Origin of the sequence: Kribbella qitaiheensis, from assembly GCF_014217565.1 — a bacterium.
Classification (GTDB): Bacteria; Actinomycetota; Actinomycetes; order Propionibacteriales; family Kribbellaceae; genus Kribbella; species Kribbella qitaiheensis_A.
On sequence record NZ_CP043661.1, the window covers coordinates 2,053,634 to 2,284,319 of the forward strand.

At 65.3% G+C, this 230,686-nt stretch carries 209 protein-coding genes, 1 tRNA gene and 3 pseudogenes (2 of these 213 cut by a window edge); 96 read left to right on the plus strand and 117 right to left on the minus strand.

The annotated features are described in order from the left end of the window. Positions 1-741, plus strand: partial view of a GH1 family beta-glucosidase gene (locus F1D05_RS09310; protein ID WP_185446886.1) — the 3' portion only. The gene continues 684 nt to the left of window position 1, outside the view; 741 of the gene's 1,425 nt are visible here — the last part of the coding sequence; the start codon falls outside the window, past its left edge; it ends in the stop codon at positions 739-741. Positions 742-807: 66 nt separating this feature from the next. Here the strand turns inward: F1D05_RS09310 and F1D05_RS09315 are convergent, their stop codons facing one another. The 3 genes from F1D05_RS09315 to F1D05_RS09320 form a co-directional block, all read right to left on the minus strand. After that, positions 808-966, minus strand: coding sequence for a hypothetical protein (locus tag F1D05_RS09315; RefSeq protein WP_185449871.1), 159 nt, complete (start codon positions 964-966; stop codon positions 808-810). Between the two features lie 121 nt (positions 967-1,087). After that, a complete protein-coding gene (locus F1D05_RS39965; RefSeq protein ID WP_246486553.1) occupies positions 1,088-1,558 on the minus strand; it encodes an alpha/beta hydrolase in 471 nt (156 codons plus the stop codon). 16 nt (positions 1,559-1,574) lie between these two features. Next, entirely contained in the window at positions 1,575-2,543 is a 969-nt protein-coding gene (locus tag F1D05_RS09320; protein ID WP_246486554.1) for an alpha/beta fold hydrolase, read from the minus strand. A 101-nt stretch (positions 2,544-2,644) separates the two neighbouring features. On the opposite strand from F1D05_RS09320, the gene F1D05_RS09325 reads away from it, so the two are divergent. Further along, on the plus strand, positions 2,645-3,439 hold the full coding sequence (locus F1D05_RS09325; RefSeq protein WP_185446887.1) for an alpha/beta fold hydrolase: 795 nt from the start codon (positions 2,645-2,647) through the stop codon (positions 3,437-3,439). 131 nt (positions 3,440-3,570) lie between these two features. Here the strand turns inward: F1D05_RS09325 and F1D05_RS39970 are convergent, their stop codons facing one another. Next, complete coding sequence (locus tag F1D05_RS39970; RefSeq protein WP_185446888.1) at positions 3,571-6,963, minus strand: BTAD domain-containing putative transcriptional regulator; 3,393 nt, start codon at positions 6,961-6,963, stop codon at positions 3,571-3,573. Positions 6,964-7,026: 63 nt separating this feature from the next. On the opposite strand from F1D05_RS39970, the gene F1D05_RS09335 reads away from it, so the two are divergent. Then, entirely contained in the window at positions 7,027-8,061 is a 1,035-nt protein-coding gene (locus F1D05_RS09335) for a questin oxidase family protein (RefSeq protein WP_185446889.1), read from the plus strand. Positions 8,062-8,091: 30 nt separating this feature from the next. On the opposite strand, the gene F1D05_RS42890 is transcribed toward F1D05_RS09335, so the two are convergent. Both F1D05_RS42890 and F1D05_RS09340 read right to left on the minus strand, forming a co-directional pair. Then, positions 8,092-8,274 (minus strand): NPCBM/NEW2 domain-containing protein, encoded by a 183-nt coding sequence (locus F1D05_RS42890; RefSeq protein ID WP_428995024.1) that lies wholly within the window; start codon positions 8,272-8,274, stop codon positions 8,092-8,094. A gap of 166 nt (positions 8,275-8,440) precedes the next feature. Next, positions 8,441-10,258: a sialidase family protein gene (locus F1D05_RS09340; RefSeq protein WP_185446890.1), complete on the minus strand. Its 1,818-nt coding sequence runs from the start codon at positions 10,256-10,258 to the stop codon at positions 8,441-8,443. A gap of 193 nt (positions 10,259-10,451) precedes the next feature. On the opposite strand from F1D05_RS09340, the gene F1D05_RS09345 reads away from it, so the two are divergent. Both F1D05_RS09345 and F1D05_RS09350 read left to right on the plus strand, forming a co-directional pair. After that, a complete protein-coding gene (locus F1D05_RS09345; RefSeq protein ID WP_185446891.1) occupies positions 10,452-11,075 on the plus strand; it encodes a bifunctional 4-hydroxy-2-oxoglutarate aldolase/2-dehydro-3-deoxy-phosphogluconate aldolase in 624 nt (207 codons plus the stop codon). Between the two features lie 83 nt (positions 11,076-11,158). Further along, on the plus strand, positions 11,159-12,094 hold the full coding sequence (locus F1D05_RS09350) for a sugar kinase (RefSeq protein ID WP_185446892.1): 936 nt from the start codon (positions 11,159-11,161) through the stop codon (positions 12,092-12,094). A 39-nt stretch (positions 12,095-12,133) separates the two neighbouring features. On the opposite strand, the gene F1D05_RS09355 is transcribed toward F1D05_RS09350, so the two are convergent. Then, entirely contained in the window at positions 12,134-12,616 is a 483-nt protein-coding gene (locus tag F1D05_RS09355) for a hypothetical protein (RefSeq protein ID WP_185446893.1), read from the minus strand. 25 nt (positions 12,617-12,641) lie between these two features. On the opposite strand from F1D05_RS09355, the gene F1D05_RS09360 reads away from it, so the two are divergent. Continuing rightward, positions 12,642-12,914, plus strand: coding sequence for a hypothetical protein (locus F1D05_RS09360; protein ID WP_185446894.1), 273 nt, complete (start codon positions 12,642-12,644; stop codon positions 12,912-12,914). Positions 12,915-13,224: 310 nt separating this feature from the next. On the opposite strand, the gene F1D05_RS09365 is transcribed toward F1D05_RS09360, so the two are convergent. The 4 genes from F1D05_RS09365 to F1D05_RS09380 form a co-directional block, all read right to left on the minus strand. Further along, on the minus strand, positions 13,225-14,685 hold the full coding sequence (locus tag F1D05_RS09365; protein WP_185446896.1) for an ATP-binding protein: 1,461 nt from the start codon (positions 14,683-14,685) through the stop codon (positions 13,225-13,227). Then, positions 14,685-16,346 carry an FAD-dependent oxidoreductase gene (locus tag F1D05_RS09370; RefSeq protein ID WP_185446897.1) on the minus strand — a complete coding sequence of 554 codons (1,662 nt, stop codon included), beginning with the start codon at positions 16,344-16,346 and terminating at the stop codon, positions 14,685-14,687. The genes F1D05_RS09365 and F1D05_RS09370 overlap by 1 nt, the downstream gene beginning before the upstream one ends. Before the next feature lie 66 nt (positions 16,347-16,412). Then, positions 16,413-18,194, minus strand: a complete 1,782-nt coding sequence (locus F1D05_RS09375) for a chitinase (RefSeq protein ID WP_185446899.1) — start codon at positions 18,192-18,194, stop codon at positions 16,413-16,415. A gap of 224 nt (positions 18,195-18,418) precedes the next feature. Continuing rightward, on the minus strand, positions 18,419-18,856 hold the full coding sequence (locus tag F1D05_RS09380; protein ID WP_185446901.1) for a hypothetical protein: 438 nt from the start codon (positions 18,854-18,856) through the stop codon (positions 18,419-18,421). 229 nt (positions 18,857-19,085) lie between these two features. Here F1D05_RS09380 and F1D05_RS41905 point away from each other — a divergent pair, with 229 nt between their 5' ends. The 4 genes from F1D05_RS41905 to F1D05_RS09400 all read left to right on the plus strand — a co-directional run bounded on the left by F1D05_RS41905 (position 19,086) and on the right by F1D05_RS09400 (position 23,724). Continuing rightward, positions 19,086-20,498, plus strand: coding sequence for a helix-turn-helix domain-containing protein (locus F1D05_RS41905; protein ID WP_185446903.1), 1,413 nt, complete (start codon positions 19,086-19,088; stop codon positions 20,496-20,498). A gap of 1 nt (position 20,499) precedes the next feature. Next, positions 20,500-21,645, plus strand: coding sequence for a branched-chain amino acid aminotransferase (locus F1D05_RS09390; RefSeq protein WP_428995008.1), 1,146 nt, complete (start codon positions 20,500-20,502; stop codon positions 21,643-21,645). 550 nt (positions 21,646-22,195) lie between these two features. Continuing rightward, entirely contained in the window at positions 22,196-23,176 is a 981-nt protein-coding gene (gene ligD / locus F1D05_RS09395; RefSeq protein ID WP_185446905.1) for a non-homologous end-joining DNA ligase, read from the plus strand. 128 nt (positions 23,177-23,304) lie between these two features. Continuing rightward, positions 23,305-23,724, plus strand: coding sequence for an SMI1/KNR4 family protein (locus F1D05_RS09400; protein ID WP_185446907.1), 420 nt, complete (start codon positions 23,305-23,307; stop codon positions 23,722-23,724). Positions 23,725-23,826: 102 nt separating this feature from the next. On the opposite strand, the gene F1D05_RS09405 is transcribed toward F1D05_RS09400, so the two are convergent. Next, positions 23,827-24,894, minus strand: a complete 1,068-nt coding sequence (locus F1D05_RS09405; RefSeq protein WP_246486557.1) for a substrate-binding domain-containing protein — start codon at positions 24,892-24,894, stop codon at positions 23,827-23,829. Positions 24,895-24,986: 92 nt separating this feature from the next. Between F1D05_RS09405 and F1D05_RS09410 the strand changes: the two genes are divergently transcribed. From F1D05_RS09410 to F1D05_RS09450, 10 genes and pseudogenes are all read left to right on the plus strand, one after another. Continuing rightward, positions 24,987-25,361, plus strand: a complete 375-nt coding sequence (locus F1D05_RS09410; protein ID WP_185446909.1) for a MarR family winged helix-turn-helix transcriptional regulator — start codon at positions 24,987-24,989, stop codon at positions 25,359-25,361. Positions 25,362-25,481: 120 nt separating this feature from the next. Beyond that, positions 25,482-27,134 carry a purine-cytosine permease family protein gene (locus F1D05_RS09415; protein WP_185446910.1) on the plus strand — a complete coding sequence of 551 codons (1,653 nt, stop codon included), beginning with the start codon at positions 25,482-25,484 and terminating at the stop codon, positions 27,132-27,134. Further along, a complete protein-coding gene (locus tag F1D05_RS09420; RefSeq protein ID WP_185446912.1) occupies positions 27,131-27,433 on the plus strand; it encodes an urease subunit gamma in 303 nt (100 codons plus the stop codon). The genes F1D05_RS09415 and F1D05_RS09420 overlap by 4 nt, the downstream gene beginning before the upstream one ends. 76 nt (positions 27,434-27,509) lie before the next feature. Further along, positions 27,510-27,860, plus strand: a complete 351-nt coding sequence (ureB, locus tag F1D05_RS09425; protein WP_246486558.1) for an urease subunit beta — start codon at positions 27,510-27,512, stop codon at positions 27,858-27,860. Continuing rightward, positions 27,853-29,553, plus strand: coding sequence for an urease subunit alpha (locus F1D05_RS09430; protein ID WP_185446914.1), 1,701 nt, complete (start codon positions 27,853-27,855; stop codon positions 29,551-29,553). The genes ureB and F1D05_RS09430 overlap by 8 nt, the downstream gene beginning before the upstream one ends. Next, complete coding sequence (locus F1D05_RS09435; RefSeq protein WP_185446916.1) at positions 29,553-30,227, plus strand: urease accessory protein UreF; 675 nt, start codon at positions 29,553-29,555, stop codon at positions 30,225-30,227. Before F1D05_RS09430 ends, F1D05_RS09435 begins: the two co-directional genes overlap by 1 nt. Then, positions 30,220-30,933: an urease accessory protein UreG gene (ureG, locus tag F1D05_RS09440; RefSeq protein ID WP_185446918.1), complete on the plus strand. Its 714-nt coding sequence runs from the start codon at positions 30,220-30,222 to the stop codon at positions 30,931-30,933. Before F1D05_RS09435 ends, ureG begins: the two co-directional genes overlap by 8 nt. Positions 30,934-30,944: 11 nt before the next feature. After that, complete coding sequence (locus tag F1D05_RS09445; RefSeq protein WP_185446920.1) at positions 30,945-31,652, plus strand: urease accessory protein UreD; 708 nt, start codon at positions 30,945-30,947, stop codon at positions 31,650-31,652. Continuing rightward, positions 31,643-31,756: pseudogene (locus F1D05_RS39985) on the plus strand (nucleoside/nucleotide kinase family protein); the annotation flags it as partial. The gene F1D05_RS09445 and the pseudogene F1D05_RS39985, both read left to right, overlap by 10 nt. Positions 31,757-31,814: 58 nt before the next feature. Continuing rightward, positions 31,815-32,273 (plus strand): nucleoside/nucleotide kinase family protein, encoded by a 459-nt coding sequence (locus tag F1D05_RS09450; RefSeq protein WP_246486990.1) that lies wholly within the window; start codon positions 31,815-31,817, stop codon positions 32,271-32,273. A gap of 397 nt (positions 32,274-32,670) precedes the next feature. Here F1D05_RS09450 and F1D05_RS39990 read toward each other — a convergent pair whose 3' ends face one another. Further along, entirely contained in the window at positions 32,671-33,294 is a 624-nt protein-coding gene (locus F1D05_RS39990) for a cytochrome P450 (protein WP_246486559.1), read from the minus strand. Positions 33,295-33,502: 208 nt separating this feature from the next. Here F1D05_RS39990 and F1D05_RS09460 point away from each other — a divergent pair, with 208 nt between their 5' ends. Continuing rightward, entirely contained in the window at positions 33,503-33,700 is a 198-nt protein-coding gene (locus F1D05_RS09460; protein ID WP_185446922.1) for a hypothetical protein, read from the plus strand. Between the two features lie 280 nt (positions 33,701-33,980). Then, entirely contained in the window at positions 33,981-34,307 is a 327-nt protein-coding gene (locus F1D05_RS09465; RefSeq protein ID WP_185446923.1) for a putative quinol monooxygenase, read from the plus strand. A 148-nt stretch (positions 34,308-34,455) separates the two neighbouring features. Here F1D05_RS09465 and F1D05_RS38730 read toward each other — a convergent pair whose 3' ends face one another. Beyond that, the gene (locus F1D05_RS38730; RefSeq protein ID WP_246486560.1) at positions 34,456-34,863 is read right to left on the minus strand and encodes an excalibur calcium-binding domain-containing protein; all 408 of its coding nucleotides are present in this window, start codon (positions 34,861-34,863) and stop codon (positions 34,456-34,458) included. 168 nt (positions 34,864-35,031) lie between these two features. Further along, a complete protein-coding gene (locus tag F1D05_RS09475) occupies positions 35,032-35,826 on the minus strand; it encodes an NAD(P)-dependent oxidoreductase (protein ID WP_185446925.1) in 795 nt (264 codons plus the stop codon). Positions 35,827-35,884: 58 nt separating this feature from the next. Here F1D05_RS09475 and F1D05_RS42895 point away from each other — a divergent pair. Beyond that, positions 35,885-36,028 (plus strand): annotated as a pseudogene (locus F1D05_RS42895) (helix-turn-helix domain-containing protein); the annotation flags it as partial. On the opposite strand, the gene F1D05_RS39995 reads toward F1D05_RS42895, so the two are convergent. Continuing rightward, positions 36,011-36,232 carry a hypothetical protein gene (locus F1D05_RS39995; RefSeq protein ID WP_246486991.1) on the minus strand — a complete coding sequence of 74 codons (222 nt, stop codon included), beginning with the start codon at positions 36,230-36,232 and terminating at the stop codon, positions 36,011-36,013. The pseudogene F1D05_RS42895 and the gene F1D05_RS39995 overlap by 18 nt on opposite strands. Here F1D05_RS39995 and F1D05_RS38740 point away from each other — a divergent pair. Together F1D05_RS38740 and F1D05_RS38745 are read left to right on the plus strand one after the other, a co-directional pair. Further along, complete coding sequence (locus F1D05_RS38740; RefSeq protein WP_246486844.1) at positions 36,186-36,776, plus strand: LysR substrate-binding domain-containing protein; 591 nt, start codon at positions 36,186-36,188, stop codon at positions 36,774-36,776. The two genes, F1D05_RS39995 and F1D05_RS38740, sit on opposite strands and share 47 nt — an antisense overlap. Before the next feature lie 235 nt (positions 36,777-37,011). Further along, positions 37,012-38,100: an FUSC family protein gene (locus tag F1D05_RS38745; protein WP_206686136.1), complete on the plus strand. Its 1,089-nt coding sequence runs from the start codon at positions 37,012-37,014 to the stop codon at positions 38,098-38,100. A 4-nt stretch (positions 38,101-38,104) separates the two neighbouring features. Here the strand turns inward: F1D05_RS38745 and F1D05_RS09490 are convergent, their stop codons facing one another. Next, positions 38,105-38,281, minus strand: coding sequence for a hypothetical protein (locus tag F1D05_RS09490; protein ID WP_185446927.1), 177 nt, complete (start codon positions 38,279-38,281; stop codon positions 38,105-38,107). A 196-nt stretch (positions 38,282-38,477) separates the two neighbouring features. Between F1D05_RS09490 and F1D05_RS09495 the strand changes: the two genes are divergently transcribed. Together F1D05_RS09495 and F1D05_RS09500 are read left to right on the plus strand one after the other, a co-directional pair. Next, positions 38,478-39,080, plus strand: coding sequence for a helix-turn-helix domain-containing protein (locus F1D05_RS09495; protein WP_185446929.1), 603 nt, complete (start codon positions 38,478-38,480; stop codon positions 39,078-39,080). Between the two features lie 95 nt (positions 39,081-39,175). After that, on the plus strand, positions 39,176-39,325 hold the full coding sequence (locus F1D05_RS09500; protein ID WP_185446931.1) for a hypothetical protein: 150 nt from the start codon (positions 39,176-39,178) through the stop codon (positions 39,323-39,325). Positions 39,326-39,329: 4 nt separating this feature from the next. Here the strand turns inward: F1D05_RS09500 and F1D05_RS41910 are convergent, their stop codons facing one another. Further along, complete coding sequence (locus F1D05_RS41910) at positions 39,330-39,464, minus strand: hypothetical protein (protein WP_281388929.1); 135 nt, start codon at positions 39,462-39,464, stop codon at positions 39,330-39,332. A gap of 329 nt (positions 39,465-39,793) precedes the next feature. Here F1D05_RS41910 and F1D05_RS09505 point away from each other — a divergent pair, with 329 nt between their 5' ends. From F1D05_RS09505 to F1D05_RS09515, 3 genes are all read left to right on the plus strand, one after another. Continuing rightward, positions 39,794-40,270 (plus strand): iron chaperone, encoded by a 477-nt coding sequence (locus tag F1D05_RS09505; RefSeq protein WP_185446933.1) that lies wholly within the window; start codon positions 39,794-39,796, stop codon positions 40,268-40,270. A 261-nt stretch (positions 40,271-40,531) separates the two neighbouring features. Next, positions 40,532-43,447, plus strand: coding sequence for a hypothetical protein (locus tag F1D05_RS09510; RefSeq protein WP_185446935.1), 2,916 nt, complete (start codon positions 40,532-40,534; stop codon positions 43,445-43,447). 25 nt (positions 43,448-43,472) lie between these two features. Continuing rightward, positions 43,473-44,267, plus strand: coding sequence for an endonuclease/exonuclease/phosphatase family protein (locus tag F1D05_RS09515; protein WP_185446936.1), 795 nt, complete (start codon positions 43,473-43,475; stop codon positions 44,265-44,267). Between the two features lie 755 nt (positions 44,268-45,022). On the opposite strand, the gene F1D05_RS09520 is transcribed toward F1D05_RS09515, so the two are convergent. The 4 genes from F1D05_RS09520 to F1D05_RS09535 form a co-directional block, all read right to left on the minus strand. Further along, positions 45,023-45,099: transfer RNA gene (locus F1D05_RS09520), tRNA-Met, on the minus strand. A 136-nt stretch (positions 45,100-45,235) separates the two neighbouring features. Then, positions 45,236-46,531 (minus strand): tyrosine-type recombinase/integrase, encoded by a 1,296-nt coding sequence (locus tag F1D05_RS09525; protein ID WP_185446938.1) that lies wholly within the window; start codon positions 46,529-46,531, stop codon positions 45,236-45,238. A gap of 505 nt (positions 46,532-47,036) precedes the next feature. After that, complete coding sequence (locus F1D05_RS42900) at positions 47,037-47,258, minus strand: helix-turn-helix domain-containing protein (protein ID WP_185446940.1); 222 nt, start codon at positions 47,256-47,258, stop codon at positions 47,037-47,039. Positions 47,259-48,006: 748 nt separating this feature from the next. After that, entirely contained in the window at positions 48,007-48,387 is a 381-nt protein-coding gene (locus tag F1D05_RS09535; RefSeq protein ID WP_185446942.1) for a helix-turn-helix domain-containing protein, read from the minus strand. Between the two features lie 394 nt (positions 48,388-48,781). On the opposite strand from F1D05_RS09535, the gene F1D05_RS09540 reads away from it, so the two are divergent. From F1D05_RS09540 to F1D05_RS09615, 16 genes are all read left to right on the plus strand, one after another. Then, positions 48,782-49,165: a hypothetical protein gene (locus F1D05_RS09540; RefSeq protein WP_246486561.1), complete on the plus strand. Its 384-nt coding sequence runs from the start codon at positions 48,782-48,784 to the stop codon at positions 49,163-49,165. A 50-nt stretch (positions 49,166-49,215) separates the two neighbouring features. After that, on the plus strand, positions 49,216-50,529 hold the full coding sequence (locus tag F1D05_RS09545) for a hypothetical protein (protein ID WP_185446943.1): 1,314 nt from the start codon (positions 49,216-49,218) through the stop codon (positions 50,527-50,529). 80 nt (positions 50,530-50,609) lie between these two features. Beyond that, on the plus strand, positions 50,610-52,751 hold the full coding sequence (locus F1D05_RS09550; RefSeq protein ID WP_185446945.1) for a phage tail tip lysozyme: 2,142 nt from the start codon (positions 50,610-50,612) through the stop codon (positions 52,749-52,751). After that, entirely contained in the window at positions 52,748-53,659 is a 912-nt protein-coding gene (locus F1D05_RS09555; RefSeq protein ID WP_185446947.1) for a hypothetical protein, read from the plus strand. The genes F1D05_RS09550 and F1D05_RS09555 overlap by 4 nt, the downstream gene beginning before the upstream one ends. 62 nt (positions 53,660-53,721) lie before the next feature. After that, complete coding sequence (locus F1D05_RS09560; RefSeq protein ID WP_185446949.1) at positions 53,722-54,354, plus strand: hypothetical protein; 633 nt, start codon at positions 53,722-53,724, stop codon at positions 54,352-54,354. A gap of 75 nt (positions 54,355-54,429) precedes the next feature. Then, positions 54,430-54,894, plus strand: coding sequence for a hypothetical protein (locus tag F1D05_RS09565; RefSeq protein WP_185446951.1), 465 nt, complete (start codon positions 54,430-54,432; stop codon positions 54,892-54,894). Further along, entirely contained in the window at positions 54,891-55,955 is a 1,065-nt protein-coding gene (locus F1D05_RS09570; protein ID WP_185446953.1) for a hypothetical protein, read from the plus strand. Before F1D05_RS09565 ends, F1D05_RS09570 begins: the two co-directional genes overlap by 4 nt. A gap of 75 nt (positions 55,956-56,030) precedes the next feature. Then, positions 56,031-58,310: a relaxase MobL gene (mobL, locus tag F1D05_RS09575; protein ID WP_185446955.1), complete on the plus strand. Its 2,280-nt coding sequence runs from the start codon at positions 56,031-56,033 to the stop codon at positions 58,308-58,310. 136 nt (positions 58,311-58,446) lie between these two features. After that, a complete protein-coding gene (locus F1D05_RS09580) occupies positions 58,447-59,016 on the plus strand; it encodes a hypothetical protein (protein ID WP_185446957.1) in 570 nt (189 codons plus the stop codon). A gap of 89 nt (positions 59,017-59,105) precedes the next feature. Next, positions 59,106-60,899, plus strand: coding sequence for an AAA family ATPase (locus tag F1D05_RS09585; RefSeq protein WP_246486562.1), 1,794 nt, complete (start codon positions 59,106-59,108; stop codon positions 60,897-60,899). A 132-nt stretch (positions 60,900-61,031) separates the two neighbouring features. After that, positions 61,032-63,053, plus strand: coding sequence for a hypothetical protein (locus F1D05_RS09590; RefSeq protein ID WP_185446958.1), 2,022 nt, complete (start codon positions 61,032-61,034; stop codon positions 63,051-63,053). 270 nt (positions 63,054-63,323) lie between these two features. After that, entirely contained in the window at positions 63,324-67,172 is a 3,849-nt protein-coding gene (locus F1D05_RS09595) for a type IV secretory system conjugative DNA transfer family protein (protein WP_246486563.1), read from the plus strand. A gap of 128 nt (positions 67,173-67,300) precedes the next feature. Further along, the gene (locus F1D05_RS09600; protein ID WP_185446962.1) at positions 67,301-72,856 is read left to right on the plus strand and encodes a hypothetical protein; all 5,556 of its coding nucleotides are present in this window, start codon (positions 67,301-67,303) and stop codon (positions 72,854-72,856) included. Positions 72,857-72,861: 5 nt separating this feature from the next. After that, positions 72,862-74,571 (plus strand): hypothetical protein, encoded by a 1,710-nt coding sequence (locus F1D05_RS09605; RefSeq protein ID WP_185446964.1) that lies wholly within the window; start codon positions 72,862-72,864, stop codon positions 74,569-74,571. A gap of 99 nt (positions 74,572-74,670) precedes the next feature. Next, positions 74,671-75,018, plus strand: a complete 348-nt coding sequence (locus F1D05_RS09610; protein ID WP_185446965.1) for a hypothetical protein — start codon at positions 74,671-74,673, stop codon at positions 75,016-75,018. 121 nt (positions 75,019-75,139) lie between these two features. Further along, entirely contained in the window at positions 75,140-75,529 is a 390-nt protein-coding gene (locus F1D05_RS09615; protein WP_206686137.1) for an HU family DNA-binding protein, read from the plus strand. Positions 75,530-75,610: 81 nt separating this feature from the next. Here F1D05_RS09615 and F1D05_RS09620 read toward each other — a convergent pair whose 3' ends face one another. The 3 genes from F1D05_RS09620 to F1D05_RS09630 all read right to left on the minus strand — a co-directional run bounded on the left by F1D05_RS09620 (position 75,611) and on the right by F1D05_RS09630 (position 77,227). Then, positions 75,611-75,763: a hypothetical protein gene (locus tag F1D05_RS09620; RefSeq protein ID WP_185446967.1), complete on the minus strand. Its 153-nt coding sequence runs from the start codon at positions 75,761-75,763 to the stop codon at positions 75,611-75,613. A gap of 98 nt (positions 75,764-75,861) precedes the next feature. Beyond that, complete coding sequence (locus F1D05_RS09625) at positions 75,862-76,578, minus strand: hypothetical protein (protein WP_185446969.1); 717 nt, start codon at positions 76,576-76,578, stop codon at positions 75,862-75,864. Between the two features lie 421 nt (positions 76,579-76,999). Further along, complete coding sequence (locus tag F1D05_RS09630) at positions 77,000-77,227, minus strand: hypothetical protein (protein WP_185446971.1); 228 nt, start codon at positions 77,225-77,227, stop codon at positions 77,000-77,002. A gap of 45 nt (positions 77,228-77,272) precedes the next feature. Here F1D05_RS09630 and F1D05_RS09635 point away from each other — a divergent pair, with 45 nt between their 5' ends. Continuing rightward, positions 77,273-77,782 (plus strand): hypothetical protein, encoded by a 510-nt coding sequence (locus tag F1D05_RS09635; protein WP_185446973.1) that lies wholly within the window; start codon positions 77,273-77,275, stop codon positions 77,780-77,782. Here F1D05_RS09635 and F1D05_RS09640 read toward each other — a convergent pair. From F1D05_RS09640 to F1D05_RS09660, 5 genes are all read right to left on the minus strand, one after another. Next, positions 77,737-78,273, minus strand: a complete 537-nt coding sequence (locus F1D05_RS09640; RefSeq protein ID WP_185446974.1) for a hypothetical protein — start codon at positions 78,271-78,273, stop codon at positions 77,737-77,739. The genes F1D05_RS09635 and F1D05_RS09640 overlap by 46 nt on opposite strands. An 89-nt stretch (positions 78,274-78,362) precedes the next feature. Next, positions 78,363-78,575, minus strand: a complete 213-nt coding sequence (locus F1D05_RS09645; protein ID WP_185446976.1) for a hypothetical protein — start codon at positions 78,573-78,575, stop codon at positions 78,363-78,365. A 463-nt stretch (positions 78,576-79,038) separates the two neighbouring features. Beyond that, the gene (locus F1D05_RS09650) at positions 79,039-79,395 is read right to left on the minus strand and encodes an HNH endonuclease (protein WP_185446978.1); all 357 of its coding nucleotides are present in this window, start codon (positions 79,393-79,395) and stop codon (positions 79,039-79,041) included. Between the two features lie 5 nt (positions 79,396-79,400). After that, on the minus strand, positions 79,401-79,982 hold the full coding sequence (locus F1D05_RS09655) for a hypothetical protein (RefSeq protein ID WP_185446979.1): 582 nt from the start codon (positions 79,980-79,982) through the stop codon (positions 79,401-79,403). A 25-nt stretch (positions 79,983-80,007) separates the two neighbouring features. Continuing rightward, complete coding sequence (locus F1D05_RS09660; RefSeq protein ID WP_185446981.1) at positions 80,008-81,090, minus strand: AAA family ATPase; 1,083 nt, start codon at positions 81,088-81,090, stop codon at positions 80,008-80,010. Between the two features lie 764 nt (positions 81,091-81,854). Here F1D05_RS09660 and F1D05_RS09665 point away from each other — a divergent pair. Beyond that, entirely contained in the window at positions 81,855-83,231 is a 1,377-nt protein-coding gene (locus F1D05_RS09665; RefSeq protein ID WP_185446983.1) for a hypothetical protein, read from the plus strand. Positions 83,232-83,282: 51 nt separating this feature from the next. Here F1D05_RS09665 and F1D05_RS09670 read toward each other — a convergent pair whose 3' ends face one another. The 4 genes from F1D05_RS09670 to F1D05_RS38750 all read right to left on the minus strand — a co-directional run bounded on the left by F1D05_RS09670 (position 83,283) and on the right by F1D05_RS38750 (position 89,874). Then, on the minus strand, positions 83,283-83,960 hold the full coding sequence (locus tag F1D05_RS09670; protein ID WP_185446985.1) for a hypothetical protein: 678 nt from the start codon (positions 83,958-83,960) through the stop codon (positions 83,283-83,285). A gap of 113 nt (positions 83,961-84,073) precedes the next feature. Next, a complete protein-coding gene (locus F1D05_RS09675) occupies positions 84,074-86,983 on the minus strand; it encodes an AAA family ATPase (RefSeq protein ID WP_206686138.1) in 2,910 nt (969 codons plus the stop codon). A 253-nt stretch (positions 86,984-87,236) separates the two neighbouring features. After that, a complete protein-coding gene (locus F1D05_RS09680; RefSeq protein WP_185446987.1) occupies positions 87,237-89,189 on the minus strand; it encodes an AAA family ATPase in 1,953 nt (650 codons plus the stop codon). A 91-nt stretch (positions 89,190-89,280) separates the two neighbouring features. Continuing rightward, positions 89,281-89,874: a hypothetical protein gene (locus tag F1D05_RS38750; RefSeq protein ID WP_206686139.1), complete on the minus strand. Its 594-nt coding sequence runs from the start codon at positions 89,872-89,874 to the stop codon at positions 89,281-89,283. Between the two features lie 367 nt (positions 89,875-90,241). On the opposite strand from F1D05_RS38750, the gene F1D05_RS38755 reads away from it, so the two are divergent. Further along, entirely contained in the window at positions 90,242-91,006 is a 765-nt protein-coding gene (locus tag F1D05_RS38755) for a hypothetical protein (RefSeq protein ID WP_206686140.1), read from the plus strand. Positions 91,007-91,018: 12 nt separating this feature from the next. Here F1D05_RS38755 and F1D05_RS09690 read toward each other — a convergent pair whose 3' ends face one another. From F1D05_RS09690 to F1D05_RS09750, 13 genes are all read right to left on the minus strand, one after another. Further along, positions 91,019-92,251: an AAA family ATPase gene (locus F1D05_RS09690; RefSeq protein ID WP_185446989.1), complete on the minus strand. Its 1,233-nt coding sequence runs from the start codon at positions 92,249-92,251 to the stop codon at positions 91,019-91,021. A 35-nt stretch (positions 92,252-92,286) separates the two neighbouring features. Continuing rightward, positions 92,287-93,279, minus strand: a complete 993-nt coding sequence (locus F1D05_RS09695) for a hypothetical protein (protein ID WP_185446991.1) — start codon at positions 93,277-93,279, stop codon at positions 92,287-92,289. A gap of 103 nt (positions 93,280-93,382) precedes the next feature. Further along, complete coding sequence (locus tag F1D05_RS09700; RefSeq protein WP_185446993.1) at positions 93,383-94,318, minus strand: hypothetical protein; 936 nt, start codon at positions 94,316-94,318, stop codon at positions 93,383-93,385. A gap of 511 nt (positions 94,319-94,829) precedes the next feature. Further along, positions 94,830-95,051 (minus strand): hypothetical protein, encoded by a 222-nt coding sequence (locus F1D05_RS09705; RefSeq protein ID WP_185446995.1) that lies wholly within the window; start codon positions 95,049-95,051, stop codon positions 94,830-94,832. A 406-nt stretch (positions 95,052-95,457) separates the two neighbouring features. Next, a complete protein-coding gene (locus F1D05_RS09710; RefSeq protein ID WP_246486564.1) occupies positions 95,458-95,976 on the minus strand; it encodes a hypothetical protein in 519 nt (172 codons plus the stop codon). Between the two features lie 1,417 nt (positions 95,977-97,393). Further along, positions 97,394-97,951 carry a DUF7694 domain-containing protein gene (locus F1D05_RS09715; RefSeq protein WP_185446997.1) on the minus strand — a complete coding sequence of 186 codons (558 nt, stop codon included), beginning with the start codon at positions 97,949-97,951 and terminating at the stop codon, positions 97,394-97,396. A gap of 185 nt (positions 97,952-98,136) precedes the next feature. Next, a complete protein-coding gene (locus F1D05_RS09720; RefSeq protein WP_185446999.1) occupies positions 98,137-99,918 on the minus strand; it encodes a DEAD/DEAH box helicase in 1,782 nt (593 codons plus the stop codon). A 473-nt stretch (positions 99,919-100,391) separates the two neighbouring features. Then, positions 100,392-100,715, minus strand: coding sequence for a VRR-NUC domain-containing protein (locus F1D05_RS09725; RefSeq protein WP_185447001.1), 324 nt, complete (start codon positions 100,713-100,715; stop codon positions 100,392-100,394). Then, entirely contained in the window at positions 100,716-103,982 is a 3,267-nt protein-coding gene (locus F1D05_RS09730; RefSeq protein ID WP_185447003.1) for a hypothetical protein, read from the minus strand. It lies immediately after the preceding gene. Between the two features lie 23 nt (positions 103,983-104,005). Beyond that, entirely contained in the window at positions 104,006-105,991 is a 1,986-nt protein-coding gene (locus tag F1D05_RS09735) for a DNA primase family protein (protein WP_206686141.1), read from the minus strand. 1,176 nt (positions 105,992-107,167) lie between these two features. Then, positions 107,168-107,608, minus strand: a complete 441-nt coding sequence (locus tag F1D05_RS09740; protein ID WP_185447005.1) for a hypothetical protein — start codon at positions 107,606-107,608, stop codon at positions 107,168-107,170. Positions 107,609-107,699: 91 nt separating this feature from the next. Next, positions 107,700-108,500 (minus strand): CPBP family intramembrane glutamic endopeptidase, encoded by an 801-nt coding sequence (locus F1D05_RS09745; RefSeq protein WP_185447007.1) that lies wholly within the window; start codon positions 108,498-108,500, stop codon positions 107,700-107,702. Beyond that, complete coding sequence (locus F1D05_RS09750; RefSeq protein ID WP_246486566.1) at positions 108,497-110,344, minus strand: DHH family phosphoesterase; 1,848 nt, start codon at positions 110,342-110,344, stop codon at positions 108,497-108,499. The genes F1D05_RS09745 and F1D05_RS09750 overlap by 4 nt, the downstream gene beginning before the upstream one ends. Positions 110,345-110,495: 151 nt before the next feature. Between F1D05_RS09750 and F1D05_RS09755 the strand changes: the two genes are divergently transcribed. Next, positions 110,496-110,993: an Lsr2 dimerization domain-containing protein gene (locus F1D05_RS09755; protein WP_185447011.1), complete on the plus strand. Its 498-nt coding sequence runs from the start codon at positions 110,496-110,498 to the stop codon at positions 110,991-110,993. A 79-nt stretch (positions 110,994-111,072) separates the two neighbouring features. Here F1D05_RS09755 and F1D05_RS09760 read toward each other — a convergent pair whose 3' ends face one another. The 4 genes from F1D05_RS09760 to F1D05_RS09775 all read right to left on the minus strand — a co-directional run bounded on the left by F1D05_RS09760 (position 111,073) and on the right by F1D05_RS09775 (position 113,085). Then, positions 111,073-111,633, minus strand: coding sequence for a hypothetical protein (locus F1D05_RS09760; RefSeq protein ID WP_185447013.1), 561 nt, complete (start codon positions 111,631-111,633; stop codon positions 111,073-111,075). Between the two features lie 56 nt (positions 111,634-111,689). Further along, positions 111,690-112,166 carry a macro domain-containing protein gene (locus F1D05_RS09765; protein WP_185447014.1) on the minus strand — a complete coding sequence of 159 codons (477 nt, stop codon included), beginning with the start codon at positions 112,164-112,166 and terminating at the stop codon, positions 111,690-111,692. 128 nt (positions 112,167-112,294) lie between these two features. Beyond that, entirely contained in the window at positions 112,295-112,771 is a 477-nt protein-coding gene (locus tag F1D05_RS09770; protein ID WP_185447016.1) for a hypothetical protein, read from the minus strand. 131 nt (positions 112,772-112,902) lie between these two features. Beyond that, positions 112,903-113,085, minus strand: coding sequence for a hypothetical protein (locus tag F1D05_RS09775; protein WP_185447019.1), 183 nt, complete (start codon positions 113,083-113,085; stop codon positions 112,903-112,905). Positions 113,086-114,873: 1,788 nt separating this feature from the next. Here F1D05_RS09775 and F1D05_RS09780 point away from each other — a divergent pair. From F1D05_RS09780 to F1D05_RS42905, 4 genes are read left to right on the plus strand one after another with little or no spacing between them, the layout of a single operon-like run. Next, positions 114,874-115,335 carry a hypothetical protein gene (locus F1D05_RS09780; RefSeq protein ID WP_185447020.1) on the plus strand — a complete coding sequence of 154 codons (462 nt, stop codon included), beginning with the start codon at positions 114,874-114,876 and terminating at the stop codon, positions 115,333-115,335. Between the two features lie 55 nt (positions 115,336-115,390). Then, complete coding sequence (locus tag F1D05_RS09785; RefSeq protein ID WP_185447021.1) at positions 115,391-116,686, plus strand: hypothetical protein; 1,296 nt, start codon at positions 115,391-115,393, stop codon at positions 116,684-116,686. Beyond that, positions 116,683-117,414, plus strand: coding sequence for an N-6 DNA methylase (locus F1D05_RS09790; RefSeq protein WP_185447023.1), 732 nt, complete (start codon positions 116,683-116,685; stop codon positions 117,412-117,414). Before F1D05_RS09785 ends, F1D05_RS09790 begins: the two co-directional genes overlap by 4 nt. Positions 117,415-117,427: 13 nt before the next feature. Then, positions 117,428-117,733, plus strand: a complete 306-nt coding sequence (locus tag F1D05_RS42905) for a site-2 protease family protein (protein ID WP_185447025.1) — start codon at positions 117,428-117,430, stop codon at positions 117,731-117,733. On the opposite strand, the gene F1D05_RS09800 is transcribed toward F1D05_RS42905, so the two are convergent. From F1D05_RS09800 to F1D05_RS09850, 11 genes are all read right to left on the minus strand, one after another. Further along, positions 117,676-117,873: a hypothetical protein gene (locus tag F1D05_RS09800; protein ID WP_185449872.1), complete on the minus strand. Its 198-nt coding sequence runs from the start codon at positions 117,871-117,873 to the stop codon at positions 117,676-117,678. The two genes, F1D05_RS42905 and F1D05_RS09800, sit on opposite strands and share 58 nt — an antisense overlap. A 162-nt stretch (positions 117,874-118,035) precedes the next feature. Continuing rightward, positions 118,036-118,686, minus strand: a complete 651-nt coding sequence (locus tag F1D05_RS09805) for an L-threonylcarbamoyladenylate synthase (RefSeq protein WP_185447027.1) — start codon at positions 118,684-118,686, stop codon at positions 118,036-118,038. A 4-nt stretch (positions 118,687-118,690) separates the two neighbouring features. Next, positions 118,691-119,455 (minus strand): phytanoyl-CoA dioxygenase family protein, encoded by a 765-nt coding sequence (locus F1D05_RS09810; RefSeq protein ID WP_185447029.1) that lies wholly within the window; start codon positions 119,453-119,455, stop codon positions 118,691-118,693. Then, a complete protein-coding gene (locus F1D05_RS09815; RefSeq protein ID WP_185447031.1) occupies positions 119,439-120,275 on the minus strand; it encodes a creatininase family protein in 837 nt (278 codons plus the stop codon). The genes F1D05_RS09810 and F1D05_RS09815 overlap by 17 nt, the downstream gene beginning before the upstream one ends. Then, positions 120,272-121,069 (minus strand): class I SAM-dependent methyltransferase, encoded by a 798-nt coding sequence (locus F1D05_RS09820; protein ID WP_185447033.1) that lies wholly within the window; start codon positions 121,067-121,069, stop codon positions 120,272-120,274. The genes F1D05_RS09815 and F1D05_RS09820 overlap by 4 nt, the downstream gene beginning before the upstream one ends. Continuing rightward, entirely contained in the window at positions 121,066-121,731 is a 666-nt protein-coding gene (locus F1D05_RS09825) for an HAD family hydrolase (RefSeq protein WP_185447035.1), read from the minus strand. Before F1D05_RS09825 ends, F1D05_RS09820 begins: the two co-directional genes overlap by 4 nt. Then, the gene (locus F1D05_RS09830) at positions 121,731-122,174 is read right to left on the minus strand and encodes a hypothetical protein (protein ID WP_185447037.1); all 444 of its coding nucleotides are present in this window, start codon (positions 122,172-122,174) and stop codon (positions 121,731-121,733) included. The genes F1D05_RS09825 and F1D05_RS09830 overlap by 1 nt, the downstream gene beginning before the upstream one ends. Beyond that, positions 122,156-123,145 (minus strand): enolase C-terminal domain-like protein, encoded by a 990-nt coding sequence (locus F1D05_RS09835; RefSeq protein WP_185447039.1) that lies wholly within the window; start codon positions 123,143-123,145, stop codon positions 122,156-122,158. The genes F1D05_RS09830 and F1D05_RS09835 overlap by 19 nt, the downstream gene beginning before the upstream one ends. A gap of 78 nt (positions 123,146-123,223) precedes the next feature. Beyond that, entirely contained in the window at positions 123,224-125,275 is a 2,052-nt protein-coding gene (locus F1D05_RS09840; protein WP_185447041.1) for a hypothetical protein, read from the minus strand. Next, complete coding sequence (locus F1D05_RS09845) at positions 125,272-126,318, minus strand: hypothetical protein (protein WP_206686143.1); 1,047 nt, start codon at positions 126,316-126,318, stop codon at positions 125,272-125,274. Before F1D05_RS09845 ends, F1D05_RS09840 begins: the two co-directional genes overlap by 4 nt. A gap of 195 nt (positions 126,319-126,513) precedes the next feature. Continuing rightward, entirely contained in the window at positions 126,514-127,212 is a 699-nt protein-coding gene (locus tag F1D05_RS09850; protein WP_185447044.1) for a haloacid dehalogenase-like hydrolase, read from the minus strand. A gap of 250 nt (positions 127,213-127,462) precedes the next feature. On the opposite strand from F1D05_RS09850, the gene F1D05_RS09855 reads away from it, so the two are divergent. Continuing rightward, positions 127,463-128,086, plus strand: coding sequence for an XRE family transcriptional regulator (locus F1D05_RS09855; protein ID WP_246486567.1), 624 nt, complete (start codon positions 127,463-127,465; stop codon positions 128,084-128,086). Next, on the plus strand, positions 128,073-128,540 hold the full coding sequence (locus tag F1D05_RS09860) for an NUDIX hydrolase (protein WP_185447048.1): 468 nt from the start codon (positions 128,073-128,075) through the stop codon (positions 128,538-128,540). The genes F1D05_RS09855 and F1D05_RS09860 overlap by 14 nt, the downstream gene beginning before the upstream one ends. 17 nt (positions 128,541-128,557) lie before the next feature. On the opposite strand, the gene F1D05_RS09865 is transcribed toward F1D05_RS09860, so the two are convergent. Continuing rightward, entirely contained in the window at positions 128,558-129,124 is a 567-nt protein-coding gene (locus tag F1D05_RS09865; protein ID WP_246486568.1) for an HD domain-containing protein, read from the minus strand. 46 nt (positions 129,125-129,170) lie between these two features. Between F1D05_RS09865 and F1D05_RS09870 the strand changes: the two genes are divergently transcribed. Further along, positions 129,171-129,329 (plus strand): hypothetical protein, encoded by a 159-nt coding sequence (locus tag F1D05_RS09870; protein WP_185449873.1) that lies wholly within the window; start codon positions 129,171-129,173, stop codon positions 129,327-129,329. 174 nt (positions 129,330-129,503) lie between these two features. Then, positions 129,504-129,716 carry a DUF3024 domain-containing protein gene (locus F1D05_RS40000; RefSeq protein WP_246486569.1) on the plus strand — a complete coding sequence of 71 codons (213 nt, stop codon included), beginning with the start codon at positions 129,504-129,506 and terminating at the stop codon, positions 129,714-129,716. A gap of 338 nt (positions 129,717-130,054) precedes the next feature. On the opposite strand, the gene F1D05_RS09880 is transcribed toward F1D05_RS40000, so the two are convergent. Further along, positions 130,055-130,510: an NADAR family protein gene (locus F1D05_RS09880; RefSeq protein WP_185447052.1), complete on the minus strand. Its 456-nt coding sequence runs from the start codon at positions 130,508-130,510 to the stop codon at positions 130,055-130,057. Positions 130,511-130,778: 268 nt separating this feature from the next. Between F1D05_RS09880 and F1D05_RS09885 the strand changes: the two genes are divergently transcribed. Further along, a protein-coding gene (locus F1D05_RS09885; protein ID WP_185449079.1) for an IS3 family transposase occupies positions 130,779-132,061 on the plus strand; the annotation gives its coding sequence in 2 pieces (ribosomal slippage) (positions 130,779-131,127 and positions 131,127-132,061; 1,284 coding nt in all). Positions 132,062-132,114: 53 nt separating this feature from the next. Here F1D05_RS09885 and F1D05_RS09890 read toward each other — a convergent pair. The 12 genes from F1D05_RS09890 to F1D05_RS09945 all read right to left on the minus strand — a co-directional run bounded on the left by F1D05_RS09890 (position 132,115) and on the right by F1D05_RS09945 (position 144,928). Next, entirely contained in the window at positions 132,115-132,792 is a 678-nt protein-coding gene (locus F1D05_RS09890; protein ID WP_185447054.1) for an HD domain-containing protein, read from the minus strand. A 233-nt stretch (positions 132,793-133,025) separates the two neighbouring features. Next, a complete protein-coding gene (locus F1D05_RS09895) occupies positions 133,026-134,069 on the minus strand; it encodes a hypothetical protein (protein ID WP_185447056.1) in 1,044 nt (347 codons plus the stop codon). Positions 134,070-134,153: 84 nt separating this feature from the next. Beyond that, positions 134,154-134,477, minus strand: coding sequence for a hypothetical protein (locus F1D05_RS09900; RefSeq protein WP_185447058.1), 324 nt, complete (start codon positions 134,475-134,477; stop codon positions 134,154-134,156). Positions 134,478-134,754: 277 nt separating this feature from the next. Further along, entirely contained in the window at positions 134,755-135,099 is a 345-nt protein-coding gene (locus F1D05_RS09905; protein WP_185447060.1) for a hypothetical protein, read from the minus strand. A gap of 15 nt (positions 135,100-135,114) precedes the next feature. Beyond that, positions 135,115-136,383, minus strand: a complete 1,269-nt coding sequence (locus F1D05_RS09910) for a hypothetical protein (RefSeq protein ID WP_185447062.1) — start codon at positions 136,381-136,383, stop codon at positions 135,115-135,117. A gap of 453 nt (positions 136,384-136,836) precedes the next feature. After that, positions 136,837-137,271: a hypothetical protein gene (locus F1D05_RS09915; RefSeq protein WP_185447064.1), complete on the minus strand. Its 435-nt coding sequence runs from the start codon at positions 137,269-137,271 to the stop codon at positions 136,837-136,839. A 108-nt stretch (positions 137,272-137,379) separates the two neighbouring features. Then, positions 137,380-137,793, minus strand: a complete 414-nt coding sequence (locus F1D05_RS09920; protein ID WP_185447066.1) for a hypothetical protein — start codon at positions 137,791-137,793, stop codon at positions 137,380-137,382. Between the two features lie 40 nt (positions 137,794-137,833). Beyond that, positions 137,834-138,238 carry a hypothetical protein gene (locus tag F1D05_RS09925; protein ID WP_185447067.1) on the minus strand — a complete coding sequence of 135 codons (405 nt, stop codon included), beginning with the start codon at positions 138,236-138,238 and terminating at the stop codon, positions 137,834-137,836. Next, a complete protein-coding gene (locus F1D05_RS09930; RefSeq protein ID WP_185447068.1) occupies positions 138,238-139,665 on the minus strand; it encodes a restriction endonuclease fold toxin-2 domain-containing protein in 1,428 nt (475 codons plus the stop codon). Before F1D05_RS09930 ends, F1D05_RS09925 begins: the two co-directional genes overlap by 1 nt. Before the next feature lie 133 nt (positions 139,666-139,798). Continuing rightward, positions 139,799-142,492 carry an ATP-binding protein gene (locus tag F1D05_RS09935; protein ID WP_185447069.1) on the minus strand — a complete coding sequence of 898 codons (2,694 nt, stop codon included), beginning with the start codon at positions 142,490-142,492 and terminating at the stop codon, positions 139,799-139,801. Then, positions 142,489-144,312, minus strand: coding sequence for a hypothetical protein (locus tag F1D05_RS09940; RefSeq protein WP_185447070.1), 1,824 nt, complete (start codon positions 144,310-144,312; stop codon positions 142,489-142,491). Before F1D05_RS09940 ends, F1D05_RS09935 begins: the two co-directional genes overlap by 4 nt. Next, entirely contained in the window at positions 144,305-144,928 is a 624-nt protein-coding gene (locus F1D05_RS09945) for a hypothetical protein (RefSeq protein WP_185447071.1), read from the minus strand. Before F1D05_RS09945 ends, F1D05_RS09940 begins: the two co-directional genes overlap by 8 nt. A 724-nt stretch (positions 144,929-145,652) precedes the next feature. Here F1D05_RS09945 and F1D05_RS09950 point away from each other — a divergent pair. Next, positions 145,653-146,898, plus strand: a pseudogene (locus F1D05_RS09950) (IS256 family transposase). 594 nt (positions 146,899-147,492) lie between these two features. Here the strand turns inward: F1D05_RS09950 and F1D05_RS09955 are convergent. The 13 genes from F1D05_RS09955 to F1D05_RS10015 form a co-directional block, all read right to left on the minus strand. Continuing rightward, the gene (locus F1D05_RS09955) at positions 147,493-147,867 is read right to left on the minus strand and encodes a hypothetical protein (protein ID WP_185447072.1); all 375 of its coding nucleotides are present in this window, start codon (positions 147,865-147,867) and stop codon (positions 147,493-147,495) included. An 11-nt stretch (positions 147,868-147,878) separates the two neighbouring features. After that, a complete protein-coding gene (locus tag F1D05_RS09960) occupies positions 147,879-148,235 on the minus strand; it encodes a hypothetical protein (RefSeq protein WP_185447073.1) in 357 nt (118 codons plus the stop codon). Further along, a complete protein-coding gene (locus tag F1D05_RS09965; protein ID WP_185447074.1) occupies positions 148,228-148,518 on the minus strand; it encodes a hypothetical protein in 291 nt (96 codons plus the stop codon). The genes F1D05_RS09960 and F1D05_RS09965 overlap by 8 nt, the downstream gene beginning before the upstream one ends. Then, positions 148,515-148,880, minus strand: coding sequence for a hypothetical protein (locus F1D05_RS09970; RefSeq protein ID WP_185447076.1), 366 nt, complete (start codon positions 148,878-148,880; stop codon positions 148,515-148,517). Before F1D05_RS09970 ends, F1D05_RS09965 begins: the two co-directional genes overlap by 4 nt. Positions 148,881-149,072: 192 nt before the next feature. Further along, entirely contained in the window at positions 149,073-149,486 is a 414-nt protein-coding gene (locus tag F1D05_RS09975) for a hypothetical protein (protein WP_185447078.1), read from the minus strand. Between the two features lie 195 nt (positions 149,487-149,681). Next, on the minus strand, positions 149,682-150,161 hold the full coding sequence (locus F1D05_RS09980; RefSeq protein ID WP_185447080.1) for a single-stranded DNA-binding protein: 480 nt from the start codon (positions 150,159-150,161) through the stop codon (positions 149,682-149,684). A gap of 370 nt (positions 150,162-150,531) precedes the next feature. Further along, on the minus strand, positions 150,532-150,762 hold the full coding sequence (locus F1D05_RS09985; RefSeq protein WP_185447082.1) for a hypothetical protein: 231 nt from the start codon (positions 150,760-150,762) through the stop codon (positions 150,532-150,534). A 109-nt stretch (positions 150,763-150,871) separates the two neighbouring features. Beyond that, complete coding sequence (locus tag F1D05_RS09990) at positions 150,872-151,390, minus strand: hypothetical protein (RefSeq protein ID WP_185447083.1); 519 nt, start codon at positions 151,388-151,390, stop codon at positions 150,872-150,874. 198 nt (positions 151,391-151,588) lie between these two features. Beyond that, complete coding sequence (locus F1D05_RS09995; RefSeq protein WP_185447085.1) at positions 151,589-151,900, minus strand: hypothetical protein; 312 nt, start codon at positions 151,898-151,900, stop codon at positions 151,589-151,591. Positions 151,901-152,028: 128 nt separating this feature from the next. Next, on the minus strand, positions 152,029-152,583 hold the full coding sequence (locus F1D05_RS10000; protein WP_185447087.1) for a hypothetical protein: 555 nt from the start codon (positions 152,581-152,583) through the stop codon (positions 152,029-152,031). A 491-nt stretch (positions 152,584-153,074) separates the two neighbouring features. Continuing rightward, a complete protein-coding gene (locus F1D05_RS10005; protein ID WP_185447089.1) occupies positions 153,075-153,356 on the minus strand; it encodes a hypothetical protein in 282 nt (93 codons plus the stop codon). A gap of 168 nt (positions 153,357-153,524) precedes the next feature. Beyond that, a complete protein-coding gene (locus F1D05_RS10010; RefSeq protein ID WP_185447091.1) occupies positions 153,525-153,911 on the minus strand; it encodes a hypothetical protein in 387 nt (128 codons plus the stop codon). A 47-nt stretch (positions 153,912-153,958) separates the two neighbouring features. After that, positions 153,959-154,240 carry a hypothetical protein gene (locus F1D05_RS10015; RefSeq protein ID WP_185447093.1) on the minus strand — a complete coding sequence of 94 codons (282 nt, stop codon included), beginning with the start codon at positions 154,238-154,240 and terminating at the stop codon, positions 153,959-153,961. Between the two features lie 202 nt (positions 154,241-154,442). On the opposite strand from F1D05_RS10015, the gene F1D05_RS10020 reads away from it, so the two are divergent. The 6 genes from F1D05_RS10020 (at position 154,443) to F1D05_RS38760 (ending at position 166,048) form a co-directional block, all read left to right on the plus strand. Continuing rightward, complete coding sequence (locus F1D05_RS10020) at positions 154,443-154,781, plus strand: hypothetical protein (protein ID WP_185447095.1); 339 nt, start codon at positions 154,443-154,445, stop codon at positions 154,779-154,781. A gap of 2 nt (positions 154,782-154,783) precedes the next feature. Beyond that, positions 154,784-155,950, plus strand: a complete 1,167-nt coding sequence (locus F1D05_RS10025) for a hypothetical protein (RefSeq protein WP_185447097.1) — start codon at positions 154,784-154,786, stop codon at positions 155,948-155,950. Between the two features lie 198 nt (positions 155,951-156,148). After that, positions 156,149-158,587, plus strand: a complete 2,439-nt coding sequence (locus F1D05_RS10030) for a DNA topoisomerase (RefSeq protein WP_185447099.1) — start codon at positions 156,149-156,151, stop codon at positions 158,585-158,587. A gap of 31 nt (positions 158,588-158,618) precedes the next feature. Continuing rightward, a complete protein-coding gene (locus F1D05_RS10035) occupies positions 158,619-159,503 on the plus strand; it encodes a hypothetical protein (protein ID WP_185447100.1) in 885 nt (294 codons plus the stop codon). Between the two features lie 86 nt (positions 159,504-159,589). Further along, entirely contained in the window at positions 159,590-160,438 is an 849-nt protein-coding gene (locus F1D05_RS10040; protein ID WP_246486570.1) for a hypothetical protein, read from the plus strand. Positions 160,439-160,480: 42 nt separating this feature from the next. Beyond that, a complete protein-coding gene (locus F1D05_RS38760) occupies positions 160,481-166,048 on the plus strand; it encodes a hypothetical protein (protein ID WP_206686144.1) in 5,568 nt (1,855 codons plus the stop codon). A gap of 116 nt (positions 166,049-166,164) precedes the next feature. On the opposite strand, the gene F1D05_RS10050 is transcribed toward F1D05_RS38760, so the two are convergent. Both F1D05_RS10050 and F1D05_RS10055 read right to left on the minus strand, forming a co-directional pair. After that, complete coding sequence (locus tag F1D05_RS10050; RefSeq protein ID WP_428995009.1) at positions 166,165-168,828, minus strand: Helicase associated domain protein; 2,664 nt, start codon at positions 168,826-168,828, stop codon at positions 166,165-166,167. Between the two features lie 368 nt (positions 168,829-169,196). Continuing rightward, the gene (locus F1D05_RS10055; protein WP_185447106.1) at positions 169,197-169,601 is read right to left on the minus strand and encodes a hypothetical protein; all 405 of its coding nucleotides are present in this window, start codon (positions 169,599-169,601) and stop codon (positions 169,197-169,199) included. 150 nt (positions 169,602-169,751) lie between these two features. Between F1D05_RS10055 and F1D05_RS10060 the strand changes: the two genes are divergently transcribed. The 3 genes from F1D05_RS10060 to F1D05_RS10070 all read left to right on the plus strand — a co-directional run bounded on the left by F1D05_RS10060 (position 169,752) and on the right by F1D05_RS10070 (position 176,129). Continuing rightward, a complete protein-coding gene (locus F1D05_RS10060; RefSeq protein ID WP_185447108.1) occupies positions 169,752-169,976 on the plus strand; it encodes a hypothetical protein in 225 nt (74 codons plus the stop codon). A 534-nt stretch (positions 169,977-170,510) separates the two neighbouring features. Further along, positions 170,511-175,328: a DEAD/DEAH box helicase gene (locus F1D05_RS10065; protein ID WP_185447110.1), complete on the plus strand. Its 4,818-nt coding sequence runs from the start codon at positions 170,511-170,513 to the stop codon at positions 175,326-175,328. Positions 175,329-175,592: 264 nt separating this feature from the next. Then, positions 175,593-176,129 (plus strand): hypothetical protein, encoded by a 537-nt coding sequence (locus tag F1D05_RS10070; protein ID WP_185447112.1) that lies wholly within the window; start codon positions 175,593-175,595, stop codon positions 176,127-176,129. Between the two features lie 184 nt (positions 176,130-176,313). Here the strand turns inward: F1D05_RS10070 and F1D05_RS38765 are convergent, their stop codons facing one another. From F1D05_RS38765 to F1D05_RS10085, 4 genes are read right to left on the minus strand one after another with little or no spacing between them, the layout of a single operon-like run. After that, on the minus strand, positions 176,314-177,264 hold the full coding sequence (locus F1D05_RS38765; RefSeq protein ID WP_206686146.1) for an RNAseH domain-containing protein: 951 nt from the start codon (positions 177,262-177,264) through the stop codon (positions 176,314-176,316). Beyond that, positions 177,224-178,882, minus strand: coding sequence for a pPIWI_RE module domain-containing protein (locus F1D05_RS38770; RefSeq protein WP_206686147.1), 1,659 nt, complete (start codon positions 178,880-178,882; stop codon positions 177,224-177,226). The genes F1D05_RS38765 and F1D05_RS38770 overlap by 41 nt, the downstream gene beginning before the upstream one ends. Next, on the minus strand, positions 178,872-182,150 hold the full coding sequence (locus F1D05_RS10080; RefSeq protein ID WP_185447114.1) for a hypothetical protein: 3,279 nt from the start codon (positions 182,148-182,150) through the stop codon (positions 178,872-178,874). Before F1D05_RS10080 ends, F1D05_RS38770 begins: the two co-directional genes overlap by 11 nt. After that, a complete protein-coding gene (locus tag F1D05_RS10085) occupies positions 182,147-183,289 on the minus strand; it encodes a hypothetical protein (RefSeq protein ID WP_206686148.1) in 1,143 nt (380 codons plus the stop codon). The genes F1D05_RS10080 and F1D05_RS10085 overlap by 4 nt, the downstream gene beginning before the upstream one ends. Before the next feature lie 202 nt (positions 183,290-183,491). Here F1D05_RS10085 and F1D05_RS10090 point away from each other — a divergent pair, with 202 nt between their 5' ends. Then, positions 183,492-183,779, plus strand: a complete 288-nt coding sequence (locus tag F1D05_RS10090; protein ID WP_185447116.1) for a hypothetical protein — start codon at positions 183,492-183,494, stop codon at positions 183,777-183,779. Between the two features lie 281 nt (positions 183,780-184,060). Here F1D05_RS10090 and F1D05_RS10095 read toward each other — a convergent pair whose 3' ends face one another. Continuing rightward, a complete protein-coding gene (locus F1D05_RS10095) occupies positions 184,061-184,528 on the minus strand; it encodes a hypothetical protein (RefSeq protein ID WP_185447118.1) in 468 nt (155 codons plus the stop codon). A 94-nt stretch (positions 184,529-184,622) separates the two neighbouring features. Between F1D05_RS10095 and F1D05_RS10100 the strand changes: the two genes are divergently transcribed. Next, entirely contained in the window at positions 184,623-185,132 is a 510-nt protein-coding gene (locus tag F1D05_RS10100) for a hypothetical protein (RefSeq protein ID WP_185447119.1), read from the plus strand. Next, positions 185,129-186,388, plus strand: coding sequence for a hypothetical protein (locus F1D05_RS10105; protein WP_185447121.1), 1,260 nt, complete (start codon positions 185,129-185,131; stop codon positions 186,386-186,388). Before F1D05_RS10100 ends, F1D05_RS10105 begins: the two co-directional genes overlap by 4 nt. Positions 186,389-186,530: 142 nt before the next feature. Here F1D05_RS10105 and F1D05_RS10110 read toward each other — a convergent pair whose 3' ends face one another. Then, positions 186,531-188,330, minus strand: a complete 1,800-nt coding sequence (locus tag F1D05_RS10110) for an NB-ARC domain-containing protein (protein WP_185447123.1) — start codon at positions 188,328-188,330, stop codon at positions 186,531-186,533. A 579-nt stretch (positions 188,331-188,909) separates the two neighbouring features. Then, the gene (locus F1D05_RS10115; protein WP_185447125.1) at positions 188,910-189,359 is read right to left on the minus strand and encodes a hypothetical protein; all 450 of its coding nucleotides are present in this window, start codon (positions 189,357-189,359) and stop codon (positions 188,910-188,912) included. A 108-nt stretch (positions 189,360-189,467) separates the two neighbouring features. Here F1D05_RS10115 and F1D05_RS10120 point away from each other — a divergent pair, with 108 nt between their 5' ends. Then, positions 189,468-191,537, plus strand: coding sequence for a tetratricopeptide repeat protein (locus F1D05_RS10120; protein WP_185447127.1), 2,070 nt, complete (start codon positions 189,468-189,470; stop codon positions 191,535-191,537). Here the strand turns inward: F1D05_RS10120 and F1D05_RS10125 are convergent. Continuing rightward, a complete protein-coding gene (locus F1D05_RS10125; protein ID WP_185447128.1) occupies positions 191,524-193,044 on the minus strand; it encodes a hypothetical protein in 1,521 nt (506 codons plus the stop codon). The genes F1D05_RS10120 and F1D05_RS10125 overlap by 14 nt on opposite strands. A gap of 2,735 nt (positions 193,045-195,779) precedes the next feature. Between F1D05_RS10125 and F1D05_RS10130 the strand changes: the two genes are divergently transcribed. Continuing rightward, a complete protein-coding gene (locus tag F1D05_RS10130; RefSeq protein WP_185447130.1) occupies positions 195,780-196,469 on the plus strand; it encodes a GAF and ANTAR domain-containing protein in 690 nt (229 codons plus the stop codon). 152 nt (positions 196,470-196,621) lie between these two features. Here F1D05_RS10130 and F1D05_RS41920 read toward each other — a convergent pair whose 3' ends face one another. From F1D05_RS41920 to F1D05_RS10165, 7 genes are all read right to left on the minus strand, one after another. Beyond that, a complete protein-coding gene (locus F1D05_RS41920; protein ID WP_281388972.1) occupies positions 196,622-197,332 on the minus strand; it encodes a transposase in 711 nt (236 codons plus the stop codon). Beyond that, complete coding sequence (locus tag F1D05_RS10140) at positions 197,236-197,631, minus strand: IS110 family transposase (RefSeq protein ID WP_185447134.1); 396 nt, start codon at positions 197,629-197,631, stop codon at positions 197,236-197,238. The genes F1D05_RS41920 and F1D05_RS10140 overlap by 97 nt, the downstream gene beginning before the upstream one ends. Before the next feature lie 387 nt (positions 197,632-198,018). Next, positions 198,019-198,480: an NAD(+)--rifampin ADP-ribosyltransferase gene (locus tag F1D05_RS10145; protein ID WP_185447136.1), complete on the minus strand. Its 462-nt coding sequence runs from the start codon at positions 198,478-198,480 to the stop codon at positions 198,019-198,021. Positions 198,481-198,815: 335 nt separating this feature from the next. Then, complete coding sequence (locus F1D05_RS10150; protein WP_185447138.1) at positions 198,816-199,196, minus strand: hypothetical protein; 381 nt, start codon at positions 199,194-199,196, stop codon at positions 198,816-198,818. A gap of 231 nt (positions 199,197-199,427) precedes the next feature. After that, positions 199,428-200,165: an Abi family protein gene (locus tag F1D05_RS10155; RefSeq protein WP_185447140.1), complete on the minus strand. Its 738-nt coding sequence runs from the start codon at positions 200,163-200,165 to the stop codon at positions 199,428-199,430. 165 nt (positions 200,166-200,330) lie between these two features. Next, positions 200,331-201,047: a tyrosine-type recombinase/integrase gene (locus tag F1D05_RS10160; protein WP_343066630.1), complete on the minus strand. Its 717-nt coding sequence runs from the start codon at positions 201,045-201,047 to the stop codon at positions 200,331-200,333. Between the two features lie 227 nt (positions 201,048-201,274). After that, positions 201,275-201,463: a hypothetical protein gene (locus tag F1D05_RS10165; RefSeq protein WP_185447144.1), complete on the minus strand. Its 189-nt coding sequence runs from the start codon at positions 201,461-201,463 to the stop codon at positions 201,275-201,277. 298 nt (positions 201,464-201,761) lie between these two features. Between F1D05_RS10165 and F1D05_RS10170 the strand changes: the two genes are divergently transcribed. The 5 genes from F1D05_RS10170 to F1D05_RS10185 all read left to right on the plus strand — a co-directional run bounded on the left by F1D05_RS10170 (position 201,762) and on the right by F1D05_RS10185 (position 205,447). Continuing rightward, a complete protein-coding gene (locus F1D05_RS10170; RefSeq protein ID WP_185447146.1) occupies positions 201,762-201,965 on the plus strand; it encodes a hypothetical protein in 204 nt (67 codons plus the stop codon). A gap of 14 nt (positions 201,966-201,979) precedes the next feature. Then, positions 201,980-202,165, plus strand: a complete 186-nt coding sequence (locus F1D05_RS10175; RefSeq protein ID WP_185447148.1) for a hypothetical protein — start codon at positions 201,980-201,982, stop codon at positions 202,163-202,165. A gap of 539 nt (positions 202,166-202,704) precedes the next feature. Further along, positions 202,705-203,745, plus strand: coding sequence for an MFS transporter (locus F1D05_RS10180; protein ID WP_246486571.1), 1,041 nt, complete (start codon positions 202,705-202,707; stop codon positions 203,743-203,745). Next, positions 203,729-203,953, plus strand: coding sequence for a hypothetical protein (locus F1D05_RS40005; protein ID WP_246486572.1), 225 nt, complete (start codon positions 203,729-203,731; stop codon positions 203,951-203,953). Before F1D05_RS10180 ends, F1D05_RS40005 begins: the two co-directional genes overlap by 17 nt. Before the next feature lie 285 nt (positions 203,954-204,238). Further along, on the plus strand, positions 204,239-205,447 hold the full coding sequence (locus F1D05_RS10185; RefSeq protein ID WP_185447150.1) for a GGDEF domain-containing protein: 1,209 nt from the start codon (positions 204,239-204,241) through the stop codon (positions 205,445-205,447). Between the two features lie 132 nt (positions 205,448-205,579). Here the strand turns inward: F1D05_RS10185 and F1D05_RS10190 are convergent, their stop codons facing one another. Further along, the gene (locus F1D05_RS10190) at positions 205,580-205,744 is read right to left on the minus strand and encodes a hypothetical protein (RefSeq protein WP_185447151.1); all 165 of its coding nucleotides are present in this window, start codon (positions 205,742-205,744) and stop codon (positions 205,580-205,582) included. A gap of 277 nt (positions 205,745-206,021) precedes the next feature. After that, a complete protein-coding gene (locus tag F1D05_RS10195) occupies positions 206,022-207,338 on the minus strand; it encodes an IS110 family transposase (RefSeq protein ID WP_206686149.1) in 1,317 nt (438 codons plus the stop codon). Between the two features lie 325 nt (positions 207,339-207,663). Here F1D05_RS10195 and F1D05_RS10200 point away from each other — a divergent pair, with 325 nt between their 5' ends. From F1D05_RS10200 to F1D05_RS10225, 6 genes are all read left to right on the plus strand, one after another. Then, complete coding sequence (locus F1D05_RS10200; protein WP_185447152.1) at positions 207,664-208,878, plus strand: helix-turn-helix domain-containing protein; 1,215 nt, start codon at positions 207,664-207,666, stop codon at positions 208,876-208,878. An 88-nt stretch (positions 208,879-208,966) separates the two neighbouring features. Further along, positions 208,967-209,434, plus strand: a complete 468-nt coding sequence (locus tag F1D05_RS10205) for a hypothetical protein (protein WP_185447153.1) — start codon at positions 208,967-208,969, stop codon at positions 209,432-209,434. Then, complete coding sequence (locus F1D05_RS10210) at positions 209,431-209,931, plus strand: hypothetical protein (RefSeq protein ID WP_185447154.1); 501 nt, start codon at positions 209,431-209,433, stop codon at positions 209,929-209,931. Before F1D05_RS10205 ends, F1D05_RS10210 begins: the two co-directional genes overlap by 4 nt. A gap of 163 nt (positions 209,932-210,094) precedes the next feature. Beyond that, entirely contained in the window at positions 210,095-210,994 is a 900-nt protein-coding gene (locus F1D05_RS10215; protein WP_185447155.1) for a hypothetical protein, read from the plus strand. A 39-nt stretch (positions 210,995-211,033) separates the two neighbouring features. Further along, complete coding sequence (locus F1D05_RS10220; protein ID WP_206686150.1) at positions 211,034-211,612, plus strand: RNA polymerase sigma factor; 579 nt, start codon at positions 211,034-211,036, stop codon at positions 211,610-211,612. Next, the gene (locus F1D05_RS10225) at positions 211,609-212,664 is read left to right on the plus strand and encodes a hypothetical protein (RefSeq protein ID WP_185447156.1); all 1,056 of its coding nucleotides are present in this window, start codon (positions 211,609-211,611) and stop codon (positions 212,662-212,664) included. Before F1D05_RS10220 ends, F1D05_RS10225 begins: the two co-directional genes overlap by 4 nt. Before the next feature lie 123 nt (positions 212,665-212,787). Here F1D05_RS10225 and F1D05_RS10230 read toward each other — a convergent pair whose 3' ends face one another. Next, positions 212,788-213,474: a peptidase inhibitor family I36 protein gene (locus tag F1D05_RS10230; protein WP_185447157.1), complete on the minus strand. Its 687-nt coding sequence runs from the start codon at positions 213,472-213,474 to the stop codon at positions 212,788-212,790. A gap of 136 nt (positions 213,475-213,610) precedes the next feature. Beyond that, entirely contained in the window at positions 213,611-215,125 is a 1,515-nt protein-coding gene (locus tag F1D05_RS10235; protein ID WP_185447158.1) for an SAM-dependent methyltransferase, read from the minus strand. A gap of 688 nt (positions 215,126-215,813) precedes the next feature. Here F1D05_RS10235 and F1D05_RS10240 point away from each other — a divergent pair. Then, complete coding sequence (locus tag F1D05_RS10240) at positions 215,814-216,710, plus strand: helix-turn-helix domain-containing protein (protein WP_185447159.1); 897 nt, start codon at positions 215,814-215,816, stop codon at positions 216,708-216,710. 217 nt (positions 216,711-216,927) lie between these two features. Here the strand turns inward: F1D05_RS10240 and F1D05_RS10245 are convergent, their stop codons facing one another. The 3 genes from F1D05_RS10245 to F1D05_RS10255 form a co-directional block, all read right to left on the minus strand. After that, complete coding sequence (locus tag F1D05_RS10245) at positions 216,928-217,227, minus strand: DUF397 domain-containing protein (protein ID WP_185447160.1); 300 nt, start codon at positions 217,225-217,227, stop codon at positions 216,928-216,930. 367 nt (positions 217,228-217,594) lie between these two features. Further along, positions 217,595-217,861 carry a hypothetical protein gene (locus tag F1D05_RS10250; protein ID WP_185447161.1) on the minus strand — a complete coding sequence of 89 codons (267 nt, stop codon included), beginning with the start codon at positions 217,859-217,861 and terminating at the stop codon, positions 217,595-217,597. Between the two features lie 306 nt (positions 217,862-218,167). Further along, positions 218,168-218,368: a hypothetical protein gene (locus tag F1D05_RS10255; protein ID WP_185447163.1), complete on the minus strand. Its 201-nt coding sequence runs from the start codon at positions 218,366-218,368 to the stop codon at positions 218,168-218,170. A 247-nt stretch (positions 218,369-218,615) separates the two neighbouring features. Here F1D05_RS10255 and F1D05_RS10260 point away from each other — a divergent pair, with 247 nt between their 5' ends. From F1D05_RS10260 to F1D05_RS10270, 3 genes are read left to right on the plus strand one after another with little or no spacing between them, the layout of a single operon-like run. Then, on the plus strand, positions 218,616-219,884 hold the full coding sequence (locus tag F1D05_RS10260; RefSeq protein WP_185447165.1) for a Tat pathway signal protein: 1,269 nt from the start codon (positions 218,616-218,618) through the stop codon (positions 219,882-219,884). Between the two features lie 43 nt (positions 219,885-219,927). Further along, on the plus strand, positions 219,928-220,473 hold the full coding sequence (locus F1D05_RS10265) for a GNAT family N-acetyltransferase (RefSeq protein WP_185447166.1): 546 nt from the start codon (positions 219,928-219,930) through the stop codon (positions 220,471-220,473). Between the two features lie 16 nt (positions 220,474-220,489). After that, entirely contained in the window at positions 220,490-221,374 is an 885-nt protein-coding gene (locus F1D05_RS10270) for a phosphotransferase family protein (protein ID WP_185447168.1), read from the plus strand. A 29-nt stretch (positions 221,375-221,403) separates the two neighbouring features. On the opposite strand, the gene F1D05_RS40010 is transcribed toward F1D05_RS10270, so the two are convergent. Then, positions 221,404-221,823, minus strand: a complete 420-nt coding sequence (locus F1D05_RS40010; protein ID WP_428995010.1) for an NUDIX hydrolase — start codon at positions 221,821-221,823, stop codon at positions 221,404-221,406. Between F1D05_RS40010 and F1D05_RS42910 the strand changes: the two genes are divergently transcribed. Continuing rightward, a complete protein-coding gene (locus tag F1D05_RS42910; protein ID WP_185447172.1) occupies positions 221,749-222,075 on the plus strand; it encodes a transposase in 327 nt (108 codons plus the stop codon). The genes F1D05_RS40010 and F1D05_RS42910 overlap by 75 nt on opposite strands. Positions 222,076-222,629: 554 nt before the next feature. On the opposite strand, the gene F1D05_RS10285 is transcribed toward F1D05_RS42910, so the two are convergent. Next, the gene (locus tag F1D05_RS10285) at positions 222,630-223,046 is read right to left on the minus strand and encodes a beta-lactamase family protein (protein ID WP_246486574.1); all 417 of its coding nucleotides are present in this window, start codon (positions 223,044-223,046) and stop codon (positions 222,630-222,632) included. A gap of 143 nt (positions 223,047-223,189) precedes the next feature. Between F1D05_RS10285 and F1D05_RS10290 the strand changes: the two genes are divergently transcribed. Together F1D05_RS10290 and F1D05_RS10295 are read left to right on the plus strand one after the other, a co-directional pair. Beyond that, positions 223,190-224,320 (plus strand): tyrosine-type recombinase/integrase, encoded by a 1,131-nt coding sequence (locus F1D05_RS10290; RefSeq protein ID WP_185447174.1) that lies wholly within the window; start codon positions 223,190-223,192, stop codon positions 224,318-224,320. Continuing rightward, a complete protein-coding gene (locus tag F1D05_RS10295; protein WP_206686152.1) occupies positions 224,317-226,449 on the plus strand; it encodes a tyrosine-type recombinase/integrase in 2,133 nt (710 codons plus the stop codon). Before F1D05_RS10290 ends, F1D05_RS10295 begins: the two co-directional genes overlap by 4 nt. Before the next feature lie 168 nt (positions 226,450-226,617). Here the strand turns inward: F1D05_RS10295 and F1D05_RS10300 are convergent, their stop codons facing one another. Beyond that, entirely contained in the window at positions 226,618-227,319 is a 702-nt protein-coding gene (locus tag F1D05_RS10300; protein WP_185447176.1) for an SIR2 family NAD-dependent protein deacylase, read from the minus strand. Between the two features lie 383 nt (positions 227,320-227,702). On the opposite strand from F1D05_RS10300, the gene F1D05_RS10305 reads away from it, so the two are divergent. The 4 genes from F1D05_RS10305 (at position 227,703) to F1D05_RS10315 (ending at position 230,513) form a co-directional block, all read left to right on the plus strand. Then, positions 227,703-228,116, plus strand: coding sequence for an ArsR/SmtB family transcription factor (locus F1D05_RS10305; protein ID WP_185447178.1), 414 nt, complete (start codon positions 227,703-227,705; stop codon positions 228,114-228,116). A 113-nt stretch (positions 228,117-228,229) separates the two neighbouring features. Continuing rightward, the gene (locus F1D05_RS10310; RefSeq protein ID WP_246486575.1) at positions 228,230-229,216 is read left to right on the plus strand and encodes a cation diffusion facilitator family transporter; all 987 of its coding nucleotides are present in this window, start codon (positions 228,230-228,232) and stop codon (positions 229,214-229,216) included. A 74-nt stretch (positions 229,217-229,290) separates the two neighbouring features. Then, entirely contained in the window at positions 229,291-229,770 is a 480-nt protein-coding gene (locus tag F1D05_RS42915) for a DUF6153 family protein (RefSeq protein ID WP_428995011.1), read from the plus strand. A gap of 98 nt (positions 229,771-229,868) precedes the next feature. Then, the gene (locus F1D05_RS10315; RefSeq protein ID WP_185447182.1) at positions 229,869-230,513 is read left to right on the plus strand and encodes a DUF305 domain-containing protein; all 645 of its coding nucleotides are present in this window, start codon (positions 229,869-229,871) and stop codon (positions 230,511-230,513) included. Positions 230,514-230,516: 3 nt separating this feature from the next. Here F1D05_RS10315 and F1D05_RS10320 read toward each other — a convergent pair whose 3' ends face one another. Further along, positions 230,517-230,686, minus strand: partial view of a YkvA family protein gene (locus F1D05_RS10320; protein ID WP_185447184.1) — the end only. 214 nt of this gene lie beyond the right edge of the window; only the last 170 of its 384 coding nucleotides appear in the window; its start codon lies off the right edge, out of view; its stop codon occupies positions 230,517-230,519.

Consider the following 230,686-nt stretch of genomic DNA (forward strand, 5'->3'; position numbering starts at 1 on the left):
GAGGCCGCGACCCGGCCGATCGACATCGGCATCACGCTGAACGCTGCCACGGCGTACCCGGCCAGTGACGCCGAACCCGACCTCGAGGCCGCTCGGCGTGCTGACGGGATGGGCGCGCGGATCTACCTCGATCCGCTGGCGAACGGGCACTACCCGGCCGATGTGATCGCGGACCTGGCTCGGGAGGGAATCGAGATCCCGGTCAAGGACGGCGACCTCGCGACGATCTCGGCGCCGATCGACGTCCTCGGGATCAACTATTACTTCAGCCAGAAGTTCACCGGGTACGACGAGGACGGCCGCACGGTCGGCGACGACGGGCTACCGATCAGCCGCACCCTGCCGATGAACCGGCCGCGGACCGCGATGGACTGGGAGATCGTGCCCGAGGGCTTCACCGACCTCCTGGTCCGGATCAGCCGCGACTACCCCGGCCTGCCGATGGTCATCACGGAGAACGGCGCTGCCTTCGACGACGTGGCTGATGACAACGGCTACGTCGCCGATGAGGGCCGTACGGCGTACTTCGCGACGCACCTCGCCGCGGTGGCCTCGGCCATCCAGCAAGGCGCCGACATCCGCGGCTACCTGGCCTGGTCGCTACTGGACAACTTCGAATGGGCCTACGGCTACGACAAGCGCTTCGGCATCGTCCGAGTCGACTACAACACCCAAGCCCGTACCCCGAAGCAAAGCGCCCTGTACTTACGCGAAGTAGCCCACCAACACCGCACCCGCTAACTCACGAACGACGCCCCACGCGGCCCCTACGTCGCAGCTCCCACCCACCAGGGTTCGCGCGCTCTCTTACGCCGCCGGGCGTTCCCAGCGGCAGTTGGTGTTCGGGGTGTCGCGGGTGGGGGCTGGGGGCAGGTCGCAGGGGCCGAAGCGGTGGGCATGCTTCGGGCGGGGGTTGTGCTCGATGTGACGGACCCAGAGGGGTTTCGTCTTGTCTGTGCGGGACATTTGTTCCTCTCGGAACCGCCGCCCTGCCGCCCGGAGTCTCCGGGGCTGGGCGGCTAGGTTCGCAGCATCATGGCGTCTCCTCTCGTTGAGATCAGCCTTGCAGGGTATTGGCGGAGCTTGATCAGGCCAAGTAGGTATTGACCTCGGCGACGATCTCCGGGACCCGCGCGTCGTAGACGCCATGCGCCCGGCGGTCGACTACGCGAAGCGTCGAGCGAGGGAGTTTGCGGTGCAGCGCCTCGGCCCATCGCAACGGGATGCTGTCGCGCGCGGCCTGGACGATGAGCATCGGAGTGTTGTTGCCGATGGCAAGCTCCGGTTCAGCGGTGTGGTCGGTCCAATACGCACAAGGCAGGATCGTGACGGCGAAGAGCGGTTGGGTAGCGCGATCCCGGACAGCGTCACGCCAGTACTGCGAAGGGCCGGCGGGCCAGCCGCGATCGTTGCAAGTGAAGGCGAACGACGCCGCCGCAAAGTGCTCGATCAAAGGCGAAGGCACGTAGTACAGCGAAAGGAAGCCAAGGAGCTCCGCCGAAGGATGCACCGCCTTACCCGCAGCCGCGTCAACCAGCGTGCGCACGTTGCGAGCCATCAGATCCCGGTCGCTCTCATCCCCCAGCGCCGACGAAAGCACCCAAGGCAACGCGGAGCCGTCGATGCGATAGTCCCCAACCCGGATCGTCTTTGGAACGCAACCGGGTGACCACAGCGCGCACCTGCAGCCCGGTACGACCCAGGTGGTACTGCGAGTCGCGCCAGGCGGCCCAAGCGGCCCACTCGTCGAACGCGGCCTCGGCCCCCTCCCCCGTCGCGAGATGGTGATACTCCGAGCCCTCCACATCCGTCACGCTGTCGATCACGAGCCGATCAACCCGTACGCCGAACAGCTGGCTGTAGACGACTCCGAGATCGGCGCCCCACGACACCCCGTAGTACGAAAGCCGTTGCTCATCGAGCGCCACCCGGATCGCGTCCATGTCCCTCGCGACCTGGCCGATGCTCGCATACCGCAGTACGCCGGGATTGCGCGTCCGGCAGTCGGCCGCGAACCGCGCGCCCAGACGGGCAGCCGCACCAAAAGCCACGCGCGTCACAGGCGATCGGAAGAGATCGGAGAGGCGCACCGGCCCACAGTCGACCGGAGCACTTCGCCCCATGAACCGCGGGTCGAAACCGATCAGGTCGTACTGCGAGGCGACGTCGCCCAGCAGCGGCCGGAGTTCGAGCGGATAGGCGATGCCGGGTCCACCCGGACCGCCCGGATTGGACAGCAGGATCCCCCGCCGCTTCGCCGGATCGGCCTTGATCCGCGAGATCGCGATCTCCACCGTCCGCCCGTCCGGACGCAGGTGGTCCAGCGGGACACGGACCGTAGTACAGGTGGCTCCCGCTTCGTCGAGAGCCTTGCCTTGCTCATCATCGGTACCGGCCTGGCACGCCCGCCAGGTGAGGTCGCGGACAAGCGGAGCGCTGGAGGCAGAACCAGCTTCCGGGCGAGCCGCGGCGTACGTAGTTCCGGAAATGGTTGCTGAGGCCAACAGTGCAAGGAGAAGGGTGCCCAAGGTCAGTCGTCGCATGGTTCGAACGTAGGCTGATGGCGGCTATGGATCCCGGGCTCCTGGACCCGGTTCTGGGGTAGCTTTCACGCTACCGAACACAACACGAGGGGGACTCGACCATGGGTGAGTACGTGCAGCTGGGCGCTGTGAAGACCTGGTACGACGAGCAAGGGGAAGGCGAGCCGCTCGTCCTCATGCACGGTGGACTGGTGGACGCACGGTTCTTCGCTGCGAACGCCCCGGCGCTCGCAGAGAAGTTCCACGTTTACACACCGGAGCGGCGCGGTCACGGACACACACCGGACGTCGAGGGGCCGATCAACTACCAGTTGATGGCCGATGACACGATCGCGTTCCTGGAGACCGTGGTGGGTCAGCCGGCCGACCTGGTCGGGCACAGTGACGGCGCGTTCACGGCGATGCTGGTCGCGATGCAGCGGCCCGAGCTGGTGAAGCGGCTGGTGCTGATCAGCGGCGGCTTCAACAAGTCCGGTCAGGCCGGACCGGAGATGGAGTGGGACGTCGACCAGATCGCCCAGTTCCTCGGCCCGGCGTACGGCGAGGTCTCCCCCGACGGTGAGGAGCACTTCAAGGTGGTCGCCACCAAGATCGGCGAGATGGCCGCGAAGGAGCCGAACCTCGAGGCGTCCCAGCTCGCCGCCGTCACCGCGCGGACACTGGTGATGTTCTCCGACGACGACCTGGTGACACTGAGGCACTCGGTGCAGATGTACGACGCGATCCCGACCGCCGAGTTCGCCGTCGTACCGGGAACTTCGCACTTCCTCACCCAGGAAAAGCCCGACCTGGTGAACCGGATCGTCCTCGACTTCCTCACCAAGGACCCCGTCCCCACCATCGCCGGCATCCGCCGCCAATCCCAGTTCGACCTCCCGCCGGCAACGGACGACTGAGGCTTCGCCTGCCTCGTTTTCAAGTACCCCGGCAACTGGGTCGAGTTCGCCTGCGCCTGGACTGGCGACGACGACAACCCCGGCACCTGAGTTCGTGCCGGAGTCGGGTGAGCGCGGTCAGGGATCCGTGGTCAGGAGGTGTGGCCGCGGGTGTACTCGGTGGTGAAGGCGGACTGGCCGAGTCGGTCGACGAGGCGGCGGGTAATGCGGTCGACGTCAGCGCTTTCGCCCGGTGGAAGCGGCGCTCCGACAGACTCCCGTAGGTAAGCCGCCCGCCCCAGCAACCAAGCTGCTCGTAGAGCACCGTGAGCGGCCTGGTGGCCCGGGTCCAATCTCGGCCCGAGTGATGGGACGTCGGGAGCACCATGGGCCGTGATGGAGTGGGCGCCGGCTAGGCCTTCGTGGGCGAGGGCCAGGGCGCGGGGGTCGCCGACTGCCTCGGCTGCTGCCAGGCCTTCGGTGTGGAGGGCCAGGGCGGCGGTCGCGTCGTTGCGTTGTTCGGCGATGAAGCCTAGTTCGGCGAGGACCAGGGGGACGCCGGGTTGAGAGTCGAGTTGGCGGAGCCAGTCGAGCCAGCGGCGGAAGTGCTGTTCGGCGGCGGCGAGGTTGCCCTGGCGGCGGCCACTCAGACCGAGGCCGAGCTCGGCGAACTCTTCGGCCGGCTTGTTGCCCTGCTCGGCTGCCAGCTTCATCGCCTTCGCGTGAAACTCATCGGCCGCCAGGAAATCTCCTTGCAGCAAGGCGATCCGCCCGAGCCCGGACAACCGCAGCGAGGCCTCACCCCACAGGCCGAGTTCCTCAGCCATCCGTACGCCGTCGCGATGCAGCTCGGTCGCGCGTTCGTAGTCACCAGTGATCTCCGCGAGCTCGGCCAGGCTGTTCGTCGCCTTGATCTGCCCCCACCGGTCCCCGAGCCGGCGGAAGATCGACTCACTCCGGGCCGCATCCCGCCGCGCCTCGGCCAACTCCCCACGAGCCCGTCCCAGCGTCCCGCGCACGCTCAACGCCGCCGCGATCCCCCACTCGTCACCGACCAGCTCGTACTCCGCCAGTGCCTTGTCCACGATCTCGCCAGTCGCCGCCACCGTTCCCCCACGATGCGCGAACCCCAAGAACCAATGCGCCCTGATCCGGCTGTCCGCCCCCAGCAACGTCCGAGCCGCCGCCCCACGCGGCGCATCATCCCCCAACAACCTGATCCCCGCCTGCCAACCAACCACCCGTTGCCGAAGGCCCTCATCCGCAAGCCCCAACTCAGCGCCAGCCGGCGCTACCGTTCGCGCAAGCTCACTCGCCCTCACCCCTCCGGCGCCCGCCCCCGCCCTCACCCCTCCGGCGCCCGCCCCCGCCCTCACCCCTCCGGCGCCCGCCCCCGCCCTCACCGCGCCGGCGCCCGCCGCCTCGCGGCTTGCCGTGATGCTGAGCGCGGCGGCGAAAGCGCGTTCCGCTTCGCCTATCCGGCCACGGAGGAACCAGTACCAGGCCAGCGCATCCACCAGGTGAAGCGCCGACTGTGCATCGCCGAGCGCGACCGCCGTGTCCAGTACTGCACGTAGGTTGGGCGTCTCCACGTCCAGTCGAGCGAGCCAGTCGCGCTGGTCGTGCCCGTACAACTTCGGCTCAGCCTCCACCGCGAGGGACAGATACCAGCTGATCGCCCGACGCTGGATCTCGTCCGCCTCGCCCGCCTCCAGCAACCGCTCCCCGGCGTACAACTTGATTGACTCGAGCAACCGATAGCGCGGCCCGTCCACCACGCTGACCAGCGAGCGATCGACCAGTCGGCCGACCAGCTCAGCTTCGGCACCAACCGCCGCGGCGGCGTCCAGCGTGCAACTGTCCGCGAGCACCGACAGACGGCGGAGGGCGATCTGCTCCGGCGCGGTCAGTAGCTCCCAGCTCCAGTCGACCGTCGCACGCAGCGTCTGATGCCGAGGTGGACCGGCACGTCGGCCGGACTGCAGCACCTTGAACCGATCGTCGAGTCGCGCCGACAACTCCGCCACCCCGAGTGATCGGACCCGCGTCGCCGCGAGTTCAAGAGCCAACGGCAATCCGTCGAGCCGGTCGCAGATGGCTGTGACGGCTGCGCATTCCTCGACCACACCGCCTGCCGCCGACGCACGCAGTACGAACAACTCGGCGGCAGCGTCAGCGTCGAGCGGAGGAATCACCATCAGCCGCTCGCCGTTCACCGCCAGTGGCTCCTGACTCGTCGTCAGCAAGCGCAGACCAGGGGCCTTGCGCAACAACTCACCGGCCAACTCGGCGACGCGATCGACCAGATGCTCGCAGTTGTCGAGCACCAACAGCACGGATTGATTGCTCAGGGCATCAACTACTTGTCGATCCCGAATCCCCATCGCGGTAGCGATCGCCTCAACCACCCCCGCCACCGCCCCACCCGGCCCGTCAGCCCCGCGCGACCGACCCGGTCCGCCCAGCGCGCTCGACCGACCCGATCCGCCGACTCCACCTGAGCCGTCCCGATCGCCCGGCACGACCGAGCTGTGAGTTCCCTCCAGCGCTGCCAGCTCCACCAGCCAGGTGCCGTCCGCGAACTCACCGGCGACCTGCCGCGCAGCCTCGACAGCAAGCCGGGACTTCCCCACTCCACCCGGCCCGGTCAGAGTCACCAACCGCTGAGTCCTCAGCAGCGCGACCAGCTCCGGCAACACCTGCTCGCGGCCGATCAGCGAGGTCACCACCGCAGGCAGATTCGACCTACGCCTGGTCGGCCGGATATCCAACCGAGGGTCCTGCCGCAGGATCGCCCGCTGCAGCTCCATCAACTCGGCAGATGGTTCCAGCCCGAGCTCCTCCTTGAGCCGTTCCCGCAGTTGCCGGTAGCTGTCGAGCGCCTCGCTGTGTCGTCCCGTTCGATAAAGCGCCTTCAGGTACGCCGCTCGCAACCGTTGCCGCAAAGGGTTCCGCACCACCTGGTCACCGAGCTCCCCGATCAACTCCGCGTGCTCGCCCAGCTCGAGCCGGATCTCAGCAAGCGACTCCACCGCCCCGAGCCGCTCCTCCTCCAACCGATCCACCGCCGCCCGCACGAACGGCTCGCCCGCGAAATCGGCGTACGGCGTACCGCGCCACAATCCAAGCGCCTCCGTCAGCCCTCGCGCCCGCGCGCGCAAATCATCTTCTCCACCGACACGGTCGCCGCCCAGCGCGCGCTGGAGATCGGCGCCGGAGGATTCCACCAACGACCGGAACCGCGCGACGTCGGTCACCGCATCCAGCCGATACCCAGGCGGCTGCGAAACCACCAGTTCCCGGCCACCCAACTCGGCGGCTTCAAGCGCCCGCCGGAGCTGAGACACCCGCAACTGCAACGCATTGGCAGGATCCCTCGGCAGCCGATCCGGCCAGAGATCGCCGATCAACCGCGCCGCAGGAACCACTCGCCCTTCGTGGACAAGCAACTCGGCCAACAGCGCGCGCACCTTCAGCTCGGGGATCCGCACCGGACCCCCGTCCTCCGTCCAGACCGCCACCGGCCCCAGTACGCCGAACCGCATGCGCCGAGAGTAGGCCAAGGAGGCTACAGGGGATCTACAGGCTCCTACGGCACACTGCGGCGCATGGATGACGGGATTCTGGACGAGGCGTACGAGCGGTTCGCGCGAACCGGGCCGGAGTGGGGCGAGAACACCCTCACCAATCACGGGCCGATGGCGGTCGAGGTCCTCGTCCGGCGTGGGCTCGCGGCCGGGGTCCACGACTGGGTCGACGCCTACCTGGGCAAGCTGAGCGAACTGCCGTCCGTGAGCGATCGCATCACCGACGTAACCTGGCAGGACGCACTCGGTGACGGCCGCCGCATCGGCGACTGGTCGGCATACTTCGTCGAACAGATGCAAGAGCACCCCTGGTGCGAGGTGCTGGTCACCTGGTGGCCGCGTCTGTTGCCAGGCATCGTGGCCGGCGCGACACATGGAGTCATCCGCGTCAGCCACGCGGTACGGACGCTCCTCAGCGGCGACGAAAGTCCAGCCGCGGTGACAGAGTTGGCGCACGGCCTGGCGTTCTGGGCGGCCCGCATGCGCAGTGTTCCAGGTGCAACGGAAGCCGACGGGACACTGGACATGAACGCCGCCCTGGATTCGATCCCACGCATCACTTCCCAGCAAGGCACAGTCGCCGTCCGCTTCGGTCAGCTCACCAAGATGCCGGCCTGGCCCGCTTCCCTTCGAGCCCTCAAAGCACCCAGCGGTCCGGCCGACGTACAGACGCAGTTGGCCGACCTCGTCGCCGGCGCCGCAGCGCGCTACCTCGCCCACGGACACGGAAGCCCTGTGCTGCTGGTGCACACCGCGACGGCACCCAACGCAGTACTGCACACACTCCCCGCGCTGCCCCAATCACTGTGGGCGCCGAGCCTGTCGGCGGTCTGGGCTGCCAGCGCTGCGATCACCGCGGCCTATGCCCCCGCGCAGGGATTGCCACGGGGTGAACTACCTACAGGTATCCACGCAGACGAGTTGATGAGTTACGCGCTGAAGCATTCCGACGAGCACGTGATCAAGTTTGCGGATACCGCACTTGACGCATTTGCGCAGAGTGGCAAGTCCGAGGTGCTGGCCGCTGCCCAACGGGTCGGGGATCTGATCAAATAGAAGTAAGTGGTGGTCGGTGTTCCCGCGAAGTCACCGACCACCACCCTTCGCCTGGACGTCAGCACGTGACTGTCGGGCCGCCCAGTCGGCGCGGCCGTTGTAGCCGCCGTCACCGACCACCTGGAAGGTCGGCGTGCCGCCCTCCGGACCGGCATTCCGTACCGTGTCGTCGATACCGACCGTCCCGGTGAACCTGCTGCAGGCCTTGCCCAGGTAGTCCGTTTCCCGAAGGTACGCCGTACCGGAGTCTTGGCGTGGAGCCGATGCTCGGTCGCGTCTTCGACCTCGCCGAGGCCGGTCCGGGCGATGCCGCGACAGTCCCCGAATCGGGTGAACTGACCTGGCGGCTCGTCGTCTCCGCCAGGTCAGTCTGATCGTGCTACCCGAGCGGCAGATCCAGCACCACATTGGGGACGGCGGTGCTGTTGGTAGTGCGGATGGACCCGATCTCGGCGCCGGTCAACGCCCGCTTGTAGATACGGACCTCATCCAGCGACCCGTCAAAATGATGCGCCCCATCGAGCCGCTGACCGACGTACATCTTGAACGGCCGCCCCGGGCTGACAGATCCGACCGGCGCCGCGACACTCGCCACAGCTGCGCCGTCAACCCAGATCGACAGCGTTCCGACCTTGCGTTGCAAAGCGACGTGATGCCACCCGTTGTCGTTGTACGCCTTCGTAGTAGCGACCACAGCGGTATTGCCGCCAGTCGTGATCAGTCCCCGAATCCTGCTGTCCCCCGGTTCGGCTCGCAGCCAGAACTGCGAGAACTCGTTGATCCCATATCCCCAGAAGATCGCCTGATTCGCAGTACTGGTTCCGTACTTGATCCAAGCCATAGCCGTGAAGTCCCCCGCCCCGACCGCCAGCGACTCGGCGAACGGAAGCTGGATCGCGTCATCGACCCCGTCCAGATCCCGCGCCTGCCCGAACTTGCCGGTCACGGCCGTGGTCCCACCCCGGAGATAGCTGTTGTTTCCAAGGCCGGAGACGTCCGGAGTGGTCGGCCCGCTCGCGCCATCCGGCAGACCGATATCGGTCTCGGTGAACCGCGCGAAACGGATCTGATCGCGCGCATCGACCGACCCGCCTTCATACAGCAGCCCGATCTCCCCGGTATCGAGCACAGTCAGGTCCGAGTACCCGGACCAGTCGCTGGTGATCCTGGTGCCATCGGCAACGGATTGCCAGGTCTTGCCTTCATCGAAGCTGGACCGGATCGTCATGTACCGGCGACGCTCAGGATCCGCCGGCGAGGCGAACAGAATGCGGTTGTACTTAGCGCCTTGATCGGTAGCCCGCAACCGCACCAGCGACCCCTGGACGGTCGGAGTCGTCAGCCCGGAAATACTCGCGTACGGCGCGGCGTAGGTCTCACCCCCATCGTTGCTAACAGCAAAGGCTCGACTGTTCCCAGCGCTGCCATTGTTGTTTCGCGCACCCGCATAGATGCCGCCGTCAACCTTCTCGACGACGCTGATCTCCTGCGGCACAATGCCGTCGTTGCGCAGATCAGTCGCACCCTTTTGCCAGGTCTCGCCATGGTCATCGCTGAAGACGAGTTGCCCCGCGACCTTGCCGCCGACGTCGTAGTTCGTCCCGGCGACGAGGCGACCTTGATGCGTGCCGCGGGTCAGCTGGATCCCATGCACGGGTCCGGTCGCGTACCAACCCCAGGCCGGGTCGTCGATCTGGGCGGCGATGTTCCTCGCAGTACTGAAGGTCACCCCGTCGTCATCACTGAATTGCACGTACGGCGTACGCGGGCGATCCGTCCCGTTGCCGGGATCCATCGTCGTCAAAAGCACGATCCGGCCGGTCTCGAGATCGACGATCGGAGTCGGATTGCCGCGCGTGGACACGGCATCCGGATCACCGTCGACGCCGGACAACACGGTCTTCTGCGGCGACCAGGTCCGTCCGTCGTCAACGGACCGGCGTACGACGAGGTCGATCTCTTGGGAGTCGGCACACCACGTACGGCGTGCTTCGGCGAAGGCGAGCAGGGTGCCGGCCTTGGTTCGCACGATCGCTGGGATCCGGTAGCAGCCGTAGCCGGCGAATCCTTTGTCGAAGAGAACCGTCTGGGTTGCGGCGGCCTGCGCCGGTCGGGTCTGCTGGGGCGCGACTGTCAGCCCGGCGGACAGCAGACAGAGGAGAAGGGTGGGGATCAGGAAACGACGGAAGCTGGGCATGGGACGGGAGACCTGCCTTCCGGTGAACGGAAAGTAAACAACGGAGCTGGTTGCTCAGTTCGTAACTTATCCACCGTCACTCCCCTTGAAACCTAGGACATCAGACGTCCTATGTGTTGATCGATCAAACCCGTCGCAGCCCTGCTGCAGAGGTTAGTCGACTACCGTGAACTAAGTCGAAGGAGAAGCTGTCGTGGACCTGCTAGCCGAACTCAGCCAGCGAAAGGTACTGGCGATCATCCGCGCCGACGGACCCGACCGGGCGCTGGAATGCATCCGCACCCTCGTCGGAGCCGGGATCACCGCGCTCGAGGTGTCGCTCACGACACCAGGCGGGGCCGAAGCGATCGCGAAGGCCCGCTCGGAGTTCGACCCGTCGATCCTGATCGGCGCCGGAACCGTCATCACCGCAGCCCAGGCCGACGAGATCGCGGCAGCCGGAGCAGGCTTCACCGTCACCCCCGCAATCACCCGCGGCGCCCACCGAAGCATCGAGCTAGGCCTACCACTCCTCTGCGGCGCACTGACCCCGACCGAGGTCATCACAGCCCTCGACGCCGGCGCGCTCGCCGTGAAGATCTTCCCCGCGAAACTCCACGGCCCCAGCTACCTCCGCGAACTCCGCGGCCCGTTGCCCACCGCTCCCTTGATCGCCGTCGGCGGCATCGATGCGGCCTCGGCTCCGCAGTACCTGGCAGCAGGCGCCTTCGCTGTCGGCATCGGCTCTCCCCTCCTCGGTGACGCCGGCACCGGCGGCTCCCAATCCGACCTGGCCGCCCGAGCCGCCACCTTCCTCACCGCGGTCGCCAATGCCTGACCTCACCAGGAACACCAAAGGCCGGCAGACCGTCCACCCCGGGAGCATCGCGGTCCGGCGGACCGTCCATACCAGGAGTTCTGATGGCTGACGTTCTCACGCTTGGCGAGGCAATGGTCTCGATTCGCTCCAAGGCCGCCTTGCGGATGGGCGGGGAGGCGCACCCGTCCGTGGCGGGCTCCGAGAGCAATGTGGCGATCGGGCTGGCGCGGCTTGGACACCAGGCTGCCTGGTTAGGTGCTGTTGGCAACGATGAGCCGGGTCGGCTGATCCAGCGGACCCTGCGCGCTGAAGGAGTCGACACCAGCTATCTGCGCTTGTCCGACGAGTCGTTCACCGGATTCATCGCTTTCGACCAGCCGGCGCACGACATCACCCGCGTCAGCTACCACCGCCGCGGCTCAGCCGGCTCCACCCTCACCGCCTCGGAGTCCGTCACCGCTCTCGAGGACTCCAAACCGCGACTGATCCACGTCACCGGCATCACGCCGGCCTTGTCGGAAACAGCCCGCGCCGCAGCACTGGCCGTAGTACAGGCCGCTGCTTCCGCCGGGGTTGGAGTCTCACTGGACGTCAACTATCGCGGCCGCCTCTGGTCCCGCGCCGAAGCCGCGATCGCGCTGCGCGAACTGCTCCCCCACGCGACCACGATCTTCGCCTCCGAAGACGAACTCGACATCCTCACCGACGACCCAGACCCCGTACAGGCGTTGCTTGCGGCAGGCGCCACCGAGGTCGTGGTGACAGCCGGCGGCGACGGCGCCTGGGCCCACACCACCGAAGGCACAACGCACCAAAAAGCTCTCCCAGTCACCGTGGTCGACAGCATCGGCGCCGGCGACGCCTTCGTCTCCGGCTACCTCTCCGCCACCCTCGACGACCTCCCGATCCCCGCCCGCCTCGAACGCGCCACCGCCAGCGGCGCCTTCTGCGTAGGCGCCTTCGGCGACTGGGAATCCCTCCCCACCCGAGACGACCTAACCCTCCTAACCCACCGCCACGGCACCGCCCTCCGCTAACCCCGCTCCGCCCTCGTCCGAGCGCTTCGGTGGCCCCACTCACTCCCGGCGCAGCGCTCCAGGAACCCCACTCCGGCCCAGGCCCCACCTTCTGCGCGCCAGCTCCCCTCTCGCCACCGCCCACTCTCGGCCGCTCTGACAGTTTCCCGCCTCCTCCGCGAGAGCGCGATCGGCGAGCAACGCGACCCCGACGAGTTCTACCGACCGATCGAGCAGACCTACGACGACCTGCTCGCGTACGCCGGAAAACAACGCGACAGCTGACCTCCAGCCCTGCAGGATCACCCCATGGACGTCTTCGTGAAACGACGCGGGGTTGCGACAACCGGTTCGATCGCCGAAGCCCTCGATATCTTCCGCTCGGAACTGCGCTTCTACCGCGAGATCGCACCGACCATCGGCGTACGGGTCCCCGCCTACTACCGCGCCGAGGAAACAGACGAAGGCACCCTGCTGGAGCTGGAAGACCTGTCGTCCTGGACCCTCGGCGCGGATCCCGACTCGGTGGCCTTGCTCCTGCACGACCGACCTTGTTCTCCCAGCGCGAGTGGCCACCGGCGAGGTAGCCCTCCTCGACTGGGAAGACGTCTCAGCCGCCCCCGGCATTCTGGATCTCGGCTGGTTCCTGCTGTCATCCGTCGACCCGAACGACTGGCACAGCACCATCGCGACGTACGGCCACAGCACCGGCCTCACCGCAGTACTACCGTCCCTCATTGTCCAGGGCCTACTCACCCTCGCCGACTACTCCCCCGAGACACCCGAGGCAGAAACCTGGGCCCGGCGCCTCGACACCGCGACTGAATGGCTGAACGACTGAACGTCCTACGGCTCGCCATCCAGCTTTGACCGTCTCCGCTGTCTGAACTGCACGAACAGCCCCGCGCAGACCAAAAAGATCATCGCGAACAGCATGACAACGGTCAACGGTTCACTCTGCAGAGCTGCTGCCAGAACCCCCAGTCCGACCACGCCAGCGAGTCCCACCGAGTACCACGAGCCGATCGAATCACGTCCGAAGCACACCAGGTTCACGACACCGGCCAGACAGAAGGGACCTATCAACCACCACGAGTTGAGCACAGCAGTCCTCAGCCTTATATCTCGGGTCTACCTCGATACCGGGGTCGTCAGATCAGGTCGGCCTGGGCTTCGATCTCGTTCTCGGGGTCGATCGGGAGGATGATCTTGAACCAGGTTTCGCCGGCCCTGGAGTCGACCCGGAGGTCGCCGTGGTGTTTCTTCACCACGATCCGCCAGGAGATGTCGAGGCCGAGGCCGGTGCCTTCGCCGATGGGCTTGGTGGTGAAGAAGGGCTCGAAGATGCGGTTCCGGATCTCCGCCGGGATACCGGGGCCGGTGTCGCCGATCATGACGACGGCATAGGCGCCGTCGCGCTTGGTCCGGAGCGTCAGCGTGCCTTCGCCGTTCATCGCGCCGACCGCGTTGTCGATGATGTTGGTCCAGACCTGGTTCAGCTCCGCCGCGTACGCCGGGATGTGCGGCAGGTCCGGATCGAAGTCCTTGACCACGTTCAGGCCTTGCAGCTTGCCCGACATCATCACCAAGGTGGACTTCAGCAACTCGCGCAGATCCACCACCTGGTAGGGCGCACGGTCGATCTGCGAGTACTGCTTCGCGGCCCCGACCAGCGTCGAGATCCGGGTCACCGAGTCGTCGATCTCGTTCATCAGCGACTCGGTGTCGATCGTGTACATCAACCAGCGAACAGCGCCTTCGAGATACTCCTCGCCGACCGCCGCCAAGACCTCTTCCATCCAAGGGACATCCAGCCCGACCGCTGCCAGCACCGGGGCAACATCCCACGAAGCGTTGACACCGTGATCGTCCAGCCAGTCGGTCAGGGTGTCCTCGGCGTCGCTGAGCTCCAACGGCGACAGCTCCGGCGCCTTCGCCACCTTCTCGACCGCGGCTTCCTGGATCGCCACGATGCCGTGCAGCTTGGTCGCGTCAAGGGTGCCGTCGGCAAGCATCGCGAGCTTGGACCGCATCCCAGCCACCCGTTGCCGCAGCGTCGCGGCAGCCCGAACCGCTGCAGCGGCAGGGTTGTTCAGCTCGTGCGTCAGCCCGGCGGACAAGGAGCCCAGGGCAAGCAATCGCTCCCGCTCCCCCATCGTCTCGTTGGTCCGCCGCATGCCCTGGACGAATCCGTCGATCAGATGCACCGCCATCGGGAACCAGCGGTTCATCATCGTCGCCATCGTCTCGGCGGTGATGACGTAGAACGTGGACGGCGACAGCACCCGCATCGTCGCGGTGTAGCTCTTGCGCTCGTCGGCGCCCAGGAAAGCGGTCACGGCGCCGGCGTACACACCGCGTTGCGTACTGCGGTTGATCTCCACCTCTTCGCCGTGGGACAGCTTGCACATCCGGATCCCACCGGTCAGCAAGAGGTAGCAGCAACTCGCTTCATCGCCCTCATTGAAGACGATGCCGTCCTCGACGGCCTCCACATGCCCTTCCCGCGACAGCCAGCCGAGTTGCTCGTCGGTCAGGCTCTCGAACAGGAACAGCGTGCGAAGCTCGTCGATGCTGAGCCGCAACGGTTCGTCCGTATCAGTTACTGCCATCAGAGCATCTCCAGATATCTGTGCACCAGCGTCACTGCCATCGCACCGTCGCCGACCGCCGAGGCGACCCGCTTCACCGACTCGGCCCGGACGTCGCCCGCCGCGAAGACGCCGGGCATGCTCGTCTCCAGGTGATACGGCTCCCGCTCAAGCGCCCAGCCCGGTGGCCGCCCGTGCAGGTCGGGCCCGGTCAGGACGAAGCCGCGGTCGTCGCGCAGCAGGTCACCCGGCAGCCAGTCCGTCCGCGGCGCCGCGCCGATGAACACGAACATCCACTCCGTGTCCACCTCCCGGCTCTCCCCGGTCGCACTGTTCTGCAGGATCACCCGCTCCAGGTGCTCCGACCCCTTGCAGGACACCACCTGGGTGCAGGTGTGCACCTCGATGTTGTCGATGTCGCCGATCTGGCCGATCAGGTAGGAGGACATGGTCGCCTCGAGCGAAGGTCCTCGTACCAGCATATGCACGCGTTTGGCATGTTTCGAGAAATAGACCGCCGCCTGCCCGGCGGAGTTGGCTCCGCCGATGATGTAGATCTCCTGGCCGGCACAGGCCGGGCCCTCGGTGGTCGCCGAGCCGTAGTAGATGCCGCGACCGCACAGATCCTCGACGCCGGGGGCCTCCAGCGACCGGTAGGCGACGCCGGTCGCCAGGATCACCGAGTGCGCGGAGATCTCGCTGCCGTCGGAGAACACCAGCCGCCGGGCCGATCCGGTCGATTCGAGCTCGACCACCTGACGAGTGGTGAGAAGCTCCGCTCCGAAGCGGACCGCTTGGCGCCGGGCACGATCGGTCAGCTGAGCACCGGACACCCCGTCCGGGAAGCCCAGGTAGTTCTCGATCCGGCTCGACTGACCCGCCTGACCACCGGTCGCCATCTGCTCGACCAGCACGGTCCGGAGTCCCTCGCTGGCGCCATACACAGCCGCGCCCAGTCCGGCCGGGCCGCCACCGACGACCACCAGGTCGTAGAAGTCCTTGGCCGGCGCGGTGGAAAGACCGACCTTGTCGGCCAGTTCGGCCTCCGAAGGCGCCACCAGCACCTCGCCGTCCGGCGTGATGATGACCGGCAACGTCGCGCCGTCCACCCCGGCTGCTTCGAGCAGCCGCTTGCTCTCCTCGTCGTCGACGCCGAACCAGCGGAACGGCACGGCGTTGCGGGCCAGGAAATCGCGGGCCGCGAACGACGGTGCCGACCAGCGGTGACCGATCACCCGGGTCTCGTCGGTGGACGGCTCCGGGGTCGCCTTCCACAGGTCGAGCATCGAGTCGACCACCGGGTAGAGCTTCTCCTCCGGCGGGTTCCACGGCTTGAGCAGGTAGTGGTCGAGGTCGACGACGTTGATCGCCTGGATGGCCGCATCGGTGTCCGCGTACGCCGTCAGCAGCACCCGGCGGGCCAGCGGGAACAGGTCCATCGCGGCCTCGAGGAAGTCGATTCCGGACATCCCGGGCATCCGGTAGTCGGCCAGCAGCAGGGCGACCGGCTCACCTCGCAGCTTGAGTTCGCGCAAGGCGTCGAGCGCTTGGCCGGGCGCTTCGGCCCGGACGATCCGGTGCTCCTCGCCGTACCGGCGGCGAAGGTCGCGGGCGATCGACCGGGAAACGCCCGGATCGTCGTCCACGGTCAGGATCACCGGGCGGGATGTCGACGCTGTCATGCCCCTTTCATACCAGCGGATCGACAACTTCTGGGAACGGTTCCGCCAAGGGCGTCATCCCGGCCGTTACGGAAGGGCCGCGAGGTACGGCGCGTGGCTGTTCTGGAACTCCCAGTTGTAGTACCTGTCCCAGTTGATCGACCACGTCATCAACCCGCGGAACGCGGGCGTAGTACCGCCGCGCAGCGTGTAGCCGCCACAGTTCTGGCCCTTGACGAGACAGTCCAGCGCCTGATGAACGGCTGCGGGGGCGGTGTAGCCGTTCCCTGCGCTGGAGGCGGCCGGTACGCCGAAGGCGATCTGGTCCTGCCGGAGTCCCGGGAAGGTCTGCCCGGTGGTCCCGACCGGGAAGCCGGCCTTGATCATGTCGGTCATCGCGATGTGGAAGTCGGCACCGCCCATCGTGTGGTACTGGTTGTCGAGCCCCATCACGGGACCCGAGTTGTAGTCCTGGACGTGCAGCACCGTGAGCGAGTCGCGCAGCGCGTGGATCACCGGCAGGTAGGACCCGCGCCGGTTGTCGCCACCGTTCCCGCCGTCGCCGTAGAACTGGTAGCCGATCTGGACGAAGAAGGTCTCCGGCGCCATCGTGAGTACGAACTTCGCGCCGTACCGGGCTTTCAGCGTCTTCAGCGCGGAGATCAGGTTCACGATCACCGGCGTGGTCGGGTTGCGGAAGTCGTTGTCACCGGGGTTCAGGAACAGTGAGTGGCCCTCGAAGTCGATGTCGAGTCCGTCCAGCCCGTACCGGTCGATGATCGCGCTGACCGAACTCACGAAGGTGTCGCGCGCCGCGGCTGTGGTGAGCTGGACCTGGCCGTTGGCGCCGCCGATCGAGATCAGCACCTTCGTCCCGGCCGCCTGCTTGGCCCGGATCGCCGCGATGAAGTCCGCGTCGCTCTCCACGTTCGGGCACTCGCTCGCCGGGCAGCGGTTGAACCGGATGTCGCCCGAGGTCACCGAGGTCGGCTCTCCGAAGGACAGGTTGACGATGTTCCACACGGACGGGATGTCGGCCATCCGGACGTACCCCGACCCGTTGGCGAAGCTGGCGTGCAGGTAGCCGATCAACGCATGCTTCGCCAGACCCGTACTAGTACAGCCACTGGTCGTCCCCGTGGTGGCCGATGACTTGGCGGACTCCCCGTTGCTGTTGTAAGCGGCAACGGAGTAGCTGTGGCTGGTACAGGTCGCTAGGCCGTCCACAGTCGCCGTAGTACCAGTGACCGTCTTGACGACGTTGGTTCCTTCGTACACCCGGTAGCCCGTGGCTGTGCCACTGGAAGCTCCCCAGGAGAGCGAGAGCGAGCTGTTCGTAGTACCGGTGATCGAGGGTGTGCCGGGGACACCAGGTGCTCCACCGGTCGGCGGTGTGCCGCCGGGACCGTCGAGGCTCACGTCATCAGCCTGGTACGCCGGTTGGCCGTACCAGCCATGCAGGTAGATCTGTGCCGACGTCTGGCTTGCCCCAGTGGTGAACGCGACCGTCAACTGCGTGTAGCCCGAGGCCGAAGGCGTCCACGTAGAAGCGCCACCGGTGACGCCCAGGTAGACGTACGACCCACGCACCCAAGCCGAGAGCGTGTACGCCGTATTGGCCTGTACTGCGACGGTCTGGCTGCACTGGGCGACGTCGCTTCCCGACACCCCGCCGCTCAGCGCGTTGCTGCCGGAATGAGTCGGACTGGTGATCACCGAACCGCCCGAGCACGTCCAGCCGCTCAGCGACCCGGTCTCGAACCCGGGGTTGGTCAGCAGGTTCGCGGCCTGAGCACTGCTCGCGCCGGTCACCAACCCCGTGAGGACGACAAGCAAAGCGACAACCGCGGCAAGACACCGAGAACGCATGGCCGGACCTCCGGGACGGGTGGGGGTGCATTTAGTAGAGAGGTTCCGAAACTCTCGGTCAATGGATCACCCCGGCGGCTTTCCGCCGCTGTCCGATACCCGACGTTCGCTGACAGTCTTCCGCCCAGTGGCGGCACCGCCACCCAATCCGTCCGTGCTCGGAAGATCTTCCGAGCACACTAAATCGCATCAACAAGCGCCTGACAGCGTTGTTTCGCGCCTGGTCAGGGATCACAGCCGAGGCACGGCCAGCCGCGTCCGCACCGCCCACACAGACCGTCCACCCCGGCGGCCGGAAGCCACAGCGTGCCGGGCGCCTTGGCGGTCAGGACCGACACGGGAGCCAATGGCCGACCGCCGGCAGCGGGAGTCAGTTCGAGGCGTCGCGAGCCGGGCTGTTGCGGGGTGGTCTGGGGTTGCGCTGTGGGGAGCCAGTGGATCTGGGTACGGCCGTTGTGTCCGTGCACGGCCAGCAGCGCGTCGACGCCACCGTCCCAGGCGGACGTGGCCGGCCACCGGCCACGCCAGCGCACGGTCACTGCGCCGTCGGACCACTCGACTCCCTCTGCCAGCGTTCCCGTGCCACGCACGCCGGTCACATCGGTGTGCCGGACGAGCTGGAAGAGCCGCGGCTTCTGCTGCATCGTGTTCTGTCGCTTCACTCTTGAATCCTCACCGGCGCGAGCCGCGCCCACCAGGTGTGATCTGTGGGCTGTCCAAGCAGCCCACAGCCCACTGCCAGGGGCTGAAACACCTGCGCTACAAGGGAGGCCGGTGCTGTGCACTGTTTTGTCGGTAGGCCCTTGTAACGTCCCCGGTGCGCACCGCAACCACCAGGCGCGACCAGTGAGCCGGCCAGTCCGGCCCACAGCTCGAACGGGGGAGGATCCTGTGGCTGAGGCAGCGTTCGGCGTACAGTTGAGGCAGTCCCGGCAAGCAGCCGCTCTGAGTTTGCGGCAACTCGCGACCCGGGTGGGATACGACCACAGCTACCTGTCCCAGGTGGAGCGCGGACAGCGGCCGGGGTCTGCTCACCTCGCCCGGCTGTGCGACCGCGAACTGAACACCGGCAGCACCCTCACGGCTGCCCACCAGCAGACAAACCCACTCCCCCAGACCCAACTGGCCGGGCAGTCCCAGCCTCTGCCCCAGGCCCAGCTGATCGCGCAGCACCAGCCGGTCCCCCAGGTCCAGCGGGCGGCGGTCGCGGTGGGTGTGGATCTGCTGGAGGCGGTCCGGCACGGACTGGTCGAATCCTTCGGGCAGTCGCACGCAGAGGAGGAGTGGAACGCGGTCGCGGCCGACCTCGCCGCGGCCTTCGGCACGACCCCACCCAGCGATCTACTCCCCGAGCTGGCTGCTCAGCTGCAACTGCTGCCCGCGGATGCCTCGGCGACGCACGCAGTACCGGCGGCCGAGCTAGGTGTCCTGGTAGCACTCACCCTGACAGGACTGGGGCAGAGTCGAGCTGCCGGGAGATGGTGGTCGACCAGCCGGACATCTGCTGACAGATCCAGCCAGCAGCTGGTCATGAGCCTGGTGCGGGGGTCGCAGGCCATCAGCGGGTTGACCGAGCGCAAGCCGCTCGGCGAGCTGCTGGCGCTGGCTGACGAAGCCGTCGCCCTCGCCCGTGCTGGGAGCTTCAGCCTGCCGGATTGGTCGGTTGACAGCGGGAGGACTGGGGTTCACACCGGCGCGAGCGGTAACGGGGAGGGACGGGTGCTCGGTGGGCGGGTGCTTGGTGGGCGGGTGCTTGGTGGGCGGGGCGGGTGTCTGGCTCGGGGGCACGCGGGGCGGGCGTTGGTGCTTGCGCGGCAGAGCCTGGCGGCAGCCGCTTGGAGCGCTGTGCAGGATCTCCTTGCTGTGACCGACGAGTTGCCTGCTGAGGGAGACGGTGGGGTCTTCGAATGGTCGGCGTGGAAGGTGCATGGGGTTGAAGGGCGGGTTTGTGCGGAGCTGCGATATCCGGCGGCTGGTTATGTGGTGCTGGAGCGGGCGCTGGAGCTGTGCCCGACGGAACGGCTGACCGAGCGGGCGGAGCTAGAGCTGTGTCTGGCTCACTGTCTGATGGTGGACGGTGAGGTAGCGACCGGGTTGGCTCTGGCGATGCGCGTGCTGGTGGAGCTGCCCGACCAGTGGCATACGCAGTACTTGTACGACGCGGGCGGTCGCGTGCTGTCCGCAGTACCGGGCAAGGATCTCGGGAGACCTGCAGTGCGGGACTACCGCGAACTGCTGGGCCGCAGGCCGTATCTGACTCGCACTGTGGGCAGCGGGTCGAGTTCTGCCTGGGCGCAGGGGTAGCGTGCCGAGAGTGACGAGTCAGAACGGGACAACAGCGGTGGCAGACGCATGGGACTTCAAGGTCGAGCTGGCGAGCGCCCCAGCGACAGCAGAGGCGCGTACGGCGGTGCTCACGAAGCCCGGCTTCGGGCAGTCGTTCACCGACCACATGGTGCTCGCCTCCTGGAGCCTCGATCGCGGCTGGCATGACCAGAGGGTGACGGCGTACGCGCCGCTCAGGGTCAGCCCGGCCGCCGCGGTGCTGCACTATGCGCAGGAGATCTTCGAAGGACTCAAGGCGTACAGGCACGAGGACGGCTCGGTCTGGGCGTTCCGGCCCGAGGTCAACGCTGCGCGGTTCACCCGGAGCGCGCAGCGGCTTGCCCTGCCGCAGGTGCCGGAAGAGGCCTTCATCGCCGCGCTGCGTGCCCTGGTGACTGTCGACGAGGTGTGGGTGCCACCGGCCGGTAGTGGCGAGACAAGCCTCTATCTACGGCCGTACATGATCGCCACCGAGGCCGCACTGAGCGTCCGGCCGGCTCATGAGGTGCTGTTCGGCGTCATCGCCTCCCCTGCCGGTCCGTATTTCGACACTGGCCCCAAGCCGGTCTCCATCTGGTTGTCGACCAGCTCTATCCGTGCGACTCCGGGCGGTACGGGTGCAGCCAAGTGCGGCGGCAACTACGCCGCGAGCCTGGCGGCGCTCGGCGAAGCGACCGCGAACGGCTGCGACCAGGTGATCTACCTCGACGCGGTCGAGCGCCGCTGGATCGAGGAGAGCGGCAGCATGAACGTCTTCTTCGTGTACGCCGACGGCCGGATCGCCACGCCGGAGCTGTCCGGCTCGATCCTCGCGGGCGTCACCCGGGACTCGGTGCTGGAGCTCGCGGCGGACCTCGGGCACAAGGTCGAGGAGCGCCGCATCTCCGCGGACGAGTGGCGCGACGGACTCCGCAGCGGCGAGATCACGGAGGCGTTCGCCTCTGGTACGGCGGCAGTGATCACCCCGATCGGCCGACTGGCCTGGTCCGACGGCAACCTCACCATCGGCGATCACGCGGCGAACCACGGCGTCGGCCCCGTCACCGCCTCAATCCGCGCCGCCTTGCTGGATCTCCAATACGGCCGCACCGCAGACCCCCGCAACTGGCTGACCCGCCTCGCCTGACGAGTGCCGCGCCGACCAGGCCGGTGCGCCACTCGGAGCCCGGTTGGCGCGTCGACCCCGGCAAGCCGGCGTGCTCGGGTAGCCCACCTGGCTCGCCTACCTAGTGAGCTCGGTCGACCGCGGCCCGGCTCTACTGAGCGGGTCTGCTGGTCGCCGTACTTCCCCCACTCACCAACCTGCGGATTCGATCACTCGCGCCTGTGAATTGAGCGTGATCGACCGACTCGCGGAGAGTTGGTGAGTGCTGGCGGTACGCCCCCGACCGACGCGCGCCGGCCGGACCCGCAGGCCATCAGTACTGGCTTCTTCCGGCCCCGTCTTTGCCGTCGCACGCCCAGCGTCTCGCCGATCGCTCTCCACTCCGACCCCCACTGATGGCCTGGCGGTCCGCCCCGCTCACCCCTACCGATGGATTGGCGGTCCGGGCGGACGTCCAACACTCACCAACTCGCGCGATCGGCCGGTACGGACGCCTAGCTGAGCGGTACTGGGTGACCGGTTGGTGAGTTGGTGAGTGCCGGATGTCCGTGGGGCCGCATAGATTGGCCGCATGGCAGAGTCCAAGGCGGCCAAAGCGAAGACGCCGGCGATCGAGCTCGAGGTCGGCGAGCGCACGGTGCGGATCTCGAATCCGGACCGGGTCTACTTCCCGGCGCGCGGTGAGACCAAGCTCGATCTCGTCAACTACTACCTCTCGGTCGGCGACGGGATCGTGCGAGCTCTGCGCGAACGACCCTGCATGCTGCATCGGTTCCCATCCGGCGTGTCCGGCGACAAGGTGCACCAGAAGCGCCTGCCGAACGGCGCTCCGCCGTGGATGGAGACCGTGCGCGTGCACTTCCCGCGGTACAACCGCACCGCGGACGAGCTGTGCGTCACCGAGGTCGCGCATGTCGCGTGGGCCGTGCAGATGTCGACGGTCGAGTTCCACCCGTGGAACTCCCGGCGCGCCGACACCGAGAAGCCCGACGAGTGGCGCATCGACCTGGACCCGATGCCGGACTGCCCGTTCGATCGCGTACGCCGGGTGGCGCAGGTCGCGCGGGAGGTGCTCGACGATCTCGGCGCGACGGGCTACCCGAAGACCTCGGGCGGCTCGGGCATCCACATCTATGTACGCGTCGAACCGGAGTACGGATTCTCCGACGTACGCCGCGCGGCGCTGGCTTTCGCGCGCGAGGTGGAGCGGCGCGCGCCCGACGACGTGACAACGACCTGGTGGCGCAAGGACCGCGACCCGTCGAAGGTGTTCGTCGACTTCAATCAGAACGCGAGAGACCACACGATCGCGAGCGCGTACTCCGTGCGCGGAAACCCCGAAGGCACCGTCTCCACGCCAATCCATTGGGACGAGATCGAGACCGTAGACCCAAAGGCGTTCACCATCGCCACAGTGCCCGCCCGCTTCGCCGAACTCGGCGACCTGCACGCCACGATCGACGATTCGGCGTATTCGCTCAACACCCTGATCGAGTGGGCCGAACGAGACGAACGCGAAGGCGCCGAAGAACCCCCACCACCCGAGGAATAGCCGGCCGCACGTGTGCATAACGGGGTGCCCGGATGGACTCGGATGGGCCGAGAACTTCCCGGTACGCCGGCGGCTCGTCCTGCAACTGATGGGCGACCGTCGGGCGTGGACCAGGAAAGGGGGCTTGGGTGACGCACCATGACTGGCGCGACTTCTATCTCGTACAGGATGAACTGAGGCTTGCGACCGATGGCGACGTGGACGCGCTCGAAGCGAGCTTGAACGTCCAACTGCCCAACGGGTATCGCGAACTCGTGACGACGCTGGGCGCCGGTAGGGTCAGCAGGATTCTCCGGGTGTTCCCACCGGCTGCCCTCCAGGACGAGCAGCAGCTCTACCGGGAGGTGACTGAAGAGGCGTGGTTCTTCGAAGAACCTGACGAAACCCTCGAGCGGGAGTACGCCCTGGAGTCGATCGCGATCGCCGACTCCATCGATGGGGACGACCACGCCCTCGGACCACCCGCACGCCGTGACCGTAGGACGAACCGCTGGCCGCCCCGACGCCTACATCTCCCCCGGGGCCTTCACCTACTACCACGCGCATAACGGCGACGAGATCCTGATTCGCCCCGACGGCTATGTGGCCTGAGCCTTTGTGCACGGTGTCAGCAGCCGACGCGCGGGAAACGCTCACGCGGTGCACGAAGATCAGGCGGTGCGGGAGATCTGGTCCTGGATCGCGAACTCCAGTCCGTGCGCCTGGGCCAGGTAGACGTCCTGAGTGACGAGGTTTCCGTCCAGCCGGACCAGGCCGCGGGGGCTGTCGTAGAAGGCGTTCGGGGGAAGGCCTCCGAGCGCGTCGATGCCGATCGACCCGGTGAGCTCGCCGAGCCGGGCGAGGAACCGGATGGCTTCGTAGCAGGACTCTCCGATGGCGTTGAGCGCCGGCGCCCACGGACCGAAGCGCGCGTGGTACTCGCGGGCGAACTCGCCGCTTTCGATCGTCCCGAGCCCATCGAAGTACGCAGCCGCCGCGTACAGGCCGTCGTTCGCGCCGGGACCCGCACCAAGCAAGGTGTTCTCCTCGATCGCCGGACTCAGCCGCAGAAGCCGATCGCTCAGCCCGGCACGGGCGAACTGCCGATTGAAATGCACCGCGTCCTGCCCCATCAACAGCATGATCACACCATCGACCTCACCCCTTTCGAGGCTCGCCAGTACCGGTCGGAAGTCGGTGGTTCCGAGGGCAACGAAATCAGCTCGTACTACGGAAGAACCCGTTCCCTGTAAAGCTTTTCTCGTTGTCGATGCCGTGACGCGTGGATACACGTAGTCATTGCCGACCACGGCCCAGCGCCGTACGCCGTGTTGTTCGCGGATCCAATGAGTTGCCGGGAGCAACTGGTTGACGGGGCGCTCGCCGAGCATGAAGACGCCAGGGGTATCGTCATCGCCTTCATGCATCGCCGCGAACGCATAGACGACCCGACCACCGATACGCCGGGTCAAGGCGACCCGTACGGCGGAGATGTGCCAGCCCGCGACGGCGTCCACCTGACCAGAATCCACCAGCCGGCCGACCTCCTCGGCGACCACCGCGGGGGGGCGGCCGGCATCGACGTGGACGAGCTCGATCCGGCGTCCGGCGATCCCCCGGCCTGCGTTGAGCTGCTCGACTGCGAGCTCACCACAGGCCAGGCAGGACGGGCCGTAGATCCCGGTCGGCCCCTGCTGGGGCACCACGAAGGCGATCGAGACCACCTCTGATCCGGGCATGTCGACCAGTGTGATCCAGCCGGACGCCATTCTCCGAGCATTGAGCTATATTCACCGCACTGTGAGACGCCAGTGAGCCACGGGAGGACCTGATGACGAGCAGCTTGCTGCTGCAGCTCAAACAGGCCGAGCGCCGGATCGAACTCGGTCTGCTCCCGCTGCTGGACGAGTTCGAGCTCACCATCGAGCAGTGGCGGGTGATGTCGGCGCTGTACGAGGAGCCCGGCCAGCCGATGACCACGCTCGCCGAGAACGCGGTGCTTCCGCCGGCCAGCCTGACCCGCCACGTCGACAAGCTGGTCGAGCGCGGGCTGGTGCTGCGCCGGATCCACCGCGACGACCGGCGCCGGGTCGTCGCCGCACTCTCCCCCGTCGGGCTGACGGTGGCCGAGCGGATCCGAATCGCCGAGCGGTGGCTCGAGCCGGACCTGCTGGCATTACTTCCGAATGGAAATACACGACCGTAGCGGTTCGGCAACACGCAGGAAACACAGCACTCCTAGGTTCCTTCCATTCGGGTGCATCGCGCCGGCAGCGTCGCCGTCCGCAGGTGCATCCACCGCCCGAAGATGCCGCAGGAGTTCGCCATGACCGCAGAACCCGCGTTGGACGTCCCGACCCCCACCAGTTCTGAACCCAGCACCGCCACCCGCGAGACGCTGGAGGACTACACCCTCCGGTTCGCGCCACGCAGCTACCGCAAGTGGTCCACCGGCGTCGTCGCCGTCTCGGCCCTGGGCGGCATCGCCTATCTGGCCGACTTCGCCATCGGCGCGAACATCGGCATCTCGTACGGCACCACGAACGCGCTCTGGGGGATCGCGATCTTCGCCGTCGTCATCTTCGCGACCGGCCTGCCGCTGGCGTACTACGCGGCGCGCTACAACGTCGATCTCGACCTGATCACCCGCGGCAGCGGCTTCGGGTACTACGGGTCGGTGGTGACGAACGTGATCTTCGCGTCGTTCACCTTCATCTTCTTCGCGCTCGAGGGCTCGATCATGGCCCAAGGCCTGAAATTAGGTCTGCACATCCCCCTCGCCCTTGGGTACGCCGTCTCGACCATGGTGATCTTTCCGCTGGTGATCTATGGCATGAGGGTGCTGTCCACACTGCAGGTCTGGACGACCCCGCTGTGGCTGCTGCTGATGGTGCTGCCCTTCGTGTACCTCGTCGTCTCCCACCCCGACTCGGTCTCGTCGTTCTTCGACTACCAGGGCGAGGACGGCAAGGGTGCGACCGATGTCGGCTCGATGCTGCTCGCGGCCGGGGTCTGCCTGTCGCTGATCGCGCAGATCGCCGAGCAGATCGACTACCTGCGGTTCATGCCGCCGAAGACGCCCGAGAACTCCCGTCGCTGGTGGACGGCGATGCTGCTGGCCGGGCCGGGATGGGTGATCTTCGGCGCGATCAAGCAGGTGATCGGGCTGTTCCTCGCGGTCTACATCATCGCCAGCGTCACCGACGGCGCTTCGGTCGCGAACGAACCGGTGCACCAGTTCCTGGAGATCTACCGCGGCTTCTTGCCGGGCTGGCTCGCCATGACGCTGGCCGTAGTACTGGTCGTGATCAGTCAGGTGAAGATCAACGTGACGAACGCGTACTCCGGGTCGCTCGCGTGGACGAACTCCTATACGCGGTTGACCAGGCACTACCCGGGCCGGCTGGTCTTCCTCGGGCTGAACCTGGTGATCGCGCTGGTACTGATGGAAGCCAACATGTTCGACTTCCTCAACACCATCCTCGGCTTCTACGCGAACTGCGGGATGGCCTGGATCGTGGTCGTTGCCTCCGACATCGTCTTCAACAAGTACCTGCTGAAGCTGTCGCCCAAGCAGCCCGAGTTCCGGCGCGGCATGTTGTACGCCGTGAACCCGGTCGGGTTCATCTCGATGGCGGTCGCGGCCGGGGTGTCGATCCTGGTGTTCTTCGGCGGACTCGGTTCGGGGATCAAGCCGTACTCGCCACTGGTGGCGATCGTGCTCGCGCTGGTACTGCCGCCGCTGCTGGCGATCGCTACCAAAGGGAAGTACTACCTCCGGCGTACGGGCGATGGGATCGACCTGCCGATGTACGACGAGTACGGGAACCCGTCGGGCGAAGTACTGACCTGCCATGTCTGTCGGCAGGATTACGAGCGGCCGGACATGGTGGCGTGCGAGACGCACGACGCCGAGGTCTGCTCTCTCTGCCTCAGCACCGACAAGGTGGCCGACCACGTCCTCCCGGCGAACACGTGAACTTCACCCCGGCGGAGGTCGAGAAGCTCCTCCTCTCCATGGCCGGCCTGGTCGCCCGCGACCGGCTGGCCCGTGGAGTGCTTCTCAACCACCCCGAAGCGGTCGCCCTTCTCAGTGCGTGGGTCATCGAACGAGCTCGCGAAGGAGCCCTCGTCTCCAACCTGATGACGGAAGGCCGCACTGTACTCACCCGCGACCAGGTAATGCCCGGCGTCGCCGAACTCCTCACCGACGTCCAGGTGGAGGCGACCTTCCCGGACGGCCGAAAACTCGTCACTATCCACAGCCCCATAATCTGATCCGGAGCGACATGCCAATCGAGATTAGACTTAGCAATGAAGGTCAGAGGGCGCCGGACAGCCTCACGACGCCACGGTGCCGACTGGGGTGGCCACGATGACGGCGGCCGGGTCGACCGACGGACCTGGGGCGGTCCGGGTAGCACCCGGCAGGATCGTGCTCAACGCCGACCGGACTGATGCCGAGCGGCTGACGCTCGTCGTACTCAACACCGGCGACCGGCCGGTGCAGATCGGTTCGCACCTGCACCTGCCCGATGCGAACTCCGCGCTGGAGTTCGACCGGACGGCAGCGCAGGGCTTCCGCCTGGACATCCCCTCCGGCACCTCGCAGCGGTTCGAGCCGGGGGCTTCGCGGGAAGTCGCCGCGGTTGCGTTACGCGGGATGAAGAAGGTGCCTGGGATCCAGGTGAAGCAGCGTGGTTGAGATTTCGCGGGCCGCGTATGCCGCGCTCTACGGGCCGACTGTTGGGGATCAGGTGCGGTTGGCGGATACCGACCTGTGGGTGGAGGTCGAGCAGGACCTCACCGTGGGTGGCGAGGAGGTGGTGTTCGGGGGCGGGAAGTCGATCCGGGAGTCGATGGCGCAGGGTACGACGACTCGCGGTGAAGGTGCTCCGGACACCGTCATCACCAACGTGCTGGTGCTCGATTGGTGGGGCATCGTCCGTGCCGACGTCGGGATCCGGGACGGGCGGATCGTCGCGCTCGGACGGGCCGGGAATCCTGATATCGCCGACGGCGTACATCCCGATCTCAGGATCGGACCGTCGACGGACATCATCGCGGGCGAGGGGCGGATCCTCACGGCCGGCGCGATCGACTCCCACGTTCACCTGCTCTCGCCGTCCCAACTGCACGAGGCCCTCGCTACCGGCACGACCACGATCGTCGGCGGCGGAACCGGGCCGAGTGAAGGTTCGAAGGCGACCACGGTCACGCCTGGCGCGTGGCATCTGGAGCGGATGCATCGCAGCCTGGATGCTTTCCCGCTCAACGTGCTGCTGCTCGGCAAGGGCAACACGGTGAGCGCCGAGGCTCTGGCCGAGCAGGCCCTCGCGGGTGCCGCCGGCTTCAAGGTTCACGAGGATTGGGGATCCACTCCCGCCGCGATCGACACCGCATTGAAGGCCGCGGACGACTGGGGCCTGCAGGTCGCGCTGCATGCCGACAGCTTGAACGAAGCCGGCTTCGTCGAGTCGACACTTGCCGCGATCGCGGGCAGGTCGATCCACGCCTTCCACGTCGAAGGGGCCGGCGGCGGTCACGCACCCGACATCCTCAAGATCGCGGCCGAGCCGTACGTCATCCCTGGTTCGACCAACCCGACTCTGCCGCACACCGTGAACACCGTGGCCGAGCACCTCGACATGCTGATGGTCTGTCATCACCTCAGCCCGGACGTACCCGAGGACCTGGCGTTCGCCGAGTCCCGGATCCGCGCGACCACGATCGCGGCCGAGGACATCCTGCACGACCTGGGTGCGTTGTCGATCACGTCGTCCGACGCGCAGGCGATGGGCCGGATCGGCGAGGTGATCACTCGTACGTGGCAGGTCGCGCATGTGATGAAGGCCCGTCGCGGTCAACTCGGAACCGGGCCGGCCGACAACGAACGCGCCCGGCGGTACGTCGCGAAGTACACGATCAATCCGGCGGTTGCCCATGGCATCGATCATGTGGTGGGTTCGGTCGAGGCGGGGAAGCTCGCCGATCTGGTGTTGTGGGATCCACGGTTCTTCGGCGTCCGGCCCGCACTGGTGATCAAGGGCGGCGGCATCGCCTGGGCCGCGTTGGGCGATCCGAACGCGTCCATCCCGACCCCGCAGCCTGCGTTGATGCGACCGGCCTTCGGTGACGCGATCGGCGCCGACCTCTCGTTCTCCTTCGTCTCGCCCGCCGCGCTCGACGACGGCTTGGCGGAACGGCTTCAACTAAGGCGGAAACTCGCCGCGGTACGGCCGACGCGCGAGGTGGGCAAGGCGCAGATGAAGAACAACGACGCCCTGCCGAGCATCGACATCGACCCAGAGACATTCGCCATCAAGGTCGACGGCGACCTGATCGAACCCGCACCGGCCGATGTCCTCCCGTTGGCCCAGCTCTACAACTTGTTCTGATGGGCTCCCCCGAGCTGGTCGCCATGATGCTGGCCGATGGCCGGTTGCCGACGGGCGGCCATACCCAATCCGCCGGCCTTGAGCCCGCAGTACGGGCTGGGCTTGGTACTGAAGGAAGCCGACTATCCGAGGTTGCCGACTATGCGCGCGATCGGCTTCGTACCGTCACACGGGTCGAGGCGGCGGTCGGTGTCGTCGCGCGAGCTGCCGCCCTCAATGGGGAGCAGCTCACGACTGTGGAGGCTGCCTGGGCAGCGCGAACTCCAAGCCATGTATTAAGGGCTGCATCGCGCCGTCAAGGTCGCGCCTATCTACGGCTCGCGTCACGCGTCTGGCCCGAGGTACTCAAGCATCTGCAGCCCGACATCGAGATCGCCAGACCGGTCGTGATCGGAGTCGTTGCCGCCGTCAACGATCTGTCCGCGGAGCAGACGGCACGCTTGATCGGATACGACGATGCGCAGGCGGTAGTGGCCGCGTCGCTCAAGCTGCTGCCGGTCGATCCGGCTGAGGCCGCGAGCTGGCTGGCGGCGCTGCACCAACCCATCGAAGAGTTGATCCGGGCCGTCGCCGAGCTGACCGACCCCGACGACATCCCGGCGTACGGCGCTCCGCTGATCGACGTCTTCGCCCAAGCCCATGCGGCCGAGAGAATGAGGTTATTTCATGCCTAAACCCACCACCCGATCCTTCCGCCTCGGAGTGGCGGGTCCGGTCGGCACCGGTAAGAGCTCGCTGATCGCAATGATCTGCCGCGAGCTGGCCGACGAGCTCCGGCTCGGCGTGATCACCAACGACATCTACACAGACGAAGACGCGCGGCTGCTGCGCTCGGCCGGGGTGCTCGATCCTGAGCGGATCCGCGCGGTCGAGACCGGGGCTTGCCCGCATACCGCGATCCGGGACGACGTGACCCCGAACCTGATCGCGGTCGAAGACCTCGAACGCGACTTCGCTCCGTTGGACGTAGTCCTGGTCGAATCCGGCGGTGACAACCTGACCGCTACCTTCTCCCCCGCTCTGGTCGACGCGCAGATCTTTGTTCTCGACGTGGCCGGCGGCGGAGACGTGGCGCGTAAGGGCGGCCCCGGTATCGCGCGAGCCGACTTGCTGGTGGTGAACAAGACCGACCTCGCGCCGTACGTCGGCGTCGACGTACCCCAGATGGTGACGGACGCCGAAGCCGCGCGCGGCGGCAAACCCGTCCTGGCGTTGTCGAGGACCGACTTGGACTCCGTGGCCAAACTGAAGGAGTGGGTGCTCGCGATGACCGAAGTGGTTCGGAGCGGTCACCACACGCCGGTCGACCCCGGCCCGATGGCACCGCATTCCCACGTGGGCGACGACGGCGTACTGATCTCACATACCCACGCCCACTGAGGGCGGTCCGCATGCTGACGCGGATTGAGGTTGTCGCCGATGCGGTTCGCGATCGATGCGTTCTGGTCACTGGGTTGTTGTCGCCACGGCGGCTGCCTGCCGGCGACGGCGTCGTACGGATCGCGCTGATTGCCGCCGGGGCACTGCTGTTGGCGGGCGATCAGGTTCGCATCGAGGTCTTTGTTCAAGGCTTGGTCAAAGTCGAGATCGTTGAGACGGCCGGCACTGTCGCCTACCCGACCAGAGGCGGATCGAGCAGCTGGGAGGTCGACATCACGCTGACCGACGGCGCGACATTGAGCTGGCACGGCGAACCGTTCGTGGCCGCCGAGGACGCCGAGGTGACCCGGACGACTCGGCTCGCGCTGGACGACGGTTGCACGGCGGCGCTTCGCGAGTCCCTGGTGTTCGGCCGGCACGGAGAGGTCGGCGGCACCCTGTACGCCGTGCTGCGGGCCCATGTCGGCGGAGAACTCGTCTTGGCCGAAGACTTGGATCTCGCCCCTGACTCACGGGCTGGTTGGGCGGTCCTCGGGACGGCACGCTGCCTCGACACCGTGACGACGTTTGGCTTCCGCCTACCCGAGTCCGGTCAGACGCTTCAGCTTGAGCAACCCGGCTCGATTGCCCGGCGTCTGGTGGCCGCCCAGCATGAGAGCGACCTTGCGCAAACTTGGGCAGCTCTGCCGTGGCCTGACAAGATCTCCGCGTGCAGCTGAATCGAGACGAGGCCCTGGCTCGGGCGGTCAAGTTGGCAACCAGCGGGCAGCGCAGGATCCTCGGCATCACGGGAGCGCCCGCCGCCGGCAAGTCGACGTACGCCGAACAGCTCACCGCCGGGCTGATCGGCCTCGGCCACGAGGTCGCGCTGGTGCCGATGGATGGGTACCACCTCGCGCAGGCCCGCGCTCGAGGAACTCGGGCTGGCTGCCGTGAAGGGGGCGCCGCAGACGTTCGACGGATACGGGTTCGCTGCGTTGCTCGACCGGTTGAAGAAGTCGCCCGAGGAGACGATCTGGGCGCCGCGGTTCGATCGCGAACTGGAGGACTCGATCGCGGCGAGCATCCCGGTCGCCGCCGAGGTGAGTTTGGTGATCACCGAAGGCAATTACCTGCTGCTCGATTCGATGCCCTGGGCAACTGCCCGGTCGTTGCTCGACGAGGTCTGGTACGTCGATCTGTCCGAGGACCTGCGGCGCGAGAGGCTGGAGGCACGGCATCGGCGCTATGGTCGTTCGGTCGAGGAGGCGCACGAGCGGACGTACGGCAGCGACGAGGCGAACGCGCAGTTGATCGCTGCAACCAAACCCGCCGCCGACGCGATTCTTCACCTGCCCTGACCAGTCCACCAGATGGAACATATGCCTGGGGTTGCTGGTCACCTTCGGTCGGCCTCGGCCCTGTTTATGCGCGGGACGATCCATCACTTGGATCAAGATTTGGCTAGTCCAGAATCGACCGTTGGGCGCAAGGTTTGGACCGCTCAGCGGACAAGGTTTCGCGAATCGCCGTACTGGTTCTGACATGACCCCTGGACCGGGATAGTTTCGAAGTCCCCCCACGTGTGGTGGTCCCACTCCCCCCGGGACCCGCACGGGCGAGTGCCCCGATCCATGGTCGGGGCATTCGTTTTTTCCGGTCCAGATCAGCTGAGGGATTCGGCCCGGATCAGAACGAGATCGGCAGCGAAGACGCCACCAGCCAGCACGTCATCGGCAGGGCGATGACGGCGCGGGATCAGAACGTGATCGGCAGCGCGACGACGCCGCGGGTGCGCGGCGACTTTCTCCATTCGATGGAGTTCGTCGGTACTGCGAGTGCCAACTCTGGCAACCGGTCGAGCAGTGCTTCGACCGCGATCGCGATCTCCATCCTGGCCAGTGGCACGCCGAGGCAGTAGTGGATCCCTTGCCCGAGCGCGAGCTGCCCACCGACCGCGCGATCGAACGCGAGCCGCTCAGGCAGCTCGGCCGCGCGTCGCTCGGCCTCCGACTTCTTCGACCCGAACGTGCTCGCCGTGATCGGGGAACCGCGCGGAGTCGCGATTCGCGGACGCGACTCCGAGCAGCACTGTCTCGCCCGCCGGGATGACGACGCCTCCGATCGATACATCCTCGAGCGCGAACCGCCGGATCGCGAGCGGCGCCGGTCCGCCGTACCGGAGAAACTCCTCAACGGCTGCCGGTAGCAACGACCGGTCCCTCGCAGTACGGCGTACTGGGTGGGGTTGTCGAGCAGGGCGAGTACCGCGTTGCCGATGAGATTCACGACGTTCTCGTAGCCCGCGGACAGGATCAGGAAGACCAGCGACGTCAGCTCATCGTCGTCGAGCGAGTCCCCCTCATCCCGCGCCGCGATCATGTCGCTGAGCAGGTCATCGGCCGGCGCCGCTCGCTTGGGCGATCAGTTCCGCGAAGAACTTGAGCGAAATGCGGGGTAGTCGGCGTACGGGTCGGGCGAGCTCACCGGCAAACCGTATCCGGGTGCCGAAACTTTTGCGGACCGTGTCGATTTTCGCCGATCGGATTCGACGTATCAGTGAAGGCACCTACCAGGCAAGGAGACCGAGATGTCCGAGAACACCGCCACCCAGATGATCGTCACAATGCTGGCCGAGGGAAACCCGGTCTGGTTCGTCGCCGCGATGGTGAACATGCGCAGCCACGACGTCTACCAGATCGGCAGAGCCGCCGGCTACCCCGACAAAACCAAACTCCGTCGAGCCGTCTGGTCCCACCAAAACCGCACCCGCCGCCTCGCCGCCTGACTCGGACGCCGGTCTCCTTTCCACCCCGCCCCACCCCATCCGCCGCACTCGAAGCCGCCAGCACTACGGCCGCCCGAGCCCGGCGGATGCGTCTTTCCCAGCACTCCCCCGTATCCTCGCCGCCCCTGACCCAGCCAGCCGCCACCCGCAGCGCGGCACTCACCTGACGCACGGCGGCGGGGCGGGGCGTAGTACGGGGGTCTCGTTTTGACACAGCCGGGGGGGTGGACGGGTGGATAGCATCGAGGCTTCGACCGTCTTGTCGCTGAGGAGTGCAGTCATGATCTTCATCACGGCCAAGTTCCAGATCTTGCCGGAGCACGCCGACAACTGGCCCGAGATCTCGGCCGACTTCACCGCCGCGACGCGGAACGAGGACGGCTGCCTGTGGTTCGACTGGTCGCGGTCTCTCGACGACTCGAACGAGTACGTGCTGGTGGAGGCCTTCCGCGACGGCGACGCCGGTGGCGCTCACGTCCAGTCCGACCACTTCAAGGCGGCCCAGCAGCACCTGCCGCCGCACCTCGCCTCGACCCCGAAGATCGTCAACTTCGAGGTCCCGCAGTCCGAGTGGTCCGAACTCGGCGAGATGGCCGTCGACCGCTGACGACCCGCAAATTTTAGGTGCCGGCCCGCCCCCGGGACCGGCACCTCCATTCCACGTCACGCCCCGCCCCCGAACAACACCCCACCTACCTTTCCGCAGCCGCTACCCAACTGACAGACTGTGGGTACTTCGGATCGCGGCTGTGGACTCAGTTCTCGCAGCCGATGCCGTCGCCGTCCCGGTCGAGTTTGCGTGCGTAACCCGGATCGCCGCGGTGGATGGGCGCCTTGCCTGCCGCGCGTACGGCGTCGCAGTTCGCGTAGGAGACAGACCCCGTCGTCGGCTTCGGCTTGGACGTCACCTTCGGTCTCGGCTTGGTGGTCGTGGGTCGCACGGTCGGCTTGGTGGTCGTGGGTCGCACGGTCGGCTTGGTGGTCGTGGGTCGCACGGTCGGCTTGGTGGTCGCCTTCTTCACCGGTTTGATGGTCGGCGCCACTGACAGCAGTCCGGCCGGCTTCGACGTGGTTGCCGTCGGCTTAACCGTCGGCTTGACGGTCGTCGGCGGCTTGGAACTCACCACTGTGCTCGGCTCGGTAGTCGCAACAGTCTCGGTCACCGTCTCCGGCGATGCCGCTTTACCAGTCGCGGTCTCGGCTCCACACCCGACGACCAGGACGATTCCCAGTAGCCCGGCGGCGATTTTGAGTCGGAACCACGTCGGTGGACGACTTGCCCAGGTCCTGAAGTACTTGAGGGTCGAAACCACGTCGGTCGACGACCTGGGTCAGGTTCTGAAGTACTTGAGGATCTGACCGATGTCTTCGTTGGCGGCTTCTTCGTACGACGTGAGGCGTGTGTGGATCGCGCGGGCGATCGGGAGGTCGGCGGCGTCGGCAGCGAGTGCGACGTCCTTGGCGGCGAGGCGGATCGGGAAGTAGGCGCCTTCGGCAAAGGCGCGGCCGGCGATTCCTGCGAGGGGTGAGGCCGCCATTGCCTGTTTCACCTGTTCTTCGGGCAGGCCGAGTTTGTCCGCGAGGGCGAACGCCTCGCCGATCAGGGCGACCCCTTCGACCACCGTGTTGATCATCACCAGTTTGAGCGCCGCACCGGTCCCGACCGCGCCGGTCCGGTTGACGCTGCCGAACAGCTCGAGCAGCGGCATCACGTCATCGGCATCACCGCCGACGAAGAGCGACAGTTCCCCGCTCGCGGCCCGGTCGACGCTACCCATCACCGGAGAGTCGACCAGCGTCACACCCTCCGGCAGCAGGTCCGCCACTTCCCGTACGGCGGCGGGGCCGATCGTCGACGCCTCGACCAAGATCGCGCCTTGTTTTAAGTCCGCCGCGAAAGACCGCACGACTTCTAGTACCGCGGTCGGGTCAGCGAGCATCGTCACCACGACATCCGCATCTCGTACGGCGTCGGCCGGAGACGCCGCGACCTCAGTGAATCCGTCGGCCCGTCCGGGCGAGCGATTCCAAACCGTCAGTGGGTACCCGGCCTGTGCCACCCGCCGCGCCATCGGCCCGCCCATCGAGCCGAGCCCCAGGAACGCGATCTTGCTGTTCTCATCCATGTCGTCAACGCTAGACACCGCTGAGCGATGTGAGTAGCGAATGTCTAGCATGGGACTCATGCCTCAGCAGCATGACTTCTCCACCTCTCTCCTCCGGGTCTTCGTCGAGGTCGCCCGCCTTGGCTCGTTCACCGCGGCGGCGCCGGTCCTGGGCTACACCCAATCCGCGATTTCACGGCAAATTTCATCGCTTGAAGAAGAAGCCGATACCGCGCTCTTCGACCGCCTCCCCCGCGGAGTACGCCTCACGGAACCCGGGCAGCGCCTCCTCAGCCACGCCGAGGCCGTCCTCGATCGGCTGGACGCGGCCCCGGCGCGAGTTGGCGGATCTCCGCGACCTGGCGACCGGCCGGTTGCGGGTGGCTGCCTTCGCTACGGCCGATGCTGCTCTGGTTCCCCAGGCCATCGCGGCTTTTCAACAGCGCCATCCGGCGGTGTCGGTGTCGCTCCGAGAAGGGTTCACGCCGGAATTGTTGGAGCTGCTCGGAGCCGGCGATGCCGACGTGGCGGTGGTGAGCTATCCGGACACGCGGCATCTTGACGGGTTCGAGCTGCGGAAGGTCTGCGACGACTTCATGTACGTCGCGTTTCCCCATGATCATCGGCTCGCCGGTCAACGTCAGGTGCGGCTGACGGAGCTCCGCGACGAGGAGTGGATCGCCGGCAGCAGCCAGCCCGAGGACACGCTGATCAGCTCGTGCCTGCGGACCGGGTTCCGGCCGCACATCGGGTTCGTGGCCCGGGACTGGATGGCGAAGCAGGGATTCGTTGCTGCCGGCATCGGTATCACCCTCGTCCCGTCACTGGCGGCCGACGCGGTACGGCGTGACGTCAAGCTCGCCCTGGTCCATCCGGACGACATCCCACCCCGCCAGGTCTACTCAGCAATCACCAGCGGCCTCACCCCCTCCCCCGCCACCCAGGCCTTCCTCGACATACTTCACCGGTAGGAAAGGCGCGGCTTCGCCCCGTCCCGCGCCACTCGAGCCTTCCGCGGCGTACTTCATCGGCAGGAAAGGGCGCGCGGCATCACCCCATCCCCGCCACTCGGGTATTGCTGGGCCCGGACCGTCCGGCATCGGCTCGCCACTGTCGTCAGTACGGGAGCGCGCAGGTGCACATGTCGAGCGCCACTCGGTCTGGCTGCACAACAGCATCCGCGGAGCCGTCGGACTGGCACTGGCGGTGCTGATCGCCGACCTGAGCGGCGTACAGCACTCCTTCTGGGTTGTGTTCGGCACACTCGCCGTACTGCGTTCCAACGCGCTGAGCACAGGCCAGAACGCACTACGCGGACTACTGGGCACGGTGGCCGGCATCATCATCGGCGGTGGTCTGGTAGTTGCCATCGGCACCAATACGACCGTTGCCTGGGTGCTGCTGCCGATCGCCGTCGCGCTGGCCAGCCTCGCACCTGCCGCATTCTCCTTCGCTGCCGGCCCGGCGGCGTTCACGGCGACTCTGCTGATTCTGTTCGACATCATCTCGCCCGCAGGCTGGGAGATCGGCCTGGTGCGGATCGAAGACTTAGCGATCGGCTCGGCAGTCAGTCTGCTGGTCGGTGTGCTGTTCTGGCCCCGCGGCGCGAGCTCCGCCTTCCGACAGGCACTTGCCGAGGCCTATTCGGACAGTGCGCACTACCTACGCCAGGCAGTCGAGTACGGCGTGACCCGCTGCGACGCGACCTCGCAACCCGTACCCGAGCCTGCCGACGAAGGCCGACGGGCTGCAGCGGCGGCCCGGCGCCTCGACGACACTCTCCGGCGGCGGTTCCCGACGGTGACTGTCGACGAGGAGTCCATCTACGTCCGGGACGGTCGAGTGCTGACCTCCGCCGGCGTCAGCGCCGGTATCGACCTGGCGCTCGCGCTGATCGAAGAAGACTCCGGCGACGGACTGGCGCACGAGATCGCCAAGGACCTCGTCGTGTTCATGCGCCGCCGTGGCGCACAGCCGCAACTGTCGGTCCCGGCCCGGACCCCACGTCCGCACCGCGACCCGCTCCGCATCCTCATCGACGAGATCGCGGCCGATCCCGCGAGCAACCACAGCCTTTCGGGCATCGCTGCGCGAGCCGGTCTGAGTGAGCGGCACTTGTCCCGGCTCTTCAAAGCCGAGACAGGAATGACGCCGACCGCCTACGTCCTGTCCGTCCGCCGGGAGGCGGCGCTCGCATTGGTAGAAGCCGGCGAAACTCTCGGGGCTGCGGCCCGGCACAGCGGTGTGGGCAGCGAAGAAACTCTCCGCCGGATCCTCAAAGCCGGCCGGGCCTGACGGCTCAGCGCTTGCGGCCCCACCGACCCGTCGAGGTGCCGATTCCCGCCAGATGCAAGGCGATACAGAGTAATCCGGCCATCAGCAACGTCTGTGGCGTGAACGCATCACTCACCTTGGCATTGGCCCAATCCAAGATCAGCGCCAACCCGAAAATCACTGCGGCAATGATAGCGAACATGTCAGTCTCCCAACGACAGGGCGAACAGGGCGGCTCATCTAACGCCACGCCCGGTACCCACCGCAACCCCGAACCGAACCCCTCACCAGACCAACATCAGATAATCCACCTCTTGCAAAAATCTCCGCCAACCCGCGACGACGCCTCCGCGGTACCAGCACTTGGTTGGGCGTATCAAATTTGATACCTTCATCAGGTGGAGGTCGCGGAGTACGAACGAGAGCAGATTGCGGCAGACCTGCGGTCGGCGCTGGCTGACACCGGTCTGACGCAGGAGGCGTTCGCGCGCCTTCTCGGCACCTCACGCCCGCGCCTGTCTGCCTATCTCAGCGGCAGAACAATCCCCTCCGCCGCTCTCTACCAGCGAGCTTTGCGGACCGCGGCAGGCCTCAAGAGCAGTCGCCTTCATGGCTGGATGACTCCGGATCGGACTATCGACGAGATCAACGAGTCACTTGCTGACGGCAATGAGGAATGGGCGTTCAAGCTGGCCTTGCAGGCAAGGGATCAACTCGCCTACATGCTGCAGAACAACGACCCCGGTAGCGATGCCTGGTTGCGTCGGAGTCACGAGGTTTCGGATCCGCGCTTCGAGACCTTGCTCGCCGCCCTGGTCGAGCACGAATTCGAACAACACAACAGCCCCCGGATCCCGGAGTGGACAAGGAGGCTCACCTTGCGAACCCCCTGGCTGCACCCCAACCTCCGCCGAGGAGCCGCCTGGACCCGAAAGCACACACCGGACTGGCTCTCCACGCGCGGCATCTACATCTCCGAGCACGACCTACTAACGGCGTGATCGGATGACGTACGACTTCAGCCCACCCCACCCCAGATCCAGCATCTCCTCGACCTTCTCGAGGCAGAGCTCTACATCGCGGCGTCACCGCGTCGATGTACATCGTCGGCGGTGCGGCAATCGCGTTGGCCTACAGCCCCGAACGCCGAACCAGAGATGTCGACGCCATGTTCGCTCCTGAGCAGGCAGTTCTCGACGCGGCCAAGGCAGTAGCCGATGCGGAGGAGTACCTCCCGACTGGCTGAACGCTCACGCCACTCCGTGGATCCCACCGCATTCGACGTCCAGCGCCAAGAAGGCGAGGCGTGCTGGGCTTCGCATCGAGATCGCACGACCGGAGGCATTGCTGGCGATGAAGCTGGTCGCCTCCCGAAACCGCGACATCCCTGACATCAAGTTGCTGGCAGAAGCGATCGATCTGAAGGATCCGACTGCCATGGCCAATCTGGTGCGCGATCAGTACGGCGATCAACTGGAACTGCATGGCGGATACGACGACATGCTTGTCTGGTGCCGAAGTCTCGCCACCCTACTTTGGCCGGGATCGACCACTGGCTCGGCAAAGGACCGGAATCGACCACTGGCTCGGCAAAGGATTAGTTGGCCGGGATACTCGACCGCGGCCGTTCGGGATCGGTCAGGATTCGAGAAGTCTCCGGCGTGGGGGCTGGCTAGGCTCGTTCACATCAGGAATCGCCGCGAGAGGATCTGTCATGACGAGCACGAAGAAGTCCGCCGGGAGCAGCGCCAAGGCCGAGAAGTCCTACGACGGGTTCACGGACGAAGAGCGCGACGCGATGAAGGAACGCGCCAAGGAGCTGAAGGCGAGCGCGCGCCGCGGTTCGGGTGCGAAGAAGGCTGACGGCGAGAGCGACCTCCTCGCGAAGATCGCCGAAATGCCCGAGCCGGAGCGCGCCATGGCCGAGCGGATCCATGCCATCGTCCAGGCCAGCGCGCCGACGCTCTCCTCGAAGACTTGGTACGGGATGCCCGCCTATGCCAAGGACGGCAAGGTTGTCTGCTTCTTCCAGAGCGCCGGCAAGTTCAACGCGAGGTACGCGACGCTCGGCTTCAACGACCCGGCGAACCTCGACGACGGCTCCATGTGGCCGACCGCCTACGCCCTGACCGAGTTGACCGCCGCCAACGAGGCGAAGATCGGCGAACTCGTCGCTCAAGCGGCAAGCTGAACGCGGTACGGCGAACTCGTCGCTCACGCGGCAAGCTGTACGCAGTACGGCGATTGCGGTTCTCAACGCTCGCGATGGCTTTGCCTGATCGGGCAGGGTTTGGTGCCCGGCCGATGCTCCCGTCCGGGCTCCGGGCGGCGGGGTGGAAGTCGGGAGAATGGGGAGATGGGGTCCTCTGGGGAGCGTCGGTCCGGCGACGCGGATGGTCCTCGGAGCCGGTCGAAGAAGCCCACGGGGAGGCGTTCACCGCAGGAACGCGGCGTGCCGGCACTCGCATTGCAGGCGATGGTGGGGAACCGGGCCACGAGTCGAGCGCTCGCCGGAGCGGTTTCGGTGCAGCGGGCCAACGAGGCGGCGCCGGGGAAGGTCGATCAGGCCGCCGACGACCTGTACGGGTGGTTGGTGGCGGTGAGCCTGAATCTCCCTTCTTTGCTGCTGACTCTGCTACTGCAGCAGGGACATCAGAGTGAGCTGGAGACGAAGTACCAGGAGAAGTACAAGCGGGCTCTGCGCGATGATCTGAAGAGCAAGCTGAGCTGGGCGGACGGCGTACGGGCCCAGTGCTATCTGGACTACGGCAAGCTGCGGCCCGCCGACAAGATCTATATCGCCATTCACGGCGTGCTGACCGACGAGGCGACCGTAGTACGGCTTGCGCCGGTGCTGCATGCGGAGCGCGAGTCGGCGGAGTCCGAGTTCACGGCGTCGTACTCCAAGGACTACGGCACGGACTACAAGCTGCCCAACGGCTCCAACAGCCGGATCGCCGGTGCCATCATGCAGGAGACGCTGTGGGCCACCTTCGCCCAGCGGTTCCGGATCGCCGCGGTGATCGCGTTCGGCAAACCGCGGGCCGCCGACGACATCAAGATCGCCACGGTGAGCGGTACCAATGACGCTGCCTTGCTCTTCGACGCGCTGCAGCGACAGGACCCCAAGCAGATCGCGGCCGACTTCGCAGCGGCGTACGAGAGTCCGATCAAGGAGTACCTCAGCAAGGAGACGTCCTTGCACACCAAACAGCGGGCGTTGATGTTCTTCGAAGAGGGCGTGGCTCCGGAGGACCGGCTGATCCGAACCGTCGAGATCGGGACCTCGGGCTATACGACCGCCGACACCGACTTCATCTTCGACGCCGCCACCCACGCCACCGCGGGCCAGGTGGCGAACTTCGTCGCGGCGGTCAAGAACAAGGATCCCCGGCTCAAGCACATCGACGACACCCTCGGCGGGATGAACAAGGAGGATCGCGACCGGCTCAACGCCATGGTCGGGCTGACTGCCGACTCCGCTCAGCTGGCGGATCCGGTGGTCGTGCGACTCCGCCAGCTGGGCGGGAACGGGCTGGGTTCGGTCTTCCTGGTACTACGGAACGCGGAGCCGGTCGCGCACGACGTGTTCCGCAAGTCGTACGCCGATGCGAACAGCCCGTTCCGTCGGTACGTCGACCAGTACACAGTGGCTGCCGAGAAGGGCTGGCTGCTGAGCTACGTCTTCACCGATCTGCGTCCGCGGCTCAACTACGTTCTGACCAACCCGGGGAACGACGAGTACGTCCTGTTCTTGCTCAACAGCTTCGCCTCGGCGGCCGAACGGAAGGCGCTGGCCACGGATGCGGACTTCGGCGCCAAGGTCGCGGGGCTTGGCACGGCGACCCAGAACAAGATCCAGCTCCTGCTGGAACCGGCGCACCTCACTCCGGCCGAACGTGCGGTCTGGATCGACGCGGCGGTGAAGCGGGAGACGTCATCGGGCGCCGGGTCGCTGACCGGAGCGGCGGGTGCTCTCGAGGACGAGAACCGGGAGCTGCAAGCGGCGGTGGCCCGGGCCGGCAAGAACCCGACTGCTGCTCAGCAGGCGGAGATCGATCGGTTGACCGCGGCAACGACTGATGCGCTGGACGCGTTCGTGAAGTACCGGGACGAACTCGAAGCGGCCGTTGCCGGCGCGCTGGAAATGGCTGCCGGTCTGGTGGCCACGGTGATGACGGGCGGTGTGGCGAGCGTTGAGATGGCGTTGGCGGCGGTCGCCCGAGCAGCGGTGGCCAGCGCGATGGCGAAGGTTGTGGCGAACAAGCTGGCCAGAGGCGACCGCTTTGACGTGGTCGGCGCGGACGGCGCGCATGCCTTCGTCAGCGGTGCGGTCGACGGCATGCTGAACGCTGTGGCACCGGTGGTCGCCAATGGCGCCGCGACTTCCGCTCTCACCGAATCAGCGGGCCTTGCCGCCAGGTCCGCAGCGCCTGGTGCCTTCCGTCAGTTCGCGGCGACCACTGGGCCCAAGATGGTCGAAGGTGCCGTCGTCGGTGGGCTCAGCAGCGCCGTCGACACCGCTACCAGGGATCAGACCTGGGCGGAGGGGTTCGATCGCGGCATGCGCAAGGTGCTGACCTCGGCAGTACAGAACGCCCTGACCAGCGGCGCGTTGGCCGGACTACCCGCAGCGGTCCAGAGTCTGGCAGCCGCTTACGGGGGACTCGACGCGTTCGAGTCGATGATCAACGCCCTGCCTGAAGCCGAAGCGTTTCTCGAGGAAGGCACGTTCGGGCTCGGCGCCGCGCCGGCCGCGGCTCCGCCGGTACAACGAACAGGACCTTTGGCGCCGCCCAACTGGGGCAGCGATTTCGAGGACTTCGCCACCGTACAGATCGACAGCAACCAGCTCGGCGGCAAGGTACCGAAGATGGACATCCTGGTCTCCGGCCAGATCCGCTCGAACCAGGGCATCGACCGCATCGGGTTCCACCTGGACGAGAACAATGAATTGCACATCTACCACTTCGAGATGAAGTGGAACAACGCAGCCGTTCAGGAGAAGGGCAAACCGCCGCCGTCGGACCCGAGGGCGACCTTGACGAAGACCAAGACGAGAGGCTGGCAGGGCAGCGAGGAATGGTCGGCCTTCGCGATCACCGAGTTCTGCAACGGGGTGACGCCCCAGGCGGCCGCCAATCGCGACATTCTTCGCGCCGCACTGCCGAAGAAGCTCGGCCTGCCCAAGGGCACCATTTGGACCCCCACCCAACTCAGCGACTACATGCTCGCCAATCTGAAGAAGACCAAGCGCGTGGTCGTCGTCCCCGACCACGTCAACATCAAGAAGCTCTGGATGCAACTGATCGCCATGACCCGAGGCGACCTCCGCAAGAACCAGATCGTCAAAGCGAAGCTCCCGTAAGACCTCTGCTGGTAGAACTACTCCCATGGGTCAGCTGACTGTCGCATCTCTCAATACCCGCGGGATGCCGGTGTTCGGTTCCAGGCTGGCCGAGCGGTACCAGGCGATCGGTCAGTTCTTCGAGGCGAGCGACGTGGACGTCGTCAATTTCCAAGAGGTGCTCACCTACTACCACCTGCGGCACCTGAGAATGCACCTGCCCTCATTCCGGTACGCCGTTCAGCAGCCCTCCGCGGTGGGGCCGGCCGGTGGGCTGGTGACGATGTCCCGGCGCCGGATCGACGAGAAGATATACCAGCGTTTCCCCTTGCCTGCGGCTCGAATGACGGCAGCGCTCCCCCGACTGTCACGCTTCAAAGCGCCACTGAAGGGCATCTTGGCAACCCACCTTGCCGAACCCGACCTCTGGATCGTCAACACTCACCTACTCGCCAACTTCGACGGCGACTGGTCAGCGAAGAGCCGGTACTACGAATTGCATCGGCAGCAACTCGCTGCCCTTGCGTCCATTCTCGACTCCGTCGGGGGCCGACTGATTCTCAGCGGTGACTTCAACATTGCGCGGGACAGCTCGTTGTTCGAAGGCTTCGCGGCATCGAGTCAACTCGCGGACGCTTTCGTCGATTGCCCGCCGACCTTCCACCAGGAGTACCTGCACCCCGGGAAGTCGTCCCACTGCATCGACTTCCTGTTGTTCTCGGCCGAGACGATCAAGTCCGAGAACGCGCGATTGATCTTCACAGACAAGGTCCCGATGGCAGGCGGCCCGGAGTACGCCTCCGACCACCTTGGCCTCACCGTGACCTTGACTGTGAGCTAGTAGCAAGTGCCGTCGGGCCGGCTTCCCCGGACAGGATCGCGCCAGTCCAATTCTCGAGTTCGTACGCCGCCGCGCGAGGTACCCGCAGCTCCGGACGGGAGGGCCGGCCATCGAGGTGGCCAGCCAGAGCCTCCGCATCCGCGCGATCCTTCAGCGAGGTCAGTCCCCCCTCGGCCGCGCGCCGCGGCAGTACTGCGGCCAACTGGATCGCTAGCGGGTCCACCGAATCGCTTATGAATCTCAGCTCTCGAGTTGGAGAGGTGGCTCTGCGATCGCGTCAGCACCTGTTGGCGAGCGTGAACACTACGCACCCACTCAACCCCAGAGCCGTCCGCCTCATCTCGCCGTTGACCTTCGCTGCGTGCTGGGAGCGATTACCTTTGCCAGCGACCAGACGGAGAGCACGCGTACCCGCCAGGCATGTGAGGCAGGTCCAACGGACCCGCGTACGGCGTCGGCCGCTTTGTGTGGGCCTTGGTGCATGACTTGAGTACCTGCCGGCAGCAGATTGCTGATTTCGCGCACAAGGCCGCCCTGTTCAGACCCAGACCGGTCGACGGATCGGGGCAGGACCGGCGAGCCCGCGGATGTGGGAGCTGACGGCACCAGTGAGCAGGCCACCTCGAAGAACAGCTATGAACGCGCCGCCCAGGGTTGGTGGGAGCTGGCGGCATATGGGCGAGCCTCGGTGCCGGTGTGCGCGCATCTGCGTGGAGACAAAACGAAGGCCTGGACTGTTAGGTCCAGGCCTTCTTTGGTAGCGGGGGCAGGATTTGAACCTGCGACCTCTGGGTTATGAGCCCAGCGAGCTACCGAGCTGCTCCACCCCGCGCCGCTTTCTTACGTTCGTAAGTCTAGATCATGGCCACTGAGCGTACAAATCGGCCCCCGGGCGGATGACCGGCCCGGCCCGGTGTCCCGGGCCGATCACTACCCAAGATGACTGGATCTGACTGCAACTTCCTGCTCTAGACCGTAGCCTTGCCCGTAGATTTCAAGTCTGGGTTATGGCGCTGCCGATAGGCCGCAGCCACCGCCCGGATGTCGGTGTTGTCCGTGTAGCTCGCCTCGTTCGTCTCCACATCGTGGCCGAACTGGGCGGCACGGTCGGCCTGCGAGACACCGGCTTCCTTCAGACGCCTATTGAGGGTGGTCCGCCACAGGTGTGTGCGCTGGAAGTCCATGTGAACGGCTCGAGCCTGCTTGGCCACCTTCTTGTACAGTTCGGCCAAGATCTGGCTAGCACCACCGTTGCCTGTCTTGCCCCACTGCTTCGTCGGGTCGGCCGGTGCACCGATGACGAACTCCTCGTCACTCCGGGCGCGCGCCCAACGCGCTTCTAGGCGCTTCTGCACGCGGCTGTCGAGCACCGCGGACTCGCGAGCGATTCCGGTCTTGGACACGTCTTTAGAGACCTTGATGCGCATCACGCCGTCCTCGTCGTAGAAGACATCGGCCCATCGCAGCGAAAGCGCCTCTTTGAGTCGCAATCCTGTCCCGATCTGCAGGATCGTCAGGTCGATGGCGCATAGCTGTTTCGTTTTCCTGGTCTCGTACGACCAGCGGCCTCGCTGCCTTTGCGGAACCCCCTCACCCGGATCCAGCTCGAGGAGAGAGACCAGGACCCGCTCCTGCTCGGCGGCGGTCAGCGCGACGCCTCCACGTTTCGGCCCAGTCAGCTCCGGAGCATGTACCCGGAGGTTCAGGCTCATTCCCTCAATCGGATCCTGGGTTAAGAGCTTGTGCCGCCGTAGCGGCTGGGCCACGTATTTGCCATGAAAATGTTGCGCCTGCCGTCCAGCCTCGTGACCATTTTCGGCGGCGATCCGCTGAATGGCGGTGACCAGAACATCCGGCACCTCGGCAGTGGCAATCGAGTGGCCGGCCAACTGCGCACGCAGCAGCTTGAGGAGACGCTGGTACTGGCGCCTCGTGTCGGGGCGAAGGGAGGCATTCAGGATCTCTTGGGACGCAACCTCGTCAAGGTAGCGCTCGATCGAATCCGTTGCCTTCCATTGACTTCCGCCCCCCTCACTGTCCAGCAGTCTCTTCGCCGTCACCTTGGCCTTACGCCGAACCTCAGTCACCGTGCGGCCTTGTGTGCGCTTGTCTTCAAGGAGGCGTCCGCTGAGAAGCCGGATGGACCAATCGAGCACGACAACTTCTCGTCCTTTGAGGATCCGCGGAGTTGGGGTGTTGCGGTCAATCGAGTGTTCGCCGGGCTCAAGACGAGTTGTCGCCGCCCGACGTCGTACGCCCGTCATCGTTCGGCTCCAGAGTGACGCTCGGCACCCCTAATGTCGCGAAGATCGGGGCATAGAGCGGCATCGAGGGGGAGTCGCCTGCAGCCGAGGCGAATAGTCATCGAATCGCCCTTGCCTTCGGGACGCCGATCCAATGCTGAGCACACGCCAAACCAGCAAAGCATCAACAATTCCCGAGGTAGCAGGTTGGCACCACTGAGCGAGACGATCAGATCGGCGGCGACTGCTCCCCTGGGGCGTGCGTCCGCGTGGGCTGACCGAGCATGCCGCGTCGCCTGATCCCGCGGCCTAGGAGCCTGGACCAGCAGATCGGTCTGGCTCAGCGTGCCGGCCTCGAGTCTGAGACCGGTCAACCAGGCCGCGATCATTCGGGGACCCGCAGTGATCCTGTCGTGGACAGAGATCTGCCTCCTTCCGGCGCGCGCTCTTCTGATCTCATTCAGATCTCCGGGTTCATCGGCTGACACTGGGCGATTCATGGCTGCACGAGCGAGTGGCGGTTTTGTCACCGATCACCACCAGACTGATCTACCTCATGATCACGGAGGTAGGCATCCAGCGCCTCGACGCGATAGAAGACCTTGCGTCCAATGCGTCCGAACGGAGGGCCTTCGCCGCGGTGACGCCATTGGGCCAGCGTCCCTTCTGTCGTGTCGATGTAGGCGGCGGCATTCTTCGACGACAGGGCTCCGCGCCGCCTCATAGCCGGTTCCAAAGATGCTGGCATCGCGTGACTCCTCTTGGCCGTTGTCTAGGTGGCTGGATCTGTTGGAGGGACACCTCGTCGGGCTCCTCAGACCACCGCGATCGGCGAATTCTTAGTTGCACGATCGGTCCCCAACACACCCTTGCGTGAGATGGGCTGTGCGGTGATCGACTCGCTTGGCAGTCAACAGAACTGTCATCGATACTACGCTTGAATCATTACAAGTCAATCCGAATGATCCGCCGAATGATTCCTAATCATCAGTCAGCAATCTTACCCACGGGACACAGCGCTCACGTTCGGGACCTACGGCAGGAGCCCAGTCAAACCGTTACGCCGACGCCGTTGAGTACGCCAATGGACCGACACCCGGGGCTTCACCAGGTCTCTAGTGCGTGCCCATTAGGCCTACGAGGAAGCCTTGGCCTGCTTGCAGAACGACCTGGCCTACTCCTGGCCCATCGCTGGTCCTATCGATGGCGCTGTCCCACCCACGTCAGCACCCAGCGCGCGACACAGCTCGCGACCTGGTCCGATGAAGGGCGGCACGATCGTCAGGCAGAGACCCAGTCAGAGGCAGCAGAGACCACGACAAAGACCACGACCAGACCAGGAATTGGGAAGCCCGGCCGCTCCCAAGGGGCACCCCACCCGCCGTCAAGAAAGCGGACTGATGCCCATGCCACCGGACCCCGGACCTACGCCATTCCAAACGCTAGGTTCCAGTGGTTATAAAACTGCGTTTCGTCCCGCCTCAGGGTCGCGGCACCTAGCGGCCGTCAGCCTCACGCGGCCAACTGAGGCTCTGAACTAGGCGCGTGAGCCGGCCGATCGTCTGCCGTGACTGTTCCCACTGATGTAGTTCCGCGGCGAGTTCAGCCAGGTACTGCTGCTTCAGCGCATCGTTCTCCTCGACGCTCTGCTCAGACAGAAGCGCGGCGAGTGGAACATTGAGCACCGTGGCGATGGCAACGGCTTCGTCGAGCTGAATAGCCCTGGTTTGCTGCTCGATGCGTGTCACCGCGGTCTGATAGATCGTGATCCCCAGCTCTTCGGACATCCCCTTGGCGAGTTTCTCCTGACTCATCCGTTGCCTTTCGCGCTCCTCCCGCGCACGGCGGGCGAAGGTATCGGAGGGCAAGGTCGTCATAGGAGTCTTCCGGCTTCGGTAGGGACGCGGCGCGTCATGGGTCGTACGCACGGTACCGAATCAGGCCCGTAGCGACCACACCATCCATCCACACACACGGACACAGTTCGCCTCATATTCGTGCCGAAGCGAGCCCACCACGCCATCGACTCACCTCAGTGAATCTGCCACAACCTTTACGCAGGACCCGACGAGGCAAGCCCCTAGCGGATGTTCTAGCCCGAACCAGAGTCCGGCTCCGCCACCCCCCAAACCCTCAAAGACTCCGACTCATGGCCGAATCATTCAAAATATGATTCAATAGTCATTCGCCAGATCAGTCGGTGGGCTATCGATACGGTCCGTGCCGGGGCCCTCAGGCGCCTGGCTCACTGATCGAGACACGAGGGGAAGCATGGTGAATCGGATCTGCGAGACGGCCGTGGTGGCGCTTACTCAGGCGCAGATGTCGTTGCCTGATGCGGCATGGGACGTCAAGTCCTTTCTGGAGAACGCAAAGACCTACCTACAAACCATCGGCGGCCTGGCACTCATGCTGGGCGGCGCAGCGGGACTGGTCTGGGGCGGGTTCCGCCTTCTGCAGAAGCTGATGGGTGGTCAGCAGCACGGTCAGGGTGACGGCTGGGGGCGGATCGCAGCTCTGATTCTTGTTGGCGGTGCGCTCGGCACTGGTGGCTGGTCGCTCATCAGCGCAGTGGGATCGGGCGGTCAAACCACGATCGAGGATCTCGGCGGCGGCACGATCATCGTCGCACCAGGCCCGCTCGAGGGCAGATAGCCGGCGGCCGGCAGCTCCAGCACGACTCCGACCAACGGCATGGGACTGGCATGAGCATCAACGACAGGTTCGCGGAGTTCACCAAGGCATTCAGGCTCGACTCTCACCACGCTATCGAGCGTTTCGGGCTGTTCGTGGGTGCGCTCACGCTCATTGGTGCGTTCGTCTTAATCGCTTCAGGTGTCTCGGCGCTGATGGCGGGACGCGACACACTCGCTCAGACCGGCTTGTGGACTCCGAAGTTCACGACATCGAAGACCCAGCTCAGCGGCGTCGTTGACGGCATCTACACCGACAGTCAGAAGACCAAGGTGCTCGTGATGATGCACTTCGACGACCGGGCGAAGATCTCCTACAACGCCACCGACTATCGAGCGTTCTTGCTGGGATCCGACGAGGAACTCAAGTCTGAGCGGCTCCGGACCCCAGGCATCACCGGCTCCTTCTACGTCTTCGGGGCAACCGGGTATGTCGGCGTCGTGCTCGAAGCTGAGCAGTCGTTCGCGCCACAGGTCCTCAACCTGACGATCCGGGCCAATGCTGAACTGTCGTTCAGCAACACCGCAACTGATCGTGCGAACAGTGAAGAAGCGACCGGCGACAAGTCGTTCGCCAAGTACGACCAGTGGCGGGTGTTCGTCAATCCTGGGGCCTCGGGCTCCGCGAAGATCGACGCGCTGGACGCGGCGGTGTTCGATCCCGCTCGCGCCTACTACGAGGTTGCCCTCAAGTCCCAGGAGGACCAGGCACACGACGAGCTGGACGAGAAGCTCGGCGAGATGCGCACGAACCTGACCCAGATCAGCTCCTACAGCAAGGATCTGGCCACGACGAAAGTGGACGGCCTCTTTCTGCGTCAACCGGTTATCCCGGCAATCATCGCCGGAGATCGCGTCACGGGTGAAACGAAGGTTGAGTCGAAGACCGGCGAAGCGACGCTCGCGCTACACACCAGCAAGGTCGTACCGGGCGGGTTCGAGTTCGACTGGCGCTCGGGCAACGTCGGCGACGGCTATCTCGATCAGCTGGTGCCGAAGGGCGAGAGCTACGTCGAGTTTCTCCAGAAGAAGACTTCGGAGAGCTCGGATGCGAACAGCATTTCCGGCGGGATCGGCGACATCGAGTGGGTCTTGTCGAACGGGAAGAACCTGGCCACCGACTACCGGACCTCGGACATCACGCTGCGTCCGCTGGCGACGGTGATGAACAACCTGTCGCAGGCCTACCAGGACTACTACGCCAACAAGTCCACGTACCAGTCAGACCTACTGCTTGACCTGCTCAAGCTCGAGGTCGACCTGCGTGACGTGCGGTCCAACACCACGATCCACACCGGCGAGGCCTTCCTCGTCACCTACTACTGACGCTCCGGCTATGCCGCACGACGGGATGTTCGGTCATTCGACCGATCGAGCGTCCTGATCGAGATGAGAAAGAGGAAGACATGGGGGACGACCAGCCGAAAGCCCGGGACACCACGAAGACCACCGCGATCACGGCCGAGCCGAACAGGGTCGACTCGCACCGTGCATCCGAGGTAGACGCCGCCGCGAGGGCGTCGGTCGATGCCGGCGACCGCGGCGCAGGTGACAGCGGGCCTGCCGAGTACCCATCCTCTGCCGCGAGCAAGTCCAGGGACATCACGCGAGCAGCGGCGGGAGCTGCCGCCGAGGCCGCGGTCGATGGTGCGGTCGGTGACCGGCTTTCGGCCGGCAAGAAGCGGCTCCTGGCTGCCGCTGCCCGTGGCGCCGCCGAGGGCGCGGTGCTGGGTGGCGGCGCCGGCGCAGGGGCCAGCGGCGCTAAGGAGGCCGGTCGTGAGGCTTCCCGGCAGGCTCGGGCAAAAGGTGGGCAGACCAGCGACCCGAAGACGAGTGACGGATTCAAAGGAGGCCAGGAACGTTCCGCGTCACCACTGTCCGACGAGCAGGAGGCTGGAAAGACTCTCGGAGCCGGCGGAACGAGCTATGAGCGCGGGCAGCACACCGGTGATACCCCTGACGGCGGTGCCAGGCAAGGACCGGGTGAACCTGCCGCGGGCAACCGCGCCAAAAGCACCGCCCTGGCGGCAGGAACGTCCGCGACCCCGCCGGCGGCACTGTCCGCGCTGCTCATTCTCTTCCTGAACTGGCTCAAGTCGTTCTTCTTCGCCGTGCTCGCGCAGGCACTGTCATTCCTGCAGGTGGTTCTGCAGTGGCTCATCGGTGCTGGCACAGCGGCGTGGAACCTCGCCACGAAGCCGTTCTTGGCGGCCGGGGCCACAGTGGCAAAGGTGGCCGCTGCCCTGTCCGGCGGCGCAGTCATCTCAACGACGGCCGCAGCCGCAGGCGTCGCGGCCGTATCCGGCGTGAGCGTGCTCGCGTTCATCGGTGGCCTTCTCGGCATCTTCAGCACGACGTTGACCGTGCACGACGGCGCCGTCACCACGGGCTGCGAGACGGCCGGCAGCAACGCGCTTCCCGTCGACAGCAACGAGCCGGTCGACGCGACGGCCGACAAGAACGCCCGGGCCGTCTACTCGGTCCTGAAGACCTGGGGCATGCCGGACGAGAACATCGCCGGCATCCTCGGCAACTGGACCCAGGAATCCGGAATCGACCCGACCAGCGTGCAGAACTTCCCCGCCGGGACCTACGTCATGACCGACAAGAAGAAGACCGCTGCACAGAACACCGACAACGGGATCGGACTGGGCCAGTGGACCTTCGGGCGCAACACGCTGCTGCGCAACTACGCGGTCGTCAAGGGCACCGACTGGTGGCAGCTCGTTCTACAGCTTCGCTTCATGGCCGACTCGAACGGCGGTGACAATCCTGGAGACGTTCAGGTCTTCAAGGGCATGCTCACCACCTCGCAGGGCAGCCCTGGACGGGCCGCGGTGTACTTCCACGAGAACTGGGAACGGTCGGCCGACGGTTCTGCCGGGATCGCTGCTCGCAGCGCGAAGGCCGAGATGTGGTTCGCGAAGATGAGTGGCTGGACGGTCGACCAAGGGCTGGTCCGCCAGACCGTCGGTGACTTCATCGACGGAGGCAGTCAGATCATCGACCTCCTGCTCCAACCCGCGACCTGCGTCAACGGGAACGCCGCCGGGCCTGTCTCGCCGAAGAGCGGCGGCATGTCCCAAGACGAGGCGAAGGCACTCGTCGACCTCTTCAACCAAGAAGGCGACAAGTTCCTCGACAGCCGCTACGGCGACCAAGGTGGTCCCGGGTCGTGTGGCAGCAACCACGCCATGAACTGCACGAGCTTCAGTACCTACTTCGTGAACAAGTACACGTCATTCCAGGCCTACCCCGCAGGAGACGGCATCCGGACGGCATATTCGATCGCGGAACAGACCGGTAAGAAGGTGCAGTCGACGCCGGTGCCGTACTCGGTCGGGTCCGGACCAAGTTCGACGTCATGGGGGCACACTCTCGTGGTACTCGGCGTCGAGGGCGACAAGGTCATGGTGGGCGAGGCGGGATATTGCGCTTACATGGGCCGAGTGCGCGTCGACAGCGCCGCAGCAATGGCAGCTGAGGGCTGGATGTTCGTGGACGTCTCGGATCTGATGCTTCCCGCTGACCGGGTCAAGACGCCATGACGCCGGCAGACGATGTGCCCACAGCGGCGAAGGCCGGGAACGGCAAACTGACCGGCGCCGATCTGGAGAAACAGTTCACCAACTGGTCGGTCCGGCGACGGGATCGCCGGACCGAGCGGGCCGCTGCGCGCACGCCCGAGATCCGGGCACAGGCCGCGCGGAGCGGCATCGCTGTGATGCTAGGGCTGGCCCTGGCGGCGACTGCGGTTGTCAGCGCCGTCTCCAGGACGGCCTACGAACATCAGGCTGCGGCCAACGCGGCGCGGATCGACGCCCTCCAGAACCAAACGCCTGGTACGGCGACCGCGCCAGCATCACCGGTCAAGCCGGTCGATGCCACGGCGCTCGCTACGCTCAGTGCGCGAGCGTCGCAGGCCGCGAGGGAGGTGGCGGACAAGCAGCAGGACTATGCCGTCCTCTTCCGTGCCGTCAACAACGCACCCAGCGCGGGCAACGGCAGCCCGAGCGAAACTGTCCTGAAGACCGTCAGCCACCGCAAAGCCCTGGCACGGTACTGGGACCCGAAGTCATTTGTCGTCGAAGACTCACTGGCCTACGCGTTCACGACCACGCCGTACTTCGGCCGGGACGAAATTGACCCGCGCTTTCCCTGGTACGTCCGCTACGACGGGCTGAAGGTGTCGGACCCGCGGTCGTACAGCTGGACAGTCGAGTCGGTGATGCCGACGATCGACGCACCGGGAACGGCACGGGTGGTGTGGGTGAACAGGAATCTTCACGCAACCGTGCTTGCGTGGGCCAGCGCCGTCTACACCGACTCGACGCGGGTCTTCAGCCGGCTCGATCTTGTCGTCACAGCCGCGGGTGGGCCGCACCAGTACGCCAGGAGCAACGCAGAGGCCGACAAGTCCCCCGAGCTTGGCCAGGGCATGGTGCACAAGCCATGACGGAGAGGACCACCGCGAGATTTAGGGCAAGGAACCGCTGGATTGTGCTGCTGGGTTGTCTGGTGACCATCGGACTGACGCTGGCGAGCGCGAGCGCCACTGCGCGCTCGACGGCCCTTGCAGCACAGAAGACTCAGATCGAGTCCCTCGAAGCCCGTAACTCGCGCGAGGCTCAGAGGAACGCCGAGACCTCCGAGAAGACCGGCCTGGAAGGACTCGGGATCAGTGCGTCCCGGGTCAAGGCCGATTCGGCGACGATCGGGCAGTTGCTCTCTATCGCGTTCACCTGGGACTCCGGCGACGCGTACGAGATCGCACGGACAGAACTCCAGGACCGATTCGATCTCTCCGAGAAGGACGCCTTCTTCCGGACATTCATGCCACCGTCGCGGTTCAATCGCGACGCCGACGGTAAGCGCTACTACTACATCGACGCGGTCGGCCTGAACTCCGCGCTCGGCCGCAACACCGACACCGAGGTCGTCGCGGTCACCGGCACCCGGTATCGCTACGCGGTCATGGCCGACGTCGTCTTGACCATCGACGGATCGGCGAGCATCAACCAGCCGCAACCGGCCGTCCCGCGGCCTACGGCGACCCGGCGGGTCCTTGTCTACGTCACCCTCGACGCCCGCGGGAGGCTCTCGGAGCTGGCGGCCATCGCTGCGTCGGGCTCAACCCGTACATCCCGCTGACCTGGCAGGCCCTACTCCGTTGTCTAGCGGCGCCCTCGACATGACATCCACCCATGCAGACGAAGGAAAGAGACGATGACGACGACAGACGGTGCACGGCCAGCTCAACGCAGGACGCGGACTGCAACCGTCCCGCCAGCGCGGACGAGCGAGACCACCCGAGCGGCCCTCGTGTCGCGCTGGGCACGAATCACGACCGGCACCCCAGTCCTCGTGTGGGTGATCACCATCCGGCTCGCCACAGTGTTCATCGACTACCTGCTCATCCTCACGACGGCGCTCAGCATCATCCCGGCACTCGGCGCGTACCTGCATCAACAATCCGGCGCGTCACTGGGCACCCCGACGGCAAATGGCGCGATCGCGCTGTGGCTGGTGCCGTTCCTGTTCGTGGTAGTCATGCTCGCCGTCGCACAAATCGCCTTCATGCGCTGGCTCTGGCGGACCGGCAGCACCCGCATCGCGAAGATCAAGCACGATCGGCCGAGCCGGCCGGAGCACCAGGAACCGAAGCCCAGCAAGACGGAGCCGCTGAGATGAAGATCGCCGGAATCCCCATGAACGACATCTGGGCACATCGCGTCCTGCGCGATCGCGGCGTGGAGACCACCCGGACAGAGAACAACCGCGCGGAGATCGTGGTGTACGTCGAATCGATCGAGCTCGGGCACCACAGCGCCGCAATGAACTACCGGCCCTACCTGCATCTCAACGGCGAGCTGCGCTCGGTGCGCCCACACCAGCAACTGCCCTACAGCGTCGATGAGGTCGCCTACCCCGCCGGCGGCGGCGAGACGGTCGACATCTACTACGAGTTCGATGAAGAGCAGCTCACAGAGCTAACCCAGAAGGGATACTTCTCCCCCGGGTTCACCCTGCCCGAACAGGTGACGGGCATCGAATGGGAGCTGCCAGCCACGATCGACGCGCTCGTACTCGCACCGGCAGGAAACCCCGAGGCCGGTAACGCCGACGCCCCCGACGTTCCTGTGGTGTTCGTCCAGGTCCACGACCTCGGGAGCCTCGACATCGACCTGGAGTCCTCGGGGTACGACCTCACCGAGTACTTCGCTGACCGCAGCGCCAGCACCGCTCAGCCGCCCGAACAACGAGACACCGCTGCGGGCGGAATGAGGACCAGTTCCGACACGATCCGCCCGCTGTTCCACGAGTCCGACTTCGACCCGACTCAGGCGACTGTGACCCGGCAGACACCTGCGGAACAACGCATGCCCGCGACGAAGAAAATGGCGCAACAGCTGGAGGAAGCCGCCGCCACCTTGAACAGCGAGGAAGAACGACTTCGCCGGCAGCGTGAAGCACAGGCCGGTACCTCCGAGAACCTCTACCGTTCCCGCATCGCCGCCACTTTGACGGACCGGGCTCCTGCGACAGGCGGCAACGAAGACCCCCAGCCTGCGCCAGGACGCACCCTGACAGATCTGTCCGGTGACGAGAACGACGAACCCGGAATCGCGCCGGTGCACATCGCGGGTCCCGCTGAGGCCAAACGGCTGGAAGCACTCAAGCAACAAGTGACCCAGCACGCCGCCGGCCTCGATCCGGGCGAACCCGACCCGACCACAGAACAGCAGCTCTGACACAAACGCCGACCAAACGACGGTGGCACCCGAGCACGCCCGGAGGTTGTGAGCGATCAGAAATATGGGGGCGTCATGGGACTGAAGCAAGAAGTGGTCATCGTCAACGAGTTCTCGATCAAGACCCGCGACGGCGCAGGATCTCGAGGCGCGACGCCGGGCAGCTACGTCGAGCGCTACATGGCCCGCCCACAGGCCACCGAGTCATTGGCCCCGGTGCAGCGTCTGCGCACCGACGACTTCATCGTGCGCTACATGGCCCGGGCCTCAGCCGTCGAGCGGGCCGGATCCCGCGCCGAAGCCAAACGGGCGATGCGCCAGGCGCAAGGCAACGGCGGCGTCGCGTTCGGCTATGGCTCGGTGTCCTTGTCCGACGAGCAGCTACATGCGGCCAGCAAGGACATCCAGCACTACTTCGACGCCGGGCACACGGTCCTCAAAACAGTGCTCTCGTTCGACGAGACCTACCTGAAGAAGAACAGGATCGTCGATCAGGACTTCCACTGCGAGGCCCGCGGCGACTACCGGGGCCACATCGATCAGATGAAGCTGCGGATGGCAATCATGCGAGGACTGGAGGCCATGAGTTCAGGAAGCAGCGGCTTCGACGACCTGCGCTACGTCGGGGTCATCCAAGTCGACACCGAACACGTGCACTGTCATCTGGCAATGGTCGACGCCGGCACCGGAACCGTCACGCCGAACGGCACCCAGCGCGGCAAACTGCTGGACCGGCACAAGTCCAGGCTGCGCCGCGGCATCGACGCCTGGCTGGACGAGAAACAGGTGGTCGCACACCTGTCGAGTGCTGTCGGCTATGAACGGCGCAACGTGACTACGTTCATCAAACGCTGGGCCCACGACCGGATGCGCGACGACGCCCTGCCACAATTCCTGATCGCGTGCCTGCCGCAGGACCGCCGCCTGTGGCGTGCCGGCAGCAACGACCGCCGGATGCGCAAGGCCAACCAGCTGGCCACCGAACTCGTCACCGAGCAGCTCGAACGACCCGGGTCCCCGATGCCTGCCGCGATGGAGCGCATCGTCGAATACGCGAACGAACGCCGCGCGAAAGAATCCCTGACTCCCGCCGAGTGGCAGCAGATCGTGGATCGCGGCCGCACACGAATCGTCGAGCGAGCAGTCAACGGGGTCTACCAGCTCGTGCGGTCGCTGCCGGCCGACGAACTCAGCATCCGGACACCGATGCTCGATGTGATGGGCATGGACCTCGAGCAGATCGCCGCGCTGCCCCGCAACCACAGCGGCAACGTCAGCGCCGACGGGACCGACCTCGTGTCGTTCGCCTTCCGGCTGCGCAGTTACAGCTCACGACTGCAGCACCACAAGAAACACGCCACCGCCTACCACGACCTGACCGGGCAATGGTCAAAGGCCGAGGCAGCCGGAGTTGCAGCCCAGGCATCACGGCCGCTCTACGACTTCTATCGCTTCGAGCTGGAGTATCACCGACAGCTCATGGCCAAGTATCAGCACTTTCTGCCTTTCGCCGCTGACTCCGGCGCCTGGTACGAGCGGCACCGGCAACTGTCCGACTACGGCCGGCGGCTGCTGTCGCTGATCAGTCTGCGCGCGGACGCATCGCTGCAACGGATGCACGACGCCCAGGAGGCCGAACGGGTCGGGCGCGAGATCTACGGACAGCCCGGCGGGCGTCTGCTCACCACTGGGACCGCCGGCCGAACAATTCTGGACCACCGGATCCTGACGATGCGACGCTCGTACGACCAGCAGTTGGACGATCTGCGCACCGACCTGTACGGATCAGGATTGGTGCTGGCCACCATCCGCACCGCGGATGGCTCGGACAGCGTTGAGGTCCGGCGAGGAGTGGACTTCGAGTTCGACGAGGTCAAAGGCCTCGACCTGCACCACCTGGGCTACGACTTCTTCTCCGACATCACGATCGGTGCCCGGACCACACAGACGTTCGTCACCGTTGCTGAACTGCGCCGGAAGTCCCTGCTCGCGGCCATGACCTATCTGCACGACTCCGGGCAGTCCAGGGCGATCACGGACCTCCCGATCGACGACATCGCCGCCATGACCAAGCTCGCCTCGACACTGGCACGCTCGAGGGATCCGTCCGGCCGCGGAGTCCTTCCGAGCCGGTTCACGCAGCTCCGCACCCAGCCAGAGCACCGGCGCCGTCACCCGACCTCTGCACTCGACGCCGCACTCGTAGTCCGCCTTCGAAACCAGATCGATCAAGCCGCGCTCACGGCCAGTACCCGCACCGAGTCCGAGACGTCACATGCCCCCGGACCCGAACCGAACCGGGACCCCGCAACCACACAGGCGAACATCGCCACTGATCGAATCATTCTTGAATGATTAGAGAGTCTTGCTTGAATCATTCATTCGGATTACTCTATGAATGATTCGCAAGCCGGGTCGAGTGCCCGCGGCGGACGTTGCCGATCCAGACCAGCCCGTGATCGGGCCGGGCCGAAGACAAGGAGAAGAGATCATGGCAATGCTCAAAGGCAAGGGTGCGATGACCAGCGTCAACCTGCTGGCCAAGACGTTCAACAACAACGTGACCAAGGACGGGCGGACCCGCTACCTCGACGTCCAGATCGACCATCGCGACCCACGCGGACCGAGCCAGACCAACCTCCACCTGGTCTCCCAGCGCACGGACGACGGCCTCTACAACAACGGAGCGCCGTACTCGAAGGGCCAGTTCGACAAGATCGTCGACGCCGCTGGCCCCAACTCCGAGCCGATCCTCAAGGACGGTCAGGAAACCGGGCGTATCTACGCGATCAAGGCGAACGTGATGCCGGCCTCCAAGGGGAGCGGGCTCGTACTCAACTCCGAAACGCTCACCCAGTCGGACTTCAAGATCGACGCCGCGACGATGGACGGCCAGTACGCCTCGATGAAGGCGGCAAGGGAAGCCGGCGGCAAGGCCGCCGCGCAACAGGATGCCGGCACGCCTGCGACCGCAGCGCAGGCCACCGCCGAGCACGGGGATGTGCCGCTGTTCGAAGACACCGCACAGCCAGCGTCCACCGAAGAGCTCGCGGTCGGCTAGCAAGATCGCACTCACCCGCCGGTCCGCCAGCAGGGTGGATTCATACGGTCCTCGAGACACCTCGCCGGAGGAGTCGCGGGGACCGTGTCATGACCGCAGTTTGGGAGAAGCTGACGATGTTTGACGACGACCGACTGAACACCGCTTATCTGGCGCTTGGCCGCCTGTCCAGCCCGCTGGGGGCGCCTGAGCGCGAACTGGTGGGTCGCGACTACGAGATGACCCAGCTCCTGTCGGCGATGCGCCGCGCCGAGCTGTGTAATGCGCTACTGCTGGCCCCTGCCGGTTCAGGTAAGACCGTGCTGGTGCAGGGCGTGGGTCAGGTGGACACCGAGCGGCTGTACCTCGAGGTCGACCCGGCACGAATGATCGCCGAGGCCGGCAGTTCCGATCAGATGGCCGCCTTACTCAAAGCGCTGTTCGACGACGCTGAGCGCTTCGCCGCTGATGAGCGGCGTGAGCTGGTGCTGTTCATCGACGAATTCCACCAGATAGTCCAGCTTTCGTCCGCCGCGGTCGAGGCGATCAAACCGGTACTGGCAGCCTCAGGAGCCCGGGGTATCCGGGTGATCGCGGCGACGACCTACGAGGAGTTTCACCGGTACATCGCACCCAACCAGCCGCTGGTGGAGCGTTTACAGCGGATCAATCTCGCCCCTCCGGACGAACAGACGACCGTGCAGATCCTCGTGGGTATGGCCGAGCACTACGGTGTCGCGGACCAGTTCCATGACGATCACCTCTTCCGGCTGATCTACGACTACACACAGCGGTACCTGCCGGCCAGCTCGCAGCCACGCAAGTCCATCTTGGTGCTCGACTCGATGGTCGGCTGGCATCGGCACACACATCGGGCCATCGATCGGGACCTCCTCGCGGAGGTGCTGATGGAGTCGGCGAACGTGAATGTGGCCTTCCGGGTGGACGGCGCCACGATCAAGCAGCAGTTGGACCAGAGGGTCTACAGCCAGGACCTCGCGACGTCGGTCGTCGCGCGCAGGCTGCAGCTGTGTGTCGCGGACCTCAACGATCCATCGCGCCCCATGGCGTCCATGCTGTTCGCCGGAAGCACCGGTGTCGGCAAGACCGAGCTGACCAAGCAGCTCGCCAAGCTGCTGTTCGGAGATGATCAGCGCCACCTGATCCGGTTCGACATGACCGAGTTCGCTTCCGACGACACCTTCGGGCTGTTCCGATCAGAGTTGACCAAACGAGTGTGGGACCTGTCGCACGCCGTTCTTCTGTTCGACGAGATCGAGAAGGCCTCACCGATGGTCACGCGCCTGCTGCTCCAGGTCCTCGACGACGGCCGATTGTCCGATGACAACAACCGTGAGGTGTCGTTCCTCAACACCTACATCGTGCTCACGACGAACGTCGGAAACGAGATCTTCTCAACGATCGCGGACTACGAACCAGACGACACCGGCTCGGGCAAGAGGCTACGGGACTACGACAGGTTGCTGCGACGGTCGATCTCGACCACAGCAGGCGGCAATCGCTTCCCGCCCGAACTGCTCGGCCGCATCGACTCGATCGTCCCGTTCCAGCCGCTCTCGCCGGCAACTCAGCGAAAGATCGTCAAGGCCAAGTTGCGGAACCTGGTCCAGGAGGTCTTCGTCAAGCACAACGCACGGGTCGCTGTCGACGAGCGGGTCCTGCAGTACCTGGTGGACGACAAGGGCGAGTCCGACTCCGACGCCGGCGGCGCACGGACAGCCGTGGCGAAACTGACCGACGAGGTCAGTACCGAAGTGGCGCGATTCATCAACCAGCACCCGGCCGAACACCTGCTGCGAGTCGAGGTCGAGGGCGACCTGGTCAGCGACCACAAGGCGCTACTGACCTCGGACGCACACATCGCGGTCTCTGCCTTGCGATAGCCACCTCAATCAATCCCGCAATCTTTCCGAATCATAGATTGAATGATCCAGCAATGATATGTTCGGATGGTGCTGCACAGACCACCTGGTAGACGAGGCACGTCGCGACAGAGATCAAAGGGGGCCACTGGCATGAGCATCCTGACCGGACCCAAGCATGCCGTCGGGAGGAAAGAGCGGCCGAAGAAGCCGGATGAGCTGTTGTCGTCGGTCGTCCGGGAGACAGCAGCCCCTGCAGCAGTCGAGGTGCTCCGCGGCAACGAAGCGTTCGCCTTCCCCAGCGGCACGGCATGGGTCGTCCTGGTGCTTGCCGTCGAAAGCATCGGCGGCCTGAGCAGACGCCACGTCCGCGACGAGGCCAGGGGATCCATCATCGAGCTGATCGAGAACGACTCGATCAGTACGCTCGCGACCCGCGATCTGCTCGATGCGCAGACCTTCGGGATCATCCCCACGCCCGGGACGCTCGAGCGCATGGACGAGTACAGTCTCCTCACCGGCGCGGAATACACCTGGGCCGTGGCCTACCTGCACGGCGGCCAAGACCTCCGGGTCGACCTGGTGACGGCAACAACCTTCGCCCAGGCCCAGGCAATTTCGCAGGGGCGCATCGGGCTCGAAGACGCGATCGGCGCGGCGGCCTGGGCTCAGCACAGTGGCGAGCCGACGCCGGACGACGAGGTGGTCCAGCTGGCCGACGACGAGGACGACCCGCCGTACGATCAGGACCCAGCCTTCGGCCTCGGCTCGGACGACCAGCCGGACTTCTCGGTCATCGTCGACGACGAGGTCCCCGACCCTCAGGGCCTCGACGAGGCCGGGACCAGCGACGACCTGCTCGACGACCGGTCCGAGATCGAAGACGAGGCCGAGACGACAGACGGCGAAGATCACGCCGACGAACACTTCAGCCGGCCGGCCGGCGACCTCGTGAAGGCACCCGCGGCGAATCTGGCCGAGGTGCGCGGAATCCTGGCTCGCCGGTTCCTCAGTGACGACATCGACCTGCAGGTCACCCTGGACGAGTTCACGACATCGTTCGGCCTCGGACCCCTGCGTGTTCAGATCGAGGAACCGGCAGGGTCTACCTCGTGGCTCGGAGATCAGGTCGCGCAACTCGTTCGGCAGGCGAACGCCCAGTTGTCCAAGCTGCACGCGGACGGTCAGACCACGCTGCAGACGCACTTCGTCACACTTATGAGCCTGCACGCCGAGCAGGTGATGCGCGAAGTCTCCATCGATCTTGACGGCAGTATCTACCGCGAGTTGACGACCGGCGCGAAGGCCGAGTACCGACAAGAGCTCGCCGTCAAGGAGGAGACTTGCCGGCAGGCGCGGGCCGAAATCCAGCACTCCTTCGAGGAGGCCATAACCCGTATCGGTCAGCAGGCCGCGGCCCAGGCGGAGAGTCAGTACCGCGAGCGGCACAGGGCCCGGATCCAGCGTGAGCAGGTCGACGTGGTCGCGGCAATCGAGGCGAAGATCGAGAACGACTACGCCTACACCCAGCAGGAGATCCTCGGCCTGCGCCGCAAGGACGCGCAGCGGAAGATGGCCATCGGCATGACCCGGGTCTTCGAGGTGCTGGCCGAGCGTCAGGAAGAGAACCTGGCCGCTGAGCAGGCACTGCTGGTGCGCCTGACCGACGAGATCCAGCGCGTGGTTGACGAGAACCGCAAGAACGACATCAGCCGCGCCCACGTCCTGGCAACGGAGCAATCCACCCTGGACCGGATCGGCTTGCTGGAGCGCGAGAACACCGAGGAGATCGGCCGGCTGCGCGCGGCGCACGCGGACAAGCTGCAGCGGGCGGAAGACGAGTTCGAGCACGCGCGTCAGTCCGCGATCGAGCAACTGCAGGCCCGCGACGAGGAGTGGCTGCACTCTCTCAACCTGGAACGAGAAAAGACGACGTCGCAGACGAACCGCGTGAGCGACCTGCTCTCCCAGATGGACCACATGGCCGAGTCGTTCAACAAGCAGTACGCCGCGCGGATCACCGAACTGCAGGCCGACCGCCAGGCCTACATCTACGACCTCGAGCGCTCGAACGAGATGCAGTCCCGGTCCAACAACGCACTCATCGCGATGGCCGCCATCCTCGCCCTGCTCATGCTGGCCGGCGGATTTGTCATCGGCGCGGCCCTCACCTGACCGCAGCACAGGATCTCGACGGGGTGCAGACAGTCACGTAGGCGGCGGCGCCCGGCTCGGGTCCGCCGTCGTCGCCTTTGCGGCACCAGATTCACGAAGGAGCAGACCATGGCGCGAGGGAAACGGAAAGCATCGCGACGGACGGCAAGCAGCTGGGACAAACTCTCGGCCCGAGACCCCGGCCAGACCCTGTCACATCGCAACGTGCACGAAGGGCAGCAACTCGACCGCGGCCGACGCCGGACCAAACGATCCAAAAGGCCCGGGGTCATGGCCGCGACCGCCATCGGCACGGTCGTCGCGGTCACAGTCTGGATCCTGTACTCGGTGATCGTCCTGGCAGCCTCGGCCGTGGGCACGATGCTGCCGGGCAGCGGCAGCGATGGCCAGGGCAGGAACTACTACCTCAAATCGACGCGCACCGTGGACGGCGGCGGCGTCGAACCGTGTTACCAACAGCTGGCCCAGAACGGGCAGCCCGACGGTAGGTGCTACCCGGATCTCGCCGAGGTTCCCGTGCCGCGGTGGTACCTCAGTCAGCAGCGCGAGGACGAGGCTCAACGCGGCGAGCCGGCCCCGTCGAGCAGCCTGGCAGAGCAGTTGTCGAACACGTCACCCCTGAAACTGATCGTGTCGCTGGGCGCCGGGTTCCTGAGCGGGATCGCGCTGGCTTCATGGGCATCGCGGCGGGTCGACGCAGCCAACCTCATGCACGACACCACCGACATCAATCAGTACGACAACGACCAGCACATCGCACCGCCCGAGCAGCTTCAGCGCACGTTCGACTGGTTCCCCGACGCCGGCGCGCACTCTGCGGTCCAGGTGTCGTCAATGATCAGCCACATGATGCTCCGCAGGAAGGGGCTCAAGAAGGTCGCCGTCCCCCGCCGTGCCGGCAACGACGTCCTGGACGACAACGGTGACGTCGTCTACTACGCCGGCGAGCCCCTCGACGACGAGAACGGCGAGCCGCTGATCGACGCACTGCCAATCATCGACGAACAGTTCGGCGACGACCTGTTCGAGACATCCGGGCTTCCGAACGACCGGCGTCTGCGGACCAAATACAACACAACGCCCATTCCCTACAACGCCGACGGCAAGAACCGCGACAAGCTCGGTCCGTACAAGACCGTCGCCGACCTGATCAACGACGACTGGGAACTACCCACCTACGAGGTCCAGCGTCCGGGCGGGGCCTACATCGTGGACACCGCGCCGGTGAACACGATGGTGCTGGCCATCACGCGAGCCGGCAAAGGCCAGACCTACATCGAGCCGATGCTGGACATGTGGTCGCGCGAGAAGCGTCCGTCCAACATGGTCATCAACGACCCCAAGGGCGAACTGCTCGTCAAGAACTACGTCCCGTTCGTCACACGCGGCTTCGAACCGGTGCAGTTCAATCTCATCAACGCCATGAAGACCGACATCTACAACCCGCTCGGCATGGCGGCCGATGCCGCGCGCGAAGGTGACTCGACCAAGTGCGCTCTGTACGTCGAGAACATCGCAGACGTCTTCTTTCCCGTCGACGGCGGCGAGGACCCCGTCTGGCCGAACGCAGCGAACAACGCCTTCAAACGCGCCGCCTACGGCCTCATCGACTTCTACCTCGAGGAGGAGCGCGAACTGCGCGAGCACGCCGCGGCCACGCGGATGGATCCCGAGACATTGGAAAGGCTGCTCGACGACATGTGGGGGCACGTCACCCTCTACAACTGCTATCAGCTCTTCGTTCAGCTCACGAGCAAGAAGCTTAAGAACCCAGAGGCCGAGCTGGAGAAGAAGGTCAAGGCAGGAGAGTTCGAGAACGACGAAGCCGGACTCGAGGCCGCCCGAGACGACGCCGAGCGCCAGGCGTTCCTGTGGGAGGGCAAGGCCGAACAGGACATGCTCACCCTCTACTTCAACGCGACCGAGGCCTTGCCGACCAACACGATGCGCACCCTCATCGGCAACGCCAACAACGCCCTGCGCGCGATGGCCGGCGCCGAGAAGATGCTCGCCTCGGTCTACGGGATCGCGATCACCGCCATGAGCTTCTTCACCGACCCGACAATCTCGACCCTCACCTCCGGCAGGCCATCGCAAAACACCGATCTCGGCGGCCTGTCGTTCCCTCGCCGGCTCGGCGTCAGGTTCTCCATGAACTTCCTCAAGCGGGACCACCTCATCGGCCAGCAGGCCATCTGGTCGGCCTACGCAGATCCGCGGTTCACCGAGGCACTGGGGCCGGATTTCGACCACTCCGACATCGTGTCGCGCGAAGGCTGGGCCCGGTACTACTTCAAAGGGAAGTTCCCCGCCGACGAGGCCTGGCTCAAGCTCGAACTGGTGAACCCGCAGTCGAAGATGCTCGTGCGCACCTTCTACCTTCACTTCAAGAAGAACTACCAGGTCTCCCTCAACGGCAGGCACTACGTCACCGAACCCGTCACCGGTCACAAGGTCGTCAAGAACGGCGTGATCCGTGAACTCCAACCCGTGCACGAACACGGCGATCCGGACGGCGCCATCACCGGATACCACCCGGCAGACACCCTCTACCCGCAGCACCGTCTCGACCTCACGGCATCCGGCGCCCCCGAAAAGGTCAGAGGGCAGGCACGGGCCATCACCCAGACCATGGTGCGCTACTCCGAGGCACCGAAAGCAGTGTTCCTGGTGACCCCACCACACCTGATGAAGTACGCGAAGCTGATCCTGATCCTGATCAAGCAGCTGGTCGACCTCAACTTCGACAAGTCCTACATGACCAAGAGCGACCAGAAGCCTCTCTACAAGACCCGGTTCATGCTCGACGAACTAGGCAACCTGCAATCCGACGGGAACGGAATCGCCGGCTTCGAGACGATGCTGTCCATCGGCCTGGGCCAAGAACAGCAATTCACCCTGATCCTGCAGACATTGCAGCAGCTGCGCGACGTCTACGGTGAAAGCGTCGACAAGATCGTCCAGGGAAACACCAGCAACATCGTGTTCCTCAAGTCGACCGACGACTCGATGCTCGAGACCCTGGAAAAGATGAGCGGCACCACGCACAAGTCCTACATCGACTCCAAGCAGATCAGCCAGGACCTGGACAAGATCGTGGGCGGCAGAACCGAAGGCCGGGTCTCCTACACGATGACCACCAAACAGGAGCCGCTGATCAAGTACAACGACATGGCGTTCATCTCCGATCGCAACTCGATCGTCTTCCGAGCCGGTGACGCACCGGTGTGGAACCGTAACGAGACGATCCTGCCGATGTCGTGGCGCCTGTTCAAGGACAAGATCATCCATCCAGGGCACAGCTACTCGCTGCAGACGATCCCGACGCTGAGTTCAGCCCTCGAATTCGACGTGCGAAGGAACCAGCCTGACTTCCGCAAGATGCTCGGCAAGCGGATGCAGCAGGCCATCCACTCCGGCGCCGCCAAGAGCGTCTACCAGGAAAGCTACGGCTACGCCGAGGTCGACGTCGCACGACTCGATCCAGACATCTACTCCGACGAAGTCATGGAGATCGTCCAGATGAGGCTCAACGTCGAGCAGGGACGCGACCCCCACGCGATCCCGGAGATCGACTCCGACGAGCTCGACGTCGCGATGATCTACGACGACGAGCAAGTCGTCGACAACATCGAGCTCGCCGCCGAAATCGCAGAACGCGGAGCAGCCGCCGAGGCCCGCGGCCGCCTCATCTACGCCGAGGGCACGATCAGCAAGGACATGCTGGTCAAGCCCGACGGCACCGCGCGGATCAAGAGCCTCGACCGTCAGCTGACCGAGGCATACAAGTCGGCTCTTGCTGAGCTGCACCAAGACCGCGACCACTTCTCGGTCGGCGGCGACAACGAACTGCGCAGCGCCGACGGCTCACACACCTACATCACACCAGTGCGATCCTCGGCCTTCGCCGAGGCCGTGCGCAAGCTCAACGGCGCGGCACTCGACAGCGAGTCGCGAGTCTATGCCGACGACGACCTGGGCCCAGACGACCTGCAGAAGCTCGCGACTGTCGACATCTCGGCGGACTTCTACCGATTCCTGGCTTCACTGCCGACCTGGGAACACCTGGCCGGCGGCGCGTTCGACCGGGCAATGGCCGTGGAGATGCTGCGCCACTGACGCCCACCTGCCCCGCGCCGAACCGTTCCGCAATCATTCACACGACTGAGTCTGGCCATCATTCGGAATGATCAGATAGTCTCTGTTGAATAATTGTAAGCCGATCACTCCGATGGAGACGATGGACGATGAAGACAGGGCACGGGCTACGGCGGTACTTCTACGAGTACGCGATCTACCAGGCGATCCAGCTGGCGCGTGAGGCAACGGGGCGGACCATCTCGGTCTGGGAGGCCAGGGCCATCAGGCAGCGAATCGACGACCTTCTCGCGGAGAAGGACACGTCGGTGGCGGACCCGGAACTCGGCGTCGTGGAGATGCTGAGTGCCTTGGAGACCTCGATCCAGGAGGCCGTGCCGGGCTGCGAGCAGATCTTCGCCGAGCACACGGCGGCTGATCCGCTCCTGCAGGAGCTGCAGACGCAGTTCATGCGCGAGACGGGACTGCGTGCGACCGGGAAGGCTGTTGCCGCGTTGCCGATCAGCCCGTACGACCCGCAATGGTCGCAGCGCGCGACTGTCAAAGCCGCCGGCACAGCCCTGGTCTACCTGCCGGACGCGACGATCGAGCAGGACTGTGGCGGCCAGACCAGCCGCGCCGCGGAGCCCGGGCAGGGGGACGCGGTGCTGTGGGTCGCTGACGCCGACGGAAAGATGTCAGAGGCCGGATCCGCCATGACCGACGAGGACGCGTCGGGACTGACCGCACTACGTGAATCGATGAGCGTCGCTGAGTACCAGCACGTGCGCCAGTGGGTGCTCGACGGCGGCCGCGACCCGCGCACCGGCCGCATGGACCGGAGCCGGTTCATGTCGGCTGCTGCTGTCGAGCGTTCCGTCGCGATACTGCACGAACTGCAGAGGCAGGGTCTCGGCTACGAGGTGCGCCGCGACCAGAATCCCGGCCAGATCAAGGCGCGCGTCGCAGGAACCGGGATGGAGATCCGGCTCACCGAACCAGGCTCGCGCGAGGAGTACGCAGGTGCGCGCGTCTACGACAACGGCATGGTCGTGCGCTACTCGACCAACCACAGGCTCGACAAAGGAAGGACCGCGGTCTACTCCCCCACACCGGCAGAGGCTGTCGATCTTCTCCGCTTCGCGCAAGGCCGGGCGGTGACGCGTCAGGACCGGCCCGAGCTGCTTGCCGGCCAGCTCGGCCCCACCCATGTCGAGGCCGTCCGCAGGGGCCGAAGTGGCGACATCGAGCCGGCCGAGGTGGAAGACAGCTACCACGTCGGCAAGGAATCGATGTTCGTGGTCAAGAACTACCGTGCCCCAGGCGGGCATCAGCGCGAGGGCTCGAAAGTGATGCTTCGCCGGGAAGCAGGTGACCGCAGTCTGCCCGAGTTCTTCGTCAACGCCGAGGCTGCCGAACAGTACCTGTCGCAGGCCGTGAACACAGCGCGAGCAAACCTCCGCGCCGCGCTCGATGCGGAGGGCCTCGTCGCGGCCTTCGAACAGCAGCGAGCCGAAGGGCTGAACCTCATGGAGTTCGAGCCTCCGGAGCACTCCAGCGACCCCGAGGTCGCCGCCGTGCAACGCACTTACTGGGACGTTCTCACCGGGCACCGCGCCGAGTTGCTCCGTCCCGGGGCGACAGCCGAGATGTACGAGGAGCGTCTCGGCATGATCGGGGAGTTCCAGACATACGGGCCCGGTGTAGAACCGGATCTCGGCAACCTCGTCTACGGCGGGACGGCCGAGGAGAAGGTGCGTGCGCACGCCGACGAGCTTCTCGACGAACTCGTCGGCACCTGGGCGTCCGAGACCCGCCTGGTGGACGGCGAACTCGTTGAACAGCGCTTCGATCCGGTGCGCGTCGCCAAGTACATGACCAGCGCGAAAGGCCAGTGGTCGAACCTCGACGAGCTGGCCCAGTCGCTGCGCCGCATCGACGCCAAACCGGGCGAGATGCTCGGCTCCGGATTCCAGAGCGACCGCTTCAAGGACCGGCTCGTACAGTTCGATGTGACGACCGCGATCCCCGCGGACGCGCACGGCTCGGCGTTCCTGCGCCGCATCGGCGACAGCGTCCGGTCCAGCCTCGCACGCAACGCCACCGAGCCAGGTGAGATCCTCATCGACCACCAAGGCGTCATCGGCTGGACCGCACAGAAGATGCGGCGCGACGGCTCGACCACCTCCGTGACCGGCCAGATCGGGCAGGTCTTCGAACCCGGCGCACACGGCGAGATCCTCACCCGCTTCGCCGGCGGCGACAACGGGCTCATCGTCCCTGGCTACGAGGCGCGCATCGCGCCTCAGATGCCCGGTGAGACCAAGAGCGTCGAAGAGCGGACCCTGCTTCGGGGCTACGAACAGGCCATGACGGAGCGAATCGAGTACCAGATCGCAGGCGACCTGCTCTCGGGCCGCAGCGAGGTCGGCGAGGGTGCGTCACTCAACCGCGTCTACTCACAGCTGTACGGCACAAAGCATCCGGTCGACTTCATCGATCGCGCACTCGACACGGACTCCGGCGAACTCGATCCGTGGACATCGGCCATCCTTGCCACCGAAGCCAAACGGGTCCGCTACTCCAACGAGATCAAGGCCGGATCGACGGTCTACGCCGAACACCAGGCGGCCAAGGCCCGAGCTGATCCAGCTGACGACAACCACTTCGACGCGTGGAAACTCACCGGCGGCCGGAACATGGCAGTGCTCACCGGCCTCGACCAGAACGGGGTCGCGGCCCCTGCCGGCTACTTCGACCCAGTGATGACCGGCGGAGCGACCAATCAGGGCATCGTTCGCTACCTCACCGAAGACGCGACAGTACGCCCGGACGGCCGCATCGTCCCCGGTGACCCAGCGACAGCCAGCGGGGCACGATCGCCGCTCATGAACCGCCCCGAGCTCGAAACACTGCGCTACGACCCGTTCGACCGTCAGCAGATGACCGGCTCCACACTGATGCAGTCCTCGAAGATCACCGCAGCCACCGGTACGGCGATGATGACATTCGGCGGCTGGACGGCCGACGACCCGATTGTCATCAGCCGCGAGTTCGCCCGGACCCACCAGATCCGCGGCGCCGGCGGTGAGCTGCGCGACCTCGTTGTCGGTGACAAGCTCTCCGACCTGCACGGCAACAAAGGTGTGGTCTCACTCGTCGTCGACCGCGCCATGCCCCTCGATGCCGCCGACCGGCAGCATCTGCGGCGCGAGGTCGCATGGTTTCGCGCCAACCCGGCCCTGCACGTCGTCATGAGCCCGTTCTCGCTGATCTCGAGGCGCAACGCCGGCTCCGGACGTGAACTCATCTCCGGCGGCGCCATGGATCTGGTCTCCCCCGACGGAGAGGGGCGGCAGGGAAGCCTGGGACAGATGCGGTTCATCGTGACCCACATGGCCGTCGACGAGAAGACGAAGGTCTACGACGACGGCGCGGTCCTGTCCGGTAAGGGACGCAAAGCCTCCTCACAGCTCGCCTGGGCGCTCGGCGCTCAGGACTGCCCGGCCATCATGGAAGAGTTCTATGGCCCCAACGCCGCAGCCGAGGCCAACCTGCGCGAGTACATGCTCAGCGTCGGCATCACCATGGACGCCGACGGCACCCTGCACGTGGCCAAGCACAATGAGGGGCAGCACGTCCTGGGCCAGGAAACATCCGCTGACGGGCCCGAGCGCCGGCTGTTCGCGATGCCCGAGCTCATCCGGACCTCGAACGGTGGTCTCCACACCCTGGCGATGCGCCGATCGTTCGGTGCGCTGATCGGCGACAAGGGCGGCGACCTCGAAATCCCGTTCCCGCTGCGCTACCGCACCGGTGAGCAGACCGCAGCGGCTTCCAAGACATCGTGGAAGCTGCCGGTGCTGTCGTCCCACCTGCGCTCCGGCCAGGAGTTCGACGACGGAAGCGTGATCACCCACGACTACACCAACCGCTACCTCGACATCCACGAGTGGGCGTGCCGCTACCGGTCGATGCAGGAGAAACTCGACGCCGGATCACTGAGCCGGCCCAAACGCGAAGAACTCGTCAACGGCATGGCCGAAGCCGCGGTCCGCGCCCAGCGCAGCTTCGAGGCCATCACTGGCGACCTGGAGCAGCGAATCTTCGGAGGCAAGCACAACATCTTCAAGACCGGACTCATGTCCAGCCGGCTGGGCGATTCCGCGACGGCCGTGTGGACGGCCGACCCCCGCCTCGACATCGACCAGATCGCGCTCAGTCCGGTCATGGCCGACCAGCTTGGACTGTCCGAGGGCGATCACGCGCTCGTGTGGCGCGACCCTGTGCTGCGTGATGCCGGAGTGCGCTACCTTCGCGTCGCGGTCGACCAGCAACTCACCGGCGTGGCGATCAACCCGGTGATGGACCAGTGCTTCGACGGGGACTTCGACGGGGACGCCGTCGCCGTGGTGAAGCTGCACAGCCAGGCTGCCAGGGCCGAGGCCATGGCGAAGCTCTCGGTGCCGGCGAACCTTCTGGACACCGGAACTGTGAGCGAGCGAGGCACACACCCGTTCGCTCTGCAGGTCTCACTCGACACACAGGTCGCATTGTCGAAAGATCCCCAGCTGCGCCGTGAGCTCGACCGGCTCAGCGGCGCGGCGAACCTCATCAAGCACGGAGCACATAGCGAGGACCCACAGACGACCCGTGCCCGCCAGGACGACGTAACCAGGCAGCTGAGCAACTTCTACCGCAGCGCACAGCGCGACGAGTTCGGTACAGCGTTGTCGTTCGCCGACCTGCAGTCACACCTGAACAGTGTGCGCGACGTCTGTGTCACCACCGGCGCCAAAGGCAACTTCCAGAAGCTGACCGACTATGCCAGGTATCTCGGCGGCCGCAGTGGCCGCTCGGGCATCAGCCAAACCGATCAGGAAGCCTCGATGTTCGCCACCGCGATCAAGGCCCACGGCACCGGTCTCGGTGGCTCGTACAGTCAGCGGGCCGTCCGTGCACTACGCAACGTGGATCTGAAAGCAGTGCTCGAGGTGAACTACCCCGTCACACAGTCGATTCTGCAGGCCAAGCACGACGCGACCGAGGCCAGGCACAAGTACGAGATGCTGCAGGGCGCAGGCCGAGACCTGTGGCGTGGACGCCTCCTGGATCACCTGGGCCCAGGCAAGTGGCGGACAGTGTTCGAAGACGGCGAACCAGTCCAGGCGACCAAGGAGCAGTGGGTAGAGCAGTTCGTCGACTTCTACACAGCCAAAGACGGCTTCGGCGTCACGGTCAATCCCGAATATGTCGACCGGGTCGCCCACGCTCTCTGCGACCCCAGGACCGGGCTGGTGCGCAATCTGGAAGACGACCCTTCGCTGCAAGGAGCGCTGATGGATCGCCTGGCCTATGGCGGCACCCTCGACAACCTGATCGCCGCCGCCGCGAAACACGAGAACCTCTTCGACGGCGAGAAGAACGAACAGTTCTGCTCGACCGCCACACGGCGCTCCCGACGACTCGCCGCAGCATCGAACGACCCGGGCCTCGGGACCGAGCGGCGACCGCAGACAGTCTCCGCCGCGCTCGTCAGAAGTGACGTCGTCCCCGACAATCACGACTCCGCACAGGCACGAGGCGGTCATCGCCGCTCGGAACACGCAGTCACCGTGCCCACACAGCAAAGGCCGGGGCGTGTTCTGTCCCCGGCGTATACACCGTCGATCGCCATCGAGCAGCCGACAGCCACCGACAGCACCGCCTACGAAATGGAGGGGTGAGCAGCATGGCAGGACACGACAGCAGATCCCGCAAGACGCTACTCATCGCAGCCGAGCCGGCCCGCGAATCGGCCCACGACAGCCCCCACGGGTCGGCCCGCCAAACCGAACCCGTTGACGCCGAGTGGTGGGAAGATGGGCCCGCCGACGGCACTGGTACCGACGGCGCCGACTGGCGGGCGCGTTGGGACCGTACCCGGGACTTCTTCGCAACCAGGGCTCCACGCCGCCACGATGGGTATGCCCGTCGACGCGAACAGGAACGTCAACGGGACAGCGCAACGTCAAGCCTCACCGAACGAGACCACCTGAAGTTGCTGCACGACGACATCCGCGACGCCGGCGACAAATACATGGAGTCGCTGCGGAGATCGATGATCCTGGTGCCGGGATTCAACGACGACGAACGTTCACACAAGCTCAGCGCGATGCAACGGGTCTATGCCGAGACGATGGTGATGGCAGGCATGCGGCCACTCACCGAGGGCGTGAACGCGGCAGCCGTCGTGCGTGTGATGTCCACAATGGCGGCGATGTACATGCTGTCACCCAATTTCCGCCATGTAGTCAAGGACCGCTTCGAGCCGATCTCGGCCGCGATCCAACACCGGATCGACGCCAAGGCAGAGACAAAGATGAACTGGGCCCAGCAACAGGCCGCGCAACTGACCGCCGGGATCAGCACCACGAACCGCGATGCGGCTCCTGTCGACCCGAACGTCCTGGTCTCCAGGACATGGCAGCAGCGCTACGACGACCTGAAGTTCCGCGAGCGTGGCCACCGGGAGATGTTCACGGCGCGCTCGGCCGGGTTGACCGAAGTGGCGCTGACCGAGAACGCGTTCGCCGCGCTGCGTCAGCCTGGCGCGGACACCGAGCAGATCATCGCGAGCTACACCACGATGATCGACAGGCTGTACCGCCAGGCCGAGGAGGACGGACTGAGCCGGCAGGAGGTCGCGAAGGCCTCACACGTCGTTCTCGGAGAGCGCATCCTCGACGATCCCCGGGTACAGGTGATGGTCGACGGGCTCGCCCACGGCCAGTGGCAGATGGCGGCCCCACACGACGAACGCATCACCGGGACCGACCACGTACACAGAATCTGGCGCGGCGAGTTCGAGGACTGCACCGGCCAGACCTTCGATCCCACCCGGTACGCGGGCATCAATGGCCGCGGAGGTGTGCGCGGCGCGTTCACGCTTCGGTCCCAGATGGGCCGGACCGAACACCAGGCTCGAATGTCCCAAACCATGGCGATGACCATGTCCCAGGCAGCTGCCCACGGCGACCTGGAGGCTTTCAACCAGGACCTCGTCGGCTACATGCTCGGCTGCGTCGCCCGCGTCGAGAACATCGACGGCCAGGACATGGTCGGGGTGATGCCACAACGGCTCTACCAGTCACGCACGATGCAGGCGGCGATGGCCGCGGACGGAGTGACCGAGAAGGAACAACGGCTGCTCTACTCGAATGCCTATGCCGACGCATTGGAAGCCGTCGACGCCGCCTATCCGGAATTTGCCCGTCGCTGGGCGCAACGGTACGGGCCCGGCTGGCAGCAGTTCACCACTCACGTCGGCAACGACCCTGCCGAGGCCTACGACAGGTGGCAAGCGCAGCAAGGCACAGCAAGCGACACCTCCACGACAAGCCAGCCGGGCGCCGACAGGCCCCCGCCTGGTCCCGCAGACGAGGACGAGTACCACGCCTGAACGGAACCACCCCCACCAACAACCGCCGAGGCTGAACCAGGCATCGCGGCACCGACTACCCCAATCAGCATTTTCGACAACAGATGGAGAGCCGCAAGCATGAGCCGCCAGCATCAAGGCAACGGACTGCCCCGCCCCAGCCAGATCGCCTCCGGATTTGGCTTCGTCACTCCGAAGGACCGGGCCGAATGGGAACAGGCCCGGCAACAGCAGCAAGAAAGCGGTACCCGCTCGGCCGCGGCCGAGTTCGTGACATCGTCGATAGCTGCCGCCTCCGAGCTCGGCCGTGAAGGAATCCAGGCGAAACTGCGCGCAGCGCACCAGGTCGCCGCGCAGGAGGAACGCGATCAAACCAAGCAGGTCCGGCGGACCATCACACAGGTCGAGACCGTCGACATCCAGGAGCGAGACGGCCGAACCCTCGTGGAGGAAGGCTTCGAGTTCTGATGGGTGGACAAACGAGACCGGACCCGGCTGGCTGCGCTCGTTTGCCGGACCGGTCGACAGCAACCGGCTGACTACAGCGCGGACAGGCCAGCCTCCGCTCGTCCGCAGAGAAAGCAGGAACATGACCATCGATATGCCCGATCAGCCGCAGCGGATCTCTAAGCGAGAGTTCATCTCGCGCGTCGCCTCACGGGGAGGCTGGCCTGCCCGGACGGTCAGCTCCGTCTACGAAGACATCCTCAAAGAGCTGCTGGAAACCGTCGCTCACGGCCAAAGCGTCGCGCTCACCGGGTTCGGACGCTTCTACCTGCAGACGCACCGCGGACACAAAGTGCACTTCGGCCGTTCCGACGTCGACGACTACTCCGTGCTGAAGTTCTCCGCCTCGCGGATCGTGAACCGGCAGCTCCAGCCAAAGCAAGATGCTGATGGCGGCACCGGCATCGAGAACCTGCCCGCGAACCCAGAGTCCGCAGCTGACCCCAAGCAGGCATTCGCGAGCTCGGCATAGTCCAGGCGTGAAAAAACGGAACCCCGAGCGCAAGATTGCACTCGGGGTTCGGTGTCGGTATCAAGATCAGGGTCGCTGGTCTCAGTCGTCGGACAAGACAGCGATGACGACGAAGATGATGATGATGAGCAGCGGAATGGCCACCGACGCAATCGCTGCGACAAGGTGATCCATGTCTAGCGGTGCGTGCAGCCAGGCATTCAAACCGCCCCAGGTCTTGCTGATGCCGACCATCACCCGGGTGAAGAAGCCGGTCAGTCAGTCGACCAGGACATCTGAGCTGCAGGCCGCAACCGCGCTGATTGCCACGGTGCGGCGAGTTGTGCTGACCATCAGCCGACCTCCCCGTCGTCCTGATCGTCGTCCTCCGCGGCTACCTCGCCGACATATCGGCTCAGAAAGTCGTCGTCCAGTGGGTCGAACCCGGTTCGCCCTGTGAAGTCCTCGTAGTACTCGACCGGGTCTGTATCGCCGGGATGGCGGCGTACCTTGGCGATCGCGTTCGCGATCCACGTAAGTTCGTCAGCGCCACTCCAGTCCGGCTTCGTTCCAAGGCCGAGCGCGATCGCATCGACGATGTCGGTATCGGTCGCATCTCCTTGGGCGCCGGATCGGCGCGACGGCGGATCCTCGGGCTTCAGGACGAAGCCCACGGCCTTCATCACAAGGTCGGGAAGTCCCCCAGAGGCGTAGATCGCGCCGTACTCGTCGTCGCCTCCAGCGTCGTTGTCGAGTCCTCCGGTGAGATAGATCCAGTAGCCACCAATCGTCAGCAACGTGACGTCGGGGGTGTCCAGCGCGTCCTTGAGCTCGGTGAGGACGCGGCGCCCATATTTCTTGAGTGTCGCGAGATCGGTCATTTCGAAGGTCGGCCCTTCGGGGATGTCGCCATCGTCGTCGAGGAACTCGTCCTGAGTCTCAAGCTCGAACGAATCCCACCCGAAGGCACTTGGATCAGCGATCTCGCCCACAGCCACCGAACCGGCATCCCAGTCGAGCTTGGCGTCGGGAAGCGAGGCGACGTACGCCGTGCACATGCTTGCACCCATGACGGGCTCCTTAATCGATTGAGTCAGATAGGGGTACGAGCCGAGAGACAGGTCAGTGACCGGGGCGCGCTTCGATCAGAGGCCCGTCGCGTCTTCAACTTGTCGCCGGGATCTCGCGCACGGCTGCCTCTTCCGTGGACAGGTCGTCCACAACACACCTGCCGGAGACGTGCTCCTCAACCCACCAGCGGTGATCGCGCTCCCGGTTCGCCGGAGAGGTATAGCGCCCGGAGGTGTCACATTTCTCATCACAATGCGGACAGCCGATCCAAGCCATGGTCCCTCGCAATCAACGGTGCTGCCGTGGGCAGGACGACGATCGCGGTACGCGCACGACGCGCAAAGTGACCTGGCGGAGTTCAGTCCCTGTGACGGCAGCACCAGATGACGCCTAGCCAGCCGCGGGTGTGCTTGCCGCCGATCACGGCCTCAGTTGCCAGCGCTGCAGATCCGGGTTCCACTCGGCATCGGTGACGAGACGATTGAGGTCCTCGGTTGCCTGAGGGTGGTCGGGGTCGCAGCGGACCCAGTAGCCTTCCACGCTCGGGTCGCCGTAGACGTACCAGCCGAGCTCTCGGCATTCAGCCTTGCCGGGCCATTCACCGGACCATGCCTGGTCACCGCAGTCGTGGCTCTGCCGGCCGAACATGGCACAGTAGAGGCGTTGGTTTCCTGTACTGAGACATTGAGCGACATGACAGTCTTCGTGGTGCGGCTGGCCGGCTACAGCCGTGCAAGCAGGGCAGGGTCGCGGTTTGTCAGTCATGGTTGCCTCGGTTCGCGGCGCGAGTCGGGGATCGACGCGAAGCGGCTGCCCGGCAGCGAGTGCGCCGAGAGTGCGGGGCTCTGCGCCACTCGGATGGTGGTACCGATCCGGACTTGGCGGGCACTGGTCTGTCCGGCCGAGCGGAGTGCTGGTCCTGTAGGTGCCACTGCCTGCGAACCATTTCAGCCGGCCACCGCAATGCTGGCAGACCGGCCCGATGCGGCACGTGTGTTCGTCGTGGGCACGGACGGCGGCCACGAACTCGCGCAGCAACTCGATGCCGGTATCGTCAGACGCTTCCCATGCACGGCGGGAGTAGGGCTCATCGTGTTCGACACGGTCGCGTTCGGCGACCCATTCGTCGAACCGGCCGAGCAGGCTGCTGAAGGTGGTCACAGGACGACCTCCAAGGCGGGTTCGTCGCAACTGCTCGAGTAGTTCGGCGATGCCGTTCCAGGCAAGGGAGCGATCTTTGTATCGACGGTGCGCAGGTAGAACCCGACCGCGCGCGCGTCATGGCGTTTGTGGTCCACCAGTACGGCGAGCTCCTCGCGGGCCGGCAGGTGCGGCACCACCCAGACTGAGCTGTTCGAGTTGAGCGACCACACCTGGCCTGTGCGCTCGATCCACTCGGACTCAGGCTGTGTGGACTCCGGGACGTGCTGCCCTGTCAACTCGTTGGTGTCCTTCGGATTGGTGAGTGTCCGGCCGGTCGGGGCGTACTCACGCCAGGTCACGTCGGCACCTGGTTCCAACGGCTTTGGCGTGAAGATCTTCGCGCTCTTCGTTGGACGCCACTTCCAGGGTTTGTCCGCAGCACTGACCCAGGTCGGCGTGCGGAGCGAGGGTGACGTGTGCTGCGAGAACGACTTGAAACCGTGCACGTCGGCCATGTGAGCCTCGAACAGCGCAGGCTCGGCGAACTCCAACGGCAGTCCTTCTGGCGCACAGCTTGTAGTTGTGTTTCCTTTGTCCACTTGAACTTTTTGGCACGACGCCCTGAAATCTTTGCGCGCGCTCACGCCGACACCGATTGGTGCTCGTCCAGCCAAGCCGACAGCGCGTTGCGGAGCTCGGCGATCTGATCGGGGTCCAGAAGAATGCTGCGCCCGGCGCCGGTGGTGCGCTGTTCCACCGCGACGACCAGGCCGTGCTGGGGAAGGTTGGCGTACTGCTGCTGGACGCGGATCTGCTCAGCCGCCTGGACGATTACGACTATTGGTTTGGTCATGGGTCAGCTCGCTCTCTGCAACTGGGTGGGGTGCGGCCGCCGAGGATCTCAGCGACGATGAATGGGTCCCGGACGAACTCGGTCAGCTGGCCGGCCTTCTTGCGCAGGACAGCGCCGAACCCGGGTGTCGTGGTTGTTGGCTGCAACGATGTCGGTCACCTCGATCGACTCGCGCCGCTCGGAGCCGGTCCTGGGCATGGATGGAGCCGGGGAGCACGAGTGCGTTGCCGGAAAACCACATGCCGGCGGCAGCCCGCGTCATGCAGACTCCGCAGGCTGCAACAATGCCTGCGGAGGGGCTGGCGGCTGCTGGTACTGCACGGGCGAGATGGACGAAACGAAGTGCGGTTACCTCCATGTCAGGTGCCGATGCCCGCGGCCTACTCGGGAATCGAAGTCGCGCGCGCTCGGAGGGATTTGAACCTCCAGGGTTCCGATTGCTTCTGCTTCCATGTCATGTTGTTCAGTACTTTGCGCGGCGGCGTTGCAGCCGCCAGCGATACAGCGGGCCCGGAACGCGGTTCGACTTCCGTTTGTTGTGCCGGTGGCAGAGCAGCTGTCCGTTCCACAGCTCGGTCGGACCGCCGCGGCTCCAAGGGACGACGTGGTCTGCCTGCGTGCCCTGTGCCGGGCAGCGGCGCCAAAAAGGTGGCTTGTGCTCGCAGCGGCCGTTGGCCTGGCGGATCAGCAGCTGCTTCTCGGGCCAGCTGTAGAACCTCATCGGGTCTCGGCGGCGTCGTTCGTGACCGGTGATGGCGGCGAGGACCAAGATCCCGAACGCTGCGATCGCCAGACAGATAATCAGGCGGTCGGTTCGCATCGCGCTCAGTGCAGGTCGTTGCTGAAGGCGACGACCGCACGCGCCACGGCCAGGACGCCCTGCCATCCGCTGGCCGAGGGGTCGTCGGTAAGCCGGCGGATCTCGCTTCCTCGGGAGACGTGGATACCGCGCGCGTCGTCGTGGATCTCGATCATCGCGTAGGGCTCGTCGAACCCGGTGACGAGCACGGAGATATCCAGGCCGGGTACGAGGCCGGACTCGCGCAGGCCGTAGACGACCTGTGCGACGACGGTGACGAACTCACGATGCCGGTGGAGCGGTAGGTGGTCGTCAGTGAATGTCTCGGGATCTACAAGGGGCTCGCCGGTCGGCGAGCCGCCGGCCCCGCCGAGGGCACAGCTGAGTCTCTCGTCGGACAAGGAAACCCCGGGATGGAGCTCCTCGACGGAAGTCATGCGGCGTTCACAATGCGGGTCGGTAACCCGAGCCTCATCGGCGGCTTCGGTCAGGCTCCCCGCCTCGACGACTGTCACGATGCGGGCCTCGTCCAGGCGCAAGCGGGTCCCGCGGGGATCACGGCACTCAGCGCCCGGATCCAGTTCAGAGATGACGCGATACTTGGGCATGGACGGGCCTGCTTCCAGGTCGGTGTCAGAAGTCGATGGACTGTTGTCGTGTCCGGCGCAGTACCACCGAGATGGCGGCACGGGGCTTCTCGTCGTTCTGCCGGTCCTCTTGGTCGCGGGTGTCGACGGTCTCGAAGGCACCGCGCGGCAAGAGGTAGCCGTCCTTCGACGGCACGGCGTCGCGCACACGGAACTGCAAGGAGGTCTCCAGCTCCCAGGCATCGATCGACTGCAGGCCGTCGCGGTCGAAGAGGTCGACCTGGCCGGAGATCACATCAGTGTCCCCGTCGTCCCAGGTGATGTGGGCCTCCACGTAGGGGGTGAAGGTCTCGTTCCGCTTGATGTTCAGGTCGCCGATGACGTCGGCGAACACCTCGCCCAGGCTGAGCTCGAAGGCGATCGCGCGTAGGTGGTCGAAGTTCACGTCATACCTGCGGGAGAAGTCGACGACCGTGGCCACCTGCGTTTCGTCGATCCCAGGCACCTGGTCGCGCAGGTACTCCGCTACGGTCTCGGCGTCCGGGTAGGCGAAGCGCAGCTGGTAGTGGAAGCGACCGGGGCGGTTGAGCATGTAGTCGTTGACGCGGCGCAACTCGTTGACCGAGAGCACGTACAGGCGCTTCGTAGTACTGAGCCCGTCGAACAAGCTCAGGAACTGGTTCTGTGCCTCGTTCTCACCCTCATTCGGGAAGACCTTCTCGAATTCGTCAAAGACGACAACGGTCTCGCCGAGTTCGTCGAGGAACGACGCGAGGCCAGGTGTGGCGTGCTGAACGAGCACGGTGGGCAAGCTCCGCTCATCGCGCATCCGCTCGGCGATCATCCGGACCATCAGGCTCTTACCCATGCCCTTGTCGCCGGAGAGGATGACGCCCAGCGACCGGTTCATCGCCGAGTAGCCGCTGGCGATCCGGCGGACTCGTTCCGCATGGCTCCCGTAGATGGCCTCCTCCCCCGATGCCAGGGGCTCGACGCGATGCAGGGTGTAGCCGCTCAGCTCCGAGAAGGCAATCGTGTAGGTAGCGACTGGCAGTCGCTCAAAGGTCTTCACGGCGTCGCCGTACAGGCGGTATGCACCGCCGGAGGCGACGATCGTGGAAGCAGGCATGAAGAGCTCTCGCTTTCGCAGGATGTGTGAGTAGTTGAGGGCTGGTGCACTCAGCAGTGGTTGCTCAGTCCGGCAACCCCAATGCCCTCGCGTGTCATCGGCCACCTCGTGGTCGGCAGGGCATGTCAGGCGACGACAGCTCATCGCAGACGTCCAGCTCCGCTTCTTGTCGTGTACGCCGGAGGGGCGCATCCGGCCGAATCGCTGGGCTCGCTTTGTAACCTGTCGGGCCGGCAGGACGGAACCGACCGACAGCGACAGTCTCGTCAGCTCCGTGTATCCGGCCGCAAGGACAGTCGCGCTTGGTATCGCGATTTCCACTGCGCCTTCCGTTGCCGTGCTCCCGTCCGCAGGGGCACTTCTTCCACCTGTAGTCCGGGAGGAGTTCGGCCGTGACCTCGGTATTGCTGGTGTCCACGGGGTGCTCCTCTGACTGGGCCGACCGGCCCAACCTGTATCGGCTGGTCGCGCCGGCGGCGATCCTCTGTGGGATCCAGCAGCTCAGGGCTGTCCGAGCTCTGTTCCGCTCCCGGCGACACGCTGTATCAAGGTGAAAGCCCTAGGTGTTCCGGCCGCGGCACGGCTGGTGTTACGGTCCTACAGCTAAGACTCGGACCGAGAGCTGAGATCTGGCTGCGGCGCCCCCGGACGGCCCGTAGCTGGAGTTGAGGGCAGGGATCATGCCCATCTCGTTGTGAAAGCGACCTTGCTGCGCACGGCCACGACACCCCATTGCCTGTCCGGGCGGCCCAGATGGGATAGCCATGTCTCGCACTCTCGGTCGCACCGCTCGCCTTCGCGTCTCGTACACGCAGGAGCCCAAGTGGCCGGCCGCCCGGAACATCGCCCGTGACGGTTCACACGGTCTCGATGTCTGCACCCCTCAGCAACGCGCGCTCAGGTTCTTCCTCGGCATGCTCTTCTTCAACCAGGGCGACCAGATCGCCTCCGGGCAGGGAGACCTGGCGGCCTGTTCCAGCTGCGAGATCCTCCGCGAGAACATCGTCATCTCCCCCTGGCATGACGAACTGGTGCTGCTGAGCGACATCCACCGGCACCTCATCCAGAAGATCCTGCCCAGAGGCGCCGCCGGCTCAGCGTCAGGAATCCCTGGCCTGCGCTGCTACGAAGCAGACGAGTACGGCCGGTGGTACCGGTTCCTGCATCTACCCACTGGCGGGCTCCTCCGCCTTCAAGGCACTCAGACGTCCAAGGAGGCCTACATTGCTCCGAGTGCCGCCAGCGACAGCTACCGCTGGCCACAATGCCGGAGCGCCAGCCAGGTGAGCCAGCCGTTGACACCCGGCGAGGCGAAGATCGCGGCAGCAATGCCAGCGGCCGACCCAGACCTGCAGACGCTGATCGCGGGCATCGTGGTGCGGCTGACTAGCCAACATCCCCGCGGAGACTGGGCTCTGGGCTCCCTGCTGCGGGACCCACTACAGCGAGGCCGTTCGGGCTCCTTCCGCCGGCTACGGCGCACCTTGTGGAAGACGAATGGACGGTGGAACCTCGCGTTCAACGGCCCCATCCCGGCCGAGGACATCGCATCAGCGCTCACCGATCCGGGCATCGGTATACCCAGCGCCTACGTCAGCGATTCATCGGGTTCTACGGCCGTGACCCTTGGATCAGCAACCTTGCACATCCGGAAGTTCCCCCCGTCAGACAAAGACCATCACTGGCTACCGCCAGCGGGCGTGACCACCAGCGCAACCCATCGAGAACGGAACGCCGACATGGACCTGGCTAGCCACATCTACGAAAGCACGCCTGACATCGTGACTGGGACCGAACTGTCGCCGAACGAGGTGTACAACAAGACCTTCCTGGCGACGCCGGCGGCGCTGCTGATCGGACAGGTGTGCACGGTGCTCCGGACTTCGCTGTTCAGCGATCGCTCTCGACAGTGGATGGACACGTGGCAAACGACAACAGACATCGCACGACTCGAGTGGATCAATGGTCCGGAACTGCCTGACGTCGTCACGCGACTAGCCGCCAAGGACTACAGCGACGGCGAATTCGGGGGCGTCCCCGGGCTCCGCATCGAAAGATGTGGTGAGGATCAGGCGGAGATGGTCTGGTACGGCGAAGTAGAGCCGGTGATACTTCATCTGTCGCGCATCACGTCACGCTGAGCCCCGCGGGCTGAGCAAAGCGGGCGCCCCCCTGAATGCGTCAGGTCGGCATCAACCAGCTCTGTTGTTCGGGCTGGAGATTTCTCCTAGGGGGGAGGCGATGCCGGTCGGGCGGTACACACCGTCTGATTCGTCGAGTACGGACTCGGTCAGAGAAATGGCGGCCGGCATGAGAAAGGTCGCCACCAGTGCAGCCAGGCGCTTCTCGTCGGACAGGACGAAGTCGGGGATCTGGCCGGGTGTGGCGAAGAACTGCTCGGCGCGGTCGACGAGACCGGCGATGCGGGATTCGCGGTCAGGAAAGTGCTCGGCAGCGATCTGGCCGGGGCCGTACTCGGTAATGACGGAATAGAGAACGCCAGGCACAGCCCCGGGCTCTGAGCCGGCAGTGTCGCGGTTCCGCTTTGACGTCGTGCCCGCATAGATTTGAACGCCCCATCTATGGCAGAGCTCAGCGATCTCCTTGACGACCAGGTCGGGGTTGTCGCTCCCCTGCGTAGCATGGACGTCCCGCCGTTCGTGGATCAGGGAGGCCCGTTCAGCGGTGATCGTGGTGGTCAGGAGGTCGGAGCCGGTCAGGATTCCGACGCACTGGCTCAGTCGCTTCTCGCGCGTCTCGTAGTGGTCGCGGAAGAGGATCTGGTCGTCGCAGCAGATGATGAGGTCGTAGGTGGCGGGCGGCCTCTCGATCAGTTCGTCGGGCCCAGAGTGTGTGTCGATTGCAGTCAAGGCCGTCTCCTTCGGGCTGCGTCGTGGACGCGGATGGATGAGAGTTGCCGCAGCGGCGGGCGCGTTTGCTGAATGAAGCGCCCGCCCATGCGGTGTGTGTAAGTGAGCGGTCGTCAGACGGCCTGGGCAACCGCGGGCCGGTCGTCTACCGAGCTGGGATCGGGGCCGTCGGCGTCGTCTTCCAGAAGGTCCGGGTCGAGGCCGGCGGCACGCGCGGCCGTCTGGCTGTCGCGCTTGGTCAGCAGGCTGACAATCTGCTCGTAACTGCTCTCGATCGGCGGATTCTTCACCGTGCCGTAGGAGAGGATGTACTCGGTCTTCTTGGCGCGGGTGAACGCGACGTAGAACTCGCGACGGCTCGACTGCGTCATCGCGGTGTTCTCCTTATGCAGGACCACGACGTTGTCGAACTCCATGCCTTTGGCACCGTGGATCGTCGAGACCAGCAGGTCAGCGTCCGACTCGGCGTTCTTCGCCTTGCGGTCGCGATTCTTCTGGTTCACCAGCGACTGGCGCACCGCGTTGTGACGAATCTCGAACGAGAGCAGGTTGTCCCGTAGACGCTCGAAGAAGTCGTCCTGCGTGAGTGCTACCTGCAGGTAGAGCTGTTCCCATCCACGGATGGTGGCGGCGTTCTCCAGCCACCACTTCGACACCATGCCCATCACCGCTGTGGCGACTTTTGAGTTCCCGGCGTTCTTCGTGAGTTTGTCCAGGTTGTCCTTGATGCCCTGGGTCACCACGAAGGAGGCGCTGGGGGGCTGGACCTGGAGGACATCGTTCCAGAAGAACTTGATGTACTTCGAGAAGATGTCTGTCGCGAAGACCTTGTCGCTGACAAGCGAAGCGATGTGCCGTTGCGGGTACGTCTGCTGGAGCGCGGCCTGCATCACAGCCACTTCGCGACGCGAGTAGCCCAGGAAGCAGACCTGCTCTCCACGGGCCAGGCAGCCATCTACGTATCGCGAGATGGTGCTGCTCACGATGCCGCCCAGGTCCTGGGTGACGAACGACGTCAGCTTGGACACGGCACGGTAGTCGAGCAGGACCTTTTCCTGGAACGACTTCGCTGTCGGGACCACGAGTGAATTGGCCTGCAGTTGGATGCCTGCGATCTGATTGGTCTCCAGGTCGCCGAGTACGACGTTGGCGAAGTCCAGGATTTCCTGGTTCGACCGGTAGTTCGTCGTCAGCTTGAACGTCACGAAGACCCCTGAACCCTCCAGCGTGTTGAGCGCTCGGGGGTTCGCCGAGCGGAACTCGTACAGGGTCTGGCTGGCGTCGCCGACGATGAACAGGGACTGGGCATGCTTGGTGATGTACTTCAGCAGGTAGATGAACTCGAAGATCGAGTTGTCCTGCACCTCGTCGATGATCAGGTGCTCGCACTGGACGTGCGCCGGCTCGGTCATCGTGTCGATCCGCTGGTAGCAGATGATGATCTCCAGCTCGAGCGAGGTCTGCTTGATCGTGTCGAGCATGGCGATGACGTCGTCGAAGTGGTTCTCGATGTAGGTGTTCAGCGCCGTGACAGCACCTGTCTTGTTCTGGTCGACCTCGAGCAGGCGCGCCCGGAATCCGGCAGCGAAATTGCTCGTCGGGTAGAAGATGTCGATCGAGTTGATGATCGTGTCGATGCTCGACAGCTCGTGCATCGGGTAATTCAGCTTGTAGATGTCATTGATCATCCGGGCGATGGTCATCGACCCGACAGCAGGGTTCTTCGCGGTGATGTTGTCGGCCGCGGCGTTGGTGAAGCTCAGCACCGTGACGTTGGAAGCGGCCACCCCGCAGCTTTCGAGGTACTTGATGCGCTCGAGGATCACTGTGCTCTTACCTGTGCCGGCGCCGGCCTGCACCATCACGAGCGGTTCGTGCGTGGTGAGCGCGGCGCGCTGCTGAACGGACAGGTGTGGCGGCATGGCTGGGGCGGCTGCCGGGATCGCGATGGATGTCAGCTGCCCCTTCATCCCCTCGAGGTGGGACAGCGTGTGGCTCATCAGCAGGTTGAGGTTCTGCTTGGACAGCGCTGCCGCGGTCTTGTCGCTGAAGGTGGCCTCGATCTTCTGGTGGATCGAGCGGTACGCCTCGAGCGGAACGTTGTAGTTTTCCAGGTAGCGCAGCTGCACGGCCAAAGCGTTGAGTTGCTGGTCCGTGGGCGAGCTGGGAAGGCCGCCGACGTAGGCCAGGACCTCACCAGCGATCGCCTCGGAGTCCCAGATCTCGGCCTGGCGCGTAATGCGCTCGTGGACGTTGAACTCGTTCGTCAGCCAGTCGGCCAGCGTGTCAGGGTTCTGGTGCGTGAGACCGACAGCCCGCAGGGCCCCTGCCACGAAGGCCGCGGCGTTGTCCATTGGGCTGGTGTCCCAGCTCACCAGGACGGTCGCGTCGTGGATGAGGAGGCCAGACGCGGTCGAGGCGATCGGCGCGCGCTCGGGCTCAGTGGTGCCCTTCTTGAAGAAGTACAGCTCCATCCGGTACTGAACGACGAAGTCGCGGCTCATCTTGGGGCCGCCGTTCGCGCCGCCGCCGTTGGCGTCTTCGAACAGCTTCGCTGCCTGCGGGGTCATGTCGAAAGCGAGGTCCCAATCCGCCGAGCCGGTCTCAACGGTGCAGCGGTCCTGGTCGTGTGGGGTGGCAAGCGTGAAGGAGCCGCCGGTCTCGGTGAGTGCCCGGCGCAGTACTGGCGCGAACGGGATGCTCACCACCGTGACGCCGTTCTGGGTGGAGCTGGCCTTGACCTCGATGTGGTCGATGGCAAGCGCGGCGTAGGCGCTGTTGTGCAGAGTGCTGGCCGGGCGCAGCTGGCCGTGCAGCAGGCCCGTCGAGTACTTGCCGTTGCCGGTGAGCTTCGAGGAGAAGAACTTCGGGTCGACTGCCTTGGCCGTCGCGGGCCGGCGTCGTGAGATCGATGTCGTCGAGCAGGAGGGGCATGGCGCACGCTTTCTGGGATCCGGCGAATGATGACTGAGGAGGGATGCCGCATGGCATCGGCGTGCTGTGTGAGAGCAGGACCGATACACGTTCGCTGCACGGACAAGACGAGTCGGCGATGCGCGTCAGGCACGACTCGGACGGCCGCGTTGACACGATTGCGGAGACGAAGACGCTGACCGATTGGTGGACGATCGGACAGCCGGTGGCGGAGTGCCCCGATCTCCCACCCGTCGGGGCCGTCAGGCCCCGAGCACCGCGCGCCGCAGGCAGCGCGCGGTGGATCGCCCCGGGCCCTGCTTCCCGATGCAGACTCCCGGGCTGCTCCCCCCGCAGCGAGGGTCAGGCGCTGAGCGCCGGATCCTCCACGTTGGCGCTTGCCTGCGGCACGAGCGCGACCGGACCGGGAGTCTGGGCAGCGATCAGGGCGTCCTCGATCCAGGCCCTGACAGCACGCGCGGCGGGGCGAGCCCCGTGGCTGGGAACGAAGGTCCGCTTAGAGATGGCAGCCAGTTCATCGTCCGGGATGGCCGTGGGGAGCACTTGGCCGAGCCGAGTATTTGCGCCGAGGATGCGCCGGCGCTGCTGCGCGTAGTTCGCGGTCAGGACCTGGCAGTAGACCTTCTCGTCGATGGGGTTGAACCCGACGACCAGCGAGAAGCGGCCGAGCAGCTCGGCGTCGAAGAACTGCCCCAGCGCGGCGTTCAGACTACGGTTTGAGACTGTCTTCGGTCCGGCGCCGAAGCCGAGCTGGTTGCCATCGAGCCATTCCCTGGCAGCGTTCGTCGTCGCGAAGACGAACGCCTTGGAGAAGTCGATCCGCTTGCCCCGGGCCGTGGTGATGTAGCCCTCGTCGAGCGCTTGCAGGAACAGGCGCTGCACTGCGCGGTCGGCCTTCTCGAATTCATCGAGCAGGATGACCCGGTGCGGGTTCGATTCGAGTGAGTCGAAGGGGAGTTCGGCGTTGGAGTTCGACCCGACGTAGCCCGGCGGCGCTCCGATGATCCGGGACATGGATGACTCGTGATGGAACTCGGTCATATTCAGCACGATCGGCTCCTGACCGGTCAGCTGTTCGGAGACGATCTTCGCCGTTTCGGTCTTGCCGACGCCGGAGGCACCGGCAAACAGCCACGCTACGGGTGCGGTGCGGGGGAAGACACCCAGCTCCTCGCGCGCGATCCGATCGACCAGGGTGCCCAGCACGGAGTCTTGGCCCTGCAGGCGCTCCGTCAGGGCGGAGCTGAGCTGGGTGATGTCGAGGACGTTCTTGATGGTGTTGCCGGTGAGCATGCGCCGGGCGACGTCGAGGACCCGAGTCTCGGTGAGCGGGAAGCGCGGGATCGCCTGTAGTGCTTGAGCGGTGGCGGCGTCGCCGCCCGCAATCGCCGCAGTGATGAGCCTTTTCTGCTCGAGCACGCGGTCGGCCATTGCACGATCCAGCAGTGTGATCGCGCTGTCGGGCCGGTGGGACCCCGCGTGGGAGTTTTCGTCGGCGACACGAACCACGGAGGCCAGTACGTCGTCGGTGACGGTGATCTGCTGTTTGTAGTGGGCCAGCAGGCCGGGCCGGATCTTCTTCAGCACCGCGGCGGTCTCGTCGGGGGTGATCTCGTCGACAACGAGCCGGGAGAAGCGGCGCCTGAACGCGGGGTCGTCGTCGAGTAGCCGGGCCTCCTGCGTGGTGGTAGCGCCGATGACCTGCATGTCGCCGCGCGCCAACGCCGGCTTGAGGATCTGCGCGATCTTCGTGTACGTGCCACCGTCGGATCCGCTGGTGAGCTGATGGATCTCGTCCATGAACAAGATGACCTTGTTCTTGGGGTCCGAGGCGTAGTCGACGATCGATTTGACCTTCTCCTCCAGCGCGCCGACGAAGGCGGACCCGGCGACCAGGTTGAAGATCGGCAGTTCGTAGACCGTGTGGTTCTTGAGCTGGTCGGGGATAAGAACGTCGCCGAGGGCAATGCGGCGGGCGATGTCTTCGACGATCTTGGTCTTGCCGACGCCCGCGGGGCCGACGAGCAGCGCGTTGGATTTGGTCTTGCCGATCAGGACCGAGAGGACCTGCTCGATGAGCCGGTCACGGAACAGCGTGGGCTCCGCGTTCTGGTACCTCTCGTTGTAGTCGACAAGCATCTCCTCGACGGCGTCGGCGTCGTAGGCAGAGCCGCCGCTGTTGCCCGCGGGCACGCCGGAGGACGGGAAGCCTGGTGGTAGCGGGGATCCGCCGGTTCCACTCGGCGAGTTCGCGTCGTCGTCGTCGGGACGACCGGTGAAGTTCTGGAGGCCCATTGATCCTGCTCCTTCGCGGGTGACGGGACATGTACGGGAGCGGCGGTGCCGGCCGAAGCGTGGCTGGCACCGCCGGTAGGGTCGCGACGGCTCAGGCGATCATTCCCAGCAAGCGCTGCGCGATGGCCGGATCGATATGTTTCATGGCCTTCGTGAAGGACTTCGCGCTGCCGACCATGGAGTCCCAATCCATAGCCCCACAGGGCGCGTAGTAGAGGTTGACCGGATGGTCCTCGCGCGTCGACGGCGGTGACCACTCGAAGTCGGTAATGACGAGGCTCAGTCGGCGCGTGCGCACCGCGCTGGCGTTGATGTGTCGCCAGATCTGCAGGTAGTCGGTTCCGCCGTCCACCTTGGGAACCTTCCGGAACTCCCTCCAGATATGCGTGATCGACTTGTTCTCCACCTTGAGCAGCGACTCCTGTGAGAGCACGTGGCTGAACGAATTGAAGTACAGGTTGACGTTGAGCTTCTTCGCGATCCGGATGAGCATCAGGACCGCCTCCTGGTAGTTCGCTTCGGTGATCGACCCGGAGGTGTCCACGTAGACGTGGAGATCGGGCATGTAGCTCACGCTGGTGATCCGGCCGGCTTTGTTGAAGTCGTCGGGGTCGCGGCGGTTCGCCTTGAGGAAGGTGGTCTTCGATTTGCGGAAGATGTTCTGTGACCGGTTGACCTTGCCCATCCGCGTCAGTACCCGGGTGAGCGCCGCGAACAGGTCGACCTTGGAGGGCGGCTGTTTGCGGAAACACCACCCGGGCAGCCCTGCCGGCCGGTTTGCCGACGGGCAGCGCGCTGGCCAGGGCCTTGGCTCGGGCGGTCGCCCGCTGCAGGGTTGTGAGCTTCGACAGGGCCTGGTGCGAAACGACCTTCACCGGCGCGACCAGAGCCTGGTTGATGATCCTCCACTCGGTAGTGACCTTGCCGGCCCGCGCCCGGGCGTGGGCCTCGACGTTCACCATTACCAGTGAACGCGGGCAGAACAGCTCGCCGACGGTGAACGGAAGGACCCCGACGGTGTCGGGCCTTGCTGCGGGCTGCTGAGCTTGGGCTTGGGCTCGCTGCTGCTCGACATAGATCATGAGCATGTGCACGATCACCCGGGCGAACGAGAACTCGTCGTTACCGTCAGCGTCGTTGACGCGCAGCTGCAGCGACTCGGTCAGGCCCTTGAGCGAGAGCGCGGCGAAGTCGCCGAGCAGCCTCACGGTCTGAGCGGGCAGCGCCGTACTCATGGACTGGGTCTGGCCGGTGAGCCAAGCCTTGAAATCATCGAACGCGGCCGCCGACTGGAACCAGAACCCGAGCGTGTCCGGGTGGTATGCGTAGGCCAGTGTCGCGAAGAACTCGTCGGCGCTGGAGCCCGACAAGAGCCCCTTCGCGGCGGGGATCACGTCCTCGCGGGCCGTGTAGATGACTGTGCGGCTCGGGGCGGGCAGCTTGTGCGCCCGACCGGCCTGGGCGGCGAACAACTCGCCCACCGGCAGGGGCGTGCCCTGGTCGTAGCTGACCAGGGTCTGGCCGAGCAGTTCCTTCATGATCTGCTCGGCCGCCGGCTGGACTGTGCCGGTCAGACAGGGCATGAGCAGCTGCTCGATACCCGGACCGATGTCGTTGCCGTGCGCATCCGTGATGCTCGCCGGAGCACCGGGGTTGAGCGGCGCCCGCAGCGGATCCACAATGACGGACCCGATCGCCGACAGCGGATCGTATACGCCCTTGCACGAGATCGTGTGGACCGGGTCAAGCACGGCAGGCTTCTGATTGGTGACGGTGATCGTCATAGCTGCGCATCCCTCCTATCGGGTGTCGGATGACCGGCTCACGGATCAGAGGAACGCCGACAGCAGCGGCTTGAGCGCGTCCGCGAGTGGCGTCCCGCCGTTGAGGAATGCCTCGACGTTCGGCATATCGGCCTGCTGCGCGGAAACCATCTCGAACAGCGTCCGCGTATGGGCGGACTCGATCTGCTGCGTGGCCTGAGCGAGCTGTTCGATCAGCCGGGTGTTGTCCTCGTGCTCCTTGAGCGCGTAGAGCAGCGAGCCGGACTTGTCGGAGTCGGTCAGGTCCGCGATCAGCGCCGCCAGGTCCGTAACCGACTGCGCAGCCTTGAGGTCCACGTAACAGTTGGGCTTCGGGACGACGACCTGGTTGGTCGCCGCCTGGCCGGTGCCGCTGGCCAGGTCCTCGGCGATGACCGAGACGACCTGTACCGCGAATGTCGTGTTGCCCACGTGCGACTCGACGACCTCGTTGAGAACAGTGGTCTCGCGATCCCCGATCGTCGCCGGCATGGCCAGGTAGCGCGACAGCTGTGCGCGGTCGGCCCGGTTCAGCCAGCGCGACAGGTTGTCGATCGTGCGCGGCGTCGTGAGCTGGTTCATCTCCTCGCCGGAGTCGAACAACTCGGCGAACGACGAGGTCGTGGCGTCGTCGTCATCGTCAGGGCCGTCGGCTGCGACGACGCCCGATATGGCCTTCTGGAAGACCAGCGCCGGGAACTGCGTCAGGACCTTCTTCACCCACGGGTTCAGTTCGTCGCCGATGATGCCCATGAACGTCGCAGCCTCGGGCTCGACACGGTAGATCGAGAACCGGGACAGGCTCGCCTCGTCCAGCGTGGTCACGTTGCCCTTGTCGTTGCCGGCCACGATGATGCGGACGTTCTTGGGCAGCTCGACGTGTCCCATGCGGCGCAGCGTGACCAGGGTCAACGCGCCGGAGGTGACGTCAGAGGTCGTGCGGTTGATCTCGTCGAGGAACAGGATCGGCCACTCGCGCGGGTTCGCCTCGGCGTAGTCGATGCAGTCCTGGATGACATGGTGCGGGTAGAAGACCTGCTTATAGGACCCGGCGTCGGTCGGTACGAGGCGCGCACCAGTGAGGTCGGCCTTGTCGGCGAGCTGATTGCACGGCAGCACGAAGGCCTTCGTGTTCATCGAGTAGGCCAGCGCCTCGACCCACGAGGACTTGCCGATTCCGGGCTCGCCCATGAGGGCGGGAACGATGTTCATCTCGAGGTCCTGGCAGATGATCTCGGACAGCGTGTCGTTGAAGCGCATGGTGAGGGTACTTTCTGTGGTCGGGTGACGAGAGGTCAGGCGTCGGACTCCTGCTGCGCGACCATCGCCGCGGCGCGGTCGAGCAGGAACGGACGCCCGTTGCGGCGCTCGTTGTGCTTCGCGCGCGCTGGAATGACCTGCTGGGCAGCCTGGAACAACAGCCAGGCCAGGTCGCTGCTGGAATACCTGCGCCCGAGCGAGATGTGCTCGACCAGATGGTTGAGCATCTGGCGATGCAGCGTCCCAAGGACCGAGAACTCGTAACGGGAACGATCACCATCGAAGTGGTCGAGTGTCTTGAACCGGTGACGGGCCGCGGCCAGGGTCTGCCGGACGATCTGCGGCCCTCCCGGGATGTCCGGGACATCGACCCCGGTGTTCACGTCGATCGCGGACGCTGTAGCGGTCCTGGCGTGTTGCGCCAGGTCTGCATAGACGTCCGCAACGCTCGCGAACGGCGGACATGGCGTGGGCGGGCGGGCCAGGGCCCCCGGTGGCAAAGGACGACGCGTGAAGGTCACCCAGTGGTCGAGCAGGATCTCGTACCAGCCCTGCTCCTCGCGAAGCACTCGTTTGCCGGCGGCGATCGGGAACGCTGCGAAATTGTCAGGCAGTGGTGTCACGAGGTGGAAGCCGCGACCAGACATCGACTCTTCGGCGTAAAGCACGTCGGGCAGCTTGAGCAGCTGCGCGGCGACCGGCGCTGGGCAGTCGGGCTCGATGTCGATGACAATGAGACCGTCGGTCGATGCACGCAGGTAGAAGGCGGTGTTCGTGGCCGTGGGAATCCTGTCGGTGAGCTCGTCGAGGACGACCAGGCACTGCTCGTCGATGGACCAGGCACCACGTAGCCGGTTGTGGTCGAGCAAGGAGCGCAGGTCGATCGGCGCCTTGCGCGTTACCTCCGGATCGTTCGGGTCATCGCCGAGGCGGCCCGAGATCGTCCACCGGGCGGCTCCAGCAAGCGTGCGGATCGCCGGGTTGCCGTAGAACGCGGCAAATCTGATGCGAGGGTCGTCAATTGTCATCGGCGCCTCTCACGCGCGAAAGTCGAACGGTGTCGATGCGCGACCCGATCGGCACGGCGGCAGTAGGGCAACCCGCGGATAGGCCATGCCGATCGGTCGCACATCACCCGCGGTAGGTGATACCGGCGGGCTCGCCTACCGGTGCGGAGTCGCTCCAGGGGTTCGCCGGCCCTCCCTGGGCAGGCGCCGCACCGATCGCCGACCCGGCATCCTTGAACGCGTTGTTCTCCGCCTCCAGACGTGCGACCTTGGCCTCGATGCTCTCCTCCTGCTGCACCGCTGCCGGAGCAGCCGGCGCCGCGGCCTGCGGTCCGGGCGCGTGACCGGGCCCCGCTCCAGCAGTCGTGGCCGGCTGGTACGGACCGGGAGCTGCCGGGCCGGGGAGTGCGAATCCGTTTTCGTCGATGACCGTGCCGGTGCCGTCGTCAACGACTGCGGGGCCGGCCGAGGAGGTGGTCGGCGCTGCGGAAGCCTGCACGTTCTGGGGCGGGGCACCGAAGACGATGCCGCGAGCCGCTAGCTCGGTCGTGTTCGTGTTGCCGACGTAGTAGCGGACAGGCTCGTTGACGATCACCTGGTCCAGCGACAGGCCGCGGTTGCTGTACCCCTTGGGCTTGTACACGCGCAGTACCAGCGTGACGTCGAGGCCTTGGGCAAGTTCCCGGCCGGACGTGTCCGGAACTACCGTGCCGTCTTCGCCTGGTACCGCGATGCCGGGAAGGCTGTTGCCCTTGGAGTCCAGTGAGTAGTTCGCGCCGGTCTCCGGGTGCTTGGTGGAGACGAAGCGGCGCTCGGCGACGTAGCGCTCTTCGGTCGAGGGACTCGCCGGGTCCTTGCAAATCACCTCGGCTTCGGTGATGGTCGCGGTGGTGTGCGGCTTCCCGACGGCAAGTGCCCCACTCTGGACCTTGCGGGCGTCGGACCTCTCCAGTGCGTCGCCGTCGATGAGGCGGGTGAGCCGGGAGAAGGACAGTTTGCCGCGGATGAGGACGAGTTCGCCCTCGCTGAGCTGGTTGGCGGAGACGGAGTAGTTGACCATGGTGGAACGCTCTTCTCTGTATAGATGACTGTTCGGTCACGCGCTTTCGAGACGGGGCGATATGCCCACGCCAGCCACGGAGGAACCGGGCACGGGCCGCGTGGGTCGGAGGGCGGTAGCCGGCCGTAATCCGCGGAGACTCCGTGTCCGCCTCACACCTGTTCTCAATGGCCCGGTGGTCGCACCTGGCCGGACGGCGCGGTCGCAGGGTCGTTACAGCGGCACCCCCGCCATCGCGGCTTTCATTGGGGTCCTCGCCCTGAACGCATTCGAGAATCGCTGAGGCGGCATACGGCCCAAGACAGGTGCTAGAGGCAACTCCTGACTGCAGCGTCGTGCGATCTGCCGGACGCACAAGAGGCCTTGTCAGGTTGCGGACTCGTTGGCCCGTACGCGCCAGCCAGGTTGCCGATCCGGATCAGCGTGGGCACCTTCGCTCCGATTGCTGTTCCGCGACCGGCCGACCCAGACGGTCTAGACCTGGCAGCACGCCGCACCCTCGGAGTGGAAGCTAAGCTCGCGCACGCCGAGCGCGCGGCAGAGCGCGCTGGCGGTCGGCCTGCGCAGCGTGCGCCATCCCGTCCGCGACGAACTGTCGGCACCATTTGAGGGTGCGGTGCTCGAATACCGGCGCCGTGTTCGGAGACAGATACACGCCCCAGACGCCCGCTCGGCGTTCGACACGGAACCCGTCGATCTCCCAGAACCCAGACCCGATGCAGCGTTCTTTCATCGGGCATCCTTCAGTGGCCGAGGAGGGGCAGGCAACGTGCCAAGCAATCTCGGCACACTGAAGCAGGCTCACCTAGCGACCACGCGCCAGCTGATGCCTCGTGGAATTGTGTGTACGTCCCCGGGTGCAGTTCGCGCCATGCCGTACCCCGTGACCGACGTCAGTCGGTCTGCGTGTGCTTTGTGCGCACGCACGTCGTGAACTGTCAGATGCCGGACCGAGCGTGATGCGGCCTCGCTCGGGCCCATCGAAGCCTGCCGTCTCGCCGAGCAGCGGTCTCAGCGGGGCTGGATTGGTCTCGGGGGCAGACACTACGGCTGCGGCATCGGCGAAACGTTCACGGTAGAGAGCCAGAGCCCGGGCGGGGGCTCTGGTGTCGGTTAGGTGGGTTGTAGCGACGGAGACTTCATGCACCACCGGCGCCATCAGGCTCGTCGGATCCGAGAACGAAACCGCGGGCCTCGCCGCTCTGCATGAGGTCGGGCAGGTGTGCCAGTACGACCGCTTTCTGGGTAGCCCGGCGATCGGCCGCGATGTCGTAGTCCCGCACGGCCTCCATGTTGACGACCCACCCGTCCTCGCGGGAAACCGCCTCTTCCAGCTCGGAGCCTGGCGTGACGGGCATGGCGGTGAAGTCGTGGTCGAACTCGGGAGCGACCGCGAGTTTGTCACAGGGCTCGATGATAGGAAGGGTGTCCGCGCTGACCTGGCGGCCTTCGTCGTCGAACGCGGTGAGAAACACGCGGTCGGCCCGTTTGGTGTTGTTGACGTGCACGGCCTCGACAGAGGTGTCGACGATGAAGCTCGTCAGCCGGAGACGCTCGAGTACACGAGCACGAATCTTGTGACACCACATGATGCACTGGGCCTTGTTGAAGCCCTCAAACTCTCCCGCGCCGGATGCCTCGGGTTGCTGCTGGCTCATCGGTGCACCTCCTCTAGGTGCGCAGCCGCGGAAATCGCTGAGACCCGATGCCGCCTCGCCGGCAACCGATCCCCGATATCCATTCCTTGAGCCCGCCATCGGCCCCCCGGGTGTGGAACACCCGCTGACCACCGCCGTTTTGCACGGCAACCACCTCCCATGTCGTTGCAGTTTCGGCCCCCCTCCCTGCTCCCCGAACTGGTCGCTGAACCAGCAACAGCACACTATCGGCTGGTCCCGCACAGCGCGGAGCTCTTTCATGGATCTGTGGATAACTCCGTCGGCCTTGCTTGTGCATCGCTTCCCGACCCCCGTCGAGCTGTTCGATCGCCTCCACGTTGTCCGGATCGACTCCCACGTCGACCCGCCGTCCACGGATCGCGGTCCTGCTGCCCACAACATCCTTGCCTGCCGGGCCACCACTCGGCCCACGTCGCACGAAGCCACATGGAAGACAAGTTCCGGCTCTTTGGATGCCATTGGCAACTAACCTCCAATCCAGTGAACAGGCCGACCATCATTGCCTCCGGCAATAGACCGAATCAAGACCAATCAGTCTCGATTGCAGGAAGCTGCAGTTGCCATACACCTACATGTCAACCCACTTAATTGGGCATGCACACCCGTCAGCACCCGCACATGCACGTGCATCCGCACGGCCATCGACTGGCCACTAGTAATACCGGGCAACGTCGGCCGCTCGCGCCAATGGCATAGATTTGATCAGACTCGCGTTATGTCGCAGCACAAGCACAGAAAGTCACTGATTCTGGAGAATTGTGAAACCGCGAAGTGAAGTGAGATCCCGCTCCGGTCTTGTGCTAATGGCCGTCGAGGCGTCCCGCGTTGGGGAGTCGGACAGTTCGGCCGGCTCCTGAACCGGCCGCGGGCCGCGTCGCTGGATGCGCGTCGGGAGTCACACCCCGCGGATCTGCGCCGCCAGTTTTGCCGATCATCGCGGGCGCCGGCACACCAGGACTGAGGCTCGAACCGGCGCCGGAGGCGCTAGCAGTCGAGGAGCTGGCAGACCGGGCAGTCAGGAGCCTGCGGCGGAGGCGCAATTCGGGCACTGTGACCACACAGGCAACTGGTGGCGGTGCCGTCGGTGACGTGGCGGAATGCGTCCTCGCGGCCCTTGACAATCGCCCGGCCCACTGAATACTCATCAGGTTCGACCCAAGTGATACTTCTGACGCCCTGAGGACGGAGGATGGCAGAAATGGATTTCTTGAGAATTTCCGTTGCTGACGGATCGGCTTCAAGGTCTGCGCCCCCGGCGGAGTGCCCTGGCCCCGTGGAATCCGAGGAACGGCGTGATTTGCCGTCCGGCGAGCCCTCCTGATCTCCGCCGGGTGTAAAGTTCCTCATTTTTCAGCCTTCCCTCTTGCCGTTGGCGAATTTGATTTGCTCGGTTTTGTCATGACCAGATCACGCCTTGAAGGTTCAGGTTGGCGTTGGCACCGTCTTCGAACGGGTTCTGCCGTGCGTTGGACAGGTTGCCTGTGTGCACTGTGACCAGCGGCGCCACCGTGGCAGCATCGGCGTCGGCCAGCACCGCGCCGAGCACCGCGCGGCCGCCGTACCAGCCGAGCCGTGGAGCGTTGGGCTTGCCCTGCCGCCACACCCACAGGTGACGTTGGTTGCTGCCGTCGATCAATCGGGACTCGGCAGGGAAGCATTCCAGGGCCTCGGCCTCTGAGCCGCACAGTTCAGATTTGATGCGCTGGATGTCGCGCCAGCTGATCGGTTCGGGTTGGCGGTCTCGGCGGCGGAACGACAGATGCGCATCATGTGCGCCTTCGAGTCCTGCCCATCGAACAGCGTGGTCGTTGCGGACCGCGACCAGAACGGTGTAACGGCTGTTCTGCCAGACCTGCTCGCCGGTCGGGATGTTCTGGTGCCGGACAAAGGACGTCCATCGTTCCTGCCGGCCGGCCGCCTTGGCAGGATTGCCTGATCTGCTTGCCTTGGGCATCTTAAGTACCTCCTTGTCGGTTCGTGATTGAGTCAGGCTTCGGCTCAGTCGGTCGAACGCCAGCCGTGGCGGCCCGGGTGATGCAGCGGGGGTCCGGCCTGCTCGGCAGGGATTGGCTCGTGTGTCGTTTCGGATTCGGCGATGCCGAGGACACGCAGTGCGGGGCTTTGGTGCTGTGCCGGGTCTCAGAGCCGAGTGGACAGCCAGTGGGCGTTGAGGTCGTCGCGGATCTCTTCGTGCAGCGCAGCGAGTAGAGCGACGTCGACGTCGACGGCCCGGATGAGCCGATCTTGTGTGAGCCGCTTGGCGTCCAGGACCACAGGCATCCTTTCGTCTTGGGTGCCGGCGGTGATGAGCTGAAGGATCCGTACCGGCCGGGTCTGGCCGGTGCGATACACCCTGCCGTTGGTCTGCAGATAGTGCTTGAGCGAGAACGGCAGGGTGTACCAGATCAGCGTCGAGCCACCGTGCTGGAGATTCAGGCCGGCGCCGGCTGACGCCGGGTGGATCAGCATGACTGCGATCTCTTTGGCGTTCCAGCGCCGAGTCATCGTCCGGGAGCCGTTGAAGGCCTCGGTGTGGAGTCCGGCGCCGTTGAGGTGTTCGAGCAGTCGCTGCTTGTCGGACTTGAAGTGGTAGGCGACGAGTACCGGGGCGCCGGCGTTGCCGTGGATCAGCTGCGCGGCCTTGTGAAGCTTCTCGTCGTGGATGGCCTCGTACCGACCGGCGGTGCTCGGGTCGTCCGGGTCGGCGGTGTACAGCGTGCCGGAGGCGAACTGCATGAGCTTGCTCGTCAGTACGGCCTTGTTTTCGGCGACCACGGTGCTGACCAGCTGCTCGTCGGGATCCCGGAGGAAGTGGTGGATTCTGGCTTTGCGAAACGAATCGTCGGCAGTACGCAGGGAATCGCCGGTGAGGGTCGAGAGCTGGGCGCGGATCGCGTGGGCGTCGGCGTCGGCCGACGTTCGTCGCCAGTTGTCGTAGGCGCGTTCCGCGGCGCGGAACGCGGCCTGGTCGACGATGTCGATGACGAGGTCACGTCTGAACTCCCGGTAGGCCGTCAGCACGTCCGGGTCCATGTGGACGTGCACGTCTTCGACGGTGAGCTCGGGGAGGTTCGCGGAGGTGTTCTGCGCGCTCATCACCAGGTGTGCGATGGCTTGGTGGATCTCCTGCTCGGCGCCGGGAAGCGGCTCCCACTTGGCCGGTGTGGTGGTGCCGGGGACCATCTTCGGTGTGAACCAGCGCTCGCGGTATTCCGTAATGGTCGCGCCCAGCGCCCGGCCCTGATCGAGCAGGTACGCCTGGCTCCACAGGTCCTCAAGGCCGTTCGGTGCAGGTGTGCCGGTGAGCTCGATGAGCCGGGTGATGGCTGGGCGCACGGTCTTGAGCGCCTTGAATCGGTTAGAGGAGTGTGATTTGAACTCCTGGCTCTCGTCGATGATGACGGTCTGGAAGGGCCAGATGATCGTGTCGCGTCCGTCGATCTGCTGGATCGGCATCTGATCGACCAGTCCTGTCTGGCACTGTTGGCAGGCGTGCGGGGCCGGTACTCCGTTGCCCTGACATGCTGGGCAGTTCTTTTGCGGCGACCGGGTGATGAGTTCCTGGTTGATGAAGTACATGGTCGGTGGGTCGGTGAACACCTGACGGAAGCGTTCGAGGCGGTCGTCCCGGCTGAGCTTGCGGTCGCGCTCGTCGACGATCAACGAGCGGATGCGGATCGGCATCTGCCGTTCCTCGATCTCGTCGATCCAGGTCGATCGTGCGATCGCCACATTCGAGATGACGAGAATGTGACCGATCGGCCGGATCTGCTGTAGCGCGGTCAGGGTGCTGAGCGTCTTGCCACCACCGATGTCTACCCAGATACCGGCGAATGGACGGCTGACCATGAAGTCGACTGCATGCTGCTGGTGAGGCATGAGGACGGGTGCTTGCGGTAGTGCTGGCGTGAGGGTGGTCATCTGGATCGGGCCGACCTGTTCTGGCCGGCGCACTCCTGTCGTCGATGGGCTGGGGCATGCCGGGGCCGCGGGTCGAGGAGCCGCGCAGGACAGGGACTCCGGCCAGTGCGTCGGTCTCGCGAACTTGCGCCGCGGCCTTCGGTGCGGAGCCGATGGGACGAGTGGTCTCCGGTCCAGATCTCGCGGACTCCCCGGCAGGCCTCTGGCCTGCTCGTCAAGACCTGTGGGACCTGGCGTGTGAAGGGTTCTTTCCTTCGGGTCGCCATCGGAAGTCGGGAGTCCAGTTCGGTCAGGGCACCACTGATGCAGTGGCTTTACCGGTTGCGGTCCTAGCCCCCGGTCCTGCTTCCCTGGGCCTTGTCGTCCGCTCTTAGCGGCCCGCGCCTCGTTGGCCGGGACGGTTGTGAAGGTGCCTCGTTTATGCATCGAGACTGGGCGCCTGACGCGACTCCTCGCGGTCGGCGTCGTACCCGTCAGAACGTTTCGTGGTCGTTGGGCTCAGCCACAGGCCGCCTGCCGTCACTCAGCTCGGCGAGGAGCCGGTCGGCACTACGACGGCCGTCCACCACGTAGACGGCCGCCCCGTGCCGGCGCAGCTTCGAGTGCGTCACCCGCTGGATCTTGCGTAGCGAGCTGCCGGGCTTCTTCAGCTCGACGAAGACAGTTGCGGCCGGTGTCACGACGACGCGGTCAGGTACGCCGTTTCGCGACGGCGAGACGAACTTCAGGCACAGGAACCCGCGCTTGCGGCACTCGTTTCGGAAATACTGCTCGATGTCGCGCTCACGGCGCTCCATCTAGGTGTTCATCCAGTTCTTCGTGAACGTCTCGGCAAGCATCTGCGTGTAGGCATCGAGGTCGAGCGCCGCGATGATGGCGGCGAGCGCGGACGGATCCAGCGTTCTCAGGTCGTCGTTGCAGATGACCAGCGACCATGTCGGGTCGATCCCGTTGATCTTGCGGATGGCAACGTCACGGTCGTCTGGAACGAGGACGAGCCGCGAGTTCTGCGACTTCATCCAGCGGGTCGCGGCCCAGCCATGGTGGGCCAGGATCGACCTGGCGATGTCGTTGGGCGCTGGCCGCTGAGCGCCTTGTCGACGCTTGGCCTGTGTCGCGGGCGGGATTTTCCAGGCGCCGGCGTTGTGAAGGCTGACGGAGCCTGCGACTCCGTGACGTACGACGAACACCCGGTTCACCATCTGCAAAGACCGCGGGTCGACGATCACCGGGTCTTCGCCGCTCGCGTTCGGATTCAGCGGCGCGGCTGCGAAGGGGTAGGTGATAGAGCCCCGTGAGGCCGCGATGACGTTCTGGAACAGCAGAGCCGTGCGCAGCTGGTCTCCGGACTCGATCGCTGCAGCCAGGATTTTGCGTCCTAGCTCGATGTCGAATGTCTCAGACAGGGCAGCCTCGCCGCGGCTGGCAACGGCTTTCAGGTAGCGGGCCAGGGCGAAGTCGATGATGGCGGGGTGGGCCAGCGACTTGTCCGGGCGGGGTCCGTCGTGGCAGGCCAGCGTCCCGCCGGAGGCGGTGATGATGCGGCTTTCGGTGAGGTTGTCTCCCTCCGGTGGAGCTGTGAGCTCCAGGCGGTTGTTCGAGTCCTTGCTGATGAGGAACATCGGCTCGGGCTCGATGTCGATGCCGATCAATGCGGCTTGCTCGGCGAGCACCAGGTCGTTGGTCTGTCTGTCGAGTATCGAGTAGAGACCGTCGGTGTTGGTGGAGATGATCCGGGCGCCCGCGAGAGTCTGGGCCTGGCCGATGCGCCAGCTGAAGAGTTGGCCGATGATCCGCATCGAGATGATCCGGTTGTTCATGCGGATCGGGTTTCTGTGCGAGGCATCGCCCGCGCCGGATGCGGCATTGAGGATGAGTTTCGTGCCGTTGCGCAAAGTGGTCAGCCGGTCCTTGTCCGACTGCTGGAGACCGGGCTGCTTGAGCTCGCGGCCCAGTCGTTCCTTGTCGAAGAAGATCGTTGCGTAGCGGTCCTCGCCCAGCTCTGGGTTGTAGAAGGCTCGCATGTTGCGCAGCAGGTTCGGGTAGTAGCTTGTGAAGTCCTCGTGGGTGACGAGCCCTGCCGAGGTCCGGGCGTATTTCGGCTGCAGCTTGGTGGAGCCGTCGTCTCTGGCCATGAACAGCTCAGGCCGCTTCTTGGCGGGCTCGGTACGGTACTCCGCCGACTTGGCCGCGGACTTCGCCAGCACGGCCTTGCCCTCAATGACGAACACCCCGCCCGGACTCTTGCTGTCGGCAATCGCGACATTGAAGGCCTCGTGCTCGCAGCGCTGGGTCGTGAGGAGGGCGGCCGGATCGGGGAACTGTGCCTGGGCACGGGTGACCTGCTCTGCCTGGACCGGATCGTCCTTTTTCGGCTTGCGGTACCTGACCTTATGCGGGTCGGAGCCAATCAGTACGAGCCGCTTGTCGACGGCCGAACCTTCAGCAAGTGGGAGCGTGTTGTGCTGGCGTTTCGCCTCTGCCACGTAGTCTTTGGCATCGGGGTACAGGTGCCGGGCAAGACCGAGCATCATCTCCAGACGCTGGTGGTCCGCACAGTCGCGGTCGAATGCGGCCAGGTCGGCCTCCGCCCCGTGGATTCCGCCGGTGGAGAACGTTGCGAAGCACGACGACGGTGTGCCGTCAGCATGGAAGTAGGGCAAGTTGTTCGGTGACTTCTGGATCTCCTTCAGCCAACGGGCCGGCAGGCCGTACAGCTCGCTGTACTCCTCAGAGTCGTTGAAGTTCTGCCCCTCGATTGACCGGTAGTAGGCAACGACCTGGAGAAACTGCCTGTATGCGTTCGCTTGGGCCGGGTTGACAGCTCGATCGGGGACGACGTTGTGTTCGAAGTAGCGCAGGCACTCGTCGAGGACGTTGACCTGAGCGATCCCGCGCTCGTGTGCTACCTCCGCGGCAGGGTAGAGGAACGACACCTTCTCGACGTCGTTCAGCGCCTCGTACGGGGCAAGGATCCGGCCCACGAATTTCGCCGAGGACGAGTCAACGGTCAGCCGATCCCGTCGAACCTTCCCAGTGCGGCCGAAGACTGTCTCGGAGTACTCAGCCAGGAGGCCGGCCTTCAGGTCGAATGCCCCGGAGTACGTCGGGTGCTCGAAGAGCCTAGCAAGGCCGAGACAGTCGGCGACGTTGTAGGCAAGGAGCTCGTAGAGTTCCTCGAGCGTCGTGATGACCGAGTCGTGGCTGAGCTTGTCAGACTCCTTGATCTGGTAGCCGAGCATGCCGAGCAGTCGCTTGAGGCTCACCTTCCACTGCTGCTCGTTGAGCCGTGCGACGTCGAGATGACGACCGGATTGGAGCATCGCCCGTCGGATCCTGCCTTGAGGCGTATCCCAGCCGAGGTACCCGGGCATGTACTCGATGTTCTTGGCGTCGAAGAGTTCGTCGTTGTGGACGCGTAGCGTGGCCGCGGTGATCGGTCTGAACACCGGGCGCTGTGCGAGAACATCCAGGAGGAGTTGTTCAGTTTCCGCGGCGCGTTGCGCAGTGCCGGCGTTGCGGTGCTGCTGCTGTGCGTAAGCCAGGCGGGTGCGGTGGTCGACGACGTCGGAATACACCTCGGACAGGTACAGCGCCAGCATCGTGGTGTCGTAGTTCATCGAGTTGTAGCCGGCAAGGAATGGGTGGTGAGCCGGATCGAAGCCGGGGTCGGTGTCACAGACCGGGCGCAGGTCGTCGGGGTACGACGAGTCCTGCTCCGGGTCGCACACCTGCTCGGCGTCGGACAGGCCCACAAGGTGTGCCAGCCGAAGGTTGCCCGCGACGGTGTGCAGGTCATGCAGCCAGACGTCGGTCTGCGAAAGGCCTGGGTTCCCCGCACGGATCGCGCCAATGAGCGCGCGTTGATCGATACCCGCGGCCAGCACCGAGTCATCGACGAGGAAGAACACTTCGAGCACGTCGCGCGCCGCCGGGAGGCGCGTGTAGGCAGCGATGCTGAACACGTTCGACAGTGACTCGATGTCGTAGAAGGTGAACGCACACGACTCGGTTGTGATCCGGGCGAGCCTCGGCGCCCGAGTGCTCTGTGCGGTAGCGGGCATGGTTTCTCTCATTCGATTCGGGGTCACGCGCGGCGGCGGGCTCGTTGAGGCACCGGCCGCCTCGGGCATGGCTGACCTGTCCAGCTGGTCGCGCACGGGCCTTGAACAGGCAGACCTTGGCGGGCTCTGGCCCGGGCTCGGGAGATCAGGACTCGTCCTGGCTGCCGGTGTGGACTGCGACTTGCGCGCCGGCCCGTGGTCAGGACCTGTCGGAGCAAGCCGCGGTAGCTGGCTTGAAGGAGCGGTCTGCTGAGCCTCAGCTTGTCGCTGCCCTTGTACGAGGGGGCATACCAGCTCTTCAACTCGTAGTCGGCAATCAGTGGTTCGGCGGTGTTCATCAACTTGCCGGGACGGATCTTGCGGTTCTTGTCCGGGCAGTGCCAATCGGGGTCAGTCTCGACAACGGCCACGAGGCCGGAAACGAACCTCTGCCGGCTGACCACGGACCCGGACGGCGAGACACGGATGAACCAGCTCTTGAAAAGGTCATAGAGGAACGGGAACGGCAGGAGATCCCACACGAACAGCTCACGGAACTCCTCCCAGAAGGACCTGACCGGGTCGTTCACCTCCTTGTATTCGGCCAGCACCGCGTTGGTCGCGGCAGGCTCGGACAGGTGGTAGTAGTTCCCCGGCTCGGATGCTCCCGCGCGGTTGAGCGCATACCACAGCGCATACTCGAGGACCTCCCTGCGTTGCAGGTAGTCATCCTTGATGTACTTGCGTTCGGTCCCGCTGAAGCTCTTGGTGAACGGCACGAAAAGCTGCCTGCGGTAGAAGCTCTCCGACTTGTCCTTGGCCTTGGGGAACTCGTTGAGGCACTGCACCATGAACCCGAAGAACTGGAACGCGATCGGCATCCGGTACTTCCGATTGATCTGGATGACATCGCCGGTCACGATCGCTTTGAGATTGGCGGCCTTGTCGATGAGCGTCCCGACGTCGTTCTCGTCAACGATGATCGCGTTGGCCCGCACCAGGGGTTCGAGCGCGAAGTCCTTGCCGAAGTCGGCCAGCGGGATCGCCGTGTGTGTGCCATCGCCGACGAGGTTGCGCATCAGGGCGCAGAGCGTGCCTTTGCCGTTGTTGCCGCGCTCGCTGTAAAACCATGCGGTCTTGCCCCAGCGAACGTGCGGGCGGACGATCGCGCCGATGATCTCCCAGAGCAGGTCGGCAAGGCCTTCTTGTCCCGGCTGGTCGAACATCTCGTTGAGCCAGGCAACGATCTCCCAGTCTCCGTCGACGGGGTGGGTGATCACCTGCACCGAGGCGTCTTCGACATAGTCGACACGGCTCTTGGAGAGGAAGACGACGGACGGGTCGAAGGGGTGGATCTTCTTGGCCTCGAACCGGAGGGTTCTTCCGTCAATCTCGATGTCGCGGTCCTGCGTGCCGTAGAACACGATGCCGTTGTTCACGGCGAGGAGGTCGCGATGCGTGCACCGCTGGGTCCGGGGGCTGTCCTCGCGCAGGATGGCCAGAACTTCTTTGAAGTCGTTCAGCGTGAGCTGTGTGTTGTAGCGCCGTGCTGTCGTGCGGAGGTCGTCCTCGCTGACGGTGTAGGTGCCGCGGTTTGCACCCGTGGCGTTGTACATCGCGAGCAGGTCGTACTCGCGGTCGGTGTCCTTGGCGTTCGGCGCGATCCGGATGACGTGGTGCAGACGCAGAAGGATCTGCGCGATCTGCCAGTACGAGAGTCGCTTGGCCAGCGGCAGCTTGCCATCACCCTGCGGGATCTTCGTGTTCTCGGCCTTGATCACCGCGTTGCCGGCGGCGAGCAGTTCCTGCTCCAGCACGCGCGGATCAGGCGGGTTGGCCGGCTCGAGATGCGACAGGTAGGTAGTCGTCACATGGGTGACGATGAGGTTCTGCGGGGCAGCGGCCTGCGAGCGGGCGTTGAAGAAGTCGAGCAGGTCGCTCAGTAGCTTCATCGTGCGCATCGTCGAGGGAACAGGCCCGTCGTCACCTGACATCGAGGACGGGCTCGTGCCCATCCCAGTGTTGGACATGCGTCGCCTCTTCCCGTGCTGGGGAGCCCGTCGGCAGGAAGTGGGAAGCCGACACGGACTCGGACCTGAATGGAACGTGTCACTCGACCCTATGCCAATCAACGCATCATTCGCAATCATTCTCAATGATGCGCCGAATCATTCAGGGGTCGTGTGGGCGAAGCTGCGATCGGGCTGCGAAGCGCTGAGGCCGCCCGGATCGTCGCCACGGGACGAACGGCCGGCGCCCGGCCGGTGCGCCTCAGATCGGCTCCCGGGGGCGGCGTCAGCCGTCCAAGTCGTCCAGTGGGACCTGGGCCAGGCAGGGACGAACAGCGGTGTGGCTCACTCATTCGTGGTCAGCAGTCCCCGCCGAAGCCGAGCTGGCTGTACCACGCGACGTGGTACAGGTGTTTCTGCAGGTCAGGCGAGGATTGGCACCGGTGAACTACCTGTCGTGTACCACTTCTTAAATTGAAGTGGTACACAGATATACCCAGGTCAGGAGGCACTTCAGACCGCATGTACCGCCTGTACCAGACATTTCTGACCTGATATGCGCAGGCAAGAGCCGTCCGCACTCGACTGGTCGACCGATCCCAAGACGTCGATGCGCTGCTGCCCGAACGCGACGTCCAGTGCGGCCTGCCGGCACCCCGTCGTCGAAGCCATCATCTTGAGGAAGGGTTCCAAATCGGTGGTACATCCGGTACATGGGCGTCAAAGTCCTTGCTGACCTGGGAAAAGTCGTGTACCACTCGCACGTCGCGGGTGGTACACGGCCATCCGAGGATGGGCATCCCGGTCGGCGTTCTGCCTGGTCAGGCGCTGATTTCGGGACGTACCAGACTCGGTGGTACATGCTCACGAGCTTCGGACCGGGATCGAAAGCGAGAACCCCGGATGAGACGGGAGGTCTCATCCGGGGCAAGGGCGCCGGCAGTCGCCGGCTCGGGGTGGTTTCGGGTGGGCATCGCCGATCTACCACGTCTCCATCATTCGGAACTCATCCGGAGAATCTTTCGCGGCTTGTCGGGGATCCATTCATTCGGCTATTGTGATTGATGGGCGAGAGATCGCCGTCGCGTTTGGCGAGTGGATACGTGTAGAGAAGGGCCGGAGGGCGTTCCCCGTGGGAAGGGAACCTCTCCGGCTCTTCTCGCGTCTCCGGTCTGACGGGGGGATGCGGCGATCGGGTCACCGCAGCGCCAGCACCTCTGCTGTCTCCGGTGCGATCCCCAGCTTCCGCAGGTCCTGCTGGTACTCCGGATAGGGACAGTCGGGTCGCTGGGTCCGCGATCCAGTCCATTCGATCACGTACATGATCTCGTAGGTGACCGAGTGATTGTGGTTGCTGTGGATGAAGTCCTCGCGCTTTTCGAGCTTGATCGTGCTGAAGCCCTCGACCTGGTTCATCTTGCGGTAGAACCGACCCACTTTGCGTTGGCTGCGTCGCTGCGCCTCGGCCGGAGATCGGCCCCAGGCGGTGATGCGGAAGATGTGGGTGTAGCCGATGTCAAAGGTCGGAAAGTACTTGGCGCCGGCAAAGGCCAGGCGCGCCTTGGCCTCGAGCATCGGCAGCAGAGCCGGGGCCAGAAGTTCGTCGTCGATGTAGACGCAGACTTCGATGACAGCCACGACGATCAGCTCCTTTCACGACCCTGACTTTGACGGTCAGGTTGACCGTCATTTTCTCTAGCCACTCCCCCGGTGACCGGTCCGACCCCGGTCACCCAGAATCTGTCACGGAGCCCCCTGACCGGGCGCACACGAACAGGAATCCGACGCAGACCACCCAAGCCGTCGCGAGAGCGCCGCAGTACTGAGGCGCAGCCAGTGCCTGCACGACTTCGAACGGAGTGATCAGCGCGGCGAGGTTGTATGCGGCATGCAGGACGACGACATGCCAGAGCCGACGCGTGCGCTCGGCGACCAGCGCGAGGATTAGCCCCAGGGGCACGGTGGCCACGGCCTGGACGAGATTGCCGTGCATGCCAGCGAACAGCAGGGCCGTGATCAGCGTTGACGTGGCGATGCTCAGCTGCTTGCGCAGCAGTGGGTAGGCGAGTCCTCTGAACATGGCCTCCTCGCTGAGCGGTGCTACCAGCAGGGTCAGCATCAGCACAAGCCCCGGGCCCGAGGCCTGCTCAGCTTCGAGATGCCGGTCGAAACCAGCGGAACCGACGAGACCGTACAGCGTCACGGCGGTTGCCTGGCCGGCCAGGAACGTCAGCGTCAGCGCGAGCAACGCCCAGCCCCAGACGTTTCGCAGGAGCTCTCCGCTTCTCGGGCGCGGAGGCGTTGGTTCATACGAGAGCAGTTGCGGGAACACAAGGCGAATGCCACCGACGAGGAGTGCGACGACCCCACCGACGACCGCGGTGGCTTCGGCGGGGTTTGTGATCCACCCAGTTACCGGCAAGGCGAGCAGGGCATAGCCGCCGACGATCACCGCAATGACCAGCGCACACCAACCAAGGCGGCTCAGGGCCGCGGCGACGGGGTGGGCAGCTGCCACCCGCGTCGTCACAACGGGTCCGCTACGACGACTTGAAGCCGGGTTTCTCCTCTGAAGGTGTTGAGCTGCAGCCGACCGAGGAAGCGGAACGGCTGCACGGTGTCGCTGGTAGCGAGTTCCACGAGCTGGTCGTAGTGGTCTACGGCCGCGTTCCACCACAGGCAGGCAAGACCCGTGCGGGTGACGAGGCGCAGGTGCTGTTTCTCGGCGCCAATCCGGTCAACGCTGAAGCTGTCGACTACCACCTCGAAGACGGGCTCGGCGAAGCCGTGTCCGAACGGGCGCAGCGTTTCCAGGCGCCGTACCAGCTCGATCAGAGGCTCGATGTCGGTCAACGGCGCGTCGCACTCCGGACCCGCACCGAGCACCAGGTCGCGGTCCGGCCCGATCGAGTCACCAGCGGTCTGCAGAGCGGTGAGCGTCGCGCTCTCGAGGACCTCCACCAGGTCCTCGAGCGCTTCTGCACTGCGCAGCTTGACGCCGCAGGCCTGCTGATGCCCGATAGCAAAGAAGTCATCATGTCCCGCAAGTGCGGTGATGATCTCGAACCAGCCCGGGGCACGTCCGGACCCGCTGACCGGCTCTGACGGGGTCGCCGGGCGATTCAGCACGACCACCGGGCGGCCGCTTTGCTCCATCACCTGATTGGCCAGCAACCCATACATGCCCGCAGGGGCATCGGAGAAATAGACCCACGGCGCCAGTGGCTGATCGCCGTCGACCAGCTCGGTCAGGTGTTCAACGACGAGCTCCTTGCGGCGCTCGTTGTTCGCGATGATCCGCTGGGCCGCCGCGAGCTTGTGAGCAGGCGACAGGCTGGTGAAGACCGTGAAGCAGTCGGACAGCGGCGTGCCGATGCGGCGCGGGCTGTTCATCGCGGGCGCGATGTAGAAGCCGTAGAACCCCTCGTCGATGTCGTCGGCGCTGCGTACCTTGCCTGCCTGCGCGAAAGCCTTGAGGAGCACCGCGAAGCCCTCGAACGCTGCGACGTACGCCGAGTCGTGCTCGCCAGAGTGGGCTGCGAGTAACCGCAGGAGCGTGGCTTTGCCGATGTTGATGGCGTCGGGGTCAGGGTCGAGGCCGCCGTACCGGTTGGGGATCGTGTTCGGCGCGGGTGCACGAAGCAACCGGGCGATGGAAAGCGAGTCGCGGACCAACTGCCTGTTCTCGTACAGCACAGGCATCACGTCGGAGACCGTGCCCAGGCCGGCGAACAGGCGCAGCAGCCGGATCGGCCAGGCTTTGAGAGGCTGATGCTTGGCCGTGTACTCCTCGATCACCTGATACAGAACGTGAGCGCCGCAGATCCCGCGCAGCGCGTAGGTCTCGTCCAGCCGGCACGGGTCGACGGTGATGTCGGCGACGCTGCCGGGTTGAAGTTCCTGGTGGTGATCGGTCACCAGGACCGTCCATCCCACCGCCTGTGCGGCGTGAACTCCGGCGTGTGAGTTCACTCCTCCATCGCAGGTCAGAAGGCAGGTCGTCGCAGGATACGACCGATGGATCTCGGCGATGTCGTCTGGAGTCAGATCGTGCCCGCGGCGGTAGTCGGGGACGTGGAGATTCACATTGAAGCCGAGCTCCTTGAGCCCGGCGTACCCGAGGACACCAGAGGCAATGCCGTCCATGTCGAAATCCGGTGCGATCGTGATCGTTCCTCCGCAGCGGCGGATGTCCTCCAGCGCGGCGACCATCGCGTCGAGGTCCTTGAGAGCGTCGTGCTCATCGCTGTCGATCGCTGCGAGATACTTGTCAGTCCACCCCCGGCGCTCGCACACAAGAGTGAACAGGTCAGTGGTGGTTTCAGCTCGATTCAGCTGCTGAGTCGAAGCATCGAGAGTGGGCGTAGTAGTCATCATGTCCTTGCTGCCTCACTAGGGACTCGTTATGCGATCCTAGCAGTGGAGGCATCCGATTTATGCTCGTATCGCAGTACCTTTGACTGATCTAGCCGAATCATCGGCGAATGACTTCTCATATATCAGCCGATCAGTTAGCGTCGATGCCATGGCGAAGCGAGAGGTCCTCGAGTCGGACATCAGCGGCGAACTGGGTGCCGTGACGTTCACTTTTGGCGTCGAGGGCACCTGGTACGAGATCGACCTGACCGACGATGAGAAGAAGCAACTCGAGACGCAACTCAGGTCGTACGTAGAGAGAGGCCGCGAGACGGCGGAGCGCAAGCGGACCTTGGCGAAGCCGCTGGTACCCGAGACGACCGTCGAGGAACGTGCACAAGTCCGGGAGTGGGGACGCAAGAACGGGTTCCAATTCGCGGCGGCAGGCCGGATTCCGAAGGACCTCCAGACCGCGTACGACAAAGCGCACAAGATCCAGCGCGACGATGCAGCATCTTCTCAGGACAGCGTTGATCCCGCCGAGGAGCGGGCGAAGGTCCGGGTGTGGGCGCGGAAGAAGGGTCTCCAGGTATCTGATACCGGCAGGATTCCGAAGGCTGTCCAGGCCGCGTACGACGAGGCCCACAAGCAAAATCGACGCAAGTAGTTCCGCAGGCTCTCTAACCCGGCTCGGCCGGTGTTCTGCCACGAGGCCGACCTTCGTCCACTACGCTCCGGCGTCACACTCAGACTGGCACCAGCGACGGACTGACAACGTCAAGGGTCTCAAGACCAGCTCGGACGGCCGCGGCGCGGCAGTCCACGGTGCCATGTGAGAAGTGCCCAGCCAACTGCGGCATGAGCTGTTCATTGGCGCGTTGAAAACACGCTGGTTTGCGACACAGGTCGAGATATGCCAGGCAGCGCACGACGCTCCCCCGCGCCCGGAGGCTGACCACTACGTCGACCATCTGCTGATTGCGGACGAACCCCGCGCGGCGACCGTGAGCCTTCCAGTCGGCGGGAACAGGAAAGACCTCGAACCCAGCCAGCTCCCAGAGCTTTTCAGCCATGGCATCAGCACCACGGCCCAGGCGATCGGCCGGGCAGTGGCCAGACAGGAGCAGCGGGTGGGTCACATTCGACGGTCCCCAGGCCTGCCAGGTGTCACGGAAACTGGCGCGCATGTATGCCTCGTTGTTCCAGCTGCGCGCACCTGTAACGAGAAGGACATGCGACGGCCGGAGGCGGGAGGCGGCCTTTACAGGTCCCTCCTCGTCGGCTCTGCGGGCAATGACGTTGGGCATGATGACGACTCTCCTGCTCGAGTGATCGAGGAGTGGCTTCGAACGAGCTCGACGTCTTAAGGCGCGGCAGGCGGATAGAGGAGGACGTCGATACCGATCTCGGCAACCGGAATCATTGACTGGACGATTCGACTAGAGACTTCGTCCCAGTCGAGGCCTCCGAGGCCGCAGCCGAGAGGTGGGACGGCGATCGACCGCGCGTGGGATTCGATGATCATCTGCCGAAGAGCGACAAGCCCCAACTCGATCCATTGGAGCTGCGATGCGTGGCGCCAGTGCTCTTTCGTGGGGAAGTTCGCGATGATCACCCGGCTCGGCAACCCGTCCTGTATGACGTGCACGTCGATGGCCCCGATCTGCACCAGCCCTGCCCGGCAGCGGTCGCGATAGGCAGCAAACATGCCCGGATAGTGCCGCTTGAACTGCCGGGCCAGGCCGGCACCCATCACGCCGCGTGTGTTGACGGGGTTGACGAGGATCTGTGCGCCGCTGTGGAACAGGTCGGTTCCCGGGCTTTGGAAGATGATCGGCATGACGGCTCCAGTATTGATCTGAGATACGCGTCGATCGCGGTCACGCGGCAGGTCGCGGGAAGAATGCCTTCGTCGCTAAAGTTGGCCCCATGTAGCTGCCCTGTATCCAGCTGAGGCATTGCTCGCAGTTACGGGCCGACGGCGCGAAGGCGTAGTACCTCGTCGGCCAAGATGCCGGCGACCGTCTGCCAACTGCCCGCGCTCCCAGCGGTCGCGGCATGAAGCGCCTCTTCCACGAATCGGCGCGCGTCCTCCTCGGCGTCGCAGCCAGGGCAGGAGTCGGTTGCGCGGTACCCATGTTCGCAGTCGGGGCGCGCCTTGAGCTCGGCCCAGAGTCGCTCGGAGTTCAACGTGCTGTACTCAATACCGGACCGGCCGATGCAGTCGGGGCCTTCACTGGACGGTGCCGTGGCGGCATGCTCAGGGCAGATCGGGCAGCGGATCGGATCGGCATAAGCCCGCCACCCGCAGTTGCTGCAGGTCTGCCGATACAGCGACGGCCACCCGCAAGCGGGGCAGCTGGTCAGTTCTCTAGCGGCCAGCTCGCAGCAGCACCGACTCGGGTGGTTATGCGGGCTTTCGGCAACGACTTGGTCGACGGTCATCGCGGATTCCTTTCGGGGCATATCGATCAGCGGACCCGCCGCAGAACAGATCGCTGTAGCAAGGCTCAGCGTGTCGGTCGAGACTGACGTGCAAGAAGATCGGCTCCTTTGTGGCCGTCGCCGCCTTTGTCCTACACGTCGGGCCGAGCAGTGGCTTCGTAGGCCAAGATGTGCGCGGTCGTATCGACGTATCCGTGCATCTCGACCAGGTGGGCGAACAGGACTAACTCGACCTGACGTCCATGCGAGATCCAGTTGCACTCGGCATCGGGGCATTCCGCGGCGATCCTGATCAGTGGAATGTCAGTCGGCACAGGCACTCCCCCGCTGCCTGGGTGGCGGCGACCGTTTCGTGTGCAGAGGTCATGCGTGCCGAGTGTCGCAAGGCGAGGTCCACAGTGGTCTCCTAAGTTGTTCGTACTGACCGGTCACTGGAACTGATCCGAGACCGCTTCCTGCCGCTATCGCGCTCTTCGTCGAGAAGGACTGTCGGTCTCGTGGTCCGCCCTTATGGCCGCTTGAGCAAGGGCCGGACCGGCTGTCTGCTCCTGATTCGTCCCGCGCCAGCTCCGCTGGCTCTCCGATGACATGACCGGTTTGCGGGTCATCGGCTCAACGACTGTGTGAACGTGCCCGTAGGGCATCGACCCCATTCCTCATCGACGACGACCGCCGCGGCTTATCGCGCCACCTGGGCATGCCGAGCGCAGCGAGGTGAGGGAGCGCCAGCGACCGGGGAACCCGTCGGCTGTGCCGACCAACACGTCCTCGGAGCGCAGCGGAGAGGGCCGAGCGAAGCGAGATCGACAGCACGCGTGTTGCCAGGTTCCCTTATGCCCTTTTCTTCTCCGCCCTCTGTTCCACGTCCGGAGCGTTAGCGGAGGACTGGAACGCTGGTCTATCAGGGGAACTCATCGGTACGTACGGGTCCGGACGTCGCGTCATCTTGCGCGCAGCGCGTGTACGGTCCGGTGCTGTTTCCCCTGGTCATGGCTCTCTCGGGGTGTTCGCTCGATTCGAGGCCGGCGGCAACGCCGTACGGGTGCCCGTTCGTGGCGTCGTGAGGTACGAACGACGTGTTCCTCTGTCATCCGTACGGGTGTTCCGCTGCGGGGCCTTCTGGCCATCTGTCGCGATGCGACGGCCCCGCTGCAGCAGCGGGGTCACGTAGTGGTTCAACTCATCTGTCGGGGTGGTCGTTGCCGCTGTGATCGGTCTGCCTTGCGCCGCGCAGCGGCTGTCGCATCATCGTGTGTCGGCTCCATTAGGTCTCCTCGCGCCGGCCTCGGTGACAGTCGTTGGCACCAGTCACGCCGTGGCCTGTCCGTCGCATTAGCACTTGTTGCACCGCGCCCGAGGCGGGCCGCAGGCCCGTTGTCGCTCCCTGCGCAGCAGCCGTGGGCGCATTCAGAAGGAGGCGACCCGCGGGCTCCCAGATCGGGCAGCGGAACGAATCGCGCATTAGGGACAGAGCATGCGGGTCGCGACAGGGCGCGTTCGAAGAGCGACCACACAGGTAGCGATGGCCGCCATTACGGGTCTTCGCAACGGCGGATTCGGGTCTTCAGCCCGGCTCTTGCTCGCCGGTGCCATTCTCGCTCGAGGACACATCAGCATCCGCTACAGGCCCGGCACTCAGACAGGACTGCAGCGAGCGCGTCTCGGGGCCTAACCGTGGCTGTTTCTCGCTCCCCTCGCGGCCACTACGAGGTAGCACTCGGCCCTAGGTCTCCTGCGGGGCGGCAAGGAGGTCAGGTCGGCGCCCTAGAGAGACCGAGAAAGCACCTGATCAACGTACAGGGGGCGCGATCCGGTCCGGTGATCGTCTCCGGCGTGCCGCCGAGTGCCCACAGCTAGGAGATGGCCGGTCATCCAGGGTCCTGCCACGGCCCTTGGCTGGTCCTTGCGCAGTCGGCGCTGCACCTACAGCGGCCGTCAGCGGCGCTACCGCATCGTCCGGCGGGCCTTGGCTGGTCCTACTCTGGACCAGTTGAATGATTCAGATAGACCTTTCTAAGACCATGCGATAGATTCACAATAGATACCATAGGTGAGACCCGAATGAGTCCCGATGATGAGGAACGAGAGGGAGCGTGCACGCGATGACGAAGGCCGGTCAGCCCGAGACGGGAGAGCCGCGTCGGCTTCGCTGGAGTGTTCCGGCCGCCGATGTGTCGGTGAACGAATGGCTCGACATCCAGGAGAACATCTCGAGTTCGCTGCGGCTGCTGATCCGGCAGTCGATCGGGCGCGAGGGCTACACCGACGTGGTGAACAAGCCGGTCGACCACGTCCCTCGGCACGACCAGCCTGTGCCGCGTGAGAGCGAGGAAGCCGGGCTGGCCGGGCTGGCCGGGCCACAGCAGACGCAGACCGCCAACTCACGCTCAGAGACGGCACCGTCGGCGACCAGCACGGCGCCGACCTCGACGATCGATACGTCCACGAACGCCTCGGTACAAACCTCGCCGCATGTGCCCGCAACCATCGAGCCCAAGCCAGGGTCTACGCCGGCAAGGCCGCAAGCGTCCATCGACGAAATCATGTCGGCCACCCGCAAATAGCAGTGCCTGCCGCAGTGCGAACGATCACCAGACGATGCACACGAAGGATCCAGAAATGAGCGAAGAGACTATCCCCCTCACCGGCGGCATCGACGTCGGCAACGGCTACGTCAAAGGCGTCATCCGCAACAACGAAAACGGCGTCTTCGATGAGATCGACCTCCCATCGGCGGTTACCTCGACCAGCCGCCAGAACCCGAAAGTGCCACTCGCGGACACGACCGCCGCGGAGGTTCTCAGCGATGACGCTGCAGCCGCAGGTGACGACTTCTACAACCGGCTCGACTGCACGATGAGCACTCCCCTGGTCGCCGCGAGCGACCGCCGCATCTTCGGCCGAGCCGCGCTCAACGTGCGCGGTTCCAAGTTCACCGAGTTCGAGGTCCTGGGCAAGCACAGCAAGGTCGACCAAGAACTCGCCAAAGTGCTCGTACTCGGAGTCTTCGCGGCCAAGGCTCTACGCGACCATGTTCGCGCCACAGGAGCACTTCCTGACCGCGAGCTGCGCGTGAAGGTGCGCGCTGGTCTGGCGCTGCCGATCTCGGAGTTCGTCGCGCGCCGCAACGCCTATGCGGCCGAGTTCATGGGCATTGGCAGCACCGAGCCCTTGGTTCACCTCGTGACGATCAAGAACTTCTCGACGCCGGTCTCGGTCCGTCTCGAGTTCGTCGACGTCCAGGTCATGGCTGAAGGCGCCTCGGCGCAGTTCGCGATCACCGACAAGAAAGAGCTGCTCGCGCAGGCACTTCTCGACGACCTGCGAACCCGCCAAGCCGACGCGTTCGCCGACGTCACCGCGGCCGATCTCGTAGCCGTCCAAAATACCGTCGGTGTGGACATCGGCGAGGGCACCGTCAACTTCCCGGTCTTCACCGACGGCAGGTTCAACCCTGAAGCAGCGTTCACGCTCGAGCAGGGTCACGGTACGGCGCTCATGAATGCCATGGAGCGCATGAGCGAGTCCGATAAGGCGTTGCAGTTCACCTCGCGCAAGCAGCTCGCTGACTTCCTTCAGGCCCCACCCTCGGTGCTGCAGAAGGCCCGGCATGAGCGTGCCGCCGGCTTCGTCGCCGACGAAGCCACGTACCTGGTCGACGCGATCGTCTCCGCCTTCGGCGACGTCCTCTCGCAGGCCGGCGCGACGACCGAGGTCGTCTACGTATACGGCGGCGGCGCGGGACCGGTCCGCGAGATGCTGCACCCACGGCTCCTGCAAGCCGCCGGCGACATCCCGGTCCTCTACCTCGACTCGAGCTACTCACGGCACCTGAATCGAGAAGGCATGTACATCGCCGCCCGCCACGTGGAGATGGCCAGCACAGTACGCGCCGTTGCTGAGCCCGACTCGTGAGCGATTACAAGAAGATCGTGAAGCTGCTCGAGGCGAACGCTGGCGCGAAACGAATGTCGGAAGTGTTTGACGACTTCGTCGAGATGTCCGCGCTCACCTTTCGGAACGCGGTGGATTCCTGGGGATACGACGAACGGGAGGCGCAGTACCTGCGCATTGCCGGGCGGTACGACCGCGAGGAGTTGAACCGCTTCGCGCACGCCCTCGCGCTCGTCGTGAAAGCCATGGAACAAGAGCCCTGCGACGTACTCGGCCGTCTCTACATGGAGCTGGAGTTGGGCAACGGTCGTCTCGGCCAGTTCTTCACCCCCTACGACGTCGCCAGGCTCGTAGCCGGGATGCAGATCGATGGGATTGCCGAACGCGTCCGCTCCCACGGTTTTGCGGAACTGTACGAGCCGGCGTGTGGAGCGGCCGCGTTCATCGTCGCTGTCTCTCAGGAGATGCGCACCGCCGGGTTGAACCCCCAAACGCAACTGCACGTGACGGCAGAAGACATCGCGCGCCAGGCCGTGCACATGGCCTACATCCACCTGTCCCTGCTCCACGTTCCCGCGGTCGTTCACCGCAGGAACACCCTCACCATGGAAACGTTCGACACCTGGCGAACACCAGCGCACATCCTCGGTGGATGGGGCTGGAAGTTCCGCCATGCCGATGCTGTGCAAGAGATGCAGACTTTGCTCGGCGCGACGACGCTGCGCTCTATGGCGGAGGCTCGCTCATGAATCGTCCTGACCTATGCATTGGGGGGTGATCGTCTTCCTGCTCGCGATCTTCTTGTCGATCGCACTGCACGAATTCGGCCACCTGTATTTCACGAGGAAGTACGGCTGCCGGGTCAGCCAGTACGCGGTGGGCTTCGGCCCGACACTGCCCCACTCTCAGCAGAGGTGTGAGGAGAACGTGAGGGTTCTCGCCGAGAGGGGCCGGGGGTTGGTGGGCGGGACGCTCGCGGACGCAGCGATCGGCACACACGCCCCGCCTGTTCAGGGGGTGGCTTCGCGGTGGAACAGGAGCGCCAGTTCCCGCACGTCGGCCAGGTAGTGGCGCAGCTCCACCGGGCTACCGCCGTGGATGGCGAAGTGCTCGATTCCCGGGATCACGCCGGCGGCATCGTCCGTGACCGTGGCGTTGACCAACGCACCGAACCGGGACCACCAGCCGCGCCGATGCTGACCTTTCACGAGTCGGTATCAGTTTCATCCACCACCGACCTGGACCTCCGAAGAGGTGTTGTCGGGGAGGTGTTGGCAGCGGTGATGCAGGCGATGGACACCCCGTCCCGCTCGACCGCCGGTCTCCGCGCCTCACCATCCGTCTTCGCTCAACGTAGCTCGGTAACTCCATCAGGAAGGCCGCACTTCCCGCCCAAGAGCCGCAGTGACGGCCCGCTGGTGGACGAGGCCGGTGCGCACGAGCTTGGCCTCCGGGGTGAAGCAGTCCACGATCGTCATGTGGTTGGCCGCGGGGCATACCCCGCCGTCGACGATGACGGACACCGCGAGGCCGGAGACGGCGAGGAAGGCATGGACCTCGTCGAGGGTCACGGCGGGACCACGGTCATTCGGCCCCGCGTCGCCGGAGATGTTGGCCGTCGTCGCGGCGACGGGGACCTTGGCCCGTGCCGCCAGTTCGCCGAGGACTCCGGGCGCCATGGTGGTAAGCGCCGGCGAGCCGACGGCGGCATGGCGTGCGGCGTCGTCGGGGTCTCGCCATGGCAGGAGGAGTGCGAGGTCACCGGGCCAGAACTGCTCGGCGAGTTTCCGTGCTTCGGCGCCGAGTTGGAAGTGCTGCTCGCAGATGGCGAGTGAGGGGACGACGTAGACGAGGGACTTGCCGCTGGGGCGCCGCTTGCCCGCGAAGATGCTGCCGGAGGCGTCCGCGTTGCTGGCGTTGGCGCAGATCATGTACCAGCGGTTGGTGGGGACGATGACGAGCTCTCCGGCCTCGATGGCACGGGCTGCAGTGTCGAGTTCGCCGGGGTGAATCGTGCGCATGGTGCTACTCCTGGAAGGTAGGCGCGGGGACATCCCTGAGTGGCGGGTAGTCGAGCCACGGGTCGCGAAGGGCTTCGAGGCGACGACCCGCGTGGTCCGGGTGGGAAACGCGAAAGTACGCCATCACCCTGGGGAAGGGCATCAGGTTCTTGGCCACCGTGTGAGGAACGAGGTGGTGCATCAGCAGGACGTCCCCCGGCATGCCGAGAAACGGAGTCCCGCGTTCCCGGTCGATCTCCGGCGCAACCTGCTCCGTCATCCCGAGTGACCACTCACCGGCGAACCAGCGGGCCATGGCGACGTGCCCACCGGGGAGATAGTGCAGGGCCCCGCACTGCGGGTCGCTGATGTTGGACAGGACGACGCCAACGAGCAGGGAGAACGTACGCAGTTCGCGCGGGTCCAGGTGCGGGCAGGAGACGCCATCGACGTGCATGGCCTTCTCCGGTTGCACGCCGGGGAACTCGCCTTCGGGCACGCGAATCTGGATCTGGGAGGTCGTGACCGGGGCGGCGTCACCGAGTAGATCGACGACGAGCCCAGTCGCGCCGGTCTCCGTGTAGAGGGAGAGCAGCTCTGCGCTGTCTCCCAGTTCCGGGGCGAAGGTGCGCCGGGAGTACGCGGGTATGTCCTCCGGAGTCATTTCCCTGCGGTACGACGCGTCGATCAGGGAGACGGCTCGCTTAACCAGGCCGGGGGCTGCCAGCCCGCGTCGTATGAGGACGCCGTCTCGTTTGAAAGTCGCCTTCTCCTCAGCTGTGAGACTCATTGGCCCTCCGTACGTCGGTCGGTTCGTGCGGTGTGGGTCGGACGAGCCGATCGAGGATGTCCGTGCATGCATGGAGAGCAGCGGTGACGAGGGTCTGGCCGTGCTCCGCGGTGGCGTGGCGCGGGTCGCCGCCGATGACACCGTGCGCGGAGATCGCGGGACTGCCGGATGACCAGGGCCAGGTGACGCCGCGGCCGAAGACGAGGCGCTGGATCTCCTCCCGCTGGCCGAGGTCGGGGATGGACCCGTTGGGGAGGAGATCCAGCCGTACGTGGTCGGGGGCGAGGGCGAGCATGAGGGAGGTCTCGCGGATGCCGGCGTGAACCTCAGGGAATTCGTCGGCGGCCTGGAGCTGACTGGCGGCAAGGGAGCCGGGGTTGACCACGCAGGTGGCTACGTCGTGCGTGCGCTGGAGCTGGTGCACGAGGGCCTCTAGGACGCCCTTGTTGCCGCCATGGCCGTTGACGATGAGGATCGCCTGTGCCGGTGTGGAGCGGACGTACTCCCCCACGAGCGTCTCGATCAGGGAGGTGTAGAGCGCGATGTTCAAGGTGATGGTGCCGGACGCCCACACGTGCTCCGGGGAAAGCCCGTAGGGCACAGGTGGCACGACCCAGAGGTCGTACCGGTCCGCGACATGCGTGGCCAGTCGGGCGGCGAAGCGCTCGGCGATGACGGCGTCGGTATTGAGCGGCAGGTGCGGGCCGTGCTGCTCCAGCGACCCCACCGGCAGGCAGAGAATCGACTGCTCACTCAACTCGGACGAGACGCACGGGGCCGTCAGCCTGCCGTACGACCTGTCCTCGCCTTCAGCCGTCACTTCCTGCCCCGCCGGCCGAGCCGGATGAGGAATTCGTTCTCCTCGGGAAAAGTGTCGTTGTCGCTGAAATCGGTCAGCCGGTTCTTCACAGCGGCCTCGAACTCCTTCAACCGGTCGCCGAAGAGATGGGGAGCGGCGAAGGACGTGGAGTAGAGGTAGCCGAGGATGCTCTCGGCGGACCAGATGCGCTGGACGGGGACGCGGACTTCCTCGACCTCGTCGAAGGGCGACTCCTCCATGATCTCGCTGTAGGGGCGGTTGTGGTGCTGGAAGGTGCCGGTCCCCGCGCGGCGCTCCTCCCCCAGGAAGCTCTTCACCACATCCCGGACGGCTTCCTTCCAAGGGCTGCCAGCAACCCAGAAGCTGTTGTCCCCAAAGATCGCGACCACGCCGTCAGGAGCGACCTGGCCGTCGAGGAGGGCCAGGACGGCGGCTTGGTCGAGCCAGTGGAACGCCCGGCAGATGGTGACGAGTTCGGCCTGCCAGCCAGCAGGTGGGCTGAAGTCCTCAGCCGTGCTCTGGACGAGCAACAGGCTGGACCCCTCGGGGAGCTTCGGCCGCAGCGCCAACTCGGCCGCGGCGAGCATGTCGGCGTCGTTATCGACGGCGATGATGTCGCCGAAGCGGCCGACGAGCGCCTCGGCCACAAGACCTGTCCCCGTGCCGACGTCCAGGAGCCGGCGGGGGCCGTCGTTGCGTACGGAGGCGGCGCGGTCGAGTACCGCTGCGACATCCTCGGGGATGCCGGGGCGGAACTGGCGGTAGTACGAAGTGGTACCGGTGAAGAGGCTCATGTGACGCTCCCTGCTGCGAGGTGTTCGATGTGCGTGGCGGCTGCCGCCAGGTCCGTTGCAACGAGTACACGACTGTCAACGACCAATGATTCATCGGGGACTTGGCGACCGCGGGATATCCAGACGGCCCTGAGGCCCGATTCCACGGCTCCCACAATGTCGCAGGTCCAGTCGTCGCCGACGTGGATCACGCGACCGGGGCCGACCCCGAGTTGGTCAAGGACAGTGTGGAAGGCGCGCGGGTCCGGTTTGGTGTGGCCGATGCGGCAGGAGGGGAAAAAGTCGCTTACCCATGGGGAGAGCAGGCCGCGTAGTCCCTCGGTGTCGGCGTCGACGCAGGTGACGTTGGACAGCGTGACCACAGTCGCCACGGCACTGACTCGGCGCAGCGCCTCCGTGGTGCCGGGAAAGAGTCGGAACGGGGCCGGGGCAAGGTCGCGGGGAAAGGCTTCCGAGGGCATCTCCAACGCCTCGCAGACCTCCGCCACCACGGCGTCGGTGAGCGCTGGTTGGGTGTGGAGACTGGCCCGCATGACCGACCGAGCCTCAGCCGCTGGCAGCGGGGAGGCTTCGGTCAGTCGCATCGTCAGACCGGGGCCGTCGGCGGTGCCGAGGGTTCCGCCGACGTCGACCGTTACCAGGAGCGAGGGTGCGGTGGTCATCAGGGCTTCTCCGTAGTCGTCGGCAGGGCGGAGACGATGGCTTCGACGCGTGCCTCCCGGATGGCGGTCGTGGTGGACTCGGACAGGTAGGTCAAGACGTAGCGCAGCTCAGCCGCGTCCAGCGCCTCCAGGGATCGCCCCTCCTCTGCTGCCACCTCCTGCAGGTCGGCTGGAATGGTTCGCGGTCGCAGACCGTGTGGCAGGTGGAGCGTCCCCTGCCACACGGCGCCCAGGTCGGGAACGGCGGAGTGGTCCACCGGACGCAGCACGGTGACGTCGTCCAGGGTCAGGATGCGGACAGGGACCGACGAGCTTCCCACGTCGAGGCTGCCCTTGAGGAAGGTGTTATGTCCGTCGAGCCGCTCGGAGAGCACCAGCAGCGGTCCGTCCGGGCCGTGGCTGACTGTGCCGGTCACGGGTAGGTTCAGCGATGTGCTGGGCATGTGGTGCTCCTCGGGATCGTGCCGAGACCAGGGGTGTCCGGCAAGGCGATGCGTCCGTGCTCGAGGCGAAGTGGAACGTCGTACAGGCGCTGGCGTCGCGGCTCCCACTGGAGCCGGTACTCAACTGCTGGCACCGCGTCGGGGAAGGCTGCCGCGAGGTGGAGGCCGGGAACGATCGAGCGACCATGTGGGTATACGGGGACAGCCTGGGCTTGGGCCAGCTCGACGATCTGCGTCGCGCGAGTGAGCCCGCCGCAGCCGACAGCGTCGAGAGTCAGCGCGCTCGGACGGACGTACTGGATGAGATCGGCGGGGTCCTCGTCGCAGTGGACACGCTCGCCGACGGCCAGAGGCAACCCTGTGGCCGTGACAAGTCCGTAGATATTCAGGTCGTGCTGCGGTAGCGGATCCTCCAGCCAGCGCAGGCCGGCGACGTCCACGCGCCGCGCGAAAGCCATGGCCACGACTGGAGTCCAGGTGCCGACGGCATCGACGGCGACAGGGGCACCGATGGCATCGGAGCAACGCTCCACAGCTCGTGCCATTCGCGTAGCGGCCTCGTCGGAGGAGTCCTTCGCGGCTCGGCGAAGTCCCCACTTGGTGAACCGCCAGCCGCCCGTCGCGACTCCGCGCAACACATCCAGGTCGTCGCAACTGGTGAGGTCTTGGGAGAGCCACGAGGCATAGGCCGCCACGGATACCTGCGGCGTCCCGGTCGCAAGGAGATCTGCAACAGAGCGCGAGGTGAGGCGACCGTGGAGATCCCACGCTGCACAGTCGACCGCGCCGACCGCCCACGACGCGACGTCGGAGGGTGCGATGCGAGCAGCCTGCCGCAGTCGGTTGAGTAGGCCATGGTGGTCCGCGGCGTCGGTCCCCTGCACCACCGACGCCAGTGTGTCTCTCGCGTAGACCCCGATCCGCTCGCTGACCGGACCATAACAGCCGGTCTCTCTCGCAGTGTGGACCATGACGAACAGCGCGTCGTCTCCCGGGCCCGGCGCCCTCGCGTACCTCGGTGACCTCCAGCCGTCCGATCGTGGAAGAGGTCATCGGACCACCTCATGGGTCGCGAGCAGGAGCCCGGCGGCCCGCTCAACCCCTGCCCGGTCCATGCCAAGGGTGTGGGCGAGCAGTCGCTGGGGCATGGGGCCGGGTGGTTCTTGCCAGCCGATGACATCGACGGCGCGGTTGAGCCGTCCGGCCAGGAGGCTCCAGACAGCGGCCGGGTGGCCGAGGGTGAGAACGAGAACAGCGGCGCGGGCGCCGAAGTAGTGGTCGATCTCCTGGGCACTGAGCCCGCGCGGCCACAGCTGGGCAGAGCCGAGGACGGTCAGATCGAGCAGCGTCACCACGCGGATGCGGCAGCCGTGGCGTTCCCGGAGGTAGTCCACCGCGTCAGCGGCGACGGCAGCCGGGATGTCACCCGCCGTGACAACCGTGAGGTCAGGCTCTTCGTCGTCGCTCAGGTGCGGCCAGATCGCGAGGCCCCGCTCGCATTCCTCCTTGATCGTCTCCACGGGGTGAGCGGTGCGGGTGTACTTTCCCGCGACAACGAGGTTGACCCTGTCGACCGAGTCGAATGCCTCGTCCAGAACGGCGGCAGTGCGCGCCGGATCGGCCGGTGTCAGCACGTGCACCGCAGGAACACACAGGCCAAGGAGCGTGGTCGCAAGAGACGGATCACCGTGGCTGTGGACGTTGTTCCAGCCGTAGGACGTGAGCAGGAGGTTGAGGCTGGGAAGCCCTCGCGCGCCGACCATGCGCCGCTGCTTGATGTGGCTCACCAAGCCGCTGGTGAGCAGTGGTGCGAACGCTTCGTACGAGACCATCACGCCTCGGCGCCCGCTGGCAGTCCAACCGGCGAGCCACTCCAACAGCACTTCCTCCGCGAGGAGTTCGTGCGTCCAGCACTCGCCGACGAGATCCGGGAGTCGGTTGGAGGACAGCTCATCCGGGCTGAGGACGCGGAAGTCCCCGCGCGTAGCGTGCTGCTTGACGACGTCGGTGACCGCCTCGGCGAAGGTCCTTACCCGCCGGTACGCCGAGGCTCGCTCCTCCGCGCCTAGGGACTTGACGGGAGCGAGGGAGCACCAGCGAACCGCAGTCACCGCCTCGGCGAGCGCACCGCGAGGACGCCCGTCCGGGCCGAAGAGATCCGCAGGCCGGTAGGAGGCGAGCCAGTGTTCCAGTCTCGTGAGCTGATCCGGGTCGGCGCGTGGGCTGACCAGCGGAGTCTTGTGCAGGTCGGGGGTGCCCAGCAGCGCACGGTCTCCGAGCGATGCGGGGCCACCCCATCCCTTCACGCAACGCAGGATCAGCACCATCCGTCGTCCCATGAGCGTGTAGTCCAGCGCGTTCCACAACGCCGTCTGGAAGATGCTGTGCTCGTGCGGAGTCCCCGTCACGACATGGACTACCTGGGCCACCCAGCCCAGGCCGCCGAAGTACGCACACAGCTCTTCGTCGTTCATCGCGCCGAGCAGCGACTGCTGCCCCATACGGAATCCATTGACATGCACGATGGGCAGGACCGCGGCATCAGGAAGAGCTCTCTGCCCCAGCCAGCTCGCGGCGGTCGTGGGGGTCTCGCACTCACCGTCCCCGATGATGGGCACGACAACCCTGTCCGGGGCGTCGAGTGCGGCGCCCTGGGCGAAGGGAAGACAGCCACCGAGCCGTCCGCCCAGGAAGCCGCCGGCGGGGAGCGCGGGCGAGACCTCAGATCCGAGGCCGTCCACGTCCGGGAACGCCTGGACCAGTCGCCGCAGGCCATCCGCATCCGGGCCGAACCGCGACCGTACCTTCCCGAGTTCCCCGGTCACCCAGGTCGCGGAGAGCTGGACGACGCCAGCGTGTCCTGCGCCCAAGAGCGGCACCATATCCACTCGCCGGTCCAGGCGCCCGGCGGCGAGCACGATGTGGGACAACGCCCACGCGGTGCCGGGCACGGTACCCCAGTGCCCGGAGGGGCGTTCCTTCACCTGCTCGGCGACCAGCGGCTCCGCGAGCAGAACGTTGTCCCGCAGGTGCAACTGGCAGACCGAGGCGTAGACGGTCGCCCGCCACAGAGCATCGGCCAGAACGGCGGTCTCGGTCACCGCACACCAACCAAGGGCTCACCGGCGAAAGTGAAGTACCACAAGGGCCGGTAGCACTCCCATGCGGCGGGTCGCAGACCAGATGAACCCATGATGTCCTCGATCACCACGCGTGCTTGGAGGTAGTGCTCCAGGTCCTGGGCTCCGGGGGTACGCAGGCCCGCCATGACCGAGTTATGGGCCTGGTAGACCTGGAAATTGGGGAACTCGGTGACGTACGGAGCCAGCGCACCGACGCCCGCCTGCAGCGCTGCGAGTCCGTCCAACCCCACGATGTAGGTGAACGAGGTGCCGTGACCGGCGGCCAGCGCACGGCGGAGCACTCCTGGCATCTCTGATGCGACGAGGACGGCCTTGCTGGCCTTCAGTAACAGATCCCGGCGGGTAAAGCACTCCGCTGTCAGCCGCAGGACGAAGGGAGCAACATAGGTAGCGAGTTGATCGAACGCCTCCTCGGACCCCAACACCGACGTCAAGAACCCGATGCGCGCGTTCACGCGATGCTCGCTGAGCACGGTCCGCAGAGTGCGCAGATGCTGCACCGCCGCCGCCTCCCGCTCGAAGCACCCGGTCGAAACGGTCACCTCTCGCAGTTCCGCCAGGTCGCGACGCGGATGCTGCTCACGCAACGCCGCAAAGAGCTCCCGCAGGTCCCGCTCCTCCGAGAGACGAGGATCAGCCGCAGCCTCCAGGGTGTTGGGGCAGAAGGCGCACCCCACACAACGGCTGCGCGCATTCGGGTTGAGCGTGAGCGCCGCGCCGCCGTCGCGGAAGTATCCGCCGACTGCCTCGTCCGCCTCAATACGCTCGACAGTTCCAACCGGCGCGTCGCCCAGCGTGAGATGCCCACCCCTGAGCCGGAACGGGGACCCCGTGACGTTCAGGGGAACAATGAGCTGCCAGGGCACCGATGGGGCGCTCGCCAGTCGGACCCGGACGCGTGCGCGGTAGCGCGGCAGATCGGAGTTGATGCCGTGCAGGTTGACCGCGATGAGCAGCGCGTCCTCGACGGGCACACGATACTTGGCCGCGAGCCGTTCCACCTCCCCGAGCATGGAGGTGGTGCTGGCTTGTCCGCTTAGTAGTGCCGTCATGCGCGTGCTCCGTCCAGTCAGCCGGAGGAGATGGGGGCGCCGGCGGCCCGTGGAGCAGTCAGCCGCCGCCGGCACAGAGACTGCCGTGGAACGCGAGGACGCCGAACGCCGTCCTGGGATTTCTCCGGGACGTCCTGGGGCGTTTCAGTCGCTGCCGTGCGCCAGCGAACGCAGATGACTCACCAGAGCAGAGACATCCCGCAGGTCAGCAAGCACAACAGCCGCCCCGGCTGCCCGCAGCTCGGCGACGCTATGGATGCCAGATGCCACCGCGATGACATGCGCATCAGAGTCGTGGGCGGCCCGAACGTCGCGAGGGGTGTCCCCGATGAGCACGACGGGGGTGTCGTGCGGAAAACCATGGGCCTGCTGAATGTGCTCTCGGGCCACCTTCACGAGGGCGGCACGGTCCTCCGAGTGCTCTCCGTACGCCCCGCACTCCATATCCAGCAGCACATCGAGCCCAAAGGCCCGCAGCTTCACACCGGCGTTGGCCGCGATGTTCCCGGTCAGCACCGATGAGACCATGCCCGGCTCCACTGCCACCGCGGCGAGAGCTTCAGGCACGCCGGGAAGAGCACGACCGCGCGCCGCGAGGTCCGCGTCACGCCCCACACCCGCAGCCTCCAAGGCGAGCACGATGCGCTCCCAAGCCGGTGATTGCATCCCGTGGGCCCGGAACATCTCGGCGAGGATCAAGCGGTCGGTCCGGCCTTCCGTACGGGGCGGTTGGAGGGGCGCATGGCCGGCGACCGCTGCGAAGGCCGCCGCGTAGATCTCCTTGCTGACACCGGAATTCTCGATCAGCGTGTGGTCGATGTCCCAGAGCACGATGAGTGGCACACCGTCAGCGTAGGCACGCGCAGGTTTCAGTGTTTCAGCCCAATGTCGGAAGTGGCTCTTGCGGTAGGCGGGGCGGTCCGGTTGGCTTACCTGAGTGAATGAGCGACTGCGCTCCGCACTCGTACAACGCGGACTGGGGGTAGAGGAGATGGCGAAAGCCTGCGCGGTCGACCCCAAGACGGCCAGCCGCTGGATCGGCGGCCGGGTTCCCCACCGTCGGCATCGCTGGACCGTCGCCAACCTGCTCCGTGTGGACGAGACTTACCTGTGGCCAGAGGCAGACCAAAAGACGTCGCGCTTCGGTTCCCCCCAGTCCGAGATCGCCGATACATACCCGAACCGCGCGAGCGTCCCCCGCGACGTCTGGATCTCCCTGCTGTTAGGGACGATGAAACAGATCGACGTCCTGGTCTTTTCCGGCACCTTCTTCGCCCAGACCAACCCTCACATCGCGCGCATGCTCCAGGAACGCGCGCAGGCCGGGGTGCGAGTGCGGCTGTGCTTCGGCGATCCGACGGGAGAAGCCGTACGCATCCGTGGCCACGAGGAAGGCATCGGCGACAGCCTGGCCGCCAAGATCAGGGCTTCGCTCACCTACTACCGCACCCTCGTCGGCCACCCGGGCTGCGAGATCCGGTTGCACGACACGACGCTGTACAACTCGATCTTCCGCTACGACGACCACCTCCTGGTCAACCCTCACATCTGGGGCCAGCCGGCCAGCGCAAACCCGCTCTTCCAGCTCCGCCGCACCGCCAACGCAGAATGGTTCGACCGGTACGACGAGAGCTTCGAAGCGGTCTGGACGACCGCGCGCCTTTGGGCGCCCGACAACGCCGACAGTAAGGAGTACCGCCGCAGTGGGCAGGATTGAGTACTACAACGACCCCAAGGCTCCCAAAGCCAATACCCTGATTCCCGCCAGCGACATGCTGGTCGTGAACGATGAAGGCGAGATCCTCCTGCAACGGCGCCGCGACACCGGCCAATGGGCCCTGCCCGGAGGTGCCCAGGACATCGGAGAGACCGCAGCCCAGTGCGCGGTGCGCGAATGCGAGGAAGAGACCGGCATCGTCGCCGAGGTCACCGGATTCCTCGGCGTCTATACCAACCCGCATCACATCGTCGCCTACACCGACGGTGAGATCCGCCAGCAGTACGAGACCACCTACATCGGCCGCCCCATCAGCGGTGAACCCACCATCAACGACGAAGCCGACGGCGTCCGTTTCGTCCGGCCCGACGATCTCGACGACTACGACATCCACCCCAGCATGCGCCAGCAGATCGGCGACTACCTGGCCGGCACCTACCCCTACCTGGGATAGTTACCTGAGATAGCTACTCAGGGCACCACGCCCAGCTCGGTCGCCGCCGCCCGCACCCGACCCACGCTCTCGTGGATCTCAGGTGCGGCTCGGCGGATGAATCGCCCGACGACACTGTCCTCGCCGTAGCGGCCCAGGATCTCGGCCACCCGCTCATCCGACGTCGTACGCCCGCCGTTCGGTGTCGTGGTCATGTCGCAGTAAACCAACGCGTCCACCAACGGAAGATCGTCAAGCAACGGGAACTCGTCGGCCAGCTCTGCCCGCAGCCCGCGCTCCTCGGCCTCCATGAGCGCGAAGGAGTGGTTCGCCACCAAGCGCGCGACTCGATCGTCGACCGCGTCGAGCGTCCGCAGATGACGTGCACCGTCGAGCGGATGAAAGCCGGTAACGACCAGCGGCGGCGCGTACCCGACGTCGTGCAGCGCGGCAGCCGCCTCCAGCGCCTCAGCCCTGTCGCCCACGAGGGGGGCGAGTCGCTTGGCGCAGGCCGCCACCCCCTGCGTGTGCGCCCACCTCCGTGGCAGGCTCTCACTCAGCAGTGCTTCTGCCAGGTCGTATGCATGCCCGAGTGTTGTCGTCACCCCGGGAGGATACGGCGGAAGCAGTGCGCAGGCATGGGGATTTGTGATGGCAAGCAGGGCGAACTCCGCCACAACCAAGGACGCGGATACTCTGCCGACACCGGGAGTCATCCCCCGCGAGACCGTCGAGGACCTCACTGCGACGCTCGCCGAGTTCGAGGCGGTCGCGCAGCGTTGGAGGGCCGGGGTCAATGGCGATCCCTGAGGCTGACCTGCACCGCATCCGGCTCTGGCGCCGCAAGCGCGTCCCCGAGCACCTCTGGGACGACGCCGACGTGTCCGTCATGTCGACCTCGTCGAAGTCCGGCCGCCATGGAACGGGATCGGCGAGCACAACCGCTTCCCGATCGCGCGCCTGCGCTACACCAAGTCGACCGGGTTGTGGAGCCTCTACTGGCGGGACCGGCACCTCGAGTTCCACGTTTACGACCGCACACAGCCGACCAAGGCCGTGCAAACACCTGCTTACCTACCTTGCCGAGGGCAACGACCCGATCTTCTGGGGATAGCCCGCATTGCCCAGAACCCACTGCCACAGGCATACGCGACTCCCTGGTCCACATCACCTGCCCGACGATGCGCACAACGTTGACAAGAGTCAAGTGTTGGCTGTGGCCAGGCGCCCTGAGGCCACGATTGCGTGATCCGATCAGCGGCGGTGGAGAGGATCAGCGGGCTACAGGTCCGAGCCTGAGTCTGTGGCCACGTCCGACGCAGCAGTGTGGCGGTATTTCGTGGCTCTACACCCTCATCTGTGAAGAGCCGCTTTTCGACTCGGTGCCGCCGCATTCTCACACTCCCCCGTTCACCACGGCGATCCGGAGGACCGATCCAAGATGCGACACTCAGGATCTGGCCCGCGATGAGCAGTGGCCCCTCCGAGAGCCGGGTACTCAAGTAGGCTGCGTCCTGGCGCCGCTGGGGACGGGGCTATAGAGGTACGACCTCAGCGAAAAGGAAGCCCTCCCGGATCAGAGATCCAGGAGGGCTTCTTCGGGTGACGATCGGGCGGTTCAGTTCTGATGCGCGCGAACGGCCATCAACAACTCTCCGAGCATGTTTCGTGCCAGGGATCTGCTCATGCTGCGGTTGCACGAACCCCAGAAGGTCGTGCCAATAGTTCGTCTCCACCAGCCTCAGATCGCCCGTGTCAGCCAACCGCACCGAGAGAGCAGGGACGGCGAACTTCGCCGTGATCGCTCGCTGCATCGCCCAGACCCGACCGCCGACGTCCCAGCCGGGCCGAAGGGCAACCCGGCGGCCGCGGAGCTTGTTCTCCCCTGGCGTCGGCGCCTCGAGCACATGGTGCTGCTGGTCTTCGTCGACGGTCTTCAAGACGTTGAATGCGTGCTCGGCCGAGGCAACTTCGGCATCGAGGAGCGACACAAGAAAAGGCGTCTGGTCGAAGTTCGACAGGAAAGCGAGCTCCGGTGAACATGGGTGTCCGATCTAAATGGCCCACGGCTATCACTCCCAAGTCTTATCCACTCGTCTGGCCGGGCGCCCCCGAATCAGCTGTGCTGATGCCTGAGCAGCACAGCTCAGCGCAAGAGTGCGAAGGGGTCCCCGTAGCGAGGCGTGCGCGGGGGCCTTGACCCTGGTTCTTGGACACGCTGAATCCAGCATCTGCTGGAGAAGCGAGATGATCCTGACCATGGCCCGCAAGAACTACTCCGATGAGTTCCGTCGGCAGGCCGTCGACTTGTACGAGTCCACCCCGGGCGCGACGCTGAAGAGCATCGCGGCTGATCTGGGGGCCGAACGGGCAACCCTGAAACGCTGGGTCGACCTGTACGGGACGGGCAAGAAGACGGCCGCGGACGGCACGACAAGCACCCGTCGCGTGTCCAGCCCGAGAAGCGGCGGCTCGCAGCCACCGTCGGAACCGGAGACCCCCGAGCAGAAGATCGCCCGCCTCGAGACCGAGAACGCCGCGTTGCGCGGCGACAAGACCAAGCTCACCACCGAGCGTGAAATCCTCCGCCAGGCGGCCAAGTATTTCGCCGGAGAGACGAACTGGTGAGTCGCTTCCAGTTCGTCGCCGACCACTCCACCACCTCTACCAGGTCATGTCCTGGCTGGAGCGTGAAGCGGCTATGTGAGCTCGTCGAGATCGAACGATCGTTGTACTACGCCTGGATCAAGGCAGCCCCGGCCCGCCGGGTCCGGGGCGCCGCGGACACCCAGCTCGCAGACCGGATCCGGAAGGTCCACACCGACGACAACACCTGCGGTGCACCGCGGATCACCGCCGAGCTCAACGACGGTGTCCCCGCTGATCAGCGAGTGAATCACAAGCGGGTCGCGCGGGTGATGCGCGTCAACGGCATCGCCGGCTACCGGCGACGACGCAAGGTCCGCACCACCATCCCCGAGCCCGCGGACCAGAAAGTGCCCGACCTACTGAACCGAGACTTCACCGCCCCGGCCCCGAACCTGCGCTATGTCGGGGACATCACCTACCTACCACTTGCCGACGGCAACAACCTCTACCTGGCGACCGTGATCGACTACTACTCACGCCGCCTGGCCGGCTGGGCGATCGCTGACCACATGCGCACCGAACTCGTCGAGGACGCGCTCAAGGCCGCGCAGACGACCCGTGGAAACCTCGCCGGAGCGGTCTTTCACAGCGATCACGGGTCGGTCTACACGTCCAAGGACTACGCCCGGCTGTGCCACGACCTGGGTATCACCCAATCCAAGGGCGCCGTGGGCACGAGTGCCGACAACAGCCTCGCCGAATCGTTCAATGCTTCGTTGGAACGCGAGGTCCTCCAAGACGACAACACCTGGCCCGACGAAGCCACCTGCCGCCGCCAGACCTTCCGATGGCTGGCCCGCTACAACACCCGCCGCCGGCACTCCTGGTGCCGCTACCAATCCCCGATCACCTACGAAACCAGCTACGCCGCTACGCTCCCGTCAGCGGCATAATCCACCACCGTGTCCAAGAACCGGGGGTAAGGCCCCGGAGACTGAAGTCGGGATCACACCACAATGTTGTGCTCGCCGGCCAGCTCTTCCAACTCTGTCGTGAGTCGGCATAGGTCAGCTGCGGCCGCAGACCAAGAGAACTCTGATGCTGTCTCTAGGCCCATTGCGCTCAAGGCCCCCGCGATCTCCCGTACGCACGGCAGGTACTTACGAAGCAGCCGCAGCATCCGCTCGTCCTCCCCATACCCCAGCTGGTACGGGATAGATCCAGCGTTGTCTTTGAGATCGCTGGCCTTGATCAGCACCGCCGGAGTCCGCGACCAGGCCAGCGCCGTCACGTGGATCTGGTAGCTCTCCAGGTCGACCACAGCATCGGGGTTCGTCACCTGATGCACGTACTCTGCCGTCCCGTCGCCGTAGAGCCGGGCCAGGCAACACAGCGTCGTCTCGCCTTGACAACCAAATACGCTGAGCAGCTCTCCGGAGCAATCTTCTACAACGTCATGCAGCAGAGCCGCGGCCACCACCTCTGGATCACGCACGCCCCATCGCATCAGCCGCAACGCCACGCGAAGCGGGTGCTCGACATACGGCACCCACGGCAGACGACCGCGCACGAACCTGGTTTGCCGGCGGTGCAGGAAGGAGGCCATCGCAGCGGCCGAGGTGATGAGCTCGCTCGACTCGGGCATGAGTCGAGCAGCCTCACGGCCGAGCTCGAACACCAGCATCGACGGATCCATTTGTTTGAGTGGGACCTGCGGGAAGTCAGTGGGCAGTGCGCTCATGGTGTGCTCGCATTTCTTTGTGGGAACGAGCTACTCGATGGTCGCCATTCCCCCGGCGCTGCGATGCAGCGCACTCATCCAGTCCTTCGTGACCGCACGAAGAAGACACCGACCGGGATACCTCCCGCCGGAGGCGTCGCATCAACCCACCGGCACCCCCATCCGGCTGAATCAGCTCAGCCCTGCACCGGCCCCGGCACGTGCTCCAGCGGATACAGCTTCTTCCAGAGTCGAGCCAAAAACTGCTGGTCGTCCATCTCGTCCTCATACCCCGAGGCGACGCTGAGTGCATGCGGATGCAATCCTCTGTGGTCGCCTTCAAGTAGTTGGACCAACTCTGACTTGAAGGTCGTCAACTCCTCGTCATCAGGCGCAGCGATGGCCACACGGCGTATCAGGTAGTGGTAGTTGTTGAAGCGAATCTCCGGGTGGACGTACTTCTCCATGAAGTTCAGGACAGTGGTGAACGGAAGCGCCCCAGGGTGCAACCAGTAGCGGTCGGCGACCTCCAGTCGGGGATCCTGCAAGACATGCCGCTCCGGCTCGGGAGTCAGCGCGCAGATCTGGTGACCGCCCGCCTCCGTCTGCGAGTTCGGCACGAACCGCACAATGAAGTGCCCGTTCTCAAAACTGGGGATCTGCTCAACAGCCGGCTTGGCGAATTCGCTCAGATCTTCCCCGGTCCACCGCGCCCAAGTCAGTCTCCGCCGCACCAACCGGGCGTCCAGCCAGTCACCGGCCAAGGCGAATCCCGAACAGGTCTCGTGACCCGTTGGACCGAGCAGGTCGGCGATCGGGATCTTCACAGCATCAGGAATTCTGCCGCCAACAGCCGGCGTGTGGAGGCCGCGACGCCCTTCCGGGTGCTCGACGACAGCCATGAACGCCACCACGAAAGCAGTCGCGTCGTGAACTCTCGTCGCCTCCGCACCGCAGACATGTTGCCGGTCATGCTTGAACCCATCGAAGCCCATCATCCGCATCCGGGAGTGCACCTGCGCTGGGTCCTCGCAGTAAGCAACCCGCCGCCGCTGGAGCGTGTCATCACCGAAAGCCGCGTGCCGCTTGTGTGAATGCCCGAGACCTCGGTCGATCGACGCGTACACGCGCTGCACCCGCGGATCACACTTCGACACCGGCTCCAACCACGGTCGCTGCTTCTTGAACGCGGCGACATACTCGACCGCACCCTTCAGCTCAAGCTCCCTCTGGTTATTCATCAACTAACTTCCTTCCACGCCTTTTTGGTCAGGAACCGGGCGGCTAAACAAATGTGACCGCGAGGTCCATGCAGTACGGCGCAATTACCCGCCAGGCCTAGCAACAGGCTCATCTGGATACAGCTCGTGCCACAGCCAGTCCAGGAACTCCTCGTCGGTGCTCCAGTCGTCATACTCTGTTGCTGCCTCGATCGCTCCTGGTCGCAGACCTTCACGTTCGCCCTGGACCAGGCGGGCCAGTTCCGCCTTGAAGACCGCCATCTTCTCCCCACCTCGCCCAGCCCGCGCCCACTCAACCAGCTCTTCGAAGTTGTCATTTCGAGCTTCGGGATGGTAGAAGGTCTGAATAACTGCAAGGAACGTTGCAAATGGCACGGAGTTATCATCCAGCCAATATGACTTCGCCATAAACGGCACTCCTTCCAACGCTTCCAAATACGAGGGAAATCACCGACTGGCAGGCCGGCTCTGGCACAGGTACGGCGGGATACAGTTCGCTACAACCGGGCTAGGAACTCGCCATCGTTCCATCGGTCGTAACCCGCCGCGAAGCCGAGCGTCTGCAGATGAAGCCCTCACGATTCCCTTCCAGAAGCGCGATCAACTCTTCCTTGAATGTTTCTCAACTCTGGCACTCGACCACCAATATCGAGGCATGCTACGAAACAACCCAGGGCTGGCCGATTCAGTCTGACTCAGCCACGGCGGACGTCGGTACTGGTTCACTTGGAAAGAGCTCATACCACAGCCACGCGAGAAACTCGTCGTCAGTGTCCCAGTCGTCATACCCGGCCGCTGTCACAATCGCCAGTCGATGGATTCCCTCTCGGTTACCCTTCAATAAACTGCCGAGTTCGGACTTGAAGGTAGCCAAACCGACATCGCCCGGATCACTCAATCTCGCTCTGGCAACCAGGGCATCATAGTTGTCATTGCGAATCTCCGGATGGTAATACTTCTCCATATACCTTAGAAATGTTCCAAACGGAACGGATTTATCATCGAGCCAATACCTATCGATCTGCGGCATTTGTAGCTCTTCCTCCTACTTATCGACTGATGGCGGTTCGACGAACATGGTGCTGATCTCGTACGCCGTGCCGTTCGACTTGAATCTGACTACTATTTCTCCACCCTCGAACGTTTCGATGGGGATCGCCCTCGGCTCAGCTAAATCGGTAAGGTCTTCGCCGAGCGCCCGTGCCTTCAGCCACTCCTTGCGAACCTTCCGTGCATCTTCGCCTTCAAGCCGATAGCCCGAGCAGTACTTATGACCGTCATCGCCAAGAAGTTGCGCAATGGGCACCCTGAACGAGTCTGGCGATTCGATCGACGGGCCGACCGGCGTGGCAAGTGCCGCCTGAACTTCGGGGAGTTTGACCGCCGCAGCGAAGGCGGTGACGAACGCTGCCACGTCGTGAATGCGCGTGGCCTCTATATCGCAATAATGCTTCGTATTCGGGTTCAGACCATCAATTCCTGCCTCGCGCTTGGCGATGTCGGTCTGCGCGGGGTCATTGAGATAGGCGACACGATCGGCGTACATCTGGTCGGTACCCATCGGGCCGTGGCGGATATGGGCATGCCCTGCGCCTTGGTCGATGGCGGCGAAGATTCTTTGCACCGCCGGCGAAGCGTCCATGGCTGGTTCGAGCCAAGGGCGCGCTTCCACGTTCTTAGCGATGTATTCACCCGCGCCTTGGTACTCGAGTAGGAGCCGGACATCGGGGTCCAGCGACTCGATGACGTCGGGATCGAGGTTTTTGGCGGAATCAGGCAGCGGCCCAGGTGGGAGATTGGCCTCGGCCGTGTCCCAGTGCTTTTCATGCTCGGCCAGACGCTCTGCGGAGCCTGTCCTGGGAAGCTCGGTGGGAGTGTTCTGATCAACAGCCTCGGGCACATCGGCAACCCAGGTCTCGCTAGGTGGGTCCCCGAGGCCTGCGCCCGGCTTCGAGTCATCCGGCCGAGTTGGTGCCTCTGTCGACGACACCTCCGGCACGCCGCCCTCAATAACGGGTTCCGGGACGTCGCCTGCCCCTGCAAGGTTCGGCCCTTCCGGTACCGCCGGCCGATCGGCGACTGCGGTCGGATCCACCACCTCGGCGGCCGCTGACTGGTCGTCGTTCGCGTCGCTATCGGCGGCATGCTCATTGGCGTGAATCTCGGGCTGCTCCAGCGGCGCACGGTCTTCGGCCTCAACGGTCCGGGTCGCAATCTGATCGTCAGGAGTGGCTCGGTCCTGAACATCACCGCCCGCCTCAGTATGGTCGTCGGATCCCTTGCCGAGGCGGGTAAATGCGGGGTGCTCGAGCATCTTTGCGCGCAGGTCCGCGGGCAGCCGGTCAGCTGAAGCCGGGAGAGTCGGTGCCGAGTCACCCTCCGGCGATGCGTCACGTCGACCTTGCTGGTCGACGGTGTCTGCAGCATCATGAGCAGGCCGGGTCGAGGGCTCATCCGGCCGATCTGCCTGAGCCTCGTTCAGGCGTGGGGCAGGTGTGTCCTTGCTTGACTCGGCCGGGGGCGTGGAGCGCCCGTCGGCAGTTCGGTCCCCGCGATCGGTGGGTTCCTGCGGCCTGGGGCCGGCGAGGTCCGCCGGGCGATCGACACCTTCACGGATGGGCCGCTCGACCGGAACGTCAGAGCTGGGCGTCTGGTCCGAAGAGTCGTCCGGCTCGATGGGTTCTGGCCTGCGTGGACGGTCCATAGCGCTATTCCCCCGCGCTTCTCAGCGCCCGGAGGACATGTCGATGCCACTGTCTGGGCACCGTCATCGTGTGCATTCCCGTGGGGTCTGCAGCAACTCGGGTGGATCGACCGCGTGATCGACCCTGCTCGCCTCAATGTCGTCTTTGGTCATCCCTGTGCGGAGCTCTACGTGCCCGTTGTAGGCCTCGTCGACAGCCCAGATGCGCCCACCCGGATCATCGGGAAGAATTGACCGAGCCCACAGCATGACCTCGACCGCCTGTTCGTCGGTACCGTCGGTGGAGATGCTGTCGCCAGTGCGGAAATGGAAGATCTGGAATGCTGGCTCGCCCGGGCGATCGATCCGCGCCGCGACGTCGACAGGCGATTCGTCACCCGCTCGCGGCACGAGGGAGGCGGCCTGTGCCCCGAAGCCGTCCACAATTGATTCCTCGAATCGATCCTTAGCCAGCTCGAAACCATCCGCATCAGGCGACAGGATGATGATCGTCGGCATCGCTATCCTTCCTCGGACCAGGTTCCACATCAGCACCTCCAACGCGCACCCTCTGGTGACGCGCCCACGGCTTATCCGACGTGACCGGTTTCGTATACTCAGGCTCAGTTAGCCGCGCACCTTCGCGGGGTGCCAATCGGGCAGCAGTTCGTTGTCGCGCGGGTAGAGCTCCTGATCTTCTTTCAAGAGGTCATCGGCGGCTTGTTCACCGAAGGGCCGACGATCGTAGTCGAACTCGGCTTCGATTCGACTCTCCGGGTTGACTATGAAACTGGCGTTGTACCAAGTGCCTTTGCCTGGTTGATACATCTCTGCTCGAAGACGGTCGCAGGCGATACGTCCGGCGCGTTCGATCGTGTTTGAGAGGTCGGTGGAGCCGTCTTCCATGTCGATCTCAAGGTCGGTGCCGATCATGCCTGCCGCGCCGGTCGCAGAGAGCCGGAGGACTCGCCAACCTGGGCGAGTGGCGCGGAGCATGGCCGCACCGATCTCGGTGAGTCGCTCGCTGCTCTGCTCAAGCACTGGGGTCATCCTTTCGCTGCGCTGTCTCGTGAGTCTGCAGCTACTCAGGTGGATTATCCGCGTGATCGACCCAGCCTGCCTCAATGTCTTCCTTGGTCATCCCTGAATTGAGTTCTACGTGGCCGTTGTAGGCCTCATCGACGGCCCAAATGCGCCCGCCCGGATCCTCAGGAAGAATAGAGCGGGCCCACAGCATGACCTCGATTGCCTGTTCATCTGTGCCATCGGTGTAGATGCCGTCGCGGGCGCGGAAGTGGAAGATCTGGAACGCCGGTTCTCCCGGCCGATCGACCCGTGCCGCGACGTCGACAGGCGATTCGTCAGGTGCCTCTGGTACGAGGGAAGTCACCTGTGCCCCGAAGCCGTCGACGACCGCTTCCTCGAAACGCTCCTTGGCCAGGTCGAACCCGTCCACATCGGGCGACAGGATGATGATGTTCGGCATTAGTGCTCTTCCTCCGACCAGACCTGGATATCCAGGTCGATGTCCTCGCCGAGAATCCTTCGTGCTCGCTCTCCCAGGAAGCGCGCTGCGGCGTCCGTACTCGTCACGAGTCTGATCCTCTCAACGGGATTGGCATTGTGTTGCACGACACTTGCATAGCGATACATCTCGCGATCGAACGGGCGCAGCATCACCTCGAGCATGCGGGGCGGCACTGTGCCCTCGTACAGGCTGCGATCGGGCCGCGTCACATACTTCACCTCCACCACGACCACGGTGTCGGGGTCGATCTCCAGACCGTCTGCCCAGATCGTGCTGCCGGGCTCCGCCGTCTGTAGTTCCACCTCGACATCTCCAACACGCGCCCTTTGGTATTGCGCCCACGGTTTATCCGACGTGACCGGTTTCGTGTGTTCCGGATCAGCCAGCCGTTCTTCGACCCAACTGCGACGCTTCTCGGGATCCGTCCACTGGCGCTCCTCCAAACCAGTCTGAACACCGCCCGAGGCATCGGCGTTCGACGCCAGCAGCGAAGTCTCGGATTCCTTCCGGCCTTCTGCGACAGCTTTGCTATCGCGGAGCGTCGTGAGCGACTCGCCATCTGGCACCACCGACTCGCCGGCACCCTGCACCACCGACTCGGTGTCGACTGCAGCACCGAGCCAATGTGGCTGCTCTTCATCGGCACCAACCTTTGCGACCGAGTCCGCTTCATCGAAGCTGCGTTGGTCGTCCAGCTCAATGTCGGAGCGTGGTTCGGCGCTCCTCGGGTCGTCTCTGCCATCGGAGTCCGGGATTATGTCCTCTGGCGTGGCCGCGATCTCATCTGCTTGGTTCGGAGCGTCGGCTACGGCCGGGGTCTCCGGACCGGCGCCCGCGGTCTCCTCATTGCGCGCGGAGTCGCCTTCGGATTGCTCCTCGGGGGAAGAGGATCTGTCGTGGCTTTCGGTATCGGGACTCGCAGCGTCGCCGTTCCGCGTCGCTGGCTCGGTCACATCCGCGAGTTCCGGCTTGCCCCCGTCCTGCTGTCCCTCAGGACCTACCGCCTGTTCCCCCGGCTCGCGGCTCCGGAGGTCGTCGTCTTCTTTCGAGTCAGCATCGTCACCGGATCCCCAGCCGAGGCGCGTGAAGACCGGGCTCTGAAGCATCTTTTCGTGCATGTTCGCGGGCAGCCGGTCAGTGGCATCATGAACGGCCGATGTCGCCTCGCCGGACGTCTGTGGGTTCTCGGTCGTTGCTGCGTCGCGCTGGCCTCGCTGGTCCACGACGTCTGCGGCGTCACCTGCGGGCCGAGTCGAGGGTCGATCCGGCCGGCCTTCCTGAAGTTCGTCCAGCCGCGAGTCAGGCGAGTCTTTGTCCGGCCCGGTCGAGGCTGCGGCTCGCTCCTCGACGGTTCGCTCGGCCGAATCGGCGACACCCTGCTGCACGCGGGATTCAGCATCCGGCCGGTTGTCGACGGGGTCCGGGACGGTCCGCTCTACCGGAGCGTCCGGGACGGAGGCTTGCTCGGAAGGGCCGTCCGGTTCGTTTGGTTCGGGTCTGCGTGGTCGGTCCATGGCGCTACTCGCCCGCGCTTTCCAGCGTCCGGAAGACATAGCGATGCCAGTGTCCAGGCACGATCAGTCCGTGCGTCGCCTCGAGCAGTTGCGAGTACGGATCGGTCGCGATGGACAGACTGGCGGCGGCACGAAGCAGGCTGCCATCACCGAGCAGCAATGCCGGCGGCACGCTGGCGGAGCCGACCTTCAGGAAGCTCCAGATCTGCTCCTCGATCGTCGATCCCCACAGCTTCAACCCACGCACACCCCACTCGTTGGTCAATGGGTGTGGCGCGTTCAGCGGTCCGGTATGGGTCCGCAAGGCGTCGGCAACATCGGCGAACCGGAACGCGCCAGCCTGCCACTCGATCTCCGTCGCCGCACAACTGAACTCTTGCTCCCTCACGACACCACGCACGACCTCGGTCAGATGAGCGGCCAGCCTGGCCGGTACGACCTGGCCCTCGATCGCCTGCAAGCGTCCAAATACGGCCGAGCTGACTGACTCCTCGATCGCGCACTCGACCACCCCTGACGAGACGTCGTTGAACACCCACGGGGATCCGGGTACCGGTCTAGGCGCGGCGACCAAGTGAGCAACCGTCAGCAGCTCCACCCACAAAACGAATCTTGGGTTGTGCTCAAGAAGCTGGGCAACATCGGCGATCTCGCGAACTGTGGAAAGTCGATCAGCGCTACCCCCTCCACGCAAGAAGTTCCGGCGGCCGGCGGCTTTGACTGTCGGGGGTGTAGCGGCTCGTTGCTCGCGTGGTTCGCCGTGCGGGATGCGAACTCGAACTGGGCGGTCCATGCCATCGGTGAAGACCGCGGCCTGGCCAGACGGGAGTGAGACGACAGCTCGGGATTGGGGCTCGTCGAGGTTCATGGTGGCGCCGACCGTTTCGCGGTCGTCAGCGGCGGGCAGCCGGTGCAGGATCTTGAGGGCAGAGTTCTTGACGACGTCCGGAATCACCTTGCTGGGGATCTGCTCCGCAACGACGATGCCTTCTCCGTACGCGCGGATCTCGGCAAGCAAGCCGGCGAACATCTCGACCGCGTGACTCGTGGTGCCGTCGGCACTTGCCTTGAGCAAGCGGTGGGCCTCTTCCACGACGGTCACGTGGCGCAGATTCGAGGACGGTCCTCGGCGCACGCGGAGGTGTTCGATCAGCCGGATCAGTACGACGCCCATACAGAAGGCCTTGTCCTGGTCGTCACCAACGTCTTCGAGCTCGAGTACGACGTTGCGGCTCAGCAAATCAGCAACATCGAGCGGGTATCCCCCGCCGAGGAACCGGCCAGGCGTCCCGAGGAGCAGCGAGGTCAGGCGGACATCGACGAAACCACGCACATCCGCCGCGAGCTCGGCGCCGTACCCGATGTCGTCAACCACCGTTCGTGCTGTCGTCTGCAGGTCCGCGAGAGACGGATACTCCGTTCCACCGCGGCTCAGCGCGAGATCCCATCCGTACGACGTGTAGCACCGTGTCAGCGCCTGGCTGAGCACCTGAGGGAACGGCTCGTTCGCCTCGAACGCGGCCAGGAACAGGGCACGAACGAGATCCAGGTGCGTCTGCAACGGGAACCCGGCCTCCGGTTCCAGAGGGTTCAGGCTCAGCGGTACCGCGTCAGGGTCGCCGAGGCGAATGACTGCGACACTCGAGTCCGAGCCCAACCGGCCCGCCATCGCCGCGTACTCGGCTTTCGCGGGCTCGATCACCAGCCACGGTACGGATGCGTCGGTGAGTCCTTCGAGCAGGTGCCGGATGGTTTGGGATTTGCCGGAACCGGTAGCGCCGGCGACGAACGCGTGCCGGTTGAGCGTGCTCTGCGAAACTGTCATGGTCCCGACCGCACGCCCTGAGGCGTCGATGACGTCGCCGAGGGGGATGCCGTCTGGCGGCGTTTCGGGTGTCAGGTCGAACCGCACCTGTTCGACCACACGGACGCCGGCGATCTCGCGCACCGGCGGCCTCGCGATCGCGGCGAGCAGCTCGCCTGTCGCCTTGAAGCCAGTCGTCTCGTCGCGAGTCGAGGGCTGAGTGGTCAATGTGTAGGGGGTGGTGTGCAGGTCGGCTACCCCTGCCAGGGTCTGCGCTGCCAGCTTTGCACTATCTTCGTCTGCCCCACCGGCGAAGATCTGCGCCGACCACAGGCCGCCCTGCGCCGCGGAGAAGTCGCGGTATCGGGCGCGGTTGCGCTCCAGTTCGAGCGCGTCGCGGCCCGAGATCTTCTCGCGGTCCAGTCCGACCGTGATCTGCAGATGAAGATCGTCAAGGAGCTCCCGCCGCTCTTGCTCGCTGATCGGGACAGCCTGGATCTGCCAGGCGAAAGCGGGCAGCACCTCAGCAAAGTCCTCCAGCGTCCCTGCCGGTTCGACCTCGGCCTCGGGCAGTGCAGTGAGTACGTCATGCAGGCCGTCGACGCTTACCCAGTAGGGAAACTCGATCGGGTCTGCGGCGACAGCCCTGGCGCCCGCCGGGTAGGAGACCGCACCGTGCGACGGCTCGATCCCGGCTCGAACCTCGATCGGCCCGCCGGCTGACGCGCGAGTCCAGCAGAAGCTGAACGGCCGCCCCGCCGACGCCTGCAACATCAAGGCAGGCAACAGCCCGCGCCGCAGTGCAGTCAGCCGTTGCCCGCCGTTCGTGTCCGGTCCGCCGACCAGCGGCACTTCGGTGATGCGCCACTGCGGAATCAGCGGCTGGACGGTCATTGATCACCCAGCCGTGGATCGCAGTCGCCGAGCCGGGGACTGGCCGGGTCGAGGGGGTCCACCATCACGAACGCCGTCGGTGACAGCCCTTGCAGCACTGTCGGCTCCATCGAGTACTCGTAGGTGCGCTGGTATCCGATCGAGGTGCTCTCCGTGGACCCACTCGATGCGGAGCTCGAGGTCGCCTCCGACCAGGACGTTCCGCCGGTGGTCGAGGTCGAAGACTGCTCGCCGGACGTCTTGGAACCGGATCGGTGCCGCCGGCTGAACAGCAGCCCGAAGGTCGCTTGCCGGCTGTCCGATGTCTGTACGCCGACAGAGTCGCTCGTCGACGCACTGTTGCCGCGCGTCGTGCTGTCGGACGTCGACGTGGAGGTGTTCGTGCCGTGCGAGTAGGTGAACTGGCTGGCCACCAGCCGGTGCTGGCGCCCGATGAAGGTCGCGGCCTGTTCGGCCTCCTTCGCGTTGCCGAGTCGCATGAACAGCACTGCGTCGCCGCTGCCAAGTAGTTCGACTGCGCTGTCTCGCAGATGTGCGAACAGCAGGACCAGGCGGATCCCGTTGCGCCGGCAGATGCTGTCGAACCGCTCGAGCTCCGGTCGCGCCAATGCATCGGCACCAGCAATCACGATGATGCGCTCGCCCCGGCCCGACAGCTGGCCGCGCTGGATCCGGACCATGGTGATCTGGAACAGCAGATGTCTGAGCAGCGAAGCGGTCAGCTCTGATTCGCGGGCCGACAGCTCGAACACTCGCAGCGAGACGTCGTCTTGCTCCCAGCCGTCCATCGGAGCATCGCCGGTGACGGCGGACAACCGCTGGATGCCGGCGGCCAGCCGGAAGAGCCGCGGTTCTGCCGTACGCCGGGCGGATTCGCTGAGCAGATCTGCGAGCTTCATGTACTCCGTCCGGGTCAGCTCACCGCGCTGGTCCGGCGTCAACTGCCGCAGCAGAACCTGGAACGCCAGGTGAAGTCGTGTGAACGTGACCGGACCATCGGTCAAGCATTCGACGACCTGCAGGACCAGCGTTGCGTCGACACCCCGCGATTCGCTCTGCTCTGGCTCCGCGCCGCGCAGGCTCTCCGCAACCACCAGGCCGATCTCGTCGGGGCTCAAACCCGTCAGCGGATTCAGTGCTCGCGCTTCGTCCGGGACGATGGCCGACCGGATCGGTGCTCCGTACTCGGCGGCCATGCTCCGCAGCGGCTCGACCACGGCGTCCTGGGTAAGGTCGAGCACCACGAGTCGTCCGCCCGCACTCATCAGTGAGCTACCCATCGCGAGCAGCGCAGCGCGCCAGCCCGCGGCGGTTCCGCCGTAGAGGTCTACGCGTTCCTTGGTCACCGGACCCACTGGAACCCACGCCCGCACGGTGCTGACCTGCAGGGATTTCGTCTGCTCGCGCTCGCTCAGCTGCTGTTGCCAGGTCTGTACGTCGCGCTCGAACCCGGCCATCGCGGTGACGCACTCGGCCAGCCACCGCTGGTGTTCCTTCACGGCCGCTCGCCGAAGGATCTCGGGGCGGCCCCAGGACAGCCAGCCAGCACCGAGCGCCACCGCAGCAGGCACCAGGGCCACGAGCGGATGCACGACAACAGCAACCACACCCGTGGCGACGAGGGCCGCGGTCGTCACCCATGCCAGCACTGGACGCACGCGCTTGGCCGCAGCCCGCTTGGTGTTCAGCGTCGCGAGTGCCGACGGCGGCGGCACGGCGGGAAGCGGCGGGTCCTGCTGCTCCACAACTACGACCTCGGTTCCGCGGTATTCCCAGCCCCAGTGCTCGGCCTCATAAGTCGCGACTGCCCGCTCAACCATGCGAGGCCCCGCTCAGCCGATCCAGGGTTACGCCACGGGCCAGATCTGCGAGGATCGCCGCTGCCTCGTCGAGAGTTGCTGAGGCGCGGCTGATCGTCGCCTCGTGCTCCGCGTCGTCGGCTGTCGTGAACCGCCGGCGGCAACCGGCACAGTGCGTCGCAGACATGCCCGACCAGGAAGCGCAGTAGGAGCAACGGCGGGCTTCGAGGAGACGCTCGGCTGTGGCCGTTCGTCGGCGTTCGAGCAGCGCGCGCTGCCACCGCGCCTGGGCCTGGGGCAGGTACTCGACGAGTTCGCGATCCGTGAGACTCTTCCCGCCGCCGGCCACCACAGCTGCCGTCAGCCTGGCAGCGGCGTCGCGATGAGCTGAGGTCGCTTTCCCGATGGCGCCCACGGTCACCAGGAGCGGGAACCAGCCGAGTGTCTGAAGTCGCAATGCTGCCTGGCGGCGATTCCAGCGTAGCGACATACTCGACGAGTCATCCGGGTCGGCCGTCCAGCCAGCCGGACGCAACGCCGACTCGAACAGTGTTCGTTGCGGATCGTCCAATGCGGCGCTGGGCAAGAGTAGATGGGTGTGCTGCCGGCGCACCAGCGTGTCAGGCTTGCCAGCCACTGCGTCCTCCCCGATCTCTGGCGCCCTCCCCAGCGGACCGCGCCAGGGGCAACTGTAGTTACTGAACGTGCCTAGCGCACCACAGAGCTGACATCAGGCGCGGTTACTGTCCACCGAACCGTGCAGGCAACGTCGGCGTCGTGGGTGACCTCGCCCGTGAGAGAAGATGGTCCCAGTCTGGTAGCGGAGCGCCTCCGTGATGGGTTGGTGCAACCACCGCGATCGGATCATGAATGCCCCGTCTGAGGCAGGTGTGAAGCACAGGAGCTCCCTTCACTTTGCGCCTTCCGGACGGGGCATTCGCTCTCCCGGGCCCGTCGGTGACCTGAGTATCCAGGGCGCGGGCACCAGACTGACTCGGGTCAGAAAATCGGCCCCTGCCAGCCGAAGCTGGACAGGGGCCAGGTACCACGCAGCTCAGTAGCCGTTCAGCTCGTCACCTTCCTGATCTTCCGCCTGAGCCAACGGATCCAGCTCACCGCCGCAGATGTCGATGATGGTCTGTCGTCGTGGAGCCCGCATTCGGGACAACCGAGGTCGGCGACCACAGCCTCGAACCAGGCCTCTGGATCGGTACTCTCGGCGATCAGGTCGGGGACACCGAGTGGCGTCCAGCAGAGTGGTGTACGGCAGGCCCGATAGGGCGTGGCGTAGACGTGTGAAAGCGGTCATCGCGTGATCCTTTGGAAGACCTCTCACAGTGCTTCTGAAGGAGAACTACGCGATGACCGCGAACACCAGTATCGACCCTGCCGAGTTCCTGCAAGATCACCTGGCGGCCGCGTCGCCGGATCTGTTGCGTGACATGTTGACCACGTTCATTCAGGCGCTCATGTCGGCGGAGGGCCGACGCGGTCTGCGGCGCCCCGTACGGCGTGGCGAGCCCGGACCGGACCAACTCGCGCAACGGGTACCGGCACCGTGATTTCGACACCCGCGCCGGCACCGTGGACGTGGCGATCCCCAAGCTCCGCTCCGGCTCCTACTTCCCCGACTGGCTGCTGGAACGGCGCCGCCGCGCCGAACGGGCCCTGACTACGGTGGTGGCGACCTGTTACCTGCTGGGGGTGTCCACGCGCCGGATGGAGAAGCTGGTCGAGACCCTCGGCATCACCCGGCTCTCGAAGTCGCAGGTCTCGGTGATGGCCGCCGAGCTCGACGAGCAGGTCCACCAGTTCCGGACCCGCCCACTGGATGCCGGCCCATACACGTTCGTCGCTGCGGACGCGCTGGTGCTGAAGGTCCGCGAAGGTGGCCGGGTCGTCAACGTCCACGCGCTGGTCGCGACCGGCGTGAACGGTGACGGACACCGTGAAATCCTTGGCCTGCAAGTGACTTCGGCCGAAGACGGCGCCGGCTGGCTAGGGTTCCTGCGGGACCTGACCGCGCGCGGCCTGACCGGGGTCAAGCTCGTCACCAGCGACGCACACAGTGGACTCACCGCGGCGATCGGCGCCACCTTGCCGGGCGCTTCGTGGCAGCGCTGCAGAACCCACTACGCCGCCAACCTCATGTCCGTGACCCCGAAGGCCAGCTGGCCGTGGGTGAAGACCCTGCTGCACTCGGTCTACGACCAACCCGACAAAGACGCGGTACACGAACAGTTCGACCGGGTCCTGGACGCGCTGGCCGACAAGCTGCCCGCGGTCGTCGACCACCTCGAGCAAGCCCGCGCCGACGTGCTCGCGTTCACCGCGTTCCCGAAGGAGATCTGGCGACAAATCTGGTCCAACAACCCCCAAGAACGGCTGAACCGTGAGATCCGCCGCCGCACCGACGTGGTCGGCATCTTCCCAGCCCGAGACGCCCTGATCCGCTTGGTCGGCGCCGTGCTGGCCGAGCAGCACGACGACTGGATCGAGGGCCGCCGCTACCTCGGCCTCGACGTCCTCGCCAAGTCCCGAATGACCCTCACCGAGACCACCGAGGAGGCCACCACCGACACCGAAATCGCGGCGCTCAGCGCCTAACCATCCCAAGGATCACGCGACACAACCGCTACACCATCCAAATGGACTTGACCGGACACCGGCGCCGTACCTGTTATTCCAGTGCAGATTGCCGCCGAGCGGGTGCGTGCAGTTTCGCGATGAACCGTGCCAGGGGAATCGCTCGTCCTGCCAACTCCCATCTCTGAACCTCACGATCTGGGCGCCACAGTCGACACACTCGAAGCAGGCCATTTCGTGTCGCAGATACTTGGTGTCCCATGACTTCGCGCAATGTGCGCACGAGACATCAGCCATTCGATACTCCCTTCAACCGCCGCCCGGGTGATGGCCAGACGGCTGCTGCCTGAGCGACAGCGGGCCAGGCGCCGGCAAAAAGGCCGGTGCCTCACCCTCGGTCCTCAGACCTGCGGCAAGCAGGGCGGGTCAGCAGGGCCCATCGGTGGAAAGAAAAGACCCCGCCGACGGAGCGCCAGGCTCGATCGGCGGGGTCCCCCGGTCCTCAATTGGTGGTTCAGATCAGCAGGGTCTGCCCGGATTACGCATCCTCAACGGGCGTCGTTGGGGGCTTCCCTGCCCGGGGCTGGCTCGGGTATCCGATGCTCGCGGCGCGGATCAGGCTTTGCTTCCGGCCAGTCCCTCATCGTGCGGGGGCAGCGTTTCGGGGTCGGTACTGCAACCTGGATGAGTGAGGTGATCGGCCATTCCGTCGCGATCGACGATCAGGACCCGCCAGGGCGCCGGGATGCCGCCTTGGTGGTGGGTATGGCGGTGCAGCTCAACGCCGGCCAGGGCCACTGCGTCGCTGGTTGCCTGGGCGGCGCTGCCATATCCGGTCTGCAGGGTGACAGTGGCCGTGATGCCGCCTTCGTCGGCGAACAGCATCACCTGATCGCTTGGATCGTCGTCAGCCCGGCGCAGGATCATCGCGACAGTGGCCGCGGGAATCGTGTACTGCAGTTCGGCGTACTTGTGGACGAGGTTGGTCAAGCAGCGCTCCTCTACTCGGCAGGCTCGGTGCCGTGTGCGCCTTGGGCGTCGACCGCAACTCGGTCCTGGCTGGTGGCGTCATCGATGCTGATCAGCCAGGTCAACGGCACCGAGGTCAACATCAGGGTCGGGTGAACTGCATTGCGCAGGACCGCGAGATTCTGGCCTGTGCTTGGGGTGGTTGCCACGCCGACCCAGTGAGCAGTGATGCGATGGGTGCGGTGCCGCAGTCTGGCCTCGTGATCGAGCCAGCCCGGACGGCGCAGGGCAAGGCTGACCAGGTCGTCGTGACACGTTGCGGCTGTGGCTTGGACAAGTGCGACGCTGACGCGACGGCCGGCTCTCGCACTGGCAATCGTGCTAGCCATTGATCGGTTCCTTGCCCACTGGTACGCCGTAGATCGAGGCTGTCGCAGCTGGACCATCGGGAGTCAGTTGGTGGTCGGCGCGATAGGTGAGCTTCTGTTCGCGTGGGCTCCACCGGTTCTCGGTAAGCAGGTAGCGGTGGCCCGCCACGACGAGGTAACCGGCGCTCTCCAGGGCGGGGTGCATCGGGGCCCACACCCCGGTCACGAACAAGGCCGTGGTCCACCCGATGTCCCAGACGTAATCGCCCCGGTTCAGGTCCGACACCGCGGTGGGCTGGCTCATCCAGTCGTCGCCTCGTCCCCGGATTCGTTGGTGACCGTCGATTCCATCGGGTGACCTGCCTGGTTCTGCGGCGATTCGGCTGCCCAGGCGAACAAGGTGGCCAGATTGACCGCGGCGATGTCGGTCGAAACCATGACGGCGCCAGTGAAGTTGTCGCGGATCACCCGAGACAAGATCACGTGCTGTTCGAGTGGCTGCTTCAAGGTGCGCTGGCTCTCGCGGGGCCAGTGACCGTGGGCAGTGAACGCGCGTCCTTCGACTCTGGCGTCGAGGTAGCTCTCGGCGGCGTGCTGCCAATCGGTACTGCTCAGGTTGTCTTCGGTGAACTGTGTGAACTCGGAGCGGTCGGTGATGAGCTGCATCGGGTTCTATCTCCCATGGTTCAGTGCCACAGATCGACGCGGTCGATCTGTGGCAGGCGTGGGTTGGTTGACTCTTTGGTTTCGTTGCTCGCGCCATGCCCGTTGCGGAGGTGGCTGCAGGCCACAGCCGGTATCGGTGGGTTCGGGGAGGACGCCTGTGGTGCAGTGATGCGAAGCTGACGGCGCTTTTGGTCAGGCGGTCCGGTCGGCGTGGGCAATCTCGTCCCAGCTGGCCGTGTGCACTGTGATGTCGAGGTCATGGTCGGCGGGGATCGGCTGGTTGACCTCGTCCCACTCGCGCCAATGCGCGAGCCTGGCCTCTATCTGGGCCTGGTCGATCCTGGAATCGTGGTGGTGGTGAGCCAGCCGATCCGGCACCTGCGCGTCTTCGACGGCATGGGCGGTCAGCAGGAGGCCCGCGAACTCTGGCTCACCCAGCGCGCACAGCAGGTCGGCTAGCGAAATTGCCTCAGAACACGTGGTCCGTGGGCCGAGTTCGTCGACCATCGCATGCGTGGCCCAAGCAGCACGGAAGCCTTGCGCTGCGCGCAATACCTGGCCGCGGCGCAGGAAGCGCCACGTCTTCGTCAGCAGTGGTTCGGACATGCGGGAGCACTCTCTTTTCAGTGTCGATGGCGGGACCAATCATGGGTCTGGGCAATGAGCACAGGTCTTCGTCCAGAAGGTGGCCGTTGTGCCTGGCCCCGATCGTCTTCACGATCAGGACCAGGCCCGGCTGATGTGCATCGGCGTCGGGATTGCGTACCCATCCGCGGATGTTTGCTTTGCTTGGCGGATGTGTCAGCTGAAGGGGAGTTCGGAGCCAATCGGCGAGTTCTGCGCACCGACAAGGGCCTCTGCCTGGGCCGGCGTAGCTGCTCGAGCCGCCTGGTTGGTCTGCTCGGCGGCGACGACTCGCTCGGCCAGCCGGGCTTGTGTGACCTGCAGTGACTCGAGGAAAGTGATTCTCTCGACAACGACCTTCAGGTCATAGATGTTCTCGCCGTCGCGCACGTAGTTGTCCATGCGCAACGTCGTGCTCAGCGCGACCTTGTCTCCGCGGTGAATCTTGGCGAAAGGCGTGTCGTCCACGTCGGTTTCCTTGCGTACGAACGCCTCGACGGAAATCGCGTCCGACAGCACCTCGCCCCGGGCGTTCTTGTGATCGCGGTCCGCGAAGACCGTGAACACGACCTTGTGCGAGCCGTCGCTGTTCTTGAACCGCATCGGGTCGCGGGCCAGGCGGCCGATGAGGGTGCCTTGGTTGACCGGGTTCGACATGTTGTCTCCTTGAAGAGTTAGCGGATTGTCAGAGCAGGCATGGCTGCCGGATCCCTGATCCGGCTGCCGAGACGGCTCGCCGGAGATGTCTGAGGCCAGCCATGTCCGGGCTCGAAAGAGCTGGGCCGAACAGGTGACTGGCCACGACTCATTGGTCGTCCCGCGCCCGAATCGGCTTCGCCGATCGCGTGCAGCAGTGTTCTTCCAGGTCGCCGATCAGCCGCGCTGGTCGAGCCAGCGGTCCTCACTGCACTCGCTGTGCTCGCGCAGCTCGGCGCGACCTGGATTCATCGAACGCATGTCGTGATGGTGGAGGTACGCGCGACCCAGCACCGACAGGATCAGAGCGGTCGCGACGGCATATTGCAGATCAGCTCTTCAAGCGGCTGCGAATCTCCAGCCCAAGCGCTTCAAGCTCCTTGTGGTCGGCACCCGGGCCGGCAGGCTGCTTGAGGGCATCAAAGTACGCAATCAGGTTCCGGGTTCTCAGCTCCACGCGGATCTTGTCCTGAACTAGCATCTGTTCCTTGGCGAGCTTGGCGAGTTCTTTCTGTGCTAGCACGATGTCGATCTCGATATCGCTCGGATCGTGAGCGGACATAAGGCAGTCCTCCTGTGTACGCCGTAGGCCTCCTCCGGGCCGAGGCGTCATACGCCGGTCGACGGGGTGGCGCGATTGAGGGACGACGAGCAGACCGCCGAGGCCGAGATCAGCCAGACCAGGTGTGCTGTCCAAATGAAACCCGGATCAACTCCGTTGATCCCCGCTCGTGTCCTGCCTGTCCTTCTCCCCCACCGAAGCCGCGCTGTGTCTCTGTTTCCCGGATGCTTTGTGGGTTCTCCTGGTAAGGAACAGGCTCGTCGTCCTCGGTGATGCTGATCAGCTCGCCTGCTTCGGGAGAATGCGCAGGCGCACGGCCCGCGACGAGAAGGATCCGACGCTGTGCTCGCCGACGATCTCGGCCAGGGCCTGCGTCGACGAGGCTCTGCGCGATCCCGTTACCTTCGGACCAGTCTTTGACGAACACTTCGTCGGCTTCTCGCCAGATGCCGTAGGCCGCGAGCGAGATGCTCAGGTACTCCTCGGGCTCGCCGTCGCCGGTATCCAGTACGAGTAGCCCCGTCGACGGGTCGTGGAGCACAGAACCGACAAACGTGACTATGCCTCCGGAGAAGCGAATCGGTATCTGGTTGCCGATGGTGGTCAGGTTCGGAGCGGATTTGGTCATGACGGAACCTCCTCATTGTTCTTCAACGGCTCGTTAGGAATGCGCACAGGTGGCGTGCTCGTTGTCCTGCGTACGCACTGCAGGGGAAGGCTTCAGGACCGCGCGATGGTCCTGGAACGAGAAGTCGGATCGGCCCTTGCCAGCTCAGCAGCGAGGCCCCGGGGCGGCGCCGAGGGGTGAGTGGCCGCAGTTGCGCGGTCAGAAGGCACCCTCCACGGGACAAAACACGCTGCCCGCAGCCAGATGCGGCGAAGCATCACCAAGGATCTGGACGCGGGTCCGCTCTGGGCACAGCCAGATCTCGTCGTCGAGGCGCGGATCGTCTGTGGTGGTGTTCGCCTCGTACTCGTGCATTCGTCGACGGGCTGACGCCTCGTCCTCGGCGATCACCACCATGCTGATGATTGGCGCGTCGCTATCCACCGATTCACCGTGATAGATCCGCATTTCGGAGTTCCTGTCTGCTCGAAGATTGTGGATCAAGAAGGCCTTGGCTGTTGCATCGCGCACCCCGAATCGGTCTTGCCGGCTCGAACCTCGGTCAAGATCACGGATCAAAGTGTTGCTGCAGGCAACGTTGCCCAGTGAGCGCCTCAGGCCCTCAGGCTGTCGTCGCTGCGGGGCGCCACCGTTGCTCTTCAATCAGGCCTGGGTGAGCCCTCACGGTGCGGGCTCGGGTACTGCCCTGTTAGTCCAGCCGCGAGTACTCGCCGCGCGTGGGCGTCGGTCAGCGGGGCGTAGGTCGGGCAGCGGTCGTCGCCTAGCCGGGGGGTTCCGCTTGGAGTGGTGGCGCCGCCTAGCGGGGGGGTTCCGCTTGGAGTAGTGGCGCCGCGCGGAGTCATGGTCGGCTCGACGGTAGTTGTGACTGTGGTTGTCGGGGGCTGAGTCTGTGCACCAGCCGGCGCCGGTCCGCTCTCGCGGTCAGCTGCGCATCCGTAGTGGGCGCCGTAGCCAACAGGCCATACGCCCACCGGGTAGTAGCCGGGGTAGTTGGGATAGGTGCGGTAGTCGTATCCGTGGTAGTTCACGATCACCGGCTGCGGCACGACCGGCATGTTCTTGCGGTACGGCTGCGACCAGTTGCGGCCGCCGGTGTTGTAGCCGCCCCAGGTGGTCGGCTTGCTCGACGTGCGCCAGTACGGGGTGGTCGTAGCCCCCTTGCTGCCGGGCGGCTTCGATCCGGATGTCCGCATCGGCCTGTCCTGCACCTTCGACGAGGTGCGCTGGGATCCCGGCTTCGGCGGGTTCGGCTTCGGGGGACCCCTGCCACCGATGCACAGGCCTGCTGGTCATCGCTGCAGGCCACCAGCGCACCCGCCGCGACCAGTACGACGGCGAGGATTCGTGCGGGATTGCGATACAGAGCGATTCTCCTGTCTTGATGGCCGCTGTCTGCCAGCTGCCGGGGTGTCGTTGACGCGCTTCATGTACTTCGGGCTGCGCCCTCGGTGACGCGGTGGCTCGGTGACTGCCCTTGCACAGCGGCACCACCGGGCAGCGCCCATCAGCCGCGGTACCGCCTTCCAGGGCGTGGCGGATGCGACGATCGGCCGCGGCGGAACGGAGACCAGGAGCTTGCTAGCGGCGGCGCGGAGGGCCGATCGAGAGATCGGGCTACTGGCAACCGGGAATGAGTCCTCAGGTTCGGCAGCGGCGTAGTCAAATGCTGCCGCCAGCCGGGTGATCAGGCGGTGTGCACGTCCTCAGTGCTCGTCGTGGGTCGAGCTGTATCAGTGACTGTCAGCAGGACAACTTCGTCAGGCTCGTAGACGCAGCTCTCGTCATCGCCGATGCGCGTTCTGACGCTCAGCCCGGAGGCGAACGGATTGGGCTCGCGGGCAACGATCTCGACGACCTGGGCGATCGCGAGCTGGGGCATCATGTCGTCGTTGCAGACCGCGATGATCACCCGATCTCCAGCGCGGCCGATGATTCCGAGCTTGTCGGTGAAGGTGGAGTTGGTCATGGCGGGTCTCCTGTCAACGGGGCCTGGTCAGGACCGAGCCGTTCTGTGTCGGTGGAGATCCCGAGCCAGCCGTGCTGGCCGGCCACCTGGTCCGGCCGCCGCCTGCACCCGTGTACTGCCGGCGAGTTTGAGGGCCTGGCTTCGACAGTCCGGCCGATGTCTGTCCCGTTATCCGAGGTCGATCCTGTGTCCTCGGGCGATCTCCGCGGCGGAGACGACGATGCGGTGCCCGCCGACCGGGTAGCTGGGATGATCGGAGAGGACCACGGCGCAGACCCACAACCCGCAATTGCGGCGGCGAGGCAGCTCCTCCGGGTCAACCTCGCCAGCAGGCGAGTCCCGCCGGTATTCGATAGGTACCACGACGACACGGTGCTGCTTGGTGGTGCGCGGTGGCGTCCAAGGCAGCTCGACGAGTAGGTCTTGGGGCCATTCGGCGATGGTGGCGGCGAGGGTGGACAGGTAGTGGTTGGTCGAGCCTGGTGGGGAATCCGCGAGCCGTGCTCGCTCCTGGGCCTCGGTCTCGACAAGGCCACTGCGTTCGAGGAAGGACATGATGATCGGTGCTCCCGGATAGCGACGTCGATGATTCGGGCTGGCGCTCAGGCCTCCTGGTACTCGACGGCGTAGACCGGTGTGCTCACGCACAGCGCGTTGAACGTCGTCGGAAAGGCGGCCCAGTCGGTGTTCTCGTCGATGCCGATGTTGATCCGGTCTCGGTGGGTCACGACGTACGAAGCTGCCTGCCGGTCGACATACGAGGCGCTCTCTCCCTCGAAGGCCACCTTGTGCCAGGTCTCGCCGTCCAGGCTCACTGGCAGGAGCAAGGCGATCAGACCGGCGGCGGTCCGGTTGGCGGTCGTGGTCACGGTGTTCGTGGACATGTAGAGGCTCCTCTGAGATGAGTTGGCACGTGCGATCCGTCTAGCCATTGGCCAGTCAGCTTCTTCACTGAGATCCCGGATCGACTCCGTCGATCCCACGAACCAGCAACTGCCGATCATTCAAAACGACACATACATCTATCCGAATCATGCATAGAATGATTCATCGAAGGGGTTAATGTCGCCCAGAGAGGAGTTCGGCGTGTCAGGAGCCGTCGGTCAGGACCATCGAGAACGTACGGTCGTACGCCTTCACCCGGACACGAAGCAGCGCGCCGGCTACTGGGCACAGCGTCACGGTCACAGCTCGGTCAATGAGTACATCGTGGAAGCAGTGGAGGAGAAGATCCAGCGCGAGAGCCGCGACTACGACCTGCCGACCCTCGAGATTGCGCGGGTCAACCAGCTGGCCGACGAGGTGAAAGCCCTCTCGGTCAACGCCGCAAACCTCGAGCGGGTCATCACGCAGGGCTTCGACTCCCTCATCGGGTTGACACGAGGCGACAACTACCTGCTCGACGTCGAGGACGGGGAGTTATGACGGTGAGCGGCAATAGCTTCCAGGACCTGCTGGATGACGCAAAGGCGAGCCAGTCGACGGACGTCGACACCTCGTTCCTCGACCAGTTTCGGCGCACCAGCAGCAGACCATCGGTTCAGACTGAGGCGCCCGAGAATGAGCAGCAGAACCGCGACGCAGACGTGCCGCAACTCGACGCCTCCGATGATCCCGAGGTGGCAGTCGAGGGTCCGGCCATGGAGCCTGAGCAGGATCCGCCGGAGGTCGCCCCCGATTCACCCGGGCACGCGAGGACACCACACGCGGGCCGCACGAGTGGCCGCACCGACCGTAGAACGAACACCGGCTCGACAGGAGGGAGCGCGTCGGCCTCGGTGCACGCCGCAGCGTCGACAGCGACAAAACCCGGGCCAGCGGATGGGACCGATGCCGGATTGGCGGCTCATCCGAAGGGCGGCCGAGCACGACGGGAGCTGGACGCCGTACTCGATGCCGAGGACACGGAGAAGCTGGACCGTCAGGCCGAAATGGAGAGGTCGTCCCACCGCAAGAGCGATCAGCAAGACGCGATCCAGTCCGCGGGCACCAAGGGCGGGGCCGCCAGCGGTTCAGAGGCTGCATTTCCGGACTCCGGCTTCCGGATCCCTGGTCTGCAGAGTCAGCCGTTGGTCCGAAATCTGCCCCGCCCGCTCGTGGACGTACTGCGTGCGCAGCTGCGCGCTGCGGCGGTCCGCGAACGCGGCGCCGGCGAGGGCACCGCCGAGGCGTTCAGCCGACGGTTGAGCCAAGGTGCTCTGGTGACCGCATTCCTAGTGGCTCAGCTCGATGTGCGCCTGGATACCGACCCTGCGACCCAGACGGCAGTTGAGTTGTTCCGGTCACAGGACCCGCTGCTCGGCTCGATAGCAGGCCGCATGGACGCGCTCGAGCAGCGGGAACGCGACCGCGGCGCCCAGCTGGAGCGCCTGCACACGCTCGCTGCTGCCATCCAGGAGACCAGTGCAGTGATCGAGCAGTCGGTGGCGTACTCGATCGCGGATCGCACAGAGAACTTCCTGCGCGGCTCGCACGACATCCGCGACACACCGATCACCCACAAGGACGCGATCTACATCCGCGACCGGGCGCGCGAGGAGACACAGAAGCGCAGCCGCTTCGAACACGACCAGGATGGCCGGCCCATCCGTTGAGCAGTGCGTGGCACCCCCACGGCTGCCCGCGCTAGACGGCCGAGTCCCGCCGCGCCTGACAGTGAGCTCACAGCACCCCGATCACAGTCGCTCGAATCACTTGGAATCATCTGTTTAATGATTCAATGGACGATTCCGACTCATTCGATATAGGCTGCTTGCTGTCCGAGAGCTGTCTATCGCGAGACGGGGGTCGATATGACTGTGGGAATCCTGACCGAGAAGCCGTCGGCAGCGCGTCACTTCGCGGCTGCACTGGGTGGCAGCAGCGGCACATACAACGGGGAGCAGTTCGTCGTCGCCCACGCCCGCGGTCATCTGTATGAGTTCGTCGATCCGCACTGGATGGTTTCCGGTCCGGCGCTGGTCGAGAAGTATCAGAAGTGGGACCTGGCGAACCTTCCCTGGGATCCGAACGATCTCAGCTGGGAACTGGAGCTCATCAAGGGTGCCGGCAGCCTGGCCCGGGATGTGAACCAAACGTTGTCCGGCTGCGACGAGATCGTCATCGCGACCGACGTCGACCCGACCGGCGAAGGCGGCATGATCGCCGTGAATCTCCTGCTCGAGCTCGGCCTGCGGCCGAGATCCTGGTCACGGATGTACTTCACCGACGAGGCTCCGGCGTCACTGCAGTCGGGGTTCACGTCGCGCACGGCGATCGCCTCGCTGCAGGATCTCGACGAGTACAAGAAGGCGGTGTACCGCTCGAAGTTCGATTTCTTGTCGATGCAGTGGACTCGCTGCGCGACCAACATGGCGCGCGGCTGCGGCAGGGACATTGTGCTGAGGCAGGGCCGGCTGAAGTCCGCGATGGTCAAGCTCGTGGGTGACCAGCTGCAGGCCTACAACAGCTACGTCAAGCAGCCGTTCTTCCAGAACCGGTTCCGCGACGAGAACGGTGTCCTGTACACGAATCCGGCCGAAACACGGTTCGGGCAGAAGAACCAGGTGCCCGGGCTCTACTCGGCCTCACCGGTCGTGGTCGACGGCACGGCCATGAAGCAGACCGCCCCGCCGCAGCTGCTCGATCTCGCGGCGCTGTCGTCGATGCTGGTGGGCCAGGGCGTGAAGGCAAAGTTCGTGCTCGAGACCTACCAGAAGATGTACGAGGCGCAGGTCGTCAGCTATCCGCGCACCGAGGACAAGACGATCACGCCGGCTCAGTTCAACGAGCTCGCGCCGCTGGTCGACAAGATCGCCGCGGTCGTCGGCATCGGCACAGCGCTCCTGACGCACCGCCAGCCACGCGGTACCCACGTCAAGCCGCAGGGTGCGCACGGCGCGAACCGGCCCGGACCGAAGGTGCCGGCGTCGCTGGACCACGTCACGCAGCGGTTCGGCCAGACGGGCCGGCTCATTTACGAGACTCTGGCCAAGAACTACCTGGCCATGCACGCCGAGGACTATCGCTACGAGCAGCAGAAGGGCCACGTGCAGCGCTACCCGGCGTTCGTCGGGATCACGCACGTACCCAAGAGCGCGGGCTGGAAGGCCGTGTTCGACCCCGACGCCGGCGACGACTCTCCTGACCCGGGTGGAAACACGGCGCCCGACGGCGTTGCGGTCGAGAACGGTAAGGGGCTTGGGCGCATCGCTGAGCCGTTCGTCTTCGACGGCGCCAACAAGCGCCCGGAGCACCCGACCATGAAGTGGCTGATGAACCAACTCGCGAAGAGCGACGTGGGCACCGGGGCGACGCGCACCTCGACCTACAGCGAGGTGACATCGACGAGTGCCAACTACCCGCTACTCGTGGAGCGCGGCCGCAGGCTCACGCTGGCCGAAGCGGGCGAGATGAGCTGGCTGCTGCTGCCCGGTACACGGATCGGCGACCTGGAGCTCACCGAGAAGGTCTACGCCGACATGCGCGACATCGCTGCCGGGACCGCGACCGCCGACGACCGCCTCGCCGTTGTTGCCGGATGGGTACGTGAGGACGTCGCCCAGATGCAGAAGAACGCCGAGGTGATGCGATCGCGTCTCGGCTTGCAGAAGACCGCGGTCACGCAGAGCGAACGGGCGGCAGGGACGTGGACGGCTACCGGTCGCGACGTCACCTTCGCTCGTTCCTGGAGCGGGCATCGTTTCAGCGATTCAGAGGTGCAGCGGCTACTGGCCGGCGAGACCATCGAGTTCCAGGCAGTCAACCGGCAGGCGACGTCGTATGACGTGTTCGGTGCGCTGGCAGTGCAGACGTTCAAGGGCACCAAATTCGTCGGGTTCAAGAAGCTCGGGCTCGGCCACCGCGACGCCGGTGGCAACGCCCAGCCTCCTACGCAGTGGTGCTCACACGTCTTCACGCCCAAGGAGATCGCCAAGCTGGCCGCCGGTGAGCCGGTCGAGGCCAGCGACTTCGTCAGTAAGGACGGCAACGCCTTCCAGTGCAAGGTCTGGTTCAAGGAGGACAAGCCCGGCAACGGCAAGAAGATCATTCCTGACTTCGACGCCTCGCTGGACTCCCCGCCGGTGAGCTGGTGCAAGCACACCTTCACCGATGCCGAGCGCTCCGCGCTGTCCAGCGGAACGAGCATCCACGTGAAAGGCCTGACCTCGGCGAAAGGCCGGAAGTTCGACGCCGACCTCACCTGGAAGGAGCAGGACGGCAAAAAGAAGATCGTGCCGGCCTTCGCCTGACCCCTGCGACAAAGACAGAAAGGCTCTCCTCATGACCATGCTCCAGCCCTTCGGGGCCGCGACGCGCCCGAGTCTGGCGTCCAGCCCAGTGCTGGGCGGCCGCGTCGGCCTGATCGGCGATGCACACGGCGACGGCGGATTCCTGAGGGGCGCTACGGCGCTGCTGGCCCAGCGCGGCTGCACCTCGCTGGTGCAGCTCGGCAACTTCGGCCTCATCTGGCGTGGAACCCGCTCGGAGTCACGGGCCCTCGACCAGCTGAACAGTGCACTGACCACTGTTGGGCTCCAGCTCTACGTCGTGCTCGGCACTCTCGAAAATTACGACTTCATCGATTCGCTCCCTTGTGACGTCGACGGCATCGCGTGGATCTCCTCCCACATCGGTCTGCTGCCCCGCTCCGGCGTCGCCCTCGCGGGCAGCAGCGGCCTCGCCGATCCGGTACATGCGATCGGCTGGCTGTCAGGTGCCGCGAGCCGTGACCGCCGTACCCGCATCCCCGGCAGGGACTGGTGGCCTGCGGAGCTCACCACCGATGCACAGGCGCGAGGCCTCCTGTTCTCGCCCGTCAGCCCCAGCGTCGTCCTTGCTCACGAGGCTCTGGCCACTCCGGACCTGCTCGCCCGGCTTGCAGACGGCTCAGGGCAAGACCCTCGTGACCTCGACTATGCACAGACGGCGCAGCGCGAACACACCGATCGCGTGCTCTCGGTTCTCGATCCGGAACGAGAGACGCTGATCGTCAGCGGGCGATACCACCTGCGCCACTCCGAACGCAGCGTCTTTCGCCGGGCCACCGCGGACGGCTCAACTCAAGCTGTCCCGATCCGTCAGGAGATCCTCGACCGCGAGCGGACACCGGGCTGTCTGGCCGTCTTGGACCTGAGCGGTCCCCTCCCCGTCTTCGAGGCGCCATGAGACCCGCCGCCAGGCCGCCGGCCACTAGCACCGACACATGGGACGGGTGACCAGTGGCCCGGCGGTCGTACTCGATTCCAGCACCCTTGAACCGCAGCTTCCTCGACCACGAGATCTCGTTCAGCCTGGGCGGCTGGCAGGTGCCGGCCTCCCCGATGAAACAGATCTTGTTCCTGGGCGGAGGGGTCCTCGTCACGCTGTGGGCGGCGACGACAACATTCATCAAGTCGGCCGGCCCGGCGCTCATCGTGCTGTTCGTCGCCTGGGCGCTCGTCGCGGTGTTCTATCTCGGCGGGCTGACCAAGACCAGGGAACTGCGGCTCATGACTGTGCCCGCGTTGCTGGCCTACCTGCCGCGCACCGCCCGCCTGGTTCTCACCCGGCGCAGCGCCGGACCGAACGGGTTCTACTCGATCGCCGGTATCGACGGCCTTGCCGACGACGGCACGATCAGCTTCTCCGACGGAAGCGTCGGGCGCGTCTATCTCGTGGTCGGCTCGGCGAGCTATCTGCTGTTCGACGAGGACCAGAACTCGATCCTGAACCGCGTCGACTCGTTCTGGAGGAAGGTACCGACGACCTGCGAACACGTCTTCATCACGACCAAAGAGCCACAGCGGATCTACCACCAGGTGGCCAACCTGGAACGCCGCAACCTGGCTCTCGCGGTCCGCGACCCGGACCTGCTGGAGTTGCAGGACGAGCAGTACGACATCCTCACCAGCCACGTCGGCGGCCGGTTCACCTCGATCCACCAGTACGTCGTTCTCAAGGGCAAGAGCACCGACGCACTGCGTCAGGCCCATCTCGTCCTGCAGTCCGAAGTCGAAGGATCCTCGCTGATGATCAGGGAGGTCACCATCCTCGGCCGCGACGAATCCGAGCAGATGCTCCGCATCTTCTACCAGGGCACGGGCGACAGCCTCATGGGCTGAAGCCCACGATTCCGCGACACACCAGCAGAGGACGACCGGACAATGGCACCGACCCCCAACCTTCGAGCATCACTCGGCAACCTGAAGCGGCTCAGACCCGCCAGCCAGCTCCCGCCAGGCTCCTTGGCCGCAGCATCTGAAACGACCGAGCTGGATCCAGCCGCCGCAACCACCGATCGCCGACAACCGCGCAGATGGCTGTCCTGGTGGCACCGCCACCAGGACACGAAACGTCTCGAGGGCCAGTTCGAGTCCTACCCGCACCTGCTCGCACTGAAGCCGAAAGAGAAGTACCTGTTCCGGTCGGACTACTTCCAGGTCGACGGATCGGTCGGCTGTGTGCTGGCCTTCTTCCACGATCTGGCCGCCCACGACGGCTTCGGCCCGTTCTGGGGCATCGGGCGCATCCCTGATGGGCTCGACGAGCGTGTAACCGCTGTCGTGCTCGAGCAGGTCGCGCGGCGGACCGACAAGTGGGTCGACCAGTACACCAAGCAGTCCGAGAAGCTCGACAGTCTGGAGGCCGGCGAGCAGGCTGACGGTGGCACGACATCGTCCAAGCTCAGGGCAAAGAAGGTCGCCGGCGATCTCGAGGTCACGATCAGCGAGATCCAGGACGGCGCTAGCTACCTGTCCGTGCACAATCGGCTCTTACTCAAGGCCCCGGACCTGGCTGCGCTGGAAGACAGCATCGAGCGGATCTCGCGCCTCTACATCGACCGATTCGGCACCCTGAAGGCAGCTGCCTACGCCGGTGAGCAGCGCCAGGAGCTGGCCGGGCTCCTGAAGAGGAACGACAAGAAGCGCGGCCGTGGTTTCCACTTCACCTCGACGGAATTCGCCGGCTCGTACTCATTGGTCACCAACGGCCTCAACGACGCCGCCGGGGAGTACGTCGGCTACATGGTCGGCGACGTGAACAACTCGGCAGTGCTCTTCGACAGCAACGGCTACGACCACCACGTGGTCGTAGCCGACAACGCGATCTCGGACTACCTGAGCCGTGCACAGATCTCGGACATGTGGTGCTCGAAACTGTCACAGTCGTGCCTGCTGAACAACGGCCAGGTGGTGCACCTGGTGCTCGACGGCGCGGACCTGAACAGGCTGGGACCGCGCTTCGACACACTCACCTCCCGCGTCGACCTGAACACCGGCGACGTGAACATGTTCGAGATGTTCGGCGAGGAGGCCGACGAGCTGGCGGTCTTCGCAGCACAGATGCAAAAGCTCACCCTGATGTTCGAGCAACTCTACGAGGCCACCGATGGCGGCGTCGGGTCCATCATCCGCAACGAACTGGAAAAGACCGCCACGCAGTTCTACATCGACCAGCGCATGTGGGCGCGCAACGCCAAGACGCAGCGCCACCGCCTGCGCGTCGTGGGTATTCCGCACGAGCAAGTACCGCGCCTGCAGATGTTCACGGCCTACCTCGACACCGAGCACAAGGCGCTACTCAACTCCTCCAAGAACGACCCCGACCAGCTGCGCGCATACAACGTACTGAAAGGCGTGGCGAAGAACCTGCTCGACAACAACGGTGACCTGTTCAACAACCACACCGCCGCCGCCGTCGACGGCATCCGCGAGGCCAAGCGGGTGGTCTACGACTTCTCGCGTCTGATGCGCAGGGGCCGCGGTGTGGCCATGGCTCAGCTGGTCAACATCGTTGGCTTCGCGATCGGCAAACTAGAGCGCGGCGACACGGTGATCATCCACGGCGCCGAAACCATCGACGACCGGGTCAAGGCCTACGTCGAGCTGCAGTTCGAGCAGCTCTACCAGCGCGGGGGCCGCGTGGTGTTCAGCTACAACGACGTCGACAAGATGCTCGCCGACGTGAAGTTCAACAAGTTCGACGCCGCGGACTACACGATCTTCGGCGCGATGCGGGACAAGACCGTGGCGGACTACCAGCAGTTGCTGCACCAGCGGATCCCGCCGGATCTTGCCCAGCTCATCACCCGCAAGGGCGAGAACCTGAGCTACCTGCGTCGCGGCGTCTCCAACGTCGTGTTCCATCTGGACCTGGCGCTGGGGATCAATCCGAACCGGGAAAAGCAGCGCCGCGAGCTGCACCGCGCCGCGCGGCGCACCGAAGCGACCTTGAAATTCGATGCCGTGATGACCACCAAGCCGGTCCCCGGCGCCAACGTCACCTCGGTCGGCGGAGCCAGCAGCGACACAGAACCGCACGCAGCAGAACCTGGGCGCAGCCAGCCCTCCACGGATGTGGAGGAAGACCCTCGGCGCCGGCCCCCTGGCGGGAACGCGGCCCGGCGCTCCAGGACAGAAGACGCCGAGGGCGATGAGGAAGCGACAAGACAGGAGCACAGGATGACTCCGTTGAGCAACGCGGCACAGGCCATCACACGGACCCGCGTGCGCGCCCTTGCCGCCGCCGGCGCGCAGCCGACCTGGGTCCGGACCGTCGCGGGCGGGCTCCTCGGGACGCTGGTCCTGGTCCTCCTGCTGGTTGCACTCGCACCGGTCGCGCACGCAGACGACCCACGCGACGAGGATCAGAAGGACTACAGCCTCTACCACCTAACCTCCAATGCAAGCGTGTACTTCAGTGAGAAGAGCGCACCCGAGAACGACGGGAAAGGCACCGGCGACTCATGGAAGACCGTCGTCTCCAACCCTGCCCAGGCCGGGTCCATGCTCGGCTACGCCGACGACGACGGCTTCGTCAAATGGCTGTTCTCGACGATCTCGGGCTCGTCGCAGACGATCAAGTACGACGCCTTCGACAGCGCACACGCCTCCGGCATGAAGGACTACTCCCACTTCGGTGCGGCCACACGCGACCTCGGCTTCGACGACATGATCTCGTCCGCGGGCTTCGATCCGATGATCCACGCAGTCGGCGGCTCACTGATCTGGACGGTCTACGCGCTCGCCATGGGCGTGTCGATCCTGTTCTGGATCTTCGTCCAGATCCTGAAACTCCTCAACCCCTTCCTCTGGTTCCACAACGGCATCGCCGCGGTCTCCCCCAGCTACAAGGTCTGGGCAGACGGCATGGTCACCACCTCATCGGGCACCAACACAACACCCGAAGCGCTCTCAGGCCTGTCCGGGTTCGTCTCACAGTGGTACGGCACGCTCGTGGCGCTGTCCTGGGGCGTGCTGGTGCCGCTGTTCATCGGGTTCCTGCTCCTGGGCTTGGCCTTCTTCAAAAAGATGGACCGCGGCAGCACAATCAAGAAACTCGTTGTGCGCTTGGTGTTCATCGGTGTCGGCCTGCCGCTCATCGGCGGCATGTACACGTCGATCCTCGACCAGTTCGACGACTCGCTGCTGTCGCAAAGCGTGGGACCGACCAAGGTCGTGCTGTCGACCTACGTCGACTTCAACGCGTGGATGAACACCAATCGGCTCCACATCCCCGCCAACGCCTCGATCACCTGGGACGCCGAAACCGGGCACGCCCAGCCCGTCTCGGTGTTCTCGGCCAGGAACTCCGCGCTGGCCATCAACGCACAGACCGGGAAGTACCCCGGTATCACCGCCGGCGACAAGATCAGCGATGCGGGTAGCGCCTGGGCAAACAACAACCCCGGGCTGAAGAACAGCGAGACCGACAAGAACGCGGTCTTCGCGACCCTGGGCATGCTCGGCCGCTACATCCAGGGCCAGAAGGTGAACGCCTCGGACTTCGAGTCGAACGTCCAGGGCGCCGTCACAGCCATCCCCAGTGACGACGTCAACTGGGACCTGAAGAAGAACTGGTTTCTGGGCAAGAGCTACAAGGACTCGAAAGACTTCGGCGAAGGCGGCAACCCCGTACCGCCCAGCGAGCATCCACTGGTCGCAACGAGCAGCACCGGCCTGACCGCCACCACCAACGGGGCCGGCACCGAATTCAGTTCGACCAGCGGCAACCCACGCTGCGGCTTCACCGTCGTCGAACCCAACACCGATGGGAAGCCCGCCGACTGCAACCTGGCCCCACTCGCGGCATACAACTATTTGAACACCGAGTTCAACAGCGACTCGATGACCATCTTCTCCTCCAACAAGGTGACCTCCGGTTTCACGCGCTCGTTCCACTCCTCGGTAGCACAGATCGGCACCGGGCCGGCCTCGTTCATGTACTGGGCCAACGCCTTCACACTGCTGAGCTCGATCACCATGATCGGTCTCTTCTACGGCATCGGAATGCTGACCGGCGCGCTACGCCGCACCTTCGGCACGGTCGCAGCGATCCCGTTCGCGACGATGGGCGCGATGGCCGGCATCGCCAAGGTGATCATCTACTCCGTCGCCATGATGCTTGAAGTGCTGGTCACCTTGTTCCTCTACCAGTTCGTCTCAGAATTCCTGGTCTCGCTGCCGCAGATCATCGAAGGACCGATCGCGAAGCTCGTCAGCAGCAACCCCACCGGTACCGATCGCGGCATCACGAACATCTTCGGCAACCCAGTCCTCGGCTCGATCGCCGTCGTCGTCATGACCGTCGTGTCCATCGTCTTGATCATCAGCGTGACCCTCACGCTGCTACGGGTACGTAAGTCGGCCCTGAAAGCCCTCGACGAGGCCGTGACCAAGCTGGTCGACAAGTTCCTCGACACCACCACACCACCCAAGCAATCCAGCAACGGCCTCCTCCCGGCGCTCGCGGGTGGGCTGGGAGCGGGTGCCGGGATGGCTGCGGGGCAAGGTCTCATGGGGAAGCTCGGCGGAAAGCCACCCAAGGCACGCGTGAACAAGCCCAGCAACACCGGCCAGCCCACCTCACCCAGCGTTTCGGCGAACGCCGGCGGGACGAACGGCAACATGGCGCTCACCAGCGCGAAAGCTGCCGAACTCACCGGTCGCACACCAGGAGAGCTAGGCAGCGGCTCACCAGGATCAGAAACTCCCCCGAGCGACCCCCCGAACGGACCCGGTGGTCCCCGGGGTACCGGCGGCGCAGGACCACGCGGGCCAGGTTCTCTTCGTGAACCGACTGGCGAGCCTGGCACCGGCGACTCTGTAGGAACAGGAACCGCAGAGGAGGCCGCCGGGAGCAACGGCATCGACACCAGGAGCAACAGCAAATGCGGCCGCAGCAAGCCGACCGTGGCCGATACGGGCTCACCGATCGCCTCCAGCAAACGGAAGAACCGCGCCGAGTCGAGCCCGCCGCAGGATGACCGGGAACTGGCCGAGCGCGTCAGTAATCAGGGTGGACTCAGCGACCTAGGCACTGATAAGCAGCACCGAAGCCCCCGCAGGACTCCTGGCCAGACAGACCCATCCGCACGCAAAAAGCCTGGCAGCGCCAAAGGCCCAGCTGGCCACGGCGGCACCAGCAACAACCCGAAGATTGGCGATCAACCCCGACCGAACAGGGCCAGCACACCGCCGAGCTCACCGCAACGCGGTCACGGCCCCGAGCCGCCGCGCCACCCCACGCGGTTCCGCCAACAACGGCGCACCGAAAGCCCCGGACCGCGCGGATCCGCACCGCACCGAGGCACCCACTGGTCCGTTGAACAGACGCAACCCACCCCAGCCGGTCACGAAGCCATCGCCCAGAGCCCGTATCTGGGAAGTGCCGCCCGCACCAGAGCCACCACGACCAAGAAAGCCAGCTCGCCCCATGCCGTCTACCCCTGAACCACGAGATCAGCGAAGCACCAGCGCAGAGCCGCCGAAGGAGTAGCTCCCCTGGAGCAAACGAGAGCCCCGTGGAGCGATGCACAACTCCAGGGGGCTCTTCAGTTCGCACCGGGCTAGGACCGGCGGGTATGCAGCGTGATGACCTTTTCGATCTGCGTCCAGATGCCGTCCTTGTCCCACTGGTGGTACCAGGCCGAGACCGTAACCGTGGAACCGTAGTCGATGCGTATGTCGTCCCAACGGGCACCGGTGCGTAGTTTCCAGACGATGTTCTCGATCACGTTGCGCAGATCGTTGTTGCGCCAGGTTTCGCTGCCTTGGGCTGGTTCGGGGATCAGTGGCCGAATCTTGGCCCAGGAGCGGTCGGTGAGCTGAAAGAAGTTCCGGGTGTACTCGCTGGTCAGCGACTCGCTCTCGGAGTACCAGTGGGGGTCGATCTCGGCGAGTTCCGCAGCGGCCTCGTCAGGGAGCGCGCCTAGGTTTCGCTTCTTGCGCTGCTGGTAGAGCCACGACTGCAACGGCGTCTTACCTGGCACTTTGATGTGCCCGTTGCGTGCAACGAAGTTCGCAAGCTCGGCCAGCCGCTGGTTCCACTGCTCATCGCCCGGGTTCCAAGAGAATCCGACCCGATCCAGCAGATCGATCTGCCAGTCGTCCAGCTGGCCGAAGCGTCGCGCTCGACGCTGCGCCTTGGTCCACGAGGACAGATTCACCCCGTCGACCGTGATCAGACCATCGGGCACGTACATCACCTTCAGTTGGCCTAGCTCGGCGCGGAGCGCCTTCAACTCCTCATATGTGTTCCGCCACGCGGTTTCGGTGCGGTTCTGGAAGTCGATGCCGATCTCGTGCAGCAGCTGGATCTGTTCAGCGGTGAGGTGACCGCGCCGGTTGGTGGCGACCTGACCTTCGATCCAGCGAGCTTCTCGCGAGGTACTCGGCAGGCGCAGCAGGCTGCCGCGGTGCTCGTAGAGGGCTTTGACTTCCTGGTAGCGCTGCATCCAGCGGGCGGCCACTCCGTCCCAAGGGAACTCGATCTCATCGAGCAGCCGGATCCTCTCCTCGGACAGCTTGCCGACGCGGTGACGTTGCCGCTGCGCGTTGAACCAATTCGCCAGGACGACTCCGTGCGGGGTCGCATAGTCTTCGTCGACCAGCAGATGCCCGTTGTCTTCCTTCAGGCGCCGGGCATCGGAGTAGGTGCGCATCCAGTTCTCTTCGAGTTGCGACCAGACGATCCCGAGCTTCTCCAGCAGTTCGGCGCGATCCTCGGACAGCTCACCCGCGTTGTAGAAAACCCTTTGTCTGTTCCACCAGGAGCCGAGCCTCAGCCCGTCGTTGGTGATCCAGGTCCACGGGATCTCCACATTTCCCTGGACCTGAAGGTAGGCGCAGGCTGCGCCGTAGTACTCCTCCCAGCTCGGCGCGGTCGACTGCACAGCGCGGATGGTGATCGCCCGGGCAAACAGGTCGGGAACGTCGACGCCGGTCACGCTCAACCACGGCGGCAACTTCACCTCCCGCGACGCCGGCTCGAACAGCGTTCCCTCGCCGAGCTGGCGACGCTTCAAGCGCAACTGATCGTCGAGCCGGTCGTCGTGGTCACGCAGTGCCCGCAGAACCTGCCAGACCGGTTCCCAGTCGCTGCCTTCCAGAGCAGCCTCGGGGCTTTCCCCTTCGCTGAGCAGCAGGGGGACGACGATGGTGGCGACCTTGTCCTGCCGGCCGCCGGTGCGCAGGGCGCGGCCGAGTGCCTGGATGGTGTCGATCGCCGATCGACGTGGCCGGGTGAACACCACGGCATCGACCGCCGGGACGTCCACACCTTCCGACAGCACGCGCGCGTTGCTGACCACAGCCAACTCGTCGCCGGCGGCGGCGAGCCGGTCAATGACCCGGCGGCGCAGGTGCGGTGGCTGGGCGCCAGATACGTGCCCGGCCCACAGGTTCAGCGGCCCACCGGGTAGCAGTCCGGCCGCTGCAGGCAGTGTGGTCGCCCAGGTACGCGCGTCCGCAACGCGGTGGTGGTAGCTGATCGCGCGACGCACGCCGTACTCGGTCATCGTGCGCAGGACCGCGATCTGCCCAGCCAGCGTCGCCGGCTGGATCGACGAAGCACCCAGACGCATCGCCAGGCTCTCGTCCAGAGTCAGCCGGTGAATCTCTTCGTTGGTCACCACCGGAACAATCACGCGGTAGTCGGCGAGCAGCCCCATTGTGATGGCCCGGCTGAACGGCAGCCGCCAGCACACCTGGCCGTAGATCTTCTCATCATCCATCGAGACCACAGCGTCGCCGCTGGTGGTCGCGACCCGCGGCGTTGCAGTCATGTACAGCCGGCGTTTGGCGGGCACCTGGGCGTCGTGGTGGACGACCTTCCACGGACCGTCGGCCTTTCCCGTCGTCCGGTGCGCCTCATCCACCACCGCCAGATCCCACCTGCGCATCAGATAACTGCTGTGCGCGGCCGCGATCACCGGCAGCGACGCATAGGTCGACAGCACCGTCACCCGACGGCGACCACGTACGGTGTCCGCGAGCACGTCGGCGGTTGTGGTGACCACGACATCCGGCTGGCCTTCAAGCAGTGCGATCTCGGCGATCGTGGGATCTGAGCAGACCGCGACAACAGTGCCCAGCGACATGCCAGCGACGGCACGGTAGGCCTGCAGCGTCTGCACGAGCAGTTCGATGGTCGGCAAGACCACCAGTACTCGGCCGGTCGCAGCCAGGTTGGCTGCGACCGGCCCCGCCGATGCGGGTCTTCCCGATCCCACAGGCTCCGATCAAACTCGTCCGGCCGCCTACACCGATCGCGGTGGTCACCGCGTCCACGGCTTCCACCTGATGCGGCCACAGCTCGCTCTGCACAGTCTGTCCCATCCGCACGTCGCTCAGCTTTGCTAATCCCTCGACCCGACGGGCCTCGCCGGCACCGCCGTACCGGGCAGGAGTTCTACCGGGCTCAGTATCGCCTGCTGGATGTCGTCGACCAGGAACTGAGCGTCACCGACCGCCGGACTCGCGAACAGCGCGGTGGCGATCGCGCCGAGGGTCGTCTGCGACTGCGGACGACCCTCAACTTGGAGCCAAGCGCAATCGTCAACGGGTTCTTCAGTTCGCGCAGTCGCCTCGGGTCACTCGATCAGCCGCACATGGGCTGGTAACTCTGGAGAGCCTTGTCCTTGGCCATCTTGGTGTACTGCTTGCCGTCGATATCGACGGTGTCACCGCTCTTGCTAGCGGTGACCTTGCCGGTGCCACCCCCGTCCGACCAAATGATCTGATCGCCTTCCGTACTGAGTTCGCCGGACGAGGTCGCCTCGGTATCGATGACCGCATTGCTCTTGCCAGGTTTGTCGCACCCGAACTCGTAGTAGGCAACCGAGTTCCCGTCGATCACGAGCTGGCCTTCCTTGTCGTAGTACTCGCCGCTGGGACCGTCAGACCCGCCGCTACAGCCAGCCAGCACGCACGCAAGTGCCGAGAGCAGTACCGCCGCCGGGATCGCGAGGCGCTGCTTCCGGAGTCGGACACTTCTGATGATCATGCGGTTGGCCCCCAGTGTCTTCGTTGGCGCATGCCCTTCGACACGCTGCTCCGGGGACCATTGTCCCATAGATGAAATTTCAACTTAAATCTCTGCTTGGAGCATCGCACCGAGCGCTGGTTCTCCTTGCGGGGTGGCACGATGTTGGGCATGTCCACCGATGTTGTGCATCACATGTACACGCGTGCCGCCGACCTTGTCCCTTACTGCGGTGTAGTGCCCGGGCCGGATCCGGTCACTGGTGACTGGCACACCGGCCACGAGCGGGACGATCTGCTGAAATGCGTGGAGTTCGGCCTGCCTGCGTGCACTACCTGCCTGTCACCCCAGGCGCTCGGTGGCTTCACGCCGCTGATCATGGAGGAGGAGCGGTAGTCGCGTGCAGGAGGTGGACATGCCGGCAGCCGTGTCGAACCAAGTCGTGATTGGCCTCAAGCCCGAGGGAACGCGCGCAGGTCGCGGACGTGCTCTACGGATCGACCCAGCGGCCTCAGTCGGAAGTCACCGCGCCGCCTAGCTGGAGCGGCTAGGTGCCATCGGACTGGGCATGGCTCGTACGCTCTCGCGTGATGAGGAGTGCCATCTGGAGCACCCCTGCATGACAGATGCAGCTCCGCGATGTTCACCATCAGTCCTGGCGCCGACTGGCGCGAAGCTGTCCGGATCAATTCTAGGCAAGCACGGCCGCGGCGTTCTTGCGGCTGACGTCGAGTCGTGGATGCCCCGGTGTAACTGCCTGGCTCTGCGCGATTGGCACTATGCCGACGACCTGGTGTGGCTGGTGCCTGCGCTCGGGCTGCCAGTAACGTGTCGCTCTCGCATGCTGTGACACGTCGGCTTGGTCGCCTACAATTGGCAGGTCACTCCCCCCTAGTAGCGCCATAGGCACAGTGCGGAAGGATGCGGCCTATGGTCACGATCCACGAGGTACTCGAGCAGTTGCGGGCGACTGCTCTTGACGAGCGCGACAAGGGCGACAAGTTCGAGCGGCTGGTTGCCAGCTATTTGCGCAGCGACCCTGAGTGGACAGCGCGCTTCTCCGAGGTGTGGCTTTGGTCGCAGTGGCCTGGTCGGCAGGGTCGGCCCGATACCGGAATCGATTTGGTGGCGGCGAACCGTGACCGCGACGACTACACCGCAATTCAGTGCAAGTTCTATGACCCCAGCCACAAAGTTGCCAAGGCAGACATCGACTCCTTTGTGGCATCGTCAGGCCGTGTCGAGTTCTCTGACCGTTATATCTTCGACACCGCCGCAGACTGGTCCGACAACGCCAAGCACGCGCTTGAGGGGCTCGCTGTCCCTGTGCAGCGAATCGACATCGGCTACTTGTCCGAGGCCAGGGTGGACTGGTCTCAATTTTCGTGGACGACCCCTGAGGTCCTGGTGCCGACCGGACCGAAGGTACTCCCGCCTCATCAGCAACGCGCCCTCGACGATGTCCGCCGCGGGTACCTCGAGCACGATCGAGGCAAGCTCGTCATGGCTTGCGGCACTGGAAAGACGTTCACTTCATTGCGGATCGCCGAGGATCTGGTCGGCGTCGGCGGCAGTGTGCTGTTCCTTGTTCCGTCTATCCAACTGCTAAGCCAGTCACTGCGCGAATGGATGGCCGAGGCGTCGCTCGACATTCGCCCGTTTGCCGTCTGTTCTGATGTGCGGGTCGGTCGCCGTGTAAACAGCGACGACGCGGATATGTCGATCATCGACCTCACAGAGCCCGCCACTACCGACGCAGCCGCCCTCCTGGCCAGAATGACCAGCGGCCGGCATGCAACGGACCGGATGAAGGTGGTCTTCGCCACCTACCAATCCATCGACGTTGTGGCCAAGGCACAGCAGGCTGGCCTGGATGCGTTCGACCTGATCATTTGCGACGAGGCCCACCGGACCACCGGTGTCACCATCGCTGGGACAGACGAGTCTCACTTCGTGAGGGTGCACGACAATGACTATTTGAAGGCAGCCAAGCGGCTCTATATGACCGCAACGCCCAGAGTCTTCGGTGAGGAGGTTCGTCGCAAGGCCCTCGATGCCGAGGCCATCCTCGCCGATATGGGAGATGCGGGTACCTACGGCCCCGAGCTGCACCGGCTCGGCTTCGGGGACGCAGTTGAGGCGGACCTGCTGACCGATTACAAGGTGCTGGTCCTGGCTGTCGACGAGTCCTATGTCGCGGAGAACTTCCAGGGCGCCATGGCGCACGGGGGCGAGATCGCTCTCGGTGATGCGGCCAAGCTGATCGGGTGCTGGAACGGTCTATCGAAACATTATGGCTCGGCAAGCACGGAGATCGAAGACAGAGCGCCGATGCGCATGGCGGTTGCCTTTGCCAAAGACATCAAGGCCTCCAAGATCGCAGCATCCAGCTTCCCGGCCCTGATCGACCGGGCACTCCAGGACGAGGCCGCGAACGGTGCCGTGCGCAACCAACTCCGCGTTGAGGCTGCACATGTGGACGGCACGATGGGAATCCACGAGCGCAACATGCATCTGGCCTGGCTGAGAGACAAGACTCCCGATGACGTATGCCGCGTCCTTACCAACGCCCGTTGCCTCTCCGAGGGCGTGGACGTGCCGGCCCTCGACGCTGTGCTCTTCTTGACCCCGCGTGGCTCCCAGGTGGATGTCGTACAGTCCGTGGGACGCGTGATGCGCAAGGCGCCCGGTAAGGAACTGGGCTACATCATCCTTCCAATCGTGGTGCCTTCAGGTGTAAGTCCCGAAGAGGCGCTGCGAGATAATGAGCGCTACAAGGTCGTCTGGCAGGTACTGCAAGCACTGCGTTCTCACGACGACCGGTTCCACGCGATGATCAACCAGATCGAGCTGAACAAGAATAAGACCAACCGGCTCGTGATCGACGATGTGACTCCTCGACCCGAGGCCGAGCGTCCGCACGAGAACCCGAGCAACGAAGGCGATCAAAGTTCCCAGCTCACTCTCGACTACGGCTTCGAGGGATTCCGCGACGCGATGTACGCACGGATCGTGCAAAAGGTCGGCGAGCGACGCTACTGGGAGACCTGGGCACGGGACGTCTCAGATATCGCTCAAGCTCACATCACCCGCATTCAGGGACTGCTGGCGGATCCTGAATCGCCGCCGGCCAGGGAGTTCGAGGCGTTCTTGGCCGGTTTACAGGGAAATCTCAACGAGTCGATCAGCCACAGCGAGGCCGTTGAGATGCTGGCCCAACACCTGGTCACCCGGCCTGTGTTCGAGGCCCTGTTCGAAGGCTACGACTTCACGGCACACAACCCCGTCGCGCAGACGATGGAGCTAATGCTGCGTAGCCTCGACGAGCACAACCTCGGGGCGGAGAACGACAAGCTCGAGCGGTTCTACGCTTCGGTGCGTCGCCGTGTCGAGGGTGTCCGAGACGCAGATGGTAAGCAGCGCGTCATCGTCGAGCTCTACGACAAGTTCTTCGCCACTGCCTTCAAGAAGACCGTCGACCGGCTCGGTATCGTCTACACGCCGATCGAGATCGTCGACTTTATCCTTAAGTCGACCGATGAGGTGCTGCGCCAAGAGTTCGGGCAGGGCCTCAGCGACGAAGGCATCCACATCCTGGACGGGTTCACGGGCACCGGCACGTTCATCGTGCGGCTGCTGCAATCGGGGCTGATATCCCCCCACGATCTGGCCCGCAAGTACGCCCAAGAGCTTCATGCCAACGAAATGTTGCTACTGGCGTACTACATTGCTGCGGTCAACATCGAGACCACCTATGCTGCGCTGGCGATTGACGGTGGCGAGGATCCTGGCTCCTACAAGCCGTTTCCCGGGCTGGTGCTCACCGACACCTTTCAGTCCTATGAGGACGGCGACCGAGACGATCTCCATATCTTCCCGGAGAACAACCAGCGCATCAGCCGTCAGCGTGATCTGCCGATCACGGTCATCGTCGGCAATCCCCCCTACTCGGTGGGTCAGGCCTCGGCCAACGACGACAACGCCAACACCGTGTATCCGACCATCGATGCAGCGATCCGCGAAACCTACGCCGCGAAGTCGGCGACGAGTTCGATTCGCGGGCTCTACGACTCATACGTTCGGGCGATCAAGTGGGCCTCCCTACGCATCGGCGACCGCGGGGTCATCGCCTACGTCACCAACGGCGGCTTCCTAAACTCGAACTCCGCCGACGGGATGCGAAAATCACTTCACGAAGAGTTCGCTGGTATCCACGTGTTCAATCTGCGCGGCAACCGTCGCAACGCCGGCGCCGAGGGTCGACCGATATTCGAGGCATACGCCAAAGGCTCTGGTGGATCCATCGCAGGTATCGCGATCGTGGTGCTGGTCAAGGACACGTCTCGTCCCGGCCCGGCAGAACTGCACTATGCGCAGGTGGGCGACTTCACTACTGCGAAGGAGAAGGTCTCCGAGATCGTCGAGGCAGGTTCGATCTTGGGCACTGGGTCACTTCGCATCACACCTGACGAGCACGGTGACTGGCTGGACCAGCGACGCGAGGAGTTTGGTGGCTTCCTGCCTCTGCACACAAAGGCCGGCGTGTCGATATTCGCCGTAACCTCGAAGGGACTCACCACCAACCGGGATGCCTGGGTCTACAACTCCTCGGCAGCAGAGCTGACGGCGAGCGTGGACCGCCTCGTCAGCACCTACCAGGGCGCCTTGGCGGAGGGACTCAGCGAACGGGACATACCACGCGATCCACGTCTGATCAGCTGGTCGCGCCGACTCCTTGCCCGGTTCTCACAAGGTCAGCCGATCACCGCCGATTCGTCATCGCATCGGATCGCATGCTACCGGCCGTTCCAGCTGCAACATGTGTACTTCTCGGCCGCGCTGAACGAGGACCGCCGAAGGTTGCCGAGTGCATTTCCGACGCCCAATCACGACAACTACGGCTTCCTGCTGACAGGGGTATCGTCGCACTACGAGTTCAGCGTGATCGCGACCGACCGGTTGCCCGATCTGCACCTACTTGATACTGGGCAGTTCTTTCCTCGGTGGGTCTGGGAGCCACTCACCGCTCAGGAGGGCACTCTGGACCTGGCCTTCGGCGTCGAGGAGGAGGGCGGCGTCGGCGGGTACCGGATGGTTGACAACATCACCGACGAGGCGCTGGCAAAATTCCGGCAATCCTATCCAGATCAGTCCGTCACGAAGGACGACGTCTACTTCTACTGCTATGGCTTGTTGCACTCGCCGGTGTACCGGAAGACCTATGCTGCGGACTTGAAGAAGCTACTGCCTCGAGTGCCCCTGGTCCGGGACTTCCGCGGCTTCGTCCGCGCCGGGCGCGGACTGTCGAACCTTCACCTCGGCTATGAGTCGGTGACGCCGTATCCTTTGGGCGGACTCGACGCTGCTGGCCAAGGCGATGGAGATGATTACCGGTATTACCGGGTCGAGAAGATGCGGCCAGGAACCCCCAGCGCTGAGCAGAAAACCGCAGGGGAAAAGGCGGACCGCAGCACAGTCATCTACAACGATCACATCACGCTAGACGGCATCCCGGAAGATGCACACCGATACCGGCTGGGACCCCGGACGGCATTGGAATGGGTCCTGGAGCGCTACCAGGTGCGCACCGACAAGAACTCCGGGATCGTTAATGATGCAAACCGGTGGTCTATCGAGGTAGACGACCCGCGCTACATCATCGACCTGGTCGGTCGGGTCGTGACCGTTTCCGTGGAGACCATGAAGATCATCGATGTCTTGCCCGATCTGGAGATCGTCGAACCTTGAAACGGGCCCTCAAATCAGTTGCTAAAGGCAAGGAGTTCGAATCGAAGGACCCTGCCGCCGCTACCTTCTTTCGCTGAAGTACACGGGTTTGAATGAGCTGTGCGGGGACGAACGCGGCGGCTATCGATTGGACCTCAGGCAGACAGTCGCGATCCCCGGCCTCACATATACTTTGGATGCCCGGGTTGACAGAGTACCTGGCAGGCTCCATAGTCGATACATCCCGATACGCAAGGTATCAGGTATTCGAATTGGTGGCATCTAATGATCATCATCACTCTTGGACCTGAGCGGACGCTCGAAGCAGGAGAAGACGACCTTGGCCGCGATCGCGTGGGCTACAGCTCAACGATGAGCCCTGGCGCGCTGTACGACGCCAACCACGGCACGTGGCACCTGGGCGAGCGGGCAAGCCGGGAGCGCTACGCCTTGGTCACCTTCGAGGGAAGTGTGGTTCAGGCCATCGGCATCAACTACGTCGAGCCGGTGGCTGGAACGTATGCTGGCCGGGAGACCTCCAAGCGTTCAGTCATCCATGGCGACATCTTGACCGAAGGCCACCCAGTCCACGACAGGTATGTCGGCCGCCCCTCCCCCATTCCACCGCAGCGCAACCCGGTCGGCTACTTCGACGCTCCCGAAGACCACACGCAATGCCTGTGCGGCTGCGGTGAGCCGACACCGGCTGGCAAGGACTTCGTTCCCGGGCACGATCAGACCGCCCTGCACGATCGGGTACGTCAGGTCGGGACGGTTAAGGAGTTCATCGAATGGTTCGACAATCTCCGCAAGCCATTCTGACTGGAGCCCTGGCAATCGGCTGCAGGGCTGCTGCAGGCCAGCCGGAGGTGTCTCGGGGTTCGTCGGCCCCGAGGTCGGGGGCCACAGAAATCGACTCGCGTCGCCGGCACCTAACGCAGACGCGGCCGACATCCAGTTTCCTGATGTCTGGAAGGGCGTCACCCTGGCGCAGGGCTGTTTCAGTTCACGGTTCGTTCAGCTCGGATGTGTTCTCTCCGTGGTTGTGTGGGTGGTCGAGATCGGAGCGTTCCGCGAGGTGCAGTGGCACCGGCTTCTTGGTCCGGTCATCCCAGGCAGCCGCCTGATGGCACAGCCTGGCTGTGAGTTCTACAAGGACTTTTGGTTGCCAGGATCCTGCTCGTGCGATCGTGATCTCGATCATGGTGAGCCCGTGCCAGTCTTCGGCGTGGAACTTCGCTTGATCGGTCGGCAGTGTCCATCGGGTGTATTTGGCCCCGGTTTTTGCTCCGATCGATTTGCCCCGGTAGGTCTTGGACGCTTGCGCTAGGACCCAACTGCCTGTTCCGTTCTCGCTGTGTCCATATATCTGCATCTGTGGCAGCGCCGGTTGATGAGGGTCGGCTACCGGCGTGCCGTGTCCGCGATGGGTGGCTTGCGGAACCCTCTGTCCGCTGGCGCAGCGAACCACTGCAAGGTCTGGGTGGTTAAGGGAGTCGCCGGGCAGCGGTCCGCGGCCGAGAGCTGTGTCGTTGAGACCGGACCAGAGCCCTTTGCAGGATTCGGCGTCAACGAACAGCACCACGGGTCGGTCACTGGGAAACTCGGCTGTCTGTAGCGCCTGTTCAACGTAGGCCTGCACGGCTTCGCGCTTGTCGACTGTGCGGGACAGTTCCGCCATTCCGATGGGACCGGTGTAGTACTCGGCGTTAGCCTCGCGGTAGCTCAACCACGGCTGGCCTGGCTTGCCCGCACTCTTAACTCGCCATGGCTGGTTCAGGTCTGCTTCGGCATGAAGCGCCGTGAGACGAATTACGAGGCTGTTGGCGGGTTTGTAGCCATTGCGTTGTCGTCGTGGCGTGTCCTGCCGGATATGGATCCCCACCAGGATCGCCGACCGATCCAGCGTCACCGTGTCACCCTTCACCATGGCCTGCCCCAGGCGGTCGTCGATCACGCCGGCCCTGGCGAAAGAGATCTCGCATTGCGCCGATTGCCGGATAGTCGGAAGCCTGCTTCGGCTTGACTGTCGTTTCGTTGCCCTGCGCATCTTTTGTCTTCGCCTTGTTGGCTGCTTTCGGCTTGGCGGGGGTCCAGTTGGAGTTGATGAACTGGCTGACGATTCCTTGTTCGCCCAGGAGGCGCCGAACGATCGGCTTCGCATCGTCCTTTGGCGGGTCTTTGGGATCCCAGAAGGTCTCGGCCAGAGCAGCGACGCCGGTCCCCGGCTGTGCCTTCAGCCAAGCCTGATCGTTGAGGACACGAGACTGTGGGCCGTGATCGAGGATGTCGCCAGCCTCGGCCATGACGACGCTCAGTCTACCGGTCAGCTGAATAGTTTGACCGTCGGGGATTCCTGCCAGCGAGGTGTCCGGGGCAGCACTGTAGGTGGCCATGACTTCTTGCATGCGTCGACGAACGGTCGATGTGGAGTACAGGCAGACGATGCGCAGGTGCTGCAGGCCGCTGGCCAGTACCGCTTCGTCGATCTTGGCTGCCGGGATGGGGTGGTCGTCGAATGCCTTGACACTCATCGCGGTCTTGGCATAGCGCAGGGGCTGGATACCGAGCTGCCGTGTCGCGTGCCGGCCTAGCTGGTAAAGGAATCTAACTCCGGGTCCCTTGCCAGTGGGGTGAAACAGAGGGGTGCCAATCGCCCGAACCGGTCCAGCCTCAGCCCCGAATTCGGCGGGAAGCGTGATCGCGTTAAGGCCCAGGGCGTCGATGACATCTGCGACGTGGCCTTTGACCCGTGCATGGTCTCGTCCTATTTTCGGGTAGGGAGACAGGATCGGAAGCCTGAGGACCGGATCAGCCGGGTCGACGCCTCTGTCGATATAGGCATTTTTGGCGAATGACCATGTCGGGAGGTGACGGGCCACGTGGCCATCGAGGCTGAGGTAGAAGTTCGCTGCACCAGGCACCGTGACGACGGCTGTCGAAACATACTGCGTGGCATGGCCAGTCCTGGTCTGCCCGGACGGCAGGCTGATCGGGTGATCGAAGGCAAGAAGGTTGCCCTCGGTGTCCATTCGCAGCTCAATGGGGTAGGTGCCGTCGATGAGCAGCGGTTCGGCGGCGATCCGGCGGGCAAGTTCCCAGCGGGCAGCCTCATAGAACCAGCCAGGCGCTGAGACTGTCTGGGTTACCTCGTCGCGCTCGATGAAGTCGGCGAGGTTCTTGATGCGCGGCGTGATGCCGACTGGCAGCAGCGCGGCGAGCGTGTCAGAGGCGTGGTCGCCGGTAGTCAGCTGCTCGAATTTCCGGATCGCGGTGTGCAAGACCCAGGGGTCGATCGGTTGGGTCGTGATGAGCAGGGCTTCGCTGTCGCGGATGCCTTTGCGACCGGGAAACAGGGTTACTGGCTGGCCGGTGACAGCGGTCAGGGCGACGGTGAGGGCTGTGTAGCTAGGCAAGACTTCGTCGCGCGCCAGGCGGTTCTGCAGGATCTTGGTCACGCCGTCCCAGCCGGCCAGGAAGTCCGGGCTCATGGGATAGATCGCAACGGTTCCCAGCGATTGAGGGTCGATCTCGTAGGCGAGGGTGTGCAAGCCCTTGGCGAGGTCAGTCGTCATAGTGTTCGTCAGCTTCCTGTCGCTGGTCGGCAAAGGTGAAGATCGCTTGGAGGGTGTCGCCGTACAGCGACTGCATGAGGTCTAGCTGGCCTTCGTCGCGCCAGTTGTCGCGGATCTGGTGGATGAGGCTGGGGAGGTCCGATCTTCCGCTGGTGTCGTGGAAGGCGTAGTCGACCAGGTGGATCTCGGCGTTGTCGCCGCCGCGCCTTGCACGGCCTGCCAACTGGATGAGTCCGTTGAGGATTTCCTTGGCGATAGCGATCTGCACCGCGGTGGGCAGCGCACGGAAGTACGGCAGGCTGCGGAAGATGCGGTCGAAGGCCCGGGCTGCTTCGATGCGCATGTTCTCCAGCACCTCGGCGGGCGCGTCGGTGGCAGTGGAGATGGCGTGAATGTCGGCGTTGACGTGGGCGAGCAGTTCAGCCGGCTCATCCATGACCGGGATGGGGCGGATCACGAGCCAGACGGATCCGATCTGGGAGCGGCCGTCGCGGTCGACGATGTTGAGTCCGCGTTCGGTTCGCGCCAGTGGTGCGATCAGGACGGATCCGGGCTCGGTTCCGACCGTGCGGCCGAACTCCTCCAGACGATCTGCCGGCACCTCGGTCCAGCGTGCGGTCAGCCGTGGTCCTTCCGGGGCATCAGCCGGGCGTACCCCCAAGACGATGCGTTCGGCGGGGACGCCTGCGGCGGACAGGCCGATCGCGAGGTCTTCTGCGCCTTCATAGGCTGTGGTGGCGAGCAGCAGCCGGGCCCGACGCGCCGTTTCAGGGTTGCTCAGCAGGTCGGTGATTTTGTTGTCCAAGTGCTGGATCCAGAGCAGCTTGCCCAGCTTGGTCATGGTCGCGCGGCGTTCCTTACCGCTGGTTCCGGACACGCGCAGGAACTCCAGTTCCTCGTCGCTGACCGGGGTGGCGTGAATGGTGAGTCCACCGGTCACATCGTCGGGGACCCACCACGTCGGCTGGACATGGACATGGTGGTGGGGCGCGCCCGGGAAATAGCCCGTCGCCGACAACCCGACCACGATACGGCTGCGCCCCGTGTGGGCCCTGGCTGTGAGGTCTCCCAAGGTCACCACGTACGTGTGCGGGTCACCACCGAACCCGCTGACCCGCAAAGAGGTGTCCCACGGCCGGTCGTCGTCGTGGAGCTCGGTGAACGCGAACAACACCCGGCCCATCGGCCCGTAAGGAACCGCTCTCCAGGTGGCGAACTGACCCAGCGCATCAGCGATTTCCGTGGCCGCCTTGACACCTGAGGCGTGGAGTTGGGGTGCTGCGTAGACCATGGACATCAGGCACTTGCGCAATGTCTCCAGATGCGCGCGACGTATCAGCCGATCTGCGACCAGTACTCGCATGTCCTCGCTGTCTAGGCGGCTAACAGGGTAGGGGTGATCCTTGAGCATGCCGGCGAGGAGCTCACGGCCGACCATGAACAGATCGCCTCCGCTGGCGGGGCTGGTCAACGTCGTCAACACCGTGGCCACCGGTTCCAGCCAATCAGGAATGATCGCGCCGCTGGTGGACCCGGGGAACAACGCATCCAGCGTGGCCAGCTGCTCTGTGCTCACGCTGAGATCTTTGGCGTCGGGTGGAATGCCGAACAGCGCGGCAGCGAGCCAGCCGTCCCATCTGCGAGGCAAGACCCAGCGACCGAACATCGGATGGCCAGGTGAACGGCCGGCCCGTGAACGAATGAAGTCCCCGGCAGCAAGATGACGATTGTAGTTCTCGGCTAGATACCGTGCCTGCGACAGCAGTGCCTGGACGCGGCCTTCGATGAGAGGGTTGATCAAGCCAATCGCATCGCCGAACTCGGTGTCGAAACGCCGCAACAACGATCCCGATGAGCCGCGCCTCTTCGCCAAGGTCAAGCCACTAGCGCTCTCACCGATCAGACTGGCCTGGAACGCGTCGATCTCATCGATCAGCACGGCGTGACTACGGAACAACACAACGGCCTCGACCGAGGGGTTCTCCTCGACCCGGCCGTCCATCACCACAGGAACGTGCAGGCGCCCAACGGCGAAGTTCGAATGGCTGGTCACGATCACCGGGGCCGTTGCAGTTTGCCTGGCAACACGGAGCTTCCCGCAGCCGTTGCGCCACGGGCACCGCGACCGCTTCTGACTGGCCGAGCCGTCGTCCTTTACGGCCCGCAGATCTCCACACGGTTCTGATCCCGGCACCCAGGCATCGACGCCATCCTCAGTCTCAGCGGCTGCCGGCAAGGCGCAGGCATAGTGCATGCGGTCATAGGCCCATTCGCCGAGTCCGCCTGGCTTTGAGCCCTTAGCTGCGATCTCAGCCTCAGTTGCCAGCCTGCGCGGGGACATCAATGGCACCACGTCTCCATCGATGCCAAGTGCTCGAAGGCTGGCATTGATCGAGTGAGCGGTCTGCACAACGACCGCGTTCTTCGGCACCAGCAAGGTGGTCACCATGCCGCGCTCAGCGCACCAGCACGCCACCAATTCAGCCAGTACGTTCTTACCGACTCCGGTTGGTGCATTCAGCAGCTGGGTAGCACCTGCGCGCAGCGCCCACCGGCCCTGTTTCAGATTCTCCGGGTCTCCCTGCAAACGGGTGAAGATCCGGTCAATCGACTCGCGGCGATGAGTCTGGCCGAAGGCCGCATCCAGCAGGTCAGCCATTCTCCTCAAGTCGGCGAACGGTATCGCCAGCTCTGATGCGTCCGCCGGCTGACCCAGGTCGGTTGGCTCCTCCGGCTCAGCAGCCGGTGTTAGTGACAACGCATAGCGTGTCTCGACTGCCCCAGTGCCGCGCGGGCCGCTCATCCACGTCACGAACTCTCCGCGGCCGGCGACCTTCTGCGGCCGCCGGGTCTGCATCTCCTGCTCGAGCCACAGGAACCGCACGCACTCCTCGACCACAGCCTGGGGTGAGGCCATGTCGGCCAGCAGGACGTCAGAATCCAAGAAGCTGAATTCGGCGATCTGTTCAGGCACCAACTGTTCGACCAGGTCCCTGAAGCCGTTGCGGTTGGCCATCGCGACCGGACGCCACCGCAGTAGCCGCGCAATCAAAGTCCGTTCCTCCTCCGACAGCCGCGGCCAGTGAGCCCACTTGTCAACCTGCCCCGACAGGAAGAACAGTGCATCCGCGACGCGGATACAGCGCCGACCCTGCTGCTCGATCGGGAAGTACAAGACCGCCAGCGCCAGCGCACCCCGAACCACGTGAATGGCTACCTTGTAGTCGGCCTCTCGTGGACCGCGCTGGCCACCCCGAGCCGCGCTCACTGGGCATCACCTCGACCCACAACCGTGCGGACGTGTTTCATGAACGACTCAACCGTCCAGAACGTTTTGTCAGGCAGCGCGCGCGACAGTTGCGGAATCTGATTCCTGCGATACTTCGGCACCAGGACGTGCCGTGCTGCCGGTGGCTCATCGATAATCCGGCGAGCATCTACGTGGTCCTTGACATCCACTGTCCAGGGAGCGAACCCCGGCGCCGTGACCAAGGCATCGAACGTGTCCATGATCGGCCACGGCGTGACCCGGATGCCTAGTTCCTCGCTCTCCAGCTGCTGCAGCACTACTTCAGGCAGGCCCGGAACGGTGATGAACCGCCACACCGCGGGATCGAGACACCCCGCTCCGGTAACAGGCAGTGCCTTCGGTGTTCGCAACCGCACGGTCGAAACCTTTCTCAGCTGCGGCTGACCCAGGTCATACCCTTTGATCTCGAAACGCGCCTCGTGCGGTGAGTAGCTGCAAAACACCGACCGCTCCTTCACCCTCATCGGCCACCGGCACGCGGGACAGGGCCACCACCACGAATCACCATCCGCGCTGCCACGGTGACTTCGATCCCGGGGAATGTCCACGTACTCCGCCACCGCCTTCGCCCCCGCATACCGTGGGTTGGTGTTTCGCTCATCGATCAAGTCACGGCTGAATCCCGCAGGGTGCTCGATCAGAAAGAGGCGAGAGGCCGTGTAGACCTTCTGATCACCGGTCTGCACTGTCGCCTGAAAGACAGCACGCTCAACCTGCTCATCGCGCTGCCAGGCCCACTTCGGCAGCCATGACGTCGCCGGATCAGCCTCACGGTCGAACAGAGCAAAGGTGTAGTCGGCAGCCACCTCCAAAGCAGAATCCGTCAGCCCGTCGGCCTCATCCAGGAGTACGAGCGATCCCAAAACGCCGCCCTCAGACACCTCAGGAAGCAACTCGACGATCGGCCTACGCAACGCCGCCACAAGATCCATCGGGGTCCGGATCTGCGACTTCGCCCCCTGCACATGCATGATCACGCCAGCCATCCGCGCCACCTCCCGCCACGCTCCCGGCTGGTCACCACGTTGGGACCACGCAACACTCGCCCTCAGCGCCGCAGTCACCACCACATCATGCGGCGAACGTAAATTGAGCACTCAACTTTCCCTTCCTGGAGCATCACCCACTGCAATAGATTTCTAACAGAGCGCACCGACAATTCCGGAGCAGCGACCGCAACAGGCCCAAGATCCACTCCAACCCATCAACAGGCGCGATTGGCTGGCCTCCATCAGGTCAACTGGGGATCCGCCTCTGGCCAGAGAAGAACCACAGCGCCAAGTCGGGCATGATGGTCTCGTGCCGATCGAGAACCCAATCCCCACCGGTGACGCTGAAGCAGATGCTGAGATCGCCGCCATCCTCGCCAGAGGAGGACCTACGTGGATCTCGGCCGCTGAAGCCAACGCCGAGATGGATCGGATGCTTGCTGACGCCGAAGCCGCCGAGGACGCCCGCGCATTCCAGGAGTGGGACGACCTCAAGGCCTCCGGCCAGGCCGCCACCATCCCGCACGACAAGGCGCGCCGACACCTCGGCCTCCCGTCGCAACAGACAGATGCCAGCGACCCCGGCGAAGACGACTGATCCTCCGCAACCTGATGGCTGGCGAACCTGGCTTTCAACCCGCCACGGCGAAAGCTCAGGCGTGGTTTAGGTCCCCGACCAGTCGGCTGAACTGACAGAACCTCGTTCGAGGCGGTCCGCGGCTGGCCAGAGCCCAGGCAAGGAACTGCTGGGCGTTGCACAGATCGTCCCCACGCCTGGCCGGGTCCGTGCCCCAGACCTCCGCATTCAGCTGGCAGGTACCAAGGGCTTTGCGGTAGTCAGCACCGAAGTTGCTGCTGGCATTGGCCAGATTTCCGAGGTCAGAGGCAGCGATCGAGGTCCGCTGCCAAAGAATCGATGAGCGCTTCGCGAGCTGCTTGGAAGGCCGTGACGGCCTCGATCCGAACTGGGCTCGACGCCGCCAATCTCCCTGCTTGACCAGCCAGTGTCTCTGCCGCGACCAGCAAGTTCCGAAGCGGCCCGTCGGCGATCTGACGGGATTGGTAGACGATGGGGGCGGCTGCCCTTCTGAGGTCGGCGAGAGTGGCCAACAGCTGTTCCGGGCCGGTTACACGCTTAACAGCGTTCGTGAACGCATCCACCTGGAGCGCGAGATTCGAGTAGAGCTCGTTGCGCAGGTCGAAACGGCGCTCGGCGCGGCGTGCATCCCGATCCTGCGCTGCTCGTTGCCGCGTCTGTGCACCACTGAGCCAATGGCCGGCGAGGGCGAAGAAGCCGCTGAGGAGCGCCACAGCGAAGGGTAGCCACGTCGAGTTCATGGCGATCACCGTACTGGTGTCGTTCTGGCGCAGTGGGGTAGGACGCGGCGGAGCAGGCGACGGCGGATATGATGACCATCCAGTGCCAGCCAGGAGAGGACGCGTGTCGACCGCAGACCGGATGCTCGTCCCAGTCGGACCGAATGCTGCACGGTGGCGGACCATCTCGCCACACCGGACCGTCCTGGTGATCGTACACACCGTCACAGCGTGGAACAGGTTCGCGGACATCCTCCCGGTCTTCGACTCGGACCGGCGCGTCCAACTAGTCTTCACCTTCCCGGATGCATCGGCGGTGTCTGCCGGTATCGAGGAGCAGCTCGCAAGGCAGGGTGTGCGAATCATTCCGTGGGAACGTGCGGTGACCGTCGACTTCGACCTCGCCCTATCGGCACATCACAGTGGCGATCTACACAAGGTGCGCGCGGCATTGGTCGTTCTGTCGCATGGTATGGGGTATACTAAATACTCGAACCGGGACACCGGGACACCGGGACACCGGGACACCGGGACACCGGGACACCGGGACACCGGGACACCGGGACACCGGGACACCGGGACACCGGGACACCGGGACACCGGGACACCTATGGCCTCAGCGCCAGGTGGTTGACGCATGAAGGTGAGCTCGTACCGGCAGCGATTGTTCTTTCGCACGACGAGCAACTCGATCGACTGGCTGCTGCGTCCCCAGATGCCCTGAAGTCGGCTGTTGTCGGCGGTGATCCTTGCTTCGACCGCTTGGCCTTGAGCGAGCACAAGCGGCGGCGCTATCGCCTCGGTCTCGGCGTGGACGACGACCGGACGATCGTCGTAGTGACCTCGACCTGGGGCCGGCGGTCTCTTTTCGGCGCACATCCCGATCTCATTTCCCGCGTGGTAGCGGAGCTCGAAATCGACAGGTTTGTGACCGCCGTCATTCTCCATCCGAATACCTGGTACGCCCACGGCCCCGCCCAGATCCGTCTATGGCTCGGCGAATGCCTCCGTGCAGGCGCCAGGCTGATCCCACCGGCTGAAGGGTGGCAGCAAGCCTTGCTGGCTGCCGACGTCATCATAGGCGACCACGGCTCGGTCACCGGATACGCCGCAGCGCTCGGCCGCCCAACCCTCCTTGCTACATTCCCGTCCGAGGATGTTGTACCGACCTCGGCGATCGATGCCCTCGGACGCTCGGCAGCCCGGCTCGATCTCCGCGGCTCGCTCCAGGCGCAACTCGCTGCAGCCCAGCCACCGGATCCAAAGGTCCGCGAACTGACCACGTCTGCGCCTGGGGAGGCGGGCGCCCGTCTCCGGGCTGAGTTCTACCGCCTGATGAGACTGCCCGAGCCACCACGTCCGGCCGCACTACCGCAGTATGAACCCGAGGCGTTACGCCCGATTCGCAAAGCATTGACCGCATGGTGGGCGTCGACGTCGACAGATGCCGAAGGCAACCACATCGTACGGCGATGGCCGGCTGAGCCAATCGGTCGACCGGACCAGCCACCGGAGGACGTCAACCGGCACCTCGTCGTTTCGGCCGACGAACCTCGTCGCGATCTGGCCGGCACCGCCGCGATCTGCGTCCTCGACGACGTTGACACCACCGCAACCTCGATCTTCCGCGGACGTCCCGCGTGCTCCCTGGTGGTCGCTCGCGAGAGTGCAACGACATGTCTACTGACACATCGCACTGGCTCGATGGCAAGGTTGAGGACAAATCCGGACGACGAACGCGGGATCGATCCGGCGATCCTGGCGTCCGTCGTCCATGATCAGTCGATGATCGCGCCGGACCGGCCAACCGATCGGCGCACCTTCGTCGCCTTTGTCGGGTCCCGGCGGATCACGGTCGACATCGCGGCAGTTTTACGAGGCTCCGAGTGAGTCGATCCGTTCACGAGCTACGTCCGCCTCGTCTGCACCGATACTCAGAAAGAGCTCGTGCGCGCGCCGATAGACGGCCAGCGCGTCTGTGACTCGGTCCCCGGCAACCAGCGCATCACCCAGCTTCAGCTGCGCAGCCCCTTCAAATTGCAGCATCCGGTCCGCAGCGAAGAGCGCGGGCCGCCTCCTCGAAACATCCCACCGGATCTTCGCCGGTCGCGATTTTGCTCGCCACAGAGCCCAGGACCATCAAGCACTTGGCGCGGTTCTCGGCCTCTGGAGTCTGCTGATCGAAATACCGCAGCGCACCGCCGATCCACGTCGCTGCCGTCGAGTAGGCCGCCTGATCCAGGGTGGCGCGAGCTCGGTGCAGGCCCAGTAGTGCGATCATCCGCGACCGTTGACTGTCCGGTATCTCATTCTCGGTGGCGCGCTGGATCACTGCCTCGGAAGCGTCATACCGGCGCAGTGCCTCGTCGAAATCCGTCTCCTTCGCGGAGACCTTCCCGAGCCACTCCTGAGCACTTTGCTCACCCATCCGATGGCCGATCGACATCGCGCATTCGAGCGAGCTCTGGAAGTCCTTCCGAGCAGCATCGGGATGCCCCGCAGCCAGATAGGCAGACCCCCTGTGCGAGCTGAGTTGCATGACCGCTGGGGAACTGCCGGCCAATTCGGCCGATGACAGGCCGACCGCCAGACAGTCCAGCCAGGAATCGCGGTGGCCCTGCTGATGAAAGTACTTGTGCAGACCGATACAAAGCTGGTAGGCAACCTCGTGTTGCTCGTTCGTGGCCGCTGCGGTCACGCAGGCAATACCTGACTCCCATTCTACGCTGAACCATTCCAGGGCATCCGCGCGATCGACGACCGCTCCCGGCGATTCGAACGCTTTCCCGACCCGCCAGCGCCTCGCAAGCGCGAAGTCTCTGGGTGCGAGTTCGGTCAAGTACCACTCGGTCACTCTGCGGACAACGGCACGGCGGTCGTCTCGGTCATCGACGCGTTCCTTCGCGTCGGAACGGAGCAGAGGAAGGTACATGAAGCGGCCTTCCCGGACGTTCGGCCGCAGCATGTTGGCGTCCACCAAGTCGTCGATCAGTTTCGCGGCTGAGCGATAGTCGGTGTCCAAGGCCATCGCTGCCGCCGGAACTCCGAAGTCGGGCCCGGGAATGAACGCCAGCAGCCGGTACGGAAGTTTCAGGTCGTCGTCCAGGGTCTCGTACACCTGGTCGAAGGAGGCGGCGAGCCGTCCCGAACTATCGATCCCAGGCAACACGACTGGGCCGACGGCTTCATCAACCAGTCTCCGTGCAACATGGGCCCTTCCACTCACCTGTGCGGCAACAATGCGGATCAACAGCGGATGGCCATAACACAACGCCACCAGCTCCCGCAGCGTGTCCGGATCGATCTGCGCTGCGGTCACCTTCAGCTTGTCGACCATCAGTCGATGGGCATCATCGGGCGGCAGGTTCTCCAGCGAGACAGGCAGGAAGTCGTACTCCTGCAGCTTTCGAAGGTTCGCTCGTGTCGTAACCACCAAGGTCACACCTGGCGAGGAAGGAACCAGCAGCTCCACTTGCTCGGCGGCAACGACATCCCGGATGACCATGAGGTACGTGCGTCCCACCGACAGTCGCTGGAACCGATCGGCCCGCGCCTGGTCGGAAGGCGGATGCTCGGCATCATCCAAACCGAGACCCCGCAGCGCCTGTCCGAGCATCTCCCCCGGTGACACCGGCCGCCCGTCGGCCTGCCGGGCCGCGACCTCGATGTACGTCTCCGCGAACGCCTCAAGGTTCTCGTGGAAGAACTGTGACGCCAGGCTCCACCGCCCGAGCCCTTCTTGCGCGTGCACATAAAGCAGACAGGGCAGATCTGCTGCCCGGCTCACAGTCAACTGCCGCACCATCAACTCACGCTGCTCGACACGATCCACAAACGGCATCACACGCCGAGGCCACGGACTAGCGGTAACCATAAGATCATCCCCAGCAAACGGTCGATGGCGTTGTGTAATCATAACCATCCGACTCATGGCAATGATCACCTGAACCTGTCGTTCCTCCGCGCCGGGCCTCGCCTCAGGAGCTAGCTATCGCTTCGACCTATCTGGCGCAGGTGGGTAAGATCGTCTCGCGGTTCGCTAATCAGCCCAGTCGTGCTCGCCTGCTGGCGACCTTAGTGCCGCGTCCGGCTCGAAGGCGGCGGGTGGTCGAGGTTTGGCGAAATGCCGCGCGTGCTGCACATTCGGCACCACCACCGCCCGAACCCCAGCGACCCGCAAGCACGCCACCCTCAGCTCGGAGAGCTGCCCCGCGCGGTCATGGCCGTGGCCTCTACTGGAGGCATATGCGCGAGCTGCTCGGCTCGCTGTGCTCGAAGATCCGGGTGCGGGATCCATTTGGCCGGCGCGAACCACCACGAGCGTCGTACGCAACCGTTCTGTGGCTGTCCAGCATCCCCAAGCGCACATTGCATGGGGTATAACAGCGCAGTTAAAGTTGCCAGCCGGGATTCAACCCGCCAATCTCAGGTTCAACTGCCGGTTGAGTTCGTCGAGAACGGACTGGTACCCGGCCAGATTTTCGGCGACGACATCGCGAGATGCCGCTCGTTGGATGGCCGCGGTGAGGTACTGGCCCTTAGCCAGCACCGGGCCGAGCAGGTCCTCCGCCAGATCGGGTGAGTCCAGCGCGATGTCGCTCGCCACGTTCGCCAGCCGATCCAGAGCCTCGCCGACCTGTGCGTGAGGCTGCCCGGCCACTATCGATCGGGCAAAGGCGCGGGCGGCGCGCATCACCTCGGAATACAGCCCCCACTTAGCTGCTCGTTCCTGCTCAAGCCGGCGGACGGCTCGCTCTTCACGAAGCTGGCGATCGGCACGCCGTCCGGTCAGCCAGCCTGCGCCCAGAGTACCGAATACACCGATGAGAGCGACCACCACCGTGAGCCAGACAGGAACCATACTGCACACCGTACTGGCACGCCGCCCGCGCGATGCTCAGAACGAAATCCAGCGCGCCGTGCTCTAAAGTGTACGGCGAGTAGCCGAACCGGGAGGGGATCTGTCGCCATGCAGCCTGAGGACGACGGCTCCCGCCTGTCCCACGCCTTCGGGCAGTCAGTGCCTGCGCTGAACGCCGTTCGTTTTCCAATCGCAGCCCGGATCTGGGCGGTCCCGGCACCGGTTGGGAATTTCGTCAACCGGACCGAGTACGTCGAGATCGTCCGTCGGCTTGCGGCGTCGCTCCGTACCGGGCCGTGTGTGCTCGCGATCCACGGCGTCAGTGGATCCGGCAAAAGCGCGTTGCTCGATCGGCTCGCTGATGGTGTCAGCGAACACTTCGACGACGCGATCAGATTGTCCTTGCGGGGCTTTCGCACCGATTCCATGGCAGACGTCCTCGGCTACGTGCTCGGTGAGCTCGGAATCGATCTGAACGACGTCGGCCCGGATGTCGCCTCGCGACATGGCCGGCTACTCAGTGCCACTAAGGACCGCCGGATCCTGATGCTGGTCGACGATGCGAGTGAAGGCAGCCAGATCAGGCTCCTGACACCGAACTCACCCGGCGCCATGGTGATCGCCGCCGGCAGCATTCGCCTCGACGATCTCGCGACCGACGGGGCGGTGGTGAAACGATTGGACGGTCTCGACCCCGAACACGCCCTCGAACTGCTCACCGCAATCCTCGGCGCCGAGCGGGCCAAGGGCGCGGCGAGCGCAGTCGCGCGACTAGTGGATCTGTGTTCGGGCTCACCACTCGGCCTGAAGACCGTCGCACAGCATCTGCTGCTCCGGACGGATCTCAGCCTCACGGATCTCGTCAGCCAGTTGGAATCACGAGCAGGTCAGGTCGAGCCGGGACCGGCGATCCCGGCGCTGCGCCGGGCAATGACCGCGATCTTTGACTCGGCGTATGAGTTCCTGATGCTCGACGAGGCAAAGATCGCCTACCGAGCGCTCGGCGCGGTACCCGGCGACCGCTGGCCGAAGGAGGTCGTACACACCGTCCTGGCGGATGCCAATATAGATATCGATGCTGCCCTCGGGCGGCTGATACAACTCGATTTCCTGCGCCCAGTTGCCGGTGGGTACGAGATGCCCTACCTCATCGGCAGACATGCAGAGCAGATCGCAGCTCGGACTCCGCACGGCGATCGGGATCAGCTGCGCGCCACGGTCATCCGGTGCTGGCTCTCGCTCGCCGCTGCGGCTGATCGTGGTGTCCAACGAGAGCGCTTCCGAGTGACACCGGTCACCCTGAGAGTGGGCGCTGACTTCACGAGCCCCAAAGATGCCATGGAGTGGCTGGAGAACTGGCACGACGCCATCTTCGAGATCGTTCAGGAGGCTGCGGCGCAGGGACTCGACACCGAGGCCTGGCAGCTGTTCGAGGCTTGCTGGCCGTTCCACACCAGCCACAACCGCTACGACGAGTGGATCAAGGCAGGAACGATCGCCGTCGAGGCTGCCGAGCGCAGCCAGAATCGGCGGGCAGTGGCGCGGTCGCGGTCGTATCTGGCGCGCGGCTGGATGGAGCAGGGCGGCCTCGGTCAGGCCGAGGTCGAGATCCAGCGCGCCTCCGAGCGCAGTTCGGCCATCGGCGACCCTGCGTTGACGGCATCCGTCCTCGACTTCGAAGGGCAGCTTCGACTGCGCCAGGCCCAGCCCGACGCAGCACTGGCTTGCTTCACCGAATCACTGCGGATCAACCAGCAGCTTGGGGACCAACGCGGGATCGCATTGCAGTACCAGTTCTGCGGCCGCAGCCTCTACTCGCTTGGCCGGGATGACGAAGCACTCGCTGTGCTCGCAAAAGCCTGGCAACTGATCCAGCCGTTCGCCGATCACCGGGCCGAGTCCAAGATCCTGTACAGCACTGCTCAGGTGCTGTCCGCGCTCGGCCGCCCGGACGAGGCCGTCGGCGCCCTCACCGACGCCTTGACCCGCGTTACCGAGCTGGGCCGGACCAGCCTCGTGGTCCCTCTACTGGACATGTTGGTCCAGCTCGCTAGAGAAGCCGGCGACAGGACGGCCGAGGTCAGCTACCTGCGGAAGCTCCAGGAGGTCCACACCTCGGCCGGCGACCCACGACTGGCTGACGTGCAGGCCCGGCTGCAAGAGCTCAACGGCGACTGAACTCGACAACACCGGGCTCGTTCGCGAACAGGGTCGCTGTCCTGGCGCCGCCCAGGCCGCGCGACTGGCAATAGAACCAGACCGAGACCGCAGGGAGAAGTTCGATCCCCTGGAGGTGTGCGGTGTACTCGGCGGACTCGGACCGCTCGCGGACAGTCAGCACCGCCGAATCCGTATCGGTCGGCTCCGCGACGAGTCGGCATCCCGGAAACCGCCCGAGTGTTGTCGCAGCCCAATTACGGTCGGCGGGTGTCCGGGCCACAATCGCCGCGGCCGACTGCAGCATGATCTCGTCGGCGTCGTCGTACGCGATCAGGAACCGCGCTCCTCGTGGCCGACCGAACACACCGATATCAGCCGGGAAACGCTCGATCCGCAATATCCGGTCGCCTGAAATCTCCACATGAAACGCGGCCGGGGCGACGGGATCCACGTCCAGGGGCTGTGCTGCGAGCGCACGGGGGCGATGTATCGGCGCCAACTGCAATAGCCGGAACAGCTCACGCTGAAGAATCGACAGCGACTCTCCCCAACGGGAGAAGACCTCAGTGGCGAGCGAGTGCAGCAGATCCGGCTCCGGACGGGCAGCCGCCGCTCTGATCTGGTCTGCCAGCGATGCATAGCCGTCGAGCCGTGGCGCCGAGGTTCCCAGCTGCCACATCGCTGTGTTTCGGGGAACCTCTTCTTCGCCGAACGACCCAAGGATCAGCGGGATGGACAAGCCAGAGGCATACGCGGACAGCGATCCATGGTCACCAATTACACAGCCAGCCGCGGCCAACGCACCCTGCCACGGGCCGGTGGGCGGTACCAGGATCAGCCCGGACGCGACCGCCGTACGCAACCACTGACGAATCTGCCAAGAGCTATGGGCAGCCCAGATGTTCGGATGCAGTACGGCGGCCACCCGGAACTCGTCGTACGGCAACTCGGCCAGGAGTTGCGCGGGTAGCTTCGGCCAGCGACCCAGAAGCGAGGTCGCGCCCCAGGTCGACGTCAGGGTCACCAGGCTCTGCTGAGGACCGATGCCGTACTGCTTCCGGAGCTCGGAGCGCTTTCGAGAGAGCCGCAGAAGATTGTCCATCACCGGATCCCCGGCCACCAGGATCCGGTCGCTGAACCCGGGAACCAAGTCACTCTGATTGTCGTGGGCAACGACCAGGAGGGCGGGCACCGGCCGGCCATCGTGCCAAAGTGAACCTGAAGTCAGACCGGCCCGCTCGCGGACATCGCCGCTGCTGTGCGGTGAATACTTCTGGAAGCCCGCCCCATGCGGGAATAGAACCAACGGTCCGCTGAGCTCATGCAGATCATCATGGTCGCTGGCCGAGAGAATCAGGTCGTAGTCCGTCGCAACAGCCGAATCCCAGGTCACCGTCCGGGCCCCAAGCCGCCGAAGTACCTCCGGCACCTCGGTGCCGAACCTCGAACCAGCACTCACCACGAACTCGACCGCGATCCGCTCGTCGTCCGCGAACACCACCAGGACTTCGAGCAGCCGATTCAACGAGGTAACGGTTCGCGCAACTGCCAGCACCCTGCGCTCGACCGGGACGGTCCCCCACCCGCCGCTCACCACAGCCCCCAACGGGCCAACGGGCCAACGGGCCAACGGGCCAACGGGCCAACGGGCCAACGGGCCAACGGGCCAACGGGCCAACGGGCCAACGGGCCAACGGGCCAACGGGCCAACGGGCCAACGGGCCAACGGGCCAACGGGCCAACGGGCCAACGGGCCAACGGGCCAACGGGCCAACGGGCCAACGGGCCAACGGGCCAACGGGCCAACGGGCCAACGGTAGTTCGACCAATCGAGAGGTGCTGACAAGCCGCGCCGCGGCAGGTGATTTGAGCGCAAACCGCAACGAACCGGCGCCGTGACGGAGCAACCGTCACGACCTGATCCCGCCAGATCGTGGACCTCCCGGTGCACCCTCATCACGCAGTCAACAATACCGGCCCCGGAGCGCCACACTGCTGCGGGCAGCAACAATAAACTCGTCGGGTCCACGGCCAAGCGTGCTCTCGGACTCCGCCGCCTGGAATCGGTACGCTGAGCCACTTCAAACTCGCCGCCCCATGAGGGGGTAGCCCGAAGTGCAGGCCCACGACAACATGGCCAGCCTCGTGGGCTGCGATTGCATCTGGGCCAGTGCGCGATCAAGCATGCTGAGACTTAAGCCATCTGCGATGGCATAGGGTTTGCAGCGCGCGGCCCAGTCACGCTCCGCGCGCCACTGGAGCTCGCGGCGCCGCTGCGCTGGCGATCCTGTTCGGCGCTGGCGTTCACCGGGCTGAATGCGTCGACCCGCTCGACCTGGACGACTACCACCAGGCCGGCGGCGAGTTCGAGATCGCAGGTAAGGTCGAATGGCTCGGCTCTGCCACTGCGCAGCCGGAGTACGGGCCGAGGGTCGAGGCCTGGATCGCCGTACGCGGTGAGGCTGCTTCTTCGCCACGCCAAGAAGAGTGCTGGGTGGACCGGTTCACGGTTGGATTTGAGGTGGTTGGGAGCGTCTGGGGCTGTGGTGTAACTGCCCCAGAACGTTCATCGGGGTGTGGCCAGCTACCGGTCCACGACCGCTGCAGCAACGCACTGATCTCGGCTGTACCGGCAAGGACGTGTCGATCTCGGGCATCGGAGTGATCGGTTCTTGGCGCTGTGGGCTCAACACCAAGAACCTGAGCAGCGTCACCCCCGGTGTGGCTCGTAGCCTGCACGCCAGTGGCCCCGTCCGCACCGGCTGGAAATCCCACTTTCACCGATGGCCAGCGTGGAGCGATCAGGACTTAGACGTGCACGGCATCGACACGGCCGGCCAGTTCGGCTCAGGTGCTGAATTCACTTTGGCCCTGGTGCGGTAGCGTGACGACCAGGCGACTCTCCGGAGTGCTCTCACGCCGTTCAAGCCACTGGGCGGCGTAAGGAAGTAATCATCTTGGGACGTGCGGCATGACTTCGCACCAGCGATTGGGTACCGGCGTACAACATCGTCGCGTCTCGGAGCCGACAGTGTTTGCTGCGCAAATATGCGCCGAGCACGGTGGGGCGTTGTCGACCGTCGCCACCGTCATGATGGGTGATCATCAGCGAGCCACTGGCCTCGTAGCAGAGGTCATCTGTTGCTATGCGCAAGGAGCTTCGGTGACTGGAGCGGCGCCGGTTCGGCGGGCCGTGTTGGTGCGCGAGCTGTATCTACAGTGTGTGGATTCTGCGGATCGGGTCGCGCAGCACCAGGGCGCGATCGCGTTGGCCCTGGTTCGGTGCGGTGGGTTGACCTACCGCGAGGTGGGCGAGTTGATGAATCTCCCCGATCACACCGTCGCGGCGATGTTGCGGGCGTCACTGAAACAGCACTCCCCTAGCCGACCGATGGCGCGTGAATCTGCGACATCCCGCCATCGAACGATCGGCGCTAGCTGATCAGACCGAGTTGGGCAGGCGCGCCGGCCAGGTCGTGGCCGTTGCGGTCTACTTCTCAGCTCGATCTCAGCATCAGCTGATGACCAATCTAACCCGTCCGCGGAGCCGAACAAAAATTCAGGACTACCCTAGCACCGGGGTGCGTAGGCCTTCGTGAGCGAGACCTGGGTCTGCCGGAAGCCTGGTAGTGCTGCAGCGCTACCAGGCGGTGACGTGCTGACTGGTGACGCTGTTCACGAGATGCTTGCGGCAGGCGGGGGGCCAGGACAGAATCGCTGTCGGCCGCAGGTGTCTGTGAAGCGGCGGTGGTGTTCCGATGAGGGTGCCGCGGCCGCGGCAATTTCCCGGCTGTGCCTGAGCGTCAGGGTGGAGTTCGGCGCGGGCGTGCCGGGTGATGCTGCCTCCCGGCACGCCCTGACCGAGGTGCGGGTGAGGTTGAGGACCTGTGGCCCCCGCGGCCTCGTTGACCATTTTCGGGGTGGGCACAGATCGCTCGATTCGTGGGATGTTGCCTTGGGCACCGAAACTGCCGGTCTGCGACCCCGGCGCAGTGGCGCGCACGGACCGGCGAGGGCCGGTCGGGGAGCCTCACCTCCGGCCGGTCTCACGTCGACCGGCCACAGAACAGCCGGCCTCACGCCGGTGATCTTCCGCTCGGGCGAGCGGCTGGGCCTGTCGGGTTGAGTGAAAGTCAGTCAGGGTGCAACTGTGCAGCCGCACTTAAAGCGTCCCTCCGGCGGGCGCGTTGGGCGGTAAACGATGATTGTGCTTGCTCCGGAAGCGCGGGCAAACACCGTGGATCGGTTGGAGTCCTTGGCATGCCCGGCGATCACTCCTCAGCGAAATTGTTCGGCCGGCTGGCCGCTGAACTACACGAACTCGAAGAAGTCGACGTGACCGTTGACGGCGTCATCCGGTACGCCTTGCAGGCGGTCTGGTGCACGTACGCCTCTGTCGTCTTGATCGTCAAGCGGCGACCACAGATCCTCGCGCTCACCGACCCCCAGCTCGCCAAGCTGTACCCAGGCCAGATCGACGCGGCCGCGGGGCCGCGGCTCACGGTCCTCCACGATGGGACCGCGCTCCTGATCGCCGACGTCGAGACCGAGACCCGGTGGCCGACTCAATGGCGCGACTCTGTACTCGAGGCCGGGATCCACAGCGCGATCCACCTACCCCTCGTGGTCGCCGGCCGGGCCCAGGCAGTGTTCAGTCTCTACATCGACCAGCCCCACGGATTCGACGATAACGACGTCGAAGTCGCGCACATCCTGGCCCAGCACGCATCCGTCGCGATCTCGACAGCCCGTCACCGAGTCTCGATGCATCAAGCCGTCGACGCCCGCCGAGCCGTCGGGCAGGCGATCGGGATCTTGATGGAACGCTACGACCTCGACACCGACCGAGCATTCGAAGTACTCAAGCGCTACTCCCAAGACACCAACCACAAACTCCGCGCCGTCGCCGACGAACTGATCGCGACCCGGCACCTATTTGAAGGCCGCTAGTGGTACGAGAGCGACCTACATGCTCTGCGATTCGACTCGATCCGAGAGTCAGCCCGGCTAGTGGTGGAGCATCGTAAGGCAGCCGGCCGATGGCCGGCCAGGCTGACATCAGGTCGCTTATCGGCGTTCAAAGGACGGGAGTTGCATCTGATTCAAGAACTCCCGCGGCCAGGTCCAGTGAAGATTCGGACGTGATGAACGCGGCGGCCATCGTCGAGCTGGATCATCACCTGGTAAGGACCGTCGTCTGTCGGCGAACTCGCGGGTTCGGGGGCGTGGATCATGCGGTTGTTCGCGATGGTCCACAGGGCGTTGTTCGCGGCTCGGTCGCCGCCGCGGTTGAGGCGGTGGCGCTGTCGTTGACCGCTGCTGGCCTGGACCGGGCTGGCGCCGCAGAGGGCTGCGAAGGCGGCGTCGCTGTGCAGCCGTTCGGGGTTGCCGCCGGCGGTGATGAGCAGCTGCGCGGCGCTATGGATGCCGACACCGGGTCGCTCGATGAGCTTCGGCACGGTGCGGCGGACGAGAGCGCGGATGAGCCGGTCCAGCTCGATGATCTCCTGATGGAGGAGAAGCCAGCGGCGTCCGAGGCTGACGAGGGCTGCGTGCATACCGCTGGTTAGGTCGAGTTTGCTGCAGAGGGTCGAGAGCTGCAGGAGGCTCTTGACGCGTAGGTGGTCGCGCGGGGCCCGATCGGTTCCGACGAGCAGCGCCTTGACTTGATTGCTGGCGGTGGTCGTGGCTTTGATGGCACTGCTGCGCGCGATCGTCAACGCTCGTAGGGCTTCCACGGCTCCCTCACGGTTCTTCGGGACCGCGTTTGCTTGCCCGGACAAGACAGCGCGAGCGGCGGCTTCGGCGTCGATCGGGTCACTCTTGCCTTTGCGTCGCCGATTGGCCCGATCTGGTCGGTTGACCTCGAAACCGTGATGCCGGCAGCCTGCAGAGTGCGAGTGAGTCGGTAGCCGTAGTTGCCGGTGCCTTCGACGCCGGCGGTGAGCGGGGCCCCATGTTCGCTGCTCCGGTCCAACAGCCGGCGGGTGCCGGCTTCGTTCGCGGCGAACAGCAGCTCGCCTTCGCGCCGGCCGAGCCCGTCAAGGGAGACTGCGACATGGAAGTGTTTGTGGGTGTCGATCCCCAGGACGCTGCGACCCAGCGTGGACATGTGGTGGTGCCTCTCGTCATCGGGCACGGACGAGGGCGGGTTGGGGTCGGACAGGACACTCAGGGTGCCGGGGCAAGGCCCCTATTGGGTCACGGCTCCAGCCCGCGCTCGGAATGTGGACGCCGAAACCCGGGCCGACTGTCGCCGTCAAGGGAGACCAGGTGCTCGGGGGAATCAAGTCCGGGAACTTCATCCAAGAGCTCAGCGAAGCCCTCGATGCGGCGGTTCGTCAGGGGCTTGGCCGGGAGGAAGCGCCCGCGGGCGTCGATACGCTGGATCGGCAGATAGGGGCCGTAGATCCGAGTGTGCCCGGGGTGGCGCTGTATCCGCGCATCTCGTCGGATGGGATCATGAAGCCGTCCGTGTCGTACATCGGCTTTGTTGAGGTCACCCCCAGATCTGCCAGGGTCCCTCCAGCTGGGTCTGCTCCCGTTGGGTGAGCGTGACGTCGGTGCGCACGACGCTCACGATCCGGGCCCGGGGTGCGCGGACGTAGACGCCGGACACCGGCCCGTAGTCGGGATCGGGCTCGACCAGTCCGAGTGGCTGGGCTTGGTATACCGTGCCGGGGATCTGGCCGACCACCGGCATCACGCACCGGGCCGCGTACGCCGTGGCCACGTCGGCTTCGCGGGTTAGGTAGACGTAGTTCGGGTCGTACATCGTTTGCTCGGCGTTGTAGCTGACGTCGAAGCCGAGCGCGGCCGCCGGCCGAAGGATGCTGCCGGGGACGAGGCCCGGAGCCCCGCCGTGAAAGAACGGCTCCGCAGACGGTACGTCGTCGCGTTCCGCCACAGTGGGCTTCGACCGCGCCCGCTCTCGGCGGGGCTGCTTTCGTGCTTTGGCCATCCCGCTATTCTCCCTTCCCGTGAGCGGGCGGTGCCAGCCATGCACTATCTACGCGATGGGGTACTTGTCCTGCGGTGCCCCTCCTCGCGGGCCGGTCTGTGGTGGCCGTTAGGGGTCGGCAGTCGTTGTGTGCCTGCCGGCAACTGCCTGGATTTGTGCCGTTGGAGGCTCGGGGTCAAGAGCGGTTGCTTGTGGCCGTCGTCGAAGGCGATGCGTGCACCCTTGACGTCGAGTGTCGGCACGGTATCCAGGTCACCACCCGGCGCCGAAGGTGCTGGTTACAGCGCGGCGAAGCCGCTCGATCTAGCTCTTGTCAGTTGCTGAACTCGGCTCGGTCAGGCCGGTACGCGGCGCATGAGGCACATCCCGAGACGACGCCGTACGGTGCGGAAGCCTTGCCGCTTGTAGAGCGGTTCGAGGGAGCGGGTGGACCACACCTGTAAGGTCGCGCCGGCCGCCTCGGCATCGCGCATCACGGTGTGACCGAGTTCGCTCCCGAGGCCACGACGCGGAGGTGCTGCAGCCAGTGCCGTCGCCTCCCACAACAAGGTGCCGACGCCGTCGACCACGATGCAGGCTCTCCCTGCTGGGTGGGTCAGCAGATACGGCGTACGACGAACAGACGACCGGCGGCGCGCAAGGATGTCCAGGCCGATCGCCGCCGCGATAGCACCGGAGAAGACGAGCATGACCGCGACGTACAGCACGATCACCACGACGACGGACCTGCAGATCGACGGGGTAGTGAGGGCCGGTCTGCCCAACCACAGACCAATGCCGGCCAGGACTGCCCAGGTCACCAGTGCGGGCCAGCCGAACACGCTGGTCCGCGGCCGGGTCAGTAACTGCCGCGTACACCCTCGCGGTGATTGCGAACACTGCCCCCGTATCGCGGAGTGTGGAGACGCGGCGGACGGCGGACGAGCCGCCGGAGTGCGGCCGCGTCATCACGGTTGAGATGGAGTGGTCGCGGGGATCGGTTTGGTGCGCAGCAGTGGCGTGATGCGCTGGCGCGAGACGATCCAGGTCTCGGCGATGGGATCGATCGAGGCGGCGACGGTCCTCATGCTGGCGAGCCGATCGGCGACCATGACGGAGTCGACCAGGGGCTCGAGATGAGCGATCCGGTTGCGCAGCCTGTGGATCCCGTCGACGTGCTTGACCAGGTCCTGCGGGGTGCAGGCTCGGAGCGGGAACGCCTTGTCCAGGGATTGTTGCCACAGCAGTTGGCGGCCGGGGTCGTTGTCGGGCAGCAGGAACCGCCAGGTGCCGAAGCTGAGCTGAGCCAGTACGTCAGAGTGACCAGGCCGGCGGCCGCGCTGCCCGGTCCGGCGTACCGCGGACCGAGCGCGCTGCTGGGCTTTCGGGATGTCGTTCTGCGTGAGCCGCAGCAGCAAGTGTGAGGGGTCCATCAGCCAGTCGCGAGAATGCGCAGCGCCGGTCGCCGGGTTGGTCTGCAGGGCGTTCCACGCCGAGAGTTCCTCGTCGAGCGCGTTGCGCAGTACTACTTCAAACTGATGCAGGCTCTCGTAGAAGGCGCCGGAGATCTCGACGTTCCAGTCGTATAGCCGCAGCGCGTCCCTGAGGTTGCCGTTCGTCGCCGACAGGTACGGCGCGAGCCGGGGCGTACTGAGCCGGGCCGCGATCGCCGCCCGGCGAATGGATGGTTGAGTTGGCGGCGCCATAGCCGTAGACTCTAGGGGAAGGCGGAGGCAGGTCTCTCCGTTACATGATTCACCTGAGGGCTCACCGGACCAGCGCCGGCGGGCCCTCAGTCATTTCCGATGGCCGCCGCATTCCGCCGCCTCCGCTGGCGCGGCCGGACCGTGACTGTGTTTTCCTCGCCGTGCTCAGTCGTCGGTGAGCAGGTTGTCCTCGAGAGCGCGTTCGAGGTCAGCCATGCTGGCGTGGGTGTAAATCCGCGTGGTGTCGAGAGAGGCGTAGCCGAGTAGGTCTGCGACGAGCACGACGTCGACGCCGTTGCGGATGAGCTGGGTCGCGAAAGTGTGTCGCAGCATCTGGGGGTGGCCCTTCGACCGGCCGACGTCCGGGCCTTCGGTGTGAACCAGGCCTGCAGCCGTCCCCAGCTCGGAAACGATGGTCCGGATCGAGCGATCAGAAAGCCTGGCACCAAGCCGGGACAAGAACAACGCCCCCGTCGTAACGGCCACGGGCAGTTCGGCGCGCTCGTCGAGCCAGATGCGCAGACCTGAACGGGCAGCACTGTGCAGCGGCACTTCCCGGTACTTACCTCCGTCGGTGCCCTTGCCCTGCCACACGGTCAGCTTTCCGCGGCGCGCCGACATCGCCAGGTCCTCGACGTCAAGGACCTGGCTTCCTCGACGCTGATCCCGGTGTAGTTGAGCAGATATAGGCGATCGCGATGTTGCGTGCCGAGTTCGTCCGTTTCGCAGCCCGCAAGAATTTGCGCTGCTCGACGTCATCCAGAGCCTCAGGTGCCCGGTCAGGGATCCGCTCACGTTTGGCGGCGCCGAGCCGGGCGACCCGCAGGTGTTCGTCGTAAAGTGGTCGATCGCGGCAAGGTAGGCGTTGATCGTGGCGGGCATGACGTACCGGACCGACTTGAGCCACCCCTTGTAGTCGCGCACCGCGAAGTCGCGGCCATGCGGATCGCGCAACGGGTCCCCGTTCGCTGCGAGATCGGGTCCTGCCTGCAGCCAGCTCAGGTACCCGGCGACGTGGCTGGCGTAGGCCCGCCGGGTCCGCGGCGACGGCGGCGCGCTCCAGCACCGCTTTGTACTCGCTAAACACCTCGGCCCACGATCCCTCAAGGTCAGCGCCGGCTGCGCCCCTCCCCCGTTGCCCGACGGCGGGCGCTGTATCGGAAGTAGAGGGGTGAGGCATGGAACTGGCGGAAGCCGCAGCAGAGGGCGGATCGCAGGTAGTGGCCGTCGCTGCCCTGGTCCAGCAGTGGCGCACTGGTCTGGACGAGATAGATCTGGAGTTGTTCGGCGGGCGGCATCAGAACCTGCGCCGGACCGGGGTCGCTGAGATCATCGACGCCCTCATCGGGGTGGTTGGGGGGCGGCGAACTGGTCGACCTGCTCGGCGAATCGGTCGAGAAGTTCGGTGGCGACACCGACCGGTGGGCCGAGGCCGTGAGCGCTTTGCACCATGCCGGGACCTGCCTGGCCGAAGCCAACAGGAGCGGGCGGGGTGCTCCTGGTGCTGGTCCGCCGACCAATCGGAGCTACTCAGTGACCAGCGAGCAGGCACCTGCACAGAACAAGGTTGAGCTGGCATAAGTCACCGCCTGGCAGGTGACGCGGGATGTGGCCGCGATGATCTCGGCCGGTGGGAGCTGCGTCGATGAGGTCTTCTACAACGTCGAGATCGGCCACCGAAGTGAGCTGGTGCTGACCGCCCGGATCGGCGACACCGACGCGCAGTGGGTGCCGACCCTGCTGTTCGCGATCACCGTCCACGAGATCGGCAGCCCGCGCCCCAGCGGCCCGAACAGTTGAAGGAGGCAACAGCGATGTCGGAACTGCGCCTCGACACCATCCTTCGGCTGGTCCACTACCAGCGCCAGACCGCCGCGATCGACTGCGGCTCGGTGGGAGCCTTGAGCGACGAGGCTGTGGCTCGCCTGATCGTTGCCCAGGCAGCGCTACCACCCGGGACGGCTCTCACCCCTGCTCAGGCAGAGGACCTGGTCGGTTGAATCAGGCAGGCACCCGGCTGGACCTGTTCTGGCGGGTGGCCGCCGCACTGCGCACTGCGCCGTGCGCCGGATAGGCACCGGCCACGAGCGCCGCAACCGTGACCCCCGCATGGCCGACGAGAACGCCGTCCTTTGGTACGGCGAAGGGTCCACAGACCGGGTGACCTGCCCAGCCGCCACGGGGAACGGCTGGGCAGACCGTCTACCGGCACCGGCGCGAACCCACCTGCCGCCCCATGGGCTGACGGCCTGCGGCCTTATCCAGCAGGGCATCGTCGGCTGCGATGCTGCTACCGGAGCAGGTAGTGATGATGATCGACCACAGCGCCAGCAACCGCAGTGAGCTGTCTCCATGGGCCAGCGGCCCCGGCCGCCGGACGCGATAATGCGACATGCAACTCCCCCATCCCCAGTTCCTCCCCCTTGCTGGTCCTATCGCTGGAGGGGGCGGAAGTGTTTCACCGTCTGGGGCCTCGAACGGGTAACGGCTCACCGACAGTGCGAGCAGTCCGGCGTGGCCGGTGAGTAGTTTGTGGACCATGCCCCGCCCCGGTCAGCCCGATCCCGCCGAGCGTCCCGCCACCTACGGCGACGTCTTCGCGGTAGCCGAGTTCCGGTGGCTGTGGGCTGCACTGGTCGGTTCGGTGATCGGCGACCAGCTGGCCCGGGTCGCGCTCGCCGTACTCGTGTTCGACCGCACCGGGTCGGCTGGCTTGTCCGCGCTCGCCTACGCCCTCACGCTGCTGCCCGACATCGTCAGCGGCCCGTTGCTTTCCGGCTTGGCCGATCGGTTCCCCCGCCGCCGCGTCGTGGTCAGCTGCGACGTCGCCCGCGCAGTACTGGTGGCAGGCATGGCGATCCCCGGCGCTCCGCTGTGGATCCTGTGCGTACTGCTGATCGCGGTCCAGTTGCTCGCGGCCCCTTTCCAATCGGCCAGGACCGCGCTGATGGCAACGATCATGACCGGCGACAAGTACAAAGCCGCCACCGGCGTGTCGGCGATCACTGGCCAGGCCGCGCAGCTCGCCGGATTTGTCACCGGCGGAACGATCGTCGCCGCGCTCGGCGCGAGCCAGGCGCTGGCCCTCAACGCAGCATCGTTCGCGATCTCGGCAGTCCTGCTGCAGCTCGGTGTAGGGGAACGTCCAGTACCGTCAGGAGATGGCTCCGCGGGCCGGCCGAGCTGGTGGGGTTCGCTGTCGGCAGGCGCCCGGCTTGTCTGGAATGACCGCAGGCTGCGCTATCTGACCGCGCTGATCTGTGTGCCTGGCTTCTACATCACCGTCGAAGGCCTCGCTGCCCCGTACGCCGCATCGGTCGGCGGCGGCCCGGTCGCGGTCGGGATCCTGTTCGCGGCCAACCCGGCCCGGCCAAGTGGTCGGGATCTTGCTGTCGTCTCGCCTGGCCCCGTCGCGGCGCCTGGCATGGATGGGACCGCTCGCGGTCGGGTCTTGCGTACCGCTGATCGCCTGCGTCGTCCAGCCAGGCTTGTGGACGACGGTGGGGTTGTGGGCACTGTCGGGGCTGTCCGCGTCGTACCTGGTCACTGCTCAGGCCACGTTCGTGCAGGACATTCCTGACGCGCAGCGGGGCCAGGTGATCGGGCTGGCCCGCACTGCGCTGATCGTTTCTCAGGGGATCGGGGTCCTGGCCGCCGGTACTGCGGCCGACCATTGGCAGCCGGCCTTGGTCGTGGCGGCTGCAGGTGTGCTCGGGGTCGCCTTTGCCGCCGGTGCTGCCCGCGGCTACCAGCGTGCGCAGCATGCCGGTCAACCGGGGAAGCCCTGAGCGAGAACACGAAGCGATTGCTCAGACCGATCAGGGCCAGTCGTTGTTCCGCATCGGGCCGCACCTCCTCCCGAGATCCGGAGCGCCCGCTGCCGGTCTGACCAACGCAGTGACATTGCGTGATGTCGCGTCTACTCTGACCGTGAGGACGAGTGTGAGGCTGGGGAAACGTACATGCTGATTATCCGCCATTGTAGACCGAAGCGCAGGCGCCGCCGCGAAACCGACGTGGGCGCTGGTTCCTGGTCGCCTGCCCGCTGGGCGCTGTGGTCTGCACCCTCTGTCGTGGTCGGCTACGTGCTGGCCGTCGACGCGCTCGCGATCGCCGTACTGGGCGGCTCACTCGTCGGCGTCGACATCGCCTCCGGTGACTGGATCCGGTTCGCCGCCCTGGCCGCCGGATCCGCGATTCACATCGAAGCGGGCCGGGAGATCGACCGTCTCCGCTGGAGCGCCGCCGAAGGCGCAACCTACGTGAACCTGAAGGCGATGTGGGTCTTCGCTAGCGTCCTGATCCTGCCGTTGCCGCTGGCCATTGCGATCACCGCGCTGAGCTACCTGCACTCCTGGAGCCGGCTGCGGCGAAGCGCGCCGCACCGCAACGTGTTCTCCGCCTCCACCGTCGTGCTGGCCTCAGCCGCCGCCGTGGTCTGCCTGACCACACTCAACCCTGACGGTCACCCCGGCTACACCGGTGGCGCGATCGGTCTGGTCGCGGTCAGCGTCGCCGCCACGGCGTACTGGTTCATCAACTACACCCTGGTCGTCGGCGCAGTGGTGCTGTCCAACCCAGACAGCAGCGCCCGCAAAGCCCTCGGGCAGCTGTCGGACCAGTTCCTCGTGGCCGGCGCCATCGGGCTCGGCATCACCACCGCGGCACTGCTGATCTACCAGCCCTGGCTCGCCGTCGCCCAGCTCATTACCGTCCTCGGCCTGCACCGGGCGCTGCTCGTCGGACAGTTCCAGACCGCCGCCCGCACCGACTCCAACACCGGCCTCGCAAATACCGTGTTCTGGCACGAGATCGCCACCAAAGAACTCGAACGGGCCCGCAACAACCACACCCCACTCGGCGTGCTCTACCTCGATCTCGACCATTTCAAGGCCATCAACGACACCCACGGCCACCTCGCCGGCGACCAGGTCCTCAAGGCAGTCGCGGCCGAGCTGAAGCACGATGTCCGCACCGGAGACCTCGTCGGGCGCCTCGGCGGTGAAGAGTTCGCGATCCTTCTCCCCAACGCCAGCCCCGACGAGACCACGAACGCTGCCGAGCGGATCCGCCGCCGCATCGCCGGCCTCGTCATCACCGTTACGACCCAACGAGGACCCGCCACCGTCGACGGGCTCACCTGCTCGATCGGCGCTGCGACCTACCCGACCGCAGGCCATACTCTCGACGGACTCCTCCTCGCAGCAGACACCGCCACCTACACAGCCAAGAGCTCCGGCCGCAACCGAGTCATCACAGCCCCACATGTTCACGCCAACTGAGCGGCTCTCGACGAGACCGAGGTCAGCTCGGCCAGGGCGGGCTCTTCTGCAGTACGAGTGATCGAGACAATCTCGGTCAGCTGCGCGTGCCTGGCGACCGCGTCGATGCAGTTGGTGGCCAGAAATCCAACCTCAGCGCTGCGCCCGGGTGCGCAGCGCCGGCGTCGGTGCGACCGTGGGTTGGGCAGCCTTGGCTTCGGCCGCTGCCTTGGAGCGTGCTTTGGCCCGGTCCGGCGTGAGCAGTGCGCGGCACCTGGTCGCTGCCCTGGCCGAGGCGGGAGCGGCAGGAGCCGGCACGGGTGGAAGCGTGACGATCCCGGTCCTGTGTGCCGCTGGAGGAGCCGGTACCGGGCGGTCGGCTGCAGGCGCTGAGCAGCTGACCAGGGCAGCGACGGTAACGGTGAGGCAGACGCCGCGCTGGGCTATACGTCGTCGGAGGCCCTGGCGGGGTTGTTCGTGAGGCATGGTCTCGATCCTGGGGGCCATGGACTGTGACCGACAGACACAGAACGTGCCCCCTGCTGACGGACAGAAACAGAGGGGACACAGTCAGCGAACTAGTTCGAAATTAGCCTCAGCCAGGCGTGCGGGGGCGTCTGGCGTTGCCGGTAGGTGTGGTTGGGTTCAGGCTGCTGGTTCGATGGTGACGTGGTAGCCGAGTGCTTGTAGTTGGCGGATGTGGTTGCGTTTTTTGGTTTCGGTGGTGATTGATCGTGTGTAGTGATCGGGGCCCGAGGTCGATGTAGTGGGCGTCGGGGTTGGCCAGGAGGTGCCAGATGATGATCAGGATGGATCGGCCGATGGCGACCTGTGCCCGTTTTTTGCCTCGTCGTCTGGCGATGCGTCGGTAGCGTTCGCCGAGGAATGTGTTGCCGCGTCCGGCGGTGACAGCGGCCTCGCCGAGGATCCGGGCCAGATACCGGTTGCCGTGCCCGGTCGATCCGCGGCCCTTGGTCTTGCCGGCCGAGGAGTTGACCCCGGGTGCGAACTTCGCCCACGAGCACAGGTGCCCGGCGGTGGGGAACCGGGTCATGTCCACACCGATCTCGGCGATGATCACTGCTGCGGCGATGGGACCGATGCCGTCGATCTCGTCGAGTTGGTCCACCGCGTCAGCGAAAGGGGCCAGATGTGCCTCGATTCGGGTGTCGAGCAGGTTGATGTCGGCGTCGATCCCGTCGATCCTGGCCAGCATCTGCTTGAGCAGCATGGCGTGGTGCTCGGTGAAGAACCCGGTGAAGGCTTCTCGTAACTGCGGGATCTTGGCCCGCATCCGGGTCCGGGCCATCTCCGCGAGTCGTTCAGGGTCTCGTTCACCGGCGACCAGGGCATCCATCATCGACCTGCCCGAGGTGCCGAAGATGTCGGAAGCGACGACCGAGACCTTGATACAGGCGTCCTCCAGCAGCTTCTCGACCCGGTTCTTCTCCGCGCCCCGGGTCGCGACCAAACTCATCCGGTACCGGGTCAGATCACGTAACTGCCGGATCTCGGCCGGCGGGACGAAGCTGGGGCGCAGCATCTGCCGTTCGGCGACCTTGCACAGCCACACCGCGTCCAGCACGTCGGTCTTGGGCCTGCCCGGTAGATGCCTCACGTCGCGGGCGTTAACCAGCCACGGCTGAAGCCCATGCGCTTCCAGCAGATAGAACACCGGTTTCCAGTAGTCGCTGGTGGCCTCCATCACCACCCGCTCGATGCGTAACTCGACCAGCCGGTTGGCCAGCTCGGTCAACGATCTGGTCATCGTCGTATGGGTACTGACCTCTTGCACCCGACGCGGTCCGGTCCTGCCCGGCAACCGCACACAACAGACCAGCTCGGCCTTGCCGAGATCAAGCGCGGCGACCCGCCCGATGATCTGATCCTCATCGACAGACTCGGCGAACATCGCTGTTCATCTCCCACCTCCAGACCTCACAGGCCAGACCATCCGGCCCAGGTGTGGCCGACCGGAAAAGGGGTCATCGGGACAAGGAAAACGAATCTAGTTCTCGTGCTCACCATCGAAGGCAGCAACACTGAAGAGCCCAACACGTAACCCCCACACCCGGCTAGGGCACGGCCTCAACGAACCATAGGACAATCGGCATCAACCCGACCGGCCACACACCCACAATTTCACCCCGGAACGGGGCGTCTGACCAGACACAAAGGCTAGGGCGAGAAACGGGGCGTACCGTGGAGTTGCTGAAGACTCCAGGAGGTACGCCCCGATGAGCAAAGATACCCCGCACACTGGCCGGTCGGTACGGCGAATCAGGCATCGCCGCGACATGACCCAAGAAGAGCTCGCCGAGGCTGCTGGCCTGTCACCTGGTGCGGTGAAGCTGATCGAGCAGGGCAAACGCAACCCGCGTCCCGCGACTCTGGCCGCGATCGGACGGGCTCTGGGAGTCTCGACCACGGAGCTTCTGGTTCCCACCGCTGGCACGTCGGTGGTAACGCCCGACGTCGAGCCCGATGGGCTGATGGCTGTGCGGCGGGCACTGACCCCGGCGATCGGTCTGCCACCGGGGCCGGCCGGACCCGGCGACGCGAAGGCCTGGCAGGCGACCCTCACCTACGCCGAGCGGCTCTACACCCTCGACAAGTACGACGGCGTCCTCGACGCGATCCCGGTCCTGATCGAGCAAGGCCGGATCCTGCACGCCGCCGGAGACGCCCGCCCGCTGGCTCAGGCCTACCTCTACACCGCCCAAGCCCTGACACAGCTACGTCGTCTCGACCTGGCCAACCACGCACTCCACAAGGCCGCCGGCCTGGCGCGGGAGTTGTCCGATGACCTGCTGGAGACGTGGGCAGTGAGCATTCAGTGCTGGACGATGCTGCTGCAGCGCCGCTTCGCCGAAGTCGAGGAACTGGCGATCACGACCGCGGACCGGATCGAACCGAAAAGGTCAGCCGCGCCGTCGTACCGGATCGCGACATGGGGCTGGCTGATGTGCCGTGCCTCGGCAGCGGCCGTCCGCGACGCACGCACCGACGACGCCGAGATGTACCTGCGGCATGCGAAAGCCGCAGCTACACAGCTCGGCAATCCCGAACAGTTCCAGGCGTCGGCCGGATGGGCGCCGCCACCGGTGCGTGGGTTCTGCGAAACCACGGTCGGCTACAAGCAGGTCGAGAACGCGATCCTGATCGGGGACGCCGGGAAAGGCCTCGAACTGGCCGAGCGGATCCCGCCGTCGACGGTACCTACGGTGAACAACCGGCACCGCCACGAACTGGACCTTGCCGCAGCCCGGGTCGCGTCAGGTGACCACCGTGGTGCAATCGGCCAGCTGCTCGAGGTCCGCGCTGCGGCGCCGGAGTGGCTGAAGCACCAAAGCTACGCTCGCGGCGTCGTCGGGCAACTGGTCGAGGACCAGCGCCGTTCCTACGCTGACCAGGTCGGGCTGCTCGCCGACCACGTCGGACTCCCCACCTGATGCCACACCCCGCCAAAGACCCCGGAGGCGTACCGGTGATCAGCCCCGTCGTCGGTGTTCTAGGTCAACGACCTGACAGAGTAGGTCGATGACCGACAACCGCTTCGTACCGCCGGGACTGGCCGGTACACCGTTCAGCGCCGCGGTAGAAATGCCCGGGATAGTCTTCGAGCTCATGACTGCCCTCGACCAGGCGGGAGAAGATCCGGCGATCGCCGCGGCCGGCGACCAGCTGCAGCAGGTGTGGAGCCAAGCATCGCCGCAGGCCAGGTCCGGTCTCTTGCTCAACGTCGCCTGGGACGCCCGCACCGGGCCGATACCCAGCAGCGGTACCGGCACGGTCGGAATGTACGTCCATGAACTGCTGCAGACCGCCGCCGACCACACAGGCAACTTCGATGCGTTCCACGGGCCGGGCTTCCCGACCTTGCCGTGCCCCGGGACGGCCGGGGTGATCGCGACCGGTCTCGGGTTCGACCGCGACAATCTGCGGCTCAGCCTCGACGTCGTACTGAGCCTACTGACCGTGCTGCGGCGCAGCGAGACGGTCTCGTGACGCTTCTCCGGCCGCCGCTTTGGGCGTTGGCGATCATCGGCACCCCCGCTGATCCGCTGGCTGTTCTTATCCTCGAAGCAGGCTCTACCGACTCCTACACCGCGATGCGCACCCGGCTCACGCTGGCCGGCTGCATCAACCAGATCAGCCTGCCCGAGTGGCAGCACGGCCGCTGGCCCAGCTCGGGCCGAATGCTGCTGCACCACGCCGGCAGCCAGGTGACCAGGGTCAGCACACCGGGCCCGACCCTGCACATCCCCGGTGGACTCGACGCCGGGCAGCAATGGATCACTGCCGCCACAGCCCGCACTCACGCCTTGCTCGTCGTCGTACCGCCAGGTGGCCTGAACGCCACCGGCCCAGCCGAGATCGGCACCTACCAGCCGGCTCCAGTGGCTGAAACCGACGCCTTCCCCGAAATGATCGCCGCCCTCGCCCACTCGCACCGGCTCACCGCAGGGCTGGCCGCGGTGACCAGCGACCCGCACCTCAACTAGCCTGCCAAGCCCAAGGCTTACCGCTACGGTTTGACATCTGACATGTAGCGGGGAGTGACTGTCGATGGAGGAGCCGGGTCGAGCACTATGGGAGACCCCCCACAGCCGTGGACCGGCAGGAGTCGGCGTCGCCGGTAGCGGCCACCTGGTCTATTTGGGCGGCATGACGCTGCGATACCTGCAGGAACATGCTGAACTCGGGCAAGACGCCGGCAAGATGCCCGACGGTGTCCACACCGCGAGGTGGGTGCTGGCCCGAGGCCCGTCGACACTGCGCGCCGGCGGAGTCGCCGCCGTTGCAGGCCTCGCGCCAATGGCCGTGTGGGCAGCGTTCTGGCTACCGCCGACCACACCGGTGTGGTCCTTCCTCATTCCCGTCGTGCTTGGGGTTGTGCTCGCTTTCGGGGTGACACCAGCAGTCGAGGCGGCCATCGGGCCGCCCGTAGCGCCCGAGAGTGGCGCACGCCACGTCGACTGGGGCAAGGTTCGCGCACTGCGTGGACAGCCGTGGGCGATGCTTCCGGCCAAAAACACTCAGGAAGGCAACGTCGCACGGCGTGCGGCGGACATCCACGACCGGATCGTGAAGAGCCCGATCTGGGGCTCGGGCCTGCTCGACACCCACAACGTTCGAGTCGACCCTGCCGCGGAAGTAGTTCAGATCGCGCAGCGACTGTCCCGGCTGGCCGATCTACGCGGCCGACTTCGGAGGGCCCAGGCCACGACAGGAACCGATGCGCTCGCCTCGCAACTGGCAGCGCTCGAGGAGGTGCACCTGTCGATCACCCGGCGGGTCGATGCGCTGGCCGCCTACGAGATCCAGGTCCATGCCCTGGCTGCTGAACACAGCAAGGTCAACGCGCTGGTCGCAGCCGGCGACCACACGGACGAGGTGCTCGACCTCCTCTCCCAGACCGCGGGCGACGCGATCACCGCCGGCCAGCTGGAATCGATCGGCAACGAGGTGGAGGCCTCGCGCGAAGTCATGCAGGACCTGGTGGGGGCGATGAGCGAACCACTACAGATCCTGGCCGAGACAGTCCCCGGGCCGGTCCGCCTGTAATCGATTGAGGCGATCGGCCATATAGAGGGTGTGGAGACGGTGACCGAACAAGCACAGGCCGACCTTGAGGCGCTGTACCGCATGCACTATCGCGCGGTCCTCAGGTACGTCGTACGTCGCCACGGCGACGTCGAGGACGCACGCGACGTGACGGCGGAGGTATTCCTGGTGGCGTGGCAGCGCCGCGCGGATCTACCGGCAGACCGGGCGTTGCCGTGGCTGTACGGGGTCGCGGCGAAAGTGCTGAGCGATCGGTACCGGTCGGCCGAGCGGGCTGATCGCGCCTACCGGCGGGCCGGCAACGACCTGGCGACTCAGACAGCAGCAGGGCCGGAGGATCGGGCGGAGTGGTCGCAGGAACTGTCGCAGGTCGTCGCGGTGCTGGGCACGCTCAGTACTGCGGATCAGGAAGTCCTGATGCTGCATGCCTGGGAGGAACTGCGCGGCAAGGACCTCGCCGCCGCGCTGGGGTGCTCGACGGCGGCGGCCGCGGTGCGACTGCACCGGGCCCGTCGACGGCTGACGGCGGCGCGTATCGCCCGCTCGAAGTCGTCGGTGACGTCTGGTTCCACGGTGGTTGCTAGTGCGCAGTCCGAGACGCTGGGAGACAACTCATGAAGAGCAACGACCTTGATCTGCTCCGGCAGGCAGACCCCGCGGCCGCGATCCCTGACGGGCCGTTGAACGAGGATGAGCTAGCAGGGCTGAACCGGGCTTTGGCCAGGATCGCCGTCAAGGAATCCGTCGCGGCCCCTGCCACAGCTGTGGCAGTTCGCCGTTCCAGGCCGCGCGTCACACGCCGCACGGTGATGATCGGCGTAGCGGCAACGCTGGTGGCAGCGGCGGGACTGGTCGTGGTCGACCCGTTCGGCTCGACCGGGGTCGCGATCGCTGCAACCCCAGTACTGCTGGACGGCGAGCTCCGGACAGGAGGGCCGGCCAAGGCCCAGCTCCTCGTGCTGGCGGCGGTCGCGGCCAAAGATACGTCGCTACCGGGCGACGCCGGCTCAACCCACTCTGTCCGCACATCGACCTGGGATCTGTCGACCCGCGTCGACGGCGAGACCGTGCGGTCTGCTGTCCTCCCTGAGCAGATAGACCTTGTGTGGAGCAGCGATCAACCCGGCCGAAGAACGGTCCGCACGGGAGAGCCCTACTTCCCGTCCGAGAGTTACCGCCAGGCATGGGTTCGAGCCGGTAAGCCCGGCAAGGCCGGGGAGGTGGTCAGTGACGACACGATCGCCGCAGGCAGCCGCGAATCGTGGTTCACCTACCCACTGCCCACTGCGCCGGCACCACTGCTGGCTGCCTTCAAGGTCGCTCATCCGATCGATGTCGACGGCACCGGCGCGCTGGTCACCGCGGTGAGGGACCTGGCCAAGGACACTGTCCCGGTGCCTGCGGTCCGGGCCGCCGTGCTGCAGCTCCTGGCCGGTCGAAGCGACGTGGTGTGGCTGGGCGCGTTGAAAGACCGGGCCAGTCGACCTGTGGAGGCGTTCGCGGTCGACACCAGCTACACCGGGCTCCCTCAGCGTCAGGTCCTGATGTTCGACGCAGTCACGGGCGCCTTGCTGGCCAGCGAGGACTTGCTCACCAAGACCGCAGGGGCGCTCGGCGTCGCGGTGCCGTCCGTGATCAGCTACACGCTGTTCTTCCCCACCGGTCGCTAACCCACAGGTGCTGTGCCCGGCCGCGGGGCGTCGCGGCCGGGCACAGGTCAGTCGGTCAAGGGGAATCGGATCCAGGGCCGGTGATCAGGCGGCCCCAGCCGGGTCAGTTGCTGACGGCAAGCATCAGGCGGTGTACCAGGACGACAGCTTGTCGTTCAGGCTGGTAGACAACGCCGACACGGCTGAGTTCTCGGGCTCGATCCACAAGATTGTCCCGGTCTGATTGGCGCCGTCGCAGACCCCGACGATCACGTTTGTATCTGTGTTAACCCACGAGCTGGTCTGATTATCAAAGCTCCACGGGTTTCCCGCGTTGGCGGCCGAGGTGGCGCCGGTGAACTGCAACCGTCGTCCGCCGAAGGCGATGTCGGTGTAGAAACAATAGTAGTCCTTGACCGTGACTCCGGACGGGCAGCCGTGGACGGCCTCGACTCCGTACTCGTCGCCGAACTCGCTGGTGACGGAGTCGATGCCCATCGACTTCAGGACGTCGTAGCGGATGTTGCTTCCCAGGCCGGCCGGGGCGAACTTCTGACCGGGACTCGGCCACACTGCGGTCGTACCGGCACCACCTGGCCAGACCATGGCGTTGTCGCTGACCTGGATCCCGCCAGGGTTCAGCTTCAGCATCGCGGTCATCTCGGCCGCCACCGGCCCGGTCACCCCTGCCGCGATCGGCGCCCCTGCAGTAGGAGCGGGGGTGAGGGGTTGGGCGGAGGCGGTGGACGGGAATGCGATGCCGGCCAGAGCCAGCAGTGATGCGGTGCCGATCGCGGCGGCACGGACGCGGCGGGTGGGGCGGTTCATCATGGTCGTTCTCCTTCGGACGGAAGGGCCTCACTGGCCCAAGGTCCGGCCGTACGGGCGTGCACGGCCGGAAACATGGAGGGCTGTCTGCTCGAGCGGCAGGTGACGGCTGCCATGCAGTCGAGCTGGAACGATCGGGTTACGGCGGTCCAGCACCAGGCGCAGTCATGAGGTAGCCGGCGACGTCGACAGATCGACGCGGTCGGGGAAGTCCGGGGGCGAGCAGGTGAAGCAACTCCGACACCTGGTCCTGCAGGCTGTGGTCGTCGAGCTGGCAGGCGTACTCGCGCAGCTGGGCGAGCAACGAGACCGCTTCAAGGATCTGCTTGTGGGGAGCCGGTTTCAGCCGGTGGTTTTTGCGGCTCTTGGATACTCGGGGTTTCAGGGCTGAGCGGAGGTTCCGCGCCCGCTTGGCGAGCTGTTCGGCCTCTTCGAGCTGCGCGAAGCTTTCGAGCGCGTCCATCAGCGTCTGGATCGTCTGGAGCTGGGCCTGGTTGAGCTGGACCGTTTCCGTGCGGCAGTAGCGCCCGGCCAGCGCGGTCATGGTCTGGTCGCGGAGGATCCGCAGGGATGGCAGGCCGAGGCCGCGAAGATCGAGCAGCTCGGAATTGGTGGTCTGCGCGACGGCGTCGGCGGTCTTAATCCCTTCGCGGCGGAGCAGGTTAAACAGTCTGGTGGGTAGAGCCTCGAGCTCCTGGAGCAGGATCGGGCCGTCGTCGGGGGCGCCGTACTGCGGGGCCGGAGAGATTTGAAGAATCGCTCCGCAGATCACCGGCGAGGAGAACTGATCAGCCTCGTCCTCGCCGGTTTCCCTGGCCCATGCCAGCAGCTTGCCGTCCGAGGGGCCTTTCCAGCCGATCCCGCCGACGACGCACCCGGCCATCCGGCCGTCGCCAGGGGCCGTGTCGATCGGCCAGCGCCTGCACTCCACGACGCCCGGATCGATGAGGGCCTGGCCGGGAAACAGCGTGGTGATGTCGTCGAGCTGTCGAAACCACCCCGTCCCGAGTTCGGAAACCAAAACGGCCTCGACCTCCCGGACCAGCTTCGTCATCGCCGAGGTTTCGGGATCCAGCAGGTGCGAGATCACCGTGAACGACCCGGGCGGCAGCGCGTCGACGTAGCCCTTCATGATCGCCACCATCTCGCCGACGTCACCGAACGCGTCGCGGTAGCGACGCAAGGGCGCGGTGTGCAGTACGGCGACCGGCCGGTCGCGGTCGAGGAACCGCCAGACCGGACCATCGGCAGCGAGCAGCTGCTCCGGGTCGAGAACGTCACCGTCGACGACGGCCACGTTCTTGTCGTCAGCCATCAAGGCCTGCGCGTGGCGAAGCGCGATCGGCTCACGCTCGACGTACAGCACCCTCACGTCCGGATACATCTCGCGGACGGATCCGAGGTGGTTCTCGGGGTCGAGCGGCAGGCCGGCGCCGCAGTCGAGGAACTGCTCGACGCCCAGCTGGCCGGCCAGATACGCGCAGGCGGTTCGGCGGAAGTCTTCGTTCGCCTGTGCCAGCTGCTGGAGCTCCGGCGCGAGCGCCAGGACCCGGTCACCTACGGCGCGGTCCGCGGCGTAGTGGTCCTTGCCTCCCAGGACGTAGTTCCACACCCGGGCCTTATCCGGGATGCCGAGGTCGAAGCTCGGGTACATGGGAGCGAAGGCCCTCTCAGGAGATCGTGGTCGTGCGGAGACGAACGGGAGGGTTGATTGGCGGAGGCCCCGGCTCCTGGTCGGGGAGGCGGCTCGGCCACGGCTGGTGTGTGCCGAGATGCCTGCAGCCAAGAGCCGGGGACTCCACGGGAGACGAGACCGGCCGCTCGTAGTGACGTGGCCGAGCGGACGAGCCAGGGGACTCATTCGGTCTCGCCCCGGCTTCACGGAGCGCGCACGGTGTGCGCGTACTCGATGCTGGCCCTCTTCTTCGAGCCGCCGCTGATCGATGCCACCGGCCTACGGCCAGAGAAGAGAGTGCGCAGGCCGGCTACTCGTCCATCCACCGCCGGAAGGTGTCGTTGATCCGTAGCCACCAGTCGTGGCGCCACCGGCGTACGGCGTCCGTCGCGCGCTCCCAGCGCCCAGGCATGACTCACGACCGCTCCCCCACTGTCCAGCGGGCGGCCGCAGCCGAGCCGGGCTGTTGCCGCCCAATCGGTCCCGTCATCGGAGTCACCGCCCCATCACTCAGTGCATCGAGCCATCAGTGAAACAGGCAACAACCAAATATGCGACGTTCCATTTATGCGTGTTGCGTTCTAGTCTGTGTCTGCAGGCTGGGAGTGGGACAGGGCCCGATCCACTGCGGAACGGATACTGTTTGCTCGCTCAGAGATGAGGTCAGATGACGCCTACAGCCGTCGATTCGGTGTACTCGCGGACCGTGCTCGGCCGACGGATGCGTGAGCATCGCGAGCATGCGCGGGTTCCGCTGTCGCGGATCGCGGCAGAGTTGGAGATCTCGACCGCCAAGTGGTCGCGGGTCGAAAACGGTGTGACGTCGGTCCGCAGCCTCGACATCGAGCGGGCGTGTCACGTCTTGCACGTGACGGACGCCCGCGAGATCCAGGCGCTGATGGAACTGGCGAAGCTGACCAAGTCGAAGAGCTGGCTGTCGTCCTACGACGACGTCGTCAGCGACAACTTCCGCCTGTACATCGCCCTCGAAGCCGCCGCTAACGAACTGTGCTGGTTCGAACCCGAGCTCATCCCGGGCCTGCTGCAGACTCCGCAGTACGCGCGCAGCACGATGGCGCTCGAACGGCTCACCGGCAAGGACCTGGCCCAGGCGTCGCTGGAACGCCGCCTCGAGGTCCGGATCGGCCGGCAGCAGATCCTCACCAGGGAACCTGACCCGGTGGAGCTCAAGGTCGTGATCGGCGAAGCCGCGCTGCGGCGGATGATCGGCGGGCCGGAGACGATGGCCGGCCAGTTCGAGCACCTGCTGGAGATCGCCGACCGCGACAACGTCGAGATCCGGGTTATGCCCCTCGACGTCGAGCACGCAGGCATCGTGACGAACCTGTTCATCGTGCTCGACTTCCCGCCGCTCGGCAACGGAACCCTGATCCAGCCTCCCAACGTCTACGTGGACGGCTACCTCGGGTTCTTCATGACTGCCAAACCCGACGAGGTCGAGCTGTACCGCACGGTCTGGACCAGCGTCTGGGCGACCGCATTGGACGCACAGCAGTCAGCTGACGCCATCCGCGACCGCCTGGCGCAGCTACAGCGGAGCTGACCTGCGGCACCGCTTCTGCTGCGACCGCGGAGCGATGCACCACCCGGGTGGGATTGAAATGAACGCCCGCACCTTCGCGCATGGAAGGTGCGGGCACCCACGCGGCCCCCGCCTGGTGCGAGTGGGGCTCAGCCGAGCCTTCCCCCACTGGGCTTCCACCGCCCCACCGGGCGATCGGGCATCAGGGAGAATCCAGGTCAAGGGCCGCGAACCTGTGTCAGGTACCGGCGCGGCTCTTGTCAGGAGAGCGGAGCCGGCGAGCCCAGAGGCGCTGCCTGCGCCGTACCGGGCGTTGTGGAGCGAGCCGCTGCTCCTGGTTGTCGAACTCGCCGTCGCGGACAGCGGCAAGAAAGACCCGCCACTCCGACGCCGTGAATTGCAAGACCGGACCCTGGTCGGCCTGCTTGGTGTCGCGAACCAGCGCTCCGCCGTCCGGCAGCAGCAGGACCCCAACGCAGTTGTTGTTGGGGTTACTGCGGACCGACTTACGCCAGACCGCAGTACCGAACTCAGTCATCTACGTCCTTTCGGTCCAGCACTCGGGTGGTCGGTCGTGTGGCCCGTACGCCGTTCCCGCCTTCGCCTCGCCTCGAAGGCAGGAACGGAAGGGCATGCACCGGGAGATCGATCCCGGGGTGGAACGGCAGGGACCGAGCTCGGGGCTTCAGTCCCTGCCGGCTTGAGTTGGCGTCCTGGCCGCGCACCTCGCAGGAGAAGGGCGGGGGTGCGCGGGCAGGACGCCCGCAGCGGAACCGGCCGATGCACGCGATTGAGGAGGAGTGAGCGCGCGCATTGAGGAGCGGCGGTTCCGCTGGATCGTGGACGAGAGCTGGTGGAGTACGGAGCTGCACGGCCGCTGGTGTCGGCCCGCGATGCCTGTGACGTCATCGGCCGGCTCCCGTGCCGGCCAGCTGGAACTCGGGGACCACAGGATCGGTTTCGTCGATCCAATGCACCACCGTGCTGCCGCCGTGGCCGTGCACAGCCAGCAGATCGTCGAGTCTGTCCCAGGTCATGGTGCAGGGCGTGGCCGATGGCCACCGCACCGCTACGGCGCCGTCGCTGAACAAGACGCCCTGAGCAACGACGCCGGTACCGCTCACCTTGGACACGTCGACGTAGCGGATGAGCAGGAAACGGCGCAGCTTCATGGAAGTGGTCCCGTCCTGTGAGGTCGAGGCGACTTGGCGAGGTGAGAAGCTGCGCGGCGGGTGCGGACATCCGGATCGTCGTCGAGCTGCCATCGCGACCGCAGCGCCGTGTGCGGTCGCGCTGTAGGAACCTGCAGCACCAGGCTGATGCCGGCCATCTTCTGCTCGAATGACAGCGCACTGGCGAGAATCCGCGCGGCAGCGGCAAGTTTCTCCGCATCCGTCACATCGTGCGCTGGGCTGCACGGCAGTCCTTCCCGCACCCAGCAGGCTGACGACCAGCCAAGACCGCCGACGCACTGCTGATCACGACCGATCAACCGCGGCCACCGACACGGCCGGTGGAGGCGGCTCGTTCGTGACCCGCAGCCCGGCGAACCGGCGCTCCATGGCGGCCGCGTAGCGGGCCGCCGGCTCAGGCTCGGCCCATTGCTGGTCGGCGATGGCGGTGGAGCCGAACCAGACCCGCACCCGGTGGCAGCTCTCCTGCAGCGCCTGGCCGCTCACCGGTCCTGCACCTCGGTGGCAGCAAGGTAGCCGATCATTACGATCGCCAAGGCGTACATCGCGGCCATCCAGTCGTTCATCCAGGCATCCATCGTGGTCATCTCCCTGTGACGGTGAGTCACAACTAGTAATGACCAGGAGGCGTGCTCTGAACATGGCGAAACCGGACCGAGCGACTCCCCCCGACCCTGGCGAAAAGTGTTCGGACGGCTACCGGCCGCGCTCGAACCCGCCTACCGTGGTCGCTATGTCCACCACCTCAAGCGGTCGCAATACAGCGCTGGCGGACTGGATGCGGCTCCACGGCGTGACCAACGCCGAGATGGCCGAGCGAATCAACGCGGCGATCTTGGCGGCGACCGGAACCAGCGGCAACGTCATTGAGAGAACCGTCTACCGCTGGCGGGCGGGCGAGAGTCGCTCTCCCCAGGCCCGGCAGCGGCAGGCACTGGAGGCAGTGACCGGCCTGTCCGCCGCCCAGCTCGGTCTGGTGGATCGCAAACGCGCCAGGCAGTCAGCCAGGGAGGAGGGTTTGCATCGACGAGCGTTCCTGGCAGCAGCCACGACCACGACGCTGGCAACCTTGGCGAATCGGGGTGCCGGCGCCCGGCCGACAGTCGGTACGAGCGACGTCAACCGGCTGCGGGTCCAGCTCCGCGAACTCTGGCTCCTGGACGACCAGTTCGGCGGAGGCCTCGAGCTCGAACAGCGCGCAGCGGCACTGACCGAACGGACCCTGGGGCTGCAGCAGAACGGCGCCGCGACTCAACGTGTCCGGTCAAAGCTCTATGCCATGGCTGCGGCCTTCGAGAGCGCAGCCATGTTCGCCGCGATGGACAGCCGCCGGTTCCCCGCCGCGCAGCTGCACCTGGACAAGGCGATCCGGCTGGCGGGGCTGTCGAACGACGGCCAGGTCCAGCATCAGGCCTGGCGCCAAGCCTCGATGCTGTCCGGACAGACGGGCCGCTACACCGACGCCCTGGCCGCGGCCGAGGTCTGTGGGACAACCTCGTCTCACAGACGCGACCCGCTGTTCGCCTCTCTCACGCAAAGCCGGATCGCGCTGGCCGCCTCCAACCTCGGTGACCGGCCGCGAGCTCTGCGCGCTCTGGAGCGCGCGGCCGCGGCCTACGACCGTGTCGACCCAGCTATCCCGCAACCAGCATCGATGTCTTCCTACACATTCGGCGAGCTCCACGGGCTGGCCGGCATCGTCCACTACCGGCTCGGGATCCCCGACGAGTCCGAGTTCCACACTCATCGTTGCCTGTCGCAACTACGCCCTGATCAGCACCGCAACCGGGCCTACTACGGCGCGCAGACAGCTCTCGCGCAGCTCGCCCAAGACGACGTCGAGCAAGCCGTGGCAACAGCCTTGGCTGTGCCAGCGACTGCAGCCGGCGGTCCGACCGGACGAACCTCACACCTTCTGAGATCATTCAGCGCAGCACTGGCCCAAAAGGCACCCAACACCACCACGCTCCGCGACTGGAACGACTTCATACGCACCCTCTGACACGGGGCGTCTGGCTACCTTCCCCACCCTCTGAGGAGACCGCGTGTCCAATGACATCTCGCTTGTCCGCTACGGCAATGACCAGCTCGCCAGCATCCGCCCGACGTTGGTCAGCCTGTACGCCGAGGTGTACGAGATGGAGGCGGCCGAGGACGTGTTCTTCTCGATCGACCGGTTCGAGAGTCGGCTCCGTGGTCATGCCGGCCGGCCCGGCTGGGAGGCCGTCGTCGCTTTCGACGGCGGAGAAGCTGCGGGCTATGCCTACGCCTCACCGCTGAAAGCTGACACCGGCTGGTGGGGGCACATGCTCCAGCCACTACCAGTGAACGACGTAGTCGAGACCGGGCACCGCACCCTCGCACTATTCGAGCTGATGATCCGTGACCCGTGGCGAGGCACTGGCCTAGCCAAGCAGATCCACGAAGCCCTTCTCGAAGGCCGGCCCGAGGAGCGCGTGACCCTCCTCGTCGAGAAAACTCACCCCAAAGTGGAGGCCCTGTACGAGTCTTGGGGGTACCACAACATCGGCGATCAGCAACCGTTCCCGGACGCCCCGATCTACGCCACGATGTTGCGACATCTCAAGTGACCCGGCTCTCCGCCTGATGCCGTCGAGCTCCAAGGCCCAGACCGAGCGCAGCCGCGTCGACCAAGCCTGCCGCACAGCGGGCATCGACGCCGGCGAGCTAGAGCTGCTCAGCCTCGGCGACAGTGCCACCTTCCGAGTCGGCGACGAGTTCGTTGCCCGCGTCACCCGGTCGGCCGCCCAGCAGTCCACCGCTCACCGTGAGATCGCAATCGCAAGATGGCTGGAGACCGCCGGTCTGCCCGCCATCACCGCGGCGGCGGATCCCGTCGACGACGGCCCTTATACCGTGACGTTTTGGCATCACCGGCCTGACCTGCGCTCAGCGACCCCGGCCGAGATCGCCCAGTACCTACTCCAGCTCCATGCCCTGGCGCCCCCAGCCGACGTCGACCTGCAGAACGTGCAGCCCTTCGTCAGCATCTCCGCCCGCGTCGACGCCGCAGACATCCCGGACGGCGACAAGCAGTTCCTGCGCAGTCGCCTGGGCGAGCTGACCGACAAATGGGAGACGGTGACCTTCGAGCTCCCGGCTACGGTCATCCACGGCGATCCGCACCCCGACAACGTGGTCGCCACGCCAGACGGCACCGTGCTGATCCTCGACCTCGAGCGATTCTCCTTCGGCCCGCCCGAGTGGGATCTCACGCTGATGGCCAGCGAGTACGGATCCTTCCGGTGGATCACCACCCAGCAGTACCGCCAGTACGCCGACACCTACGGGTACGACGTACTCGCCGCCCCTGCCTACCCGGTACTGCGCGACATCCGCGAACTGCGCATGACCAGCTGGCTTGCGAACAAAGCCGACCAGCACCCCAACACCAGGACCGAGGCACTTCACCGAATCGCCTGCCTACGCGGCGACCACGGCCCCAGACCATGGACCTGGGACGCCGGCTGAGCCCGTCCCCGTGGCCTGAATGATCCGCGCTACCACCCGAGTTCGGCGTACGGCGTACCGCTGAGGTAGTTGTCGAGGCCGGCGCGCGGGTAGGGCACCATCTCGGCGGGGAGTTGGTCGAGCGGGAACCAGCCGATGGCGCCGCATTTGTGCGGTTCGGCGTTGGTGGGTTCGCCTTCCCACTCGGCGGCGGTGAAGAACAGGCCAAGGCGGGGCGCTTCGGTGTCGTGGCCTCGGTGCATCGTGTGCACGAGCTGCAGCGCGGTGGGTTCGATCTTGGTGCCGGTCTCTTCGTAGCCTTCGCGGACGGCGCACTCGGTTGCGCTTTCGCCTTTCTCAAGGTCATCCGGGCTGAACGCACCGAGCTCCACAAGGTGTATCTGCTCAAAGAAGAGCTCCGCGATCTGTTCCAGATCATCGACCCCGGTCAGGCCAGGGCCTACCTCCACAGCTGGATCCAGCGAGCCATCGGCAGCGGGAACAACGCGTTCAGGTCCCTTGCTCAGAAGATCGTTCGTCATAGCGATGGCATCGTCGCTGCCGTCGAGCTCGGCCTGTCGAACTCCCGCAGCGAAGGCGTGAACACCAAAATCCGTGTCATCCAGCGCCGCGGCTACGGACACCCGAAAGCGCGATCACTGGCCACGATGATCTACCTGTGCTGCAGCGGAATCCAGGTCTCCTTACCCACACAAAGGTGAGGAGAGCCACGCCAGTTCGATGCCGTTGACAACACAGGTTTCCGGTAGGTCGCTCACGCAATTCCCCTTCACAGACGGCCCGGCAGGTCTCACCACATGCAAGCCTGGCACGCCCGATACCCTGCCCGCACGGGACACTCGATCTACCTCGACCAGACCTGACGCCACAGCCGCACGAGGACGCCGAGGCCGGACAGTCTCAATATCCGCGTGCGCAGAGCCCGAGCCCGTTCCCTGTCCCGCCTCGTGATCTCTGCGATGGCCATGGCCATGGCCCGACTCTCGGCGTGTACGCGAGCGAAATAGCCATCGGGATCTTCAGCAGCCGCCACTGCACGCTCTACCCCTGTCATCCTCGTTGGCTCCTTGCCACGACCGGCATCAGTCTGATGCTGATCTCGACTCCTCAGGTTTCGTTCGGGTAATTAGGCAGGCCAGGTTGCGGTCGAAGGCCAACGCCGCGGCAGCTACTCAACCGAAGACGATGTTCTTGAACTGGTCGCGGATTCCCATGAGGGGTTCGCGGTCGCGGGTGTAGAACAGCTTGTTGGTCATCAGCGTTGCCCACCGGCCGAGCGAGGGCGAGATCCACATTGCTGTACCGGTAAACCGTAGTGCACCCAGACGTCCTCGACCGGATCGCTGCCGGAAGCCGGCTGCCAGAAGAATCCGCGAGCCGGTCCGAGGCTGCCCGTCTGGACCGTCAGCGACTCCGCCACCCAGCTTGCCAACGGATCCTGAGCCCACAGCAGGTGCTGCAGAAATCTGCCAAGATCAGCTGCAGTCGAGAAGACTCCTGCGATACCGCACACTGCGAGAAGGCGCGCGGAGTAGTCGTGCGGCGTGCCCTTGATCCGTAGACCGGCTTCGGCGTCGAACTCGGTCGGCGCGCAGCGAGCCACCACGTCGGCCGGCAGTGGCCCGAACCGTGTGGAATCCATCTCGAACGGCGCCGACACGCGATCGGCCACGAACCGATCCAGGGACTGTCCCGACAAGTGCTCGACCAGGTACCCCAGGATCAGCGCGGCCCGGTCCGTGTTTATCTGGACACTTTTGAGTGAATCTTTGTTCGCACTCGTCACTCCGACCGTCGGTCGGATGTTGGCCGATCATGAGAGTGCGCGAGATCCATGATGACGGCCGGCTGAAGGCTGTAGAGCTCGTCGACGAGGACGGCCCAGTCGAGGTGGCGTGCCGTTTCCTGCAGTACCTATCGGACCGGAACTTCAGCCCGAACACCTGGCGCGCCTATGGGTACGACCTGCGGTACCTGTTCATGTTCCTCGAGGAGCAACAGCTGTCGTGGCAGGAGTTCATGGCGCCGACGGCAATGGACTTTCTGAGCTTCATGCGGCGGCAGGAAAGCAGGAAGTCGGCCCAGCGGTTCGGTCTGACTGTCATCGTCGGAGGCGAGGACGGTGACCGGCGGCTGTCTCCGGCGACGGTGCATCGAGTGTTGGCAGGGGTGTCGAGCTTCTACGACTGGGCAAGCGCCGTCGGCCTGTATTCCGCAGAGTCTCCGATGGAGAGGCACGAAGACCTGGCGCTGGCTCGGGTGCCGGATCGGCATCAACCCTTCACTGGCGGTGCGAGCAGACAGCGGCCGATGCGTCGTGCAGTGACGGTGAAGCGGCCGCTGCGGTTGCCTCGGCCGCTGGACGACGACCTGGTAGAGGCGCTGCTGACGAGCATGACGTGCCTGCGGGACCTCGCCGTCATGCTGCTGATGCTTGACGGTGGCCTGCGCCCCGGTGAGGTGCTGTCCCTGCACCTCCAGGACATCTCCTACGGCCATCGGCGGGTGGTCGTGCGCAAGCGGGATGACCACCCGCGCGGTGCACGGCCCAAGTCGCGCTCCGAGCGAGTGGTCGACCTCCAGGATCCGCGGACGTTGGAGGCCGTCAGCCGGTATGTGATGGGTGAGCGGCCAGTCGAGTCCGACAGCCCCTTCGTGTTCCTCGTCGGCGGGAACCGCAAGACCCGCTGCGAGCCGCTGTCCTACGACGCCGTGGCTCGGATGTTCGCACGCCGGATGACGGCATTGGGTCGGAGAACCCCCGACACAACGCCGCACGCCCTCCGGCACACTCACGCGACGGCAATGTGGGAAGGCGGGATGCGCGAGCTGACATTGCAGAAGCGGCTCGGCCACGCCTCCCCTGAATCGACGCGGGTCTACACGCGTGTTTCGGACGAGACCGTGCTCACCGAGTACGCCAGAGCGCTGGAGTCACGGCGGTGAGCGCCGCGCTGGCTCGGGTGCCGCTGCCAGAGCAACCTGACGGGCGCAAGCACGCGTCTCGACACGAGTACAAGGCGTGGGTAGATCGGGTCTTGGACGCCGCCTCCGGGTCCGCGCGCAAACATCGAATGTCCGCGTACGACACCTTCGTCGACCGATGGCCGCAGCTGGAGGACTGGTTCGCCGAACCGATGGCCGTGCGTTTGGACCTCCTTGACGGCGCCCATGCGCGAGCGCGTCGAGGCGTCAGCGTGAATGCCACCGGCTATCTCACCTACCTGAGCCTCGCGCAACGCGTGCGACTGGACACCGACTTCATCATCAACCGGAAGTTCAATTCGCTGCGCGACGATCAACTCCTCGCCGAACTCGGCTACGACATGGGTTTCGAGCACCGTCTCCTGCAACGTGCCTCCCAAATCGGCTACAAGCGACCCTCGTTGCACAGCCAGGTACGTTGGGCGCTAACTAAAATCGCCATGCGCAACGGCGATCCGGATGTCACCGGCATCACCATTGACGATCTACAGCTCCTGGCCGATGAGATCAAGGCGTTCGCCACCCGCCCCGATGCCGCCGAACTGCGCTGGACCGTGGCGGTGAAGGGTGAGAATCCCACGGCCGTGCTTCAGGGGTTCATCCAGCACTGTCTGAACAGGCTGCATGTGCTGCATGTCGTGCTGTTCAACGACGGTCGGATCAGCGCACCTCCCGAGCTCGGCATCCGCCGCCGCAAAACATGGAAAGACGAACTCACGCCGCCCGATACCCCGCCGAGAATCAAGTACGTCGTAGAACGCTGGCTCCGGCTGCAGCTATCGACTGGTTCCACGGCGGAGACCACGGTCGGCCAGGTGCGCGATGACATCCGCCGCCTGATCGTGTGGCTGACTGAGGCGTATCCCGCGGTGGAATCGCTCGACCAACTCACCCGTGAGCACATGGAGGAGTTCCTGGAATGGCTCGCGGCCCTGATCAACCCGCGAACCAAGGCGCCTTACGCCATCCAGACGCGTCGAGGCACGGTGTCATCACTGGTCGTATTCTTCCGTGAGACCGGGCGCCTGGGCTGGTCCGATGTCCCGGGACGGCCACTTCTCGGCCCGGCGGACCTCCCGAGGACGGTCCAGTCGCTGCCCCGCTTCATCCCCAGGGACCAGCTCGACACGGTCATGGAGATCGCTGAGGCCCTGGAGTGTCCGTTCCAGCGCGCAGCGATGCTGACGATCCGGTGGACCGGCGCCCGGCGCAGCGAGGTCCGCCGCCTGGAGGTGGACTGCCTGGACGCCTACCCCGACGGCTACCCACGGCTTCGGCTCCCGGTCGGCAAGGGCCGCACCGAGCGCACCGTTCCCCTCCATCCCCACGCCGCTGAGGCGCTGCGGCCGATCATCGACATGGCTCGCGCTGCGAACTACGCCCCGCGCCTCGATCCCACCTGCCAGCGCTTGGTCCAGCGGATCTTCGTCAACCTGGGCAAGCCGATCTCCGCCGAGTACCTGTTCATGACCCCGCTCAAAATGGCGTGCGAGAAACTCGGGCTGCTGGACGCGGAAGGACGACCGCTGATCAACCCGCACCGGTTCAGGCACACGGTCGGCACTCAACTCGCTGAAGGCGGTGCTCAGCTCCAGACGATCATGTCCATCCTCGGCCACCGCAGTGCCAGCATGTCAATGGTGTACTCCCGCATGACTGACCCCGTCGTCAAGGAGCAATACGAACAAGTCCTCGCCACGACCGGCCGCATCGCCGGCCCGGCGGTCGACCTCCTCCTAAAGGACGGACTCGACGAGGAAGCAGTCCACTGGCTGAAGACGAACTTCTTCAAGACCGAGCTCGAGCTGGGACACTGCCTGCGACTACCGCAGGAAGGCCCGTGCGAGTGCGACCTCTATCTGCGGTGTGGGAAGTTCTTCACCACCTCCGAATACGCCCCGAGACTGCGCCAACGGCTGGCCACCGAGCAGCAACTCATCCAGGACGCCACCGAACGCGGCTGGCCGCGTGAGATCGAACGACATGCCGCAATCAGTCGGCGGCTACGCGAACTCCTGACCGAACTCGGCCAACCCGAAGACGGCGAACACGCGCCCTGCATCAGGCCAGACAACGGAGACCGTCAATGATGAACACTCCACCGGCCACACAGACCACGGGCACAGCCATGATGACCACCGTGACCGGTGCCTGGAACGGAAGGGGTTGGGGCTGCCAGGAGAGTCACCGCGCGACTGTTCTGTCTCGTGAGCCGAACTGCCAGACACGGGAGTTGATGGGCCGCGAGTTACCCGTGCCTAGCCTGCCTCAGAGTGGACGTTGATTCGGGTGAGGAAGTCGGGTAGCTCGTTCCAGCCATTGAGCCAGACGGTGTTCACGTCGAGCGAGCGGAGATAGCGCTCCTTGACGGTGTTCCGCCTCCCCTGCACCGTGTAGGACGCCGGCATGTTCATCCCGTACACGACCCGCAGATCGTCATGGATGGTGTTGAAGTTGGGATCGCTGAGGCTGAATCCGACGAAGAGGAAGGCTGCGTCAGCGAGCTCGCTTCGTAGATGATCCAGCATTGCGCGGCGCTCGAGCCGGATCCGCGCATAGTCGGACCTGGTCAGGACGATCGTGTCGGGTTGGTCGATGGAGCCGTGCAGCTTCACCAGGTGCGCGTCGACGGTTCGTCGATGAGCCGTGAACTGGGCCTCACTGGCGCTGACGCGAAGGCGTTCACCTGCCTTCTGGTACGCAGCCTCGATCAACTCGTCGTAATTGGTAGTGAACAGTCGTTGAAGTCGCAAGGCCACAAGGGCCTGATGGCTCGGAGTGACCTGCACGAACTGGTGGCGGCCGGAGTCGAACTGGCGGAGCAGGAACTCGCGGTAGTTCGCCTCGCCGATGGTTTGTCGGAACAGCTGGGCGCAATCGAGGGGCCCTTCCTCCGAGAAGAATTCCGCGAGGGCGTCACGCTCGTTCTCCGACGCCGTCACCGCCAATTCCTCGTACATACGGCTCACCAGCCATGGCCAGGAGGGCAGAGGGAGTCCGTCGTCATCGGAAACCAGACGAGGTTCGTCAGGCCACCATGGGCGACGCTGAGAGCGATCGTAGTCGAACCGTGCTCGACCGTTAAGCCGGGCGGCGCCAAAGGAAAGACCTGCGCCCAAGAACATCAACAGGCGGCCTTGGTCGGCGATCAGTTCTCGAAGTCGTTCGATCAGGCCTGCGTTGGAAGGATCCTGGTACCAAGTCACACGTTCAGTGTGGCAGCCACGTACTCATAGACCATCCCCGACGGGCAGGAGGGCACTGAAGCCAACACTCAATAGCCTGACATGCGCGGGGTCCCGTTGTTTGGTGCCGATACGACAGAGTATGTCAGTATCTACGTATGAATGCGGATTCGCGGGGTCGGGTGTCGGGGCTGGCGCGTGAGCAGCCTGCGGGAGAGCAGGTCGACCTGGCGGTCGAGGTGTTCCGGATGCTCGCGGACTCGACCCGGATCCGGTTGTTGTGGGCGCTGCTGGATGACGAGCTGGCGGTGAATGACCTGGCCGAAGCGGTGGGCAAGCCGCCGGCGGCGGTGTCGCAGCACCTGGCGAAACTGCGGATGGCCCGGCTAGTGCGCACCCGTAAGCACGGAACGCAGGTGTTCTACCGGATCGAGAACGGCCACGTTCGCCAGCTCGTCGAGGACGCGGTCTACCACTCCGAGCACGTCGGCCCTGGGATCCCGGATCACCACCGCCGCGACGGCGTCACCACCCTGCCCGACCACGCCGATACCGGAACCGAGGCGCGATGACGACCCCGAACCACCACCCCCACGAAGAAGAACACCCCCAAGGTCACGGCCATGGCCATGGGCACGGTCATGGGCATGATCGTCGGGATGGTGTGCGGGGGTGGATCGGGTCGGTGTTCACGCCACACAGTCATGATGCGGCCGACTCGGTCGATTCAGCGCTCGAGGCGAGCAAGGACGGGATCCGTGCGGTCAAGATCAGCCTCGTCGCCTTGGGGGTCACGGCCTTGGCCCAGGCGCTGCTGGTGGTCATCACGGGGTCGGTGGCGTTGCTGGCTGACACGATCCACAATCTCTCCGACGCGCTGACGGCGGTGCCGTTGTGGATCGCGTTCGTGCTGTCGCGGCGGCCGGCGTCGCGCCGCTACACCTACGGCTATGGCCGTGCCGAAGACCTCGCCGGGGTGTTCATCGTGGCCATGATCGCGCTGTCCGCGGTGGTCGCGGGCTATGAGTCGGTCCGCAGGCTGCTCGACCCGCAGCCGTTGGGCCACTTGTGGGTACTGGTCGGCGCCGGCTTGGTCGGGTTCGCCGGCAACGAGCTCGTCGCGGTCTATCGGATCCGGGTCGGGCGCCGGATCGGGTCGGCCGCGTTGATGGCCGACGGGCTGCATGCCCGCACCGATGGGTTCACCTCGTTGGCCGTCGTGGTCGGTGCGGTGGGGGTGATGGCCGGGTTCCCGCTGGCCGACCCGCTCGTCGGGCTGGCGATCACCGTCGCGATCTTGTTCGTACTCAAGGGCGCGGCCACCGATATCTACCGGCGCCTGATGGACGCTGTCGATCCCGAGCTGGTCGAGGTCGCCGAAACCGCGCTGCGCTCCACGCCGGGCGTCGACGACATTGACGAGCTGCGGCTGCGCTGGACCGGGCACCGGATCCGCGCCGAAACCAGTGTCGTGGTCGATGCCGCACTGAGCCTGGTCGACGCGCACGCGATCGCCAACGATGCCCATCACCGTCTGCTGCATCAGGTCCCGAAGCTGGACGCAGTCACCGTTCATGTCAGCCCGAACGCGTCCGACGGCCGGGATCACCACTCTGTACTCGCACACCACACCGTCGACGGGTCGCGGCCAAGCCCTTCGGCAGACGATTGAAGTCACGCCCCTCGGCAGCGAACAGGTCACGCAAAGGGGTCATGCAAAGCGCGCCTGGCTACTGTGGGTCTGTGATGGCACGGTCGGCAGTTGTGCGATCGGGACTCACGCGGATCCTGACAGTGGTCGGCGTGGTCGCCGGTGTCCTTGCTATGCACGGTCTGACCAGCAACCACGACGCAGCGATGCCCGGGATGGCAGCTGCGCAGACCGACAGCTCCAGGCCGGCAGGGACCGGCGACCCCACGATGACGACCGGCCACGCCAGCGCCGTTGATAGTGGCGTTCACCTGACCACGGCAGCCTCGGCCGGGTCCACGACCGAGAAGCCCCAGGCGCGCGATACCGACGCCGGCCACGGAATGGCAGGGGCCTGCGTAGCTGTCCTGACTCTTTCGCTGCTGCTCCTGGCTCTGGCCCTCAGGTCGCGGTGGCGGCTTATCTGGCGGACAGTTCCTCGAGATCCGCGACCGGCACAGCGGCCTGTACCGGCTGGCCGGCCGGCACCGTGGCTCGCGCCTTCGCTGTCCAAACTCTGCGTACTGCGGACCTAGGCCCACCGGCCTGCGGGGACCCGCGCCGCTGCTGGCTGCGCGCTGCCCGTTCAGCTCCGCACCGCACTGTTCCTTGGACAGCGATGAGAGGTTCTTTGATGACGCGCACCACCCGTACTACGGCTGCCGCGGCGACGGTGATCGTCGCCGGCGCGCTGGCTTTGACCGGCTGCAGCAGCACCACCGATCACGGCTCGATGCCGGGCATGTCCCAAGCGACCTCACCCGCGGCCAGTACGACTTCGGGCAACACAGCGGCGCCGGTGGGCGAACACAACGATGCAGACGTCAAGTTCGCCACCGACATGATCCCTCACCACCAGCAAGCCGTTCAGATGGCCCAGCTGGCGGCGACCAAGGCCACTACCCCGGCAGTGAAGGAGCTGGCGGCCGGTATCAAGGCCGCTCAGGATCCCGAGATCAAGCAGATGTCGGCATGGCTCACCGGTTGGGGTGCGCCGGTCCCGAGCTCGATGGCCGGCCACGACATGCAGGGCGCGATGCCGGGAATGATGAGCATGGACGAGATGGCGAACCTGGACAAGGCCACCGGTCCGGCATTCGAGCGGACGTGGCTGCAGATGATGATCAAGCACCACCAGGGCGCGGTCACGATGGCCAAGACCGAACAAACCACCGGCAAGGCCACCGCGGCGATCGCGCTGGCGAAGAAGATCGAGACCGGCCAGACCGCCGAGATCGACACCATGCAGAAACTCCTGGTCCACTACACAGGTCGTTGACCACTACGGAAGGGGATCGGCAACCTGCGGATCCCCTTCCGTCGGTCGATCAGGGGATAGGCCGGCCAGGCGGCGAATGGCAGCTAACCCGTCTGGGGTGCCTGGCCAGTGCCGTTCGAGTGCTCCCGGGCCGGCGCGACGGGTAACAGAGCGCAGAGCGAGGGCCACGATCA

Coding starts and splice junctions, on each gene's coding strand:
- F1D05_RS09315 (WP_185449871.1), bottom strand. CDS start 966: ATGTCCCGCACAGACAAGACGAAACCCCTCTGGGTCCGTCACATCGAG.
- F1D05_RS39965 (WP_246486553.1), bottom strand. CDS start 1,558: ATGGCTCGCAACGTGCGCACGCTGGTTGACGCGGCTGCGGGTAAGGCG.
- F1D05_RS09320 (WP_246486554.1), bottom strand. CDS start 2,543: ATGCGACGACTGACCTTGGGCACCCTTCTCCTTGCACTGTTGGCCTCA.
- F1D05_RS09325 (WP_185446887.1), top strand. CDS start 2,645: ATGGGTGAGTACGTGCAGCTGGGCGCTGTGAAGACCTGGTACGACGAG.
- F1D05_RS39970 (WP_185446888.1), bottom strand. CDS start 6,963: ATGCGGTTCGGCGTACTGGGGCCGGTGGCGGTCTGGACGGAGGACGGG.
- F1D05_RS09335 (WP_185446889.1), top strand. CDS start 7,027: ATGGATGACGGGATTCTGGACGAGGCGTACGAGCGGTTCGCGCGAACC.
- F1D05_RS09340 (WP_185446890.1), bottom strand. CDS start 10,258: ATGCCCAGCTTCCGTCGTTTCCTGATCCCCACCCTTCTCCTCTGTCTG.
- F1D05_RS09350 (WP_185446892.1), top strand. CDS start 11,159: ATGGCTGACGTTCTCACGCTTGGCGAGGCAATGGTCTCGATTCGCTCC.
- F1D05_RS09365 (WP_185446896.1), bottom strand. CDS start 14,685: ATGGCAGTAACTGATACGGACGAACCGTTGCGGCTCAGCATCGACGAG.
- F1D05_RS09370 (WP_185446897.1), bottom strand. CDS start 16,346: ATGACAGCGTCGACATCCCGCCCGGTGATCCTGACCGTGGACGACGAT.
- F1D05_RS09375 (WP_185446899.1), bottom strand. CDS start 18,194: ATGCGTTCTCGGTGTCTTGCCGCGGTTGTCGCTTTGCTTGTCGTCCTC.
- ligD (WP_185446905.1), top strand. CDS start 22,196: ATGGCAGAGTCCAAGGCGGCCAAAGCGAAGACGCCGGCGATCGAGCTC.
- F1D05_RS09405 (WP_246486557.1), bottom strand. CDS start 24,894: ATGCCCGGATCAGAGGTGGTCTCGATCGCCTTCGTGGTGCCCCAGCAG.
- F1D05_RS09410 (WP_185446909.1), top strand. CDS start 24,987: ATGACGAGCAGCTTGCTGCTGCAGCTCAAACAGGCCGAGCGCCGGATC.
- F1D05_RS09415 (WP_185446910.1), top strand. CDS start 25,482: ATGACCGCAGAACCCGCGTTGGACGTCCCGACCCCCACCAGTTCTGAA.
- F1D05_RS09435 (WP_185446916.1), top strand. CDS start 29,553: ATGGGCTCCCCCGAGCTGGTCGCCATGATGCTGGCCGATGGCCGGTTG.
- ureG (WP_185446918.1), top strand. CDS start 30,220: ATGCCTAAACCCACCACCCGATCCTTCCGCCTCGGAGTGGCGGGTCCG.
- F1D05_RS09445 (WP_185446920.1), top strand. CDS start 30,945: ATGCTGACGCGGATTGAGGTTGTCGCCGATGCGGTTCGCGATCGATGC.
- F1D05_RS09450 (WP_246486990.1), top strand. CDS start 31,815: ATGGGTACCACCTCGCGCAGGCCCGCGCTCGAGGAACTCGGGCTGGCT.
- F1D05_RS39990 (WP_246486559.1), bottom strand. CDS start 33,294: ATGATCGCGGCGCGGGATGAGGGGGACTCGCTCGACGACGATGAGCTG.
- F1D05_RS09460 (WP_185446922.1), top strand. CDS start 33,503: ATGTCCGAGAACACCGCCACCCAGATGATCGTCACAATGCTGGCCGAG.
- F1D05_RS09465 (WP_185446923.1), top strand. CDS start 33,981: ATGATCTTCATCACGGCCAAGTTCCAGATCTTGCCGGAGCACGCCGAC.
- F1D05_RS09475 (WP_185446925.1), bottom strand. CDS start 35,826: ATGGATGAGAACAGCAAGATCGCGTTCCTGGGGCTCGGCTCGATGGGC.
- F1D05_RS39995 (WP_246486991.1), bottom strand. CDS start 36,232: ATGGCCTGGGGAACCAGAGCAGCATCGGCCGTAGCGAAGGCAGCCACC.
- F1D05_RS09490 (WP_185446927.1), bottom strand. CDS start 38,281: ATGTTCGCTATCATTGCCGCAGTGATTTTCGGGTTGGCGCTGATCTTG.
- F1D05_RS09500 (WP_185446931.1), top strand. CDS start 39,176: ATGTACATCGTCGGCGGTGCGGCAATCGCGTTGGCCTACAGCCCCGAA.
- F1D05_RS41910 (WP_281388929.1), bottom strand. CDS start 39,464: ATGTCGCGGTTTCGGGAGGCGACCAGCTTCATCGCCAGCAATGCCTCC.
- F1D05_RS09505 (WP_185446933.1), top strand. CDS start 39,794: ATGACGAGCACGAAGAAGTCCGCCGGGAGCAGCGCCAAGGCCGAGAAG.
- F1D05_RS09515 (WP_185446936.1), top strand. CDS start 43,473: ATGGGTCAGCTGACTGTCGCATCTCTCAATACCCGCGGGATGCCGGTG.
- F1D05_RS09525 (WP_185446938.1), bottom strand. CDS start 46,531: ATGACGGGCGTACGACGTCGGGCGGCGACAACTCGTCTTGAGCCCGGC.
- F1D05_RS42900 (WP_185446940.1), bottom strand. CDS start 47,258: ATGCCAGCATCTTTGGAACCGGCTATGAGGCGGCGCGGAGCCCTGTCG.
- F1D05_RS09535 (WP_185446942.1), bottom strand. CDS start 48,387: ATGACGACCTTGCCCTCCGATACCTTCGCCCGCCGTGCGCGGGAGGAG.
- F1D05_RS09540 (WP_246486561.1), top strand. CDS start 48,782: ATGGTGAATCGGATCTGCGAGACGGCCGTGGTGGCGCTTACTCAGGCG.
- F1D05_RS09545 (WP_185446943.1), top strand. CDS start 49,216: ATGAGCATCAACGACAGGTTCGCGGAGTTCACCAAGGCATTCAGGCTC.
- F1D05_RS09550 (WP_185446945.1), top strand. CDS start 50,610: ATGGGGGACGACCAGCCGAAAGCCCGGGACACCACGAAGACCACCGCG.
- F1D05_RS09555 (WP_185446947.1), top strand. CDS start 52,748: ATGACGCCGGCAGACGATGTGCCCACAGCGGCGAAGGCCGGGAACGGC.
- F1D05_RS09565 (WP_185446951.1), top strand. CDS start 54,430: ATGACGACGACAGACGGTGCACGGCCAGCTCAACGCAGGACGCGGACT.
- F1D05_RS09570 (WP_185446953.1), top strand. CDS start 54,891: ATGAAGATCGCCGGAATCCCCATGAACGACATCTGGGCACATCGCGTC.
- mobL (WP_185446955.1), top strand. CDS start 56,031: ATGGGACTGAAGCAAGAAGTGGTCATCGTCAACGAGTTCTCGATCAAG.
- F1D05_RS09580 (WP_185446957.1), top strand. CDS start 58,447: ATGGCAATGCTCAAAGGCAAGGGTGCGATGACCAGCGTCAACCTGCTG.
- F1D05_RS09585 (WP_246486562.1), top strand. CDS start 59,106: ATGACCGCAGTTTGGGAGAAGCTGACGATGTTTGACGACGACCGACTG.
- F1D05_RS09590 (WP_185446958.1), top strand. CDS start 61,032: ATGAGCATCCTGACCGGACCCAAGCATGCCGTCGGGAGGAAAGAGCGG.
- F1D05_RS09595 (WP_246486563.1), top strand. CDS start 63,324: ATGGCCGCGACCGCCATCGGCACGGTCGTCGCGGTCACAGTCTGGATC.
- F1D05_RS09600 (WP_185446962.1), top strand. CDS start 67,301: ATGAAGACAGGGCACGGGCTACGGCGGTACTTCTACGAGTACGCGATC.
- F1D05_RS09605 (WP_185446964.1), top strand. CDS start 72,862: ATGGCAGGACACGACAGCAGATCCCGCAAGACGCTACTCATCGCAGCC.
- F1D05_RS09610 (WP_185446965.1), top strand. CDS start 74,671: ATGAGCCGCCAGCATCAAGGCAACGGACTGCCCCGCCCCAGCCAGATC.
- F1D05_RS09615 (WP_206686137.1), top strand. CDS start 75,140: ATGACCATCGATATGCCCGATCAGCCGCAGCGGATCTCTAAGCGAGAG.
- F1D05_RS09620 (WP_185446967.1), bottom strand. CDS start 75,763: ATGGTCGGCATCAGCAAGACCTGGGGCGGTTTGAATGCCTGGCTGCAC.
- F1D05_RS09625 (WP_185446969.1), bottom strand. CDS start 76,578: ATGGGTGCAAGCATGTGCACGGCGTACGTCGCCTCGCTTCCCGACGCC.
- F1D05_RS09630 (WP_185446971.1), bottom strand. CDS start 77,227: ATGTTCGGCCGGCAGAGCCACGACTGCGGTGACCAGGCATGGTCCGGT.
- F1D05_RS09635 (WP_185446973.1), top strand. CDS start 77,273: ATGACAGTCTTCGTGGTGCGGCTGGCCGGCTACAGCCGTGCAAGCAGG.
- F1D05_RS09645 (WP_185446976.1), bottom strand. CDS start 78,575: ATGACCAAACCAATAGTCGTAATCGTCCAGGCGGCTGAGCAGATCCGC.
- F1D05_RS09650 (WP_185446978.1), bottom strand. CDS start 79,395: ATGCGAACCGACCGCCTGATTATCTGTCTGGCGATCGCAGCGTTCGGG.
- F1D05_RS09655 (WP_185446979.1), bottom strand. CDS start 79,982: ATGCCCAAGTATCGCGTCATCTCTGAACTGGATCCGGGCGCTGAGTGC.
- F1D05_RS09660 (WP_185446981.1), bottom strand. CDS start 81,090: ATGCCTGCTTCCACGATCGTCGCCTCCGGCGGTGCATACCGCCTGTAC.
- F1D05_RS09665 (WP_185446983.1), top strand. CDS start 81,855: ATGTCTCGCACTCTCGGTCGCACCGCTCGCCTTCGCGTCTCGTACACG.
- F1D05_RS09680 (WP_185446987.1), bottom strand. CDS start 89,189: ATGGGCCTCCAGAACTTCACCGGTCGTCCCGACGACGACGACGCGAAC.
- F1D05_RS38750 (WP_206686139.1), bottom strand. CDS start 89,874: ATGGGCAAGGTCAACCGGTCACAGAACATCTTCCGCAAATCGAAGACC.
- F1D05_RS09690 (WP_185446989.1), bottom strand. CDS start 92,251: ATGCGCTTCAACGACACGCTGTCCGAGATCATCTGCCAGGACCTCGAG.
- F1D05_RS09695 (WP_185446991.1), bottom strand. CDS start 93,279: ATGACAATTGACGACCCTCGCATCAGATTTGCCGCGTTCTACGGCAAC.
- F1D05_RS09700 (WP_185446993.1), bottom strand. CDS start 94,318: ATGGTCAACTACTCCGTCTCCGCCAACCAGCTCAGCGAGGGCGAACTC.
- F1D05_RS09705 (WP_185446995.1), bottom strand. CDS start 95,051: ATGAAAGAACGCTGCATCGGGTCTGGGTTCTGGGAGATCGACGGGTTC.
- F1D05_RS09710 (WP_246486564.1), bottom strand. CDS start 95,976: ATGAGCCAGCAGCAACCCGAGGCATCCGGCGCGGGAGAGTTTGAGGGC.
- F1D05_RS09715 (WP_185446997.1), bottom strand. CDS start 97,951: ATGCCCAAGGCAAGCAGATCAGGCAATCCTGCCAAGGCGGCCGGCCGG.
- F1D05_RS09720 (WP_185446999.1), bottom strand. CDS start 99,918: ATGACCACCCTCACGCCAGCACTACCGCAAGCACCCGTCCTCATGCCT.
- F1D05_RS09725 (WP_185447001.1), bottom strand. CDS start 100,715: ATGGAGCGCCGTGAGCGCGACATCGAGCAGTATTTCCGAAACGAGTGC.
- F1D05_RS09730 (WP_185447003.1), bottom strand. CDS start 103,982: ATGCCCGCTACCGCACAGAGCACTCGGGCGCCGAGGCTCGCCCGGATC.
- F1D05_RS09735 (WP_206686141.1), bottom strand. CDS start 105,991: ATGTCCAACACTGGGATGGGCACGAGCCCGTCCTCGATGTCAGGTGAC.
- F1D05_RS09750 (WP_246486566.1), bottom strand. CDS start 110,344: ATGACTACTACGCCCACTCTCGATGCTTCGACTCAGCAGCTGAATCGA.
- F1D05_RS09755 (WP_185447011.1), top strand. CDS start 110,496: ATGGCGAAGCGAGAGGTCCTCGAGTCGGACATCAGCGGCGAACTGGGT.
- F1D05_RS09760 (WP_185447013.1), bottom strand. CDS start 111,633: ATGCCCAACGTCATTGCCCGCAGAGCCGACGAGGAGGGACCTGTAAAG.
- F1D05_RS09765 (WP_185447014.1), bottom strand. CDS start 112,166: ATGCCGATCATCTTCCAAAGCCCGGGAACCGACCTGTTCCACAGCGGC.
- F1D05_RS09770 (WP_185447016.1), bottom strand. CDS start 112,771: ATGACCGTCGACCAAGTCGTTGCCGAAAGCCCGCATAACCACCCGAGT.
- F1D05_RS09780 (WP_185447020.1), top strand. CDS start 114,874: ATGACGAAGGCCGGTCAGCCCGAGACGGGAGAGCCGCGTCGGCTTCGC.
- F1D05_RS09785 (WP_185447021.1), top strand. CDS start 115,391: ATGAGCGAAGAGACTATCCCCCTCACCGGCGGCATCGACGTCGGCAAC.
- F1D05_RS42905 (WP_185447025.1), top strand. CDS start 117,428: ATGCATTGGGGGGTGATCGTCTTCCTGCTCGCGATCTTCTTGTCGATC.
- F1D05_RS09805 (WP_185447027.1), bottom strand. CDS start 118,686: ATGCGCACGATTCACCCCGGCGAACTCGACACTGCAGCCCGTGCCATC.
- F1D05_RS09810 (WP_185447029.1), bottom strand. CDS start 119,455: ATGAGTCTCACAGCTGAGGAGAAGGCGACTTTCAAACGAGACGGCGTC.
- F1D05_RS09820 (WP_185447033.1), bottom strand. CDS start 121,069: ATGAGCCTCTTCACCGGTACCACTTCGTACTACCGCCAGTTCCGCCCC.
- F1D05_RS09825 (WP_185447035.1), bottom strand. CDS start 121,731: ATGACCACCGCACCCTCGCTCCTGGTAACGGTCGACGTCGGCGGAACC.
- F1D05_RS09830 (WP_185447037.1), bottom strand. CDS start 122,174: ATGCCCAGCACATCGCTGAACCTACCCGTGACCGGCACAGTCAGCCAC.
- F1D05_RS09835 (WP_185447039.1), bottom strand. CDS start 123,145: ATGGTCCACACTGCGAGAGAGACCGGCTGTTATGGTCCGGTCAGCGAG.
- F1D05_RS09870 (WP_185449873.1), top strand. CDS start 129,171: ATGGCAAGCAGGGCGAACTCCGCCACAACCAAGGACGCGGATACTCTG.
- F1D05_RS09890 (WP_185447054.1), bottom strand. CDS start 132,792: ATGCTGGTGTTCGAGCTCGGCCGTGAGGCTGCTCGACTCATGCCCGAG.
- F1D05_RS09895 (WP_185447056.1), bottom strand. CDS start 134,069: ATGAATAACCAGAGGGAGCTTGAGCTGAAGGGTGCGGTCGAGTATGTC.
- F1D05_RS09900 (WP_185447058.1), bottom strand. CDS start 134,477: ATGGCGAAGTCATATTGGCTGGATGATAACTCCGTGCCATTTGCAACG.
- F1D05_RS09905 (WP_185447060.1), bottom strand. CDS start 135,099: ATGCCGCAGATCGATAGGTATTGGCTCGATGATAAATCCGTTCCGTTT.
- F1D05_RS09910 (WP_185447062.1), bottom strand. CDS start 136,383: ATGCTCGAGCACCCCGCATTTACCCGCCTCGGCAAGGGATCCGACGAC.
- F1D05_RS09915 (WP_185447064.1), bottom strand. CDS start 137,271: ATGCCGACGATCATCATCCTGTCGCCTGATGCGGATGGTTTCGAGCTG.
- F1D05_RS09925 (WP_185447067.1), bottom strand. CDS start 138,238: ATGCCGAACATCATCATCCTGTCGCCCGATGTGGACGGGTTCGACCTG.
- F1D05_RS09935 (WP_185447069.1), bottom strand. CDS start 142,492: ATGACCGTCCAGCCGCTGATTCCGCAGTGGCGCATCACCGAAGTGCCG.
- F1D05_RS09940 (WP_185447070.1), bottom strand. CDS start 144,312: ATGGTTGAGCGGGCAGTCGCGACTTATGAGGCCGAGCACTGGGGCTGG.
- F1D05_RS09960 (WP_185447073.1), bottom strand. CDS start 148,235: ATGGCTAGCACGATTGCCAGTGCGAGAGCCGGCCGTCGCGTCAGCGTC.
- F1D05_RS09965 (WP_185447074.1), bottom strand. CDS start 148,518: ATGAGCCAGCCCACCGCGGTGTCGGACCTGAACCGGGGCGATTACGTC.
- F1D05_RS09970 (WP_185447076.1), bottom strand. CDS start 148,880: ATGCAGCTCATCACCGACCGCTCCGAGTTCACACAGTTCACCGAAGAC.
- F1D05_RS09975 (WP_185447078.1), bottom strand. CDS start 149,486: ATGTCCGAACCACTGCTGACGAAGACGTGGCGCTTCCTGCGCCGCGGC.
- F1D05_RS09980 (WP_185447080.1), bottom strand. CDS start 150,161: ATGTCGAACCCGGTCAACCAAGGCACCCTCATCGGCCGCCTGGCCCGC.
- F1D05_RS09985 (WP_185447082.1), bottom strand. CDS start 150,762: ATGTCCGCTCACGATCCGAGCGATATCGAGATCGACATCGTGCTAGCA.
- F1D05_RS09990 (WP_185447083.1), bottom strand. CDS start 151,390: ATGACCAAATCCGCTCCGAACCTGACCACCATCGGCAACCAGATACCG.
- F1D05_RS10000 (WP_185447087.1), bottom strand. CDS start 152,583: ATGCGGACATCCGGATCGAAGCCGCCCGGCAGCAAGGGGGCTACGACC.
- F1D05_RS10005 (WP_185447089.1), bottom strand. CDS start 153,356: ATGACCAACTCCACCTTCACCGACAAGCTCGGAATCATCGGCCGCGCT.
- F1D05_RS10010 (WP_185447091.1), bottom strand. CDS start 153,911: ATGTCCTTCCTCGAACGCAGTGGCCTTGTCGAGACCGAGGCCCAGGAG.
- F1D05_RS10015 (WP_185447093.1), bottom strand. CDS start 154,240: ATGTCCACGAACACCGTGACCACGACCGCCAACCGGACCGCCGCCGGT.
- F1D05_RS10030 (WP_185447099.1), top strand. CDS start 156,149: ATGACTGTGGGAATCCTGACCGAGAAGCCGTCGGCAGCGCGTCACTTC.
- F1D05_RS10035 (WP_185447100.1), top strand. CDS start 158,619: ATGACCATGCTCCAGCCCTTCGGGGCCGCGACGCGCCCGAGTCTGGCG.
- F1D05_RS38760 (WP_206686144.1), top strand. CDS start 160,481: ATGGCACCGACCCCCAACCTTCGAGCATCACTCGGCAACCTGAAGCGG.
- F1D05_RS10055 (WP_185447106.1), bottom strand. CDS start 169,601: ATGATCATCAGAAGTGTCCGACTCCGGAAGCAGCGCCTCGCGATCCCG.
- F1D05_RS10060 (WP_185447108.1), top strand. CDS start 169,752: ATGTCCACCGATGTTGTGCATCACATGTACACGCGTGCCGCCGACCTT.
- F1D05_RS10065 (WP_185447110.1), top strand. CDS start 170,511: ATGGTCACGATCCACGAGGTACTCGAGCAGTTGCGGGCGACTGCTCTT.
- F1D05_RS10070 (WP_185447112.1), top strand. CDS start 175,593: ATGATCATCATCACTCTTGGACCTGAGCGGACGCTCGAAGCAGGAGAA.
- F1D05_RS38770 (WP_206686147.1), bottom strand. CDS start 178,882: ATGACGACTGACCTCGCCAAGGGCTTGCACACCCTCGCCTACGAGATC.
- F1D05_RS10115 (WP_185447125.1), bottom strand. CDS start 189,359: ATGGTTCCTGTCTGGCTCACGGTGGTGGTCGCTCTCATCGGTGTATTC.
- F1D05_RS10120 (WP_185447127.1), top strand. CDS start 189,468: ATGCAGCCTGAGGACGACGGCTCCCGCCTGTCCCACGCCTTCGGGCAG.
- F1D05_RS10130 (WP_185447130.1), top strand. CDS start 195,780: ATGCCCGGCGATCACTCCTCAGCGAAATTGTTCGGCCGGCTGGCCGCT.
- F1D05_RS10140 (WP_185447134.1), bottom strand. CDS start 197,631: ATGTCCACGCTGGGTCGCAGCGTCCTGGGGATCGACACCCACAAACAC.
- F1D05_RS10145 (WP_185447136.1), bottom strand. CDS start 198,480: ATGGCCAAAGCACGAAAGCAGCCCCGCCGAGAGCGGGCGCGGTCGAAG.
- F1D05_RS10155 (WP_185447140.1), bottom strand. CDS start 200,165: ATGGCGCCGCCAACTCAACCATCCATTCGCCGGGCGGCGATCGCGGCC.
- F1D05_RS10160 (WP_343066630.1), bottom strand. CDS start 201,047: ATGCCCGCCACGATCAACGCCTACCTTGCCGCGATCGACCACTTTACG.
- F1D05_RS10165 (WP_185447144.1), bottom strand. CDS start 201,463: ATGCCGCCCGCCGAACAACTCCAGATCTATCTCGTCCAGACCAGTGCG.
- F1D05_RS10175 (WP_185447148.1), top strand. CDS start 201,980: ATGTCGGAACTGCGCCTCGACACCATCCTTCGGCTGGTCCACTACCAG.
- F1D05_RS10180 (WP_246486571.1), top strand. CDS start 202,705: ATGCCCCGCCCCGGTCAGCCCGATCCCGCCGAGCGTCCCGCCACCTAC.
- F1D05_RS10195 (WP_206686149.1), bottom strand. CDS start 207,338: ATGTTCGCCGAGTCTGTCGATGAGGATCAGATCATCGGGCGGGTCGCC.
- F1D05_RS10200 (WP_185447152.1), top strand. CDS start 207,664: ATGAGCAAAGATACCCCGCACACTGGCCGGTCGGTACGGCGAATCAGG.
- F1D05_RS10205 (WP_185447153.1), top strand. CDS start 208,967: ATGACCGACAACCGCTTCGTACCGCCGGGACTGGCCGGTACACCGTTC.
- F1D05_RS10215 (WP_185447155.1), top strand. CDS start 210,095: ATGACGCTGCGATACCTGCAGGAACATGCTGAACTCGGGCAAGACGCC.
- F1D05_RS10225 (WP_185447156.1), top strand. CDS start 211,609: ATGAAGAGCAACGACCTTGATCTGCTCCGGCAGGCAGACCCCGCGGCC.
- F1D05_RS10230 (WP_185447157.1), bottom strand. CDS start 213,474: ATGATGAACCGCCCCACCCGCCGCGTCCGTGCCGCCGCGATCGGCACC.
- F1D05_RS10235 (WP_185447158.1), bottom strand. CDS start 215,125: ATGTACCCGAGCTTCGACCTCGGCATCCCGGATAAGGCCCGGGTGTGG.
- F1D05_RS10240 (WP_185447159.1), top strand. CDS start 215,814: ATGACGCCTACAGCCGTCGATTCGGTGTACTCGCGGACCGTGCTCGGC.
- F1D05_RS10245 (WP_185447160.1), bottom strand. CDS start 217,227: ATGACTGAGTTCGGTACTGCGGTCTGGCGTAAGTCGGTCCGCAGTAAC.
- F1D05_RS10250 (WP_185447161.1), bottom strand. CDS start 217,861: ATGAAGCTGCGCCGTTTCCTGCTCATCCGCTACGTCGACGTGTCCAAG.
- F1D05_RS10260 (WP_185447165.1), top strand. CDS start 218,616: ATGTCCACCACCTCAAGCGGTCGCAATACAGCGCTGGCGGACTGGATG.
- F1D05_RS10270 (WP_185447168.1), top strand. CDS start 220,490: ATGCCGTCGAGCTCCAAGGCCCAGACCGAGCGCAGCCGCGTCGACCAA.
- F1D05_RS10290 (WP_185447174.1), top strand. CDS start 223,190: ATGAGAGTGCGCGAGATCCATGATGACGGCCGGCTGAAGGCTGTAGAG.
- F1D05_RS10300 (WP_185447176.1), bottom strand. CDS start 227,319: ATGTACGAGGAATTGGCGGTGACGGCGTCGGAGAACGAGCGTGACGCC.
- F1D05_RS10305 (WP_185447178.1), top strand. CDS start 227,703: ATGAATGCGGATTCGCGGGGTCGGGTGTCGGGGCTGGCGCGTGAGCAG.
- F1D05_RS42915 (WP_428995011.1), top strand. CDS start 229,291: ATGGCACGGTCGGCAGTTGTGCGATCGGGACTCACGCGGATCCTGACA.
- F1D05_RS10315 (WP_185447182.1), top strand. CDS start 229,869: ATGACGCGCACCACCCGTACTACGGCTGCCGCGGCGACGGTGATCGTC.